The 225383-nt window shown below is 58.5% G+C and carries 222 protein-coding genes, 1 tRNA gene and 1 pseudogene (2 of these 224 cut by a window edge); 118 read left to right on the forward strand and 106 right to left on the reverse strand.

What is annotated here, in order from left to right; all coding sequences use genetic code 11:
- The 12 genes from addA to ACP7B1_RS00865 form a co-directional block, all read right to left on the reverse strand.
- Positions 1-2348, reverse strand: the 5' portion of a protein-coding gene (addA, locus tag ACP7B1_RS00810) for a double-strand break repair helicase AddA (RefSeq protein ID WP_346306564.1). It extends 1156 nt beyond the left edge of the window; the window shows 2348 of its 3504 coding nt (coding positions 1-2348); the start codon lies at positions 2346-2348; its stop codon lies off the left edge, out of view.
- On the reverse strand, positions 2345-5488 hold the full coding sequence (gene addB, locus ACP7B1_RS00815) for a double-strand break repair protein AddB (protein WP_346306563.1): 3144 nt from the start codon (positions 5486-5488) through the stop codon (positions 2345-2347). The genes addA and addB overlap by 4 nt, the downstream gene beginning before the upstream one ends.
- Complete coding sequence (locus ACP7B1_RS00820) at positions 5481-6212, reverse strand: nucleotidyltransferase family protein (RefSeq protein WP_346306562.1); 732 nt, start codon at positions 6210-6212, stop codon at positions 5481-5483. The genes addB and ACP7B1_RS00820 overlap by 8 nt, the downstream gene beginning before the upstream one ends.
- On the reverse strand, positions 6213-7724 hold the full coding sequence (tsaE, locus tag ACP7B1_RS00825; RefSeq protein WP_426136256.1) for a tRNA (adenosine(37)-N6)-threonylcarbamoyltransferase complex ATPase subunit type 1 TsaE: 1512 nt from the start codon (positions 7722-7724) through the stop codon (positions 6213-6215).
- Between the two features lie 7 nt (positions 7725-7731).
- Entirely contained in the window at positions 7732-10263 is a 2532-nt protein-coding gene (locus ACP7B1_RS00830) for an ATP-binding protein (RefSeq protein ID WP_426136258.1), read from the reverse strand.
- Positions 10264-10470: 207 nt separating this feature from the next.
- Positions 10471-11871, reverse strand: a complete 1401-nt coding sequence (ahcY, locus tag ACP7B1_RS00835) for an adenosylhomocysteinase (protein ID WP_346306560.1) — start codon at positions 11869-11871, stop codon at positions 10471-10473.
- A 142-nt stretch (positions 11872-12013) separates the two neighbouring features.
- The gene (locus ACP7B1_RS00840) at positions 12014-12841 is read right to left on the reverse strand and encodes an aspartate/glutamate racemase family protein (protein ID WP_346306559.1); all 828 of its coding nucleotides are present in this window, start codon (positions 12839-12841) and stop codon (positions 12014-12016) included.
- Positions 12813-13127 carry an HPr family phosphocarrier protein gene (locus ACP7B1_RS00845; protein ID WP_346306558.1) on the reverse strand — a complete coding sequence of 105 codons (315 nt, stop codon included), beginning with the start codon at positions 13125-13127 and terminating at the stop codon, positions 12813-12815. Before ACP7B1_RS00845 ends, ACP7B1_RS00840 begins: the two co-directional genes overlap by 29 nt.
- 13 nt (positions 13128-13140) lie before the next feature.
- Complete coding sequence (locus ACP7B1_RS00850; protein WP_091879322.1) at positions 13141-13542, reverse strand: PTS sugar transporter subunit IIA; 402 nt, start codon at positions 13540-13542, stop codon at positions 13141-13143.
- A 184-nt stretch (positions 13543-13726) separates the two neighbouring features.
- Positions 13727-14185: an HPr kinase/phosphorylase gene (locus ACP7B1_RS00855; RefSeq protein WP_346306557.1), complete on the reverse strand. Its 459-nt coding sequence runs from the start codon at positions 14183-14185 to the stop codon at positions 13727-13729.
- Positions 14185-15972, reverse strand: coding sequence for a sensor histidine kinase (locus tag ACP7B1_RS00860; RefSeq protein WP_346306556.1), 1788 nt, complete (start codon positions 15970-15972; stop codon positions 14185-14187). The genes ACP7B1_RS00855 and ACP7B1_RS00860 overlap by 1 nt, the downstream gene beginning before the upstream one ends.
- Positions 15973-16119: 147 nt before the next feature.
- Positions 16120-16839 carry a response regulator transcription factor gene (locus ACP7B1_RS00865; RefSeq protein WP_288191879.1) on the reverse strand — a complete coding sequence of 240 codons (720 nt, stop codon included), beginning with the start codon at positions 16837-16839 and terminating at the stop codon, positions 16120-16122.
- Between the two features lie 232 nt (positions 16840-17071).
- On the opposite strand from ACP7B1_RS00865, the gene ACP7B1_RS00870 reads away from it, so the two are divergent.
- The 5 genes from ACP7B1_RS00870 (at position 17072) to ACP7B1_RS00890 (ending at position 21107) form a co-directional block, all read left to right on the forward strand.
- Entirely contained in the window at positions 17072-17464 is a 393-nt protein-coding gene (locus ACP7B1_RS00870) for a GFA family protein (RefSeq protein ID WP_223613969.1), read from the forward strand.
- A 223-nt stretch (positions 17465-17687) separates the two neighbouring features.
- On the forward strand, positions 17688-19301 hold the full coding sequence (locus ACP7B1_RS00875; protein ID WP_288191881.1) for a phosphoenolpyruvate carboxykinase: 1614 nt from the start codon (positions 17688-17690) through the stop codon (positions 19299-19301).
- A 111-nt stretch (positions 19302-19412) separates the two neighbouring features.
- Complete coding sequence (gene arfB / locus ACP7B1_RS00880; protein ID WP_426136262.1) at positions 19413-19850, forward strand: alternative ribosome rescue aminoacyl-tRNA hydrolase ArfB; 438 nt, start codon at positions 19413-19415, stop codon at positions 19848-19850.
- A gap of 109 nt (positions 19851-19959) precedes the next feature.
- On the forward strand, positions 19960-20418 hold the full coding sequence (gene lysM, locus ACP7B1_RS00885) for a peptidoglycan-binding protein LysM (protein WP_346305553.1): 459 nt from the start codon (positions 19960-19962) through the stop codon (positions 20416-20418).
- 74 nt (positions 20419-20492) lie between these two features.
- A complete protein-coding gene (locus tag ACP7B1_RS00890; RefSeq protein WP_223613965.1) occupies positions 20493-21107 on the forward strand; it encodes an alpha-ketoglutarate-dependent dioxygenase AlkB family protein in 615 nt (204 codons plus the stop codon).
- Here the strand turns inward: ACP7B1_RS00890 and coaA are convergent.
- Genes coaA through hisB form a run of 7 tightly spaced genes read right to left on the reverse strand, consistent with a single transcriptional unit; the run spans position 21094 to position 25739 of the window.
- The gene (gene coaA / locus ACP7B1_RS00895; RefSeq protein WP_105734125.1) at positions 21094-22050 is read right to left on the reverse strand and encodes a type I pantothenate kinase; all 957 of its coding nucleotides are present in this window, start codon (positions 22048-22050) and stop codon (positions 21094-21096) included. The genes ACP7B1_RS00890 and coaA overlap by 14 nt on opposite strands.
- 53 nt (positions 22051-22103) lie before the next feature.
- Positions 22104-22427 (reverse strand): phosphoribosyl-ATP diphosphatase, encoded by a 324-nt coding sequence (locus tag ACP7B1_RS00900; protein WP_346305554.1) that lies wholly within the window; start codon positions 22425-22427, stop codon positions 22104-22106.
- Complete coding sequence (gene hisF, locus ACP7B1_RS00905) at positions 22427-23230, reverse strand: imidazole glycerol phosphate synthase subunit HisF (protein ID WP_346305555.1); 804 nt, start codon at positions 23228-23230, stop codon at positions 22427-22429. Before hisF ends, ACP7B1_RS00900 begins: the two co-directional genes overlap by 1 nt.
- Positions 23227-23970 (reverse strand): 1-(5-phosphoribosyl)-5-[(5-phosphoribosylamino)methylideneamino]imidazole-4-carboxamide isomerase, encoded by a 744-nt coding sequence (gene hisA, locus ACP7B1_RS00910; RefSeq protein WP_346305556.1) that lies wholly within the window; start codon positions 23968-23970, stop codon positions 23227-23229. Before hisA ends, hisF begins: the two co-directional genes overlap by 4 nt.
- Positions 23967-24617: an imidazole glycerol phosphate synthase subunit HisH gene (gene hisH / locus ACP7B1_RS00915; RefSeq protein ID WP_346305557.1), complete on the reverse strand. Its 651-nt coding sequence runs from the start codon at positions 24615-24617 to the stop codon at positions 23967-23969. The genes hisA and hisH overlap by 4 nt, the downstream gene beginning before the upstream one ends.
- Before the next feature lie 2 nt (positions 24618-24619).
- Positions 24620-25114, reverse strand: coding sequence for a DUF2628 domain-containing protein (locus ACP7B1_RS00920; RefSeq protein WP_346305558.1), 495 nt, complete (start codon positions 25112-25114; stop codon positions 24620-24622).
- A 16-nt stretch (positions 25115-25130) separates the two neighbouring features.
- Positions 25131-25739, reverse strand: a complete 609-nt coding sequence (hisB, locus tag ACP7B1_RS00925) for an imidazoleglycerol-phosphate dehydratase HisB (RefSeq protein ID WP_346305559.1) — start codon at positions 25737-25739, stop codon at positions 25131-25133.
- Positions 25740-25943: 204 nt separating this feature from the next.
- Here hisB and hslV point away from each other — a divergent pair, with 204 nt between their 5' ends.
- From hslV to ACP7B1_RS00945, 4 genes are all read left to right on the forward strand, one after another.
- Entirely contained in the window at positions 25944-26498 is a 555-nt protein-coding gene (gene hslV / locus ACP7B1_RS00930) for an ATP-dependent protease subunit HslV (RefSeq protein ID WP_105734132.1), read from the forward strand.
- On the forward strand, positions 26488-27003 hold the full coding sequence (locus tag ACP7B1_RS00935; protein WP_346305560.1) for a GNAT family N-acetyltransferase: 516 nt from the start codon (positions 26488-26490) through the stop codon (positions 27001-27003). The genes hslV and ACP7B1_RS00935 overlap by 11 nt, the downstream gene beginning before the upstream one ends.
- On the forward strand, positions 27003-28310 hold the full coding sequence (hslU, locus tag ACP7B1_RS00940) for an ATP-dependent protease ATPase subunit HslU (RefSeq protein ID WP_346305561.1): 1308 nt from the start codon (positions 27003-27005) through the stop codon (positions 28308-28310). Before ACP7B1_RS00935 ends, hslU begins: the two co-directional genes overlap by 1 nt.
- A 175-nt stretch (positions 28311-28485) precedes the next feature.
- Positions 28486-29454 carry a DUF1402 family protein gene (locus ACP7B1_RS00945; RefSeq protein ID WP_346305562.1) on the forward strand — a complete coding sequence of 323 codons (969 nt, stop codon included), beginning with the start codon at positions 28486-28488 and terminating at the stop codon, positions 29452-29454.
- Between the two features lie 3 nt (positions 29455-29457).
- Here the strand turns inward: ACP7B1_RS00945 and ACP7B1_RS00950 are convergent, their stop codons facing one another.
- Genes ACP7B1_RS00950 through ACP7B1_RS00965 form a run of 4 tightly spaced genes read right to left on the reverse strand, consistent with a single transcriptional unit; the run spans position 29458 to position 32206 of the window.
- Positions 29458-29829, reverse strand: coding sequence for a helix-turn-helix transcriptional regulator (locus tag ACP7B1_RS00950; protein ID WP_346305563.1), 372 nt, complete (start codon positions 29827-29829; stop codon positions 29458-29460).
- Positions 29826-30383, reverse strand: coding sequence for a Smr/MutS family protein (locus ACP7B1_RS00955; RefSeq protein WP_346305564.1), 558 nt, complete (start codon positions 30381-30383; stop codon positions 29826-29828). Before ACP7B1_RS00955 ends, ACP7B1_RS00950 begins: the two co-directional genes overlap by 4 nt.
- A complete protein-coding gene (locus ACP7B1_RS00960; RefSeq protein WP_346305565.1) occupies positions 30380-31480 on the reverse strand; it encodes a murein transglycosylase A in 1101 nt (366 codons plus the stop codon). Before ACP7B1_RS00960 ends, ACP7B1_RS00955 begins: the two co-directional genes overlap by 4 nt.
- 24 nt (positions 31481-31504) lie before the next feature.
- Complete coding sequence (locus ACP7B1_RS00965) at positions 31505-32206, reverse strand: Tim44/TimA family putative adaptor protein (protein WP_288191894.1); 702 nt, start codon at positions 32204-32206, stop codon at positions 31505-31507.
- Positions 32207-32395: 189 nt separating this feature from the next.
- Here ACP7B1_RS00965 and ACP7B1_RS00970 point away from each other — a divergent pair, with 189 nt between their 5' ends.
- Both ACP7B1_RS00970 and secB read left to right on the forward strand, forming a co-directional pair.
- The gene (locus ACP7B1_RS00970) at positions 32396-32875 is read left to right on the forward strand and encodes an FxsA family protein (RefSeq protein WP_346305566.1); all 480 of its coding nucleotides are present in this window, start codon (positions 32396-32398) and stop codon (positions 32873-32875) included.
- Between the two features lie 116 nt (positions 32876-32991).
- On the forward strand, positions 32992-33498 hold the full coding sequence (gene secB / locus ACP7B1_RS00975) for a protein-export chaperone SecB (protein WP_223613951.1): 507 nt from the start codon (positions 32992-32994) through the stop codon (positions 33496-33498).
- 63 nt (positions 33499-33561) lie between these two features.
- Here the strand turns inward: secB and dnaQ are convergent, their stop codons facing one another.
- The 5 genes from dnaQ to ACP7B1_RS01000 all read right to left on the reverse strand — a co-directional run bounded on the left by dnaQ (position 33562) and on the right by ACP7B1_RS01000 (position 37212).
- Positions 33562-34269 (reverse strand): DNA polymerase III subunit epsilon, encoded by a 708-nt coding sequence (dnaQ, locus tag ACP7B1_RS00980; protein WP_346305567.1) that lies wholly within the window; start codon positions 34267-34269, stop codon positions 33562-33564.
- 80 nt (positions 34270-34349) lie between these two features.
- Positions 34350-34934, reverse strand: a complete 585-nt coding sequence (gene coaE, locus ACP7B1_RS00985; RefSeq protein ID WP_346305568.1) for a dephospho-CoA kinase — start codon at positions 34932-34934, stop codon at positions 34350-34352.
- Entirely contained in the window at positions 34931-35776 is an 846-nt protein-coding gene (locus ACP7B1_RS00990; RefSeq protein WP_346305569.1) for a shikimate dehydrogenase, read from the reverse strand. The genes coaE and ACP7B1_RS00990 overlap by 4 nt, the downstream gene beginning before the upstream one ends.
- Positions 35769-36362 (reverse strand): Maf-like protein, encoded by a 594-nt coding sequence (locus ACP7B1_RS00995; protein WP_346305570.1) that lies wholly within the window; start codon positions 36360-36362, stop codon positions 35769-35771. Before ACP7B1_RS00995 ends, ACP7B1_RS00990 begins: the two co-directional genes overlap by 8 nt.
- A gap of 28 nt (positions 36363-36390) precedes the next feature.
- Positions 36391-37212 (reverse strand): pyruvate, water dikinase regulatory protein, encoded by an 822-nt coding sequence (locus ACP7B1_RS01000; RefSeq protein WP_223613946.1) that lies wholly within the window; start codon positions 37210-37212, stop codon positions 36391-36393.
- A gap of 413 nt (positions 37213-37625) precedes the next feature.
- Here ACP7B1_RS01000 and hemE point away from each other — a divergent pair, with 413 nt between their 5' ends.
- The 3 genes from hemE to rho all read left to right on the forward strand — a co-directional run bounded on the left by hemE (position 37626) and on the right by rho (position 40684).
- On the forward strand, positions 37626-38657 hold the full coding sequence (hemE, locus tag ACP7B1_RS01005) for a uroporphyrinogen decarboxylase (RefSeq protein ID WP_346305571.1): 1032 nt from the start codon (positions 37626-37628) through the stop codon (positions 38655-38657).
- Positions 38658-38681: 24 nt separating this feature from the next.
- On the forward strand, positions 38682-39221 hold the full coding sequence (gene hemJ, locus ACP7B1_RS01010) for a protoporphyrinogen oxidase HemJ (RefSeq protein ID WP_346305572.1): 540 nt from the start codon (positions 38682-38684) through the stop codon (positions 39219-39221).
- A 197-nt stretch (positions 39222-39418) separates the two neighbouring features.
- Positions 39419-40684: a transcription termination factor Rho gene (gene rho, locus ACP7B1_RS01015; protein ID WP_091879370.1), complete on the forward strand. Its 1266-nt coding sequence runs from the start codon at positions 39419-39421 to the stop codon at positions 40682-40684.
- Between the two features lie 5 nt (positions 40685-40689).
- On the opposite strand, the gene ACP7B1_RS01020 is transcribed toward rho, so the two are convergent.
- Positions 40690-42699: a thioredoxin domain-containing protein gene (locus ACP7B1_RS01020; RefSeq protein WP_426136274.1), complete on the reverse strand. Its 2010-nt coding sequence runs from the start codon at positions 42697-42699 to the stop codon at positions 40690-40692.
- Positions 42700-42773: 74 nt separating this feature from the next.
- Between ACP7B1_RS01020 and mnmE the strand changes: the two genes are divergently transcribed.
- The 5 genes from mnmE (at position 42774) to ACP7B1_RS01045 (ending at position 48529) form a co-directional block, all read left to right on the forward strand.
- Positions 42774-44108 carry a tRNA uridine-5-carboxymethylaminomethyl(34) synthesis GTPase MnmE gene (mnmE, locus tag ACP7B1_RS01025; RefSeq protein ID WP_346305574.1) on the forward strand — a complete coding sequence of 445 codons (1335 nt, stop codon included), beginning with the start codon at positions 42774-42776 and terminating at the stop codon, positions 44106-44108.
- 142 nt (positions 44109-44250) lie between these two features.
- Positions 44251-46119, forward strand: coding sequence for a tRNA uridine-5-carboxymethylaminomethyl(34) synthesis enzyme MnmG (gene mnmG / locus ACP7B1_RS01030; protein ID WP_346305575.1), 1869 nt, complete (start codon positions 44251-44253; stop codon positions 46117-46119).
- Positions 46116-46760: a 16S rRNA (guanine(527)-N(7))-methyltransferase RsmG gene (gene rsmG, locus ACP7B1_RS01035; RefSeq protein WP_426136276.1), complete on the forward strand. Its 645-nt coding sequence runs from the start codon at positions 46116-46118 to the stop codon at positions 46758-46760. The genes mnmG and rsmG overlap by 4 nt, the downstream gene beginning before the upstream one ends.
- Before the next feature lie 51 nt (positions 46761-46811).
- Entirely contained in the window at positions 46812-47606 is a 795-nt protein-coding gene (locus ACP7B1_RS01040; protein ID WP_346305577.1) for a ParA family protein, read from the forward strand.
- 38 nt (positions 47607-47644) lie between these two features.
- The gene (locus ACP7B1_RS01045; protein ID WP_346306704.1) at positions 47645-48529 is read left to right on the forward strand and encodes a ParB/RepB/Spo0J family partition protein; all 885 of its coding nucleotides are present in this window, start codon (positions 47645-47647) and stop codon (positions 48527-48529) included.
- 78 nt (positions 48530-48607) lie between these two features.
- Here ACP7B1_RS01045 and holA read toward each other — a convergent pair whose 3' ends face one another.
- Together holA and ACP7B1_RS01055 are read right to left on the reverse strand one after the other, a co-directional pair.
- Positions 48608-49657 (reverse strand): DNA polymerase III subunit delta, encoded by a 1050-nt coding sequence (gene holA / locus ACP7B1_RS01050; RefSeq protein ID WP_346306702.1) that lies wholly within the window; start codon positions 49655-49657, stop codon positions 48608-48610.
- Between the two features lie 199 nt (positions 49658-49856).
- Positions 49857-49931, reverse strand: a tRNA-Gly gene (locus ACP7B1_RS01055).
- Between the two features lie 235 nt (positions 49932-50166).
- On the opposite strand from ACP7B1_RS01055, the pseudogene ACP7B1_RS01060 reads away from it, so the two are divergent.
- The 6 genes and pseudogenes from ACP7B1_RS01060 to ACP7B1_RS01085 all read left to right on the forward strand — a co-directional run.
- Positions 50167-50661: pseudogene (locus ACP7B1_RS01060) on the forward strand (prolyl-tRNA synthetase associated domain-containing protein); the annotation flags it as partial.
- A gap of 82 nt (positions 50662-50743) precedes the next feature.
- Entirely contained in the window at positions 50744-51724 is a 981-nt protein-coding gene (gene trxA / locus ACP7B1_RS01065; protein WP_346306701.1) for a thioredoxin, read from the forward strand.
- 61 nt (positions 51725-51785) lie between these two features.
- The gene (locus ACP7B1_RS01070) at positions 51786-52448 is read left to right on the forward strand and encodes an LON peptidase substrate-binding domain-containing protein (RefSeq protein WP_223613936.1); all 663 of its coding nucleotides are present in this window, start codon (positions 51786-51788) and stop codon (positions 52446-52448) included.
- Positions 52449-52466: 18 nt separating this feature from the next.
- The gene (locus tag ACP7B1_RS01075; RefSeq protein WP_264481810.1) at positions 52467-52661 is read left to right on the forward strand and encodes a Trm112 family protein; all 195 of its coding nucleotides are present in this window, start codon (positions 52467-52469) and stop codon (positions 52659-52661) included.
- 76 nt (positions 52662-52737) lie between these two features.
- Entirely contained in the window at positions 52738-53310 is a 573-nt protein-coding gene (locus ACP7B1_RS01080; protein WP_346306700.1) for a TetR/AcrR family transcriptional regulator, read from the forward strand.
- Between the two features lie 68 nt (positions 53311-53378).
- Positions 53379-53801: a metallopeptidase family protein gene (locus ACP7B1_RS01085; protein WP_223614138.1), complete on the forward strand. Its 423-nt coding sequence runs from the start codon at positions 53379-53381 to the stop codon at positions 53799-53801.
- A 148-nt stretch (positions 53802-53949) separates the two neighbouring features.
- Here the strand turns inward: ACP7B1_RS01085 and ACP7B1_RS01090 are convergent, their stop codons facing one another.
- Both ACP7B1_RS01090 and ACP7B1_RS01095 read right to left on the reverse strand, forming a co-directional pair.
- A complete protein-coding gene (locus tag ACP7B1_RS01090; protein ID WP_105734156.1) occupies positions 53950-54156 on the reverse strand; it encodes a DUF1737 domain-containing protein in 207 nt (68 codons plus the stop codon).
- Positions 54153-55037, reverse strand: coding sequence for a CoA ester lyase (locus ACP7B1_RS01095; protein WP_346306699.1), 885 nt, complete (start codon positions 55035-55037; stop codon positions 54153-54155). The genes ACP7B1_RS01090 and ACP7B1_RS01095 overlap by 4 nt, the downstream gene beginning before the upstream one ends.
- A gap of 151 nt (positions 55038-55188) precedes the next feature.
- Here ACP7B1_RS01095 and leuD point away from each other — a divergent pair, with 151 nt between their 5' ends.
- Positions 55189-55794, forward strand: a complete 606-nt coding sequence (leuD, locus tag ACP7B1_RS01100; RefSeq protein WP_105734158.1) for a 3-isopropylmalate dehydratase small subunit — start codon at positions 55189-55191, stop codon at positions 55792-55794.
- Between the two features lie 77 nt (positions 55795-55871).
- Here leuD and ACP7B1_RS01105 read toward each other — a convergent pair whose 3' ends face one another.
- Entirely contained in the window at positions 55872-56906 is a 1035-nt protein-coding gene (locus tag ACP7B1_RS01105; protein ID WP_223613932.1) for an aspartate-semialdehyde dehydrogenase, read from the reverse strand.
- Positions 56907-57468: 562 nt separating this feature from the next.
- Between ACP7B1_RS01105 and ACP7B1_RS01110 the strand changes: the two genes are divergently transcribed.
- A complete protein-coding gene (locus tag ACP7B1_RS01110) occupies positions 57469-59352 on the forward strand; it encodes an MFS transporter (protein ID WP_346306698.1) in 1884 nt (627 codons plus the stop codon).
- Between the two features lie 68 nt (positions 59353-59420).
- On the opposite strand, the gene leuB is transcribed toward ACP7B1_RS01110, so the two are convergent.
- Positions 59421-60533, reverse strand: a complete 1113-nt coding sequence (gene leuB / locus ACP7B1_RS01115; protein WP_223613930.1) for a 3-isopropylmalate dehydrogenase — start codon at positions 60531-60533, stop codon at positions 59421-59423.
- A gap of 214 nt (positions 60534-60747) precedes the next feature.
- Here leuB and ACP7B1_RS01120 point away from each other — a divergent pair, with 214 nt between their 5' ends.
- From ACP7B1_RS01120 to ACP7B1_RS01130, 3 genes are all read left to right on the forward strand, one after another.
- Positions 60748-61140, forward strand: coding sequence for a hypothetical protein (locus tag ACP7B1_RS01120; protein ID WP_346306697.1), 393 nt, complete (start codon positions 60748-60750; stop codon positions 61138-61140).
- 117 nt (positions 61141-61257) lie between these two features.
- Positions 61258-61932 (forward strand): response regulator transcription factor, encoded by a 675-nt coding sequence (locus ACP7B1_RS01125; RefSeq protein ID WP_346306696.1) that lies wholly within the window; start codon positions 61258-61260, stop codon positions 61930-61932.
- Positions 61929-63365, forward strand: coding sequence for a sensor histidine kinase (locus ACP7B1_RS01130; protein ID WP_346306695.1), 1437 nt, complete (start codon positions 61929-61931; stop codon positions 63363-63365). The genes ACP7B1_RS01125 and ACP7B1_RS01130 overlap by 4 nt, the downstream gene beginning before the upstream one ends.
- Before the next feature lie 16 nt (positions 63366-63381).
- Here ACP7B1_RS01130 and ACP7B1_RS01135 read toward each other — a convergent pair whose 3' ends face one another.
- The gene (locus ACP7B1_RS01135; RefSeq protein WP_346306694.1) at positions 63382-63852 is read right to left on the reverse strand and encodes a MarR family transcriptional regulator; all 471 of its coding nucleotides are present in this window, start codon (positions 63850-63852) and stop codon (positions 63382-63384) included.
- 160 nt (positions 63853-64012) lie between these two features.
- Between ACP7B1_RS01135 and ACP7B1_RS01140 the strand changes: the two genes are divergently transcribed.
- A complete protein-coding gene (locus ACP7B1_RS01140; protein WP_346306693.1) occupies positions 64013-64435 on the forward strand; it encodes an organic hydroperoxide resistance protein in 423 nt (140 codons plus the stop codon).
- A 24-nt stretch (positions 64436-64459) separates the two neighbouring features.
- Positions 64460-65440, forward strand: coding sequence for an alpha/beta fold hydrolase (locus ACP7B1_RS01145; RefSeq protein ID WP_426136285.1), 981 nt, complete (start codon positions 64460-64462; stop codon positions 65438-65440).
- A 55-nt stretch (positions 65441-65495) separates the two neighbouring features.
- On the opposite strand, the gene ACP7B1_RS01150 is transcribed toward ACP7B1_RS01145, so the two are convergent.
- From ACP7B1_RS01150 to tam, 5 genes are all read right to left on the reverse strand, one after another.
- On the reverse strand, positions 65496-67547 hold the full coding sequence (locus ACP7B1_RS01150) for a M3 family metallopeptidase (protein WP_346306692.1): 2052 nt from the start codon (positions 67545-67547) through the stop codon (positions 65496-65498).
- A 163-nt stretch (positions 67548-67710) separates the two neighbouring features.
- Positions 67711-68934, reverse strand: a complete 1224-nt coding sequence (locus tag ACP7B1_RS01155; RefSeq protein WP_288191916.1) for an argininosuccinate synthase — start codon at positions 68932-68934, stop codon at positions 67711-67713.
- A gap of 117 nt (positions 68935-69051) precedes the next feature.
- Positions 69052-70752, reverse strand: a complete 1701-nt coding sequence (locus ACP7B1_RS01160; protein ID WP_346306691.1) for an ArnT family glycosyltransferase — start codon at positions 70750-70752, stop codon at positions 69052-69054.
- A 111-nt stretch (positions 70753-70863) separates the two neighbouring features.
- Positions 70864-71655 carry a phosphatase PAP2 family protein gene (locus tag ACP7B1_RS01165; protein ID WP_346306690.1) on the reverse strand — a complete coding sequence of 264 codons (792 nt, stop codon included), beginning with the start codon at positions 71653-71655 and terminating at the stop codon, positions 70864-70866.
- Positions 71656-71861: 206 nt separating this feature from the next.
- Complete coding sequence (gene tam, locus ACP7B1_RS01170) at positions 71862-72695, reverse strand: trans-aconitate 2-methyltransferase (RefSeq protein WP_346306689.1); 834 nt, start codon at positions 72693-72695, stop codon at positions 71862-71864.
- Positions 72696-72792: 97 nt separating this feature from the next.
- Here tam and ACP7B1_RS01175 point away from each other — a divergent pair, with 97 nt between their 5' ends.
- Complete coding sequence (locus tag ACP7B1_RS01175) at positions 72793-73743, forward strand: LysR family transcriptional regulator (RefSeq protein ID WP_426136289.1); 951 nt, start codon at positions 72793-72795, stop codon at positions 73741-73743.
- Between the two features lie 71 nt (positions 73744-73814).
- On the forward strand, positions 73815-74456 hold the full coding sequence (locus ACP7B1_RS01180; RefSeq protein ID WP_346306687.1) for a LysE family translocator: 642 nt from the start codon (positions 73815-73817) through the stop codon (positions 74454-74456).
- A 6-nt stretch (positions 74457-74462) separates the two neighbouring features.
- Here ACP7B1_RS01180 and ACP7B1_RS01185 read toward each other — a convergent pair whose 3' ends face one another.
- The 5 genes from ACP7B1_RS01185 to ACP7B1_RS01205 all read right to left on the reverse strand — a co-directional run bounded on the left by ACP7B1_RS01185 (position 74463) and on the right by ACP7B1_RS01205 (position 77814).
- Positions 74463-74900, reverse strand: a complete 438-nt coding sequence (locus ACP7B1_RS01185; RefSeq protein WP_223613918.1) for a hypothetical protein — start codon at positions 74898-74900, stop codon at positions 74463-74465.
- A complete protein-coding gene (gene rlmN, locus ACP7B1_RS01190) occupies positions 74897-76078 on the reverse strand; it encodes a 23S rRNA (adenine(2503)-C(2))-methyltransferase RlmN (RefSeq protein ID WP_223614135.1) in 1182 nt (393 codons plus the stop codon). Before rlmN ends, ACP7B1_RS01185 begins: the two co-directional genes overlap by 4 nt.
- A gap of 180 nt (positions 76079-76258) precedes the next feature.
- Entirely contained in the window at positions 76259-76762 is a 504-nt protein-coding gene (locus ACP7B1_RS01195) for an invasion associated locus B family protein (RefSeq protein WP_223613917.1), read from the reverse strand.
- A 296-nt stretch (positions 76763-77058) separates the two neighbouring features.
- Positions 77059-77439, reverse strand: a complete 381-nt coding sequence (locus ACP7B1_RS01200) for a YkvA family protein (protein ID WP_346306686.1) — start codon at positions 77437-77439, stop codon at positions 77059-77061.
- Between the two features lie 78 nt (positions 77440-77517).
- Positions 77518-77814, reverse strand: a complete 297-nt coding sequence (locus ACP7B1_RS01205) for a 4a-hydroxytetrahydrobiopterin dehydratase (RefSeq protein ID WP_346306685.1) — start codon at positions 77812-77814, stop codon at positions 77518-77520.
- A 56-nt stretch (positions 77815-77870) separates the two neighbouring features.
- Between ACP7B1_RS01205 and ACP7B1_RS01210 the strand changes: the two genes are divergently transcribed.
- Positions 77871-78341, forward strand: a complete 471-nt coding sequence (locus tag ACP7B1_RS01210) for a low molecular weight protein-tyrosine-phosphatase (RefSeq protein ID WP_346306684.1) — start codon at positions 77871-77873, stop codon at positions 78339-78341.
- Here the strand turns inward: ACP7B1_RS01210 and thpR are convergent.
- The gene (gene thpR / locus ACP7B1_RS01215) at positions 78293-78886 is read right to left on the reverse strand and encodes an RNA 2',3'-cyclic phosphodiesterase (protein WP_105734179.1); all 594 of its coding nucleotides are present in this window, start codon (positions 78884-78886) and stop codon (positions 78293-78295) included. The two genes, ACP7B1_RS01210 and thpR, sit on opposite strands and share 49 nt — an antisense overlap.
- A 220-nt stretch (positions 78887-79106) precedes the next feature.
- Positions 79107-79787, reverse strand: a complete 681-nt coding sequence (locus tag ACP7B1_RS01220; protein ID WP_288191924.1) for an arylesterase — start codon at positions 79785-79787, stop codon at positions 79107-79109.
- 70 nt (positions 79788-79857) lie between these two features.
- Between ACP7B1_RS01220 and ACP7B1_RS01225 the strand changes: the two genes are divergently transcribed.
- The 4 genes from ACP7B1_RS01225 to ACP7B1_RS01240 all read left to right on the forward strand — a co-directional run bounded on the left by ACP7B1_RS01225 (position 79858) and on the right by ACP7B1_RS01240 (position 84739).
- Positions 79858-80562 carry an ABC transporter ATP-binding protein gene (locus ACP7B1_RS01225; protein WP_223613912.1) on the forward strand — a complete coding sequence of 235 codons (705 nt, stop codon included), beginning with the start codon at positions 79858-79860 and terminating at the stop codon, positions 80560-80562.
- Positions 80559-83123 (forward strand): ABC transporter permease, encoded by a 2565-nt coding sequence (locus ACP7B1_RS01230; protein WP_426136294.1) that lies wholly within the window; start codon positions 80559-80561, stop codon positions 83121-83123. Before ACP7B1_RS01225 ends, ACP7B1_RS01230 begins: the two co-directional genes overlap by 4 nt.
- A gap of 191 nt (positions 83124-83314) precedes the next feature.
- Complete coding sequence (locus ACP7B1_RS01235) at positions 83315-84091, forward strand: Bax inhibitor-1/YccA family protein (protein ID WP_346307060.1); 777 nt, start codon at positions 83315-83317, stop codon at positions 84089-84091.
- Positions 84092-84190: 99 nt separating this feature from the next.
- The gene (locus ACP7B1_RS01240) at positions 84191-84739 is read left to right on the forward strand and encodes an N-acetyltransferase family protein (RefSeq protein ID WP_346307061.1); all 549 of its coding nucleotides are present in this window, start codon (positions 84191-84193) and stop codon (positions 84737-84739) included.
- A gap of 6 nt (positions 84740-84745) precedes the next feature.
- On the opposite strand, the gene ACP7B1_RS01245 is transcribed toward ACP7B1_RS01240, so the two are convergent.
- From ACP7B1_RS01245 to acnA, 3 genes are all read right to left on the reverse strand, one after another.
- Positions 84746-85117 (reverse strand): DUF2794 domain-containing protein, encoded by a 372-nt coding sequence (locus tag ACP7B1_RS01245; RefSeq protein WP_346307062.1) that lies wholly within the window; start codon positions 85115-85117, stop codon positions 84746-84748.
- Positions 85118-85513: 396 nt separating this feature from the next.
- On the reverse strand, positions 85514-86284 hold the full coding sequence (locus ACP7B1_RS01250) for a DUF1223 domain-containing protein (protein WP_346307063.1): 771 nt from the start codon (positions 86282-86284) through the stop codon (positions 85514-85516).
- A gap of 207 nt (positions 86285-86491) precedes the next feature.
- Complete coding sequence (gene acnA, locus ACP7B1_RS01255; protein WP_346307064.1) at positions 86492-89179, reverse strand: aconitate hydratase AcnA; 2688 nt, start codon at positions 89177-89179, stop codon at positions 86492-86494.
- Positions 89180-89479: 300 nt separating this feature from the next.
- Between acnA and ccmA the strand changes: the two genes are divergently transcribed.
- The 5 genes from ccmA (at position 89480) to ACP7B1_RS01280 (ending at position 92378) form a co-directional block, all read left to right on the forward strand.
- Complete coding sequence (gene ccmA / locus ACP7B1_RS01260; protein ID WP_346307065.1) at positions 89480-90091, forward strand: heme ABC exporter ATP-binding protein CcmA; 612 nt, start codon at positions 89480-89482, stop codon at positions 90089-90091.
- Positions 90091-90756 (forward strand): heme exporter protein CcmB, encoded by a 666-nt coding sequence (gene ccmB / locus ACP7B1_RS01265; protein ID WP_346307066.1) that lies wholly within the window; start codon positions 90091-90093, stop codon positions 90754-90756. The genes ccmA and ccmB overlap by 1 nt, the downstream gene beginning before the upstream one ends.
- A gap of 91 nt (positions 90757-90847) precedes the next feature.
- On the forward strand, positions 90848-91618 hold the full coding sequence (locus ACP7B1_RS01270) for a heme ABC transporter permease (RefSeq protein WP_346307067.1): 771 nt from the start codon (positions 90848-90850) through the stop codon (positions 91616-91618).
- Positions 91615-91785 carry a heme exporter protein CcmD gene (ccmD, locus tag ACP7B1_RS01275; protein WP_130271284.1) on the forward strand — a complete coding sequence of 57 codons (171 nt, stop codon included), beginning with the start codon at positions 91615-91617 and terminating at the stop codon, positions 91783-91785. The genes ACP7B1_RS01270 and ccmD overlap by 4 nt, the downstream gene beginning before the upstream one ends.
- Positions 91782-92378, forward strand: a complete 597-nt coding sequence (locus ACP7B1_RS01280; RefSeq protein ID WP_346307068.1) for a DsbE family thiol:disulfide interchange protein — start codon at positions 91782-91784, stop codon at positions 92376-92378. The genes ccmD and ACP7B1_RS01280 overlap by 4 nt, the downstream gene beginning before the upstream one ends.
- A gap of 5 nt (positions 92379-92383) precedes the next feature.
- Here ACP7B1_RS01280 and ACP7B1_RS01285 read toward each other — a convergent pair whose 3' ends face one another.
- From ACP7B1_RS01285 to ACP7B1_RS01310, 6 genes are all read right to left on the reverse strand, one after another.
- Positions 92384-93052 (reverse strand): septation protein A, encoded by a 669-nt coding sequence (locus ACP7B1_RS01285; protein WP_346307069.1) that lies wholly within the window; start codon positions 93050-93052, stop codon positions 92384-92386.
- Positions 93052-94503, reverse strand: a complete 1452-nt coding sequence (gene ftsY, locus ACP7B1_RS01290) for a signal recognition particle-docking protein FtsY (protein ID WP_426136300.1) — start codon at positions 94501-94503, stop codon at positions 93052-93054. Before ftsY ends, ACP7B1_RS01285 begins: the two co-directional genes overlap by 1 nt.
- Positions 94504-94526: 23 nt before the next feature.
- Complete coding sequence (mtaB, locus tag ACP7B1_RS01295) at positions 94527-95810, reverse strand: tRNA (N(6)-L-threonylcarbamoyladenosine(37)-C(2))-methylthiotransferase MtaB (protein WP_346307071.1); 1284 nt, start codon at positions 95808-95810, stop codon at positions 94527-94529.
- Positions 95810-96703: a diaminopimelate epimerase gene (dapF, locus tag ACP7B1_RS01300; RefSeq protein WP_346307076.1), complete on the reverse strand. Its 894-nt coding sequence runs from the start codon at positions 96701-96703 to the stop codon at positions 95810-95812. The genes mtaB and dapF overlap by 1 nt, the downstream gene beginning before the upstream one ends.
- Before the next feature lie 122 nt (positions 96704-96825).
- Complete coding sequence (locus ACP7B1_RS01305) at positions 96826-97842, reverse strand: NADP-dependent oxidoreductase (protein WP_346307072.1); 1017 nt, start codon at positions 97840-97842, stop codon at positions 96826-96828.
- Between the two features lie 70 nt (positions 97843-97912).
- Complete coding sequence (locus ACP7B1_RS01310) at positions 97913-98719, reverse strand: siderophore-interacting protein (RefSeq protein WP_346307073.1); 807 nt, start codon at positions 98717-98719, stop codon at positions 97913-97915.
- A 336-nt stretch (positions 98720-99055) separates the two neighbouring features.
- Between ACP7B1_RS01310 and ACP7B1_RS01315 the strand changes: the two genes are divergently transcribed.
- From ACP7B1_RS01315 to lpdA, 12 genes are all read left to right on the forward strand, one after another.
- Positions 99056-99607: a protease inhibitor Inh/omp19 family protein gene (locus ACP7B1_RS01315; protein ID WP_346307077.1), complete on the forward strand. Its 552-nt coding sequence runs from the start codon at positions 99056-99058 to the stop codon at positions 99605-99607.
- Positions 99608-99670: 63 nt separating this feature from the next.
- Complete coding sequence (zapE, locus tag ACP7B1_RS01320; RefSeq protein WP_346307074.1) at positions 99671-100852, forward strand: cell division protein ZapE; 1182 nt, start codon at positions 99671-99673, stop codon at positions 100850-100852.
- A 292-nt stretch (positions 100853-101144) separates the two neighbouring features.
- On the forward strand, positions 101145-102107 hold the full coding sequence (gene mdh / locus ACP7B1_RS01325) for a malate dehydrogenase (protein WP_130271272.1): 963 nt from the start codon (positions 101145-101147) through the stop codon (positions 102105-102107).
- Positions 102108-102172: 65 nt separating this feature from the next.
- Complete coding sequence (sucC, locus tag ACP7B1_RS01330; protein WP_223613895.1) at positions 102173-103366, forward strand: ADP-forming succinate--CoA ligase subunit beta; 1194 nt, start codon at positions 102173-102175, stop codon at positions 103364-103366.
- Between the two features lie 11 nt (positions 103367-103377).
- Complete coding sequence (locus ACP7B1_RS01335; RefSeq protein ID WP_346307075.1) at positions 103378-103863, forward strand: DUF1579 family protein; 486 nt, start codon at positions 103378-103380, stop codon at positions 103861-103863.
- A 12-nt stretch (positions 103864-103875) separates the two neighbouring features.
- Positions 103876-104790 (forward strand): succinate--CoA ligase subunit alpha, encoded by a 915-nt coding sequence (gene sucD, locus ACP7B1_RS01340; protein WP_105734202.1) that lies wholly within the window; start codon positions 103876-103878, stop codon positions 104788-104790.
- A 182-nt stretch (positions 104791-104972) separates the two neighbouring features.
- Positions 104973-107975, forward strand: a complete 3003-nt coding sequence (locus tag ACP7B1_RS01345) for a 2-oxoglutarate dehydrogenase E1 component (RefSeq protein WP_403180008.1) — start codon at positions 104973-104975, stop codon at positions 107973-107975.
- 47 nt (positions 107976-108022) lie between these two features.
- Positions 108023-109303 carry a 2-oxoglutarate dehydrogenase complex dihydrolipoyllysine-residue succinyltransferase gene (gene odhB, locus ACP7B1_RS01350; protein WP_346306098.1) on the forward strand — a complete coding sequence of 427 codons (1281 nt, stop codon included), beginning with the start codon at positions 108023-108025 and terminating at the stop codon, positions 109301-109303.
- 119 nt (positions 109304-109422) lie between these two features.
- Entirely contained in the window at positions 109423-109872 is a 450-nt protein-coding gene (locus tag ACP7B1_RS01355) for a VOC family protein (protein WP_346306097.1), read from the forward strand.
- A gap of 2 nt (positions 109873-109874) precedes the next feature.
- The gene (locus ACP7B1_RS01360) at positions 109875-110525 is read left to right on the forward strand and encodes a LysE family translocator (protein ID WP_346306096.1); all 651 of its coding nucleotides are present in this window, start codon (positions 109875-109877) and stop codon (positions 110523-110525) included.
- An 8-nt stretch (positions 110526-110533) separates the two neighbouring features.
- Positions 110534-111064, forward strand: a complete 531-nt coding sequence (locus ACP7B1_RS01365; protein ID WP_346306095.1) for a hypothetical protein — start codon at positions 110534-110536, stop codon at positions 111062-111064.
- Between the two features lie 33 nt (positions 111065-111097).
- The gene (gene lpdA, locus ACP7B1_RS01370) at positions 111098-112504 is read left to right on the forward strand and encodes a dihydrolipoyl dehydrogenase (RefSeq protein ID WP_346306094.1); all 1407 of its coding nucleotides are present in this window, start codon (positions 111098-111100) and stop codon (positions 112502-112504) included.
- Positions 112505-112572: 68 nt separating this feature from the next.
- Here lpdA and ACP7B1_RS01375 read toward each other — a convergent pair whose 3' ends face one another.
- From ACP7B1_RS01375 to ACP7B1_RS01385, 3 genes are all read right to left on the reverse strand, one after another.
- Positions 112573-112818, reverse strand: coding sequence for a hypothetical protein (locus tag ACP7B1_RS01375; RefSeq protein ID WP_346306093.1), 246 nt, complete (start codon positions 112816-112818; stop codon positions 112573-112575).
- Positions 112819-112957: 139 nt separating this feature from the next.
- The gene (locus ACP7B1_RS01380; RefSeq protein WP_346306092.1) at positions 112958-114025 is read right to left on the reverse strand and encodes a TraB/GumN family protein; all 1068 of its coding nucleotides are present in this window, start codon (positions 114023-114025) and stop codon (positions 112958-112960) included.
- A gap of 152 nt (positions 114026-114177) precedes the next feature.
- Positions 114178-115134, reverse strand: coding sequence for a tyrosine recombinase XerC (locus ACP7B1_RS01385; protein WP_346306091.1), 957 nt, complete (start codon positions 115132-115134; stop codon positions 114178-114180).
- Between the two features lie 154 nt (positions 115135-115288).
- Here ACP7B1_RS01385 and rimM point away from each other — a divergent pair, with 154 nt between their 5' ends.
- From rimM to leuC, 7 genes are all read left to right on the forward strand, one after another.
- Positions 115289-115867: a ribosome maturation factor RimM gene (gene rimM / locus ACP7B1_RS01390; RefSeq protein WP_346306090.1), complete on the forward strand. Its 579-nt coding sequence runs from the start codon at positions 115289-115291 to the stop codon at positions 115865-115867.
- Positions 115864-116580 carry a tRNA (guanosine(37)-N1)-methyltransferase TrmD gene (gene trmD, locus ACP7B1_RS01395; protein WP_346306089.1) on the forward strand — a complete coding sequence of 239 codons (717 nt, stop codon included), beginning with the start codon at positions 115864-115866 and terminating at the stop codon, positions 116578-116580. The genes rimM and trmD overlap by 4 nt, the downstream gene beginning before the upstream one ends.
- A gap of 13 nt (positions 116581-116593) precedes the next feature.
- The gene (locus ACP7B1_RS01400) at positions 116594-117121 is read left to right on the forward strand and encodes a GNAT family N-acetyltransferase (protein ID WP_346306088.1); all 528 of its coding nucleotides are present in this window, start codon (positions 116594-116596) and stop codon (positions 117119-117121) included.
- A gap of 193 nt (positions 117122-117314) precedes the next feature.
- Positions 117315-117767, forward strand: a complete 453-nt coding sequence (gene rplS / locus ACP7B1_RS01405; protein WP_105734617.1) for a 50S ribosomal protein L19 — start codon at positions 117315-117317, stop codon at positions 117765-117767.
- Positions 117768-117974: 207 nt separating this feature from the next.
- Entirely contained in the window at positions 117975-118769 is a 795-nt protein-coding gene (locus ACP7B1_RS01410) for a basic amino acid ABC transporter substrate-binding protein (protein WP_346306087.1), read from the forward strand.
- An 8-nt stretch (positions 118770-118777) separates the two neighbouring features.
- Positions 118778-119596, forward strand: a complete 819-nt coding sequence (locus ACP7B1_RS01415) for an amino acid ABC transporter permease (protein WP_288192792.1) — start codon at positions 118778-118780, stop codon at positions 119594-119596.
- Positions 119597-119779: 183 nt separating this feature from the next.
- Entirely contained in the window at positions 119780-121189 is a 1410-nt protein-coding gene (gene leuC, locus ACP7B1_RS01420; RefSeq protein WP_223613878.1) for a 3-isopropylmalate dehydratase large subunit, read from the forward strand.
- A 96-nt stretch (positions 121190-121285) separates the two neighbouring features.
- Here leuC and ACP7B1_RS01425 read toward each other — a convergent pair whose 3' ends face one another.
- The 6 genes from ACP7B1_RS01425 to ACP7B1_RS01450 all read right to left on the reverse strand — a co-directional run bounded on the left by ACP7B1_RS01425 (position 121286) and on the right by ACP7B1_RS01450 (position 124476).
- The gene (locus ACP7B1_RS01425; RefSeq protein ID WP_223613877.1) at positions 121286-121711 is read right to left on the reverse strand and encodes an OsmC family protein; all 426 of its coding nucleotides are present in this window, start codon (positions 121709-121711) and stop codon (positions 121286-121288) included.
- A gap of 27 nt (positions 121712-121738) precedes the next feature.
- Positions 121739-122173 carry a preQ(1) synthase gene (gene queF, locus ACP7B1_RS01430; protein ID WP_426136499.1) on the reverse strand — a complete coding sequence of 145 codons (435 nt, stop codon included), beginning with the start codon at positions 122171-122173 and terminating at the stop codon, positions 121739-121741.
- Between the two features lie 23 nt (positions 122174-122196).
- Entirely contained in the window at positions 122197-122583 is a 387-nt protein-coding gene (locus ACP7B1_RS01435; RefSeq protein ID WP_105734221.1) for a 6-pyruvoyl trahydropterin synthase family protein, read from the reverse strand.
- Positions 122584-122637: 54 nt separating this feature from the next.
- Positions 122638-123297: a 7-carboxy-7-deazaguanine synthase gene (gene queE, locus ACP7B1_RS01440; protein WP_346306085.1), complete on the reverse strand. Its 660-nt coding sequence runs from the start codon at positions 123295-123297 to the stop codon at positions 122638-122640.
- Positions 123294-124004, reverse strand: coding sequence for a 7-cyano-7-deazaguanine synthase QueC (gene queC / locus ACP7B1_RS01445; RefSeq protein WP_346306084.1), 711 nt, complete (start codon positions 124002-124004; stop codon positions 123294-123296). Before queC ends, queE begins: the two co-directional genes overlap by 4 nt.
- A gap of 67 nt (positions 124005-124071) precedes the next feature.
- Positions 124072-124476 carry a hypothetical protein gene (locus ACP7B1_RS01450; RefSeq protein WP_346306083.1) on the reverse strand — a complete coding sequence of 135 codons (405 nt, stop codon included), beginning with the start codon at positions 124474-124476 and terminating at the stop codon, positions 124072-124074.
- Between the two features lie 192 nt (positions 124477-124668).
- Here ACP7B1_RS01450 and ACP7B1_RS01455 point away from each other — a divergent pair, with 192 nt between their 5' ends.
- From ACP7B1_RS01455 to ACP7B1_RS01475, 5 genes are all read left to right on the forward strand, one after another.
- The gene (locus tag ACP7B1_RS01455; protein WP_346306082.1) at positions 124669-125142 is read left to right on the forward strand and encodes a GNAT family N-acetyltransferase; all 474 of its coding nucleotides are present in this window, start codon (positions 124669-124671) and stop codon (positions 125140-125142) included.
- 381 nt (positions 125143-125523) lie between these two features.
- Positions 125524-125922, forward strand: a complete 399-nt coding sequence (gene sdhC / locus ACP7B1_RS01460) for a succinate dehydrogenase, cytochrome b556 subunit (RefSeq protein WP_346306081.1) — start codon at positions 125524-125526, stop codon at positions 125920-125922.
- A gap of 13 nt (positions 125923-125935) precedes the next feature.
- Entirely contained in the window at positions 125936-126319 is a 384-nt protein-coding gene (gene sdhD, locus ACP7B1_RS01465; protein WP_223613870.1) for a succinate dehydrogenase, hydrophobic membrane anchor protein, read from the forward strand.
- 2 nt (positions 126320-126321) lie between these two features.
- Positions 126322-128169 (forward strand): succinate dehydrogenase flavoprotein subunit, encoded by a 1848-nt coding sequence (sdhA, locus tag ACP7B1_RS01470; RefSeq protein WP_346306080.1) that lies wholly within the window; start codon positions 126322-126324, stop codon positions 128167-128169.
- A 14-nt stretch (positions 128170-128183) separates the two neighbouring features.
- Positions 128184-128963, forward strand: coding sequence for a succinate dehydrogenase iron-sulfur subunit (locus ACP7B1_RS01475; protein ID WP_346306079.1), 780 nt, complete (start codon positions 128184-128186; stop codon positions 128961-128963).
- A 78-nt stretch (positions 128964-129041) separates the two neighbouring features.
- Here ACP7B1_RS01475 and ACP7B1_RS01480 read toward each other — a convergent pair whose 3' ends face one another.
- Positions 129042-129479 (reverse strand): OsmC family protein, encoded by a 438-nt coding sequence (locus ACP7B1_RS01480; protein WP_346306078.1) that lies wholly within the window; start codon positions 129477-129479, stop codon positions 129042-129044.
- A gap of 292 nt (positions 129480-129771) precedes the next feature.
- On the opposite strand from ACP7B1_RS01480, the gene ACP7B1_RS01485 reads away from it, so the two are divergent.
- The gene (locus tag ACP7B1_RS01485) at positions 129772-130809 is read left to right on the forward strand and encodes an aldo/keto reductase (RefSeq protein WP_346306077.1); all 1038 of its coding nucleotides are present in this window, start codon (positions 129772-129774) and stop codon (positions 130807-130809) included.
- 15 nt (positions 130810-130824) lie between these two features.
- On the opposite strand, the gene ACP7B1_RS01490 is transcribed toward ACP7B1_RS01485, so the two are convergent.
- A complete protein-coding gene (locus ACP7B1_RS01490) occupies positions 130825-132078 on the reverse strand; it encodes a ubiquinone biosynthesis hydroxylase (RefSeq protein WP_346306076.1) in 1254 nt (417 codons plus the stop codon).
- 121 nt (positions 132079-132199) lie between these two features.
- Here ACP7B1_RS01490 and tesB point away from each other — a divergent pair, with 121 nt between their 5' ends.
- The 6 genes from tesB (at position 132200) to ACP7B1_RS01520 (ending at position 139725) form a co-directional block, all read left to right on the forward strand.
- A complete protein-coding gene (gene tesB, locus ACP7B1_RS01495; protein ID WP_288192798.1) occupies positions 132200-133069 on the forward strand; it encodes an acyl-CoA thioesterase II in 870 nt (289 codons plus the stop codon).
- Between the two features lie 253 nt (positions 133070-133322).
- Positions 133323-133661, forward strand: coding sequence for a P-II family nitrogen regulator (locus ACP7B1_RS01500; protein ID WP_346306075.1), 339 nt, complete (start codon positions 133323-133325; stop codon positions 133659-133661).
- 26 nt (positions 133662-133687) lie between these two features.
- On the forward strand, positions 133688-135064 hold the full coding sequence (locus tag ACP7B1_RS01505; protein ID WP_346306074.1) for an ammonium transporter: 1377 nt from the start codon (positions 133688-133690) through the stop codon (positions 135062-135064).
- A 218-nt stretch (positions 135065-135282) separates the two neighbouring features.
- Entirely contained in the window at positions 135283-137910 is a 2628-nt protein-coding gene (locus tag ACP7B1_RS01510) for a DNA translocase FtsK (protein ID WP_346306073.1), read from the forward strand.
- A gap of 210 nt (positions 137911-138120) precedes the next feature.
- Entirely contained in the window at positions 138121-138789 is a 669-nt protein-coding gene (locus tag ACP7B1_RS01515; RefSeq protein ID WP_346306072.1) for an outer membrane lipoprotein carrier protein LolA, read from the forward strand.
- A gap of 129 nt (positions 138790-138918) precedes the next feature.
- A complete protein-coding gene (locus ACP7B1_RS01520) occupies positions 138919-139725 on the forward strand; it encodes an exodeoxyribonuclease III (protein ID WP_403180097.1) in 807 nt (268 codons plus the stop codon).
- A 15-nt stretch (positions 139726-139740) separates the two neighbouring features.
- Here ACP7B1_RS01520 and ACP7B1_RS01525 read toward each other — a convergent pair whose 3' ends face one another.
- Positions 139741-140199, reverse strand: a complete 459-nt coding sequence (locus tag ACP7B1_RS01525) for a cyclic nucleotide-binding domain-containing protein (RefSeq protein WP_346305197.1) — start codon at positions 140197-140199, stop codon at positions 139741-139743.
- Positions 140200-140237: 38 nt separating this feature from the next.
- On the reverse strand, positions 140238-140921 hold the full coding sequence (locus ACP7B1_RS01530) for a response regulator transcription factor (protein WP_091879514.1): 684 nt from the start codon (positions 140919-140921) through the stop codon (positions 140238-140240).
- A gap of 129 nt (positions 140922-141050) precedes the next feature.
- Between ACP7B1_RS01530 and ACP7B1_RS01535 the strand changes: the two genes are divergently transcribed.
- Positions 141051-141584, forward strand: coding sequence for a L,D-transpeptidase family protein (locus ACP7B1_RS01535; protein WP_346305195.1), 534 nt, complete (start codon positions 141051-141053; stop codon positions 141582-141584).
- A gap of 7 nt (positions 141585-141591) precedes the next feature.
- Here ACP7B1_RS01535 and ACP7B1_RS01540 read toward each other — a convergent pair whose 3' ends face one another.
- The 5 genes from ACP7B1_RS01540 to tsaD are packed head-to-tail and all read right to left on the reverse strand — an operon-like array spanning position 141592 to position 145093.
- Positions 141592-142263, reverse strand: a complete 672-nt coding sequence (locus tag ACP7B1_RS01540; RefSeq protein WP_346305194.1) for a class I SAM-dependent methyltransferase — start codon at positions 142261-142263, stop codon at positions 141592-141594.
- Positions 142264-142272: 9 nt separating this feature from the next.
- Positions 142273-142701 (reverse strand): EVE domain-containing protein, encoded by a 429-nt coding sequence (locus tag ACP7B1_RS01545; protein ID WP_346305193.1) that lies wholly within the window; start codon positions 142699-142701, stop codon positions 142273-142275.
- Between the two features lie 8 nt (positions 142702-142709).
- Positions 142710-143000 carry a YciI-like protein gene (locus ACP7B1_RS01550; RefSeq protein WP_346305192.1) on the reverse strand — a complete coding sequence of 97 codons (291 nt, stop codon included), beginning with the start codon at positions 142998-143000 and terminating at the stop codon, positions 142710-142712.
- Positions 143001-143030: 30 nt separating this feature from the next.
- Positions 143031-144017 carry an NAD(P)H-dependent glycerol-3-phosphate dehydrogenase gene (locus ACP7B1_RS01555; protein WP_346305191.1) on the reverse strand — a complete coding sequence of 329 codons (987 nt, stop codon included), beginning with the start codon at positions 144015-144017 and terminating at the stop codon, positions 143031-143033.
- Entirely contained in the window at positions 144014-145093 is a 1080-nt protein-coding gene (gene tsaD, locus ACP7B1_RS01560; RefSeq protein ID WP_346305190.1) for a tRNA (adenosine(37)-N6)-threonylcarbamoyltransferase complex transferase subunit TsaD, read from the reverse strand. Before tsaD ends, ACP7B1_RS01555 begins: the two co-directional genes overlap by 4 nt.
- 96 nt (positions 145094-145189) lie before the next feature.
- On the opposite strand from tsaD, the gene hemC reads away from it, so the two are divergent.
- The 6 genes from hemC (at position 145190) to ACP7B1_RS01590 (ending at position 151352) form a co-directional block, all read left to right on the forward strand.
- The gene (gene hemC, locus ACP7B1_RS01565; RefSeq protein WP_346305189.1) at positions 145190-146119 is read left to right on the forward strand and encodes a hydroxymethylbilane synthase; all 930 of its coding nucleotides are present in this window, start codon (positions 145190-145192) and stop codon (positions 146117-146119) included.
- Positions 146119-146844: a uroporphyrinogen-III synthase gene (locus tag ACP7B1_RS01570; RefSeq protein WP_346305188.1), complete on the forward strand. Its 726-nt coding sequence runs from the start codon at positions 146119-146121 to the stop codon at positions 146842-146844. Before hemC ends, ACP7B1_RS01570 begins: the two co-directional genes overlap by 1 nt.
- A gap of 91 nt (positions 146845-146935) precedes the next feature.
- Positions 146936-148270 (forward strand): COG4223 family protein, encoded by a 1335-nt coding sequence (locus tag ACP7B1_RS01575; protein ID WP_346305187.1) that lies wholly within the window; start codon positions 146936-146938, stop codon positions 148268-148270.
- A 6-nt stretch (positions 148271-148276) separates the two neighbouring features.
- Positions 148277-149968 carry a heme biosynthesis protein HemY gene (locus ACP7B1_RS01580; RefSeq protein WP_346305186.1) on the forward strand — a complete coding sequence of 564 codons (1692 nt, stop codon included), beginning with the start codon at positions 148277-148279 and terminating at the stop codon, positions 149966-149968.
- 162 nt (positions 149969-150130) lie between these two features.
- Complete coding sequence (locus ACP7B1_RS01585; protein WP_105734250.1) at positions 150131-150607, forward strand: TerB family tellurite resistance protein; 477 nt, start codon at positions 150131-150133, stop codon at positions 150605-150607.
- A 10-nt stretch (positions 150608-150617) separates the two neighbouring features.
- Positions 150618-151352, forward strand: a complete 735-nt coding sequence (locus tag ACP7B1_RS01590; protein WP_346305185.1) for a glutamine amidotransferase — start codon at positions 150618-150620, stop codon at positions 151350-151352.
- Positions 151353-151356: 4 nt separating this feature from the next.
- Here ACP7B1_RS01590 and ACP7B1_RS01595 read toward each other — a convergent pair whose 3' ends face one another.
- Positions 151357-152598 carry an MFS transporter gene (locus ACP7B1_RS01595; RefSeq protein WP_346305184.1) on the reverse strand — a complete coding sequence of 414 codons (1242 nt, stop codon included), beginning with the start codon at positions 152596-152598 and terminating at the stop codon, positions 151357-151359.
- A 314-nt stretch (positions 152599-152912) separates the two neighbouring features.
- On the opposite strand from ACP7B1_RS01595, the gene ACP7B1_RS01600 reads away from it, so the two are divergent.
- Positions 152913-153203: a YggT family protein gene (locus tag ACP7B1_RS01600; protein WP_223613847.1), complete on the forward strand. Its 291-nt coding sequence runs from the start codon at positions 152913-152915 to the stop codon at positions 153201-153203.
- A 15-nt stretch (positions 153204-153218) separates the two neighbouring features.
- Complete coding sequence (locus tag ACP7B1_RS01605; RefSeq protein ID WP_426136501.1) at positions 153219-153542, forward strand: DUF167 family protein; 324 nt, start codon at positions 153219-153221, stop codon at positions 153540-153542.
- 1 nt (position 153543) lies between these two features.
- On the opposite strand, the gene ppa is transcribed toward ACP7B1_RS01605, so the two are convergent.
- The 6 genes from ppa to ACP7B1_RS01635 all read right to left on the reverse strand — a co-directional run bounded on the left by ppa (position 153544) and on the right by ACP7B1_RS01635 (position 161974).
- On the reverse strand, positions 153544-154080 hold the full coding sequence (gene ppa / locus ACP7B1_RS01610; RefSeq protein ID WP_105734254.1) for an inorganic diphosphatase: 537 nt from the start codon (positions 154078-154080) through the stop codon (positions 153544-153546).
- A gap of 221 nt (positions 154081-154301) precedes the next feature.
- Positions 154302-154808: a GNAT family N-acetyltransferase gene (locus ACP7B1_RS01615; protein ID WP_223613846.1), complete on the reverse strand. Its 507-nt coding sequence runs from the start codon at positions 154806-154808 to the stop codon at positions 154302-154304.
- Positions 154809-154942: 134 nt separating this feature from the next.
- The gene (gene typA, locus ACP7B1_RS01620) at positions 154943-156772 is read right to left on the reverse strand and encodes a translational GTPase TypA (RefSeq protein WP_105734256.1); all 1830 of its coding nucleotides are present in this window, start codon (positions 156770-156772) and stop codon (positions 154943-154945) included.
- 198 nt (positions 156773-156970) lie between these two features.
- Entirely contained in the window at positions 156971-158356 is a 1386-nt protein-coding gene (mgtE, locus tag ACP7B1_RS01625; RefSeq protein ID WP_346305183.1) for a magnesium transporter, read from the reverse strand.
- 283 nt (positions 158357-158639) lie between these two features.
- Entirely contained in the window at positions 158640-161081 is a 2442-nt protein-coding gene (locus tag ACP7B1_RS01630; protein ID WP_346305182.1) for an FAD-dependent oxidoreductase, read from the reverse strand.
- A complete protein-coding gene (locus tag ACP7B1_RS01635; RefSeq protein WP_346305181.1) occupies positions 161078-161974 on the reverse strand; it encodes a phosphotransferase in 897 nt (298 codons plus the stop codon). The genes ACP7B1_RS01630 and ACP7B1_RS01635 overlap by 4 nt, the downstream gene beginning before the upstream one ends.
- Positions 161975-162149: 175 nt before the next feature.
- Here ACP7B1_RS01635 and ACP7B1_RS01640 point away from each other — a divergent pair, with 175 nt between their 5' ends.
- Complete coding sequence (locus tag ACP7B1_RS01640; protein ID WP_346305180.1) at positions 162150-162956, forward strand: DeoR/GlpR family DNA-binding transcription regulator; 807 nt, start codon at positions 162150-162152, stop codon at positions 162954-162956.
- Between the two features lie 28 nt (positions 162957-162984).
- Positions 162985-163554, forward strand: coding sequence for a methylated-DNA--[protein]-cysteine S-methyltransferase (locus tag ACP7B1_RS01645; protein WP_346305179.1), 570 nt, complete (start codon positions 162985-162987; stop codon positions 163552-163554).
- Here the strand turns inward: ACP7B1_RS01645 and ACP7B1_RS01650 are convergent.
- Positions 163551-164936: a PLP-dependent aminotransferase family protein gene (locus ACP7B1_RS01650; protein WP_346305178.1), complete on the reverse strand. Its 1386-nt coding sequence runs from the start codon at positions 164934-164936 to the stop codon at positions 163551-163553. The genes ACP7B1_RS01645 and ACP7B1_RS01650 overlap by 4 nt on opposite strands.
- Before the next feature lie 197 nt (positions 164937-165133).
- On the opposite strand from ACP7B1_RS01650, the gene ACP7B1_RS01655 reads away from it, so the two are divergent.
- The gene (locus tag ACP7B1_RS01655) at positions 165134-165526 is read left to right on the forward strand and encodes a DUF983 domain-containing protein (protein WP_223613838.1); all 393 of its coding nucleotides are present in this window, start codon (positions 165134-165136) and stop codon (positions 165524-165526) included.
- Between the two features lie 39 nt (positions 165527-165565).
- On the opposite strand, the gene ACP7B1_RS01660 is transcribed toward ACP7B1_RS01655, so the two are convergent.
- On the reverse strand, positions 165566-166306 hold the full coding sequence (locus ACP7B1_RS01660; protein WP_346305177.1) for an SDR family oxidoreductase: 741 nt from the start codon (positions 166304-166306) through the stop codon (positions 165566-165568).
- Between the two features lie 99 nt (positions 166307-166405).
- On the opposite strand from ACP7B1_RS01660, the gene ACP7B1_RS01665 reads away from it, so the two are divergent.
- Complete coding sequence (locus tag ACP7B1_RS01665) at positions 166406-167017, forward strand: TetR/AcrR family transcriptional regulator (RefSeq protein ID WP_346305176.1); 612 nt, start codon at positions 166406-166408, stop codon at positions 167015-167017.
- A gap of 29 nt (positions 167018-167046) precedes the next feature.
- Here the strand turns inward: ACP7B1_RS01665 and ACP7B1_RS01670 are convergent, their stop codons facing one another.
- The 5 genes from ACP7B1_RS01670 to ACP7B1_RS01690 all read right to left on the reverse strand — a co-directional run bounded on the left by ACP7B1_RS01670 (position 167047) and on the right by ACP7B1_RS01690 (position 171404).
- Positions 167047-168222, reverse strand: coding sequence for an acyltransferase (locus tag ACP7B1_RS01670; RefSeq protein WP_346305175.1), 1176 nt, complete (start codon positions 168220-168222; stop codon positions 167047-167049).
- Positions 168223-168431: 209 nt separating this feature from the next.
- On the reverse strand, positions 168432-168872 hold the full coding sequence (rpsP, locus tag ACP7B1_RS01675) for a 30S ribosomal protein S16 (RefSeq protein ID WP_105734266.1): 441 nt from the start codon (positions 168870-168872) through the stop codon (positions 168432-168434).
- An 18-nt stretch (positions 168873-168890) separates the two neighbouring features.
- Positions 168891-169199 (reverse strand): chorismate mutase, encoded by a 309-nt coding sequence (locus tag ACP7B1_RS01680; protein ID WP_223613835.1) that lies wholly within the window; start codon positions 169197-169199, stop codon positions 168891-168893.
- A 2-nt stretch (positions 169200-169201) separates the two neighbouring features.
- Positions 169202-170773, reverse strand: coding sequence for a signal recognition particle protein (gene ffh, locus ACP7B1_RS01685; RefSeq protein WP_346305174.1), 1572 nt, complete (start codon positions 170771-170773; stop codon positions 169202-169204).
- A 244-nt stretch (positions 170774-171017) separates the two neighbouring features.
- Positions 171018-171404: a BrnA antitoxin family protein gene (locus tag ACP7B1_RS01690; protein ID WP_346305173.1), complete on the reverse strand. Its 387-nt coding sequence runs from the start codon at positions 171402-171404 to the stop codon at positions 171018-171020.
- A 394-nt stretch (positions 171405-171798) separates the two neighbouring features.
- On the opposite strand from ACP7B1_RS01690, the gene ACP7B1_RS01695 reads away from it, so the two are divergent.
- Positions 171799-172620 carry a lytic murein transglycosylase gene (locus tag ACP7B1_RS01695; RefSeq protein ID WP_346305172.1) on the forward strand — a complete coding sequence of 274 codons (822 nt, stop codon included), beginning with the start codon at positions 171799-171801 and terminating at the stop codon, positions 172618-172620.
- Between the two features lie 58 nt (positions 172621-172678).
- Here the strand turns inward: ACP7B1_RS01695 and ACP7B1_RS01700 are convergent, their stop codons facing one another.
- From ACP7B1_RS01700 to ACP7B1_RS01715, 4 genes are all read right to left on the reverse strand, one after another.
- Positions 172679-173089, reverse strand: coding sequence for a nuclear transport factor 2 family protein (locus tag ACP7B1_RS01700; RefSeq protein ID WP_346305171.1), 411 nt, complete (start codon positions 173087-173089; stop codon positions 172679-172681).
- Between the two features lie 3 nt (positions 173090-173092).
- The gene (locus tag ACP7B1_RS01705) at positions 173093-173761 is read right to left on the reverse strand and encodes a carbonic anhydrase (protein ID WP_346305170.1); all 669 of its coding nucleotides are present in this window, start codon (positions 173759-173761) and stop codon (positions 173093-173095) included.
- Positions 173762-173907: 146 nt separating this feature from the next.
- On the reverse strand, positions 173908-174792 hold the full coding sequence (pdxY, locus tag ACP7B1_RS01710; protein WP_223613828.1) for a pyridoxal kinase PdxY: 885 nt from the start codon (positions 174790-174792) through the stop codon (positions 173908-173910).
- A gap of 47 nt (positions 174793-174839) precedes the next feature.
- Positions 174840-175280 carry a hypothetical protein gene (locus ACP7B1_RS01715; RefSeq protein WP_346305169.1) on the reverse strand — a complete coding sequence of 147 codons (441 nt, stop codon included), beginning with the start codon at positions 175278-175280 and terminating at the stop codon, positions 174840-174842.
- Here ACP7B1_RS01715 and ACP7B1_RS01720 point away from each other — a divergent pair.
- The 5 genes from ACP7B1_RS01720 (at position 175240) to ACP7B1_RS01740 (ending at position 183683) form a co-directional block, all read left to right on the forward strand.
- Positions 175240-175860 carry a LemA family protein gene (locus ACP7B1_RS01720; protein ID WP_403180184.1) on the forward strand — a complete coding sequence of 207 codons (621 nt, stop codon included), beginning with the start codon at positions 175240-175242 and terminating at the stop codon, positions 175858-175860. The two genes, ACP7B1_RS01715 and ACP7B1_RS01720, sit on opposite strands and share 41 nt — an antisense overlap.
- A 60-nt stretch (positions 175861-175920) precedes the next feature.
- Positions 175921-176736, forward strand: a complete 816-nt coding sequence (locus ACP7B1_RS01725) for a YgcG family protein (RefSeq protein WP_346305199.1) — start codon at positions 175921-175923, stop codon at positions 176734-176736.
- Between the two features lie 8 nt (positions 176737-176744).
- Positions 176745-177377, forward strand: coding sequence for a TPM domain-containing protein (locus ACP7B1_RS01730; protein ID WP_346305168.1), 633 nt, complete (start codon positions 176745-176747; stop codon positions 177375-177377).
- A gap of 107 nt (positions 177378-177484) precedes the next feature.
- Positions 177485-182278, forward strand: coding sequence for an NAD-glutamate dehydrogenase (locus ACP7B1_RS01735; RefSeq protein ID WP_346305167.1), 4794 nt, complete (start codon positions 177485-177487; stop codon positions 182276-182278).
- Positions 182279-182315: 37 nt separating this feature from the next.
- Complete coding sequence (locus ACP7B1_RS01740) at positions 182316-183683, forward strand: MFS transporter (protein ID WP_346305166.1); 1368 nt, start codon at positions 182316-182318, stop codon at positions 183681-183683.
- On the opposite strand, the gene purH is transcribed toward ACP7B1_RS01740, so the two are convergent.
- The 4 genes from purH to htpX form a co-directional block, all read right to left on the reverse strand.
- Entirely contained in the window at positions 183673-185289 is a 1617-nt protein-coding gene (gene purH / locus ACP7B1_RS01745; protein ID WP_346305165.1) for a bifunctional phosphoribosylaminoimidazolecarboxamide formyltransferase/IMP cyclohydrolase, read from the reverse strand. The genes ACP7B1_RS01740 and purH overlap by 11 nt on opposite strands.
- Positions 185290-185415: 126 nt before the next feature.
- Positions 185416-187125, reverse strand: a complete 1710-nt coding sequence (locus tag ACP7B1_RS01750; RefSeq protein WP_346305164.1) for a heparinase II/III family protein — start codon at positions 187123-187125, stop codon at positions 185416-185418.
- A 185-nt stretch (positions 187126-187310) separates the two neighbouring features.
- Positions 187311-188690 carry an RsmB/NOP family class I SAM-dependent RNA methyltransferase gene (locus ACP7B1_RS01755; RefSeq protein WP_346305163.1) on the reverse strand — a complete coding sequence of 460 codons (1380 nt, stop codon included), beginning with the start codon at positions 188688-188690 and terminating at the stop codon, positions 187311-187313.
- On the reverse strand, positions 188687-189658 hold the full coding sequence (htpX, locus tag ACP7B1_RS01760; protein WP_403180206.1) for a zinc metalloprotease HtpX: 972 nt from the start codon (positions 189656-189658) through the stop codon (positions 188687-188689). Before htpX ends, ACP7B1_RS01755 begins: the two co-directional genes overlap by 4 nt.
- Before the next feature lie 115 nt (positions 189659-189773).
- On the opposite strand from htpX, the gene ACP7B1_RS01765 reads away from it, so the two are divergent.
- A complete protein-coding gene (locus tag ACP7B1_RS01765; protein WP_223613819.1) occupies positions 189774-190007 on the forward strand; it encodes a DUF1674 domain-containing protein in 234 nt (77 codons plus the stop codon).
- Positions 190008-190017: 10 nt separating this feature from the next.
- On the opposite strand, the gene ACP7B1_RS01770 is transcribed toward ACP7B1_RS01765, so the two are convergent.
- A complete protein-coding gene (locus tag ACP7B1_RS01770; protein WP_288192829.1) occupies positions 190018-191418 on the reverse strand; it encodes an MATE family efflux transporter in 1401 nt (466 codons plus the stop codon).
- A 192-nt stretch (positions 191419-191610) separates the two neighbouring features.
- On the opposite strand from ACP7B1_RS01770, the gene ACP7B1_RS01775 reads away from it, so the two are divergent.
- From ACP7B1_RS01775 to ACP7B1_RS01785, 3 genes are all read left to right on the forward strand, one after another.
- Complete coding sequence (locus ACP7B1_RS01775) at positions 191611-191925, forward strand: type II toxin-antitoxin system RelE/ParE family toxin (protein WP_346307051.1); 315 nt, start codon at positions 191611-191613, stop codon at positions 191923-191925.
- A complete protein-coding gene (locus ACP7B1_RS01780) occupies positions 191906-192193 on the forward strand; it encodes an addiction module antidote protein (RefSeq protein WP_346307050.1) in 288 nt (95 codons plus the stop codon). The genes ACP7B1_RS01775 and ACP7B1_RS01780 overlap by 20 nt, the downstream gene beginning before the upstream one ends.
- A 355-nt stretch (positions 192194-192548) precedes the next feature.
- A complete protein-coding gene (locus ACP7B1_RS01785) occupies positions 192549-193814 on the forward strand; it encodes a cyclopropane-fatty-acyl-phospholipid synthase family protein (protein ID WP_346307049.1) in 1266 nt (421 codons plus the stop codon).
- 41 nt (positions 193815-193855) lie between these two features.
- On the opposite strand, the gene acs is transcribed toward ACP7B1_RS01785, so the two are convergent.
- The gene (gene acs, locus ACP7B1_RS01790; protein WP_426136336.1) at positions 193856-195808 is read right to left on the reverse strand and encodes an acetate--CoA ligase; all 1953 of its coding nucleotides are present in this window, start codon (positions 195806-195808) and stop codon (positions 193856-193858) included.
- 296 nt (positions 195809-196104) lie between these two features.
- On the opposite strand from acs, the gene ACP7B1_RS01795 reads away from it, so the two are divergent.
- The gene (locus tag ACP7B1_RS01795; RefSeq protein WP_346306634.1) at positions 196105-196647 is read left to right on the forward strand and encodes a YcbK family protein; all 543 of its coding nucleotides are present in this window, start codon (positions 196105-196107) and stop codon (positions 196645-196647) included.
- Between the two features lie 10 nt (positions 196648-196657).
- Here the strand turns inward: ACP7B1_RS01795 and ACP7B1_RS01800 are convergent, their stop codons facing one another.
- Complete coding sequence (locus ACP7B1_RS01800; protein WP_346306635.1) at positions 196658-197323, reverse strand: YggS family pyridoxal phosphate-dependent enzyme; 666 nt, start codon at positions 197321-197323, stop codon at positions 196658-196660.
- Positions 197324-197442: 119 nt separating this feature from the next.
- Here ACP7B1_RS01800 and leuS point away from each other — a divergent pair, with 119 nt between their 5' ends.
- From leuS to ACP7B1_RS01855, 11 genes are all read left to right on the forward strand, one after another.
- Positions 197443-200073 (forward strand): leucine--tRNA ligase, encoded by a 2631-nt coding sequence (gene leuS / locus ACP7B1_RS01805; protein ID WP_346306636.1) that lies wholly within the window; start codon positions 197443-197445, stop codon positions 200071-200073.
- A complete protein-coding gene (locus ACP7B1_RS01810; RefSeq protein ID WP_346306637.1) occupies positions 200060-200641 on the forward strand; it encodes an LPS assembly lipoprotein LptE in 582 nt (193 codons plus the stop codon). The genes leuS and ACP7B1_RS01810 overlap by 14 nt, the downstream gene beginning before the upstream one ends.
- A gap of 21 nt (positions 200642-200662) precedes the next feature.
- Positions 200663-201823, forward strand: coding sequence for an AAA family ATPase (locus ACP7B1_RS01815; RefSeq protein ID WP_346306638.1), 1161 nt, complete (start codon positions 200663-200665; stop codon positions 201821-201823).
- Positions 201824-201969: 146 nt separating this feature from the next.
- Positions 201970-202977, forward strand: coding sequence for a taurine ABC transporter substrate-binding protein (gene tauA, locus ACP7B1_RS01820; RefSeq protein ID WP_346306639.1), 1008 nt, complete (start codon positions 201970-201972; stop codon positions 202975-202977).
- 112 nt (positions 202978-203089) lie between these two features.
- Positions 203090-203863, forward strand: a complete 774-nt coding sequence (locus ACP7B1_RS01825; RefSeq protein WP_346306640.1) for a taurine ABC transporter ATP-binding protein — start codon at positions 203090-203092, stop codon at positions 203861-203863.
- The gene (locus tag ACP7B1_RS01830; RefSeq protein WP_346306641.1) at positions 203860-204711 is read left to right on the forward strand and encodes an ABC transporter permease subunit; all 852 of its coding nucleotides are present in this window, start codon (positions 203860-203862) and stop codon (positions 204709-204711) included. The genes ACP7B1_RS01825 and ACP7B1_RS01830 overlap by 4 nt, the downstream gene beginning before the upstream one ends.
- 219 nt (positions 204712-204930) lie before the next feature.
- On the forward strand, positions 204931-205887 hold the full coding sequence (locus tag ACP7B1_RS01835) for an aliphatic sulfonate ABC transporter substrate-binding protein (RefSeq protein ID WP_346306642.1): 957 nt from the start codon (positions 204931-204933) through the stop codon (positions 205885-205887).
- Positions 205888-205945: 58 nt separating this feature from the next.
- Positions 205946-207115 (forward strand): FMNH2-dependent alkanesulfonate monooxygenase, encoded by a 1170-nt coding sequence (gene ssuD / locus ACP7B1_RS01840; RefSeq protein WP_346306643.1) that lies wholly within the window; start codon positions 205946-205948, stop codon positions 207113-207115.
- The gene (locus tag ACP7B1_RS01845) at positions 207112-207891 is read left to right on the forward strand and encodes an ABC transporter permease subunit (protein ID WP_346306644.1); all 780 of its coding nucleotides are present in this window, start codon (positions 207112-207114) and stop codon (positions 207889-207891) included. Before ssuD ends, ACP7B1_RS01845 begins: the two co-directional genes overlap by 4 nt.
- Positions 207892-207900: 9 nt before the next feature.
- Entirely contained in the window at positions 207901-208701 is an 801-nt protein-coding gene (locus ACP7B1_RS01850) for an ATP-binding cassette domain-containing protein (RefSeq protein ID WP_346306645.1), read from the forward strand.
- A gap of 50 nt (positions 208702-208751) precedes the next feature.
- Complete coding sequence (locus ACP7B1_RS01855; protein WP_346306646.1) at positions 208752-209762, forward strand: isopenicillin N synthase family oxygenase; 1011 nt, start codon at positions 208752-208754, stop codon at positions 209760-209762.
- Positions 209763-209869: 107 nt separating this feature from the next.
- Here the strand turns inward: ACP7B1_RS01855 and fsa are convergent, their stop codons facing one another.
- Positions 209870-210523 carry a fructose-6-phosphate aldolase gene (gene fsa, locus ACP7B1_RS01860; RefSeq protein ID WP_346306647.1) on the reverse strand — a complete coding sequence of 218 codons (654 nt, stop codon included), beginning with the start codon at positions 210521-210523 and terminating at the stop codon, positions 209870-209872.
- Between the two features lie 91 nt (positions 210524-210614).
- Here fsa and ACP7B1_RS01865 point away from each other — a divergent pair, with 91 nt between their 5' ends.
- From ACP7B1_RS01865 to ACP7B1_RS01895, 7 genes are all read left to right on the forward strand, one after another.
- Positions 210615-212798: a primosomal protein N' gene (locus ACP7B1_RS01865; RefSeq protein ID WP_426136343.1), complete on the forward strand. Its 2184-nt coding sequence runs from the start codon at positions 210615-210617 to the stop codon at positions 212796-212798.
- A gap of 42 nt (positions 212799-212840) precedes the next feature.
- Positions 212841-213230: a DUF4345 family protein gene (locus ACP7B1_RS01870; RefSeq protein WP_223614129.1), complete on the forward strand. Its 390-nt coding sequence runs from the start codon at positions 212841-212843 to the stop codon at positions 213228-213230.
- A 233-nt stretch (positions 213231-213463) separates the two neighbouring features.
- Positions 213464-214024: a F0F1 ATP synthase subunit delta gene (locus ACP7B1_RS01875; protein WP_223613798.1), complete on the forward strand. Its 561-nt coding sequence runs from the start codon at positions 213464-213466 to the stop codon at positions 214022-214024.
- On the forward strand, positions 214024-215553 hold the full coding sequence (gene atpA / locus ACP7B1_RS01880) for a F0F1 ATP synthase subunit alpha (RefSeq protein ID WP_182548638.1): 1530 nt from the start codon (positions 214024-214026) through the stop codon (positions 215551-215553). The genes ACP7B1_RS01875 and atpA overlap by 1 nt, the downstream gene beginning before the upstream one ends.
- Before the next feature lie 19 nt (positions 215554-215572).
- Complete coding sequence (locus ACP7B1_RS01885; protein ID WP_346308057.1) at positions 215573-216451, forward strand: F0F1 ATP synthase subunit gamma; 879 nt, start codon at positions 215573-215575, stop codon at positions 216449-216451.
- A gap of 18 nt (positions 216452-216469) precedes the next feature.
- Entirely contained in the window at positions 216470-218047 is a 1578-nt protein-coding gene (atpD, locus tag ACP7B1_RS01890; RefSeq protein WP_346308056.1) for a F0F1 ATP synthase subunit beta, read from the forward strand.
- 91 nt (positions 218048-218138) lie between these two features.
- Positions 218139-218546, forward strand: coding sequence for a F0F1 ATP synthase subunit epsilon (locus tag ACP7B1_RS01895; RefSeq protein WP_346308055.1), 408 nt, complete (start codon positions 218139-218141; stop codon positions 218544-218546).
- A gap of 80 nt (positions 218547-218626) precedes the next feature.
- Here ACP7B1_RS01895 and ACP7B1_RS01900 read toward each other — a convergent pair whose 3' ends face one another.
- From ACP7B1_RS01900 to ACP7B1_RS01915, 4 genes are all read right to left on the reverse strand, one after another.
- A complete protein-coding gene (locus tag ACP7B1_RS01900) occupies positions 218627-219145 on the reverse strand; it encodes an RNA pyrophosphohydrolase (RefSeq protein WP_346308054.1) in 519 nt (172 codons plus the stop codon).
- A gap of 38 nt (positions 219146-219183) precedes the next feature.
- Complete coding sequence (locus tag ACP7B1_RS01905) at positions 219184-220326, reverse strand: divergent polysaccharide deacetylase family protein (protein WP_346308053.1); 1143 nt, start codon at positions 220324-220326, stop codon at positions 219184-219186.
- A gap of 99 nt (positions 220327-220425) precedes the next feature.
- A complete protein-coding gene (locus ACP7B1_RS01910) occupies positions 220426-221751 on the reverse strand; it encodes a S41 family peptidase (protein WP_223613792.1) in 1326 nt (441 codons plus the stop codon).
- A complete protein-coding gene (locus ACP7B1_RS01915; protein WP_426136348.1) occupies positions 221741-223078 on the reverse strand; it encodes a murein hydrolase activator EnvC family protein in 1338 nt (445 codons plus the stop codon). The genes ACP7B1_RS01910 and ACP7B1_RS01915 overlap by 11 nt, the downstream gene beginning before the upstream one ends.
- A 374-nt stretch (positions 223079-223452) precedes the next feature.
- On the opposite strand from ACP7B1_RS01915, the gene ACP7B1_RS01920 reads away from it, so the two are divergent.
- A complete protein-coding gene (locus ACP7B1_RS01920; protein WP_346306296.1) occupies positions 223453-224172 on the forward strand; it encodes a glycosyltransferase family 2 protein in 720 nt (239 codons plus the stop codon).
- Here the strand turns inward: ACP7B1_RS01920 and ACP7B1_RS01925 are convergent.
- Positions 224114-225383 carry the 3' portion of an ArnT family glycosyltransferase gene (locus ACP7B1_RS01925; RefSeq protein ID WP_346306297.1) on the reverse strand. 176 nt of this gene lie beyond the right edge of the window, so the window shows 1270 of its 1446 coding nt (coding positions 177-1446); its start codon lies beyond the right edge, outside the window — the gene reads right to left on this strand; the stop codon is at positions 224114-224116. The two genes, ACP7B1_RS01920 and ACP7B1_RS01925, sit on opposite strands and share 59 nt — an antisense overlap.

Consider the following 225383-nt stretch of genomic DNA (forward strand, 5'->3'; position numbering starts at 1 on the left):
TCGCGGCTCTGGTCGAGTTCGCGTTTGATCTCGGGCGTGGCGGCCTCGAGCGTTTCCAGAAAGGCCTGCAGTCCGGGAAGACCGGTCTTCTCCGTGGCGATGGCATAGTTCTGGAATTCGTCAATCACGTCGCCAGCCTCGTGCCCCAGCCGCGCCAGAAGCTCGCGCCGCGCACCGCCACTGCCAAGAATATCCGCGTAGAATTCGAACACCGGCACCGTATCGGCGCGGTTGCGCCACTCCTGCAGGCGCTTGGCGACGGCCGCCAGCGCAGGATCGCTCTTGGCCCGGATCGTCAGGCGCTGATGCAGGGTTTCGTTTTCCGCCCGCCCGTGTGCCAGATGGAAAAGCTGGTCATCGTCCCATTTGAAGATCGGGCTCTTGAGCAATGCCGCCAGCGACAGATCATCGGAGGGCAAGAGCATGAAACGGCCAAGTGCCATCAAATCCTTGACGGCGATGTGGTCCGTCAGTTTGAGCCTGTCGGCACCGGCCACCGGCACATGGCGCTTCTTCAACTCGCGCGACAGGGCGGGCATGAACTGATCGCGCTTGCGCACCAGAACCATGATATCGCGCGCCTGCAGACGCCGGTTCTTGCCTTCGATGACCTCACCGTTCTTCAACCAGAGATCGATGGTCCTGGCAATCTGTTCGGCAAGACGAACCGGCGGCGCGGGAAGGCTGTCGACCGGCGTTCGCCAATCCTCCTCCTGTTCCGTGGTTTCGGGGGTCAGCATATCCCAGATCTGCACTTCACCGGGATCGCCGGACCGGATCGCCGTGTGGACAGTCGCGCCGTGATCGGCACCAAAGCCGCGATTGGCTTCAGGCCGCTTGAACACGGCATCCACCGCGGACAGCACGTCGGGCACGGAGCGGAAGGAGAAGTTCAGATTGACCCTGGAGAAACTCAGCTCGGCATTTTCGGCGTTTTTCTCGGTTGCCTTGCCATGGCGGGCGAAATCTTCCGGTATGGCGCCCTGAAACGAATAGATGGACTGCTTTTCATCACCCACGGCGAACAGGGTACGCCGGACAGTGCGTGCGGTACTGCCGGAAAAAAACTCCTCGCTGAGCAGGCGGATGACCCGCCACTGGTTGGGGCTGGTATCCTGCGCCTCATCGACCAGAATGTGATCAATGCCCTTGTCGAGCTTGTACTGCACCCATGGCCCGGCATCCTGCCGCGCCAGCAGCGCCACCGTGCGCACGATCAGATCATCGAAGTCGAGCAGGCCCCGCGCCCTTTTCATCTGCTGGTAACGGCCGATCAGATCGTCGACCAGCACCAGCGCCGACAGGGTCAGCCGGATCTGCCGCAGCTGTTTCAGGCGGTCCAGGCCGCTGAAAATCCTGTCCGCTGCCCGGTCATAGCGTTCGATGAAATCAGGAATGCGGTCGGTCACGCCCTTCGACGCGACATACCCGCCGCTCTTGGGATCGCCTGTCGCTTTCAGAAACGCTGCCCGCAGCACCTCTTCACGCTGATCGATTTGATCATTCACCTTGGCAAACCGCAGCAGGAGCGCAAATTCCTGGGCCCGCGAAGCGCCCTTCGGCACCGCCATGATATCGTCCAGCACGCCCTGCGGGAATTCCGGAACCGGCCAGAGGGTGGACAGGATATCGTCTTCCGTCTCCGCGCCGGTAAAGCCAAACTGGGCAAAGAAGAGGGGACGCCGCAGCGCATCATGACCCACGTCACGAATGAACTGCGTCAGGTCATGGCGCTTGTTGACGGCTTCATCGAGCAGTTCCTGCAACCCGAATTCGCCGGCCGCGTCGAGGACATCGTTGAAGGCGGCCGCAAGCTCGACATTGCCGCCAAGCCGCGCTGTCTGGAGCAGCTGGCGGCGTGCTTCCCCCACCAGCGCCACCTGCATCATGTCATCCATCAGTTCAAAATGACCGGCGATGTTCGCTTCCAATGGAAACTGATGCAGAATCGCCTCGCAGAAGGCGTGGATCGTCTGGATCTTCAGACCACCCGGCGTTTCCAATGCCCGGGCAAAAAGGCGGCGTGCCTGCGCCAGCCGCGCGGGTCCGGGACGCTTGCCATCGATTTTCTCGATCGTCTGCGCCAGGGCCTCCTCATCCATGGTTGCCCAATCGGAAAGCCGGGCAAAGACGCGGTTCTGCATGACGGCTGCTGCGGCCTTGGTATAGGTCAGGCACAGTATTTTCGACGGATCGGTGCCATCGAGCAGAAGGCGGATGACGCGCTCAGTCAGAACGTGTGTCTTGCCTGACCCCGCATTGGCGGACACCCAGACCGAATCCACCGGATTGGCGGCACTGTTCTGGTCGGCAATGGTTTCCCTAGGGATGTTGAGCGGCTTTTTCATTCCCCGCCCTCCCCGCCATCGTCAGCGCCGCCCGCCGACCATTCCAGCACCCGCGCGAGGTGATCGTAATCGCCAGTCAGATCGCTTTCCTTGAATGGCAGGGCGCGCGACAGATAACCCTTTTGCGGGTCATGATAGGCAACAAGCAGTTCATTCAAACGAAGCCATGCAAGCACACCCAGCTCAGGCGCAGTCTTTTCGCTCTTGCTGGCCGCTGTTCCCACCTTGAGGATCGATTCGGGATCCACCCTACCGTTTGGCCGCAAGCGCACATAGAGCAGATCCGAGGCCTGACGTGCACCAACTTCGTGAAAGGCACCGCGGGCGAGAAGCGCCGCTTCCAGTGCCAGCTGCGGCGAGAGCAGCACGTGGGCCTGTTTACGCGAGGGGGTGGAACCCGTCTTGTAGTCGATGATTTCAACGGTTCCGTCCCGCATCAGATCGACACGGTCGGCGCGGCCGGAAAGCGTGACACCTGACGCTTCGACCGGGATTTTCTTCGAGGCGATTTCCGGATGGCGTTCGGCCAGCAACGGCGCCCGTTCGCGCTCCCATTGCAGGAACTCGGGTACGAGGTTCAGGAAACGCGGCCACCACACCGCGTCGATTTCCTCTGGCAAGGCGATGTCATCGAAATAGCGCCGGCCAATCTCCGAAAGCCGGGCTGCCGCATCGGCACGAACCGGATCGATGCCCTGTTCGGTGAACTGCGCCAGAATGTCGTGAAACAGCGAGCCGCGCTCCGCCGCATCGGGATCGCGGATCAGCGGCTCGATAGGACGCAGGCGCAGGATGCGCCGGGCGAAGATCGCGTAGGGATCGCGCCGCAGGGTTTCGATTTCCGTGACGGAAAAATGCTTTGGCCGCGCCTCGAGCGGCGGCTTTGGCTCCGGCCGTTTGACAAAGTCCTCATCGGGCGCATCGTCGATATCCCGGGCCCAATGCAGATATTGCGCACCTCGTGCGCGCAATTCATCACCGGCCTTCTTGCCAAGCACCGTTTCCAGCCGCTGCAACCAGCGGGACGCAACGGTTGGCGCATTGGCCGAGCGTTGCGCCCTGCTGAGAATGACCCGCTCCATGCCGAGCGCCATCTGGAAATCATGCGCCGCAAGGCCGGTGCGCCGTTCCGGCGGTTCCAGGTTGATGACGGCTTTCATCGGCCGGGACATGAAGGGGTCGTTGCGGGTCTTGCCGGGCCAGGATCCCTCATTCAACCCGCCGATGATGACGGTATCGACGGTCTGCAGGCGCGCTTCCAGCGCACCCCAGATGAACAGGCGCGGATGAGCGCCGGCCTTGGGTTTCACCACTTCACCCGCCATCAGGGCTTCAATCATTGCCGGCCATTCAACCGGCGTGAAATCGAGACCGGAATCGGCGGACACGAGATTGCGCAGAAAGGCGGCGAACTGTTCTCCGGCAGCGCCGGTATAAAGCCCCGATATATCACCCCTGTCATCGCGGACCAGATTTTCGAGGCTGGCAATTGTCGCCCGGACGATATCCGATATTTCCACGGATTCGCCGACCTGCGTGAAGGCACTGAGCTCAAGCATACATTGCCCGAGCGCCGCGCAGACTATCCGCGCGGCCTCAATCCGCTGCGCGGAAATCTGGCGCAGCCAGGCAGGCTCGAATGGAGCCGTACTGCCTTCGGCAAGACGCCGCTCGAAGAATTCAGCCAGTCCTGCCAGGGTCGCGCGTCCGGTGCCGCCGCGCAGGGCAATGAGTTCAATGGTTTCTGCCGCCTGCCGGACGGCGTTGCGGTCCATGCCGAGCCGCGTCAGCGGATGCTTGAGCAGAGCCAGCAGCACGACAGGGTCACCCGGATTGAACACCGTTTCCAGTGCGAGGCGCAGGAGCGTTGCCGGCTGGGTTTCGCGCAGGGCATGACCGCCGGAATCATCGGCGGCAATGTTGAAACGCGCAAGTTCACTGGCCACACGCCGGGCGAGATCCCGATCCGCCGTAATGAGCGCCGCCGTCTTATCGGGTGTCTCAATGGCATCGCGCAAGGCGATCGCCACTGCCAGTGCTTCCTCGCGTTCGTTGGCCGCCTCGATCAGGGCGACGGGCGCGACCGCCGCGGAAAACGCGTTGCTTTCCCGGTTGATCGCACTCCACGCCTCGCTTGTTTCGGCAGGGCGCATGGCTTCCGCCAACAAGTGCTCACGTGCCCGCTTCTGCGGGCTGACAGCGCCAAGACGGACAACATCCTGGCGCAGGACGCCAAGCTCGGCCAGAAGCTTTCTCAGGCCGAATTGCGGATGTCCAAAGATGGACGGATTATCCTGTGTGTTGGCCAGCACCTGCCAGCTCGGTTCATCCATATCGCGATCAAGCCCTGGCAGGACCACCGCACCTTGCGGCAGGGCGGCGATTGCGCTGAGAAGATGTGCTGTGGCCGGGATCGAGCCGGTGGAACCGGCGGCGATAACAGGGCCATCGGGAGGGTTGCGCAAAAGCCGCTCTGCTTCCAGTTCAATCAGCTGATTGCGGTGGGCGGCGGGATTGGAGCGGTGCCGCTCATTGAGAATATCCGGCCAGAGACTAGTGACGATATTGAGGAAATCCAACGTCACCTGCCACCACTCCGGCAGTTCCTCCGAAACAATGTTCGACAGCGTGCTCCAGCCGCTTGCCTCGGTCTCCACCTGATCCATGAGCCCGGCGAGATCACGCGCCAGCCAGATGGCATCCGCCGTGGTTGCCGGAATGGCAATGTCCTCATTGCCGAACAGGGCACGGACATGCTCCGGCAGGCGCTCCCGCCACGGCCGCACCAGCCGTGCAAGCAGAAGCAGCCGTTCTGTGGAACTGACCGGCGGCAGCAGATCGAAAAACGCGTCCGACCCCATATCGAACATCGCTGCATCTTCATCCACGTCACCCAGTGGGCGGATAACGGGGAGGATCGCGGATTTCACCGGACTCTTTTCGACAAGCAGCGAGCGCAGGGTCCGCGCCGCGCGGCGGGTCGGCACATAAATCGTCGCCCGGGCAAGCGCCAGCGGATCAGCAGGGTTGACCGGAAAACCGGGAATGAGATTGCCGGACAGAACCGCGTCGACCAGAGCGGGAAGAAACGGGTCGCCGGGAGCTATCGAGAAAATGCGTGGACCGTGGCGCTCAACCATGGGTCTCCTGCCCGAGGCCGGCAATCACGGCTTCCGCCTCTCCGATCGCCTCGGGCGTGCCGACGGTCAGCCAATGGCCCTGCATCGGCATCCCGAAGAGACGCCCGGCACTGATGGCTTCATCGAAATAGCGATTGAGCGACGCACGCGCCACCGGCTTTCCTTCAAAGAGACGCGGATGCGTGATCGCGGCCCCGGCATAAATATAGGGTGATGCGTCACCTTCGCGGAAGCGCTGCAGCCTTCCCTCGGCATCCACGGTAAAGTCGCCGCGGCCTTCATAGCCGGTCGCCTGATCCATGCGTGCCACCATCACAAGAATGTCCATCTTCGAAGCATCCCATGCTTCGGCGAGACGGACAAGATTGGGACGAGGCCCGTCGATCCAGAATGTATCGGCGTTGAGAATGTAAAAGGCATCCTGACCGATCAGGGGCAGGGCTTTGACGACGCCGCCAGCCGAATCGAGCAGTTCAGCCCGCTCGTCCGATATGGCGATCGCCGGCGAGCGCCGCGATCCGAGATGCTGTTCCATCTGGTCGGCGAGATAGTGAACATTGACCACCGCGCGAGCAATACCTGCCGCATTGAGAGCATCAAGCCCCCAATCAATCAATGATTTGCCGGCTACCTTTACCAATGGTTTTGGTATCGTATCGGTAATGGGACGCAAGCGTTTTCCGAGGCCCGCAGCCAGAAGCATCGCCGTATCGGGTATCGTCATTCACTGCAACTCCAGGGAAAGAAGGTCCATCTTTTCGCACCATTGACGGACAGGCGTCAGCGACGGATGGCCGAGAGCGCCGGCCAGATAAGCCTGAATGCGCGGAAGGTGCTTGAGATAATAGGGTTTGCCGTCCCGTTCATCCAGCCGCACAAAAATTCCCAGAATCTTGGCATTGCGCTGTGCCGCCATGATGGAAAAGGCCTCCAGGAAGGTACTTTCATTGAAAGAGCTGTCGCGGGACTGCCGTTCCTCGATATAAGCGGCCAGCAGGTATTGCTGAAGTTCAGGCTCGACCGTTACGCGCGCATCGAGCACCAGAGACGCCACGTCATAGGCGGATGGGCCAATCATCGCATCTTGAAAATCGAGAAGCCCGACGCGGTCGATGCCGCTGGCCTCGCTGCGCCAGAGAATGTTGGGAGAATGGAAATCGCGCTGAACCAGGCTCTTTTCCGAAGACTGAAGCCGACTAAACACCTGATCCCAAGCGGCAACGTAAGTTGCCTTCTGTTCCGGTGCCAGCCGGAAACCTGCCATCCGCGGAACATACCAATCCGACAGAAGTTCCACTTCGATCATCATGGCGTCGCGGTCGAAATCATGGATATGATGGGTATAGCCTTTGGCAATCTCGACGTCGCGCGCCCAGGAACGCTCATGCATGCGCGCCAGCAGCCGCACGGACGCCTCGTACCGTTCGACGATGGGGGCGCCATCCGCATCGAGTATGCCTTCATGTCCAAGATTCTCGAGCAACAGGAAGCCGTTGTCGAGATCGTCGGACATGATCTGCGGAACATAGAAGCCATTGGACCGCAGGAGATGGTTGACGGCTACGAATGCCGTCACCGACTGGGAAAGATGGGCGATCTGCATATAGGTCTTGCCGTCGCGCAGGATCGGTCCGCCGGGATTATAGGGCGAGTTCATCAGGATCAGCGGACGTTCACAGCCGGTATCGATCGTCTCGTAGCCGCGTGCGGAGGCATCGCCAAGCAGATAGCGGCGGTCTGCATCGGCATATCCCGCGCGGCCAAGGAATGTGCGTATGGCGAGAGAGCGCTGCAGCCTTGCAAGGGCGGCGTCTTCCCCGTCAATCTCGACCGTGCGGCCATTGCCATCATGGAGCAGATTGATGCGGATCGCCGGCTTGGCCAGCACGTCATCGGCCCGCTCCGGCCACTCCACCAGAACTGCGCCGTCCTCCAGTGCTTCGTCCAGCCCAAGCTCGTCGATTTCTTCGCTGGAAGACAGCCGGTACAAATCCACGTGACTGATCGGCAAACGCAGTTCCGGATAGGATTGCACGATCGTGAAGGTGGGGCTTGGAACCTCATAGGCACTGTCGTTGGCTATGGTGCGGATCAGCCCGCGGACCAGCGTCGATTTGCCGGCGCCCAAATCGCCGGACAGCGTGACAAGATCGCCCTTGACCAGCGCCAGCCCGATGTCCTGACCAAGCCGTTCCGTGTCTTCTGCCGTTGCGAGCTGGAGTGTCAGGGACGTCATGGGCGCCTTATTCAGCAGCGATGCTGAAGGTGCGTGCTTCCAGCGGGAACCGGCAGGTCACCAGCGTGCCCCTGCCCGCGGCGCTGCTGATATCGACCTTGCCGCCATGCAGTTCCACAAAGCCTTTGACGATGGAAAGGCCAAGACCCGCACCGCGCTTGCGGCCACCGTTCGGATAGGGCTGGAACCGCTTGAAAATACTGTCGAGCACATAGTCCGGCATGCCGGGTCCGTTGTCCTGAACGCTGAAAACCATCTCATTGTGTTCCGGCCCGCAGGTCAGTGTGATCGTACTGCCTTCGGGTGCATAATTGGCAGCATTGCTGAGAAGATTGGCGAGCACCTGCTTGACACGGCTGGCATCGGCACGGAAAGAACCCGCGCCGGATGCAATGCGGGTGTCGAGCAGAATGTTATGCTCCTTGAGGCGTTCAGCTACTTTTTCGGAGGCAGTGGCGACGGCATCGGCAACGGAGACATCACTGATATCCAGCTCCATGATACCGGCATCGACCGTGGCAAGATCGAGAATATCATTGACGATGGTCAGCAGGACCGAGGACGATGTGCCGATATGGTCGAGATAATCGCGCTGACGCTCGTTGAGCGGGCCGGTCATCGGCGTCTGCAGCAGCTCGGTAAAGCCCATGATGTTGGTCAGCGGCGAACGCAGCTCGTAGGAGACATGCTGGACGAAATCGTTCTTCAGTTCATCCGTGCGCTCCAGCGCCTCATTCTTTTCCTTCAGCGCCCGTTCGACCCGCACGGAATCCGTTACATCGACGAAGGTCAGCATGGTCTGGCCGCTTGGCAGGGGTGCAGAGGCAAAATAAAGGATTTTTCCGGTCGTCAGCTCGACATGACCTGACAGGGACTCCCGTTTGTCGTCAAAGCCTGTGACGGTCGTCACAAAGCTTTCCCATTGGGTTGCATCGGAAACCGGCTCGCACAGGCGGCGGATGGCCGAGATATGCATGCCTTCGGCGACCTGTTCGGCTTTCAGTGACCAGAGCGATGCAAAGGCGGGATTGGACAGGCGAATCTTGCCATCGGAACCGAACACCGCCACACCTTCCGCCAGATGGTCTAGCGTCTGCCCCTGTACCTTGATCAGCGTGTTGTAGCGGCTTTCCAGCTGCAGCTTTTCCGTCAGGTTCTCGAAAACCCAGGTGACCCCGCCCTTGGGCTGCGGATTGACGATGACGCGCAAGGTGCGGCCGTCCGTCAGATGCCACAAGTGCTCCTGTGATTCGACCGAATGATAGGCCGAAAGCATGGAATCCTTCCAGCGGCGCCAATCCGGCTGTTCCGGCAGCGTGCCGTCGCTGCGGAAGCGGTCGAGCAGCATGGCATTGTCGGGCCGGCTTTCCAGCAGCGAGGTTTCCAGCCCCCACAGCTTGGCAAATGCCTGATTGAAGAATTGCAGCTTCCTGTTCGCATCGAACATGGCGACTGCCGAATTCAACTGGTCCAGCGTGTCCGAGTGATTGAGGACGGTGCGCTTGAATTCCTCGCGCACCAGCTCAATGTCGCTGACATCATTGGCCAGACCGGCGGAACCGGCGCTGCTTGCGACATCCGTGACCCGGAACACGTGACGATCGCCGCCGACCACTGTCGACAGCTCATCATGGAAAGACCGGCTTGCCGCTTTCTCGCGCTCGATGCGCTCGCGTGCCTGTACCCCGAACAATTCGCGTGTCTCCGCCACGGCAACATGCACGTCACTGACATCAACCGCCTTGGCATAGGCCATGTTGACCCAATTGAGCTTGCCGCTCCTGTCGCGGCTCCAGGCCGGCATTTCCAGCTGTTCCAACAGCCCCCGCAATGTGGTCAGGGCTTCGTTGAGCTGATAGTTTTCCGTCTTTAGCAGCGCCTGGGTGGCGCGCGCCTCGCCGAGGCTGATGAAACGAACAATGGCATAGCCGCCGGACGTGCGGCCCTGGACCTCCAGTGGCGTTCCCTTCGACGTCTCGACAACGATATCGAAGGCACGCGCCTTGCCGCGCAAAGCCTCGACGGAGCGATCCAGCAACGTTGCGGAATCAATGCGCAACCAGCGGCCAAAAGCCAGAAACAGCGAGCGGTCTTCGGGAACCCCGATTTCCTGCGGCAGGCTGCCGACGAGATTGGGCGTTGCAGAGTTGCCTTCCCACACAACCACCCGTTGATCCTTCAGATTGAGCAGCGCTTCGCCGCGCTGAACCGCGACATTGAGATCGGCGACCTTGTCGCGCAACTGGCGATTCTCGCTGGCAATGCGGCTGCGCTCGCGGATCAGCCAGCCCGCCGACAACAGGGCCGCGCCCATCGCGCCGAGGAACATGGCAAACTGAATGACTTCAAACGTGCCGAATGCAACCCCGAATGGGGTGTTGATCTTGCCAAGCGGATCATCGGCATGAGCAGCGGAAGACATGGTGCCAAGGATAGAAGCAGTCGAGCCAGCTCCCGCCAGCACAGTCCGCAGTTTCTTCAGCACCCGCTTTCCGCGTGTTGCCTCTTTCCCGCGAACATCCCCATCACCAATCTTCATATCAACCGTCGTCGCCCCATCCTGACAGATATCTCATGTTCCAACCCATCTGATTGATCCAACCATTTGGCCCATCTGGAAGAAAGCTATCCCGAATCACTACAATAAACCCTTGACGAATCGACGGGAAGAACTCCGCGCAAAAAAGAAAGCCGAAGAATTTGTCAATCCTTCGGCTTCCATATATTGTGTGTACTGGTTAACAGATTAATATCTGTAGTGGTCCGACTTGAAAGGACCGTTCGGTGTCACACCGATATAGGCAGCCTGTTCGTCCGAAAGGGTCGTCAATTTCGCACCAAGCTTATCGAGATGCAGGCGCGCGACCTTTTCGTCGAGATGCTTCGGCAGGACGTAGACCTCATTCTTGTACTGTGCGCCACGGCTGTAAAGCTCGATCTGAGCCAGAACCTGGTTGGTGAACGATGCGGACATGACGAAGCTCGGATGTCCCGTTGCGTTGCCCAGATTGAGCAGACGGCCTTCGGAGAGAAGCAGCATGCGCTTGCCGTCCGGGAACGAGATCATGTCGACCTGCGGCTTGATGTTGTTCCACTTGAGGTTGCGCAGTGCCGAGACCTGGATCTCGTTGTCGAAGTGACCGATGTTACCGACGATCACCATGTCCTTCATCTTGCGCATGTCATCGAGCTTGATGACATCCTTGTTGCCGGTCGTGGTGATGATGATGTCGGCGGTCGGTGCGGCATCTTCAAGCGTGACCACTTCGAAACCATCCATCGCAGCCTGCAGCGCGCAGATCGGATCCACTTCCGTGACCTTGACGCGTGCACCGGCACCGAGGAGCGACTGGGCCGACCCCTTGCCCACGTCACCGTAACCGCAAACCACGGCAACCTTGCCGGCCATCATGACGTCGGTAGCACGGCGGATGCCATCCACCAGCGATTCCTTGCAGCCATACTTGTTGTCGAACTTCGACTTGGTGACGCTGTCGTTGACGTTGATTGCCGGGAAAGGCAGGAGGCCCTTCTTCTGCAACTGGTACAGACGGTTCACACCGGTTGTCGTTTCTTCCGTGACACCCTTGATCGCATCGCGCTGCTTGGTGAAGAAACCAGGCGTTTCCTTCATGCGCTTCTTGATCTGGGCAAAGAGGATTTCTTCTTCTTCGCTGCCCGGATTGGACAGAACGTCTTCACCGGCTTCAGCGCGCGCGCCGATCAGGATGTACATGGTGGCATCGCCGCCATCATCGAGGATCATGTTGGAAGGCTGGCCATCCGGCCACTGGAAAATCTTGTCGGTATAGGTCCAGTATTCTTCCAGCGTTTCGCCTTTGACGGCAAAAACCGGCGTTCCGGTGGCTGCGATTGCCGCCGCCGCATGATCTTGGGTCGAGAAGATATTGCACGATGCCCAGCGCACGGTTGCGCCCAGGGCCTGCAGCGTTTCGATCAGGACCGCGGTCTGGATCGTCATATGAAGCGAACCGGTGATGCGCGCGCCCTTGAGCGGCTTGGACGTGCCAAACTCTTCGCGGCTGGCCATCAGGCCCGGCATTTCGGTTTCGGCGATTTCAATTTCCTTGCGGCCCCATGCGGCCAGCTCAAGGTCCTTGACTATAAAATCCTGTTTATCGGCCATCTGTTGTCAGCTCCGTCTTTGTTTTTCGGTCCAGCCGCCATTCCGAGGCGACCGGAGGTTGCTGTTGACTATCAGATTAGGGCGGAGCGCACAATGGGATATAAAGAAATCCTTATGCGTGCATATCCGAAGGGCAGTTGTTTTATTGCAGTGGCAGCGAAACAGGACTGACAGGCAGGGCGATCCCCAGTTTTGCCAGCATCGCCCTGAATGCATCCAGCGTATATTCGGCGCTTTCGGTAGCAATGGCGATGGTGGTGCCGCTACCCTGCGTCCCCGCGCCTATGGTCTGCACGATCGCCTCGGCCGGATCCAGGAACCGGCAGGACGGACGGCTGGCCTCAAAATAAGAACGGAGCCACGGCAGGTGCGTGCTCGACAGGGTGAGCACGTCGATATCCGGATGGTTGCGAAAAACCGCGCCGAGGAAATCATCGACCTTTTGCCGGGTCGCGGCGGGATTGAACAGAAAGTCGCCATTCTCCACAAGGTCGACCATGGGCGAGGCATCGATCAGAGCGACGCCATCGGGATCACCGGTATGCCTGCCGACGAACTGCCGCAACTGCGGGCTTCCGGTCATCGACTGCACGCCCATGATGCCGACCTTGCCGGTTTGCGTCGTCGCAAGGGCTTCCGCCAGCGGCGGCACAACCCCAAAGAGGGGCACGTTCACCATGGATTTCAGGTCATCCATCACGGTTATCGACGGCACGTTCGACGCGACGACGATGGCCGAGGGCTCATGCGCCATCAAGAACCGCATCGTCCGGTCCATGACGGACAGCAACTCGCTGCGCGGTTTTCTCCCATAGGGAAAGCTGGCGCGATCGGCGAAATAGAGGATATCCTGCCTGGGAAGCCGCTGCCGGAGCAGATCGACAATGGCATAGCTGCCGATCCCCGCATCAAAGACAGAAATCGGGCTGACGAGCGTCACATCAGGCTTCTTCGCCGAACTTATCGGCAATGAGTGCCCCGAGGGCCATCATCACATCGCTGGCCTGCCGGCCTGAAGCGCTGACCTTGATGCAGCAGCCCGGCGAGGCGGCGAGCATCATCAACCCCATGATGGAAGTTCCACCCACGATCATGCCGTCTTTCTCGACGCGCACATGGGCGTCGTAACCATCGACAAGCTGGACGAACTTGGCGGAAGCGCGCGCATGCAGCCCGCGTCGGTTGATGATCTCGAAAGATGCAACCAGCGCATTGTCCGGATCAAACGTGCCGGTCGTTTCTCCTGTCAGGCGCATGCGTGTTCAACCTCTATTTGGCTGTCAGCACCTGACTGGCCACATTGATGTATTTGCGTCCGGCATCCTGCCCCTCGCGCAGCGACGCCGCCATATCATTGGTGACGCGTACACTCGACAGCTTGATCAGCATGGGCAGATTGACGCCAGCGATAACCTCGATCCGTCCTGATTCCATCACCGAAATGGCCAGATTGGAAGGAGTACCGCCAAACATATCTGTCAAAATGATGACGCCATTGCCGCTATCGGCCCGCGCCACCGCATCGACAATGTCGCGCCTGCGTTGCTCCATATCGTCATCGGCACCGATTGAGACGGTTTCCAAATATTCCTGCTGACCGACCACATGCTCAACAGCATGATGAAATTCCTCGGCCAGTCTTCCGTGCGTCACAAGCACGAGTCCGATCATTCTGAAACTGCTCCTGTTGCGCCAGCCCATTGGGTTTAGGCTTTTTTCTGCGCATTGAATGCCCCACTTGGCAGGTGTCGCATTTTGGCAGGACGAATCGCGAAGGCAAGCGGAAAAATGACTTGTGCGTGACTGTCAGTCATTTTATCGCAGGTCGTCAGTGCAACTTATTGAGTTACAACAATTATTTTTTCCATACCTGCTGAAACAGCCTGGCTTCGATGGCCCGGCAGGCCGCATCTATCTCCGATTTTGGCAGAATTAGATGCCCGATTGCGACGCCTTGCAGATGCGTTGCCGCATCTTCGCCAAACCGAACCGATTGGTTCGGTTCGACCAGATCAACCAGGAGATGGAGAATGGCACTTTCCTCGAAATCCGCCCGATGCAATCCAGAGCCGCGCACTTCCAATCCACCCCGCAAAATGCCGGGAGCCGTGCAGAGCAGACGCCCCGACTTAACCCGCACGGCGCATTGATCATCGCTGACCAGGGCGGCAAACATACCTCTGTAAGAAGCGCGGTCCATCAGCGCCCGCACGATGGAGGATTTTCCCGAACCGGAGGCGCCACGGATGAGGACGCCATGCTCGCCCACAAGCACGGCACTCCCGTGGATCAATTCGCCTTCATCGTCCCGCATCAGATCTCGGCCGGGAGAATCGCGGTGAAGCGGGCACCGAGATAGTTGTCGGGATCATTGGGATCGATAATGTTCTCCGCGTTCAAGGTGCCACCATGCGCCTCAATGATCTGGCGACTGATGGAGAGTCCAAGGCCGGAGTTCTGGCCGAAAGCTTCGCCTGACGGGCGATCCGTGTAGAAACGCTCGAAAATTCGGTCGATCTGTTCGACGCGAATGCCCGGACCATTGTCTTCAACCAGAATGCGCACCCGGTCGCCCATATGCTGCAGCGAGACCGTGATAATGCCATGCTCTTCCGGCACGAACGAACGTGCATTCTCGATGAGATTGGAAACGACCTGGCCGAGACGCAGATCATGGCCAACCACGAAGAAGCCCTTCTTGTTGGACGGCAGCTTGCCGACGACAAATTCGATCTGTGTATCCTTCTTGTTGCGCCGTACTTCGCGCGCAGCGGTCACGAGATTGCCCAGCAGGAACTTGAGATCGACATGTTCGGAATCTTCGCGTGCCAGCTCCGCATCGAGACGTGACGCATCGGAAATATCCGTGATCAAGCGATCCAGCCGACGCACATCGTGCTGGATCACATCCATCAGGCGCTTGCGCGAATCATCATTCCTGGCCAGCGGCAGCGTCTCCACGGCGCTTCGCAATGATGTCAGCGGGTTTTTCAATTCGTGGCTGACATCGGCGGCAAAGCTCTCGATCGATTCGATGCGGGCATAGAGCGCATTGGTCATGTCGCGGATGGAGGTGGAGAGATGGCCGATTTCGTCCTGGCGCTCGGAAAAATCCGGAATTTCCTCACGATTTTTCACGCCGTGACGCACGCGGTCCGCCGCCGCCGCAAGACGGCGCAGCGGATTGGCAATGGTCGATGCCAGAAACAATGAGAGAATGGCCATAACCAGCGCGGCAACGGTAAACACCCGGATAATGGCATAACGTTCGCCCTGCACGATCTTGTCGATATCGCCGCCTTCCGTGGAAAGCAGAAGCACCCCAAGAACAGCGCGGAAACGCTGGATCGGGACCGCAACCGAAACAATCTGCTCGCCCTTTTCCGTCATGCGCACGAAGGTGGCGGGCTGTCCGGTCAAGGCTTTCACAATTTCAGGAAAGGAAGCGCCATTGCCGCCGGGTTGTTCCTGATAGATCGGCAAATCGCTCCGGCGCAGCAGCCGGGTCATCCGGTTGGTCAACCGCTCGAGAAAACTGGGCTCATCGCCATCGATCGGCGGCAATTCGTATCGTAACACCTGCCCGCGGGAGTAGAGATGGCGTGAATCCAGCAAAAGATTCGAATCGCGGTCATAAATGCGTGCACGGGTGCGGGTTGGCTGGATCAGCTGGCGCAGGACAGGGGCCACGCGCTCGGGATTGATGGGAAAATCGAGATTATCCAGCACATCGGGCGACGGCGTTATGCTCTGTCCAGCCTGCAATTCCAGCAATTTTTCAGGGTCGACGGTGATGGAATTCGTATCGACCGTCGCTTCCGACGCGATGGCCGCCGCGATGATCTCGCCCTGCGTCATCAGGCTTTCAACGCGGGCATCGATCAGCCCGTCACGGAACTGATTGAGATACATGATGCCGGACAAAAGCACGGCAAGACCCGCAAGGTTGAGAAAGAGAATGCGGCGGGTCAGGCTGGAAAACAGATAATTGCCGAAGAGCCGATTGAGCGGCTGCAGCAACCGCCTCAAGGCGAGCGAACGCTTCCGGCGCATGACGGCGCTCTTGCGCGTAACATTGCTGCCTTGGAGTCCGGCTACCATTTCTGCCTCAGAGTATCGTAAATTGGGCTGTCTCATCGCACTCAAAATGCGCTGAGACAATCTTATTGTACTGCGGATCACGCATGGTTGACATTCCTACGCGTGATCGCCCGCCCATTTACACGCAAACAACAGGAACAATCAGAATCAAGTTTCGCGGAAGCGATACCCGACACCATAGAGTGTTTCGATCATATCGAAGTCGTCGTCGACAACCTTGAACTTCTTGCGCAGGCGCTTGATGTGGCTGTCGATGGTCCGGTCATCCACATAGACCTGTTCGTCATAGGCTGCATCCATCAGCGCATCACGGCTTTTAACGACGCCCGGACGCTGCGCCAGGGAATGCAGGATAAGGAACTCGGTGACCGTCAGGGTCACCGGCTCGCCCATCCAGGTGCAGGTATGCCGTTCCTGGTCCATGACAAGCTGACCGCGCTCCAGCGACTTGGCCTGAGGGCTGCCAGGCTTTGCCACACCTTCGCGCGCAGCGACACGGCGCAGCACCGCCTTGACGCGCTCGACCAGAAGCCGCTGCGAGAACGGCTTTGTAATGAAATCATCGGCGCCCATCTTGAGGCCGAACAGCTCGTCAATCTCGTCATCCTTGGATGTCAGGAAGATCACCGGCAAATCGGATTTCTGGCGCAGGCGACGCAGGAGTTCCATACCGTCCATCCGCGGCATCTTGATATCGAAAATGGCCAGATTGGGCGGACGTGCCATCAACCCATCGAGTGCAGACGCGCCATCGGTGTAGGTCTCGACGCGGTAACCTTCCGATTCAAGCGCAATCGATACGGACGTCAGAATGTTGCGATCGTCATCAACGAGCGCAATGGTCTGCATTGCGGGTACTTCCCTCATGCCCTGCTTTTCCTTGTTTAAAAGGTTAAATCCGACCGTGCTTGTGCCGGACAAATTGGGTACAAAATGTGGCACAGATCAAAACTCGTGTCACCCTTTGTGATTTCCGCATGACGGCCGCAGGCAATTGTGCGCTTTGGATGCATTTGGTTTCTGGCCCTTGGCGATCAATTGCCATGACAGTGCTGTTCGTCGTAAACATTCCACCCGCTCGACTTCAAAGGAGGTGCGCATGGACCGATTCACCGGTGGTTGCCTGTGCGGCAACGTTCGGTTTGTAGCGTCGGGGCTCCCATACCGGGTTGGCCTTTGTCACTGTCTCGACTGCCGCAAACATCATGGAGCCCTTTTTCATGCGTCAGCGATTTTCCCCCGGGATGCGGTGACGATCGACGGTGAAACGCGCGACTACGCCGGGCGGTTTTTCTGTCCTCGCTGCGGCTCGTCCATATTTGCGTGCACCGCAGACGAAATCGAAGTGAACCTCGGCTCACTGGATGCCCCCGACCAACTGAAGCCTACCTATGAACTCTGGACCGTCCGTCGCGAGTCCTGGTTGCCGCCATTTCCGCTTGCGAAACGATACGACCGCGATCGTGACACAGCGAGCCGTTTCGAGGAATAGGTCGCACGACCGGTGCGCGGACGAAACCAGCGGCAGCGCTGCCCTGTGGATTTTGTCGCTTTAAAACGATTTAAAAGAAATTTAAATTCTTTAAATCGATTAAACATTTGATACTGCTCATTTTTTCTGCTTTTGACCAGATGTAACCGCATTCATGCTGGAAGATGCATGAGGCGGCACATCTGAATTTGACCCCTGAACCTTCTTAAACAACGGCGGACACATGACTAGAGAGACCGGTATCCATAACGCGGCGATCGCGCTCGGCACCTCAGGCTTGAAGGAGCTTTCGGCGGTCTATTATAATTTCGGGGCCGCTGAGCTCTATGAGGAGACATTGCGGCGCGGCGAAGCGCAGCTGACAGCACAGGGAGCGCTGGTCGCAAGAACAGGCCAGCACACCGGCCGCTCGCCGAAGGACAAGTTTGTCGTGCGTGATGCATCGACAGAAAATCACGTCTGGTGGGACAACAACGCCCCGATGACCCCGGAAGCTTTCGCCCTGCTCTATGCGGATTTTGCCGAGCATGCCAAAGGCAAGGAAGTGTTCGTCCAGGACCTCATCGGCGGTGCGGACACTGATTACAGCCTGAACACCCGCGTTATCACTGAATTCGCCTGGCATTCGCTGTTCATCCGCAATCTTCTGATCCGGCCGGATCGCGATGCGCTGGCAAGTTTCGTGCCCAAGATGACGATTATCGACCTGCCGTCGTTCCGCGCCGACCCCAAGCGGCATGGAACACGCACGGAGACAGTCATTGCCGTCGACCTGACGCGGATGATCGTTCTCATCGGCGGTTCGGCCTATGCCGGCGAAATGAAGAAATCGGTTTTCACCGCGTTGAACTATCTCCTGCCTGCAAAGGGCGTCATGCCCATGCACTGCTCTGCCAATGAAGGTCCGGCTGGTGATACAGCGGTCTTTTTCGGTCTTTCCGGCACCGGCAAAACAACACTTTCGGCTGATCCGTCGCGGACATTGATCGGCGATGACGAACACGGCTGGGGCGAGCACGGCGTTTTCAACTTCGAGGGAGGCTGCTACGCCAAGACAATCCGCCTTTCGGCCGAAGCCGAACCGGAAATCTACGCAACGACGCAGCGTTTCGGTACGGTGCTCGAAAATGTCGTGCTTGATGAAAACCGGGTTCCGGATTTCAACGATGGCTCCCTGACTGAAAACACCCGCTGCGCCTATCCTCTGGATTTCATTCCGAATGCATCCAAGACCGGCAAGGCAAGCCATCCGAAGAACATCATTATGCTGACGGCGGATGCTTTCGGCGTCATGCCGCCCATTGCCAAGCTGACCCCGGCACAGGCCATGTACCACTTCCTGTCCGGCTACACGGCAAAGGTCGCCGGCACGGAACGCGGCGTGACGGAACCGGAAGCCACCTTCTCGACCTGCTTCGGTGCGCCGTTCATGCCGCGCCACCCCTCCGAATATGGCAATCTGCTGCGTCAGCTCATCGCCGAACATGGGGTAGACTGCTGGCTGGTGAACACCGGATGGACCGGCGGCGCCTATGGCACAGGCAAGCGCATGCCCATCAAGGCAACCCGCGCACTTCTGACCGCAGCGCTCGACGGTTCGCTCAAAGGCGCCGAGTTCCGCACCGATCCGAACTTCGGTTTTGCCGTGCCTGTGGCTGTTCCAGGCGTGGACGAGGCCATTCTCGATCCGCGCTCGACCTGGGCAGACAAGCAGGCCTATGACTTGCAGGCTAAGAAACTGGTTGACATGTTCGTCGTCAATTTCGGCAAATTTGAAAGCCACGTCGATAGCGATATCCGCGCTGCGGCGCCGCACACGCCGGTTGCTGCCGAATAATCCAACGCCGATTGCGCGATCGAGGCCTCGCTGTTTACCAGCGGGGCCTTTTGCCTTTCCATGCCTGGAAAGAACCTTTCCGCCCGGAAAAGATTAGGGTACCAATCCCCTATGGACGAGAACCGCAACCAAATCAAAATCACCAACCGGATCTTCATTCATGAGGATGATCTGGAGGAGAGTTTTATTCGTTCGGCGGGTCCCGGCGGCCAGAACGTCAACAAGGTCTCAACCGCCGTGCAGCTGCGTTTTTTTGCGGCACGGGCTGGATTGCCCGAGGATGTACTGGCGCGGCTCTTGAAACTGGCCGGGCAGAGAGCCACCAAGGACGGCGATGTGCTTATCGAGGCCAGCCGCTTTCGCACGCAGGAGCGCAACCGGGAAGATGCGCGCGAGCGCATGGTCGCATTGATCGCCAAAGCGGCAGAACCGCCACCGCCGCCACGCAAGAAAACCAGGCCGACAAAAGGATCCGTCGAGCGCCGTCTCAAAGTAAAAGCAGGACGATCCGATGTGAAAAAGATGCGCGGTCGGGTCAAAGGAGATTAGGGTCAGGAACAGAACGTGAGCGACTGTCGTTATTCTTTGCTTTTCAAGATCGATGGGGAATGTAACAACGCTATTCGTCGGTTTGAACAATCAACAAGGAGAGCCAGACATGGGACTATTCGATTTTGTTAAATCAGTCGGCAAGAAAGTCGGCATCGGCAATGACGAGCCACAGGCGGGCGATTTGAAGAAAGAGCTCGATTCGCACAATCTTGGAACGGACAAAGTTGACGTCGTCATCGAAGGTGACAAGGCTATCCTCAAGGGCAGCGTTACCAACCAGGAAATTCTTGAGAAGGCCATCATTGCCGTTGGCAATTCGCTGGGCATTTCCAAAGTCGACACGGGTGCGTTGACCGTTGACAACACAACCACCGGTTCTGTGGCCAAGGATCCCGTCTTCTACACGGTCAAGAGCGGCGACAATTTGTGGAAGATCGCGGAAGCGGTCTATGGCAAAGGCAAGGGCGTGAAGAACACTGCGATCTTCGAAGCCAACAAACCCATGCTGACCAGCCCGGACAAGATTTATCCCGGCCAGGTTCTGCGTATCCCGTCCATCGACTGATCGCGCCGGTTTCATGCAAAGACCCGGCTTGTCCATAAGTCCGGGTCTTTGCCTCCCTCCCGTCAGGTAATGTCATGCTCCAGCTTGCGCCCGGCATTCGCTACTTCCCGGACTATCTCGACCTGACCGAACAGGCGGCCCTTGTGGACGAAATCAGGTCCATCGTTGCCGAGGCCCCGCTTTATATTCCCGCCATGCCGAAAACCGGCAAGGAAATGAGCGTGCGGATGACCAATTGCGGCGCGCTCGGTTGGGTAACGGACAAGGAACGGGGTTACCGCTATCAGGCCGTTCACCCTGTCACGCAAAAGCCTTGGCCCGCCATTCCATCACGCCTGTTGACCCTCTGGGAGAGGGTCGGAAACTACCCGCTGGCTCCGGAAGCCTGTCTCGTGAATTTTTACGCCGAAACGGCGAAGATGGGATTGCATCAGGACCGAGATGAGCAGAATTTCTCCGCCCCCGTTGTCTCCATATCCCTTGGAGACAGCTGCCTCTTCCGCTTCGGCGGCGTGCAACGCAGCGAGAAGACCCAATCCATCCGCTTGAAAAGCGGCGATGTCATCGTGCTGGGAGATGAAGGCCGGCTGGCCTTCCACGGTGTTGACCGGATCTATCCCGGCACGTCGACGCTGCTGAAAGCCCCGGGCCGGATCAACCTGACATTGCGGCGGGTCACAGCTTCCTGAGCGCCACTTCCTCGATGAGGTGATTGCCACCCTTGCGCAAGATCAGGTCAGCGCGCGGCCGGGTTGGCAGGATGTTTTCCTTCAGGTTCTTCAGATTGATGCTGGTCCAAAGGTTTTCGGCAATGGCGAGAGCCGAATCATCCGAGATCGTGGAATAGCGATGGAAGAAGGAGCTGGGATCCTTGAACGCGGTTTCGCGCAACCGCATGAAACGGTTGATGTACCATTTGTGGATCTGGTTTTCGTCCGCGTCGATATAGATCGAGAAGTCGAAGAAATCCGAAACGAACGGCACCATCTTGCCGTCTTCCGGCAGGTCGCGGACCTGCAGCACATTGATACCTTCGAAAATCAGGATGTCGGGAGCATCAACGGTTTGGTATTTACCCTGCAGCACATCATAGGTCAGATGTGAGTAGAGCGGCGCATTGACATTGCGCTGACCGGCCTTGATCTGCGACAGAAAGCGCAAAAGCATGCCGACATCATAGCTCTCGGGAAAACCCTTGCGCTCCATCAGGCCCTTTGAGCGCAAAACCTCGTTCGGGTAGAGAAACCCGTCCGTTGTCACCAGATCGACCTTGGGGCTCGAGGGCCAGCGGGCAAGCAGTTCCTTCAGAATGCGGGCCGTCGTCGATTTTCCCACGGCAACGGATCCGGCAATGCCGATGATGAACGGCGTCTTGAAAGCGTCGCCGGTGTTGAGGAACTGCCGCCGCTGATAGAACAGCAGCTGGCTTGCCTCCACGTGGGCCGACAAAAGCCGCGACAGCGAGAGGTAAATCCGGTTCACCTCGTCAAGATCGATGGGGTCGCCGAGCGACCGCAGGCGCTTGACCTCGTCATAGGTCAGCGTCATCGGTGTGTCGGCACGAAACTCCGCCCAGCGCTCCGCGCTGAAAAACCGGTAGGGTGAAAATTCGCTGGGTGCCAACTGATCCATGACGTCCCCATCCCTTTGCCGTTCAAACGCCTGTGATTTAAACATGGATGCGCTCAACCATGTCCACGGGCGGCTTTTTCTTCAAGTCCGGTCTGTGCCGTACGCCGTTCGAGCTCCGCCAGGACGTCATCAAGCCTGACGCCGGAAAGTCCAAGAACAACAAGAAGATGATAGAGCAAATCGGCGCTTTCCGAAACAACACCTTGCGTGTCGCCGGATACGGCGGCGATAACGGTTTCAACCGCCTCTTCGCCCAGCTTCTGGCTCGCCTTCCCGATGCCCTTGGCATAGAGGCTGGCGGTATAGGACTTGGTATCCGATGACGCCGCGCGTTGCGCAACGACCCGTTCCAGATCCGCAAGAGTGAAGCTTGTCATCACGCAACTCCGGTGAATGGGCGAATGGGGTCAAGCCGCATCGGGATGCCGGCCGCGGCCATATGGGCTTTCGCCTCGCCAATCGTGTAGGTACCAAAATGGAAGATGGATGCGGCGAGCACGGCGGTGGCATGGCCTTCGAGAATGCCTTCGACCATGTGGTCGAGATTGCCGACACCTCCCGACGCGATTACGGGCACGCGCACCGCATCGGCGACAGCCCGGGTCACCGGAATGTCGTAGCCGATCTTGGAACCATCGCGATCCATCGATGTCAGAAGGATTTCGCCGGCACCGAGATCGACCACCTTGCGGGCAAACTCAATCGCGTCGATGCCTGTTGCCTGCCGGCCGCCATGGGTGAAAATCTCCCAGCGATCGGTCTCACCCGGCTTCGATACTTTTTTGGCATCAATTGCCACGACAATGCACTGGTTGCCGAACTTGTCCGCAGCCTCGGCGATGAATTCAGGGTTCTTCACCGCTGCGGTATTGATCGAGACCTTGTCCGCGCCGGCAAGCAGCAGCTTGCGGATGTCGGCAACCGTGCGCACACCGCCACCGACGGTCAGCGGCATGAAGCACTGTTCGGCCGTGCGCGCGACAACGTCAAAGATGGTTTCGCGGTTGTCGGACGAGGCCGTGATGTCGAGGAAGCAAAGCTCATCGGCACCGGCGGCGTCATAGGCCCTGGCCGCTTCGACGGGATCGCCGGCATCGATGAGATCGACAAAGTTCACGCCTTTGACGACACGTCCGTCCTTCACGTCGAGACAGGGAATAACACGGGCTTTGAGGGTCATGCGGCGCGCTCCCTGGCTTCCCGCAACACCGCCAGGGCCTTATGCGGATCGATGCGCCCATCATAAAGCGCCCGGCCGGAAATGGCCCCTTCCAGCTTGCGGGCATCCGGCATGGTCATGCGAACGATATCGGCGATGGAAGCAAGACCGCCTGACGCAATCACCGGTATCGACACCGCTTCGGCTAGTTGCAGCGTTGATTCCCAGTTTATTCCAGCCAGGACACCATCGCGGTCAATATCGGTGTAGATGATTGCCGCGACCCCTGCCCCTTCGAATTTCCGTGCCAACTCGACAACACCCAGGGCGGAGGCTTCGGCCCAGCCCTCAACAGCCACCTTGCCGCCCTTGGCATCGATACCAACGGCCACCTTTCCGGGAAACCTCTTGCACGCTTCGATCACGAGCGCCGGGTCGCGCACCGCGACCGTCCCGAGAATGACACGGGAAAGCCCCTTGGCCAGCCAGTTTTCGATGTGGTCCAGGGTGCGGATGCCGCCGCCGAGCTGAACGGGATTTTTCGTTGCCTTGAGAATGGCTTCAACGGCCGCACCATTGACGGACTGGCCGGCGAAAGCGCCATTCAGATCAACCACGTGCAGCCAGTCAAATCCTTGATCTTCAAAGGATTTTGCCTGTGCGGCCGGATCTTCGTTGTAAACGGTCGCCTGCTCCATATCACCGAGCTTCAGCCGCACGCACTGGCCATCTTTCAGATCAATCGCGGGAAACAAAATCATGGCTGCCACCTCAGAAAATTGGCGATGAGAGCAAGCCCAAGAGCCTGGCTCTTTTCCGGATGAAACTGCGTGCCAGCCATATTGTCATTGGCAACGGCGGCCGTTACAGGCCCGCCGTAATCGGTCACTGCCAGTACATCATTCTCGATTTCAGCGTCGAGAAAATAGGAATGCACGAAATAGGCATGCAGCCCATCCGAGCCGGTCTTGATTCCGTCAAACAGCGGGTGCGGCCTGGTGAGCCGAAGGGTGTTCCAGCCGATCTGCGGAATTTTCAGCGTAGGATCGGACGGGACCATTTCGCGGACATCGCCCTTGATCCAGTCGAAACCGGTAGAGACGGTCTTTTCCAGGCCGCGCGACGACATGAGCTGCATGCCGACGCAAATGCCGAGAAACGGTCGTGCCTTCTCCACCGCAACCTCATGGATCGCTTCAGGCATGCCCGGCACCGCATGCAGCCCGCGGCGGCAATCCGCATAGGCGCCAACCCCCGGTAAGACAATGCGATCGGCGGTACGGACCCGTTCGGCGTCGGCGGTCAAATCGATGGTGGCGGCGATGCCGCTTTCCCGCGCCGCCCGCTCAAACGCTTTCGTGGCAGAGCGGAGATTGCCCGACCCGTAATCTATGATGGCAACACGCATGATCAACGATCTCCCCGGTAGCCGACAAGCCCAAGCATGCCACCGACAACCGGCTTTCCCGGCGCGAGGGCGGGTGAAGACACAGCTAGATCGATTGCCGGCAGAACCGGCTCAGGGTCTGCCGCGAACGCCTCTCCATGGAAATAGGCCGCCTCGGCATCGGCAGCAGAGCGCGCATCGATGATCGCTGCCTGATCAAAACCGCGCTGTTCAAGGGCCCTTATCCGCCAATTGTTGGCTTCGAATGCCACCAGCAGGGCAAGCAGCGCTGCGACGATTTCCGCCAGGCTGCCGTGCCCCGTATAGGAACCGACAATGGAGATGGCTGCAACAGCCGCAAACACCAGCGCAGCTTCGAACCACAGGCGATTGAACAACAGCCAGGGGACCGGTAGAAAGAAAGCAACTATCGAAAAACCATCCCGGATGAAGACGGTCTTGTCATCTTGCCGCTGGTTGTCCTGCAACGGCGGTACCAAAGCAATGTAACTGGTCATATCCCAGCCCTTCTTCTCAGCCGTTCAACGAACCCTTGGTTGAAGGGATGACGCCCTTCTGGCGCGGGTCCGCCTCAATAGCCGTGCGCAGGGTGCGCGCGACCGCCTTGAAACAGGTTTCGGCGATATGGTGGTTGTTGGCACCATAGAGATTGGACACATGCAATGTGATACCCGCGTTCTGCGCCAGCGCCTGGAAAAATTCGCGCACCAGCTCCGTATCGAATGTGCCGATCTTCGGAGCGGAAAACTGCACCTGCCAGACCAGGAAAGGGCGGCCGGAGACGTCCAATGTCGCGCGCGTCAGTGTTTCGTCCATGGCAAGGTCGAGCGAAGCATAGCGATTGATACCGCGCCGGTCGCCAAGCGCCCTGGCAATCGCCTGGCCGATGGCAATGCCGGTATCTTCAACCGTGTGGTGATCATCGATATGCAGATCGCCCTTGGCCTTGATGTCCATGTCGATCAGCGAATGGCGGGACAGCTGTTCCAGCATATGGTCGAAAAAACCCACTCCGGTGGAAATGTCAAACGAGCCCGTTCCATCCAGATCGACCGAAACGGCAATACTGGTTTCCTTGGTGGTCCGCTCTACTTTCGCAGTCCGCATGCTGGCACTGGTCATCCCTGTTTCCCGTCGTCTGGGTTTCGCAAAAACGGCATTAATGCTGGCCTTCTAGATCAGGATTGACGAATCTCCAAATGCTTTGATGGCGCAGGTTCAACTCCAGATTTGCAATTCCAGAGCGGCATCATACATAAGTTGCACAGAAGGGGTTCGATCTGCTGCCATTTGGGGCATAGTCGGACCTGCTTGAAGGAGAATCGAATGCAAGAACACAACCCCTCCACCATGTATGGCACCACGATCGTCACGGTCCGCAAGGGCGGCAAAGTGGTCATCGCAGGCGACGGCCAGGTCAGCCTTGGCAATACGGTCATGAAAGGCAATGCGCGCAAAGTGCGCCGTATCGGCAAAGGCAATGTTATTGCCGGATTTGCCGGCGCCACTGCCGATGCCTTCACCCTGCTCGAACGGCTTGAAAGCAAGCTGGAACAGTATCCCGACCAGCTGATGCGCGCCTGCGTCGAGCTTGCCAAGGACTGGCGCACCGATCGTTATCTGCGCCGCCTCGAAGCGATGATGCTGGTGGCCGACAAATCCATCACGCTTGCGCTGACCGGCAATGGCGACGTGCTTGAGCCGGAACACGGTATCATGGCCATCGGCTCGGGCGGCAACTATGCCCTGGCAGCCGCGCGTGCGCTTGTCGACACCGACAAGACCGCGGAAGAGATTGCCCGTAAGGCCATGGAGATAGCTGCGGATATCTGCATCTTCACCAATACGAGTGTAACGCTCGAGACGATCGATGCCGAGTGAGCCATCCTACCGCTTCAGGCCGTTGGAGCCGGCCGATCTGGATCTGATTTCAGGTTGGCTGGCTGAGCCGCACGTGGCGCAATGGTGGGGCGATGATCCCAAGGAAGAGTTCAACGCCATTGCGGCGCATATGGACAGCATATCCGTCGAGCCGTTCATCATCATGCTGGATGAACGGCCCATCGGCTACCTGCAAACCTATGATCCGCATTTGGAAGATGATCATCCCTATCAGGATCAGCCAACAGGCACGCTGGGCCTTGACCAGTTCATCGGAGAACCGGATCTGCTCAATGCAGGACATGGGTCGCGCCTGATCGACGAGTTTGTTTCCCTGCTCTTCGAAGAAGGTGTGCCGCGCGTGATCCTCGATCCGGACCCGGCCAATGCGCGCGCGATCAAAGCCTATACGAAGGCGGGTTTTATCCCTTTCGATACCCGCACATCCATTTACGGCCCTGCCCTGATGATGGCACGGGACAATCCAGATGAAATGAGACCATGATGACAACCTTTTCTCCCCGCGAAATCGTCTCTGAACTCGACCGGTTCATTATCGGCCAGAAGGACGCAAAACGTGCCGTCGCCATTGCCCTGCGCAACCGCTGGCGCCGCCAGCAGCTTGAAGGGCAGATGCGCGAAGAAGTCATGCCCAAGAACATTCTGATGATCGGACCCACCGGCGTCGGCAAGACGGAAATCTCCCGTCGCCTCGCCCGTCTGGCCGGGGCGCCGTTCATTAAGGTGGAAGCCACCAAATTCACCGAGGTCGGTTATGTCGGCCGCGACGTTGAACAGATCATCCGCGATCTGGTTGAGGTTGCCATTGGCCTCGTTCGCGAAAAGAAGCGCGAAGATGTCAAGGCGAAAGCCCACCTCAATGCGGAAGAACGTGTTCTCGATGCCCTCGTCGGCAAGACGGCCAGCCCGGCAACCCGGGATTCGTTCCGCAAGAAACTGCGCGATGGTCTGATCGATGACAAGGAAATCGAAGTCGAAGTGGCTGACACCGCTTCGGGCATGCCCAATTTCGAACTGCCGGGCATGCCAGGCGCCAATATCGGCGTGCTCAATTTGAGCGACATGCTGGGCAAGGCCATGGGCGGACGCACCAAGACCATCAAGACAACGGTCAAGGAATCCTACGGCGTTCTGATCAATGACGAGTCCGACAAGCTGCTTGATCAGGATCAGATCACGCAGGAAGCACTGCGTTCGGCGGAAAATGACGGCATCGTCTTCCTCGACGAGATCGACAAGATCGCCGCCCGTGATGGCGGCATGGGTGCCGGCGTGTCGCGCGAAGGCGTGCAGCGCGATCTGCTGCCGCTCGTCGAAGGCACAACCGTTGCAACAAAATACGGTCCGATCAAAACCGACCATATCTTGTTCATCGCATCCGGCGCCTTCCACGTGTCCAAGCCATCCGACCTTCTGCCGGAATTGCAGGGCCGCCTGCCGATCCGCGTGGAACTGAGCGCCCTGACACGCGATGACATGCGCCGGATCCTCACCGAGCCGGAAGCCAGTCTGCTCAAGCAGTACATCGCCCTTCTGGCAACGGAAGAGGTGAAGCTTGATATCACCGACGATGCGATCGACGCACTGGCCGATATCGCCGTTGATCTCAATTCAACGGTCGAGAACATCGGCGCACGCCGCCTGCAGACGGTCATGGAGCGCGTGCTCGACGACATCTCGTTCAACGCCCCTGATAAGGCTGGCGCCGAATATACCATCGACGCCAAGTATGTACGTGAAACGGTCGGCGATCTCGCCAAGAACAGCGACCTGTCGCGGTTCATCCTCTGACCGTGTGACAGATAAGCATCGCTCCGGGCTTATTTACCGATGCCCCCTCGACTTCCGAGGGGGCATTTTTTATTTTCGCGCACCTCCGGCTGGAACCTGTTAAGGGAGGTTGTGCTTAAGCATCTCCCCGGGCGGGCCACCGTTCATCTGACTTGATCGAAATTCTGGGCTGACAATGAAACGACATCTGATCCTTTTCGCGACCACCTGCCTTCTTTCACTGTCCGCCGCCCTTCACCCAGCCTCGGCGGTAACCGTCGTGCCTGAAGGCAATCGCAATGCGACCCAGCCCAATATTCCCGTCGCCTCGATCAAGCGGACGGGCGAGCTGAATACAACGCATGAAGCGAAGTATCAGAAAATCTACAACCTGCTGAAATCGGACCCGAAGCTGCGTTCGAAGATATCGAGCGTTGCCAGGACCTATGGCATCGATCCGGTTCATATCGTTGGCGCCCTTGTCGGCGAACACACCTATAATGTCGATGCTTACGACCGTCTCCAGACCTACTACGTCAAGGCTATTTCCTATGTAAAGCAAGGGCTTAGCTTTGATTATCAGGGTGAAAGCATTGGCGACTTCATCAAGCGCCCGCAATTTTCCTCCTGCGCGCAGTACAAGGACAGCCTGCGTCTGTGGACCTGCCGCGAAGGTGTGTGGGAAGCGGACTTCCGTGGCAAGACGGTGGGCGGCAAACGCTTTCCCGACAACCGGTTCGCTGCGGTGTTCTTCCAGCCCTTCTATGCCGGCCAGACCTTTGGCCTTGGCCAGCTTAGCCCATTGACGGCACTGCAGATGACGGACATGGTCAATCGCTATTCGGGTTTGCCGAAGCTGGATGCGGACCGTGCCACGGATGTCTACAAGACAATCATGGACCCGGACTTCACCCTTCCCTACATGGCGGCGACCATCAGGGAATCCATCGATGTCTACCGGCGGGTGGCGGATTTCGATATTTCAAAAAATCCGGGAATCACCGCGACGCTCTACAATACGGGCGGCGCTGATGCGCGCGCGCGGGCTCTGGCCAAGACCAATGCAGGCCGTGCCGCGGCGGGACAGCCGCCGCAACTTCCCGAAGAAAACTACTATGGCTGGCTCGTCAACAACAAGCTCGATCAGTTGAAAGCCCTGTTTTAAGGGTCAACGCCGCCGCTTGCCGGCGGATCGCTTTATCTCGCCAATCAGGGATTGAACGACCTCTGCCTTGAGATCGCGAATATGCGCCGCAACCAGGTTGGCCAATTCCGTCGATGCTGGCGGCAGGCCGGCGGTGTCAATCGTGATGCGCGGATGCGAGATCATGGCCAGCCGCTGCAATTCCTCGGCCTCATCCCAGATGATGTTGAAATACTGGATGATGCGCTGCAGCTTGTCCCATGTCGGCTGTCCGCGCCTTCCGTGCTCCAGCGCCGAGAGATAGGCAGCCGAAACCCCGATGGCCTTCGCCATTTCTTTCTGGGAGATGCCGCGCTCATCCCTAAGCTGGCGCAGCTTTTCACCGAACGGCGTCATGGCACCTCCGGCAACCGGCGCATGCGGACATAGATGGCGCCCGTCCCGCCATGATTGCGGGCCGCATCTTCATAGCCATTGACCAGCACGCGGAACGGCGGCGTGGTGAACCAGAGCGGAACCGCCTGACGCAGGACCCCATCGCTTCCCATGGACGATCCCTTGCCGGTGATGACAAGCACGTGGCGCAGCTCGCGCTGGTGTGCGCGGCGGAGGAAGCCGAGAAGCAGGCCATAGGCCTCGCTTTGCGTCAATCCGTGCAAATCGATCCGGCCTTCGATGACCACCCGTCCGCGCGATATCCTCTTGTGGGTCGGACGGTCGATCGGATGCAGCCGATGCGCAGGTATCGCCGGTTTTGCCGGAGCCGGCGCTGGCATTGCCTTAGATTTGATCTTTTCGGGTGCCGATGGCGTAACTGCTGGCTGATCCTGCACCGCATTGAGCAGAAATTCCATCTTGTCCTTCCCCTTCAGGGGTCGGGTGGATTTTGCGACTTTCTCCCAGAGAATCCGGTCTTCAATGTTGGTGAACTCGTCCCTGGACCGCTTCATGCCCGATCCGCCAACAATGACCGGGGTACAAGCGCATAAAAAATGGCGTCATGGCGAATGCCGCCCGCAATGTCGCCTGCCGCGTCGCCGGACCCGGCAAAAAGGTCACCGCGCGCCGGTCCTACGATGGCGGACCCGGTATCCTGCGCAATCATCAGCCGCGCAAACCCCTCTCCCCCGAAAGCCTGCAAGGCAGGTGCCGAGATATAGAAGGGCGTACCGAAGGTATGCAGCAGCCGGTCGACAGCAAGGGAACGTCCGCCCGTCAGCGGCACCTTGGCAGCCGCAATCGGCCCCAGCGCGGCATCGTCGACCGCCGCTTCGCGAAAGAAAATATAGGATTGGTTGTTCCACAGCAGGCTTTGAACCTGGTCAGGATTGTCGGCGAGCCATGCGCGAATAGCCTGCATCGACATTTTATCCAGCGGGATTTCACCGCGATCCAAGAGGATTTTTCCGACGCCGGTAAATCGGTGACCGGTCTTCGCCGCATAGGTGATGCGGCGCAGGCGACCGTCGGTCATCTTCAACCTGGCAGCGCCCTGAACATGAATGAAGAAGGCATCGACCGGACTTTCCACAAAGGCTATTTCCAGATTTTGCCCGTCGAGTGCACCGCTCTCAATGGCAGCGCGGTCAAAATACTCGGCAAGCCCTATCGGGGTTTGCCGGGCGAAAGCGAAATAGGGATCAAAACCCGCAGGCCGATTGCTGTCATCTACATCCACCAGATCATTCGGGCGGCTGAGAAAGGGAACTGTGTAGCGTTCCGTTCGAACCGGAGAAGCAACCACCTCGGGTTCATAGAAACCCGTGACAAAACCATGTCCCGTCTCGGGATTTTCCAGGCGTGCCGGCCGGAACCATTTTTCAAAAAACCGCCGTGCCTCTTCGTCACTTTCGACCAATGTTTCACGTGAATCAGCGAAAACAGGCGCGAGGGCCTCAAAAGTGATACCCAGAGATCCGCTTTTATAGGGCTTTTCCAGAACCCTGCGGGCAGAACGCACAAAAGCTTGAAACGCTTCAAGCTGGTTGTCGTTCTCCCAACCGGGGCAATCGGTGAATGCCACCGGTTTGAAGAGAGGGGAAAGCATGGTCTGGCGCTCGCGACAGGAGAATCAATCTTCGGCTTCGGTCGCGACGAGTTTCCAGTTCGGATCCTTCGAGCGGGTATCCCGCGCATAGGTCCAGACATCCTTGACTTCAGCCACCGCTTCCTTGTCGCCGTCGATCACGTTGCCGTCCTTGTCCAGGGTTGCCGAAATCAGCTCGCTGACGACGCGCACTGTCACGTGCGCTTCCGTGCCCTTCATTTCAGCGCCGGTAATGTCGGCCTTGTTGATGCCGACGAACGAGGATTGCACCTTTTCGCCGCGCGATTCACGATCGGCGATGGCCGAAACGAAACCATCAAATACTTCGCGGGACAGGAGCGATTTGAGCGTCTTGCGATCACCATCGGCAAAGGACATGACGATCATCTCATAGGCCATCTTTGAGCCTTCAAGAAACTTCGCCGGATCGAATGCCGGATCGGCGTTCTGGATGGTGCGAAGGCCTTCGTTCAGCGGCGTACCGGGTTTCGCCAGAGCATCCACCTTTTCAAACTGGTTTTCCTTCGGCTCGCCGCGCCGTGGCAGCGACACGACATTATCGCCGGGCTTGGCCTTGTCTTCGACCTCGGCTGTGCGCGATGATGCATACGGATTGAATGGCGGACGCTCGTTGCCGGTGCGGCGACCGAGGACCTTGCGCAGCTGCAAAAAGATCACCACTGCTGCCACGAAGAAGAAAATCGTTCCGAAGTCCAGATATTCCATGTCGCCTGCCATTCATCCCTAAATTCAGTCAGCCGTTTCATTGTACGGCCATTGCGCTTTTGTCGAATTACCAAAACATATAGATTGCTGAAGGCAATCATACAAATGCTCATGTTCATACCTATATAGGCATGAAATTGACGCCGGGTATGGATTATAACCGGATATGTCCTTCGAAAGGTAAATTAGTTGCGATCCTCTCTTGTGCCCCTGTTCCTGCTTGCACTGCCATTTCTTGAAATTGCCGGCTTCATTGTGGTTGGCAGCAAGATCGGTGTTCTGGCAACGCTCGGCCTGATCATCCTGTCGATGTTCCTCGGTGTTTTTCTGTTGCGCCTGCAGGGATTTGGCATCCTGCAGAAAATCCGTTCGGAAACCGCCGCCGGCCGGACGCCGAGCCGCGAACTTGTGCACGGCGTCATGCTGTTCTTTGCCGCGTTCCTGTTGATCGTTCCTGGCTTCATCACGGACATTATCGGCCTGCTTTTGTTCATACCCGCCGTCCGCGATATTGGCTGGCGTTTTGTCCGGAGCCGCGTGGTCGTGGTCAATCCTGCAGCAACGGGCCATTCCCGGCCCGTTCGCTCCGCTGATCGTGTCATTGAACTTGACCCGGAAGATTATTCCAGGAAATCCGACCCCAACTCGCCATGGAGCCCGAAAGAATAGCGTGCGTGCATGAGGATGGTTCGTCCCGGCTTGCCTCGCTGGGGCTCTCATGCTAGCCAGCCATCATTCATTCGATAACCGCCGAAGCGGACGCAACGAGAGAAGGTTTCCAGACAATGGCTCAAAAGCCTGATGAAAATGCCGAAAACGGCAATGAAGCGACCAATGGCAATGGGAGCGTCCAGCAGCAGACACTGAACATTCTTGCTCAGTACGTGAAGGATTTGTCCTTCGAAAGCCCAGGCGCGCCTCTGTCGCTGCGCCCGCGGGACAAGGCTCCCGGCATCAGCATCAATGTGAATGTCAACGCCAATCCGATTGCCGAGAACGATTTCGATGTCGTTCTGACCCTCACGGCCCGTGCCGGTGAAGGCAAGGAAGTCCTGTTCAACGCGGAACTCGTCTATGGCGGCGTTTTCCGTCTGGAAGGCTTCCCGCAGGAACATCTCCTGCCGCTGCTTTTCATCGAATGCCCGCGCCTGCTCTTCCCGTTCGCACGTCAGATCATTGCGGAAGCAACCCGCAATGGCGGTTTCCCGCCGCTGATGATCGACCCGATCGACTTTGCGCAGATGTTTCAGCAGCGCATGGCTGAAGAACAAGCCAAGTCGATGGTCAGCTAAGCCAACGGTTCTACAAGATAACAAAAACCCGGGTTCGACCCGGGTTTTTTGTTGCCGCGATTTTTAGCGTGCTGCTATCCGTTCGTTCCAGATCGCTTTCTCGCCAATCTTCTCGACCAGCTTGTCGTGCGCCTGCCTTTCCGAATCGGTGAGGCGGGATGGCAGCGGTACCGCGCGGCGCGCAATGACAACAACCGTTTCCGTATCGGCGGATTGCTTGTTGTCGGACTGTTCGGCAACGGTCAGGCCGAGGGCCGCCTGTTTTCCGCCGATCAGTTCGATATATACTTCTGCCAGCAACTGCGAATCGAGCAACGCGCCGTGCATCGTGCGGTGACTGTTGTCGATGCCGTAACGACGGCACAGGGCATCCAGGGAATTTGGGCCCATTGGATGTTTGCGGCGCGCGAGTGCCAGCGTATCGATAACCCGGTCATTGCTGATGGGGGGGTGCCCCAGGCGGTTCAGCTCGGCATTGATGAAGCCCATATCGAATGTGGCGTTGTGGGCGATCAGCTTCGCCCCGTCGATGAATTCGAGAAAACCATCGACGATGCCGGCAAAGACCGGCTTATCCTTCAGGCGGTCATTGCTGATGCCGTGAACGGCCAGCGCATCCGGGTGGACCTGTTTGCCATCCGGATTGATGAAAACATGAAATGTGTTGCCAGTCGGGAAACGATTGACCAGTTCCACACCGCCAATTTCGATGATGCGATCATCCAGCCGGTCGAGCCCTGTTGTTTCCGTATCGAATATGATCTCGCGCATGGAATCTTCCTTTGACCCAAATTTCATGAATTGACCGGCCAGCGCAAGGCCGGAGCAGCGGTTTCCCCGCTTTCCGCCGGTCAGGAATCCGTGAGAATCCGAATTATCTCGTTGATCTCGGCCCGCGTCGCATCGAATGTCTGATCCGTGTTGACGACAAAATCGGCACGGGCGCGTTTCTCGGCGTCGGGAGTCTGGCGCTCAAGAATTGCTTCGAGTTTTTCGGGGGTCATGTCGGCCCTGGCCAATACCCGCCTTTTCTGCACCTCTGCCGGTGCGCTGACAACAAGGATCTTATCCACCCGCTTATCGCCACCGGTCTCGAACAGCAGCGGAATATCGATCACGGCAAGCTTCGCACCTTGGGATTGAGCGCTATCGCGGAAAGCGTTCTCTTCGGAACGAACCATGGGGTGGATAATCGATTCAAGCTTCCGAAGTGCCTTGGGATTGCCAATGACCGCCGCCGAGAGCCTGGCGCGATCCACCACGCCGTTTTCCGTCGTTCCGGGAAAAGCTGCTTCAATCAAAGGAGCTGCCGCGCCGGAATATAGTCGGTGAACCGTTTCATCGGCGGAATAGACCGGAACGCCCGCATCCATGAACATTTGCGCGGCTGTCGATTTACCCATGCCGATCGATCCGGTGAGACCCAGCACGATCATTTTGCTTTCCCTGCCGCCATATCGGCCAGAATGAGGTTTCGCAGCTCTGCCGTTACATCCGGCCGTTTGCCGAACCAGTGCTCAAAGCCCGGTACGGCCTGGTGCAGCAACATGCCCAGTCCATCGGCGGTTTCGAGACCGCGCAAGCGCGCTGCGCGCAAAAGCGGCGTTTCCAACGGCACATAGACAATGTCGGTCACCAGCGCATCCGAATCAGCCTCGGTCAGGTCTATCACCATCTCGTCTTTACCCGACATGCCGAGCGATGTGGTGTTTACAACCAGTGACGCGCCCTTCAGCAATTCCGGCACGGCGTCCCACCCATGGGCACCCCCGGAAATTCCAAACCGGTCTGCCAGTTCCTGGGCCCGCTCCATGGTTCGATTGACGATCCTGATGTCGGTGAAACCGCGCTGCTTCAACGCAAAGATCACCGCCCGGCTTGCCCCGCCCGCACCCAGCACCAGAGCGCTCCTGCGCACACTCCAGCCGGGGCTCAGCGAGTCGAGATTTGCGAGGAACCCGTAAGCATCCGTATTGCCGCCATGCAGAATGCCATTTTCGAACCAGAGCGTGTTCACCGCTCCGATTTCTTCGGCCGCAGAATCGCGCTTCCCGCACAGGGAAAAAGCCACCTCCTTATGCGGGATGGTGACGTTGCCGCCGACAAACCCATTGTCATTCAACGTGTGGATAAAGGCCGCAAATGCGTCCGGTGCAACCTCGACCGCCCGATAGGAGCCGTCCAATCCGAATTGCCTGAGCCAGTAACCGTGGATGAGCGGCGAGCGTGAATGACGGATTGGATAACCCGTTACGAAAGCGCTGGGATGATCAGCCATCGATCGCACCCTCCCGGCGCAGTTCATTCAGCAACGGCAACAGTGGGAGGCCGACAATGGTAAAATAATCCCCATCCACCTTCTCGAACAGCTGCACGCCTTCGCCTTCATACTGGTAGGCGCCAACACTTTGCAGCGCGACGGTGCCAACCCGTGCCAGGTGCCGTCCAATGAAAGCCGGATCGAGATCGCGCAATGTCATGCGCGCCACCGAAACGTGCCGCCACAGTGTCTGCCCGCTTTTGACCAGAACAATCGCGCTGTTCAGGTGATGAGTCCTACCGGAAAGCCTGAGCAGTTGCCTGCGCGCGGCCTCCATATCGGCAGGCTTGTGCAAAACCTCGTCGCCCAAGGACAGGGTTTGATCCGAACCGATCACCAATGCGTCCGGGTTACGCTCACTGACATCGAGCGCCTTTGCTTCAGCCAGAACAAGCGCGACGTCCTCCGGCGTTGCTCCGCTCTTATAGAGAGGCGCTTCCACCGCCCGCTCATCGATATTGGCCGACTGTGCGGTAAAAGCGATGCCGGCGTTTTTCAGGAGCGTCGCGCGGAACGGACTTTTGGAAGCAAGAATAATCTGCATTTGTCTTCTTCTCTGATTAATAATGCGGCTATCGCCCTTGGGAACGCAGGGCGAGAACCGCCGCCGCCGTTTCTTCAATAGAGCGGCGTGAGACGTCTATCATAGGCCAATTATAGCGATGGCAAATCTGCCGCGCATAGGAAAGCTCTTCAATAATATTGGCCCGGTCAAGATAGTGATCCGTGTCAAAGCCCGGGGTTGCCCCGAGAATGCGATGCTGGCGCACCTGTGAGATCCGCTCTGCCGAGGCAATCAGGCCAACAATCAGCGGCCGTTCCGCATTGATAATCACATCGGCAATGGGCACACCGGGAACGATGGGCACATTGGCGGTCTTGATGCCGCGATTGGCGAGATAAATGCTTGTCGGGGTTTTCGACGTCCGTGAAATGCCGATCAGAATGACATCGGCTTCTTCGATGTCGAGCGGCAGCTGGCCGTCATCATGCTCCATGGTAAAATTCAGCGCATCGATGCGGCGGAAATATTCCGCATTGAGCACATGCTGCGCCCCAACCCGCCTTCCCGCCGGAGCACCGAGATAGGACTGGAATATGCTGAGGACCGGTTCAAGAACGGACACGCAGGGAACGCCAATCGTCGCGCAGCTTTCATCGATCATTGCCGCCAGCCGTTTATCCACGATGGTGTAAAGGACAATGCCAGGTTCTGCATCGATACCTTCAAGCACCTTTTTGATCTGCTTTTCCGTGCGAATGAGCGGATAGACGTGTTCAATGGCGCGCGCATGCACATATTGCGCCGCCGCTGCGCGACCCGCCGCCAGGAGAGTCTCTCCGGTCGCATCAGAAATCATGTGAAGATGGAAGTAGTTGACTGGCTTTGTCACAGAAAACTCGACTCCCTGTTGATGACTGGGGAGAATTCTCCCGGTTTTGAACAAGCAATGGCAGCCATGTGAATCATTGGCAAGTCATCCACAGCGAACCCACTTGTGGATGACTCTTCCGGGCATAGCTGCGATCTGGGGATTGTTGCGACTCTTCGTCCGTTGTTCCCCGCATTCCCACATGGATATCCACAGATTGATATTATTCAACACACTGATAATGAAAGGTATTTTACTTTATTACCGTTTTTTCTGAAATTTGCTTTATGGTTTTCCCTGTTTCGCATTGCTCCAGTTGCCTGTGGGAAAAAGTTGGCAATCTGGTAATTCCCGATACAAACAGACTCTAAGAATCAGAAAATCAGAAAATATCCAATTTTCTTTTTTGTAAGACAAAGCTGGAGAGAGACGGAATGGTCCGCAAAGTGATGAAAGTCCTTAGAGGCGAGACAGTTTTTCCGCCTCCCATCTGGATGATGCGCCAGGCTGGACGCTATCTTCCTGAATACCGGGAAGTCAGGAAGAACGCCGGAAGTTTTCTGGATCTCTGCTATTCGCCCGATCTCGCCGTCGAAGTGACGCTGCAGCCGATCCGCCGTTTCGGATTTGATGCGGCAATCCTGTTTTCGGACATTCTTGTCGTGCCGCATGCGCTTGGCCGTGATCTGCGCTTTGAAGAGGGCAGAGGCCCTTTGATGACGCCGATTGATGCGGATGGCATTTTCTGGCTTGAACCCAATGGGGCTGTGGAACGCCTGGAGCCCGTCTACGAGACTGTTCGGCTGCTTCGGCATCAACTGCCACAGGAAACCACCCTGCTTGGCTTCTGTGGCGCTCCATGGACTGTGGCGACCTATATGATAGCCGGTCATGGAACACCGGACCAGGCGCCGGCCCGCCTCTTCGCCTACCGCTATCCGGATGCCTTCCAGAAACTGCTGGACGAACTCGCCGATGTCTCAGCGGAGTATCTGATCCGCCAGATCGATGCCGGTGCTGATGCGGTACAGATTTTTGATTCCTGGTCTGGTGTTCTGGACGAAGCCTGCTTCGAGCAGTTCTGTATCGCTCCCGTGGCCAGGATCGTTAAAAAGGTGCGTGCATCCCACCCGGATGTCCCGATCATCGGTTTTCCCAAGGGTGCTGGTGCGCTTTATGTGAACTATCGCGAGCGCACCGGGGTGACAGCCTTGGGCCTCGACTGGACGGTGCCGCTGTCGCTGGCGTCTTCACTTCAAGGAGGCGGGGCAATTCAGGGCAATCTTGATCCCTTGCGTGTTGTAGCCGGCGGCCGGGCGCTGGATGAAGGCGTGGATGCTATTCTTGACGGTCTGGGTCATGGCCCGCTGATCTTCAATCTTGGCCATGGCATCACCCCCGATGCCCCCGTCTCCCATGTGGAACAGATGGTTGCACGCGTCCGGCAGGCAAGAGCCAGGAACTGATGCACTGAAAACCGGGGATTTATTATGAGCAGCAACGAGATGCCGGTCCAAAATTCAAACAAGACAGCATCGATGGCGAGGGCGATCGGTGTCGTTTTTGCGTTGGTTGTTGTGACGCTGGTCTATCTCTATCCTGACAACGCCTATCTCTGGGTGAAGGCATTGCATGTGATTGCCGTCATCTCCTGGATGGCCGGAATGCTCTATCTGCCGCGGCTGTTCATCTATCACTGCGCCGCCGAGAAAGGGTCCGTCCAATCGGAAACATTCAAGGTGATGGAGCGCCGATTGCTCAAGGCCATCATCAATCCGGCTATGATGGTGACATGGGCCGCCGGGCTTTGGCTCGCGTGGCGAACGGTTGCCTATATGGACGGCTGGTTTCACGTGAAATTCCTGGCCGTCCTGATCCTTTCCGGCATTCACGGTTACTTTTCCAAGGCTGTCCGCATGTTCGCCGAGGATAGAAACGCAAAGCCTGCCCGTTTCTGGCGGATGATGAATGAAGTGCCGACGGTTCTGATGATCATTATCGTGATCATGGTCATCATAAAGCCATTTTGACTCATCATTTTATTTTCTGCCTGATATCAATACCACTCATGAAACCCCTTGCCCTTGCAGTCATGATTGGCTAGATAGGGGCTCTTATCTGGAAATACCGCCATAGCGATCTTCAGCCATTCATACATGGCACTGCATTCCGGCATCGTCATTTCCCTTCCCCATTTCAAACCTATAAGATTAAGAGTTCCGCACACATGCAGGAAATGAAACTACAAGAACTCAAGAACAAGACGCCGGTTGATCTTCTGGCGTTTGCTGAAACACTGGAAGTCGAAAACGCCAGTGTCATGCGCAAACAGGAACTGATGTTTGCGATCTTGAAGAAACTGGCCTCCCAGGATGTCGAAATTATCGGCGAAGGCGTGGTCGAGATATTGCAGGATGGCTTCGGCTTCATGCGTTCTGCCAATGCAAACTATCTCCCAGGCCCCGACGACATCTATATCTCCCCATCGCAGATCCGGCGGTTTTCGCTGAAAACCGGTGATACCGTCGAAGGTCCGATCCGTGGGCCCAAGGAAGGTGAGCGCTATTTCGCCCTTCTCAAGGTCAACACTATCAACTTCGAAGACCCGGAAAAAATCCGCCACAAGATCCACTTCGACAATCTGACACCGCTCTATCCGAATGAGCGTTTCAAGATGGAGCTGGAAAATCCAACCACCAAGGATTTGTCGGCCCGCGTTATCGATCTGGTGGCACCTCTCGGTAAAGGCCAGCGCGGTCTCATCGTCGCTCCGCCCCGTACCGGTAAAACCGTTCTCCTCCAGAACATTGCCCATTCCATCACTGCCAATCATCCCGAATGCTATCTGATCGTTCTTCTGATCGATGAACGTCCGGAAGAAGTCACGGATATGCAGCGTTCCGTGAAGGGCGAAGTGGTCTCCTCCACATTCGACGAACCGGCGTCCCGCCACGTTCAGGTGGCTGAAATGGTCATCGAGAAGGCGAAACGCCTGGTTGAACATGGCCGCGATGTGGTTATCCTGCTCGATTCCATCACGCGCCTTGGCCGCGCCTACAACACCGTGGTGCCATCATCCGGCAAGGTTCTGACCGGTGGCGTGGATGCGAATGCGCTTCAGCGCCCCAAGCGTTTCTTCGGTGCGGCACGCAACATCGAGGAAGGCGGATCACTGACTATCATTGCGACGGCGCTTATCGATACGGGCAGCCGCATGGACGAAGTGATCTTTGAAGAATTCAAGGGTACCGGCAATTCGGAAATCGTGCTCGACCGCAAGGTTGCCGACAAGCGCATCTTCCCGTCCATGGATATTCTGAAATCCGGCACGCGCAAGGAAGACCTGCTCGTCCCACGTCAGGATCTGCAGAAGATCTTTGTCCTGCGCCGTATTCTGGCCCCGATGGGCACGACGGATGCGATCGAGTTCCTCATCGACAAGCTGAAGCAGACCAAGACCAATGGCGAATTCTTCGATTCGATGAATACGTAACAGTCCTAGGATTGCGGTTTGAGCAGCGCTGCCAGCGCCTCGGCCGTTTCCACAGGCGCCAGACACACGAACCCGCGGCAGAGATAGGCCGCGGGTTTTTTTATGGTGATTGCTCCGCCGCCGGGCACCAGCTCGATTGTGGTGTTTTCTCTAAACTCCATCCAGATATCGGTACGGCGCGGGTCTGGATAATCGTTTGCAAGCTGCAGGAGCGGATGGCCTTTGTCCGCAGTGACCAGGACGAGCTTCATCGGTTCCAGCAGCAGGCTGGCGCTGTTGAGAACACCAGCCTGGCCATAGCGCTGTTCAAGCACACGACCGAGCGCGTTTTCAGCAAGTTCCTCGACCCGCCGCTGCAATGCGTAGTCCGGCGTTGCTGTCGCCAGACGCGAAATGGCTTCGATGATCTGCCCGGTGGCACTCGGTATGGCCTCATCCTGATCACCGCGCACGCGGATGATGACATCGGCGCTGTCGATCGCGCTGAGGGCATGATTGCCATCTTCCGTGAGATGCCAGCGATCGAGAGACTGGAGCCAAAGAGCCGCGTCATCGAGAAACGCTTTGTCCTGCGTCACTTCATAGAGGGAAATGGCGGCATTGATCATCGATGCATAATCCGATGACAGACCGGGAAAGAGGCGCGACTGTTCCAGAACGGAATGCGGCAGACGCCCATCAACCATCGATTCGGATATGGAACGATAAGCGCCCAATGCCAGATCCAGCCAATCCTTGCGCTGGAATAACCGCGCCGCTTCCGCGAGCGCACGGATCATCAGCCCGTTCCAGTCAGTGAGCGATTTGTCGTCGCGATGGGGGTGGACCCGGCCTTCGCGGCGCTTGAAAAGTATCTGCCTGGCCTTTGCCAAATGTGCCTCGGTGTCCGCATCCGATGAGCCAGGCGAGGTCAGGCGATTGAGAATGGTTTTGCCTTCCCAGTTTCCCTCTGGGCGGACATCGTAAACCGTGCGAAAGATATCGAAATCCGGCGTCGTGGGAATTTCATCCGCAGACCAAACGTAGAAGCGGCCCTCTTCACCCTCGCTGTCGGCATCCAAGCTCGAGGCAAAGCGTTGGTCGTTCGCCAGCATTTCGCGCTCGAGCCAATCGACAGTTTCTTCGATTCGCAGGCGGAACAATTCATCTTTGGTTTCGGCATAGGCATACGTCGCGTGACGGATGAACTGGGCATTGTCGTAAAGCATCTTTTCAAAGTGCGGAACGAGCCAGCGATCATCGACGGAGTACCGGGACAGTCCGCCACCGAGATGATCGTAGATGCCGCCTTGCAGCATCATTTGCAGGCTCCTGAGAAAGGCATCCCTGTGCTCAGGATTGCCGGTGCGCAGCCAGGAAAGCCAGAGGGTATCCATGAAAGGCGCATTGGGAAATTTGGGAGCGCCAGTCAAGCCGCCTTTCTGCATGTCGATCATGCCAGATATATTGGCAGAAAACTGATCAAAGATATGTTTGTCCAGCGCTGCCGGACCCGCCTGGGCGTCAAGACGGGCGCTGACGTGGCTGGTCAAGGCATCGACGTTCTGGGTGACGCGCGCGCGGTCTTCGCGCCATACCCTGTCGATCGACTGCAACACGTCGACAAAACCAGGCCGGCCATAGCGTGAGTTCTTGGGAAAATAGGTTCCTCCCCAAAACGGCTTTGCCTCCGGTGTGAGAAACATCGTCAGCGGCCAGCCCCCCTGCTCTCCCATCGCGCCAAGAGCTGCCATGTATATCTGATCGATATCCGGCCGTTCTTCCCTGTCCACCTTGATATTGACGTAGTGGGCATTCATCAGGTCAGCAACGTCGCCATCTTCAAAGCATTCGTGCGCCATGACATGACACCAGTGACAGGCAGCGTAACCAACGGACAGCAGAATGGGCTTGCCCGTTTCCTGTGCCTCCGCAAGCGCAAGCTTTCCCCATGGCCGCCAATGCACCGGGTTGCCGGCATGCTGACGAAGATACGGGCTGGACTCGTTCCCGAGCAGATTGGCTTGCTGATACATTGGATTACTCCGCTCTTCCCGAATGCCGGCTTGAGGGTTATCAAGACATCCAGTGTAGCCGTGGATAAATGCAAATGAAACAGAACCAGAATTTCAGCGAGACTATTTTTGCCCTGTCCAGTGGGCGGCTCCCATCTGGTGTCGCCGTGATCCGCATGTCCGGATCGAAGACTCGATTCGTTATCGAAACAATTTGCGGTAACCTTCCTCAACCACGGCAGGCCGAGCTGCGTACATTCCGCGATGCATTCGGTAGTCCCGTTGATCGGGGGCTCGTGTTGTTTTTCTCCAATCCCCATAGCTTTACCGGCGAAGATTGCGGCGAGTTTCACCTGCACGGCGGCCGTGCTGTTGTCGATGCAATGATTTCGCTTCTCTATACCTTTGACAATTGCCGCTTGGCCGAACCCGGTGAGTTCACGCGGCGCGCCTTTGCCAATGGAAAATTCGATCTGACGGTGGCTGAAGGACTCGCGGATCTGATCGCCGCCGAGACCGATGGTCAGCGTCGCCTGGCGCTGCAGATCGCATCGGGTTCGCAAGTTCAGCTCTACTCATCCTGGCGAACCGAGATGATCCGCGCGCGCGCCTTGATTGAAGCAGAACTCGATTTTGCCGACGAATCCGACGTTCCCGGTTCCGTATCGGATCAAGTCTGGGTATCGATGCGCGATCTCGCGGAGAAGATTGAACAACATGTAGCGGATGGAAAACGCGGCGCAATCGTGCGCGATGGCTTCCGTGTGGTGATTGTTGGTGCGCCGAACGCCGGCAAATCGAGCCTGCTGAATGCCTTGGCGGGAACCGATGTGGCGATTGTCTCCGATGAACCGGGAACGACACGCGACCTGATTGAAATCAAACTCGATCTGGGAGGCTTGCCCGTCCTTATCACCGATACGGCGGGCCTCAGGGAAACCGAGGGTAAGGTGGAACAGATCGGCATCGAACGGGCGCTTGACCGCGCGCACACGGCGGATCTGGTACTGTTGCTGACGGACATGGCGAGCCCGCTTCCAGCACCATTTGTCGAGCTGGATGCTATCGATACGCTGCGAATTGGAACGAAGCTGGACGTTGCCGAGAGAACGACATCCGAAAGCAATGATCTGAACGTTTCAATCCGGTCGGGCGAGGGCTTGAATGAGCTGCTAGCGGCGTTGCGATCCAAGGCCGAATCTGCAGTTGGGAATCTTTCGGATCCGCTTCCCACTCGCCGCCGTCATATGGAGTTGCTCACCCAAACGAGCCGTGAAATCAATCACGCTGTGGCTGACGTAGCAGCGCCGCTGGAAGTTCGGGCTGAGTATCTACGTCGGGCTTCCCATGCATTGGGCCGGATTACTGGAGACGTGGATGTCGAGGATATTCTCGATGTGGTATTTTCACAGTTCTGTATAGGCAAATGATTCACGTGAAACATTGAAACTATAACGGCGATCTGCGGGTACGAATTGTTTCACGTGAAACATTGTTCTTTGACTCACACTTGACTCAGGGCTTTGATTTGCTCATCAAGACACTGAATTCGAATCTCGGAAAGTTTGGCTCGTGGAAGACAATTTTGACGTCATTGTCATTGGTGGTGGGCACGCCGGCTGTGAAGCCGCAGCGGCCTCGGCCCGCTATGGCGCGCGCACGGCGCTCGTGACGCACAAAGCGGACACGATTGGTGTCATGTCCTGCAATCCCGCCATCGGTGGTCTTGGCAAGGGGCATCTGGTCCGGGAGATCGATGCGCTCGATGGTCTGATGGGCCGCGTTGCCGATGCCGCCGGTATTCAGTTCCGACTTCTCAACCGGCGCAAAGGCCCTGCTGTTCGCGGCCCGCGCACGCAGGCGGACCGGAAGCTCTATAGGCTAGCGATGCAAGTGGCGATTGCGGAACAGCAGAATCTGACTGTTGTTGAAGGTGGCGCCAACGATCTGGTCATTCACAACGGAAAGGTTGCAGGCGTCCAATTGATGGATGGCCGCGTTATCTCTTGCGGTGCTGTTGTCCTGACGACGGGAACATTTCTTCGCGGCTTGATCCATATCGGTGAAAAGAAGATACCAGCAGGGCGGATGGGCGAGGCCCCTGCCCTCGGCCTGTCGGATACCCTGACGAAGCATGCATTCGCTTTGGGTCGGTTGAAGACAGGCACGCCGCCGCGGCTGGATGGTCGCACGATCGATCGGTCGGGGCTTGACGTTCAATCTGCGGACGAGGGCCCGCTGCCGTTTTCGCTGATGACGGATGTCATCACCAACCCGCAGATCGACTGCGGGATTACGCGCACGACGCCGGAATCGCACGCCATTATCCGCGCGAATCTGCATCGCTCGGCGATGTATTCCGGGTCTATTGAAGGCATTGGCCCGCGCTACTGTCCGTCTGTGGAAGATAAAATCGTCAAATTTGGCGACCGGGATGGCCATCAGATATTCTTGGAGCCCGAGGGTTTGGACGATCATACGGTCTATCCCAATGGGATATCAACATCCCTGCCTGAGGACGTGCAGTTGGAAATTCTCAAGACCATACCGGGTCTCGAGCGCGCCACCATGCTGCAACCGGGTTACGCCATTGAGTATGACTATATTGATCCGCGTGAGTTGGATCGAAGCCTGCAGGCGCGGCGCATAGGCGGCCTGTTTCTCGCCGGGCAGATTAATGGAACAACGGGATATGAGGAGGCGGCGGCGCAGGGTTTGCTGGCGGGACTGAATGCGGCGCGGCTATCTGGCGGCGGCGTGCCGGTGATCATTCATCGGACCGAAGCCTATATCGGGGTGATGATCGATGATTTGACATCGCGCGGCGTGAGCGAACCCTATCGCATGTTTACGTCGCGTGCGGAATTTCGGCTTTCCCTGCGGGCAGACAATGCCGACGAACGTCTGACACCGATGGCGGACCGATTGGGGATATTGGGTTCGGATCGCCGGGATCGCTTTGCTGCGCGTACCAAACAGTTGGACACGGCGCGTGATCTGGCAAAGCGCTTGACTATTACACCAAATGCGGCAGCGGCCATGAATTTACATCTCAATCAGGACGGTGTTCGCCGTTCCGCCTATGAACTGCTTGCCTTTCCTGAGATAGACCTGGCGCGTTTGCGGCTGATCTGGCCGGAACTGGCTGACATTAACGGTCGTGTGGCGGAAGCCCTGGAGATCGAAGCGCAGTACGCGGTTTATCTCGAACGCCAGAAGGCGGACGTTGCCGCGATGGAACGCGAAGAAGCACTGCTCATACCGCAGGGTATTGATTTTTCGATGGTTTCAGGCCTGTCCAATGAGCTGAAGCAGAAGCTGAAGCAGCGCCAACCGCGATCAATAGCGGAGGCCCAGCGCATCGATGGCATGACGCCGGCTGCGCTTGCCCTCATTATCACCCAAATCCGTCGCAACACTGTCGCAAGAGACGTGGCGTGAGCGATTGGCGGGAGAAGAAGCTGCGTGGGGTTATCCCCAATGTTTCACGTGAAACAGTCAAGGACCTTATTGACTTCGAAGATCTGTTTCGAAAGTGGTCAAAGGCGATCAATCTCGCCTCCCCTGCCACGCTGGACGAGTTGTGGGAACGGCATATTATCGACAGCGTACAGCTCCGCCCGCTTATGCCTGCGGCCAAGCGCTGGCTTGATCTTGGTTCGGGGGGCGGTTTTCCGGGTGTTGTTCTCGCTATTCTCCTGAAGGAAACGGCGGGTGCGGCGATTGACCTTGTCGAGAGCAATGGCAAGAAAGCTGCCTTTTTACGGACTGCTCTGGGCCAGTTTCACACTCCTGGAACGGTGCATCCGGTTCGGATTGATGCGGTTTGGTCGAAAGTCGCCACACCTGACGTTATTACGGCTCGTGCGCTTGCGCCATTGAAAGACCTTTTTGCGCTGACAGAGCCCTGGTTGACGAATGGCGCAACGGCACTTTTTCAAAAAGGCCGGGATTATCGCCGCGAGATCGAGGAAAGCCGTGACGGCTGGTCATTTGATCTGGTACAACATGCCAGTGTGGTCGATGTTGAGTCGGTGGTGTTGCAAATCAGCAATGTGCGGCGCAACCAGGCGGCGAAATAGGCCATTTTTCGATTTTATCGCCGATAATAGTGGTTTGCTCGGGAAACAGTGATGAACAGTCAGACTCGTATCATTACCATAGCCAATCAGAAGGGCGGTGTGGGGAAGACCACAACTGCCATCAACCTGGCTACGGCGCTTGCAGCCATCGGCGAGAACGTCCTGATTGTCGATCTCGATCCCCAGGGCAATGCCAGTACCGGGCTGGGCATTGATCGCAAGAACCGTGAGTTGTCGTCCTACGATGTCCTGATGCAGACTGCGTCGGTCGGCGAGGCAGCCATTGCCACGGCCGTTCCCAACCTGTCGCTCATTCCGTCTACGCTCGACCTTCTAGGAGTTGAGATGGAGATTGCCGGTTCTGCCGACCGTGCCACGCGTTTGCGCAAGGCATTTCGTGGTGATAATGCGGCCTCGCCCTTTACCTATATTCTGATCGATTGCCCACCATCGCTCAATCTCCTGACCATGAACGCCATGGCGGCGGCCGATTCCGTGCTTGTGCCGTTACAATGTGAGTTCTTCGCATTGGAGGGGTTGAGCCAATTGCTCGAAACCGTCAACCAGGTACGGACGGCGCTTAATCCGGCCCTGAATATTCAGGGTATTGTGCTGACCATGTTTGACGGTCGAAACAATCTGGCGACACAGGTTGTTGACGATGTCCGTTCGTTTATGGGCGACAAAGTCTACCGCACAGTCATTCCGCGCAATGTGCGTGTCTCGGAAGCACCCTCCTACGGTACGCCCGCCATTCTGTACGACCTGAAGTGTGCGGGCAGCCAGGCTTATCTGCAGCTGGCGTCGGAAGTTATTCAAAGGGAGCGGCATTTGCGTGCTGCTTGATCGATTCGAATACGAAACATTTATGAGAGCCTATGACAATGAATGAAGATCCGTCAAAAAAGCGCCTCGGTCGAGGTCTTGCTGCGCTCATTGGAGAGATGGACCGTCTGCCGGAAGAAAATGTTCCTCCGCGCATCGCCACTTTGGATCGTCAGGTTCCCATTGAATTTGTCACGCGCAATCCGCGCAATCCGCGGCGTTTGTTCACGGAAGCCGATCTGGAGGATTTGACCCAGTCGATCCGCGAACATGGCATTGTTCAGCCTGTCGTGGTTCGACCCGTCAAGGATTCCGCGGATCGCTATGAGCTGATCGCCGGCGAGCGGCGTTGGCGCGCGGCGCAACGTGCCGGTCTGACCACTGTTCCCGTCATCATTCGCGAAGTCGATGACCGGGTCGCGCTTGAACTGGCGATCATCGAGAACGTTCAGCGCGCCGACCTCAATCCGATTGAAGAAGGCATGGGCTATCAGCAGCTGATTGATGATCATGACTATACACAGGCGGATCTGGCGCAGGTTATCGGCAAGAGCCGAAGCCACGTAGCCAATACATTGCGGTTGCTGAAACTGCCGGAAACGGTTCGCGACCACATCACGAATGGTGCTCTGTCGGCTGGACATGCACGTACGCTGATCACCGCGGAACATCCGGATGTCCTGGCCGAGCGGATCATTCGCGACGGCCTGTCTGTTCGTCAAGCGGAAGCACTGGCTCAAGGTGGCGGCAAACCGGCGGCTCCGAAAGTCAAAGCGGACAATGATGAAAACAAGGACGCGGATACGCGGGCACTGGAAAAACTGCTGTCGGACGTAACTGGCATGCGTGTAACGGTCAATCATCAGGCCAAGGGCGGAGACGTGCGTATTCATTACGCAACGCTGGAACAACTGGATGAGATCTGCCGCCGTCTGCAAAGCTGAGTTGGAAGCAGTAAATCCTTTGAATTCAATCTGTTAGAGAATTTTATGTCTCGTAACGGCGGTCGTTGCGAGCATTACCTAACGGCCATTCAGCCCTGCCCGCGCGGCTTCTGCAGCCAGAGCGATCAGTGACTGACGAATGATTGGAATGGATAGTGTCGCGTTGCGGCGGCTTTCCAGCACGGTTTTCTGCAACCGTTCGATGGCGCGGGCGCAGCTTTGTGTTGTCCAGCGCTGCAATGCCATTTCCACCAGCCGCCGCCGCGAGAAAAACACCGGCGGACGCGCGGATGCCACAGCCGAACCGGCATTCTTGCCCTCCGTTTCCATGCCGTAACGCAGGCTTTGCAACGTCTGGAACTGGCGTATGGCGGAACTCAGGATCAGAAAGCTTGAAGACCCAGAACCGATAACACGATCGAATGCATGGGTAAAATCCGCCAGGTTGCCCGTCATCATGGCATCGACAATTGTCTCGTAGGAAGTGGCGCTGACATCGCCGATGATATCGCGGACATCCTCAATGGTTACCCGTTCGCGGCCGTGCGCATAAAGACAGATTTTCTCAAGTTCGGCACGCGTGGCCAGCCGGTCTCCCCCAAGGCTCTCTTTCAGCAGGTTGCGGGCATCCAGCGTGATCTGCAGCTTGTTGCGGGCAAGCATGTCATCAATGGTTGCGTCTACGCCCTTCGCATCATCGCTGTAGCAAGGCAAAGCCATGGCGCTTGCGCTCTGCTCGACAATGCCGCGCAGACCCGCACCCTTCTTAAGGTCGCCCGCCTCGATCAGGATGAATGTGTCAACGGGAGGTGTTTTGGTCAGATGCGTTAGGGCATCGGCCAATCCCTTCTGTCCACCTGCGTTACGGACCCAGATCAGGCGCTCGCCGCCAAACATGGAAATGGTGTTGGCCTCGTCGGACAGCCGTCCGGGTTCCGCCTGAACATCATCGGCATCGAGGCGTATGACGGCAAAGGGATCGTCCTGGGTCAGTCCGGTCAGCTTGATAAAGACGCCGGCCCGTTCGCTCACCAGGCCCTTGTCGGGGCCGTAGAGCAGTACGATGGGATAAGCCCTGTCGAGCCTCTTCAGGAAGGAATCAACCTCGTGTGCTTTCTTCTGTGCCATGTCGAAGGGTTTAGCGCATTGAACGCGGATTGCAATTGCGGGCCCTTTACCGGGTGAGACAAACAGCCATCAACGAGAGGGCATCGTTGCCAGCCGCAGCCAATATCGGGCAATCAAAGGTTTTTGACGACAATGGCGCAAGCCAGGCGGAAAAGCAAAAAGGCCCGGTAAAAACCGGGCCTTTTGAACTTCGAACAACTGGAGCGGGAGAAGGGATTCGAACCCTCGACCCCAACCTTGGCAAGGTTGTGCTCTACCCCTGAGCTACTCCCGCATGTGCCAGTTTGTCTTGCGAAGCGGGGCCTATATGACCCAAGGACAGACCAATTGCAACAGCGAATTTTTGACTTTGTGACGATATTCGAAAAAAAATTCAACGGGTGGATCGTCCCGGCAATGAAATGTCCGATTAAACCAAGGTGTGGCTGGGTTTTCGCTTGAGAGCGTGCGGTGAAGCGATTAGGACAACAAAAGCATATTTTCCAATTGCCGGTGCCGCGAGAGCCAGAATGCCCAAGACATACGCAGAACTGATGCAGAAATTCGATGATCTCGGAATCAAAGTGTCAACGATTCGGCATGCTCCGGTGTTCACGGTTGCCGAAGCGCAGGATTTGCGTGGGCAGGTTCCAGGTGCCCACACCAAAAACCTGTTCCTGAAGGACAAGAAAGACAAGTTCTTTCTCGTCACTGTGGACGAAGAGGCGCAGGTCGATCTTAAAACAATCCATACCAAGATTGGTGCATCGAGCCGCGTTTCATTCGGCAAACCGGAAAAGCTGATGGAGTATCTTGGGCTTGTTCCGGGTTCGGTCAGTGTGCTTGGCATTATCAATGACGAGGAGCATCAGGTGAAGGTCGTGCTTGATGAGGGGCTCATGCACAATGAGATCATCAATGCGCACCCGCTGAGCAACGATGCCACCACATCCATTCGGCGAGACGATCTCTTGCGGTTTCTCGCATCTACCGATCACGAACCCCTGATCTTGAAAATTGATGAATCCAACCCAACCTGGGTGCAGGCTGTAAACAGGTCCAAGCGGATCTGGAAAACATGTAACCAGCGGATACGGGAGAATTTTGATGAGCAATACTGATAACCCGTTCGGCGGCGGCTACAGCAGTGCAGCTGCGACAACGACGGTATCTTACGGCGGCGCGGCTCCCGCGGCCGCCTCAACCGCGGCTGGTGCCTTGATCAAGGATACCACCACGGCGGGATTTGCCACGGATGTGATCGCCGAATCGAAGAGCCAACCGGTTCTGGTCGATTTCTGGGCCCCCTGGTGCGGGCCCTGCAAGCAATTGACACCGATCATTGAAAAGGTGGTCAATGCCGCCGGCGGGCGGGTAAAGCTGGTTAAAATGAATATTGACGAGCACCCTGCCATCGCAGGGCAACTCGGTATTCAATCAATTCCGGCGGTGATTGCCTTTGCTGATGGCAAGCCGGTCGATGGTTTCATGGGCGCATTGCCGGAATCAAAGGTCAAGGAATTCATTGATCGCATTGCGTCACCGGATGGCGGCAGGGATGCAGCCATTCAATCGGCGCTGGATGCGGCTACCCAGGCTGCAGCAGCGGGAGATATGGAGCAGGCGGCCCAGATCTATTCGGCCGTTCTGGCGGAAGTGCCCGATCATGTGGCGGCGCTTGCCGGACTTGCCAATTGCCTGATCGATCTGGGTGATCTTGACCAGGCCAAGGCCGTTCTGGAGCAGGTTCCCGCGAACAAGAAAGACGATGCCAGTGTGCGTGCGGCGGAAGCAAAAGTTGCCCTGGCTGATCAAGCGGCGAAGCTGGGTGACCCTGTTGCGCTGGAAGCAAAACTTGCGGCGAATCCCGGGGATCATCAGGCGCGGTTCGACCTTGCCATGTTCCTGAATGCCACCGGACAGCGGGATGAGGCGGCCGATCATCTTCTCGCCATCATGAAGGCCGATCGTACCTGGAATGATGACGGAGCCCGCAAACAGCTGCTGCAGTTTTTCGACGCATGGGGTCCAGCTGATCAGGCTTCCCTGACCGCGCGCCGGAAACTGTCTTCCCTGCTGTTTTCCTGAGTAAAATAGGGCACAATAGCGATTGATCCCTGATGCTGCGGATCAATCACTGGAGCTGGTGATGCAAGCAGGCAATGTTCGTTATCGGACGCTGGACAATATTCCGGAAAGCGTGCCGATTTTTCCCCTTTCGGGAGCCCTGTTGCTTCCGGGTGGTCAGTTGCCGTTGAATATATTCGAACTGCGTTACCTGGCCATGGTGGACGCGGCTTTGAGTGGAAAGCGCGTCATCGGCATGATTCAGCCACGCTTCGACGAGGGCGATACGGACGCGGATGAACTGTGTGAAGTGGGATGCCTTGGCCGCATCACGTCGTTCGCCGAGACCGGTGACGGGCGCCTTCTCATCACATTGCAAGGCATTTGCCGCTTTCGGATTGTCAAGGAACTCTCCACCCGGACACCATTCCGTCAGTGCAAGATTGCGCCACTTCTGGCGGATCTGGACGAGGCAGACGACTCGGAAGTCGACCGGCCGGCGCTGCTGCGCGTCTTCCGGGATTATCTCGATGCCAACAACCTCGAAGCGGATTGGGACGGTATTTCCCGCGCGGGCAACGAAACGCTGGTCAATGCCCTCGCCATGATGTCGCCTTTCGGTGCCGCTGAAAAGCAGGCGCTGCTGGAGGCCGCCGATCTGAAAACGCGGGCCGAGACTTTGATCGCGATCACCGAAATCATGCTGGCGAAAGACCAGGATGGTTACGAGTCGAACCTGCAGTAATCCCCGAGGAAGCGAGCCATGATCGAACAAAAACGCGACCCCGCCATTGATCGCAAGCTGCTTGAACTTCTGGTTTGCCCGCTGACCAAGGGGCCGCTTGTCTACGATCAGGAGAGATCCGAGCTGATCTCGAAGTCGGCTCATCTCGCCTATCCGATCCGGGACGGGATACCGATCATGCTGCCATCGGAAGCGCGAACCATCGAAGATTAGTTTATTTTTACTGCAATCATTGCCGAACCTGCCAAAATACGAGTCAGTTGAACAACTGATAATCGAAGGCGGTGCGATGGCCAGGCGGAACGACAAACGCGATATCCTTGTTGCCACAGCTGCCGGCTTGTTCTGGCGACGGGGCTTCGCCGTGACAAGCCTTGCCCACATCGCTGCGGAATCGGGAATACCGCTTGGAAACATCTATTATTATTTCAAGACAAAGGCCGACTTGGCGCGCGGTGTTGCCGATATTTTCGTTGCTGAAACCGAGGATATGCTGACGGCCATTGTCGAAGCGGATCAGGATCCGCGCAAACGTCTGCTGCTGCTGATTGAAAAGCTGTCGCATTCCCTCAAAAGTCGTGTCGAGAATGGCTGCCCGATCGCCTTGGGAATACGGGATTTTCGCCATGAATCGCCGGAAGCCGCGGAACGGGCGGCCGAAGTTTTCAGCCTCCTGATTGGATTCATTGGAAGAGAGCTGGGGCGAACCGGCGTGCGCCCGTCTGCGGCACTTGGAACCGCCCGCAATGCCTTGGCCGAATGGCAGGGCGGTATCATGCTCGCGCATGGTCTCAAAGACGCGACAGTGCTTGCTGAAAGCTTCCGGCGCATGGAGCGGCTTCTGGTGCCAATGCGCGGTTAGTCTGCAGGCCACTCGCATCCTTGCTGCAAAGGCACTATATGAGGCCGGAAAGTGCTCCAGGAGTTTTAATGGCCAGAAGTAATCAAACCGCCGATTGGGGCAATCGCTTGTCGCCAGCCCTGAGCGAGATCGAATCACTCGCGATAGAGGCCTATGCGCATCTGCCCGACGATTTCCGCAGTTTGTGCGGCGATATCACCATTCAGGTGTCGGAATTCCCCGATGATCAGATTGTCGAGGACATGGGGCTGGAATCGCCGTTCGATTTGCTTGGATTGTTTGAAGGACGGGGTATCGGAGAACGGTTCTCGCTTCAAACCGGGGAAAGACCCAATATCATCACGATCTATCGCCGCGCCGTGCTGGATTACTGGGCGGAGTACGAGGAGGCCTTGGGGGATATCGTTACCCATGTCCTCATCCATGAAATCGGCCACCACTTTGGCCTCTCGGACGAGGATATGGAGCGCATTGAGGCAAGCGTGGAATAATCGACCGATGATACCCTGCCATCAGCCGGTTTGACCGGCCTATTCCTTTTGAGGACAGGCCGGCCTCGCGCGAAGATGCCATGGCGCGTACATCAGAGCAACGATATCACGCGCTCAAACGGCATCCTGTGTGGAATGCCGCTATTAGTCAGTAGTCGCCGAGCTTGATACCTGGCTCATAATCGACGCCATCGACATCCTTTACAACAGCCTGACCACACTGCATCACCCCGGTAACGGTGTTGAACGCATAGGTGGGGGAACCATAGATATGCCAGCCCTTGTTGATGGCTGCCGTCACCTTGTGGCAGAAGCTGGCATCATCCGGTCCGGTCAAAAAGCGATAAAGTTTCATGCTTTGTCTCCTGTCATTTGCGCTTTGGCCATCATCTTCTCCGCGTTGGCAAGATGCAGGCGTTCTATCATTCTTCCGTTCAGGGCAATTGCGCCCTTGTCAGCATTTTCCGGAAGGGAAAATGCCTCGACGATCGATCGTGCGGCGGCAAGGGCCGCCTCGTCAGGTGAAAAGGCGTGATTTGCAGCACCGATCTGTGCGGGATGAATGAGCGTTTTGCCGTCAAAACCCATCTTTGCACCCTGGTCGCATTCAAGCGTGAAACCCGCCGCATCGGCAAAGTCATTATAGACGCCATCGATCACATCAAGCTTTCCGGCTTTGGCACAAAGCACGATCTGCATCAGCCACGGGACGAGATAGGCGCGATTGCCCTCCGTGCTCACACCGGTTTCCTTGGCGATATCGTTTGTCCCGACGACAAAGCAATCCAGACGCCCGGTGGATCGCAGACCCAGCTCGGCGATCTCGTCCGCATTGAGGATACCACGCGGTGTCTCGATCATCGCCCACAGCCGAATGTTTTCGGACGCGTCGGTCTCCTCGAGTATTTCAGTCACGCCAGTCACGTCTTGCGGTGTTTCCACCTTGGGGAGAAGGATGGCGTCAGGCTTGCAGGCGCGCGCGGCGAGAAGATCCTCGGCGCCCCATTCGCTTGCAAGGGCATTGATGCGGATGATCCGTTCGGCCTTGCTTGCCGGATTGGCGCGAAAATAATCGCGCAATGCTTCGCGGGCATCGTCCTTGGCCTGCGGAGCGACGGCATCCTCCAGATCAAAAATGACCGCATCCGCATCAAGGCTCGCAATCTTGGCAAGAGCCTTGGCGTTCGAGGCGGGAACATAGAGAACCGAGCGGCGAGGGCGAAATGTTTTGCGCATGGCACTTTTTTGCATTGATCGACGGGCCAAGACAAGCGCAATCATGCGGCGTGGCCTGCCCCAATCTGCCACAGGGGGAAAGTCTTTGATTCGCCGTCAAGCTGGTGTAAAGCGAAGATACTCATGTTACCGAACACTACAGGCAGAGATCATGGACAAGTTTACCAAGCTCACCGGCGTTGCCGCACCGTTGCCGATCATCAATATCGACACGGATATGATCATTCCGAAGGACTACCTGAAGACGATCAAGCGCACCGGTCTTGGTACAGGGCTCTTTGCCGAAATGCGTTACAATGAAGACGGTTCGGAAAATCCGGATTTCGTCCTCAACAAGCCGGCCTATCGCAAGGCCCAGATTCTGGTGGCCGGCGACAATTTCGGCTGTGGCTCCAGCCGCGAGCATGCGCCGTGGGCATTGCTCGACTTCGGCATCCGCTGCGTCATCTCGACCAGCTTCGCCGATATTTTCTACAACAACTGTTTCAAGAACGGCATCCTGCCGATCCGCGTCAGCCATGAGGATCTGGACAAGCTGATGGACGATGCGCAGCGCGGCGCCAATGCAACGCTGACGATCGATCTGGAAGAGAAGACGATCAAGGGGCCGGATGGCGGCCAGATCAGTTTCGATCTTGATGAGTTCCGCCGCTACTGCATGCTGAACGGTCTTGATGACATTGGCCTGACCATGGAAAAGGCGGCCAAGATCGACAGCTTCGAGGCTGCCAACGCCCAAAGGCATCCTTGGGCCTGAGTTCAGGCGCGGCAATTGCTGCAACAAAAAAGGGCGCAGTAACTGCGCCCTTTTCTATTTTGACGGCATGCCGGGTTTCAGGCTGCGAGCTGCTTGGGCTGAATCAGCCCGCGCGCGACGAGAAGCTCGGCGATCTGGATGGTGTTGAGGGCCGCACCCTTGCGCAGATTGTCCGAAACAATCCAAAGCGATAGGCCATTCTCAACAGTGATGTCCTCGCGGATACGCGAAATATAGGTGGCGTCTTCGCCCGCTGCTTCATAGGGGGTTATGTAGCCGCCATCCTCATGCCGGTCGATAACCAGGCAGCCCGGTGCATCCGATAGGATCTCGCGGGCTTCTTCAGCGCTCATCGGGCTTTCGAATTCGATGTTCACGGCTTCTGAATGGCCAATGAAGACCGGCACGCGGACACACGTCGCCGTGAGCTTGATCTTGGGATCGAGCATCTTCTTGGTCTCGGCGACCATCTTCCACTCTTCCTTAGTGTAGCCGTCTTCCATGAAGACGTCGATGTGCGGGATCACGTTGAAGGCAATGCGCTTGGTGAACTTCTTGGCTTCCACCGGATCGGCAACGAACACCGCCCGTGACTGCTGGAACAGCTCATCCATGCCATCCTTCCCAGCGCCGGAAACCGACTGGTAGGTGGCGATCACAAGACGCTTGATCCTGGCCTTGTCATGCAGCGGCTTCAACGCCACCACAAGCTGTGCCGTGGAGCAGTTCGGGTTGGCAATGATGTTCTTCTTGGAGAAACCGACAATCGCATCCGGATTTACTTCCGGCACGATCAGCGGAACGTTGGAATCGTAGCGCCAGGCGGAGGAATTGTCGATGACGACACAGCCCTGCGCCCCGATCTTCGGCGACCACTCCTTGGATATATTGCCGCCAGCCGACATCAGGCAGATATCGGTATCGGAAAAATCATAGGTATCGAGGGCTTTGACCTTCAGCGTGCGGTCGCCAAAGGAGACTTCGGTGCCCTGGGACCGGCGTGAGGCGAGCGCCACGACTTCACTGACCGGAAAGCCGCGCTCTTCCAGTATTGTCAACATTTCGCGGCCCACATTGCCTGTGGCGCCTACAACCGCAACCTTGAAACTCATCTGTGTTATCTCCTGTCCCTCACCGCTCTTTGCGAAAAACCCGCTGGCCATTGCGGGTCTTTTCCCCCGGGCCGGACCCGGGAGGGGGCGAGCAGGCCAAGGGAAATCAGACCGTTTTGGTGGTCGTTTTGGCCGGCATTTTGGTGGAAAGAACAGACGCGCCTGCGCATCCGGCACGAATGCCGGAACCGCTCGTCAAAAAGTGTGCAGTTGATTCGCTGCTCACGGGGCGTCTCCTTAACCTGACATGCTTGTATCCGCTTTCCAAAAAGAGTCAATTGTCCATTCAAAAGAGAAGAATATGTCGCGTTACGCACAATTTTGAACTTTTGCCGTAAAATGCGGTCTTTGCTTTCGCGAATATTTGTTCAACACTTGAGCAGTGCATGGGGTGCATGACCTTTGGGGGGAGAGTTCCGGAGGACATTCACCGGCGTAAGGTCAGTCGAAGTCCCGCAGGACTTTGCCGTTGGTTCATACGCAGTGACAAATCCGAGGGACGTGAGCGGCTGCTGAGCCGATCGGGTCCCGGCGTAAATGCTGTTTTCTGGGAGGAATACAAATGGCGACCACTTCTGTGGCTGGTACTGCCAGCCGGGGTATGACGAGAGAGGAGAAGAAAGTTATCTTCGCTTCCTCACTCGGAACTGTTTTCGAATGGTATGATTTCTACTTGTACGGCTCATTGGCTGCCTTCATTGGCGCAGCGTTTTTCAGTGAATACCCTGAAGCGACGCGCAACATATTTGCGCTTCTGGCGTTTGCCGCGGGCTTTCTCGTTCGCCCCTTCGGCGCCCTGGTCTTCGGACGGATCGGCGATCTCGTCGGCCGCAAATATACCTTCCTGGTGACTATTCTGATCATGGGCCTGTCGACGTTTCTGGTCGGTATTCTTCCAGGATCAGGCAGCTGGGGCATCGCTGCACCGATCATCCTGATTGCGCTGCGCATGTTGCAGGGCTTGGCTCTCGGCGGCGAATATGGCGGTGCCGCAACCTATGTGGCTGAACACGCGCCGAACAATCGTCGCGGTTATTACACATCATGGATCCAGACGACCGCAACGCTCGGTCTGTTCCTGTCGCTGGTGGTTATCCTCATCGTCCAGAATTGGCTTGGCAAGGACGCATTCGCTGCCTGGGGCTGGCGCGTACCTTTCATTCTCTCATTTGTTCTTCTGGGTATATCGGTGTGGATTCGGCTCTCGTTGAGTGAATCACCGGCTTTCAAGAAGATGAAAGAAGAAGGCAAGGGCTCCAAGGCACCGCTGTCGGAGGCTTTCGGCCAGTGGAAAAATGCCCGGATTGCGCTGCTCGCCTTGTTCGGCCTCACCGCCGGTCAGGCTGTTGTCTGGTATTCCGGCCAGTTCTATGCCCTGTTCTTCCTGCAGAACGTGCTGAAAGTGGATGGGCAGTCCGTCAATATCATGATTGCAATCGCGCTCTTGCTTGGCACGGGCTTTTTTGTGTTCTTTGGCTGGCTCTCCGACAAGATCGGCCGCAAGCCGATCATCATGGCAGGCCTTGCCCTGGCAATCCTGACCTACTTCCCGCTGTTCAAAGCACTCACGCATGCTGCAAATCCGGCGCTGGCCCAGGCGGAGGCAACGGTCCGCGCCACAGTAACCGCCGCACCGGGCGACTGTACCTTCCAGTTCAACCCGGTTGGTACAGCCAAGTTCAACAATTCATGTGACATTGCGACAGCGTTCCTGTCCCGCAGTTCGGTGCCCTATGAAGTGGTTGCTGGCCCCGCCGGTCAGCCAGCCACTGTCAAAATCGGCGATACGGTCATTCCATCCTATGATGCCGTGGCCGCTGGTCCCGATGCTGCTGCCAAAAGCGCCGTGCTTACCCATGACCTGAACCTGGCGTTGCAGAAGGCCGGTTTCCCGCTTGTGCGGGCGCCTGCCAAGGTTGCCGATGTCAAACTTGACGGCTTCATCAAGGCCAATCCGGAATTGAACATTGATGCTGCCGCGGTTCGTGCCGGCGAAAAGGCGGTCACCCCGGTCGCTGATCTCGTCAAAGCAAAGCTGATCACCACGGAGCAGGCAGCCGGTGCTACGGAGATGGCGGTTTATACCATTCCCAATGGCGGTCTCTTCACCATGGTTGCTGACCCCAAGGCTGTTAACTGGCCGATGACCATCGCCATCCTGTTCGTTCTGGTGCTCTATGTGACGATGGTCTATGGCCCGATTGCCGCGATTCTGGTCGAGATGTTCCCGACCCGCATCCGGTATACCGGCATGTCATTGCCTTATCACATTGGCAATGGCTGGTTCGGCGGCCTGCTTCCGGCAACGGTCTTTGCGATGAGCGCCGCCAAGGGCGATATCTATTATGGCCTTTGGTACCCGATCGTCATTGCAGCCATGACGTTGGTGATCGGCCTGATCTTCGTTCGTGAAACCAAAAACGAGGATCTGCACGACATCAAGTAGTCGACGGCTCAATAAAAAGCCCGGCGCGAGGAATCGCGCCGGGCTTTTCTTTCTCCGGATGAGTGTGATCAGGCAGCGAGCGCCTTGAATTTGGCAAGGATCGCATCACCCATCTGGGTGGTCCCAACTTTGGTGCTGCCTTCCGACATGATGTCGGCGGTGCGGATGCCGTCGCCAAGCACACCGGCAATCGCCGCTTCCAGCCGGTCCGCTTCTTCCACCATGTTGAATGAGTAGCGCAGGCACATGGCAAAGGAGGCGATCATGGCAATCGGATTGGCGGCGCCGGTTCCGGCGATATCGGGAGCCGACCCATGCACGGGTTCGTAGAGCGCCTTGCGGCTGCCGGTCTTGCCATCTGGCGCGCCGAGTGAGGCTGAGGGCAGCATGCCGAGAGAACCGGTCAGCATGGCGGCAATATCGGAAAGCATGTCACCGAAGAGATTGTCCGTGACAATCACGTCGAACTGCTTGGGCCAGCGCACGAGCTGCATGCCGCCGGCATCGGCCAGCATGTGCTCGAGCTGAACATCGGAATAACGGGCTTTATGGGTCGCTGTAACGACCTCGTTCCACAACACGCCCGATTTCATGACGTTGCGCTTTTCCATCGATGTAACCTTGTTCCGGCGCGTGCGGGCCAATTCAAAGGCGACGCCCGAAATACGCTCGATCTCGTAGGTATCGTAGACCTGGGTATCGATGCCACGCTTCTGGCCGTTGCCGAGGTCAATGATTTCCTTCGGTTCACCGAAATAGACACCGCCGGTCAATTCCCGCACGATCAGGATATCGAGACCTTCAACCACATCTTTTTTGAGGGACGAGGAATCGGCCAGCGCCGGATAGCAGATGGCAGGGCGCAGATTTGCAAACAGTTCCATGTCCTTGCGCAGGCGCAGAAGGCCGGCCTCCGGGCGAACATCATAGGGAACGCTGTCCCACTTCGGTCCGCCGACGGCACCGAAGAGAACCGCGTCCGCGGCCATGGCCTTGGCCATGTCGGCATCCGAGATCGCTTTGCCATGGGCATCGTAAGCAGAACCGCCGACAAGGCCTTCCTCAAGTTCAAAGCCACTTTTCAGTTCAGCATTCATATAGGCGATGATCTTGCGAACTTCGGCCATTGCCTCAGGTCCGATGCCGTCGCCAGGAAGAAGAAGGAGCTTTTTCGATGCCATTTCGGGGAAACCTCTAGGAGTGTTTGAAAGGGATGGCGGTTCCTTAGCGCAAGTTCAGCAAAGAAGGAAAGCTTTCTGCGAAATTTTCCGATAGCTGATACGCCCTGCAATGAATTGTGAAGCAGCGGTCAGCCCCCGCAACCCTCCGGTAATGTCGGTGCAATCTTCGCAGCCTAGTTGCCGCTCATGAATATTTTTGATGGGAATCTTCCACATGTCGACACGCAATGCTCGTAATTGCAAGCGGGCAATCGGAGCCGGTTTCGTACTGGCTGCAGCGGTTCTGACCGGGTGTGCGTCCGATATCATGAAGAATTATATCGGACAGCCGCTGGAATCCGTGGTTATCGACTACGGGCCACCGACCGAAGTCCTCGATCTGGGGCCAGGCGAGCGCGCGTACCAGTGGCGCAAGATATCGACCAATGCCGTATCCGGCACATCCACTGGTGAAGTTCGCGATACAAGGCATGGCAGGCGATATATCGAAACGGAAACGCCAAGCTATGTCGAGCAGAAGGAGTGCTTCTATACGTTCTATGCGCGGTCGTCGGGCGGCCGCTGGTACATCACCAACTTCCGTAAGCCAAAACTGGAGTGTGAGTAAGCATCCTCGCCGGCGGCCGTGCCGAGTGAGCGACACTGCTTTTACTTGCGAGGCATGGTAGAGATTTGACCGCCACAATCGGCATTGCTGCCGACTTTCTACGAACGGAGAATTCAAATGCGCATCTTGCTGCTTGAGGACGAGCCGGAAATGGCTTCGGTCCTGAAGGCCGCGCTGGAGCGTCGCGATGTGGTCGTCGATCATGTATCGACATTGGCCGACGCCGAGGCCATGGCAAAATTTGGCCCTTATGATGCTGTCGTGCTGGACCGGCGATTGCCTGATGGCGAAGGCCTCAGTCTGATCCCAAGACTGCGGGCGCTGCATGTCGATGCCCCGGTCATCGTGCTGACCGCCATGAGCAGCTTGAACGATCGTGTTGCCGGGCTCGATGCTGGGGCCGACGATTACATGGTGAAGCCCTTCGCAACGGAAGAGCTGATGGCCCGGTTGCGGGCGTTGCATCGGCGTCCGTTCACGCTACGCGCGGAACAAACGGTTGTCGGGCGCCTTACCTATGATTTTCGCCACCGGGAGGCGCTGATAGAAGATCAGCCGCTGGAGCTGCCGCGGCGCGAACGATTGGTGCTTGAGACGCTGATCCGCCGCCCCGGCCGGACAGTCCTGCGCGCGACACTTGAGGAATCCGTCTATGCCATGGACGATGAAATTGGGTCTAACGCGCTTGATGCACATGTATCGCGGCTGAGACGCAAGCTGGAGGATGTGTCGGCAGGTGTCGAGATACGGGCTATACGCAATCTCGGCTATCTGTTACGGGCAATTGTATGAAGAAAATCCGCCCGCGCTCATTGCAATGGGTTCTGGTACGCAGGCTCATTTTGCTGCAGGCGGCGACATTGCTCATCTTTATCGGCCTGTTCACATTGGTGTTGTGGGTGGCCAATCCGCGGCTGCTCATCGACAATGAGGCGGCGGTTGCTATTCTGAAGAGCGCAATCGACAGGGATGCCGATGGCAAACTGATCGTCCATGAGACGGAAGAGCTGAAGACCTTTCTGCAGGAATTTCCCAAACTTTGGTACATAGCACGCGACGCGAATGGTCAGGCTGTCCAACGCGGTGACGTTCCCGTCGGTTATGGCAATGATACCAGTGATCTCCTGAAAGCCGTGGATCATGCGACGCTCGGTTTTCGAGAGGGTGATCTTCGGCCCGAAGCGGTGGTTTCGAAGATTGATACCAAGGCGGGACCGATACAGGTCATTACCTCAACCCGTGCATCGCGGGATGAGAACGAGGGGCTGGAAGTCAATATCGACATGCAGGTCGATATGGCGCGCAATCCGGATGGAACCACAGCCTGGATCAGGGTTATTCCTGTTCTCATCATCGTCATCATCGCACTGCTTCTGCCCATCATCATTGTCATGGGCGTAACGACGCTGGTGACAACGCCGGCGGTGGTGCGCCGCTCGCTGGCCGGTCTGGTTGCCATCGCCAGCCAGGCCGGACGTATCGACATCAACAACCGCGCCATGCAACTGCCGATCGAACAGGTTCCGTCGGAAATCACGCCGCTGGTCCAAGCCTTCAACCACGCGCTCGCACGCCTTGGCCAGGGTTATGATCAGCACAATCGCTTCCTGACGGACGCAGCGCATGAGTTGCGGACTCCTATTGCGATTCTGCGTACACGCGCCGAGCTGCTGACAGAGGATCCGCAGAGCGCCCGTTTGCTGCAGGACATTGAGCGTCTCTCTCATCTGGCGCAGCAATTGCTCGACCGGCAATTGCTCGACCAGCCGGTGGGGCCGGGTGAAGTTGTCGATCTGGTCGAATTGACGGGGCAGATCGTGGCTGACTTCGCGCCATTGGCGATTGCCGCCGGTTACGATCTTTCATTCGAACCGGCACCCAAAAGCGTCCGCGCACAGGTCAATGCCCTGCAAATCGAACAAGCCGTGGCCAACCTTATCCGCAATGCCATCGAACATAGCGACGGGACGGGAACAATCACCGTACTCGTGGACCAAGCGGGTGGCATTGAGGTTCGCGATGAAGGACCGGGTATTCCCGAGGAAGAGCATGAACACGTGTTCGAACCGTTTTATCGCTTGCGGCCGCGTTCCAGCGGCGCCGGTCTTGGTCTTAACCTGACGCGGCAGATTGCGCGGCTGCACGGCGGTCGCGTTGACATACTGACCGGGCCATGGCGCGGAGCCCGAATCCGCCTGCAATTGCCCCTCTACAAGTCGGCCTGAGACAATAGCCGGATGGCTACTTCACCTCTTCAATGCTTTCAATCAGATTGTCCCGCATGACGATCAGTTCCGATCGCAGCGACTTTGCTTCGTCCATGGTACAGCCGAAAGCCTTGCCCATGGCGACCGGTACTGCCTCAGCGCGTGCGCGCATTGCGCGCCCGTCTGCGGTCAAGCCAATCAAGACCTGCCTTTCGTCCACCGTGTCACGGCGGCGTGTGATCAGACCAGCCGTTTCCAGGCGCTTAAGCAACGGCGTGAGCGTGCCCGAGTCCAGGCTGAGCTTCTCGCCGATTGCCTTGACGGTCTGGTTTTCCTCTTCCCAGAGGACAACCATGACAAGATATTGCGGATAAGTCAGGCCCAGCGCGGCGAGACGGGGCTGATAGGCCCGCGTCACCGCATTGGCCGTGGAATAGATGGCAAAACACAGGAAGTTCTCCAAGCTAAGGAGGGATTCCTGATCGTTTGCGGTTGTCTTCTCCATCGTCATCACTCCATTTTTATTCCTGCATACGATACACAAAGCAATTAAATTGCGCATCATTTAATTTTTCGTAATCATATGCGATTTCATATTGCGTACAATTTAATTGTGTGCAATTTAATATGCATCGAACAACCCAACTCAACCAAAGGAGCCTATGATGAGCATTCTTTACACAACCAAAGCGACAGCAACAGGCGGACGTGACGGCACTGCATCGAGTGAAGATGGCCGCCTGAAGGTGACGCTATCGACGCCGAAGGAACTGGGCGGCAACGGCGCCGAAGGCACCAATCCGGAGCAGCTCTTTGCTGCGGGCTATTCCGCCTGCTTTATCGGCGCAATGAAGTTTGTTGCCGCGCAGAAGAAGATCAAGCTAGCCGATGACACATCGGTCACGGCAACCGTGGGTATCGGCCCGCGCGACGATGGCAAGGGTTTTGGCCTTGATGTGGCTCTGGCCGTATCGCTGCCGGGAATCGAGGCCGCCACCGCCCGTGAGATCGTTGATGGTGCCCACATCGTTTGTCCCTATTCCGAAGCCACCCGCAGCAATCTGAAGGTCCGTATCTCGATCAATTAAGACGCTGCAGGTGTTGGCAGAGGAATGAAGACCATGGGCAAGACCGGACTGACATCGCGCCGTTCCTTCCTGACAGCGACGGCGGCACTCGTCGCGGCTGTCAGCCTCAAGGTCGGCGACGCAGACGCAGCAGACAAGATCAGCAAAACCAAATCCAAGGAAGCCGCGAAAGGGCACAAGACCATGAGCACGTTTATCACCGAGGATGGAACCGAGATTTATTTCAAGGACTGGGGCAAGGGACAGCCTGTCGTATTCAGTCATGGCTGGCCGCTCAATGCCGATGCATGGGAAGACCAGATGGTCTTCCTCGCCTCCAATGGCTACCGCGCCATTGCCCATGACCGTCGCGGTCATGGTCGGTCCAGTCAGCCCTGGAATGGCAACGACATGGACACCTATGCGGACGATCTGGCTGAACTCTTCGAGAAGCTTGATCTGAAGGACGCCATCATGGTCGGTCATTCCACGGGCGGTGGTGAAGTCGCCCGCTATATCGGCCGCCACGGCACCAAGCGTGTTGCCAAGGCCGTACTGGTTGGGGCCGTTCCGCCGTTGATGCTGAAGACCGCCGCCAATCCCGGGGGCCTGCCGATGGAAGTGTTCGATGGCATTCGCGCCGGTGTGACTGCGGACCGCTCGCAGTTCTTCAAGGATCTGACAGCGCCGTTTTACGGAGCCAATCGTCCCGGCGCCAAGGTCTCGCAGGGTGTACGCGATGCCTTCTGGGCTCAGGGTATGCAGGGTGGTTTGAAGAACGAACTCGATTGCATCAAGGCATTTTCGGAGACTGATTTCACCGAAGATCTGAAGAAGTTCGACGTTCCGACCCTGTTCGTCCACGGCGACGATGATCAGATTGTGCCGATCGATGACTCGGCCAAAATCGCCACGACACTGGTCAAGGGTTCGAAGCTTACGATTTATCCGGGCGCTCCGCACGGTCTGGCAACGACCCACAAGGATCAGCTCAACAAGGACCTGTTGGCTTTCGTCAAGGCATGATCCGCTGATGTGAAAAACCCGCCGTGCTTTTCAGCGCGGCGGGTTTTTACTTGGATCAGGCAAGACCGCGCTTCTCGATCATCGCATCGGGTGTTGGCATCTTGCCGCGGAAAGCCTTGTAGAGCTCTTCCGGGTCGCGGCTGCCGCCAGCCGAATAGATATATTGCTTGAGCTTCTTGGCGAGGTCGGTATTGAACACGTCGCCGGTTTCCTCGAATGCCTTGAACGCATCGGCATCCAGCACTTCCGACCACATGTAGGAATAATATCCGGCGGAATAGCCGTCGCCGGAGAAGACGTGCGTAAAGTGCGGCGTGCGATGACGCATGATGATCGCGTCGGGCATGGACAAACTTTTCAGCGTGTCAGCCTCGAACTGGATCGGGTCGGTGGGTGGTGTGCCGTCCGCATGGAAAGCCATGTCGACCAGCGCTGACGAGGTGAATTCTACCGTGTTGAACCCGGCATTGAAGGTGTTTGCAGCCAGTACCTTGTCGAGGAGCGCCTTGGGCATCGCCTCGCCAGTGCGGTAGTGGATCGCATATTTTTCCAGAACAGCGGGCACAGTCAGCCAATGTTCGTAGAGCTGCGAAGGCAGTTCAACAAAGTCGCGCGAAACCGATGTGCCCGACACGGCCGGCCATGTCACGTCGGACAATAGGCCGTGCAAAGCATGGCCGAACTCGTGGAAGAGAGTGCGTGCCCCGTCCAATGAAAGGAGTGCGGGCTCACCCTTCGGCGGTTTGGCGAAATTCATCACGTTGTAGATGATCGGCGTCTGGCCGCCGTCGAGCTTGTGCTGCGATTGCAATGCGCTCATCCAGGCACCGGAACGTTTGGATTGACGGTTGAAATAATCGCCCAGAAAAACACCGCGGCGGCTACCATCCGGATTCTGGACCTCCCACACCCGCACATCGGGATGCCAGGTCGCAATGCCGGTCTTCTCTTCAAAGCGGATGCCAAAGAGCCGCGTTGCCACGTCGAAACAAGCCTCGATGATCTTTTCCAGCTGCAGGTATGGTTTCAGTTCCGCCTCGTCGAACGCAAAGCGCTCATTGCGCAGCTTCTCCGCGTAGAACCGCCAATCCCATGGAGCAACCTTGTGGTTGCGCCCCTCGGCGGCGATCAGGCGTTCCAGATCAATCTCTTCTTCGGCAGCGCGGTTGCGCGCCTTGTCCCACACCGGTTCGAGCAGGTCCATGACGGCCTTCGGTGTCTTGGCCATGGTGTCGTCCAGCTTGTAGGCGGCAAAACTGTGATAACCGAGCAGCTTGGCCTTTTCTGCACGCAGCGCCACCATCTCGGCAACGATTGCGCGGTTGTCGCTTGCTCCGCCGTTCTCGCCGCGCGCGGCCCAGGCGCGAAACGCCTTTTCCCGCAGGCTGCGGTCTTCAGAGAAGGACAGGAAAGGTTCAATGATCGAACGCGAAAGGGTGACAGCCCAGGCGTCCGGCCGATCGCGTTCCTCGGCAGCACCGCGCATGGCAGCACGCACGAAGTCCGGCAGGCCTTTCATCTGCGCTTCATCGGTGATGAAAAGCGCCCAGTCGGCTTCATCCTTCAGGACATTCTGACCAAACTGTGCGCCAAATCCCGCAAGTTTCTCATTGATGTCTGCAAGACGTGCTTTGCCTTGCTCATCCAGCCGCGCGCCGCTGCGTACGAAGCCTTTCCATGTCTTCTCAAGAACCCGATCCGTTTCTGCGTCAAGGCCGAGGAAATCGCGTTGTTCATAGAGCGAGTCGATGCGGGCAAACAGCTGCGGGTTCATCATGATGGACGAATAGTGGCGGGACATCTTGGGCGCGATGACGCGCTCCAACGCCTGAATGGTGTCGTTGGTATTGGCCCCGGCCCGCATCCAGAAAATGGAAGAGGCGCGGTTGAGACCTTCGCCGGATAGCTGCAAGGCCTTCAGCGTATTGTCGATGGTCGGTGCCTCGTGATGGTTGATGATCGCGTCAACATCGGCAAGATCGGCCGCAAGTGCCGCCTCGAAGGCCGGGGCAAAATCGTCGTCGGTGAAGGCAGTGAAGTCGGGAAGTCCGAGCGGTCCGGTCCAGTCCGTCAGTGCGGGATTGATGGCTGGTTTCTGTGAGGACATGGGAAGGCTCCGTCATGGCTGATGAACTCTGGCTTTAACATCTAAGCGCGCAACCGAGTGATCACAAGTCGGCAGACCCAGAAAGCGCGGCACGAATGTATATCCAATGGTCAGCCAACAAAAAACGGGGCTTGCGCCCCGTTCTCAGTCGATATCTGCAGGATCAGCTGTTGCGCTTGCGGGCAGCCAGCGTGCGCAGGCGCAGGGCGTTGAGGCGGATAAAGCCCGCCGCGTCCTTCTGATCATAGGCGCCGCGATCATCCTCGAAAGTCACGAGCGCATCGGAATAAAGTGACTTCTTCGACTTGCGGCCGGATATCATGACATTGCCCTTGTACAGCTTCAGGCGCACGACGCCCTCCACATCTTCCTGGCTCTTGTCAATCATGGCCTGCAGCATTTCGCGTTCCGGCGAATACCAGAAGCCATTATAGATCAGCTCCGCATAGCGTGGCATGAACTCATCCTTGAGGTGCGCCGCACCGCGATCCAATGTGATCGACTCCATGGCGCGATGGGCAGCGAGAAGGATCGTGCCGCCGGGGGTTTCGTAAACGCCGCGCGATTTCATGCCAACGAAACGGTTCTCGACCAGATCAAGGCGACCGATACCGTTGTCGCGGCCGAGATCGTTGAGCGTTTTCAGCAATGTTGCCGGCGAAAGCGGTTTGCCATCGATAGCGACGGCGTCGCCCTTCTCGAAGGCAATTTCGATTTCCGTGACCTTGTCGGGCGCTTCCATCGGCGAAATCGTGCGCTGATGCACGTATTCCGGCGCTTCCTGCCACGGATCTTCCAGAACCTTGCCTTCGGATGAGGAGTGCAGCAGGTTTGCGTCGACGGAGAAGGGGGCTTCGCCGAGCTTGTCCTTGGCGATCGGAATCTGGTGTTCGCGGGCAAATTCCAGAAGATCGGTGCGTGACTTGAATGTCCAGTCGCGCCACGGGGCGATAACCTTGATGTCGGGGTTCAACGCATAGGCGGAAAGCTCGAAACGAACCTGGTCATTGCCCTTGCCGGTCGCCCCATGGGCGATGGCGTCGGCTCCGGTGCGGGCGGCAATCTCAACGAGATGCTTCGAAATCAGCGGCCGTGCAATGGACGTGCCGAGCAAATAGACGCCTTCATAGACGGCATTGGCACGGAACATCGGGAACACGAAGTCGCGGACGAATTCTTCACGCACATCTTCGATATAGATTTCCTTGATGCCGAGCATTTCGGCTTTCTTGCGCGCTGGTTCCAGCTCTTCGCCCTGGCCGAGATCGGCAGTGAAGGTAACGACTTCCGCACCCAGTTCCGTTTGCAACCATTTGAGGATAATCGATGTATCGAGACCGCCGGAATAGGCCAGCACGACTTTCTTGACGTCTTTCCACTTGTTCATTCTGTTTCCCTGACCGCTGTGCAGTCTCGCTGTCGTTGGTGAAGATGGAGGTTCTTTTATCAGGTGAGGGGATGTTGGCAAGATCGGCTTTGGCTGCAGCGGACCTGCACGGGGAAATCAGCTGCGGATAGCCAAGTAACCGTGCTCGCCATATCGCTCACGGGCCTCCTGCAACGTGCCGGTTTTCAGCGCGGAAATGAAATCCTGCATGTGAATGCGCCGCCAGCCGGCTGTAACCTCCTCCACGGCAAAACCTCGTTGTGCCAATGCATCCGCAATGTGCTTGTCGGTCGAAAGAACGACTTTCACGCCGGGATCAATCTCTGCAGGCGCAAACACGGTCGTTTGCCTGAATTGTGCATCAAAATTGGCGTGAAGCCGGATTTTCGCAGCGTCCAGCACGGGGCCGACGAAGAGGACTTGGTTCTCCGGGAGATGCAATGTGTTGATCCTGGCCGCGAGCGGCTTGCCGATATCAGGCACGAGAAGGGCCTTTGCAACTGGGGTAACGGCTAATGTGCTGGCCATGGCAAGCACGGCGGCGGAGGCTGCCAGACCATGCATTTTCAGGCGGGCGTTAACGACCCACAGCGTCGTCATGACGCCTGTGATCCCGGCTGCCAATCCTGCCACATATAGCGGCGGTAGCAATTGTATCCCCACCAAGAACACGCCGGCGATAGGGATGGCTGCAAACAGGATGATGATGCGCAAGACCTGCCGAACCAATTTTTCGAAGCGGGGATCTGTCACTTCCTGGAACCCGCAGGCGAGAAGCACGCAAAGCAGCGGTATAACGGGAATGACGTAACGGTGAGAGGGAAGGCTATTGAGGGAAAAAATAATCGAGACGGCAATGATCCAGCCGAGGAAAAAGGGGGCTATGCCGTTGAGTGAATCCCTCTCCAGTCTCAGTCCCGCTTTCCGTGCGCCATAGGAAAGCAACCCCAGCCAGACAAATGTCGGACCGATGAGGCCGGCGAAGCTGTGGATCAATCCCATGGCGATGATATCCGGATTGACATTGATCTTGTCTGAAATCTGGTCGGCAACGAAATCGGCCGAAAGCATGCTTGGTGTGTGCAGAGACTGATAGATGAACCAGATGCCGACGATGCCGAGGCACGCGGCGATTGTCAGGGGCTGCCACAGGCGATGGCTGCGTTGCCGCAGCGCCGGCACGGCCATGCAATAGATGAGGATGTAGCCGAGCATTGCCACGGGAAGGAGGCCCTTGGCCAGAATAGCCAATCCCGTACCCGCATAGGCAAGAATGCCATAGACGTGGTGATGGTCATCACGGAAGAGAAGGCCGACAAAGCCGAGCATGCCGATGAGCATGAACATGGTCAAAGGCATGTCAGGAATGGCGTTGACACAGGCGCGCAGGAAGACGGCATTCGTTGCCAGAAGCGAAGCTGCAAGCAATGCCGTCCGGTCATTGCGCGTGATAGTGCGGGCCAGGCAGAACGTGATCAGCAGCGTGGCCGCCCCGGCGATCAGCCACAGGAAGCGCGATCCGAGCACGGAGATCCCGAAGACTTTCATGCCAGCTGCGCTCATCCAGTATGTGAGCGGCGGCTTTTTCAGCCGGACATCACCCTCGGCCGTATGCGGTGTCAGGTAATCGCCGGTGTGCAGCATGATGACAGCACCATTGGAGTAATGGCGTTCGTCGGGAAAGTGCGTGATGAGGTTGCTGGCAAGCGGGAGAAGGCTGACGATCAGGGCCAAGGCCAACATGAGCACAAAGCGCCGGCTTGCAGCCGAATCCACCGCATCGTCCGAAATGCTCAGGCTTGGATTCTTCTGAAGCATCGTCTGATTGTCGCGCTTGTTGTTGTCCCCTCAGTTTTAATAACCCGAACGAACAGTAGCGCCAATAAAAATTTATGTCTTCAACAGGGACGTACTATGCAGTTTCAGCGGTTACTTGATTCTCTGTTTGGGTGTGCCACGCAAATGCGCCGTCCATGACTCGCAAATCGTGGTCAGCACGCAGAAGACAATCACGGTTGAAAGAGACCCGAGGACAACGTCGGAGAGATAGTGCCGGCCAAAAGCAACGCGAAGGAAATCGGTGGTTATGATGATAGCAGCGATGGGCCACACGAGCTTTTTCCTTGTCTGATGGGGCCACAAGGGCAAAAGGCAGACAAGCCATGCTATCCCGGCAGCTTCCCCGGAAATAAAGGAGCAATTGTGCTGGCAGACGTGCGACCATTCAGCCGCCGCCACGAAGGGCTGCTCCCCGCCGAAAAGCCATGTGTTGGCGGGCCGTGGACGTCCGATGAACTCCTTCATGAATGCGTTGACCAACAGACCGGGGCCAATGGCCAGCGTAAGAAGCGATACGATTGATATGCGAATGCGCTCGTGATTCCAGCGGAGACCGGAGGCAACATCGCGCAGCGCGATGGTGACGACCACCGAAGCGGCCACGATGGGCAGGGCATAGAAGACACGCCGCAGCGTCTTGAAAAGCGGAACCGATGCAGCAGGAAAATCCCCGCAAATTTTTGCGGTCGCAGTGGCGATGCAGTCAGAACTCAGGAAGAAAAACGACGAAACGGCCTTGTCGATCTCAGGTGCGCGGTTAAACAGGATGGCCAGGGCCGCCCACACGAGGATAAGGCTGATCGCAAGAGCCGGCTGGCTCCAGACGCCGAAGCCATAGAGCGCTTTACCGCATGAAGCAGATGTTGTTCGGTAATAGACCATGCGGCTCTCAAAGGCTGAAAAACTTGCCTGTTCTGGCTTGCGATGATTGCAGTGTCATTACAGAGCATATTTTTCCAGTGACTGCAGAAAAGTATTTAATTAAGGCCGCGCAATGTCAGTATTTTGATGTCCTAAATGCAAATAGCGGCCGTTGGGCCGCCATGAGTATGGAAAATCCGTGCCTCAGATAGGGCGTGAATGCCGCCTTAGCGGGTAGCTACTATGAAAAGCCGCGGGAAAGGCAGCAAAACCGTGCCGTCAGACAGCGCCGGATAAGCTTCCGCAACCGCGTCCGTATAACGTTTGAGATAGGACGCCCGTTCGGTTTCATTGAGCGGGTCCAGATATGGCCGCAGGCCCGTTCCTTTGAACCATTCGACCACGGCTGCAGCTCCTCCGGCAAGCGGGTGGTGGTAAGTGGTTTGCCAGATATCAACCCTGGACGCGATCGGCCGCAGGATTCGGTAATACCACTCTGCGCTCTGCCGCGGTGACCTTTGCCCCGCCGATTCTGCCAATTTGGCAGCCCATGGGCCGTCAGCGGCTATTTCCCGCATCAGACGGTGTGTGGGTTCATCAAGATTATTCGGAATCTGGATCGCGAGGCTGCCGTCTACGGCCAGTTTGCTGACAAGGGCCGGCAACAGGGCGGCGTGGTCCGGAAGCCATTGCAGCACCGCATTGGCAAGAATGACATCATAGGGTCCCTCTGCATCCCATCGTGCGATATCGGCAACGTCGAAGCGGATTTCAGGAAGCCGTTTGCGGGCTGCTTTGACCATATCCTCGGAGCTGTCCATTCCGGTTGCGACTGCCCTGGGAAAACGGGCAATGAGGACTTCTGTGGAATTGCCGGGGCCGCAACCAATATCAATCACGGATCTGGCGTATACGCCGGGTACCGCTGCCAGGAGATCGCGGACTGGACGTGTCCGCTCATCTTCAAATTTCACATATTGTTCGGCTGACCAGCTCACAACGGGTTTCCTTTTTGTTGCCCGCCGGATAGGCGGGGACGATAGGGGCAAGTCATGGCGCATCGCTTGGCCCCAAAGCGGTGCATTGGCAGAATAGGCTTTCTGCCTTATGATTTCCAATGCATGCTTTTTACAATTTCAATACTTTTAAGGTATGGTAATGATTGATCTGCGGCGTCTTCGCGCTTTTGTTGTCTTGGCAGAGGAAGGCCATGTGACGCGGGCTGCCGAGCGGTTGGGCATCCAGCAGCCGCCCTTGACGCGGCTCCTGCAGGGGCTGGAGGCGGAACTGGGTGTACTCCTGATGCACCGCATGCCGCGCGGCGTTCGTCCCACCGAGGCCGGAAAAGTGCTGCTCGATGAAGCCAAGATCATTCTGGAGCGTGCCAATGGCGTTGCCGATATGGTTCACCGGGCGGCACGCGGCGAACAGGGCCGTCTGGCCATCGGCTTCACAAGCTCTGCTGCCCTGCATCCTTTCGTGCCGAAAGCGTTGCGGGCTTTTCATGAGAGCCTGCCGAAACTTTCCGTCGTGCTGGAAGAAGCCGGTACCGCAGAACTGGTGGATGCGCTCATGCATGAACGGCTCGACGCAGCCTTCATTCGCTCTCCGGTCGGACGGACGCCGGGCCTGCGGATCGATGCCGTGCTGGAGGAACCGATGCTCGTCGCGCTGCCGGTGGGGCATAAGCTGGCGCGGGATACTGCCTCGCGGTTGCTGCTGACAGAATTGGCCACAGAACCCTTCATTCTCTATCGCCGCACCGCGGGGCCAGGCCTTTATGACACCATTCTGACCGCATGCCGGGAGGCTGGGTTCAGTCCGGTTGTGGCGCAGGAGGCACCGCGCTTGACCGCAACGCTGAGCCTGGTAGCCGCAGGCTTCGGTATTTCCCTCGTGCCCGCATCGATGCGGCGCCTTGGCGGCGACGATATCGCCTACCGGGCGGTTGCAGGCAGTTCCAAACTGATAGCTCCGTTACTCCTCGCTATGCGGCAGACGCATCCGGCGCCGGCGCTCGCGCAATTTCGCGGTCTCGTGCAGCGCATGACAGCGGAAATGCGCGCAGCGAATCTGGCTGATGCCGCGGCGGATCGGGGAAATCGCTAGACCGCTGAGAATCGGGTGGCCAAAAGGACGGTTCCGCGTTAGCTTCCCCCAGTTTTTCGACGGAGCCTCCCATGACCTTCATTCCCGAATGGCCGATTATCCTGCAGTTCGCGATTGCTACCTTTGTTCTTTCGATCACCCCGGGTCCCGATATGACGCTTTTCGTGGGGCGGGCTCTTTCCGAGGGAAAGGCGGCCGGGTTTGCCTGTCTGTCAGGCGCCAATTGCGGGATTGTAGTGCATACAACAATGGTCGCACTCGGCCTTTCCGCGTTGATTATCGCATCGCCATCCGCATTCCTTGCGCTCAAAGTCGTGGGTGCGGGTTATCTCGTGTGGCTCGCCTTTCAGGCTATCCGCAAGGGATCAGCCTTTTCTCCGGAAAAGAAGAGCGGCCAGTCGCACACATTGTTCCAGAACTGGCTGACCGGGATAGGCATCAACTTGCTCAATCCTAAGATCATCCTGTTCTTCATGACTTTTCTGCCGCAGTTCGTGTCGGCAAGCGATCCGCATGCGCCGGGCAAGCTTTTCTTCCTCGGCCTGCTGTTCATCCCGCTGTCTTTGCCGGTGGTAACGCCGATGATTCTTGCGGCTGACCGGTTTGCGGGTCTTCTCAAGAAGAACCCGACGGTTACGCGGGTGACCGATTGGCTGTTTGCCGGGGTATTTTCGGCCTTTGCGACAAAAATCCTGATGGCTCAGGCGAAGTAGGCGCCTCTATGCGGTGGGGCCACCGGAGCGCGGGGGCATCACCAGCCCGGCGCTTCGCCCGGAAACAAGCCAGTAGACAAAGCCCCCGACAACGCCGGTGGCGAGGATGGCCGCGAATGTGTCGATGTCTTCGGTCTGTGGCCGCCACTTCCAGACGATGATGACAACGGCGGTCGCTGCGCCGCCAAGGGCGTAGAACAACAGGTCCCGCCACGCGGTCAGTTCAGCAAACAAGATGAGGATGCAGGCGGGAATGAAGACGCTGTAGCCAATCATCGTGGCAAAGATCGGAACCGTGGAATACAGGAATGGGCCTTCGCTTCCGATGGCTTCCGTGCTGCCGAGCCAGAGAAGGTTGAGAAACAACGATGCGGCGAAGGTCGCGCAAACGAAACCGAAAACGATCAGGGCAAAGCGGAAGATATAGAAGGCGATCTGGCTCAATCTTCACCGTGCCCGGCGATCATGGCAGCCTCAAATGCCAAACGCTCTGTCTTCTTCATTCGTTCCGATTCCGACTTCAGCTGACCGCATGCCGCCAGAATATCGCGGCCTCGTGGGGTGCGGATGGGTGAAGCATAACCGGCATTGTTGACGTAATCAGCGAATTTCTCGATCTGCTCCCATTCCGAGCACTGGTAATTGACGCCAGGCCAGGGGTTGAAGGGAATGAGATTGATCTTGGCGGGAATGCCTTTCAGCATGCGCACCAGTTCCTTGGCATCAGCCAGCGAGTCGTTCACACCCCTAAGCATCACATATTCGAAAGTAATGCGCTTGGAGTTGGACAGGCTTGGATAGGCCCGGCAGGCATCCAACAGTTCCTTGAGCGGATACTTCTTGTTGATCGGCACCAGCATATCGCGCAGGTCATCGTTCACCGCATGCAGGGAAATGGCAAGCATGACGCCGATTTCCTCACCGGTGCGGTAAATCTCCGGCACGACGCCCGATGTCGACAGCGTGATGCGCCGCTTCGACAGAGACAGGCCGTCACCGTCGGAGGCAATCAGCAGTGCCTTCTTGACGTTCTCGAAATTGTAGAGCGGTTCGCCCATGCCCATCATGACGATATTGGAGACCTTGCGGCCTTCGGCGGGAACAATGGCACCGTCCGGTGTGTTCCGGTCCGGAAAATCGCCGAGCCGGTCACGGGCAATCAGCAACTGCGAGAGAATTTCTTCCGCCGTCAGGTTGCGTACCAGTTTCTGTGTGCCCGTATGGCAGAAGGAGCATGTGAGCGTGCAGCCGACCTGGCTGGAAATGCACAGCGTGCCGCGGCCTTCCTCGGGAATGTAAACGGTTTCGATCTCGACCGGCCGGCCCGCTCCGCGCGGCGGAAAGCGAAAAAGCCATTTGCGCGTGCCGTCAGTGGAGATTTGTTCCTCGACGATTTCCGGCCGGGCAATGGTGAAATGCCGATCGAGGAGCTCGCGCATATCGCGGGAAATGTTGAGCATATCGGCAAAATCCGACACACCGCGGACATAGAGCCAGTGCCAGAGCTGGGCGACGCGCATCTTGACCTGACGCTCGGCCACGCCGATTTCGGCCAAAGCCTCGCCCATCTCGGCACGGGACAGGCCGATCAGTGTCGGCTTGCCATTCATGGCGGCAAGCATGGCATCACGGGATTTCTCCCGGGCGAAGGATTGTGTCTCAGGCAAAACGGACATTGGGTTTTCTAACGTTCTCTAGTGAAGCGCGGCTCATATCATGTTCTGGCCGTTCCGTCACCTCCACAAGCAAAAAGGCCGGACACATGCTGTCCGGCCTCTGCAAAAGGAGAAGATTGAGGCGGTTTACTTGCAGGTGGCGATGGCTTTGAGCGCCGCCGATACGCCCTTGAGCGAATAGGTGTAGCTGGTCTTTGTCCCGCGCTTGGAAACCGCGGCGATGGACATGGTATGGCCGGTACGCAGCGCCGCCACAAGCTGGGGTTCTTCCGCTGCGTTTTCCATCCAGCCATGGCTGCCATTGGTGAACATGGAGAAGCTGCGTGAATCGATGGTTACCGTCACCTTAGAATTGACCTGAAGGTCGTATCCGGCCTTGAATTGCGGTTCGAAGCTGACGTTCTGGCCGGGCTTCTGGCTGACCATGAAGAAATTGTCGCCGTGATCAATCTTTGCAGGCTGCTTGTCGACCGGTACGGACAGGACATAGCAAACCTTGCCCTTGCCCTGCTGGTAGCTATAGGCGCCCCATGCGTTGAACTGGCTGATCTGACTTGGGGTCTGGGCAAGAGCCGTCCCTGTCAGCCCAAGCATGAGCACAGAGGTCGCTGCGATTGATTTTCCAAACATGTTACCTACCAGTTTTTATCGTTCATTTCATAACTGACGAACCGGCAAGAGCCGCCAGGCCCCACTGTCCAGTTCGCTTTCTCTTAATTTGACTTAATCTGGGTTACCAAACGGTGAAGACGGGGTCAAAAAAGCGATTTTGTCAGCGAGAAGATCACGTTGTCCGTGCAAAATCCCACGGTTGCACTCCAGCGGAATAAAAGCGGCGACACTTTGACAATTCATCCCATCACGCGGATGTGATGCAAAAACGGCTGGTAACGGTTCCGGATTCTCCAGACTTACCGCCCGATATCCTAGTTGTCCTTGTCCAGATCCTCGATTGCTTTCTTTGCCGCCTCACGATGCGCTGGTGTCACATGGTTGCGAATGGCATTCAGTGCAGCCATCAGCACCGCTGCGTCGTCGGTAAAGCCAAGGCCAACAATAAAATCGGGAATAATGTCGAACGGCATGACAAAGTAGGCAAGCGCAGCAAGAAGCGTACCGCGAACCCATGTCGGAGTTGCGGGATCCAAGGCACAGTAATACCCGGCAATCACCTCGTCGAGAAAGGGGATGGACTTGGCGGCCTTGCGTGCAGTTTTCCAGAACCGGGCGCGCACGGTTTCCTCGCGGGCACGCTGTTCATACGTGCTGCCCGGCTGCAGAATTTCACCAATCTTGACGTTATCCATTCCTCTTCCTTCAGGTCTGTTCAGGAGACAACATGGGAAGACACGCCTGTTGCTGCAAGAGTTTCGCCGATATTATCGTCAAAGGGCGGCGAAACGGTCCATCGCCCGGGCCATTGTAATATCAAGTTCGGTGATGCCATCGGCGTCGTGGGTGGCAAGAGTGACGTCAACGCGATTGTAGACGTTGAACCATTCGGGATGATGGTCCATCTTTTCGGCGATAAGAGCCACACGGGCCATAAAGCCGAATGCCGCGTTGAAATCCTTGAATTTGAATGATTTGCTGATTGCCTCGCGGTCACCGGTCCTGGACCAGCCGGTCAGTTCCTGCAATGCCTTGTCGAGTTCGCTGAGATTTAACCGGTTGCGCGCCATGCTGTGTTTCCTCATATACGGTCATTGCTTTGCTTCCAACTATAGTGCAACGGCCCATGAAAACCCATCCACTTCGCTCTGTCCTTTTTGTTTGTCTGGGCAATATCTGCCGGTCGCCGCTGGCGGAAGGTGTGTTTCGGTCCGTACTTGTAGAAGAAGGAAAAGACCGGGGCATCCATATCGATTCCGCCGGAACCAATGGCTATCACACGGGCGAGGCGCCCGATGAGCGTTCCATCCTGGCGGCCAGGCAACACGGGATCGATATCTCAGACCAGCGTTGCCGGCAGCTAAAGGCTGAGGATTTCGTGAGTTTTGATCTGATCCTTGGCATGGACCGCGCCAACGTCGCAGCCATCCAAGCCCGGCGACCCGCCAATGCGACCGCCGAGACCGGGCTCTTCAGTGAAATCGCACTTGGCGAAGCCAGTCAGATACCCGATCCCTACTACGGCACCCAGGCTGATTTCGAACGGGTTTATCGGATGGTTCTCAAGGCCTCCAGAGGCCTCTCGAAGCGTTTCTGATAGGTGCGTGCCGATTCCAGCGGCCATGCTTCCTCGACGATATAGGGGCCGCCGCCGACGGAATCGCGTGATGACATCAGGACAAAGCGCCCGATGGTGAAGGGCATGGTGGAAAAGTTGCCGCGCGAGGCGAGATAGTGCGCCACTTCTTCGTTGCGGGCATTGCGCAAGCGCGCCAGCGTGACATGCGGCGTGAATTTCCGCGGATCGGCCGGCAGCATCAACCGCTGGCAAATGCGCTCGATTTCCGCATGCAACGCCTGAATATCGGGGGAGGGCGAAACGGCGGCAAATACGCTGTGGGGTTTCTTGGACCCGAATGCGTTGACGCCCGAAAGCTGCAGGGTGAATTCCGGCCGCCTTATCCGATCAAGCGCGTTGGCGACCTCGTCGGCCACGTGGCCTTCGACATCACCGATGAAGCGCAGCGTGATGTGATAGTTTTCAACATCGATCCATCGGGCGCCTGGTAAACCACCGCGCAGGAGCGACAGTGAGAGAGCGGCGTCCCTCGGGATCTCGAGGGCAGTAAAGAGACGCGGCATAAGGCATCCTCCCCGAATCGAGTTGTAACCTCAGGGAATCATTGAATGAGTCCAAGAGCAAGGCACAATTTCACATTCTTTTGCGCCGCGACAAATAAGACACGCAAGATGTGGTGTGAAGATGACAACAATGTGGATAGCTTGCCCTTGAGGTTAAGGGCATCGGGATGATCAAATAGGCCCTGGGCCTGTCTTGCCCAAGGGCTCTACAGAGAAAGCCTCACTGCTCGGTGTCGGATGTATCCGAGGTAACCGTTGGCTGTTTGATGGTCTTCTGCATGATGGGAAGGAACCCCTTCACCATGACCGCAACGCCTTGGGTGGTCGGGTGCATTCCATCCGCCTGCAGCAGCGAGGCCTGTGTCGCAATACCCTCCATGAAGAACGGATAAAGCGGAACATCGTATTTCTTGGCGAGATCAGGGAAGATCGCGTTGAATTTCTCTTCGTAGTCGCCGCCCATGTTCGGCGGAGCAAGCATCCCGGCGAGTATCACCTGAATTTTGCGCTTCTGCAGCTTCTCGATCATCTCGGCCAGGTTTTTTTCGCTGATCTCCGGCGAGATGCCGCGCAAGGCGTCATTGGCACCCAGCTCTAGGATGACGAGATCGGTGCCATCCGGGACGGACCAATCAAGGCGTGCAAGGCCACCGGTCGTGGTATCTCCGGCGACACCGGCATTGGCGATCGAAATCTCGACGCCCTTGTCTTTCAAGGACTTTTCCAGCTGCGCGGTGAAGGAATCCTGCACGGGAAGTTCGAAGCCGGACATCAGGCTGTCGCCGAATCCGACAACGGAGAGAGCGTGGCCGGACACGGGATTTTGATTGGCCAAGGTCAGAGAGGGCAGGGCAACAAGGCCGAGCGACACAACGATCTTTATCAATGGTTTGAATATCATGTTCGGGTACCCATATCTGACCGGATGCGACTTAAGTCAGTGTCGACCATAGCGTAAAGGATCTGCATTCGTGACTAAATCTGTCATCACACTCGATCACATTGAGTTGACTCTTGGGACGGGTGCTTCCTCGGTGCATGTGCTCAAGGGCATATCCCTTGCCATCGTCGGCGGGCAATCGGTGGGCATCGTCGGGCCTTCGGGCTCAGGAAAGTCGACCTTGCTGATGGTGCTGGCCGGACTTGAGCGGATCGATTCCGGCTCCGTCGAGATTGCCGGGCAAAAGCTGGAGACGATGAGCGAGGATGCAACGGCAGCCTTTCGCGGCAAGAACATCGGGATCGTTTTTCAGTCCTTCCACCTCATTCCCAACATGACTGCGCTGGAAAATGTTGCTGTTCCGCTGGAGTTGGCGGGGCATCCCGACGCTTTTGAGATCGCTCGGCGTGAGCTGGCCGCAGTCGGCCTGGCGGACCGGGTCACCCACTATCCCGGCGAACTGTCCGGCGGTGAACAGCAGCGCGTGGCCATCGCCCGTGCCCTTGCGCCTTCACCGAAAATCCTGATCGCCGATGAGCCAACCGGTAATCTTGATACGACGACCGGCCGGCAGATCGCCGATCTACTCTTCCAGAAGCAGAAGGATCTCGGTCTCACCCTGGTGCTGGTGACCCATGATCCGGCGCTTTCGGCCCGCTGCGATCGCGAGATCAAAGTCCGTTCAGGACTGATCGAGGCGGATGAAGACGCCCCGCAACTGAAGAAAACCGCATGAGTGTCAACGGTTCCGCTGCATCGCCGTCGCTCGAGCTGGCCCTGCGTTTCGCATTGCGCGAAATGCGCAATGGTCTATCGGGATTCTATATTTTTCTTGCCTGCATTGCGCTGGGCGTAGCTGCGATTGGCGGCGTCAATTCGGTGGCCAATTCGGTCACGTCGGGCATTTCCACGCAGGGGCAGGGCATACTTGGCGGAGATATCCGCTTTCAGCTCAATCAGCGCGAGGTCAATGCGGAAGAACGTGCCTTTGTCGAAAGTAAAGGCCGTGTCGCGGTCGCTGCCAACATGCGTTCCATGGCCCGTCTGGCCGATGGTTCCGATCAGTCTCTGGTGGAGGTGAAAGCCGTCGACAATGCCTACCCGCTTTACGGATCGCTGGATACCGCGCCGAAGCTGGATAAAGGTGCTCTCTTTGCCGAAAAGGATGGTGCATTCGGCGCTGCCGTTGCCCAGATTTTTCTCGACCGGCTCAATCTGAAGCTCGGTGACCGGGTCTTGCTTGGCTCAGCCACATTCGAATTGCGGGCGGTAATCGACAACGAGCCGGATGTATTGTCGGACGGTTTTGGGTTTGCACCGCGTTTTCTTGTCTCGCTTGAGGGGTTGCGCGCCGCGGGCCTGGTTCAACCGGGCAGTCTGGTCGAACACAGCTACAAGATTGCCCTGCCGGCAGGTGCCAGCGAGGCAGACATTGCAAGCATTCGCAATGAAGCGCAGGAAAAATTCCCACAGGCCGGCTGGACCATCCGCAGCCGCTCCAATGCCGCTCCGTCGCTGAGTGCCAATGTCGAGCGGTTCTCGCAGTTTCTGACATTGGTCGGGTTGACGGCACTGATCGTTGGCGGTGTCGGCGTGGCCAATGCGGTCCGGGCTTATCTCGACGCAAAACGCGGTGTCATTGCCACGTTCAAGTCGCTGGGTGCGCCGGGCTGGTTTGTTATCGCCGTTTATCTCATTCAGATCGTGCTGATTGCCCTGCTCGGTATCGCTGCCGGCTTGATCCTGGCTGCAATTATTCCCTATGTCGCAGGCTATGCCCTGCAGAGCGTGCTGCCCATTGCGGCCAAGGGCGGCTTTTATCCGGGTGCACTGGCCTGGGCCGCGCTGTTCGGCCTGTTGACCACATTGGCGTTTGCCATCCTGCCCCTGGGCCGGGCACGCGATATTCCGGCGACGGCCTTGTTCCGCGAACAGGGTTTCGATCAGCGTGGCTGGCCAAAACCTGTCTATATCGCGGTGGCGGCTGTTCTTGTCGCCACGCTTTGCGTCCTGGCGGTGGTGTTCGCCTATGATCGGCGTATTGCCGTCACATTCATCGGTGCGGTCGCTTTTTCGTTCCTTGTGCTACGCGCTGTCTCCAGTCTCGTGCAGTGGCTGGCGCGCCGTGCGCCGCGGGTTCGCTCCACGGCGCTTCGCCTTGCCATCGGCAATATTCATCGGCCCGGCGCGTTGACGCCGTCGGTCGTCCTGTCGCTCGGATTGGGGCTGACACTGCTGGTGACGCTGGCGCTGATCGATGGCAGCTTGCGCCAGCAGCTCGCCGGCAACCTGCCGGAACGGGCACCGAACTTTTTCTTTGTCGATATCCAGAGCACGCAGGTCGACCAGTTCACCAGCCTTCTGCAGAAGGCTGCGCCGCAGGGCAAGATTGTCAGCGCGCCAATGCTGCGCGGCCGCATCGTTGCGTTCAACGGCACGGATGTCGGCAAGCTGACCATACCGCCGGAAGGGGCATGGGTGTTGCGTGGGGATCGCGGTATTACCTACGCCAAGAAAATACCGGAAAACTCGGTGCTGACGGCGGGTACCTGGTGGCCGGAGGGTTACACCGGCGAGCCGCTTGTGTCCTTCTCGGCCGAGGAGGCGCGTAACCTTGGCCTCAAGCTTGGCGATACGGTCACTGTCAATGCGCTCGGCCGCAATATCACGGCGCGCATTGCCAATTTCCGGCAAGTGGAGTGGGAATCGCTTGCGATCAATTTCGTCATGGTGTTCTCGCCCAATGCTTTTGCCGGTGCCCCGCATGCCTGGCTTGCCACGCTCACCGATCCCTCTGCGACAACACAGGAAGAGGCCACGGTCATGCGTGATGTGACCCGGGCTTTTCCTGCCGTCACGTCCGTGCGGGTGAAGGATGCCATTAGCATTGCCAATGAACTGGTCGGACAGCTGGCGGTTGCGATCCGCGCCGCGGCGTCGGTGGCTCTGATCGCCTCCATCCTTGTGCTCGGCGGCGCGCTTGCGGCCGGCAACCGCGCCCGCGTGCATGACGCGGTGGTCCTGAAAACTCTTGGCGCCACGCGGCGCACTCTGATCAAGGCGTTCAGCTACGAATATGTCATCCTGGGGCTGGCGACAGCGACTTTCGCGCTCCTGGCGGGCGGATTGGCGGCCTGGTATGTGGTTGTGCGGGTGATGAAACTGCCCGCATCATTCCAGCCGGAAGTGGCGGTTTCCACGCTGGTCCTGGCGCTGGTTCTCACCGTCGGATTTGGCCTTGCGGGAACCTGGAGAATCCTTGGTCAAAAGGCGGCTCCGATCCTGCGAAACCTCTGAAATCGTTAAAAAAGCGTAATATGCGAGCGTTTTGCCCGCATTTGCCCGCCAAACACGCGATCTTGAGTAAAACAGGTCTTGTTATCGCCCTGCTGAATCCCCATAATTCATCGCAAGGCATGCTGGGGTCCCGCCAGCGGCGCCTGGGAATAACCCCCGACACCCGACGGGACGAAGCAATGAGGAAAACCATGGCTGACTATCGCAACATCCAGGCCCGTACATCGGCCGGAGTGCGTGTGGACGCGGGGATCGATCAAGGTCTACGCAGCTACATGCTGAAGGTCTACAATCTGATGGGGATCGGTCTCGCAGTGACCGGTCTTGCCGCGCTTGCAATTGTTTATCTCGCAACCACCAATGATGCATCGCTCGCGGTCGCTCAATTGCCGAATGGCAAGATGCTGACCAGCCTTGGCGTGGCGCTTTACGGCTCGCCCCTGCGTTGGGTTGTTATGCTCGCACCGCTCGCCGCAGTGTTCTTTTTGAGCTTCCGCATTGAGAAAATGAGCGTTTCGGCGGCCCAGACAACCTTCTGGGTTTATGCAGCGCTCGTCGGTGTTTCTCTGTCGTCGATCTTCCTTGTCTATACGTCGGGAAGCATCGTGCAGACATTCTTCATCACCGCCGCATCCTTTGGTGCGCTGTCACTCTACGGCTACGCGACGAAGCGCGATCTCTCCGGAATGGGTTCGTTCCTGTTCATGGGTCTGATCGGCATTCTCCTTGCCGGTTTGGTCAACATCTTCCTGCAGTCCAGTGCTTTGCAGTTTGCAATCTCTGCGATCGGCGTTCTGGTCTTTGCAGGTCTGACGGCCTATGACACCCAGAGCATCAAGGAAATGTACTATGAAGGCGACAGCTCGGACACCTATGGCCGCAAGGCGATCATGGGTGCGTTGCGCCTCTATCTCGACTTCATCAACATGTTCATGTTCCTGTTGCAGTTCCTCGGCAACCGCAACTGATCCTGGACGTTATGAACGAGTGAAAAAGGGCAGCGGAAACGCTGCCCTTTTTCTTGGCGGCATTGCATTCATCCGGTATTTTTGCGATCGATTGCGGTCATGACCAGCATTCATATCCGCCCGGCACAGCCCGCTGACCTGCCCGCTATCACTGCAATCTATCGCGATGCGGTTCTGCATGGTACGGCCACCTACGAGATCGAGCCGCCCGCGCTGGCGGAGATGACCAAGCGGTTCCATATGATCACCAGTGATGGTTTCCCCTACAGCGTGGCAGAGATGGACGGCATCGTGAGCGGCTACGCCTATGCCAGTTATTTCCGTACCCGCCCGGCCTATTGGTGGAGTGTCGAGGATTCGATCTACATTGCGCCGCAAGCCAAGGGCAAAGGCATGGGCAAAGCCCTGCTTCGACGCTTGATCATCGATTGCGCAGCGCTTGGATTTCGCCAGTTCATCGCTGTTATTGGCGATGGTCACGCTGCGTCAGCGTCGGTGCGCCTGCATGCCAGTTGCGGTTTCAGGCATTGCGGCACCATTGAAGGATCGGGTTTCAAGCATGGCCGCTGGCTGGATACGGTTCTCATGCAGCTTGACATGAATGGCGGGACCACGACCCTCCCGGGGCCGGCACCTTTAAGAGGCTGAGCAGCTTTAGCTCCGCACAACCTGCAGCGATTTGTCGAAGATCCTGAGTACCCTGTCGAGTTCCGTGCCGCGCTTGAGAATAAGACCGCTCGCGGCAATTACGCTATAGGCGCCTTGCTTGCGGGCCAGCCGCGGATTTTTCTCGATCCGGAACATCGGCACTTCACTGGTTCGGCGAAACACAGAAAACACAGCCCGGTCGTTCAGGTGGTCAATAGCATAATCGCGCCATTCGCCTGCTGAAACCATGAAGCCGTATATTCTGAGGATTTGATCAAGTTCCCGCCGATTGAATGTAACGGGGAGATCACGTGCGCCGGAGAGTGAAATGAGTTTCGCCTGCTGTTGCGATTCGTCGCCACCTGCATTGCTGTCCATCAATCAATCCGCCCTTAGATTTGCCGTATGACAACTGGATGACAGAAGGGTGACCTGTTCGGCCCGCATTTACAAGCCTGTAAGTGTCAGGGCACGCGCAATTGAACGCAAAAATGTCGCTGCTGCTGTGCCTTTCACAAAGGAATACGCCCTGTTTCCATTGGTGATGTCTGGCCACAGTTTCGCCATGTTGCACTCGCATTGCCGCCGGATTTCAGACCCACCTTCAGCCCGTTGTCTGAGACGGTTCGGTCTTGAGCGGCCCGATACCCCAAAGCCCCCCGCCCAAACGGGCTGTTCTGGCCGAACCATTCAGTCTCTCAATGGCAACAAGCCCCAAGACTTCAGGCTGGTTTTACCAGCCTTTTTTCTTGTCTGCAGAAATGCTCTTTAAAATCAGGGCTTTGTCATGATCGAGGCGCCAATGATGGGCCCCGGTTTGCCTTCACCAAGCATTTCCTGCAACAGGACGGCGCAGCCGGAAGCCTTCTTGCTGGCAATCTCGGTCAGCGGAATTTCGATCTTCTGCGATTTGCCATCCCACATGCCAACCGTTTCCATTGCGCGAACGCTGTTGGCGTAGCTGACATTGCGCCCGCCGTTCTCGCCATCGGGTATGGAAACAATGGTTTCCTTGTTGAAATAGGCAAGAAGAACGCGCACAGGATTTTTTGCGGCGGCCCCCTCACCAATATTGATGACCAGGCGATCCGGAGAGGTTTTTTCGATCGATACGGGAATTGTCAGGCCAGAATCACCATTGCGCATCTCATCGATTCGGCGCCGGATTTTAGCGCCGTCCTGACCATTTACATGCTCGCGGCCATTGAGGATTGCCTGCGGTGTGTAAACACCTGTCAGTCCAAGTGCCTTGCGATAGGCATTCTGCCGGGCGGTATTTTCCGGCAGGGCGAGATTGTCCACCCACCCGCGATAATCCCAATAGTCAACATGGAAGGCGAGTGCGACGACTTTCCCTTCCGCGACCAGCTGCTTGAGGACGGCGTCGGCAGGTGGGCATGAGCCGCAGCCCTGCGAGGTATAAAGCTCAACCACGCCATCCGGTTTCGTGCCGATGCTCCCGGCATAAACCGGCCACGTGAACCCCGCCGCTGCAAGGAGCGGGCAGGCGATCAGAATGGCTTTGAGCAGGGTGCGCAGGGTCAAGGGTACGAGCTTTCTTCCCGAATTTTTCTTTGATCTTGTATGAGAGCGATTGCCAGACAATTGATAGGGATGCGTTTTATCAAGAGGAAGTCACTTTGAGGTGAATTCGATCACGTTTACAGGCAAAACCATATAATTATTGGCGAAATCGCGAAAAAAAGACCGCCGGGCAACCGGCGGTCTCCGATTTCAGAGCTTTTCGCTGCTTTAAGCGGCGAGATCGCGCAGCACGTACTGCAGGATGCCGCCGTTCTTGAGGTACTCCAGCTCATCGATTGTATCGATACGGCAGATCAGCGGTACCTGCTTGACCGTGCCATCGGCGAACGTCACCGTGGCATGGGTCTTCTGGCGCGGCTGGATCGTGGCAAGACCTTCGATGGAAACTGTCTCATCGCCCTTCAGGCCAAGCGACTGCCAGCTCGTACCCTCTTCCAGCACGAAGGGGACGATGCCCATTCCGACGAGATTCGAACGATGGATGCGCTCGAAGGACTGGGAAATCACAGCGCGAACGCCGAGAAGGTTCGTGCCCTTGGCCGCCCAGTCACGTGATGAACCATTGCCGTATTCGATACCGGCAAAGATGACCAGCGGGACATTCTCGCTGCGGTACTGCATGGCGGCATCATAGATCGGCATTTCCTCTTTCGAGGGGTAATGGATCGTGTAACCGCCTTCGCGGCCATTTTCGCCAAGCATGTGGTTGCGGATGCGGATGTTGGCGAAGGTGCCACGCATCATCACTTCATGATTGCCGCGACGCGTGCCGTACTGGTTGAAGTCCAGGGGTGCCACACCATGATCGGTCAGGTACTTGCCGGCAGGCGAGGCTGCCTTGATCGAGCCGGCCGGAGAAATATGGTCGGTGGTGATCTTGTCGCCGAAGAGACCGAGGATACGCGCACCCTTGATATCGTTCACGGTGCCGGGTGTCTTGCCCATGCCGACAAAGTAAGGCGGGTTCTGCACATAGGTCGAGTTGTCGTCCCATGCGTAGGTCTGGCCAGCCGGTACCTTGACGTCCTGCCAGTTCTGGTCGCCCTTGAACACATCCGCATATTTGGACGCGAACAGCTTGCGGGTGACGTTCTTGGTGATGAACTCCTGAATCTCGTGCGAAGACGGCCAGATATCCTTGAGGAACACCGGGTTGCCGTCCTGATCTTCACCAAGCGGCTCGGTTGTCAGGTCCTTGGTGACCGAACCGGCCAGGGCATAGGCAACAACCAGCGGCGGAGAAGCCAGGTAGTTCGCCTGGACGTCCGGTGAAACGCGGCCTTCGAAGTTGCGGTTGCCGGAAAGCACGGCTGCAGCGATCAGACCCTTGTCATTGATGGTCTTGGAGATCGGTGCAGGCAGCGGGCCGGAATTGCCGATGCAGGTGGTACAGCCGAAACCGACCAGATTGAAACCGAGCTTGTCGAGTTCAACCTGCAGACCGGCATTCTCGAGATAGGCGGCAACAACCTGCGAGCCCGGCGCCAGCGATGTCTTCACCCAGGGCTTGGACTTCAAACCCTTGGCAGCTGCATTGCGGGCGAGAAGGCCGGCTGCAATCAGCACGCTCGGGTTCGAGGTGTTGGTGCAGGAGGTGATCGCCGCAATGGCAACATCGCCATGCCCGAGATCATAGTCTTCGCCTTCAACCGGATAACGGGCATCAAGCTGCGTGGTCTTCTTGTATTCCTTCTGCAGCGATTCGTGGAAACCGGAGGCGATGCCCTCGAGGGCGATACGGCCTTCCGGACGCTTCGGGCCTGCCATGGACGGAACGACGGTGCCGAGATCGAGTTCCAGCGTGTCGGTGAAAACAGGATCGGCCGAGCCGGGTTCGCGCCACATGCCCTGCGCCTTCGAATAGGCTTCGACCAGTGCCAGACGCTCTTCGTCGCGGCCGGACATATGCATGTAGTTGATGGTTTCGCGATCAATCGGGAAGAAGCCGCAGGTGGCGCCATATTCCGGACCCATATTGCCGATGGTTGCTCGATCAGCCAGCGTCATGCTCTCGAGGCCAGGGCCGAAGAACTCGACGAACTTGCCGACGACGCCCTTCTTGCGCAGCATCTGAACCACCGTAAGCACGAGATCGGTCGCCGTTACGCCTTCCTTGACCTTGCCGGTCAGGCGGAAGCCGATGACCTCAGGCAAAAGCATGGAAACCGGCTGGCCCAACATGGACGCTTCCGCTTCGATGCCGCCAACGCCCCAGCCCAAAACGCCAAGGCCGTTGACCATGGTCGTGTGCGAATCAGTGCCAACGCAGGTATCGGGATAGGCGACGGTGACGCCGTCTTCTTCCTTGGTCCAGACTGCCTGGGCCAGATATTCAAGGTTGACCTGATGGCAGATGCCCGTGCCCGGAGGAACGACGCGGAAATTCTTGAACGCCTGCTGGCCCCACTTCAGGAAGCGGTAACGTTCGCCATTGCGCTCATATTCGAGATCGACATTGCGCTTGAAAGCCTGCGGATTGCCGAACTCGTCAACGATCACCGAGTGATCGATAACCAGATCAACCGGGACGAGCGGATTGATCTTTTCCGGGTCGCCGCCAAGGTTGACCATGGCATCGCGCATTGCTGCAAGGTCCACGACGGCAGGAACGCCAGTAAAGTCCTGCATGAGAACACGGGCTGGGCGATAGGCAATTTCAGCGCCGGCACTGCCGCGATCGACAAGCCATTTGGCGACGTTTTCGATGTCCTTCTTGAAAACCGAGCGATTGTCTTCAAAGCGAAGCAGGTTTTCGAGGAGGACTTTCATGGAGAAGGGGAGCTTGGAAATGCCTTCCAGGCCATTTTTCTCAGCTTCGGTCAAGCTGTAATAGACATATTCCTTATCCCCTACGGATAGGGTTTTACGGCATTTGAAACTGTCGATTTGAGACATGTTGCGTCGTCCTTATGCTACTGGCCTCACCCGGGACGAACGCCTTTGCCGCGTTTCAAGGACGCGCTAAGGTGCGGGTGCAGTCATTTCCGCTGTCCGTCCCGCTACAGGTCCGAAAAGGCACCCGTATTGAAGATCGGCCAAAAATGGTTTCCATGCCGACCGCTGGCATGGTTGACTGCTATATAGAGATTTTCATCGATCTGTGCCAGACCGACATTCGTCAAAATTTGAGACTGCGTCGAAATGCACATGGGTCATTCCGGGCGGCACGTCGGGGTTAACAAGAGCGGGAACTTCATGCGGTTAGTCGCCGAAAATCTGGCAGGGGAGCGGGGCGGGGAGATTTTGTTTTCCAGGCTGAACTTTGCCGTCGCGGGTGGAGAGGCGCTGATGATTACGGGGCCGAACGGGGCCGGGAAATCAACGCTCCTGCGAATCATCGCCGGACTTCTGGACAAAGCCGAAGGCCGTATTCGGCTTGACGATGCGCCAGCCGGTTTCGACGGGCTTGTTTCGGCCAGCCATTATCTCGGTCACCTCAATGCCATGAAACCCGTCCTGAGCGTCGAAGAGAATCTGCGCTTCTGGCAGTCGTTCAACGGCATCGGGAACCATACGATTGGTGAAGCGCTGGACCGCGTGCAGCTCGGGGATATCGGCCATCTGCCATTCGGCTATCTCTCCACTGGGCAAAAACGGCGTGCCAGTATCGCGCGGCTCCTGATCAGTCATCGCCCGGTCTGGCTTCTGGATGAACCGACGGCGGGCCTTGACAAAGGATCGGAGGATCAGTTTGCCGGCGTCATGCGTGCACATCTTTCCAGTGGGGGCATTGTCGTCGCCGCAACCCATCTGCCGTTGGGATTGGACGGGGCTCAGGAACTTGTGATGGGAAGGGGCGGTTTCTGATGCTTTCGCTGTTTCTCCGCGACACCCGATTGGGTCTGCGTGCCGGTGGAGGCGTGCTGATCGGGATACTGTTCTTCCTCGCCGTTATCGCGGTCGTGCCGTTCGGTGTCGGGCCGGATTTGAAGCTCCTTGCGCGAATCGGACCCGCGATGCTGTGGATCGGCGCCCTTCTGGCGACGCTGCTCGGTCTCGACCGGCTGTTTCAGGCTGACCGCGACGACGGGTCTCTCGATCTGCTGATCATGGCTTCGGACCGGCACATATTGGCATTGACCGTACTGGTGAAATGTCTGGCGCATTGGAGCACATGTGTGCTGCCGCTGGTCATAGCTTCCCCTTTGCTTGGCCTGTTTATGAACATGGAGCCCGCAGCCATCGGCGCCACAACGCTGACCCTGCTCGTCGGCACGCCGGCCATCACGCTGATCGGCGCTGTCGGCGCTGCGGTTGCCGTCGCACTGCCGCGCGGCGGCCTGCTCGTGTCGGTGATCATCCTGCCTTTGACCATTCCCGTGCTGATCTTCGGTGTGTCGGCAGCCTACGGGGCAGTGCAAGACCCCGCGCCTTTTGTCGCGCCCTTTCTTATTCTCGTTGCAATTACACTGTTCTTTGCGGTCATTGGACCGCTGGCAGCCGCCGCAGCGTTGAAATCGTCGGCTGATTGACATGCGCTGCGCGACGCACGATCCTTTCGGGCTTGGGAGGATCATGTGATGGTGAATTGCGAAACTGAGCCCGGGAAGCTAAGAAATCGCCATGACTGAAGCTGTTTCAAAAGCCGGACGCTGGATCGATCTGGCCAACCCAACCCGGTTCATCAACTTTGCCGGGATCGTGCTGCCATGGCTTGTCGGGATCACATTGCTGGTTCTGGCTGCCGGATTGTGGATGTCATTTCAGGCGCCCGACGATTACCAGCAGGGCTCGACCGTCAAGATCATGTTCATCCACGTGCCTTTCGCATGGCTGTCGATGATGTGCTACACGGTCATGAGCATTTCAGCCATCGGAACGTTGGTCTGGCGTCACCCGCTGGCTGATGTCTCCGCCAAGGCAGCCGCACCCATTGGCGCTGCTTTCACGGCTCTCGCGCTCATTACCGGCTCGTTGTGGGGCAAACCCATGTGGGGCACCTGGTGGGTGTGGGACGCACGGCTGACTTCGGTTTTCGTGCTGTTCCTGATGTATCTCGGCATCATTGCACTGACCCGGGCAATGGACGATCCGGCAAAATCCTCCAAGGCGACGGCTATCCTGACGCTGGTCGGCTTTATCAACATTCCGATCATCAAGTTCTCCGTCGACTGGTGGAACACATTGCATCAGCCCGCATCGGTTATCCGCATGGGAGGACCGACCATTCATCCTTCATTGCTCTGGCCGCTTCTGGTGATGGCCGTTGGCTTCACGCTCCTGTTCTTCACCCTGCACATCATGGCCATGCGCAATGAGATCTGGCGCAGGCGGGTTGTCGCCATGCGCCGTATCGCGGCACGCAGTGCGGAACGGAGGGGAGTGCAATCATGACCCATACGGCTTTTGTCCTCGCATCCTACGGCGTGTCCATAGCGGTCCTCGTGGCGCTCGTCGGGTGGATACTGATCGATCAGCGCACGCAGCGCCTCGCGCTGCAGGAGCTGGAAACCCGCGGCGTACGCCGCCGCTCCGAGGCGCGAACGGATAACGCATCGTGAGCGGACCGGATATCAAAGGACAGGCCCCACACCGGCGCTTCTCGCTGTTTGCGTTTCTGCCCCTGCTGCTCTTTGTGGTTCTGGCCGGTATCTTTGCCTTTCAACTGGCGCTCGGGCGGGACGAAAGCGTCATCCCCTCGGCATTGATCGGTAAACCGGCCCCGAACCTGACCCTTCCGCCTCTGGCGGGATTGACCCGAGGCGGCCAGCCGGTTCCGGGTATGGAACCCTCCGCCTTCAAGGGCCAGCTGACACTGGTCAACGTCTTCGGCTCGTGGTGTGTACCGTGCCGTGCGGAGCATCCGCTGCTGATGCAACTCGCCAAGGATAAGCGGTTTCGTATCGCCGGTCTCAACTACAAGGACAAGGACGAAAACGCGCTGAAATTCCTGGGTGAACTTGGCAATCCGTTCGACATGATCGGTGTTGATGCGAGCGGCCGGGCAGGGATCGAATGGGGCGTCTATGGCGTGCCGGAAACTTTCCTTGTCGGTCGCGACGGCACCATTCTCTACAAGCACGTCGGACCTTTCAGCGAGGCATCGATCCGCGATGATCTGATGCCTGCTGTCGAAAAGGCGCTGAAGCCTTAGAGTGACTATTTTTCCTTGCCTTGCGTACCTTTGCCGGCCAAGGGTTCAAGCGAGTGTTTCATCACCAGCGGCATTTGCGCAAAGGTGAAAAGCAAGGTGATGGGCATGGTGCCCCAGACCTTGAAAGCAACCCAGAAATCCGTCGAGAAGCTGCGCCAGACCACCTCGTTCAACACGGCCAGGAACAGGAAGAATATGCCCCAGCGCAGGGTGAGTTTGCGCCAGCCCTCGGCATTGAGCTTGAAAGCGCTGTCGAAAACATAGCCGAGAAGCGATTTGCCGAAGTAGAGGCCGCCCAGCAGGATCACGCCGAACAGGGCATTGATGATGGTCGGCTTTATCTTGATGAAATTTTCGTCGTGCAGCCAAAGTGTCAGCGAACCAAACACCAGAACCACGATGCCTGAAACCAGCGGCATGATCGGCAGGCTGCGGATCAATATCCACGACACGGCCAGTGCCAGTACGGTTGCGACCATGAACAGCGCGGTGGCGATGAAAATCGGCCCGCCGATGTTGGCCAACACCGGAAAGCGCTCGATCAGCCATTCGCCGCGGGAATTGGCGAAGAAGAAGACCATCAACGGTCCAAGTTCCAGCACCAGCTTCAGAAGCGGCGTAACTTCCTTGCGCTTGGGATCGGATGGATCCCGTTCAAATACGGATTGTTCCATCATGCAACTCCCGCGATGGCTTTGGCAAAATCTTTGGCGGCAAAGGGCTCGAGATCATCGATCTGCTCGCCCACGCCGATGAAATAGACCGGCAATTTGTGCCTGGCTGAAATGGCAACGAGGATGCCGCCGCGTGCCGTGCCGTCGAGCTTGGTCATGACGAGACCGTTGACGCCGGCGACATTCTTGAAAATCTCGACCTGATTGAGGGCATTCTGGCCGGTGGTCGCATCGAGTGTCTGCAGCACGGTATGCGGTGCATCGGGATCGTTCTTGCCGAGGACGCGGACAATCTTGGCAAGCTCGTCCATCAGTTCGGTCCGGTTCTGCAAGCGTCCGGCCGTATCGATGATCAGGACGTCGCTTCCGGCTTCCTTTGCCTGTTTCCAGGCATCATAGGCAAGCCCGGCCGCATCGGCACCGAGCTTCGACGAAACCACCGGTGCGCCGGTGCGCTTGCCCCAGATATGCAATTGCTCGATCGCCGCAGCGCGGAACGTATCGCCGGCCGCCAGCATGACGCTGAGACCACCTGCAGTGAGTTTTGCTGCGAGTTTGCCGATGGTCGTGGTCTTGCCGGTGCCGTTGACGCCGACAACCAGAATGACATGCGGCTTGTGCGAAAGGTCGAGCTCCAGCGGCTTGGCAACCGGCCCGAGCACCTTTTCGATCTCAGTCGCCATGATGGTGCGGACTTCCTCCGAACTGATATCCTTGCCGTAACGTGTGGCGCTCAGGGAACCGGTAATGCGGATGGCGGTTTCCATGCCGAGATCGGCTTGAATCAGCACATCTTCGAGATCCTGCAGCGTGTCTTCGTCGAGCTTGCTGCGGGTAAAGATGCCGCCGATGGAATCGCCCAGCTGCTGGGATGAGCGGGCCAGGCCCTTGCGCAGCCGCTCGAACCAGGTAAGGCGTTTCTCCGGCTCGGCGGTAACCTGCTCTTCGGCCTTCTTTTCCTCGACGGTCCTGGTGACTGTTACCTTTGACGAGGCCGGCTTGGGCGCCACAACCGGCTCCGCCGGTGCAGGCATGTCGATGATGGGTTCCGGCACATGCACGGGCGGGGTAAGCGCTTCCGACAGTGTCTGCTCAAATGGTTCTTCCGCTGCATTGAACGGAATGGGCAGCTCTTCCTCGAATAGTGGGACAACCGGTTCGGGCTCGGCCAACGCTGTTTCCGATACAACTGGCGCCAAGACCGGTTCGGGCTCCGGCTCGATCGCAACCGGCGCTGGTTCTTCAGCGGGCACCGGCTCAACCAGCTCGGCCTCGACAGGTTCCGCCTCGGCGGGAACGGGCAGGGCTTCCTGTGCCGTCGTGTCCTCATAAACCTGTTCGGTAGTTGGTTGAACGGGCGCCTCGAGCGCGGGAACAGGTGCTTCGGCCGGAACCTCGTCGACTTCCTTCTTGCCGAATGAAAATATCTTTTTGATAAAACCCAGAGCCATGAATGCTGCTTTGCTCGTTGTGATTACGCTGCGTGCCGGTCGCTGTCCGCGGCCAGCAGCCTGTCGCCGTCATGCCCGCTGATCGACCGTTCAATGATTTCGCCGGGTGCCCCGCCGTTCAGACCGACGAGGGTAAACCCTTCGGTGCGGCCAAGGCCCTCGCGTTCGATGAGTATGCGCTGGTTCGTGCCGACAAGACCGTCGAGATGGGAGCGGTAAGCCGCGTTACCCGCCGCCCGCAGCCGGGCAGCGCGGGCTTTGACGATCTGCCGGTTCACCTGCGGCATGCGCGCTGCCGGCGTGCCTTCGCGCGGGCTGAACGGGAAGACATGCAGATGGGTCAGCCCGCATTCCTCGACTATCCCGATGGAGTTTTCAAACATCTCATCGGTCTCGGTGGGAAAACCGGCAATGATATCGGCGCCGAACACGATATCGGGGCGGATCTTGCGGACGTTTTCGCAGAACTCGATGGAGTTCTCGCGCAGATGGCGGCGTTTCATCCGCTTCAGGATCATGTTGTCGCCCGATTGCAGCGACAGATGCAGGTGCGGCATCAGACGGCTTTCCGTCGCCAGTGCCTCCATCAGATCACCATCCGCTTCGATGGAATCAATGGAGGAGAGGCGCAGACGTTTCAGATCAGGCACTTGGCCGAGGACAGTTTTGACGAGCTTGCCGAGGCGCAGGGAACCCGGCAAATCGGGTCCATAGCTGGTCATGTCGACGCCGGTGAGGACCACTTCGTTATAGCCATTGCCGACGAGCCGTTTGACCTGTTCGATCACGCCGCCCATCGGTACGGAGCGGGAATTGCCGCGGCCATAGGGGATGATGCAGAACGTGCAGCGATGATCGCAGCCGTTCTGTACCTGTACAAAGGCCCGTGCCCGGCCCTCGATGGCATCGACCATGTGGGATGCAGTTTCACGCACCTCCATGATGTCGTTGACGCGCACCTTCTCGAACTGGTTGACACCGAAATCGGGCAGCATGCGGTACGAATTGGATTTCAACTTTTCCTCGTTGCCGAGAACGAGATCAACCTCGTCCATGGCGGCAAATTCGTCAGCTCCGGTCTGGGCGGCGCAGCCGGTGACAATGATGCGCGCCTGCGGATTGTCGCGGCGTGCCTTGCGGATTGCCTGCCGCGCCTGCCGTACGGCTTCGCTGGTCACGGCACAGGTGTTGAAGATGATCGCACCATTTTCCAGCGCGCCAAGCCCGGCGGCATCGGCCTCGCGCTTCATCACCTCGGATTCGTAGGTGTTGAGGCGGCAGCCAAATGTGACGACATCCACAGCCATCAGGCGGCTCCCTGCGATGGCGCTGTTTCGTCCCGTTGCCATTGACCGGTCTGTGGATCAAACGAGCCAGAAAATTCCCATTCGGCGGGTCCGGTCATCATGACATGATCATTGTCCAGCCATTCAATCACCAGGGGACCACCGGGCACTGTGACTGTCACGGCTCGCTCGGTGCGGCCCGTGCGGGCACCGGACACGGCAGCAGCACAGGCGGCCGAACCGCAGGCCCGCGTCAGCCCGGCGCCGCGCTCCCAGGTGCGCAGGGTCATGGCATTGCGGCTGGTCACATGGGCAATCGAGATATTGGCGCGTTCGGGGAAAATCGGGTGATTTTCGAGCAGCGGGCCAAAACGTTCGAGATCATAGGTCCAGACATCCTGATCGACCCAGAAGATCGCGTGCGGGTTGCCCATGCTCGCGACGGAGGGGGAGTGCAGGACAGGCGCATCAATCGGTCCGATCTGCAACTCGATCTGGCGTGTGTCGTGGAAGGCTTCAGCCAGCGGGATTTCCTGCCAGCCGAAACGCGGCTTGCCCATATCGACGGTAATCATGCCGCCGGCATGTTCATGGGCGGTCAATATTCCGGCGATGGTTTCGAAGGTGAATTCCCGTTTGCCGGTTTCGGCGGCAAGAGCCTGCACGACACAGCGCATGCCGTTGCCGCAGGCCTGTGCCTGAGTGCCGTCGGAATTGATAATCTCGATATAGGCTTCCGTACCCTGGGTGCGCGGCGCATGGATTGCCATGATCTGATCGAACTTGGTGGCTGGATCGCCATTGAGCGCAATGGCCGCCCCCGGGGCAACATGATCCGCACGGCCACGCATGTCGGCAACGATTATCTCGTTGCCAAGCCCGTTCATCTTTGCAAATTGCGCGCGCACTGCCATGCTTCTGTCAGCCTGTATAGCCATTCCGATGTCGATAGAGGGCTTATATGGCGGAAAAGGTGAAGAATTGCCAGTGCCAGCCGTATCAAAGCTGTGTCACCGGCATTCAATCCTGTCCGGTGTCAGGCGACCCGGATCACCAGCTTGCCGAAATTATGCCCTTTCAACAGCCCCATGAAAGCTTCCGGAGCGTTGGCGAGCCCATCGACAATGTCCTCGCGGTACTTGATTTCGCCGCTGCGCAACCAGCCGCTCATGGTTTCAAGGAAGACCGGACGCTGATCGACGAATTCACGCTGGATGAAGCCGCGCACGGTCAGGCTCTTCTTCAGGATATCGCGCATGAGCGCCGGCAGGCGATCCTTGCCGGAAAGATCGAGGCCGTCATATTGCGCGATCAGGCCGCAGACCGGCACGCGCGCGAAGGTGTTGAGCAGCGGGAAAACCGCGTCCCAGACCGCACCGCCGACATTTTCAAAATAAACGTCGATACCAGACGGGCAGGCCTGTTGCAGCTGTTCGGCAAAATCGGGCGCGCGGTGGTCAATCGCGACATCGAACCCCAGCTCGTCGCGGACGAATGCACATTTGTCTGGGCCGCCGGCAATGCCGACAGCCCGTGCACCCTTGATTCGGGCGATTTGGCCGACCGTCGATCCCACCGGCCCACTGGCGGCGGCAACAACGACGGTTTCGCCCGGCTTGGGCTGGCCGATGGTCAGGAGTCCCGCATAGGCGGTAAAACCCGGCATGCCGAGAATGCCGACAGCCGTTGACAGCGGCGCGGCATTCGGATCGAGCTTGCGCAGACCGGCACCATCGGAGAGGGCATAGCTCTGCCAGCCGGAATGGGAGAGGACGATATCACCGGGCTTGTAGCCGGGATGTTTGCTCTCGATCACCTCCGCAACGGTTCCGCCTTCCATGACCGCGTCAACGGCAACCGGGGCAGCATAGGACTCAGCATCGTCCATGCGGCCGCGCATATAAGGATCGAGCGACAGAAACAGAATTTTGAGCAGGATCTCTCCGTCGCCAGGTACGGAAACCGGTACGGCTTCGATGCGGAAATTGTCCGGCTTTACCGGTCCTTGCGGCCTGGATGCGAGGACGATGCGCGTGTTTTGCGGCTGAGACATGTTGTTGATCCTTATGGGGAGGGCGTAAACCCTACCCCAGCGCCGTCAGCCCGGCAACGCAAAGATGATGTCAATGGGGCTCGTGCGCGTCCGCCACGCCGCGCAACCAGTAACCGGCCGCTTTCACCCATTCGCCGTTGAAGCCGCGCTGCTCGACCAGATGAGTGCGGATGGATTTGGAAATGCTGCTTTCGCAGGCGATGAAAGCGTAGCAATCACCCTCGGGCAAGGTCAGGCTTTCAATCGTTCGCAGCAACAGGTCATTGTTGCCGGCTTCCGCACCGTTGCGGTGAACCCAGACAATCCCGGCGTTGGCGCTGGTCTTGATTTCCTGTTCTTCGGCTTTGTCCTCAACCTCGATCACCGCGACGACGCGGGCCGTGGCCGGTAGTTCTTCGAGGCGGCGCCCGATAGCGGGGAGGGCTGTTTCATCGCCAGCCAGAAAATACCAGTCATAGGCATCGGGAATGATCATCGAGCCGCGTGGTCCGCCAATGACAATCTGCTGACCGGGCTTAGCCTGTGCTGCCCACGTGGATGCAGGGCCATCGCCATGCAGCACGAAATCGACATCAAGGGTTCTGGATACTGCATGATAGTTGCGCGGTGTGTAGTCCCGCATTTCCGGACGCGGCGTGTCTTCCGGAAAACTGATCCCATCGGGGCCGAGAACGGGAACAATCGGCCCGCTTCCGGCAGGCGGAAAGAAAATCTTGATGTGATCGCCATAACCGGCGCTGACAAAACCTTCCAGCTGGTCGCCGGCAAGCGTGACGCGCACCATGCGCGGTGTCAGATGTTTGACGTCCTGCACATCGAGGAGGCGCAGGCGGGTTTCGTGGCGAATTCGCTGAGGTGTTTTATTTATGAGTGTCATGCTCAAGAAATATCCTTGCCGTTGACGGGTTTCAATGGGGTGCCTCACACATTTCCGTCATTACCGCATATCGCCATCATAAGACTTTATTCACCTTAAAATGGTTGACTTGCGCAAGGTTATGGCTTCCAGCCAAACGGGAACGGCTCTGGATAGTGTGGCGATATTGCCAGTTCAGGCAGTTTTCGATGCTTCTGCCGCGGCGGCAGGCCGGAAACAGGCTTGTTTTGCCGCCTGGCGGGTTGAAATTTCGCCGCGATATCCTTTGTATCGTGGGTAACAATGCCAAGTCGAATCGCATTTTTTCTGTTGGATGCGTAGATGGAGAGTAAGACTATGGGGACTTTGAACGTCAATTTGCTGGCCGTTGCCGCTGTCGGCATGGTTCTGGCAGGCTGCCAGAGTACGCGCTTTGACAATGATGGTATGGACCGCGTTACGCCCCGGCCTGCGCCCTTGCAGTCTGCGCCGTCCGGATCCGTGACCCAGAGCCAATTGCCGCCACCCGGCGGAGCCAATCAGTTTCCGACCGCACCAACCACTGGTAGCGGTGCTGCGCCTGCTTCCCAGGGCACGCAGGTCGCGTCGCTTCCGCCGGCAAACGCTCCTGACATCACCGCTGGCAGTGTTGCCGGTGTCTGGAACGCCTCACTGGCCGGACAGTCCTGCAAGATCGCAACGCCGCAGACCAAATTCGGTCAGGGCTATCGCGCCGGTCCATTGCGTTGCCCGGGTGAACTGGCAAATCTTTCGTCCTGGGCCGTGAGCGGCAAGCAGCTCACCCTTTACGATGCAGCAGGCGGCACGGTTGCCCGGCTTTACTCCTCAGGGTCTTCGCGCTTTGATGGCCAGACCTCCGGCGGGCAGAATCTGAGCCTGTCACGTTAAGCCTGAATTGGGAGTGTGCAGCGCGAATTCAGCTGCTGCACACGTCCGGAGACTGCAGTCCGCATGTCGCACGATAATCTGAAAGTGTTTCCCTCCGTGCGCGAGCGCTACGATTCGCTGGTGCAGGCGGGGGATATTGCTGTCGATCCGGCACAGGAGCATCTGGCGGATCGTTTCGACCGGCTGATACGCGAGCTTGCCACAAAGCGGCTTGCCACCAAGTCCAGCGCGCTGGGCTGGCTGTTCAGCCGCCGCTCGCCGCGACATGAGGTGATCAAAGGTCTCTATATATTTGGCGAGGTCGGGCGCGGCAAGACCATGCTGATGGACATGTTTCATCAGCTTGTCCCGGCCAAGCGCAAGCGCCGGGCACATTTTCTTGATTTCATGGCTGATGTGCACGAGCGCATCAATGCGCATCGCAAAGCGCACAAGAACGGTGAGACGAAGCAGGACGATCCGATCCCGCCCGTTGCCGATGCCCTGGCGGAACAGGCGTGGGTTCTGTGTTTCGATGAGTTCACCGTCACAGATATCGCCGATGCGATGATCCTGTCACGCTTGTTCAGGGCGCTGTTCGAGCGCGGTGTCGTTCTCATTGCCACATCCAACGTGGAGCCGGACAATCTCTATCGGGATGGTCTCAACCGCCAGCTGTTCCTGCCGTTCATCGACCTGCTCAAGACCCATGTCGATGTGGTCAATCTGGATGCCCGCACGGATTACCGGCTGGAAAAGCTCAACCGCATGCCGGTTTACCTCTCGCCTTTATCCGACGATACAAAGCAGAAAATGGATGAAGCCTGGCATACGGCAACCGAAGGCGCCGCCGTTTCAGAAGACCATTTCAAAGTCAAAGGTCACAATGTGGTGGTGCCGCGGGCGGCACGGCATGCCGCGCGTTTCGGCTTTGCCGATCTCTGCTCGAAGCCTTTGGGCGCGCTGGACTATGCGGCCATCATTTCGCGCTACCAGACCATCTTCATCGATGATGTGCCGATTCTCGACTATGCCAGACGCAACGAGGCCAAGCGTTTCATTATCCTGATCGATATTTTGTACGATCACCATGTGCATGTGGTGATTTCCGCGGCGGCATCACCGGACAAGCTTTATGAAGCCAAGCGGGGTACCGAAGCTTTCGAATTTGACCGCACCGCATCCCGGCTTTTTGAAATGCAGAGCGAGGAGTACCTGGCTGAAGCCGCGCAGGCGCACGAAATGCCGATATCCTCGGAAGCCTGAATGGCTATCAAATGACTGTGATACGGGTCGCCCTTATTTCATCATTTTGATATGTTGCCTATGTTAGACAATGCCAGAAAAACCTTCCCCAAGCTAAATTCAATTGACGTTTACGTAAATCCCATCAAATCTAAACGATTGAATTTATTGAGGGGAAAATTTTTGGTTGAGTTATTTTTGAAAGAGGAATATTCGAACGTCCCAACGCAAAGGCGCATGATCGCGGGCTCTGCCCGATGTCGTCGATGTCCTTTGGCGTCCGTCCAGACTTCAGATCAGGGAAGTAACCAGCATGGCACGTAACAAAATCGCCCTCATCGGTTCAGGCATGATCGGTGGCACATTGGCACATTTGATCGGGCTCAAGGAGCTCGGTGACATCGTGCTCTTCGACATCGCAGAAGGCATTCCTCAGGGCAAAGGGCTCGATATTGCCCAGTCGTCACCGGTTGACGATTTTGACGCCAAGCTCGTCGGCGCCAATGATTATTCGGCGATTGAGGGCTCGGATGTGGTCATCGTGACCGCCGGCGTACCGCGTAAGCCCGGCATGAGCCGTGACGATCTGCTCGGCATCAACCTCAAGGTCATGGAACAGGTTGGCGCGGGCATCAAGAAGTATGCGCCCAACGCCTTCGTTATCTGCATCACCAACCCGCTCGACGCGATGGTCTGGGCGTTGCAGAAATTCTCCGGCCTGCCGAAGAACATGGTCGTCGGCATGGCCGGCGTTCTCGACAGCGCCCGCTTCCGCTATTTCCTCGCTGACGAGTTCAAGGTTTCGGTGGAAGATGTCACCGCCTTCGTTCTCGGCGGCCATGGCGATTCGATGGTGCCGCTTGCCCGTTACTCCACCGTTGCCGGCATTCCGCTGCCGGACCTCGTCAAGATGGGCTGGACCAGCCAGGAAAAGCTCGACCAGATCATTCAGCGTACCCGTGATGGTGGCGCGGAGATCGTTGGCCTGCTGAAGACCGGTTCGGCCTTCTATGCCCCGGCGTCTTCGGCGATCCAGATGGCTGAAGCCTTCCTCAAGGACAAGAAGCGTGTCCTGCCTGTCGCAGCGCACCTCTCCGGCCAGTACGGTGTCAAGGACATGTATGTCGGCGTGCCTGTCATCATCGGTGCCGGCGGCGTCGAGCGCATCATCGAAATCGATCTCAACAAGACCGAAGAAAAGGCGTTCGAAAACTCGGTGGCCTCTGTCGCCGGTCTTTGCGAAGCCTGCATCGCCATCGCGCCGAACCTCAAGTAATTCGGCCTGAACGTTCTGAAACGATCCCGTGCACGCACCGGATTTTTCGTAGAGGAAGTTAACTGATGAATATTCACGAATATCAGGCCAAGCGCCTGCTCCACTCCTTCGGTGCGCCGATTGCCAATGGCGTTGCCGTCTATTCCGTCGAGCAGGCGGAAGAGTGGGCGAAGACGCTGCCCGGTCCGCTTTATGTGGTGAAAAGCCAGATTCATGCGGGCGGCCGCGGCAAGGGCAAGTTCAAGGAACTCGGCCCCGATGCGAAGGGCGGCGTCCGCCTTTCCAGGTCGGTCGAAGAAGTCGTTGCCAATGCCAAGGAAATGCTCGGCAACACGCTCGTGACCAAGCAGACCGGCCCGGCCGGCAAGCAGGTCAACCGTCTCTATATCGAGGACGGCGCGGACATCGATCGCGAGCTCTATCTGTCGATCCTCGTTGACCGGACGGTTGGCCGTCCGGCTTTCGTGGTATCCACGGAAGGCGGCATGGACATCGAAGCTGTCGCGCACGACACACCGGAAAAGATCATCACCGTGGCGATCGATCCCGAAAAGGGCGTGACGGCAGATGATGTGAAGAAGATCAACGATGCTTACGGCCTGACCGGCGAAGCCCGGACGGACGGTGAATCGCTGTTCCCGATCCTGTACAAGGCTTTCACCGAGAAGGACATGAGCCTGCTCGAGGTCAACCCGCTGATTGTCATGACCAATGGTCGTCTGCGTGTTCTCGACGCCAAGGTTTCCTTCGACGGAAACGCGCTGTTCCGTCATCCTGATGTGGTTGAGCTGCGTGACACCACGGAAGAGGATGCCAAGGAAATCGAGGCCTCCAAGTATGACCTGGCCTATGTTGCTCTCGACGGCAACATTGGCTGCATGGTCAATGGTGCCGGTCTTGCCATGGCAACGATGGATATCATCAAGCTCTATGGTGCAGAGCCTGCGAACTTCCTCGACGTTGGCGGTGGCGCCAGCAAGGAGAAGGTAACGGCTGCGTTCAAGATCATCACGGCCGATCCGGCAGTTGAAGGCATCCTGATCAACATTTTCGGCGGCATCATGAAATGCGATGTGATCGCCGAGGGTGTGATTGCCGCGGTCAAGGAAGTGGGCCTGAAGGTTCCGCTGGTTGTCCGTCTCGAAGGCACCAATGCCGAGCTCGGCAAGAAGATCATCAATGAAAGCGGCCTCAACGTCGTTTCCGCCGATGATCTCGATGACGCCGCTCAGAAGATCGTCAAGGCAGTCAAGGGCTAAAGAGAGCGCCGATGACCACCCCATCGCCCCTTCGACCGGAGCATCAACGCCTTCAGGCCCTTCGGGGTTCGTTTGAAGGCGAAGAGCAGGTTTCGGCAACGCCCTGGACACGTGCCGGGGCGGCCAAGGGATATCTTTCCGCCGAGACCGATCTCGGCGGATTGTTTCTGAACCAGACCTATCGTCAGGTTCGCGATGGCCAGACGACATTTGAAGCCCGGAACATTTTCGGCTTCGATGTCAATGACGGCACCTACAAGCTGTATCAGTTCGATACCGTCGGCTTTGTCCCGCCCGCTCCGGCGACGGGGACGTGGTCCGGCAACGAACTGGTTCTGGAAAAGTCGTCACCGCGCGGCAGGGCCCGCAGCCGCTATCAATTCGAAGATCAAGACCGGTTCCGGTTGCGTGTGGAATTTGCACAGGCCGGAAGCGACATCTGGCAGGACGTTGTCAGCGGTGTTTACCGCCGCACCGTGCCTGTCGATCACCAATAGAAAAGGTCTCGTATGTCCATTCTCGTCAACAAAGACACCAAGGTTCTCGTGCAGGGCCTGACCGGCAAGACCGGAACATTCCACACCGAACAGGCTCTGGCCTATTACGGTACCCAGATGGTTGGTGGTATCCACCCGAAAAAGGGCGGCGAGACCTGGGAAGGCAAGTTGCCGACCGGTGCCGGTGCCCAGCTGCCGATCTTTGCCTCGGTTGCCGAAGGCAAGGATCGCACCGGTGCCAACGCCTCGGTTATCTATGTGCCGCCGGCAGGTGCTGCCGAAGCCATCATCGAAGCGATCGATGCGGAAATCCCGCTGATCATCTGCATCACCGAAGGCATTCCGGTCATCGACATGGTGCGCGTCAAGGCCCGCCTCGAGCGTTCCGCCTCACGCCTGATCGGCCCGAATTGCCCTGGTGTCCTTACCCCGGAAGAATGCAAGATCGGCATCATGCCGGGCAATATCTTCCAGAAGGGTTCGGTGGGTGTTGTATCCCGCTCCGGCACACTTACCTATGAGGCAGTGTTCCAGACAACGAATGAAGGCCTTGGCCAGACAACCGCAGTCGGTATCGGCGGCGATCCTGTAAAGGGCACCGAGTTCATCGATATCCTGGAAATGTTCCTGGCTGACGAAGCCACCAAGTCGATCATCATGATCGGCGAGATTGGCGGCTCGGCCGAGGAAGATGCAGCCCAGTTCATCGCGGATGAAGCCAAGCGCGGCCGCAAGAAGCCGATGGCCGGTTTCATCGCCGGACGTACGGCTCCTCCCGGACGCACCATGGGCCATGCCGGCGCGGTTATCTCCGGCGGCAAGGGCGGCGCGGAAGACAAGATCGCTGCCATGGAAGCAGCTGGCATCCGTGTGTCGCCATCACCGGCGCAGCTCGGCAAGACATTGGTTGAAGTCCTCAAGGGCTAAAACCCAAGCGGGTGGATTTCCACCTGCAGCAAAGACCAAGATGGATCGGGGCGGCTATTCGCCCTGATCAATTCAGGGGGATTTCCCGGCAAGGGCCGGAAACCTCAACCCAGAGTGTTCCGGGGTACGATGTCCTGGACGCTCTCATCAAGGGAGACGGAGCGGGTGCTCCGGTCACACACATGGCACGTCAAGAACAGGCCAACGACATTTTTGCGCTCACGTCATTTCTCTATGGTGGCAATGCTCACTATATCGAGGAACTGCATGCGCAGTATGAGCAGGATCCGAATTCGGTCGGTCCCGAATGGCAGGAATTTTTCGCCAATCTCAACGACAGCAAGGCCGATGTCATCAAGAACGCGCAGGGCGCGTCCTGGGAGAAGCCGAACTGGCCGATTGCCGGCAACGGCGAACTGGTTTCGGCGCTCGACGGCAACTGGGGTGAGGTCGAAAAGCACATCACCGACAAGCTGAAGGCAAAGTCGGCCAACGGCGCGGCTGCGCCCGTTGCCAAGGCTGCTTCCGATGCGGATATCATCCACGCTGCCCGCGACTCGGTCCGCGCCATCATGATGATCCGCGCCTACCGCATGCGCGGCCACCTGCATGCCAAGCTTGATCCGTTGGGTCTGGCCGAGGTCAAGGAAGATTACAACGAGCTGTCGCCCGAGAGCTACGGTTTCTCGCCCGCCGACTATGACCGCAAGATCTTCATCGACAATGTGCTGGGTCTCGAATATGCGACGATCCCGCAGATGCTCGACATCCTGCAGCGCACCTATTGCTCGACCATCGGCGTCGAGTTCATGCACATTTCCGATCCCGTGGAAAAGTCATGGATCCAGGAACGCATCGAAGGCCCGGACAAGGGCGTCGCATTCACGCCTGAAGGCAAGAAGGCCATCCTTTCCAAGCTGGTCGAAGCTGAAGGTTTCGAACAGTTCATCGACGTCAAGTACAAGGGCACGAAGCGTTTCGGCCTTGATGGCGGCGAATCGCTGATTCCGGCCCTCGAACAGATCGTCAAGCGTGGCGGATCGATGGGCCTCAAGGAAATCGTCCTCGGCATGGCGCATCGTGGCCGCCTGAACGTGCTCAGCCAGTTCATGGCCAAGCCGCATCGCGCCATTTTCCATGAATTCAAGGGTGGCTCCTATACGCCTGACGATGTCGAAGGTTCGGGCGACGTGAAGTACCATCTGGGTGCGTCGTCGGACCGCGAATTCGATGGCAACAAGGTGCATTTGTCGCTGACCGCAAATCCCTCGCACCTCGAAATCGTCAATCCGGTTGTCATGGGCAAGGCGCGTGCCAAGCAGGATCTCCTTGCCGGCCGCGAACGTGATGACATGGTGCCTTTGTCCGAGCGCGCCAAGATCATGCCGCTGCTGCTGCATGGCGATGCTGCCTTTGCCGGCCAGGGCGTGGTTGCGGAATGTCTTGGCCTTTCCGGCCTGCGCGGGCACCGCGTTGCCGGCACGGTGCATTTCATCATCAACAACCAGATTGGCTTCACCACCAATCCGCGCCTGTCGCGTTCCTCGCCCTATCCGTCCGATGTCGCGAAGATGATCGAGGCGCCGATTTTCCACGTGAATGGCGACGACCCGGAAGCGGTGGTCTACGTGGCAAAGATTGCCACGGAGTACCGCATGACGTTCCACAAGCCCGTGGTCATCGACATGTTCTGCTACCGCCGCTTCGGCCACAATGAAGGTGACGAGCCTGCGTTCACGCAGCCGCTGATGTACAAGACGATCCGCGGCCAGAAGACCACCGTACAGCTCTATTCGCAGAAGCTGATCGATGAAGGTCTGGTCAATCCGGCGGAAGTCGATGCCATGCGTTCCGCCTGGCGCGAAAAGCTCGAACAGGAATTCGAAGCCGGACAACACTACAAGCCCAACAAGGCCGACTGGCTGGATGGCGCCTGGAGCGGTCTGCGTACGGCCGACAATGCCGACGAGCAACGTCGCGGCAAGACCGGACTCCCGTTGAAGACAGTCAAGGAAATCGGCAAGAAATTGTCCGAGGTTCCCGGCGGCTTCAATGTGCACCGGACGATCCAGCGTTTCCAGGACAACCGTGCCAAGATGATCGAGTCGGGCGAAGGGTTCGACTGGGCGATGGCCGAGGCCCTTGCCTTTGGTTCGCTGGTTATCGAAGGCCATCCGATCCGTCTTTCCGGCCAGGATGTGGAACGCGGTACGTTCAGCCAGCGTCATTCGGTTCTCTACGATCAGGAAACCGAGCAGCGCTATATCCCGCTCAACAACCTGCAGAAGGGCCAGGCCATCTACGAAGTCATCAATTCGATGCTTTCGGAAGAGGCCGTGCTTGGTTTCGAATACGGCTATTCGCTATCCGATCCGCGCGCGCTGACCCTGTGGGAAGCCCAGTTCGGCGATTTCGCCAACGGCGCCCAGGTGGTGTTCGATCAGTTCATCTCCTCGGGTGAGCGCAAGTGGCTGCGCATGTCCGGCCTCGTCTGCCTGCTGCCGCATGGCTATGAAGGCCAGGGACCGGAACACTCCTCTGCGCGTCTTGAGCGCTATCTGCAGCTCTGTGCGGAAGACAATATGCAGGTGGCGAACTGCACCACGCCTGCCAATTACTTCCATATCCTGCGCCGCCAGATGAAGCGTGACTTCCGCAAGCCGCTGATCCTGATGACGCCGAAGTCGCTGCTGCGCCACAAGCGTGCCGTGTCTTCCATCAGCGATTTCACTGGCGATTCCTCGTTCCACCGTCTGCTGTGGGACGATGCGCAGCTGCTGAAGGATCAGCCGATCAAGCTGCAGAAGGACTCCAAGATCCGCCGTGTCGTGCTCTGCTCCGGCAAGGTCTACTACGACCTCTACGAAGAGCGCGAAAAGCGCGGCATCGATGATGTCTACCTGCTGCGCGTGGAACAGCTGTATCCGTTCCCGGCCAAGGCGCTGATCACGGAACTGTCCCGCTTCCGCAATGCTGAGATGGTCTGGTGTCAGGAAGAACCCAAGAACATGGGTGCCTGGGCCTTCATCGACCCCTATCTGGAATGGGTTCTGGCGCATATCGATGCCAAGCATCAGCGTGTCCGCTATACCGGACGTCCTGCCGCTGCATCGCCTGCAACGGGCCTCATGTCCAAACACCTTGCACAGCTCGAAGCATTCCTTGAAGATGCCCTCGGCGCCTAAACCACAACAAACAGAAGTCATCTGAAGATCAACGGAAGAGCAAGATCATGGCAACCGAAATCCGCGTCCCAACGCTGGGCGAATCCGTTTCCGAAGCGACCATTGGCAAATGGTTCAAGAAAGTCGGCGATGCGATTGCCGTCGACGAGCCTTTGGTGGAACTCGAGACCGATAAGGTAACAATCGAAGTTCCGGCCTCCGCTGCCGGTTCCCTTGAGGAAATCACCGCCAAGGAAGGCGATACGGTCGAGGTTGGTGCCTTGCTCGGCATGATTGGCGGCGCCGGTGCCGCTTCTGCGAAAAAGGAAGAGGCCAAGCCCGAAGCCATCGCCCAGGCATCGGGTGCCGCCGGTGCGTCGTCAACGGCAGAAGCCGAGGACAAGGCTGCTCAGGTTGCCGGCAACACGCCGATCACGGAACGCAAAGAGAGCGAGATGCCCGCTTCGCCTGCAGCATCAAAGCTGCTGGCGGAAAAGGGCGTTTCGGTCTCGCAGGTCGAGGGTTCGGGCAAGCGCGGCCAGGTTCTCAAGGGCGATGTCCTTGATGCTGTCGCCAAGGGCATTGCCGCACAGCCTGCCGCTGCTCCGGCCCCGCAGGCAGCGCGTCCCGCCTCTTCGGCTGATGACGCATCGCGCGAAGAACGCGTGAAAATGACCCGCCTGCGCCAGACTATCGCGCGCCGCCTCAAGGATGCCCAGAGCACGGCTGCAATGCTGACCACTTACAATGAAGTGGACATGTCGGCGGTGATGGACCTGCGCAACCGCTACAAGGAAATCTTCGAGAAGAAGCACGGCGTGAAGCTCGGCTTCATGGGTTTCTTCACCAAGGCGGTCACCCACGCACTGAAGGAAATCCCGGCGGTCAATGCCGAGATCGATGGCACTGACATCATCTACAAGAACTTTGCCCATGTCGGCGTGGCCGTCGGTACGGACAAGGGCCTCGTCGTGCCGGTCGTGCGCAATGCCGACCAGATGTCGATTGCGGAAATCGAGAAGGACATCGGCCGTCTCGGCAGAGCTGCCCGCGATGGCGCGCTGTCCATGGCCGATATGCAGGGCGGTACGTTCACCATTTCCAATGGCGGTGTCTACGGTTCGCTGATGTCTTCGCCGATCCTCAATGCGCCGCAGTCCGGTATTCTTGGCATGCACAAGATCCAGGATCGTCCGGTTGTCGTCGGCGGCCAGATCGTTATCCGTCCGATGATGTATCTTGCCCTCAGCTATGATCATCGCATCGTTGACGGCAAGGAAGCCGTCACCTTCCTCGTGCGCGTCAAGGAAAGCCTGGAAGATCCGGAACGTCTGGTTCTCGACCTGTAAGATTGCGAAGAACGGCCTTGCCGGCAAGGCGGGGCCGTTTTTGCAGTGTGGTGAATTGCACCGGATTGACTTAGTCTTGCGGCCCAATCACAAAATAACGTGATGAAAGGCGATTCAAAATGGCTTTTGCACCGAATTTCCCACCTGTCGAACCTCATATCTGCGTGAAAGGCGGCCTCGAAGCGATCGCCTTCTACGAAAAGGCCTTTGGTGCCGAAAATACCTTCAAGCAGCTGACCGAGGATGGCAAACGCGTGCTGCATGCCAATCTGTCGCTGTTTGGCGGCTCGATCATGCTGCACGACGAATTCCCCGAGTATAAAAACCCGGACGGTGAGAACGATGTCATGTCGCCCATCACCCGCGGCGGGGCGAGCATTGCGCTGAACATCAATCTCGCAAGGCCTGCCGATGTTGATGCGGCGGTGAACCGTGCGGTGGCGGCTGGTGCGGCACTGATCATGCCTGTCGAGGATACGTTCTGGAATGCCCGCTATGGCCGTATTCGTGATCCCTTCGGTCATGTCTGGGCCTTCAACGCCGCGCTTGAAGCGCCTGCCGGAGAATAGGCATGTCACACTACATGTATGAGTTCCTCGGCCTGATGGCCGTCTTCTCGATCATGATCGTCTCGCCGGGCGCTGATTTTGCCATTGTTGTGCGGCAGAGCATCGTGCATGGCCGCCGCAGCGCCATCATGACCAGCTTCGGCATCGGTGCCTCTTTGCTCTTCCATATCAGCTATACCATTCTTGGCCTTGGCCTTCTGGTGTCCAAATCACTGTTTCTCTTCGGCATGCTGAAATGGGCCGGCGCTGCCTATCTCTTCTATCTGGGCATCAAGGCCCTGCGCGCTCCCGGCATGGAAGCATCTGGGGAAGCACCTGGAGATACCGTCGATGACACCGTGGAAAAGAATATTTCCGACTGGCGTTGCTTTCTCATGGGATTTGTCACCAATGCGCTCAATCCCAAGCCGGTTCTGTTCTTCCTGTCGCTTTTTTCAGCTCTGGTCAGCCATGAGACCCCGGCGCTGGTGCAGGCAACCTATGGCCTGTTCATGGCAACCGCGCTGATTGCCTGGTTTGTTGCCGTATCGACGTTCTTCACCATGCAATCCGTACGGGATCGCTTTGTTGCGTGGGGACGCTGGTTCAACCGCGTGACCGGTCTGGTTTTCATCGGCCTTGGTATCAAGCTTGCTACCCAGCAGGCGAGTTAGGAATACCGATGACCGCATTGCTTCGCCCCCGTCCCGCAAAAAGTGTCGCCCTGCTTGCAGCCCTCGGCATGATCCTGTCGTCGCCAGCTTTCGCGGCGTGCCTGCAGGACCATGCGGTCTATACGGATCGGGACGATGATTACACGCTGACCTTCAAAAGCGTTCCCGACGATGGCGCGGCGGTCACATCCGATGAATTCACGATCAAGATGAATGACAGCGATCTGAAGATGGATGGTGTTGTCATGTGGGACAAGGATGGCGGCAGGCCCAATGCAACCATCAGATACAAATGCCCGGCGGGCGATGCGACAGGTGCAGAGCTGCAACAATGCACGGTCTGGAAAGGCGTGGTTTATGCCTTGAAGGAAGGTGCCGATGCCGAGCTCCTGCCAAAGGCCAAGGAGCCTTCGGCCCAGGCATTGCTCTTGCCGGATTTTTCCGGCGCCATGAGCAGCTTCAATTTCAAACTTGAAAAACCCTTGGAGGCTTTCCCGTGGGAAGTCTTCCGTTTCAAAGAATGCGTGCCCGAACAATAGTTTCGCGTTGCGTCAGAACAGAAGGATTGAATCATGTCATATGACGTCGTCATCATCGGAACAGGCCCTGGCGGCTATGTCTGTGCGATCAAGGCTGCACAGCTCGGCCTGAAGACTGCGGTGATCGAAAAGCGCGATACATTTGGCGGCACCTGCCTCAATATCGGTTGCATTCCCTCCAAGGCACTGTTGCATGCTTCGGAAGTCTTCCATGAGGCTGGCCACACCCATGCAAAACTGGGCGTCGAGGTTGGCACGCCAAAGCTCAACCTGAAGGCGATGCTTGCCCATAAGGACGCAACGGTTGAGTCCAATGTCAGCGGCGTGGCCTTCCTGTTCAAGAAGAACAAGATCGATACCTTCAAGGGAACCGGCAAGGTTGTGGCAGCCGGTAAGGTGTCCGTCACTGGCGACGATGGCAAGGTGCAGGAAATCGAGGCGAAGAACATTGTCATCGCCACCGGTTCCGATGTTGCCGGCATTCCGGGTGTCGATGTCAAGTTCGATGAAAAAATCATTGTATCTTCGACCGGCGCACTGGATTTCGACAAGGTTCCGGAAAATCTGGTTGTTGTTGGCGGCGGTGTCATCGGGCTTGAGTTGGGCTCGGTCTGGGCGCGCCTCGGCGCCAAGGTTACCGTTGTTGAATATCTCGACAAGATTCTTGGACCGATGGATGGTGAAGTATCGCGCCAGTTCCAGCGCATGCTGGAGAAGCAGGGAATCGCATTCAAGCTTGGCGCCAAGGTAACGGGCGTCGAAAAGTCCGGCAAGGGAGCCAAGGTGACGTTCGAGCCGGTCAAGGGCGGTGAAGCCCAGACCATTGCGGCCGATGCCGTTCTCGTATCCACCGGCCGCCGCCCCTACACGGATGGTCTCGGGCTCAAGGAAGCCGGTGTTGCCGTTGATGATCGCGGACGGGTGGCAATCAATGACCATTGGCAGACCAACGTCGCGGGCATCTACGCGATCGGCGACGTTGTCCAGGGCCCGATGCTGGCACACAAGGCCGAAGACGAAGGCATTGCCGTTGCCGAGATTCTGGCTGGACAGGCCGGACATGTGAATTTCGATGCCATTCCGAGTGTCGTCTATACGCAGCCGGAAGTGGCTTCGGTCGGAAAAACCGAAGAAGAATTGAAGGCAGCCGGCATCGAGTACAAGGCCGGAAAATTTCCGTTCACAGCCAATGGCCGTGCCCGCGCCATGCTGCAGACCGATGGCTTTGTCAAAATCCTCGCTGATAAGGCGAGCGATCGTGTGCTTGGCGTTCACATTGTCGGCTTTGGTGCCGGCGAGATGATCCACGAAGCAACGGTCCTGATGGAATTTGGCGGTTCGTCAGAGGATCTGGCACGGACAACCCATGCCCATCCGACAATGTCGGAAGCCGTCCGCGAAGCCGCCCTGGCAACCTTCGCCAAGCCAATTCATATGTAATCACCAGGTATGAAAATGAGAAAAGGCCCGTAGTTTCGGGCCTTTTTGGTTTCCAAAGTAGTTTGGATCTAGTTGTTGCTTGGGGCCGAATTGGCGGGAGCGGGTGTTGCCGGTGCGGGCGCCTGCGTTGTCGGCGCTGCCGGTTCCGGGCCATCCATGGTCGAACTGTTGTTCAGATAATAATAACCGCCGATAATCAGCGCTGCGATCAGAATACCTGCGATCAGAAAGCCGCTGCCACCCGATGGAGCTGCGTCGGGCTCACGATCGGACTGCGTATCCACCGGACGCTGCAAATTGGGATCATAGGTCATCCTGTCCTCCGTCACACTCTTTGCATTCAGAATAATAAACGGCTCAGAACAGACGAGGTTCCGAAATCGCCCATCATCTGGTTGACCAGCCTTATATAAGGGCTTGGAATCACTCTGCCAGATGTGACAAAATTTAAGGTTATTGCGCCTCGACCGTAAAGCCCTTGCTGCGCAGCAGGGCCACCAGCCCCTTTTCTCCGGGGAGATGCAACGCTCCCACCGCTATAAAGGCATTGCCCTTGTCGATGATTGGGACCGCATGTTCCGCCATGACCCGGTTGCGAGCATTGACCATCTTTTCCTCGAACGCGGCATAGTTTTCGCCGCTCGCCGTGCCATCGGGAGAGATGGACCGTATCACCGGGAAAATCATGGCTATGTCGCCCCGGGTGTAAAGCAGGGTCATGGTTTCAAACATGTCGGGTAGTTTCGGCGCAAGTGTCAGTGTCTCGACAAGTCCCTCGACATGGAATTTCAGCGGCAGGGATGCCATGGCGCTGAGCTGATCCTTGATGGTTTCAAGCCCCGTGACAGCCTTGCCCTGTGCCTTGGCGTCCTGGGCGAGCTTGACGTCGAGGAAGGCTGTGCCGCTTTTGCTGCGCGTCAGCTCGCAGGGAGGCATGGCCAGCATGCTTGTCACGATCCATGGCTGCATCTTGTTGAGAGCCGTCAACGACAGGCCGCGTGCAGCGAGGCCCGCTTTTACACCCTCGAGCTTGTCAGCTGGAATGAGCTTCTCCAGCGTGTTCTCGTCGGTGAACATCATCAATCCCGGATCCTGCGCCATGACTTTCAAGGGCGCTTTCGGATCAAGCACCTCGTCGGTTTCAATGACGACTGTTGCCGCCCCCTGATAGGCTGTTTGAGCCGCGTCTGAAAGCTTGAGCACGCGCGGATCCGTCAAATGCATGGTGCCAAAGAGCCAGGAAGGCTTGGTTCCCGGCTTTCCGATCTTCCAAAGGATGCCTTTGCCGTTCACCGTTGCGGCTGCTTCCTTGCGCAAGGCGGCCAGCTTTGCAGGGTCCGACTTGGCCATTTCAGCGACGAGATCGCGTCCGCCACAGGAGGCATCCTCCGCACGGGCACGGGTTGCGCCAAACGCCACGACAAGAAAAGAGGCGAGCAGAATCCAGCTCAGAAAAGCCAGGAGCCTCAGTGCGCTCTCAGCAATGCGATCAAGAGAAGTGGTGGGGCCAGAATGGGTCATCATCAATGCATATATGGGGTTTGACAAAAAGGCGTTAAAGCTAGTGGAACGAATTTGACATTCGCATCTCATTTGACATCACGCGCACCAAGCGAATGTCAGAATCGGACCACTAGTCTGCAGATTATTTGTAACAATCAATATGGGGCCGTTCAGGCGCGGGGATGTGCCTTGTCGTAGATTTCCATCAGTCTGTCGGTATCAACGCCGGTATAGACCTGCGTCGTTGACAGGCTTGCATGGCCGAGCAGTTCCTGGATCGTGCGCAAATCGCCGCCGCGACCGAGCAAATGGGTCGCGAAGGAATGGCGCAGGGCATGCGGCGTCGCGGTCTCCGGCAGGCCGAGCGCGCCGCGCATTTTCTGCATGTCGCGCTGGATGATGGCCGGATGCAGTTCCCCGCCCCGCGCCCCGCGAAACAGCGGCTTGCCCGCTTCCAGTTCGTAGGGACAGAGCGTGCGGTATTCCTCCACCGCCCGGTGGACTATGGGCAGCAGCGGCACCATGCGTGTCTTGCCGCCCTTGCCGGTGATGGGGATGGAACGCGCCGAGGCATCACGCAAGGCGGCGCCGTCCAGGTTGAGTGCTTCGGAAATGCGCAGGCCGCAACCGTAGAGCAGGGTCAGCACCGCCGCATTGCGCGCGGCAATCCAGGGTTCCTCATTGAGCTGTTCGCCTTTTTCCACCACGCGGCGCGCATCGATGGCCGTCAGTGGCTTGGGCAGGGATTTCGGCTGCTTCGGCGCGCGCATGGCAATGGAAGCTGCTGCATTGGCCATGCCCTGTTTTTCCAGATGGCGCAGAAACGAACGAATGCCCGCAAGACCGCGCCCGAGCGTGCGCGCACCGGCACCGTCATTCCGCCGCCGCGCCAGATAGGATCGCAGATCGGCAATCCGCAGGGTTGCCACGTCCTTCAGGGATGGCGGTTCAGCGAGATGGCCGGTGAGAAACTGGAAGAACTGACGGGTGTCGCGCTCATAGGCTTCCAGCGTGTTGGTCGCCAGACGCCGGGTGTTTTTCAGTGATCTGAGCCATTCTTCCCGCGCCGCGATGAGGTCTGGCCGGGCCGAAACAAGAAACTCGGCATTCTGGGGCTGTGCCACCATTGCCATACTCCCTACCGTGTATCGGGGTAGACCATGCCACGACAGTCCTTACGGAGTCGTTTCGCTTTCCCTTGGGGGCTGATCCTTCGCACTTGGCGTTTGGCCAAAGACAGAGTAATTCGTCGGGAAGAGAAGATAGGAATGGAACAGCCCGATGGCAAAATTGAATGATCCAGTGCAACTCGCCGTTATCGGTGCAGCACACGGAACGCGCGGCGAAGTGCGGGTCAAGACGTTTACCGGTGATCCGCTGGCGCTGGCCGATTATGGCTTGCTTTATGATGTGACGGGCAGAAGCTTCGAGATTCTGGCCATCCGCCCGGCCAATACGGTTGTCGTTGTGCGGTTCCGCGGGGTCAATGACCGTAACATGGCCGAAGCGCTGAACGGCACGACGCTGTTTATCGACCGTTCGCAACTGCCGGAAGAGCTTGAGGAAGACGAATTCTATTATGCCGACCTCATCGGGCTCGATGCCATCGACACAGCAGGCAATCCCTATGGCAAGGTTTCGGCCATGTTCAATTTCGGTGGCGGTGATCTCATCGAGCTGACAATACCGGGGCGCCGGCCGATGCTGATTCCGTTCACCCAGGCCGCCGTGCCGCATATCGACATCAAGGCTGGACAGGTCGTTATCGACCCCGCAGCCGCCGGGCTTATTCCTGACGAGAACGAAGAAGAAGACCGGCGCAGGCAGCTGGGTGGTGATGGCGGGAAAGAGCGGCCATGAGCGGCAAGGCTGCCGGTTTCCGGGCGACGGTGCTGACGCTCTATCCGGAAATGTTCCCCGGGCCGCTCGGCGTCTCTCTTGCCGGAAAGGCATTGGCGGATACTGCATGGTCGCTTGAAACCGTACAGATACGCGATTTCGCCACGGATCGGCACCGTATGGTGGACGACACACCAGCCGGCGGCGGGGCTGGCATGGTGATGAAGGCAGATGTCCTGGCGCGTGCCGTCGATGCGGCGGCGGATGAGCGGCCACGGCTCTTCATGAGCCCCCGCGGTAAGCCGCTGAGCCAGGAACGCGTGCGCGAGCTTGCTGCGGGCCCCGGTGCAATCATTCTGTGCGGCCGGTTCGAAGGCGTCGATGAACGTTTGATCGAAGCGCGCGGCTTTGAAGAAGTTTCTATCGGCGATTACATCCTTTCCGGCGGCGAGACGGCAGCTATCGTTGTTCTCGACGCGATCGTTCGCCTTTTGCCCGGTGTGATGGGCAATGCCCAGTCGGGTGAAACGGAGAGTTTTGAGACCGGGTTGCTGGAGCATCCGCAATACACCAAGCCGCAGGAGTGGGAAGGGCGCCGCATTCCCGACGTGCTTCTCTCCGGAAACCACGGGGCCATTGAGAAATGGCGCAGGGCTGAAGCGGAAAAACTGACGCAGGAGCGGCGTCCGGACCTGTGGGATCGTTATCCGCAGGCCAGGAAGCCGCGTAAATAACAGGATCAGGACAATGCAGTTTCGCAGCGGTGATGCAGGGGATGTGCCTGCTGTCCAGGCCATTGAACGGGCCTCCGCGGTGCGATTCCGCACGGTCGGCATGGAAGACATCGCCAATGACGATCCTACATCCGCGTCCCTTCTGCTTGAACGGATAAGTCAGAATCGCCTTCTTGTTGCGGTTGACAAACGGCCGGTCGCCTTCGTGATTTTTGATGTGGTTGATGATCATCTCTACATCGAACAGATCGATGTGGATCCGGTCCATGCCGGCAAACGTATCGGATCGGCACTGATCGGGCTGGTGGAGGATCGTGCCCGAAAAGAGGCCAGGATGGGACTGCTGTTGTCCACATTCCGGGATGTTCCGTGGAATGCGCCCTATTACCGGCGGCTTGGATTCACCGATATTCCCGACGGTGCTCTCAGTGCTGCGCTGGTGCATATCCGCAGGGATCACATCGAAAGGGGCCTTGACGAGACACAACGGGTTTTCATGCGGAAACCGCTTCGGCTCGACTCGGGCGGCGATCAGCGCTAAAAAGAATCGCTGCCAGAGGTGACAAACGGACTTTTATGGTGTATCTGGCCGCGAACTCGGGAAAATCCCAAGTCCGATAATCAATGGATGGTGAATTCGCTCCTGCCTCCTCAGAGGCATAGACATGCGGCCAGGATGCTGCATTGCAAGTGTTGAGCGCTCTGGCTGTTTGAAAAAGAAAAGGATGAAGACGATGACCGTCGATATTATTCGTCAGCTCGATCTCGAACAGAGAGCAAAAATCGAAGCCAAGCGCGTGCTTCCGGATTTCAAGCCAGGCGACACAGTCCGCGTTAATGTTCGCGTGACGGAAGGTACACGTACCCGCGTTCAGGCTTATGAAGGCGTCTGCATTGCCCGCAACGGCGCTGGCATCAACGAGAACTTCACAGTTCGCAAGATTTCCTACGGCGAAGGCGTTGAACGCGTATTCCCGATCATTTCCCCGCTGGTTGAAGGCGTAGAGATCGTCCGTCGCGGCAAGGTTCGCCGTGCGAAGCTCTATTACCTGCGCGGCCTGACCGGTAAGGCTGCCCGCATTGTCGAAAAGAAGGACAACCGCAAGGGCAAAGCCGCTGTTCCGGTCACCGGTACAGCCGAAAAGGTAACGGAAGAAACCGTTGCCAAGGCACCCGCTGCTGAATAAGCGCGATTGTTTTGAGTTTGAAAAGGCGGTCTTCGGACCGCCTTTTTTGTTTCTGGCAAGGTCTGTTTCCGTTTCCTTGCCCGGTTGAAAAAATCGTGCTTGCGCGATAGCGAATAAAGCAGTTGCATGCCGTTCGGGGATTGACGGGGCCTTCATAAAATGAAATTTGTGCTTCGCTTGATCAAAACGCAATATTAGAGGTCTGACATGAACTTGCGATCCATTTTTCTGGCGGGGCTAGCACTCGCCATGGTTCCATTTTCCGCGCTGGCGGCTCCCCTTCCCGACCTTGGCGGCAAGAAAGTTGCTGTTGTGACAGAAAATGCCTATCCGCCGCTGCAGTTTGTCGATCCCAAAACCGGCAAGCCGATCGGCTGGGAATATGATGCCATGAATGAAATTGCCAAACGGTTGAATTTCAAAGTGGAATATCTGAATACCAGCTGGGATGCGATGATTCAGGCCGTGGCCGACAATCAGTACCAGATCGGCATGACCGGCATCACCATCAATGACGAGCGCAAGCAGAAGGTGGATTTTTCCGAACCCTACATGCGTTCCGAGCAATTCATGCTGGTTCGCGCTGATGAAAAGCGCTTTTCCGATGCAAAGACCTTTGGCGAAATTAAAGACGGCCTCGTCGGCGCCCAGCCGGGTACAACCAATTTCTATGTGGCCGTCTACAATCTGCTTGACGGTAACGAGCAAAATCCGCGTATCAAGCTGTTCGAAACGTTTGGCGCGACGATCCAGGCTCTGAAGACCGGCGACGTTGACGTGGTCTTGACTGACAGTACGGCGGGCAAGGGCTATGTGGATGCGTCCGGCGGTGCCCTGAAGCTCGTTGGCGGCCCGTTGGGTGCTGAGGATTTCGGCTTCATCTTCGCCAAAGGCTCCGATCTCGTTGGCCCGGTAAATGCGGCCATCGAAGCCTTGAAGGCCGACGGCACGTTCGACGCCCTCAACAAAAAGTGGTTCCTCGACTACAAGCTTGGCCAGTAGGCGGCCGGTTGTCAGTTCCCTCACAGAACAGAAGTCCTTTCGTCAGGAAGGACTTCCCCTGGTGGCTGGCCGTTGCCGCGGCCATCGCTGTTGTGCTCGGCATAGCCATCCTGGTCAGCGATATCTACGGGCAGGTGTTTTCCACCGTCTCGCAAGGCATCTGGATCACCGTCTGGGTCTCGCTCCTGGCATTTCTGCTCGCATCGGGGCTTGGCCTTCTGCTCGCGCTGATGAGCCTCTCGGAACATATCGTCCTGCGGCAGACCGCCCGATTCTACGTCGAAATCGTTCGCGGAATTCCTCTGCTGGTTCTCCTGTTCTACATCGCCTTTGTCGGGGCGCCGGCAGTTGTCGCCCTGTGGAATTTCCTCACCCATCCGCTGCAGAGCGCCGGCCTGTTCGAACCCTTGCAGGTGCGGGATTTTTCACTTCTGTGGCGGGCGATCATTGCCCTGACACTTGCCTATGCGGCGTTTCTGGCGGAAATTTTTCGCGCGGGTATCCAGGCTGTCGATGCGGGGCAGATCGAGGCGGCCAAGTCACTCGGGCTGAAACGGTTCCAGCGCTTCCGGCTTATCGTGATGCCCCAGGCCTTGCGCACCATTCTGCCGCCCTATGGCAACGACTTCATCTCGATGGTGAAGGACTCGTCGCTTGTATCGGTGCTTGGCGTCGTCGACGTGACGCAGATGGGCAAGGTCTATGCCTCGGGTTCGTTCCGCTTTTTCGAAACCTATTCCGTCGTTGCCTATGTCTACCTGATCCTGACGATCAGTCTGTCCCTGGGCCTGCGTTGGCTTGAAGCGCGGCTGAATGATCGGACCTGAGCTGCACGTGGCTCATAACGATGCCGGGAGAATCGCATCAAAATCATGGATAATCGGGCGCCGGTCGCGGCGCTTTGTCGCCGAAATATTACTTTTATCGCTTGTTTCTTGACGTAAGTGGACACCGAGTGCATATGTCCACGACATAATCTTACAGCACCTACCATTGCCGAGGATATCGCGATGACTGCGCCACGTACACTCTATGACAAGATCTGGGATGATCATCTGGTTGATCAGCAGGACGATGGCACCTGCCTTCTCTATATTGATCGTCACCTTGTGCATGAAGTGACCAGCCCGCAGGCTTTCGAAGGCTTGCGCCTTACCAACCGCAAGGTCCGCCATCCGGAAAAGACACTGGCTGTCGTCGACCACAATGTGCCGACCTCGCCGGATCGCGTCAACGGCATCAAGAACGAGGAAAGCCGTATCCAGGTCGAAGCATTGGCGAAGAACGCTGCGGATTTCGGCGTCGAATATTATTCCGAGAAGGATATCCGCCAGGGCATCGTCCACATCATCGGACCGGAGCAGGGCTTCACGCTTCCGGGCATGACGATTGTCTGCGGCGACAGCCATACATCGACGCATGGTGCCTTCGGTGCGCTTGCCCATGGCATCGGCACGTCGGAAGTCGAGCATGTTCTGGCCACCCAGACGCTGATCCAGTCAAAGGCCAAGAACATGCTGGTGCGTGTTGATGGCGTTCTGCCGGCTGGCGTCACTGCCAAGGACATCATCCTTGCCATTATCGGCGAGATCGGCACCGCTGGTGGCACCGGCTATGTCATTGAGTATGCCGGCGAGGCCATCCGCGCGCTGTCGATGGAAGGCCGCATGACGATCTGCAACATGTCGATCGAAGGCGGTGCCCGCGCAGGCCTGATTGCTCCCGACGAAACAACCTTTGCCTATGTGAAGGACAAGCCGCGCGCCCCGAAGGGTGAAGCATTCGATCAGGCGGTCGAGTACTGGAAGACACTGAAGTCTGACGAGGGTGCCCATTTCGACAAGGTGGTCGTGCTCAATGCCGCCGACCTGCCGCCCATCGTTTCCTGGGGCTCGTCGCCGGAAGATGTGATCTCGATTACCGGTGCCGTGCCTAATCCTGACGAAATCACCGACGAGAACAAGCGTACGTCGAAGTGGCGTGCACTCGACTACATGGGTCTGAAGCCGGGCACACCGATGACCGAGATCAAGCTTGATCGGGTCTTTATCGGCTCATGCACCAACGGTCGTATCGAGGATCTGCGCGCTGTCGCCAAGGTTGTCGAAGGCCGCAAGGTTGCGGAAACGGTCGATGCCATGATCGTTCCAGGTTCGGGTCTGGTCAAGGAGCAGGCGGAAGCGGAAGGCCTCGACAAGATTTTCAGGGCTGCCGGTTTTGACTGGCGCGAGCCGGGCTGCTCGATGTGTCTTGCCATGAATGACGACCGGCTGAAGCCGGGTGAGCGCTGTGCGTCCACGTCGAACCGGAATTTCGAGGGTCGTCAGGGTTTCAAGGGCCGTACGCATCTCGTTTCGCCGGCAATGGCCGCCGCCGCCGCAATCGCAGGTCATTTCGTCGATATTCGCGAGTGGAAATAGGCTTCGCGCCATCTCCTGTGTAACTCCATAAAAAACGGGGCCACTGGCCCCGTTTTTTTTAACCTTTTTTACCGCGCATTCTCGCCGGAAGGCGGATTAACTCAGTGTTGTCGTGAAGGCTGGATCGCCGCGCAGCGTGTTGCTTACGGTGCAAATCTCGTTTTCCGCGGCCTCGACGATGGCGTGCTTTGTCGCGTCATCAATATCGCCGGTGATGGTGAAGGCTATGTGGAAACGGTCAACGCGCGAAAGACCGTCCTTGGCCTTGTCGCCCGTAACATGCGCTTGAACCGCTTCGAGCTTGTCGGCAACGCCCAGCCGCGACGCCGCCATTTTGGCGCTGAGCACCAGGCAGGCGGAAAGCGATGCGTAGAGCAGATCAAGCGGCGCAAAACCCTGCTCCGAAACCGCGTGAGCGACATTCAGTACGCCGCCTGTATGGGATGTGACAACGGGTTGACCGCCTCGCTCCAGAACGGCCGTGGCGCCGACATCCCGTGTTCTTACCCTGAGTTCAGCCATTGGATCGTCTCCCCCTTTATATCCTGGTCAGCCGCGGCCGCGATAGGCGGGTACGCCCTGGTCCGGCAGCCACAGACCCTCTGGTACCGGCCCTGTCTGCCAGAAGACATCGATGGGGATACCGCCGCGCGGATACCAGTAACCGCCGATGCGCAGCCAGAGCGGCTTGACCGCCTCCACGATACGTTTGCCGATATTCACGGTGCAATCCTCGTGGAAGGCACCGTGATTGCGGAAGCTGGTCAGAAAAAGCTTCAGCGACTTGGATTCGACCAGCGCCTGGTCCGGCGCGTAATCGATAACCAGATGGCCGAAATCCGGCTGGCCGGTCACGGGGCACAGCGAGGTGAATTCCGGGCAGGTGAAGCGTGCCAGAAACAGTGTCCCGGCCTGCGGGTTGGGGACAGCGTCGAGCAGGGCTTCATCGGGATGATGTGGGATGGGAACATCCTTGCCCAGCATCGTTGCCTGTTCTGCGTAATGATTCATGCCGCTTCCTCCAGTGTTTCAAATTCGCCCTGATATTCACAGCCTTCACCGCAGCTGTCGCGGTAAATGCCGATCTCGGCCAGCGCCGGAAGGTCCGGAGCAATACGCCGCCACAGCCATATGGCGATGGTTTCAAGCGTCGGCAACTCCAGTCCGGCAATTTCGTTGAGATAACGATGATCCAATGCGTCTTTTGCGCTGTCGACCGTGGTCTTGACCGCACCAAGATCGGCGATCAGCCCGGTTTTGGGGTCCGGCCGGCCCTGCAGGCTGACGCGAACGCGAAAACTGTGTCCGTGCAGGCGCTGGTTGACATGCCCGTCCGGAAAAGAGTGCGGCAGATGGTGAGCCGCTTCAAAATTGAAGTCGATAAAGATTCTCATGGTTTTTCCCGTCAGCTCTGGCGCAATACAGGCGCCCGCCAAAAAAGCCTGCCCTCAGGGCAAGCCGATCAGTTTATGTGTCTGCGTGCTCAGCCGCCAAAGCGGATGGGCGAGGCAATAGGCCGCTGCAGATGCCACATGCCGGGCGGTTTGCGCCGGATCACCGATGACGTCAAGAGGCTGCAAATAGAAATGCTGAAAGGAAAGGCGCTCGAAACGGGCCGGATCGGTCCGGGCTTCCGCCTGGGGATAGACAAGTTTGAGCTCGTGACCGCTGGTCTGGACAAGGGTGGTGTCGGCCTTGGGCGACACGCAAATCCAGTCAATGCCATCAGGTGCTGCAATCGTGCCGTTGGTCTCGACGCCGACTTCGAAGCTTCTCGCGTGAAAGGCGTCGATCAACGGCTTGTCCAGCTGCAGCAGCGGTTCGCCGCCGGTGCAGATGACATAGGGCTTGCCCTTGGAGCGAGCGCTTTTTGGCCAGGCGCCGGCAACGGCATCGGCAAGCGCCTCGGCAGTTTTGAACTTGCCGCCGCCGGGGCCATCCACGCCAACGAAATCCGTATCGCAGAACCGGCATTGGGCGTCCGCCCGGTCGCGCTCAAGCCCCGACCAGAGATTGCATCCGGCAAAACGCATGAACACCGCGGCGCGGCCGGTATGGTTGCCCTCGCCCTGCAGCGTCAGATAAATTTCCTTGACGGCGTAAGTCATGCGGCTTCAGCCTTGAATTTGGACCAGCCGCCGGAACGCAGGGCGCAGGCCGGGCAGGTGCCGCAGCCATAGCCCCAGGCGTGACGGGCCGAACGGTCGCCGAGATAACAGGTGTGGGTGTTTTCAATGATCATATCGAGCAGCTGTTCGCCGCCAATATCGCGAGCCAGTGCGAAGGTTTCAGCCTTGTCCAGCCACATCAGCGGGGTTTCAATGGTGATGCGGCGATCCAGTCCCAGCGAAAGGGCGACCTGTTGTGCCTTGAGCGTGTCGTCGCGGCAGTCGGGATAGCCGGAATAGTCCGTCTCGCACATGCCGCCGACGATGACGCGCAATCCGCGCCGGTAGGCGAGGGCAGCGGCAAGCGTGAAAAACAAAAGGTTGCGGCCGGGCACGAATGTGTTGGGCAGGCCGTTCTCTGCCATCTTGATGGCAATGTCTTCGGTCATCCCGGTAGCGCCGAGCTGGCCGATGACGCCGGCATCGAGCCGGTGATCGTCGCCAAGGCGTTCCGCCCAATCGGGAAACCGGTGGATCACTTCGGCGCGGAAATCATTGCGCACGTCCAGTTCCACCCTGTGGCGCTGGCCATAGTCGAAGCCGACCGTCTCCACCCGGTCAAACCGGGAGAGCGCCCAGGCAAGACAGGTTGCAGAATCCTGCCCGCCGGAAAAAAGGACGAGTGCGCCATCAGCATTACGAGCCATGAATGAACCTCTTCAATGAAGCGGCCCCCTTACAGGGCGCGGACCAGCGAGGCAAATCAAATGTGGGCTATTGGCAGCCTGGAAGCCCGAGAATGGGCGTTTCGCCACGGTTGATACCATACATGTAGCCGCGACCGCGCACGACAATCGGGCCATCACAGCGTGTATTGGGCGGCGGAATAACTCCCACAACATAGGGATCGCCGGGCGGAGAAATGATCGCCGGTCCCTTGGCCCGCTTGTAGACGGCAACCTTCTTGCGGAGTTCGCGGTCGAGTCTGTCCGATTTGGCAGCTGTCGCGCCGACAAAGATCATCTTCGGTCCATTGGGGTCCTGCACGATGATGTTGCCATATTCGTCGCCATAGGCATCACGCAGGTTGATGTCGTAGGCAGCCGCGCTGTGCGTGGCGGCGACAACGGTCAGGCCCGACAACAAAAGCGCGGCCGTGTGTTTGCGGAAGGCGAACATGGACAAGCTCCTTGGTTGAATGGGCTGCAACAGTCCAAGCATTAACCTTTTATTAACGCTTGTCATCCGTCAAAACGCCTTTGAATCGATTTTTGCTGCGGTCCGCCGGTTGACGTGCGGTGCGCAATCAACCAATCCTCAACACAGCGAGGCAGCCGGAAGTGCTGCCGGAGTGAAAGGGATGATGCGACCATGACGACAAAGAGCACGGATGAACACGCCGTCGACATTTCTCTGCTGCATCTCAATGATGCGCACGAGTTCGCACCTCTTCTGGCCAGCTATGCCCAGGCGCTGAAGCGCGGAGCACCCCGCCGCCCGGACGATTACTACGCGGAAAACCTGCTGCGGGACCGTGCGGCGGAGATCGCCGGAGCGCGACTCGACGGCCATCTGGTGGGCTTTGTGATTTTCTATGATCTGCCCGAGCCTGTCTCCGGTATGCGTGCCGGGCAGGTGGATCATATCTATGTGCATCACGACCACCGCGGCAAGGGTATCGCCAAGGCGCTGATCGATGTTCTCGCCGACAAGGCGGAAGAACGCGGCTGGACAAAACTGTCGCTCAACGCGCCGCGTCTGCCGGAAGATGGCCGCAAACTGTACGAACAGATTGCGGCGCCTGCCGACTGGACCAGTTTCATCATCCGTTTTGGCAATCAGTAGAACGGACCTGCCCCAGCGCCCTGAAGATGCGCGGGACATCCTGGGAGCGACTCGGAATGTCCCGTTCGCGTTGCACAATTGAGGGTCGAGATGCACTGAAACCGGTTAAACCGGATAGACTCACTCAAATAAAATTGATTGCCGATTTGACGTGAAATAGGGGCCTTTCGGGCTCTCTGTGGTGCTTTAAACGATTGAATTTTCTAAAGAAACCTTATGGACTTGCGTTTGTTGCCAATTCGCCGCATGAGGGGGGTGAATGGGCCTTTGACGCAGTGCAAAAACGGGACTAAAACCCTTCTAAATTTGCCTCTATCCAGCCTTTCGGCCCTGCCCGTCAATCAAGGTTCAAATGGCGCGGCGCTTATCATTGGGGACGCTATGAGCAAGACAAACCTGCATGCAAACCGGCCGCTGTCGCCGCATTTGCAAATCTACAAACCAATTCCCACCATGGTCATGTCCATCGTTCACCGCATCACCGGCGGCGCGCTGTATTTCGGCACGCTGCTGGTCGCCTGGTGGCTGATCGCGACTGCGACCAACGAGAGCCAGTTCAACATTGTCAGCTGGGTATTCGGTTCATGGATCGGTCTTCTCGTCCTGCTCGGCTACACCTGGGCGCTTGTTCACCACATGATCGGCGGTATTCGCCATCTCATCTGGGATACGGGCCGCGGGCTCGACAAGAACACCACCACGAAGATGGCCATCGCCTCACTCGTTGTCTCCATCGCGTTGACGATCCTGATCTGGATCGCGGCGTTCACGGTTTTGTAAAGGAGGCGGGACAATGAGTGAAATGCGCACACCGCTCAAGAAAGTCCGCGGACTGGGTTCCGCACACGAAGGGACCGAGCATTTCTGGCGCCAGCGGCTGACAGCCGTTGCCAACGTGCCGCTTATGCTGTTTTTCATCGGCCTGATCATTTACCTGCATCGCGCAAGCTATGCGGAAACCCGGGCTGCTCTTTCCCACCCACTGACCGGGCTGGTGCTGTTGATGGTGATCATTTCGGGTCTCTATCACATGCGCCTCGGCATGCAGGTCATCATCGAAGACTACGTAACCAGCGAAGGCAAGAAGATCGCCTGTCTGATGCTCAATACGTTTTTCACCCTTGTGGTGGGCGTTGCCTGCGTCTTTGCGATCATCAAGCTGAGCTTCGGAGGCTAATCTTGGCAACTACAGACAAGAACGGGACCGCCGGCAAAGACGGCAAGGCCTATACATTCGTTGACCACAAATTCGATGTGGTTGTGGTGGGTGCCGGCGGCGCCGGTCTGCGCGCGACGCTGGGTATGGCTGAGCAGGGCTTGAAGACAGCCTGCATCACCAAGGTTTTCCCGACCCGCTCGCACACCGTTGCGGCACAGGGTGGTATCGCTGCTTCCCTGAGCAATATGGGCCCAGACTCGTGGCAGTGGCACATGTACGACACCGTCAAGGGGTCGGACTGGCTCGGCGATACCGACGCCATGGAATATCTCGCGCGTGAAGCACCGGCTGCGGTCTATGAGTTGGAGCATTACGGCGTGCCGTTCTCGCGAACCGAAGCGGGCAAGATTTACCAGCGCCCCTTCGGCGGCCACATGATGAACTATGGCGATGGTCCACCCGTGCAGCGCACCTGCGCGGCTGCTGACCGCACAGGCCATGCGATCCTGCATACGCTGTATGGCCAGAGCCTGCGCCACAATGCGCAGTTCTTCATCGAATATTTTGCGCTCGATCTCATTCAGGATGCGGACGGCACAATTACCGGTGTCGTCGCCTGGAACCTCGATGACGGCACGATCCATCGTTTTGCCGCCAAGATGGTGGTGCTGGCAACGGGCGGCTACGGCCGGTCCTACTTCTCGGCAACATCCGCCCATACCTGCACCGGTGATGGCGGCGGCATGGTGGCGCGCGCTGGTCTGCCCCTGCAGGATATGGAATTCGTTCAGTTCCATCCGACCGGCATTTACGGTGCCGGCTGCCTGATCACCGAAGGCGCACGCGGCGAAGGCGGCTATCTCGTCAACTCCGAGGGCGAGCGCTTCATGGAGCGCTATGCACCATCGGCCAAGGATCTGGCGTCACGCGACGTGGTTTCGCGCTGCATGACCCTGGAAATCCGCGAAGGCCGCGGTGTTGGCAAGAACAAGGATCACATCTTCCTGCATCTCGACCATCTCGATCCGGCTGTGCTGCACGAGCGTCTGCCCGGTATTTCCGAATCGGCCAAGATTTTTGCCGGTGTGGATCTGACCAAGGAACCGATCCCGGTCCTGCCGACGGTTCACTACAACATGGGCGGCATTCCAACCAACTATTGGGGTGAAGCGCTCAATCCGACCAAGGATAATCCGGACCGCATTCAGCCGGGCCTGATGGCTGTCGGCGAAGCGGGCTGTGCTTCGGTGCATGGCGCCAACCGGCTTGGCTCGAACTCGCTGATCGATCTGGTGGTCTTCGGCCGGGCCGCAGCCATCCGTGCCGGTCAAGTGATCGACCGCAATGCCAAGATCCCGACGATCAACGAGGCATCGGTTGAGAAGATCATGGAGCGCTTCGACCGCCTGCGCCATGCAAATGGCAGCACGCCGACAGCGGTCCTGCGTGAAAAGATGCAGAAGACAATGCAGGAAGACGCTGCGGTGTTCCGCACGTCGGAATCGCTGAAGTCAGGTGTCGAGCGTATGGAGAAAATCTGGAGTGAACTGCCTGACATAAAGGTCACGGATCGCTCGATGATCTGGAATTCCGACCTGGTGGAAACGCTGGAGCTGGAAAACCTGATGGCCAATGCGCTGACGACGGTGGTTGCCGCCGAAGCGCGCAAGGAAAGCCGTGGTGCCCACGCCCATGAGGATTTCCCCAACCGTGACGACATCAACTGGCGCAAGCACAGCCTTGCCTGGCTCTCGCCCGAGGGTGAGGTCAAGCTCGACTATCGTCCCGTTCACCTTGCCCCGCTGGTCAAGGAAGAGGACGGCGGCATCAGCCTCGCCAAGATCGCGCCGAAAGCGCGTGTGTACTAAGGGATCAGAGCATCATGGTTGAACTTGCACTTCCCAAGAACTCGAAGATGCGTCCCGGCAAGATCTGGGACCGCCCGCAGGGTGCCAACAATCTTCGGGAATACCGCATCTATCGCTGGTCGCCCGATGATGGCGAGAATCCGCGGATCGATACCTATTATGTCGATCTCGACGATTGCGGCCCGATGGTTCTCGATGGCCTGTTGTGGATCAAGAACAAGATCGATCCGACGCTGACACTGCGCCGCTCCTGCCGCGAAGGCATTTGCGGCTCCTGCGCGATGAACATCGACGGAACCAACACGCTCGCCTGCACCAAGGGCATGGACGAGATCAAGGGCGCGGTCAAAATCTATCCCTTGCCGCATCTTCCCGTGGTCAAGGACCTGGTGCCGGATCTGTCAAACTTCTATGCCCAGCACCGTTCGATTGAGCCTTGGCTCAAGACGGTTTCGCCGGAGCCGGCAAAGGAATGGCTGCAGAGCCACGATGATCGCGCCAAGCTTGACGGCCTCTACGAGTGCATCCTGTGCGCCTGCTGCTCGACATCCTGCCCGAGTTACTGGTGGAATGGCGATCGCTATCTCGGACCGGCGGTTCTGCTGCAGGCGTATCGCTGGCTGATCGACAGCCGCGACGAAGCAACGGGTGAACGTCTCGACAATCTGGAAGACCCCTTCCGGCTCTATCGTTGCCACACGATCATGAACTGCGCGCAGACCTGCCCGAAGGGATTGAACCCCGCCAAGGCAATCGCCGAGATCAAGAAGATGATGGTCGAACGCCGGGTCTAGGCAATTGATCACGCAAGATGATTGCATAAAAACGGGCGCTTCGAGCGCCCGTTTTGTTTGATACGTTTGACGCGCTGCTCAGGCCAGCTTTGCGTCGAGTGTGACCTGAATGGCGCCGAGTGCCTTTGACAGCGGGCAGGACGCCTTTGCCTGTTCGGCCAGTTTTGAAAAGGTCGCGGCGTCGATACCGGGCACATCGCCAATGAGCGTGATGGCGCTTTTGGTGATTTCGAAACCGCCACCAGCGGCCGGGTTGATGCTGACGGTTGCCTTGGCATCGAGTTTCGCGGCCGGTGTGCCGTTTTCAGCCAGGAAATGCGAAAGCTGCATGGCGAAGCAACCGGCGTGGGCGGCGGCGAGAAGTTCCTCCGGATTGGTGCCTGCCGTCCCGCTTGCGTCCTCGAAACGGGCCTTGAAATTATAGGGAAGCCCCTTCAGTGCGCCGCTTTGCGTATCAAGGGTACCAGCACCGTCTTTCAAGGCGCCCTTCCAGATTGCAGTTGCCTGTCTGTCCATTGAACACTCTCCCTCGGTTGATTGATTAGGTTAAGACTGCTTGCATCCTGTCCGTAACGCCGCAGGGTTGCAGCAGTTCCGCATCATAGGCCCGGCGGCGGAATTTGCCAGAATTGATCGTTTTGTCGTGCTGTCTGCGAAACGATATGGAAAAGCGGGATTTGATTGCTATGGTGGCGAGGTCCACTGGCGCCGCTCAAACCTCCCTTGCTGCGGCCAGTGTGTCCGAAAGCTGCAGCAGAAGCTCGGCTTCGAAATCGAACATTCGTGAATTCAAAACAGGAAAATCCCCGTGAAACTGAAAAAGCTTGGCCGGACGGATATTGACGTCACGGAAATTTGCCTTGGTACCATGACCTGGGGCGTGCAGAACACTGAAGCGGATGCCCATGCGCAGATCGATCATGCGCTGGAAGCCGGAATCAACTTCATGGATACGGCCGAGATTTATGCGGTTCCGCCAACCGCCGAAACCTATGGCAAGACCGAAACCTATATCGGCAATTGGTTTGAGAAGACCGGCAAGCGCGACCGCTTCGTGCTGGCGACGAAGATTGCCGGCGGCGGACGCAACAGCTGGATCCGCGGCGGCAGCCTGATGAGCAAGACCACCATCGCGGAAGCGGTCGAAGGCAGTTTGAGACGTTTGCGGACGGACTATATCGACCTTTACCAGGTGCATTGGCCGGTTCGCGGGCATTATCACTTCGGCAACGGCTGGGAATATGCGCCACATCAGCAGAACCGGGCCGAGGTGGTTCAACAGATCGAGGAAGCGCTCGATGGCCTTGGTGACATGGTGAAGGCGGGCAAGATCCGCCATATCGGCCTTTCCAATGAAACCGCTTGGGGGATTGCGCAATGGCTGAAGCTAGCCGAGCGCAAGGACCTGCCACGCGTTGTCTCGGTTCAGAATGAATACAGCCTCTTGCAGCGGGCATTCGACCTGGATCTGGCGGAAGTCAGCCACCATGAAGACGTCGGGCTCCTTGCCTATTCATCCCTGGCCTCAGGTGTCGTGACCGGCAAGTATCTGGACGGAAAGGTACCGGCGGGAACCCGCGGTGCGCTGCAGGATCTTTGGCGGAACAACGTGCATGCCGATCCGGCCGTCAGGGCCTACATTGCGCTTGCGCACAAGCATGGTCTTGATGTTGCGCAACTCGCGATTGCCTTTGCATTGAGCCGGCCGTTCGTCACGTCGGTCATCATTGGTGCCACATCGCTTGAACAGCTGAAAACCGATATCGGCGCTGCGGATGTGACGCTGACACCGGACATCCTTGGTGAAATCCAGGCTATCCATCGCACCTATCCCCGGCCGCTCTGAGCGGGGAAAGCTGCTTCAGATCGGTTGACCCTGAAGCAGCTTCGGCGCTGTGGTCGACAATCCCGCGGCTTGACGGATGAAAAATCCTTTGAGCCGCGGCATGCGCTCGACAAGGCCCAGCCCGAAGTCGCGCAGGGCCCGCACCGGCACATTGTCGTTGGAGAACAAACGGTTGAGGACGTCGGTGGTCACGCCCATCTGCACCGTGTCGAACCGGCGCCAGGTCTGGTAGCGCTCGAGCACAGCGATGGAGCCGATGTCGAGACCGAGGCGGTCGGCATCGACAATGGTCTCGGCAATCGCCGCTGCGTCCTTGAAGCCAAGATTGAGGCCCTGACCGGCAATGGGGTGAATGCCGTGGGCCGCATCGCCGATGAGCGCAAAGCGCGGTTTGACGAAATCGCGTGCCAGCGTCAGGCCAAGCGGAAAGGCCTTGCGCGGTCCTTCGACCTGCAATTCTCCCAGTTTCAGGCCAAAACGCTGTTCGAGCTCGGCTTCGAACACGAAATCATCTTCCCTGATCAACCGCTCCGCGTCGGCAGTGCGCTCGGTCCAGACAAGCGAGGAGCGGTTGCCGCTCAGCGGCAGAATGGCAAACGGGCCTGCGGGGAGAAAATGCTCTTCCGCGCGACCGTTATGCGGCCGTGCATGGGCGACCGTGCAGACGATACCCGACTGGCCGTATTCCCAGTTCACGGTTTTGATGCCCGCCATATCGCGCAGCCGCGATTTGACGCCGTCGGCCGCCAGCAGCAGGCGCGTGCGCAGCGTCTTGTCATCGCCGTAACGCACCGTGAGGTGCACGTCGCCATTGTCAAAACCATGGACGGGTGTCCCCTCAATAAAGGCGACGCCGATCTGTTCGGCTTTCGAACGCAAGGCGGCGTTGAGGTCGCGGTTTTCCACCATATGGGCGAAGGGTTCACCAGGCTCGACTTCGCCATTGAAGGTCAGGAAGACCGGGCGGACCGGATCGGAGGTGCGCGAATCCGTGACGATCATCTCGTTGATCGGTTGCGCCTTCGGCAGGATTTCCTCCCAGCAGCCGAGCCGGTCGAGCATGCGGCTCGCAGCGGCGGCGATGGCCGAGGCGCGGGTGTCTTTGCGCCAGACACCGGCCGGTGCCGCGTCGATCACTGTGACAGCCAAGTGCGGCGCCGAAGATTTCAGTGCAACGGCGGTCGCCATGCCGACATAGCCGGCGCCCGCAATCACGATATCGGTGCTGCCGGAGACTTCTGATGTGTGTGTACGGGTTCTTTCAGCCATGATTGCCTCCGGTTTCCCTTTGCTCTTGCGCCGACGTGGCGCTTGACTTGTTCACCTGTTCCTGTTGCAAGCGGATTCAGGCACTATTATGCCGACCGTACGAACAGGAGTCGCGCCCGTCATGTCTGATGCCATGAAAGAGCTTTTGTCCATACTCGACCTTGAGACACTTGAACACAACCTGTTTCGAGGTCGCAGTCCGCAGGTCGGCTGGCAGCGGGTGTTTGGCGGGCAGGTCATCGGTCAGGCTTTGGTGGCGGCGCAGCGCACGGTCGATCCTGAGCGTCACGTCCACTCCCTGCACAGCTATTTCATGCGTGCGGGCGATCCGAAAGTGCCGATCATCTACGAGGTGGATCGCATCCGCGACGGCGCGAGTTTCACCACCCGGCGCGTGGTGGCGATCCAGCACGGGCATGCTATTTTTTCGCTGGAGGCCTCATTCCAGATCGAAGAAAAAGGACTTGAGCACCAAAAGCCGATACCCCTCGATGTTCTCGCGCCAGAAAAGCTGATGAGCGACAAGGACCTCAAGGAGCAGTATCTGCAGAATGCGCCAGCCAATGTGCGCAAATATTGGGAGCAGGACCGTCCCATCGAGATGAAGCCGCTGTCCCTGACCCATTACTTCACGCGGGAAAAGCTGCCGCCGGAGCAGAACGTCTGGATCAGGACAACGGGGCCGGTTCCAGATGACCGCGCCCTGCAGGCGGCGGTTCTGGCCTATCTCTCGGACATGACATTGCTGGATACCTCACTCTATGCCCATGGCCGTTCGATTTTCGATAAAGATTTGCAGGTCGCAAGCCTGGACCACGCCATGTGGTTCCACCGCCCCTTCAATTTCGACGATTGGCTGCTTTATACGGCAGACAGCCCAAGCGCTGCCGGTGCCCGTGGCTTCAATCGAGGCGCCTTGTACAGCCGCGATGGCACTCTGATTGCCTCGACGGCTCAGGAAGGCCTAATTCGTGTGCATCCGGCCGAGTGAAAATCGACCACGCAGATTGAAATGCCTAATTTTTAGGCATGTTGCCGGATAATGTATTGTGCACTGCCGAACTGATAAAAATATCCATATATAATCAATGTCTTAGTATTATTTTTCGAGTCTGGCACGGAACTTGAATACTCCTCACCAGTCGCCAAGGGCCATCAAGGCTTAGGGGATGGGTTCAACGCGGGTTGCTGCCGTTCAGGTAATTCCACCTGAGGGCTACCGCGCTAGCGCAGGGGTATAGTCAATGAAAATTGTGATGGCCATCATCAAGCCGTTCAAGCTGGACGAAGTGCGCGAAGCACTTACCGCTGTCGGCATCCAGGGCCTGACCGTCACCGAGGTGAAGGGTTATGGCCGCCAGAAAGGACACACCGAGATTTATCGTGGCGCGGAATATGCCGTCAGCTTCCTTCCCAAACTGAAAGTGGAAGTGGCTGTCGCGTCAGAGCTCGTCGACACCGCCATTGAAGCCATCACCACAGCCGCCAAAACCGGCCAGATCGGTGACGGGAAGATTTTCGTTCTCAGCATTGATCAGGCCGTCCGTATCCGTACGGGCGAAACTGACACCGATGCGCTTTGAGTCATTTGGGGTTTAAGGAGAAAATAATGAAAATTCCAACCAGTCTGACATCCGCGGTGCGCAGTACCCTTCTGGGTTCGCTGGCGCTGACCGCATTCGGTTCGCTGGCCGCACTCGCTCAGGAAGCGGCGCCTGCGGTAGCGGATGCCGCCGCAGCCGCTGCGCCGACTGTCAACAAAGGGGATACCGCCTGGATGATGATCTCCAGCGTCCTCGTCCTGTTCATGATCGTTCCGGGTCTTGCCCTGTTCTATGGCGGTCTCGTCCGTGCCAAGAACGTGCTTTCCGTCCTGATGCAGTGCACCGGCATTGCTGCCGTCGTCATGATCATCTGGGTTTTCTACGGTTACTCCTTCGCCTTCGGCGGCGGCACCAGCCCTTACTGGGGCGGTCTTGGCAAGGTTTTCCTTTCCGGCGTGACGCCGGCTTCGGTTGCCGCAACCTTTACCAAAGGCGTTGGTATTCCCGAGTATGTGTTCATCTGCTTCCAGATGACCTTTGCCGCCATTACGCCGGCACTGATCATCGGTGCTTTTGCCGAACGCATCAAATTCTCGGCAACGATCCTGTTCGTCATTCTCTGGGTTACGTTCGTCTACTTCCCGATCGCCCATATGGTCTGGGATTCCAATGGCCTGATCTATGGCTGGGGTGCGCTTGATTTTGCCGGCGGCACGGTCGTTCACATCAATGCCGGTATTGCTGGTCTCGTTGGTGCTCTCGTCATCGGCAAGCGTGCCGGTCTTGGCCGTGACATGATGGCGCCGCACTCCATGCCGCTCACCATGATCGGTGCTGCGATCCTGTGGGTCGGCTGGTTCGGCTTCAACGCCGGTTCGGCTCTCGAGGCCAACGGCATTGCGACGCTGGCGATGATCAACACCTTCACGGCAACGGCCGGTGCGATCATTGCATGGGTTGTGATCGAAGCGCTCGCCCGCAAGACGGCTTCGATGCTGGGTGCCGCATCCGGCGTTGTTGCCGGTCTGGTTGCAGTAACGCCTGCTGCCGGAACCATCGGTCCGGTTGGCGCTATCTTCCTTGGCGCCATTGCCAGCATCATCTGCTACTACATGGTGGCCGTGGTGAAGCCGAAGCTCGGTTATGACGACAGCCTCGATGTCTTCGGTGTGCATGGTATCGGCGGTATCATCGGCGCCATCGGCACCGGCTTCTTCACCAGCACGGCGCTTGGCGGCGTCGGTTATGCGGAAGGCGTCACCATGGGCGCGCAGGTGTTCGTGCAGATCAAGGCCGTGCTCGTCACGCTGGTCTGGAGCGGCATCGGTTCGCTGATCCTCTACAAGATCGTCGATGTCGTCGTTGGCCTGCGTCCGACCGCTGAAGCCGAATCCATCGGTCTCGACCTCACCTCGCATGGTGAAGCGGCCTACCACAATTAATGGACGGCTTTTGACAGGAACTGAAAAGGGCCCGGTTTTCCGGGCCTTTTTTGTTGCGGCAGGCAAGCTTGTCGAACCCGGGATGGCAACTCCGCCAATGTAATTTCGCTCGGGCTCGCCATGGTTAATGCCCCCTTAACCATCCGCACCGTAACGTGGGAATCGAATCTGCGGTTACTCACGACCGCCGTGCATGCGTTTACTTAGGGCGAGATTTCATGCGTCAAGGATATTCAGCCTCCTATGCGATCGAAGAAAACCGGCACGGGTTGACGACCCTTTTCCGCAGACAGATCCAGATTGTCTGGGGATTGGCGCTGTTTTGTTTCGTTGCCTTTGCCATTGGCAGCCTTGCGACCTGGAACGTGATCGATCCGAGCTTCAGCCACGCCACTTCCAATCCGGTTCGTAATGCCCTTGGCTATGCTGGCGCGGTTTTTGCCGACCTTGGCATGCAGTTTTTCGGCCTTTCGACGGTTGTCGCGCTCATGCCGGCGCTGTTCTGGGGTGGTCTGATGCTGACCGGCCGCGGCGTCGACCGTTTGCCGCGGCGGGCGATTGCCTGGTTCGGCGCATCGCTGATGGCGGCGGCCATTGCCGGCTGCTTCACCATTCCCGCAAGCTGGCCGATGCCGATCGGCCTTGGTGGTGTTTTTGGCGACATGGTTCTCAAAATCCCGGCGATCTTCACCGGAACATTCCCGCGCGGCGGTCTGGCCATGATCCTGGTCGCCGTTCTCGCTTTGCCGACGCTGTGGGTGTTCGGCTTTGCCAGCGGGCTGACCTATCGCGACAGCGAGCCGGTCGTAGCCAAGAAATCCGGCCGTCATGTGGCGCAGGAAGAGGACTTTGACGACGAGGACGAGGATGACGAGGAAAGCGAAGGCGGCCGCTGGCTGGCGCTCGGCGCATTGACCCACTGGTTCCTCAGCATCAAGGCCCTCTTCCGCCGTCTGTTCGGGCGTAGCGCCGGGCTTTACAGCAGTGCGCGCAGTGCGGCGGCACGGCACAATGACGATGATCTCTTCGCCGATGCCCCAATGGCACGGCAGAACGGGGCACGCCGCGAGCCAGGTTTTTATGACGAAGCGCCGCGCATTGAGGCGCCGTCAATCGACATCGGCAATGACGGTTTCGGGCACGAACCTGATGACTACGATCCGATCGCCTTCAGCGAAGACGATGAGGTGGATGATTGGGCGCCGCAGGCAGCGCCCGCGCGCCCGACAGCAATACCCGGCGGCAAGGCGCGGATCGCCACGCCAGCCCCGGCACCGCGGACCGGCGCGCGCGTGCAGCGCGAAGCCCAGACATCCCTGATCAAATCCGACGAATTTGAAATGCCGCCGCTGCATTTCCTCAGCGAACCGAAGAACGTGGTCCGCAACCCAAGCCTTTCGAAGGAAGCGCTTGAGCAGAATGCGCGGCTGCTGGAAGGCGTGCTTGAAGATTTTGGCGTCAGGGGTGAAATTATCCATGTACGCCCGGGTCCTGTCGTAACGCTATACGAGCTGGAACCGGCTCCGGGCATCAAGTCGTCGCGTGTCATCACGCTGGCCGATGACATTGCCCGCTCGATGAGTGCCATTGCAGCGCGTGTTGCTGTTGTGCCGGGCCGCAATGCCATCGGTATCGAACTGCCAAACCAGACCCGCGAAATGGTTTTTCTGCGGGAATTGCTGGCCAGCCGGGATTTTGAGCAGACCAAGACCAAGCTGGCGCTGGCGCTGGGCAAGACTATCAATGGCGAGGCCGTCATCGCCGATCTGGCGAAGATGCCGCATCTGCTCGTTGCCGGTACCACCGGTTCGGGTAAATCCGTTGCCATCAACACCATGATCCTGTCGCTGCTTTACCGCATGACCCCGGAACAGTGCCGGCTGATCATGATCGATCCGAAGATGCTGGAACTGTCGATCTATGACGGCATTCCGCATCTGCTCACACCCGTCGTGACCGATCCGAAGAAGGCCGTCGTAGCGCTGAAATGGACCGTCAAGGAGATGGAAGACCGCTACCGCAAGATGTCCAAGGTCGGCGTGCGCAATATCGACGGTTTCAACCAGCGGGTGGAACAGGCGCAGAAGAAGGGCGAGCGGATTGCCCGGACCGTGCAGACCGGCTTCGACCGGGCAACGGGCGAGGCGGTCTACGAGACGGAAGAGCTGGATCTGCAGCCCATGCCCTATATCGTTGTGATCATCGACGAAATGGCCGATCTGATGATGGTGGCCGGCAAGGACATCGAAGGCGCTGTCCAGCGTCTGGCGCAGATGGCGCGTGCTGCCGGTATCCACGTGATCATGGCGACACAGCGCCCGTCTGTCGACGTCATTACCGGCACGATCAAAGCGAACTTTCCAACCCGCATTTCCTTCCAGGTCACATCCAAGATCGATTCGCGCACCATTCTGGGTGAGCAGGGCGGCGAACAGCTGCTCGGCATGGGTGACATGCTCTACATGGCCGGTGGCGGTCGCATCCAGCGCGTGCACGGGCCGTTTGTCGGTGACGACGAAGTGGAAAAGATCGTCAATCATCTGAAACTGCAGGGCGTCCCCGAATATCTCGATGCGATCACGGAAGAGGACGACGAAGACGATATGGGCGGTGGTCCGGCCGGGACATCCAATCTGGAAGATTCGGATGATCCTTACGATCAGGCTGTTGCCGTGGTGCTGCGCGACAAGAAGGCGTCCACCAGTTACATCCAGCGCCGCCTCGGCATCGGTTATAACAGGGCAGCCTCGATCATCGAGCGCATGGAGCAGGAGGGCATCGTCGGCCCTGCCAACCATGCGGGCAAACGCGACATTCTCGTGCCGACACAGGACGATGATTTTTAAGCGCCGTTACGTAGCATTTTCGCCTGCGCGTCCTGTAACGGGCGCAATGAATGACTACATAACGGCATGAACCAGCGTTACGTAACCGGTGTGTACGCCGATGTGTCACGAATTTGAGGAACAAGTTGCGGTTTCCCGCCGTTTCTCGGCCATAGTCAGGTCAAACTGACCGGGTATACAGCAAGAGAATAAGACAGGAGACATAACACCATGACAACGACCAAAGCTTCGTTTCGCACGATTGGCACCTTTGCCCGGACATGTGCTGCGGCTTCCGTGGTTGGCATGGGGCTGCTTCTTGGTGCGACTGGCATTTCCGGACTGGCAAACGCTCAGGCGGCACCTGCCGCCATCAATGGCGCACAGCAGATCGCCAACCAGTTTTCCAGCGTGAAGACGATGACCGGTGACTTTGTTCAGTTCGGTCCGCGCGGTGAGCAAACCGAAGGCACGTTCTATATCGAGCGTCCAGGCAAGATTCGCTTCACCTACAACAAGCCATCGCCGATCCGTGTCATTTCCGACGGTGAATCCGTCGTGATCAACAACCGCAAGCTCGACACGTGGGATCTCTATCCCTTGTCGAAGACACCGTTGAAGCTGCTCCTCGCTGATCAGATCGACCTGACCGGCGATCGGGTGAAGTCCGTGAAGGAAGAGCCCGACATGACCACGATCGTCCTCGGCGACAAATCTGTCTTCGGCAACTCGACCATCAAGATGATGTTCGATCCGAAGACCTATGAACTGCGCCAGTGGACGATCACCGATGCGCAGGGCCTTGATACGACGGTCATGATAACCAATGTCCGCAAGGACGTGAAGTTCGCCAAGGACATGTTCACAATCGACTACACGCGCATCGCCATGAAGCGCTGACCGCATTCATCGTTTCCAGGGCCGCATCGTTGCACCAATCGCGTGTGGACGAGCGGCCTTTCGATTTTCAATCGCAGCAGAGATGGTCTAGTCTCGCATCAATCCATTCTGTCGCGAGATTCCTCTCCCATGCCTTTCTCCGTTGCCACCTGGAACATCAATTCCGTGCGCCTGCGTCTTGATCTGGTCCTGCAATTCCTGCGCGATCACCAGCCGGATGTCCTGTGCCTGCAGGAGACGAAATGTCCCGACGATCTCTTCCCGCGTGAGGCCTTCCATATGGCCGGCTATGAACATATCGAGATCAGCGGCCAGAAGGGATATCACGGCGTTGCCACGCTCTCGCGGCGGCCGTTGTCGGAGCCGGCGCGGGTGGGTTTCTGCAACATTGCCGATTGCCGTCATCTGAGCACGATTGTCACGGCCGGATCGAAGCGGCTACGCATCCATAATTTCTACGTGCCTGCGGGCGGGGACGAGCCGGATCCGGTCATCAATCCGAAATTCGCGCACAAGCTCGGCTTTCTCGAAGAAATGAAGGCGATGAATGCCGTTTATGGCGATGGCCATGCCTCGCTGCTCGTGGGTGATCTGAACATTGCGCCGCTCGAAACCGACGTTTGGTCGCACAAGCAACTGCTGAAAGTTGTGAGCCATACGCCGATCGAGACGGAGACCTTCGAGGCCCTGCGCAAGAACGGCGGTTGGAGCGATCTGATGCGCCATTACATTCCGCCGCACGAAAAGATCTATACGTGGTGGAGCTACCGCGCCGCTGATTGGGCCGCGGCTGATCGCGGTCGCCGTCTCGATCATATCTGGGGGTCACCGGATCTGGAAAATGATCTTGCCAGCATCACCGTGTTGCGCGAAGCGCGCGGCTGGGACCGTCCGTCCGATCACGTGCCGGTCATTGCCCGGTTCAATCTGGATTAAAGATGGCTTGGGCCGTTACTGGCTGCCGAACAGATGCTCATATCTGCTGATTGCCGCGATCATCTCGCTCAGGTCTTCGGAAATCTGTGTATGGAGCGCGGCGGCAATTTCCGGGTACTCCTCAAGAATACGCCGAAACAGCGAGCGATTGAGACGGATGACTTCGGTTTCCGTGTCCGCCATGGCGCTGGTGAGGCGCTTGGTCTGGGCAATGATCGCCATTTCGCCGAGAACCGCGCCGGGGCCCACACTCTTGAGCACGACACGCCCGGACTGGCCTTCGCGGAACAGCGAAATGGTTCCTCGATCGATCACATAGGCGCAATCGGCGGACTGGCCCTCACGGTAAAGCTCACGGCCTTCCCTCAGGACGAGGCGCTCTGTCCCAAAGGCAAGCAGACGCAACTGGTCGCGGGTGAATGTCCCGAACAGCCCCACTGTTTCCAGAATGCGAATATCATCTTCAATTGCCATGTAAGAACAGACATATACCTAGATTGACCTGATCGGCATCAAGGAATGAGTTTGTATCCCCCGCTTTCGGTAACAAGTATGCTTGAATTCGACGGATCGTGCTCGATTTTTTGTCGCAACCGGTAGACGTGGGTCTCCAGCGTGTGGGTCGTCACACCGGAATTGTAGCCCCAGACCTCTTCCAGCAGCACATCACGGGTGATGACCTTGCCGCCGGCACGGTAAAGATACTTGATAATCGCGACTTCTTTTTCCGTCAGCCTGATCTTGCCGCCCTTGGCGTCAATCAGCATTTTCTGGCCGGGTTTGAAAGTGTACGGGCCGACAACGAAGGTCGCGTCCTCACTCTGTTCGTGCTGGCGCAATTGCGCGCGGATGCGTGCCAGCAGCACGGCAAAGCGGAATGGCTTGGTGACATAGTCGTTGGCGCCTGATTCGAGGCCGAGAATCGTATCCGAATCAGTGTCGTGGCCCGTGAGCATGATCACGGGTGCCTTGAACCCGCCTTTGCGCAGAAGCTTGACCGCTTCCCGCCCGTCCATATCGGGAAGGCCCACATCCATGATCAGGAGATCGACGACGCCATTGCGCGCGGACTGGATACCCTTGGTCGCATTGTCTTCCTCGATGATCTGGAACTCTTCATAGAGGCTCAGCTGCTCGACCAGGATGGCGCGAAGATCAGTATCATCATCGACGATAAGAATGGTGCGTGCTGTCATATGGTTTCCCGCCCGTGCAAAGAAGTGGTTGGAATTTAAGTCGAATTGTTCCGGAAAGAAAGAGGACTGGCTTGATATTGCTTATGCGGCGCATCAGTCTGACATAAAAATGCTTTTTATGAGGCAAGTATGAGTCGCACTGCGTTGAAAATGATCGATGTTCGCCGCAAACCCGGCCACCGCAGCCGCGGGCAATTGATCGCTGGCCAGATGGTTTTGCACTGCGCCCTGGGAAAGGGCGGGATCACCGCCTTCAAACGCGAGGGCGACGGGGGAACGCCATTGGCGCGCATGCGGCTGCTCTATGGCTTCAAACGCCCGGACAAACGGGTGATCGCGCCGACTGGCCTCAATTTGCACGCGTTGCGCCGCACCGACGGCTGGTGCGAGGTGGGCGAAGATCGCAATTACAATCGCAAGGTGCGCATTCCCTACAACGCCAGCCATGAAACCATGTGGCGCAAGGATGATCTCTATGACGTCTGCATCGTCATGGACTGGAACATCAGGCCAAGGCGGCGTTCCGGCGGCAGTGCCATCTTCTTTCATCTGGCGCGGCCCGGCTATACCCATACGGAAGGCTGCATCGCCCTGAACCGGCGGGATATGGACCGGTTGCTGCCATTTCTGTCACCGGAAACGGTTATCCGGGTCTTGCGCTAAAGCCCTGCTAGCGGCGGAATCGCCAGACAGTGGTGCGTTTCACTTCCGAATCTTCGAGAATGCGCGTGACCGGCACCGCATAGACCGCCAGTTCTTCCAGCAGGTTTTTCGGGAAATATGAGCGGCCGGGATCGCCGACAATCACGGTTGCCCCGCGCGCGGCGAGCGCCGTGAACCATGGGACGAGCCGGTCCGCCAGCGGCTTTTCATAGAAGACGTCGCCGGCCAGGACGACGTCCCAATCATGGTCCGTATCGATCAGGTCGTGAATGAGGGTTTCGACCGCGACGCCGTTGGCAGCGGCGTTGAGATGGATCGCCGGGCGGGTAAAGGGGTCGATGTCGCAGGAGGTGACACGTGCCGCACCGGCCATTGCAGCGGCGATGCCGACAAGACCGGAACCGGAAGCGAAATCGAGAACGGTCCTGTCCTTCACCATATCAGGATGATCGAGAACGTAACGTGCAACGCCCTGGCCGCCAGCCCAGGCAAACGCCCAGAACGGTGGCGGCAGGCCAATGGTCGCCAGTTCCTCCTCCGTCTTGTGCCAGAGATCATGGGCTTCATCGGCCAGATACAGGTTTATCTCCGGCACATGCGGCGGCGCCTGCAGCGTGGTGTTCGCCCGAACAAAGCGCCGGTAGCGTTCGCTGTTGGGATCAAGCGCCTGCTCATCCATGACGGGCGATCATTGGGGCGCGGGAACAAGCCCGGCCATACGGCAGACTTCCTCCCATTCGTCCGGAGTGACCGGCTGCACGGAAAGGCGCATCGAGGTGACGAGCGCCATTTTTTCCAGCTTGGGGTTGGCCTTGACGTCCTTGAGCGTCACCGGTTTGGGCACGTCCATGACCGCACGGATGTCAACGCACTCCCAGCGGGGGTCGTCCGTGGTCGAATCGTGATGCACCAGCGCGCAGACCTCGACGATGCCGACGACTTCGAGACCTTCATTGGAATGGTAGAAGAAACCCTTATCTCCCAATTGCATGGCGCGCATATTGTTGCGCGCGAGATAGTTGCGCACGCCGGTCCATTCGGTGCCCTTGGCGCCCGCTTCCTTCTGTTTCTCCCAGGACCATGCATCGGGTTCGGATTTGAAAAGCCAGAATGCCATGTTTGAACCTATTTGCTGTCTGGATTCTTGATTGCCCAATTCCATGGGCGGATATCGACCGATGCAAACAGACCAGCCTTGGCATAGGGGTCGTTTGCGGCGATTTCCCTGGCACCGGCGACATCAGAAGCTTCGATCACAACCAGACTGCCGTTGGGCTTGGAATCGTCCCCGAGGAAAGGCCCTGCGAATTTCAGGCGGTCGCCAAGACCGTTGAGATAGTCAAGATGTGCGGCGCGGGTATCGAGACGCACCTGCAGATGGCCGGGCTTGTCGTTGCAAAGTAGGGCATAGAGCATTCGGTTTCTCCGGTACGGACAATCAGATTTCTAATCTTCGTTTTTCAACGGTCTTGCAAGCAGTGCTTCGACCGCCTCGTCAATGGTAATACTGCGGTCCAGAATGCGCGCAACCGCTTCGATGATGGGAGCTTCGATAGAGTGCCGGGCGACCAGCTCCGCGGCAATAGCCGCCGTCGCCACGCCTTCCGCCAGCGGCCTGCCGGTCAGGTCATCGCCCCGGCCGAGGGCAAGGCCGTAGGAATAGTTGCGCGACTGGGAGGTCGAGCAGGAGAGCAGCAGATCGCCCAGGCCTGAAAGGCCCATGATTGTCTCGGGCCGGGCACCCAGCGCATGACCCACCCGCCGCAATTCGACAAATCCACGCGTGACAAGCGCCGCCTGTGCGCTGGCGCCAAAACCCCGTCCAATGGCCGCACCAGCAGCAATGGCAAGCACGTTTTTCAGGGAGCCACCGATCTCGACGCCGACGAGATCGTCCGTCGAGTAACAGCGAAACGTTGGGCCTGAAAGGGCCAGTGCAATACGGTCTGCCACGGCTTGGCTTTCCGCGGCAACGGTCACGGCGGTTGGCAGGCCTCTTGCCACGTCGCTGGCAAAGCTGGGTCCGGACAAAGCGGCGATCAGCTGATCCGGGATGATTTCCCTGACCAGACTGGACATCAGCAGACCGCGTTTGCGATCAATGCCCTTGGCGCAGATGATCAGCGGTACTGCCATCGGGATCAGGGGCTTCAACTCCTCGAGAGCGCCCGCCATGGCCTGCGCCGGAATGACGCAAAGAATGAAATCGCTGCCCGCAAGAACGCTCGCTGCGTCCGTACTGGCGGTCAAAGGTGCTGGCAGGTCAATGCCCGGCAGGTAGGTTTCATTGCGGTGAAGTGTGTTGATGGAATGCACACTGGCAGGATCACGGGCGTAAAGGCGCGCATCATGTCCATTGTGCGCCGCCATGGCGCCAAGGGCCGTGCCCCAGGCGCCGCCACCAAGAACTGCAATCTGATGTCTGGGATTCATGCCTTGGCTCCCCGGCGCCCGGCGCCGATCAGGGGGGCGGATTGCATGTCCAGCGGCCAGCGCGAACGCGGCGCGATATCGAGCGAATCGCCGGCCATATGCCCGGCCCGTTCCACCCCGGCCCAGGCGATCATCGCCGCATTATCGGTGCACAGCGCCATGGGCGGCGCAATGAAGCGGAAGCCGTTGCCGGAGCACAGGTCCTGCAGGCAGGTCCGCAGGACCTTGTTGGCGGCAACACCACCGGCGACGACCAGGGCGGGTTCCTTCACATCAGGAAATCTGGCGCGGAAACGGGCAAGCGAGCGCGATACGCGGTCATTCAGCGTATCGGCAACGGCAGCCTGAAACGCGGCGCAGATATCGTTCACATCCGTCTGCGACAGCGGCTCCAGCGTGGTTGCCAGCTGGCGCACGGCTGTCTTCAGGCCGGAGAAGGAGAAGTCGAGCCGCTCCTCGCCCTTGAGCGGCCTTGGCAGGGAAAAGCGGCTGGAATCACCGGATTGCGCCGCCTTTTCCACTTCGGGACCGCCGGGATAGGGCAAACCAAGCAGTTTTGCTGTTTTGTCAAAGGCTTCGCCGAGAGCATCATCGATGGTCGTGCCAAGCCGTTCATAATCGCCGAGGCCCTTGACCAGCACCATCTGGGTATGGCCGCCGGAAACAAGGAGAAGCAGATAGGGAAAATCGATCTGGTCGGTCAGACGGGGGGTCAGGGCATGGCCTTCGAGATGATTGATGGCGTAGAACGGCTTTTGCGCGGCCATGGCAATGGCCTTGCCGGTCATGAGGCCGACGATCAGCCCGCCGATCAGGCCGGGACCAGCGGTTGCTGCCACCGCATCCACCTCGTCAAGGGTCATGTGGGCCTCATGCAGCGCCTGTCCGATCAACCGGTCGAGCACTTCCACATGGGCACGCGCGGCAATCTCCGGCACGACGCCGCCATAGGGCGCATGGTCGTCAATCTGGCTCAGAACCACGTTGGAGAGAATCCGTCCGTGACCGTTGTGGTCGCGCTCAACGACCGCAGCAGCCGTTTCGTCACAGCTTGTTTCTATGCCCAAAACCCGCATCGATGACCCTGACATCCTTCGCCGCATTGCCCGTTGCACAAAAGCCCGTTAGTTAGGGCCGGATAATTCAAACTCGCGTAACACGGACTGCGACTAATGCAAACAAAAACGCTCAAGATCGGTACACGTGGGAGTGCGCTTGCACTCGCACAAGCCCGTGAGACGTGTGATCGGCTGGTTAAAGCCCATGGCCTGCGCGAAGACGATATCGAGATCGTGGTGATTTCAACCAGCGGCGACCGGATTCAGGATCGCCCGCTGTCGGAGGTTGGCGGCAAGGGGCTGTTTACCCTTGAGATCGAAGAGCAATTGGCGGATGGCCGCATTGATCTGGCCGTGCACTCCTCCAAGGATATGCCGACTTTCCTGCCCGAAGGCCTGCATCTCTCGGTTTTTCTGGAGCGCGAAGATCCGCGCGATGCCTTCATCGGTCGCACTGTGAAAACGCTGGCGGAATTGCCTTTGGGCGCGGTTGTCGGCTCCGCCTCGCTGCGGCGCCAGGCCTTGATTCTCAAATCGCGGCCTGATCTGAAGGTTGTGAACTTTCGCGGCAATGTGGAAACGCGCCTGCGCAAGCTGGCCGATGGTGATGTGGATGCCACTTTCCTGGCCTATGCGGGTTTGCGCCGCCTCGGTCTTGGCGATGTGGCGACCGCCCTGATGGATGTGGCAAGCTTTCCACCAGCACCCGGACAGGGGGCGATCACGCTGGAAACCCGAATCGGCGATGCGCGAATTGATGCGCTGGTCGCGCCGCTCAATCATTTTGCAACCTCGACGGCGCTGGCCTGTGAACGCGCGTTCCTTGGCACGCTCGATGGTTCCTGCCGCACACCCATCGCCGGTCTTGCGACGATTTCCGGCAACATCCTGAGCTTCCACGGCATGGTCCTGCTGCCGGATGGTTCGGAAGCCCATGAAGTGACCGGCGAGGGCGATGTGGCGGATGCAGCCGCCATCGGGCGGGATGCGGCCGCCCGCGTCAGGGCAAAGGCTGGAGCGCATTTCTTTACGGATTGGCTCTGATGGAAAAAACCGTTCTGGTTACACGGCCCCTGCCAGCTGCGACCAGAACCGCCGACCGGCTGCGCGTGCAGGGCTATGTACCCCTGTTGTTGCCGCTCACGGAGATTGTTCCCCTGAACCCGACCGTGCCTGAAGGCACCTTCAATGCGTTTGTCGCCACAAGCGCCAATGCGCTGGTCCACGCCAGCGAAGCGTTGCTTGCGCCTTATCTCCAGTTGCCCTGTTTCACCGTAGGTGAGGCAACCGCGGATGCGGCACGTGCCCGCGGCTTTGAGACGGTGACAACGGGCGATGGCGATGGAGAATCGCTGGCGGAAACGATTATTGAAGAGCTGTGTTCAAGTGACTCCCTGCTTTATCTGACCGGCCACGTCAGGTCGCCGGGCTTTGAGCGCGCTGTGGCGAAAGCAGGGTTCCGTTGCTCTTCCATATCGGTCTACGACACAATTTCAGTCAGTTATACAACTGAGTTTCTGACCAAAACGCTCGGGTCAAGAAATATTGATTGCTGCCTTCTGTATTCGCGCATGAGCTCAGGCGTCCTGTCAACTCTGGCCGAGGCCGCAGGATTGACGCATCTCTTTGATAAGACGCTCTTTTTATGCCTGTCTCAGCGTATCGCCGACGATCTCAAGGGCTTCAATAAACCATCGGTCAGGATCGCCCGCAGGCCGGATGAAGACGCACTGTTTGACCTCCTGGAAGGGATGCAGGACGATAGGTGAACGGCATTCGTCGCTGCATGACGTTTCCGAAGCGGAACTTCCCTGCTAGCTTGGGGTTTCAGTCAACCCAATTGTTCTGAAGAGAGTGTCCATGGCCAAATCATCCGTTCCCCGTCATTCCAAGTCAGCCCGGAAGCCTGTGACGATAGAACTGGAGCCATCGGATATTGTGAAAAGTGCCCCGGCCGGTACGAACGTGCCGCAGCCGGAGCCGGTCGGCTTCAGCCCGACGATGGATGCCAAGCCACAGCCGCCGAAAGACGAGCCGGCAAAAGCGGCCTTTGCGGCCAGCGCCGAAACAGCGAAGGCAGATGAGACATTGCAACAGGGCACGTCGTTTGGCCGGTCGCCATCTGGCGAAGCGTCAACACCTGCGGCTCCTGCATCCGTTGCTGCTGCGCCCAAGACGGGCGATCCGCTTGGACGTTTGACGGCCGGTCTCATCGGCGGTGTGGTGGCATTGCTTGGTGCGGCCGCGCTGCAATGGGCTGGCGTATTGCCATCGCCCAAAGCCGACCTTTCGGCCGTGGAGCAACAGATTGCCGAATTGCGCGCGGCCGCTCCGGCGAAGGCCAGTCTCGACGAGGGCGCACAGGTTGCATTGAACGGCGCGGTGGAAAATGCCAAGCAGGCCCTGGGTCAAGTGTCCGGCATTGCCGCTGATGTGAAAGCCCTGAAGCAAACTCTGGCGGATGCCCAGACCAAGGCTGCCGGCACAGGAGGTTCTGTTGACACCAGTGCCATCGATGCGCGTATCGCATCGCTCGAAACGCAACTGACCGCCAGTCAGCAGAAGGCAGAGCAAGCCGCCGGCGCACTTGCGGGGGAGGCACAGACGTCAGCAGCCTTGCAGACGCGGCTCGATGCGCTGGAAACAAAGGTGCAGGACAATGCCGGCCAGAACACCATGGCACTGGCCATCGCCGCCACCGGCCTGAAGTCGGCGATTGACCGGGGCGGGCCTTTTGCGGCGGAGCTCGACACATATCTTGCTGTCGCGCCGGCCTCGGCTGACGCCGAGGGGTTGCGTACTGCCGCTACGGCCGGTGTTCCGACTGTCGGCATGCTGGCGAGCCAGTTCGGCGACGTGGCGACAAAAATCATTGCGACGACGCGAACGGTTGATCCCAATGCGGGTATTGTCGACCGGCTATGGGCAAGCGCCAGCGCGCTGGTGGAATCGCGCCCTGTGGGCCTTGTCGAGGGTGAAGGCATTGCTGCCATCACCGCGCGCATAGAGGCGCATCTCAATGGCGGTGATCTGCCTGCGGCCATTGCCGAATGGGACAAGCTGCCCGAATCGGCCAAAGCCGTCTCGACCGATTTCGCCAATGCCATGCGCACCCGTCAGAAGGCAGGCGAGATCGTTTCCAAGGCGCTCTCCAATGCATTGACCGGCATGAAGACGCCGGCTGCGGCGCAGTAAGGGAAGATGACCATGATCAAAGTTCTGTCCTTCCTTGTCGTCGTTCTGGTGCTGGGGTTTGGTTTTGCATGGCTCGCCGACCGGCCGGGTGATCTCGTCGTCACCTTTGCCGGGATGCAACACAAGGTCAGCCTCATGGTGGCCGCGTCCGCCATCGTTGCGCTTGTGGCCGCTGTCATGCTGGTCTGGTGGATCATCAAGAGCGTTATTGGCTCGCCTTATGCCCTGCGCCGCCATTTCCGGGCCCGCAAGCGTGATCGCGGCTATCAATCCCTGTCCACCGGTCTGATTGCCGCGGGTGCGGGGGACGGGCAAACGGCCCGGCGCATGATCAAACAGGCGGAAAAACTCCTCAACGTCGATCAGGAGCCGCTGATCAAACTTCTGGACGCGCAAGCCGCCATGCTGGAAGGCCGTTCGGACGATGCCAGGGCGAAATTCCAGGCGATGCTGGATGACCCGGAGACCAAACTGCTCGGCCTGCGCGGGCTTTATCTCGAAGCGCAACGCCTTGGTGCGCGGGATGCGTCGCTGCAATATGCCGAACAGGCAGCGCTTCTGGCACCCAACGTCGAATGGGCCTCTACAGCGGCCCTTGGCCAAAAAACCGCCCATGGCGATTGGGATGGCGCGCTGGAATTGCTGGAGACCCAGAAAGCCACCAAGCAGATCGACAAGGACACGGCAAAGCGGGAACGTGCGGTTCTCCTGACAGCCAAGGCGCTCGACACGTTCGAAAGTGATCCGGTCGGGTCGAAACCCATTGCCATCGAAGCGAACAAGCTTGCGCCCGATCTGATCCCGGCCGCCATTATCGCAGCAAAAGTGCTATTCCAGCAGGCCGATCTGCGCAAGGGCTCGAAAATTCTGGAGCATGTGTGGAAGAAGCAGCCACACCCGGAAGTGGCGGAAACCTACGTGCATGCGCGCCTGGGAGATTCCGTGTTCGATCGTCTGAAGCGCGCCCGCCATCTGGCTTCGCTCTATCCGCATCATGCGGAATCGAACCTGGCCATAGCCCATGCGGCGCTGGCCGCAGGCGAGTTGAAGGAAGCGCGCGAGGCTGCCGAGACCGTGTTGCGCACGGCGCCGCGTGAAAGTGCCTATCTGCTGCTGGCCGATATCGAGGAGGCGCAGACGGGCGATCAGGGCCGCGTGCGCCAGTGGCTGTCACGGGCCGTCAAAGCGCCCCGCGATCCCGCCTGGACCGCTGACGGCTATGTTTCGGAGCGCTGGGCTCCCGCTTCGCCGGTCACCGGCAAGCTGAATGCGTTCGAGTGGAAGGTGCCCGTCGAGCAATTGGGAACGGTAATCGATGCGCGCGATGACTTTGACAGTGCTTTGGCAGCCAAACCCGTCCAGTCAGCGCCGGTGCGCGAGCCCGCCGAGCCTTTGATCCCGGCGAAGTCCGTGGTGGTATCTGCCGAAAAACCGGCGGCACGTGTTGTTGAAGCGGATGCCGATATTGTGGATGCGGAAATTGTACCGGCGGAGCCTGTGGTGAAGCCCGTGGCGGCAAAACCGGAGGAGCCGCATGCGCACGAACGCATTGCGTCCGTCCTGCCGTCTCTGGCGGAAACGGCGCCTGCGGCGGTGCAGCACGAGGAAGAAAAACTGGTCATTCCAGTGCCGGATGATCCGGGTGTGCTGGCTGACGACGAGGAAGACCGGCCCAACAAGAAGTTCCGTCTGTTCTAGAGCTTTTTCCGGTCGGTGTGGCCGGAAATGCTCCTGTGTGTCGATCCTAACACATTAATTTCAATAGCGGTCTTTGCGGCAAGATGCACAATGGCAGGGCCGTGTCAGCCAAGCTATCAGTTGATTCGGCTCATTGATAACAACGCTGAGAGATTCGTATTGATGCTGGACCGCCTTGTCACCTTCTTCAAAGCTTTGCCTTCAGGCGAAAGCGGGAAAGGCCATTTTTCCAGGAATGATCCGCGCCTTGCGGCGGCCGCGCTGATGTTTCATGTCATGGATGCGGATGGCGAGCGGCGCAAGGTGGAGCGCAAGCGCCTGTCACAGCTGATTTCCGAAGCCTACGGGCTCAAAGGCGAAGCCTTGAAGCGTCTGCTCGAGGACAGTGAGCAGGCGGATCAGGAAGCCGTCGATCTCTATAGCTTTACCAGCGTGCTCAAGCGCAATCTTGACGAAGCGGCGCGAATTCACTTCATTGAACTGATGTGGGACGTGGTTTTCGCCGACGGATCCGCGCATGAGCTGGAAGAAAATGTTGTCTGGCGGGTTGCGGAACTGATCGGAGTCTCGTCCCGTGACCGGGTCACGATGAAGCAGAAGGCGGCCCTTCGCGCCAAGCAGGCGGTGCAAGAGGAATAGGATCAGAAGCATGTTCCAGACAGACTGGATGGAGAACAGGCAAGTGAAGCGCCCGAAAATCCTCACGGTACTGCATCAGGAACGTTCAAGCCCCGGCCGCGTCGGCCAGTTGCTGCTGCAATCCGGCTTTGATCTCGATATCCGCCGTCCGCCGCTTGGCGATGATCTGCCTGAGACGCTGGAGGATCATGCGGGCGCCGTCATCTTTGGCGGCCCCATGAGCGCCAACGACCCCGATGAATTCGTTGACCGGGAAACCGACTGGCTGTCCGTGCCGCTTGCGGAAAACAAGCCCTTTCTTGGCATTTGCCTTGGCGCGCAGATGCTCGCCAAGCATCTTGGCGGCACGGTCGGTCCGCATCCGGAAGGACTGGTGGAAATCGGCTGGTATGAACTCGAAGCCACCGAGGCCGGCAAGGCTCTGATGGACTGGCCGCCCATGGTGTATCATTTTCACCGCGAGGGTTTTGACCTGCCGCGCAGCGCCACGCTTCTGGCAACGGCCAAGGCTTACCACAACCAGGCTTTCCGCTACGGCGAAAATGCCTGGGGGGTGCAGTTTCACGCGGAACTGACCCGCGCCATGATGCAGCGCTGGGTGGTGCGTGGCTCGGAACGCTTCACCATGAACAATGCCCAGCACGGCCGCCAGCATCTGGAAGGCCGACTGGTCTATGACGCGGTGCTGAAAGCCTGGCTCCAGCGTTTTCTTGGCACGATCTTCGGCGCGCCTGTTCCGGCTTAGCTGTCTATGTCCGACCCTGCAGGTTGCGTGCCTTGCGCAATTGCGGGAACCGGTAAGCCCACAGGCCCGCGACGGCAATCGTGCCGACACCGCCGAAGACGACGGCAGGGATCGTGCCGATCAGTGATGCCATGATACCGGCGCGGAACTCACCCAACTCATTCGACGCGCCGACAAAGACCATATTGACCGCATTGACGCGGCCGCGGACGTGGTCTGGTGTCCAGAGCTGCAAGAGGGTTTCCCGGATATAGACGCTGATCATGTCAGCCGCGCCCATCAGGGCCAGCAGGGCGATGGAGAGCCATGCGAGGTTGGATACGCCGAACATGACGGTGAGCAAGCCGAACAGCGCGACAAACAGGAACATGATCATGCCGGCATGGTCGCGGATGGGATGACCGGCCAGCCAGAGCGCAGTCAGAATGGCGCCGATACCCGGCGCTGCCCGCAGCATTCCAAGCCCCCAGGGGCCAAGCTGCAGGATATCCCGGGCATAGACCGGCAGAAGCGCCACGGCGCCGCCGAGCAGGACGGCAAACAGATCGAGTGAAATCGCGCCGAGAACGACTTTCTCTTTCCAGATGTAGTGAAAGCCTGCCAGCAGCGTCTGAAGCGATTTTTTCTCGGTAAGCGTATGCTGAGCGGGTTTTGGGATGGAGAAAATGCAGATCGTGGCGGCAGCCAGCAGGACCGTCGCGATTCCGTAGGCGATGGCGGGCGACAGGCCGTAAAGCAGGCCGCCCGCCACAGGGCCCACAATCGTGGCGATCTGCCAGGCGGAGGAGTTCCACGATACGGCGTTCGAAAATACTTCGGTTGGCACCAGATTGACGACCAGCGAGGCGGAAGCCGGTCCAAGAAAAGCGCGCCCCACGCCGAAGCCGGCGAGAATGGCAAAGACGGTGAGCGGGGTGAACGTGTGGGTGAGGGTCAGCAGCAACAGCAGCGCCGCGCAGATCACTTCCGCACCGAGTGCAAGCCCCATGATGAAGCGGCGGCCAAACCGGTCTGCGGCGGCACCGGTGACGAGAACCAGCAGCAGTGAGGGGGCGAACTGGACGAGCCCGACGAGGCCGAGATCAAAGGGATCGCGCGTCAGATCGTAGATCTGCCAGCCGACGGACACGCTGATGATCTGGATGGCAAAGGAGCCGAAGAAGCGGGCCAGCCAGTATCGCGTGAAGGATGAATGGCGAAAGGCGGCATAGCGATCATGCGCCGCGTTCATTTCTGGGAGGGACATTGCGATGAAAGGCTCCGGAATCTGGAAACCTCTTCTAGAACAAATCCGGACGAAGGGGGATCAATAAATATGAATTATTATATCGTTTCAGCAGGGTGAAAAAATGCGCCGGATCAACTGACCTGAAATCGCGCTTGGGGGGATTGAGAATTCAGTCCTTGCCGGGAAGACCCTTCCGGGTGATTGCCTGGTAACAGCGCTGCCGGCATCAGCCACGGTTGGGACCACAAGACCAAACCCAACTCCAAGAGAGCAGCTGCCTCTTGCTCGAAAGCACGCCAATCGCTACATGTCGTGATTATCAGGAGAAACCCATGCTCGCCCTTCTCGAAACCATCAACCTGGCGCTAACGCTCTATTCCTACGTCATCATCGCCAGCGCAATTTTCTCATGGCTCCATGCGTTCAACGTGATCAATTCAAGCAATCACTTTGTCGCTTCGATTGGTGAGTTTCTGTATCGCGTGACGGAACCGGCGCTGCGCCCCATACGCAGGTTCATTCCTGATCTGGGCGGCATCGATATCTCGCCCATCATCCTCCTGCTGATCATTTTCTTCCTTCAGCGGTTTCTTGCAACGACGATTGCGCCAGCGCTGCTTTAAGTCAGCGCCTTGGCTTTGCGCGCGGACTTCTTTCGCAAAGAGCGCGATGGCGTCACGCTCTTTGTCCGGTTGACGCCAAAGTCAGCCAAGGACGCGGTGGAAAGTATTGAAGCAACGGATGACGGCAGAGCGCATCTGAAAGCGCGCGTGCGGGCAGTACCGGAAGATGGAAAGGCCAATGCGGCGCTGGAAAAGCTGCTGGCACAATGGCTTGGCATTGCAGCGCGGGATGTTTCCATTGGCGCAGGCACCACATCGCGGCTGAAGCAGGTAAAGATTTCGGGCGATCCCGAGGCGCTGGCAATGAAGCTGGCGGAACTTGGATCGCCCGAGGAATAAATCAGGCCTTCTTGGCGTTGTGACGCTCGATGGCTTCGGTGATCAGCTTGCGGGCCGCATCTTCATCGCCCCAGTCACCGATCTTCACCCACTTGCCGGGTTCCAGATCCTTGTAGTGTTCGAAGAAATGCTGGATCTGCTTCAGGGTGATGTCGGGCAGGTCCGTGTAGTTATGGACCTTCTCGTAACGCAGTGTCAGGTGCGGCGACGGCACGGCGATGATCTTTTCATCCTGTCCCTTGTTGTCTTCCATGACCAGAACACCAATGGGGCGCACGTTGATCACGCTCGTGGGCATCAGGGCGCGGGTGTTGCAGATCAGAACGTCAATCGGATCGCCATCATCCGACAGGGTGTGCGGCACGAAACCGTAATTGCCGGGATAGGTCATCGGGGTGTGCAGGAACCGGTCGACAAACAGGGCGCCGGAATCCTTGTCGAGTTCGTATTTGATCGGCTGGCCGCCGACTGGAACCTCGATGATTACGTTGACATCTTCAGGAGGATTATTGCCGACCGAAATGGCATCAATGCGCATATTTTCAGAGTCCTTGTTGGTTTGGGAGTGCTGTAAAGATTTTTACGGCCTGGCGCAAGAATTGCATCGCATATCTACGTCCCGAAAACGCGGGAGCAGGCCAAATTGACCGAAATAAGCGCCGGCAAGGCCACGCAATGGCAGGCAACACAACAAATAGTGCGCTTCAAAATGACGGGACAACCCGCCGCCTCGCGGGTGGGGGAAAGCATTTCCGGTGATCAATTCCAGACGAAGGCGATTTTCTTCAGTGTCTTGCCTTCGAAACATTCGACGCCTTCAGCCACATCCTTGCCGCCTGCGCTGGCATAGAAGCTGACCGCAAGATCATTGTCCTCGAGCGCCCAGACAACCATGCCCTTCAGCCCCTGATCGATGAGGCTGCGGCGCGAGGCGCCCAGGAGCCGTGTCCCCAGACCCAGTCCCTGATACTCGGGACGGATGTAGAGTTCGTAGACTTCGCCTTTCTGCGGCAGCTGCCGCGCCCGGTTGGGCCCCAGCGTGGCATAGCCGGCGACAACGCCGCCAATGTCGGCGACGAGAATTTGCGTGGAGCGGCGAATGGCTCTTGCCCACCAGTCCGCGCCGCGGCGATGTAGCATGGTATTGAGCGAACGATGCGGAATGATACCCGTATAGGCACCTTGCCAGGCAGCCAGATGCACGGCGGAAATTGCGCCCGCATCGGCCAGTTCTGCACGTCTGATCTCGGTCACATGGGTGTTCATGGTTTCTTAACCATAGACCCGGGCACCGGGACTTCGCAACTGGCTTTCAAAACGATTTTTCGTGTCGTGCACCAAAAAGAAAAAGCGGCGAAAATCGCCGCTTTCTCCAATTGTTAAGCCGTCGCATCTTCGCCTTATGCGGCGCCGGCTGTCTTGTTGCTCTTTTCAAAACGCTTGCGTTCGTTTGGATCGAGGTAGAGCTTGCGCAGGCGGATGGACTTCGGCGTGACTTCCACCAATTCGTCATCCTGAATCCACGACAGGGCGCGTTCCAGCGTCATGCGGATCGGCGGTGTCAGCTTGACGGCTTCATCCTTGCCGGCAGCGCGGATGTTGGTGAGCTTCTTGCCCTTGAGCACGTTCACTTCCAGATCGTTGTCGCGCGAGTGGATGCCGATGATCATGCCGGCATAGACCTTGACGCCGGCTTCGATAACCATCGGGCCGCGATCTTCAAGGTTCCACATGGCGAAGGCAACGGATTCACCCTGGTCGTTGGAGATCAGAACGCCGTTGTTGCGGCCGGAGATTTCACCCTTGAAGGGCTCATAGGCGCGGAACAGGCGGTTCATGATCGCCGTACCGCGTGTATCGGTCAGAAGTTCCGACTGATAGCCGATGAGGCCGCGGGTCGGTGCGTAGAAAACCATGCGGACGCGATTGCCGCCGGATGGACGCAACTCGACCATTTCGGCCTTGCGCTCGGACATCTTCTGCACGACCGTGCCGGAATATTCCTCGTCGACGTCGATCAGCACTTCCTCGATGGGCTCGAGCATGTTGCCGTTTTCGTCTTTCTGCATGACGACGCGCGGACGCGATACGCCAAGCTCGAAACCTTCGCGGCGCATGTTCTCGATGAGAACGGCGAGCTGCAATTCGCCGCGGCCCGATACGAAGAACGAATCCTTGTCGCCGGATTCCTCGACCTTCAGCGCAACATTGCCTTCAGCTTCCTTGAGGAGGCGGTCGCGGATGACGCGGCTGGTGACCTTGTCGCCTTCGGTGCCGGCCAGCGGAGAATCGTTGACGATGAATGACATCGTCACTGTCGGCGGATCGATCGGCTGGGCATGCAGCGGCTCGGTGACTTCCGTCGCGCAGAATGTATCGGCAACCGTGCCCTTCTGCAGGCCGGCAATGGCCACGATGTCGCCCGCATGGGCTTCGTCGATCGGCTGGCGCTCAAGACCGCGGAATGCGAGGATCTTGGAGATGCGGCCGGTTTCAAGCTGGGTGCCGTCGCCGTGCAGAACCTTGACCTGCTGGTTCGACTTGACCGTGCCGGAATGGATGCGGCCGGTGATGATGCGGCCAAGGAAAGGATCGGCTTCGAGAATCGTGCCGATCATCTTGAACGGGCCTTCGCCGACGGTTGGCGCTGGCACATGTTCGAGAACCATGTCGAAGAGGGCGGACAGTCCCTGGTCCTGCGGACCTTCCGGGTTGCGTGCCATCCAGCCATTGCGGCCTGAACCGTAGAGGATCGGGAAGTCAAGCTGTTCGTCGGTGGCATCCAGAGCGGCAAAGAGATCGAAGACCTCGTTGACCACTTCCTCGTAACGCGCGTCCGGGCGGTCAATCTTGTTGATCGCAACGATCGGGCGCAGGCCAACCTTGAGAGCCTTGCCGACCACGAACTTGGTCTGGGGCATCGGGCCTTCGGCAGCGTCAACGAGAACGATCGCGCCGTCCACCATGCTGAGGATACGTTCGACTTCGCCGCCGAAGTCGGCGTGGCCGGGCGTATCGACGATGTTGATGCGTGCGTCCTTCCAGACAACCGAAGTGGCCTTGGCGAGAATGGTGATCCCGCGTTCCTTTTCGATGTCGTTCGAATCCATCATGCGTTCGGCAACGCGCTGGTTGTCACGGAAATTGCCGGACTGTTTCAGAAGTTCGTCGACAAGCGTGGTTTTGCCATGGTCAACGTGTGCGATGATCGCGATGTTGCGCAGTTTCATGAGTTTCTCTTTTGGAGGATTGAGGACGCACACATGCTGGCGCCGCTTTGCATTTGCGCGCTCCTTACATGTTTTTTCGCAAATGCGAAAGGGGGGATGCGCGTTTGGATGGCCGCTGTCTGCATTACAGCTATGCGGATGTAACGGTTCTCGGGCGGTCCCGCGCGCGGCAAATCCGGGAATTTGCCGCGCGCTTGGTCAAAGAAGCGTGCCGGAAAGAAAGACCAGCGCAATCGAGAAATAGATCACCAGCCCGGTCACATCGACGAGTGTGGCCACGAAGGGTGCGGAGGCACTGGCAGGGTCGAACCCGATCTTCTGCAGGATGAAGGGCAGCATGGAGCCGACGAGCGAACCGAAGGTCACGATGCCGATCAGGGCGGCGCCGACTGTCGCTGCAATCAGCATCCAGTGCGGGCCGTAATTGTAAAGGCCGGCCATCTGCCATGTGGTGATGCGGATAACGCCGATCAGGCCGAGGAAAGACCCAAGCGCCAGGCCGGTTGGCAGTTCCCGCAGCGCAACGCGCCACCAATCCTTCAGGCGCAGTTCCTGCAATGCCAAGGCACGGATCAGCAGGGATGTGGCCTGGGAGCCGGAATTGCCGCCTGAACTCATGATCAAAGGAATGAACAGGGTGAGAACCACGGCCTTTTCCAGTTCGCCCTCGAAATACTGCATGGCGCTGGCGGTCAGCATTTCGCTGAGAAACAGCACGCCGAGCCAGCCGGCGCGCTTGCGCAGCATCTGGACGAACCCGATCTGCATGTAGGGCTTGTTAAGCGCCTCCATACCACCGAATTTCAGGGTATCCTCGGTCATTTCCTGGGTCATGGCGTCGATCACATCATCGACGGTCACGATGCCGATGATGTGATTGTCGTCATTCACCACGGGAACGGCGAGCAGATCGTGCTTGCGGAACAGCCGGGCCACGTCTTCCTGATCAGTGAGCGGACCAACCGTGACCGGTGCCACGTCGCGGCCAACGCTCATGATGGAGTCGTTCGGTTCGCTGGTGATCAGGCGGCGCAGGGCGACGGCGCGCCGCAAACCCTTGGTCTTCGGATCGGTCACATAGATCGCATAGATCGTTTCGCGCGAGCGTTCCACCTCACGAATGTGCTGAAGCGTTGCAGCGACGCTCCAGTTGGCGGGAACGCTGACGAATTCCGTCGTCATCAGGCTGCCGGCCGTATGGGGCGGGTAATGCAGGAGTTTGCGCAGCGCTGCCTTGGTTTCCTGGCCGAGGCTGGCGGCAAGACGAATGCGGGTTTCGTCGTCGAACTGCTGGAAAATATCCGTCACGCGGTCTGCCGACATGGCATCGAGCAATTCCCGCGCAATGACGGGGGGAAGTGCGGTGATAATCTCGGCGGACGAATGGAGTTCCGGCTGATCCAGAATCAGAACCGCGTGATCCCGCGGCATTTCTGCCAGAATGCCGACTGCATCCTCGACATCGAGCTCATTGAGCAATTCGACAGCATCAGCAGCCTGCATGGACGCAAGCTGTTCAGCCACATTGGATGCCGTTGCCAAATCAGCATTGGCTGCATCCTGGTTCAAGCGAAGGTCGTTCATTTTAGCTCGCCTTTCCGTCGATCCGCCGTCATGGCTGATCGGGGCGAGCTGATCTCTTGAAATCAGGCCACGATCGCCGATGACGGCGCAAACAATCGACTGTAACTGTCGTCGCTGGGCATAAGAGATAGACTCCGGTTTGGTGATACGCGGTTGAAAATATATCAGCTGCGTGCTGCCATTTGGTCCCCTCTGCGGGGAAAGTCAACCCCCCGGAAATTATGCCGCAGGGCGCTGATTTGCTGCTGTTTCAGCCGGCTTGCCTGGCGGGGTGCCAGACGCTTCACGCCTTCACTTTTGCGTTGTGCGGATCATAGAGCGGTTCGAGATGGATCGCGGCGGGAAAGCGCTCATTGGCGACGACAAGTTCATAGGTTCCCCCGGTCAGAAAGCCATCCGTGACACCCTCGGCATGGCGCACATAGCCGAAGCCGATGGGTTTGCCGAGCGTATAGCCAAAGCCGCCGCTGGTCAGATACCCGACCGCCTCGCCATTGCGCAGGATTGTTTCGCGCCCGAGGAGAACCACGTCCTCGCTCGTAACGGTAAAGCCGACGAAGCGCTTTTTGAGTGGTGCTGCCTGAATGGCCTCGCTGGCCTTCCGGCCGAGAAATTCCGTATCCTTGCGCAATTTGACGGCCCAGCCCAGTCCAGCCTCGAAAGGCGAGTCATTGGGCGTGATGTCGGCACCCCACGCACGGTAACCCTTTTCCAGCCGCAGGGATTCCAATGCCCGGTATCCGACCGGCTTGATACCGAAATCGGCACCGGCCTGCATCAGGGCATCGAAGACGGCGCCGGTCGCGGCAATCGGGATGTGCAGTTCCCAGCCGAGTTCGCCGACATAGGTGACACGCAGGGCGCGGACCATTGCTCCGGCAATGGTGATTTCCCTGACGTGACCGAAGGGGAAGGCGCTGTTGCCGACATCGGTATCCGTGACACGGGCGAGAACATCCCGCGCCTTTGGCCCCATCAGGGAAAGCGTGCCGAAATGCTCGGTGATATCGGTGAGACGCGCGTCCAGCCCTTCGCCGATATGTTCCCTGATCCAGGCAAAGTCATGGGTGCGGAAACCGGTGCCAGTGACGATATAGAACTTGTCTTCGGCAAGCCGCGCGACCGTGAGATCGCACTCAATGCCGCCGCGCGTGTTGAGAAGCTGTGTATAGGTCAGGCGCCCGACAGGCTTGGCGACATCATTGGCGCAGATGTAGTCCAGTGCCTTTAACGCGTCCTTGCCCGTCAGTTCATACTTGGCAAATGACGACTGGTCGAAAATGCCGACGTTTTCACGCACCAGCGCATGTTCCTTGCCGACCTGGTCAAACCAGTTCTGCCGGCCCATGGAATAGACATCAACGGGCTCTGTTCCCGCCGGCGCGAACCAGTTGGGCCGCTCCCATCCAAGCTTTGAACCGAAGACCGCGCCATGCTCCTGCAGTCGCTTGTAGAGCGGCGAGACGATGGCTGGCCGCCCGGACGTATATTCCTCGTGCGGGAAGCCGATCGTGTAATGCTTGCCATAGGCCTCCAGCGTGCGGTCTCGGACCCATTCACGGTCGCGATGCAGATTGGAAAAGCGCCTGATGTCGACGGTCCACAGATCGAGCGGCGCTTCGCCATCGATGACCCACTGCGCGAGGACCCAGCCGGCACCGCCGCCCGAGGCGATACCGAAGGCGTTGAAGCCTGCGCCGACAAAAATGTTGGAGCATTCCGGAGCCCGGCCAAGGATGAAATTACCGTCCGGCGTGAAACTCTCGGGGCCATTGATCATCTGTTTGACGCCGACGGTTTCGAGCGCGGGAATACGTTCGATGGCCTGCAGCATATGCTGCTCGAAATGATCGAAATCGTCGTCGAACAGGCGGAACTGCCAGTCGTCCGGCACATCGCCAGTCACCCAGCCCTGCGGATTGGGCTCATAACCGCCCATGACCAGCCCACCAACCTCCTCCTTGAAATAGGTACGACGGTCAGGATCGCGGATTGTCGGCGCATTGGAGGACAGGCCGTCGATCTTTTCCGTGATGATATACTGGTGCTTGACGGGTTGCAGCGGCACGTTGATCCCCGCCATCGCCCCCACCTGCCTCGCCCATTGGCCAGCGCAGTTGACGACCTTTTCGCAGGCGATGTCCCCCTGATCCGTCTTGACCTTGATGATGCGCTCGCCGTCCATCTCGAAGCCGGTTACGCGGATGTTTTCGATGAGTTTCGCGCCGTTCATGCGGGCGCCGCGCGCCAGCGACTGGGTGATGTCGGACGGGCTTGCCTGCCCGTCTGTCGGCAACCAGCTTGCGCCCACCAGATCGTCGACCCGCATCAGCGGCCACATGGCCTTGACCTCCCCAGGCGAAAGCAGGTGCATCTCCATGCCGAAGCTGCCGGCGGTCGTCGCGAGCCGGCGGAACTCGGTCCACCGGTCTGGATTGGTGGCAAGGCGCAGGCAGCCGGTCATTTTCCAGCCCGTTGCCAAACCGGTTTCTTCGTCGAGGCGCTTATAGAGATCAACGGAGTATTTCAGGACGCGTGTGATCGATGCGGAGGAGCGCAACTGACCGACCAGGCCCGCCGCGTGCCAGGTGGAGCCTGATGTGAGTTGCCCCTGTTCGAGCAGAACGACATCGGCCTTGTGATCTTTGGCGAGATGATAGGCGGTGGAGCAGCCGATGATGCCGCCGCCGATGACGACGATCTGGGCGTGACTGGGCAGGGTCATGATTTGTTTCCATAGGTGGTTCGAAACCGGTCGAGCGCCTGATCCAGCCGCTCCAGATTTTCGTGGGTATAGGCGACGTAGTCGACGCCGGGTGCGTTGAGATACAATTCCGATACCATCGCCCACATTGCCTCGCGCAGCAGCGAAGCACATTGCATGGCGGCATGAGCACGTTTCAGCGCGTAATTCGGCGCAGCCCCGAAATAGGCAGTGAGAAGCACGTCCGATTCGTCATCGCTCAGGCCCGCATTGGAGGCGATGCCGGCGAGATCGAACATGGCCGTGGAAAATCCGGCGTATTCGAAGTCGATCAGCCAGAGGCGATTGCCGTCATCGAGGATATTGGCAGGCAAAAGGTCATTGTGGCTGAAGATGATCGGCAAGGGTATCTGTGCCGCCTCCATCTCCGCGGCCAAGGCGAGGTAGTCGTCCAGGTGGCCGGCCATGCGGCTCCTGCCGTCCTTCAGGGTGCGGGCATAATCGCGGATCACGTGGAACACCCAGAACATGAAACCGGGGCCGGTGACGTGCTCCGGCATTGCCGTGTGAAATCGCCGGATCAGCTCTGCAACACCCACAATGTTGGCGCGCACGTCCTGGGAATCGTAGGTTTTCGCCCCGAGAAACGCCGATACCATGATGCCGTCATCCGCATGAAACAGTTCCGGCGCGAAACCGGCCCGATGGGCGGCCTTTGCCGTCATCGCTTCGCGGTCACGGAAGACATGGTGAAAGGGATAATCCTTGCCGAAGCGCACCACATATTTGCGGGTGTCATCTTCGACGACATAGCTCTCATTGCTGATTCCGCCTTTGAGCATCGATATCCGGATGTTGCCATGCCAAAGCGGCAAGGCAGCAATTCGAGCTTCACTGGTCTGGGTCTGCGGCATGGGGCAATCCAGAAAACAAGGGCCCGGATTGGGCGCTCACTGCAGCAAATCTCATCCGCATGTCTGGCGTTGTCAATCCAGATTTGTGAGATTTTGTGGTTTTTATGACTGCTTTGCAAAGTTTATGTGGTATTAATATCGGAAAGTGCGTGAACTTGCGGGATTGAAGAGGTGTTTGATGAGTTCCAAACGGCGTGGCGAGATTGCCAGAGTGCTGCAGGACGAGGGCACAATCTCGATTGCAGATCTCGCGCAAAGACTGGGTGTCTCGCTTGAAACGATCCGGCGCGACGTCAAGCCCCTGACGGATGAAGGGGTGATCGTGCGCACCCACGGCGCCGTGGGATTGCCGCAGCATCTGGGGGAGGCACCGTTCGAGCGGCGCATGCGGGAGAACGCCAGCGCCAAACGGGCAATTGCCCGGTATGTGGCGGGCACGATCCGCAGCGGAGACTCGATCATGCTCGATACAGGGACGACCACCAGCTTTCTGGCGCGCGAACTCCTGCACCACCGTAACCTGACGGTCGTGACCAATTCATCCGATATTGCCCGGACGCTGGCGACCGTCAACGGCAACAAGGTGTTCATGGCGGGAGGCGAATTGCGCAGCGACAATGGCGCGGCATTCGGGGCTTTTGCCATCGACTTTGTCAGCCGGTTCAACGTTGCCCATGCGATCATCTCAATCGGCGCTATCGACGCGACGCACGGGTTGATGGACTATAATCTGGAGGAGGCCGAGTTCGCGCGCATGGTCCTGTCACGCGGCGGACGTTCGGTTGTGGTAACCGACGCTTCCAAGTTCGGCCGGCATGGTCTCGTTCAGGTCTGCGATTTCACCGGTTTCGACGAGTTGGTGACGGATTCATCCCCTCCCGCCGATATTCTGCAGGCGCTTGGCCGGGCCGGAGCCAAGGTCAACATCGTCGGTGAAGGCGCTCGGCAAGAAACGGGTGGCGGTCAAGTCGCGGGCGGATAAAATCACCCGGGTGAGTCGGGAGAGGATCGTGACAAAGACCCTGCATTACAGGCATATACAGACACCCATCGGTCCCATGATCGCCATGGCGAATGATGAGGGGCTGTCTCTGCTGGAATTCGCCGACCGGCCGGCGCTGCCCGCGGAGCTCAACGAGCTGGAGCAGCGCTATCGCTACACGATCATACCGGGCGAGCATCGCTATCTCGATCAGATCGACGGGGAAATGACCGCCTATTTCAACGGCGTGCTCACGCGGTTCGAGACGCCGCTGTTTTTGCCTGCCACACCGTTTCAGCGCACGATATGGTCGATGCTTCTCGCCATTCCCTACGGCGAAACGCGGACCTATGGCGGCATGGCGCAGGCGCTTGGCAGGCCGAATTCGAGCCGGGCTGTGGGCGGAGCGAACGGGCAGAACCGCATCGCTGTTGTCGTTCCCTGTCACCGGATCATTGGCGCAGACGGATCGCTGACCGGCTATGGCGGCGGCCAGCCGCGCAAGCGCTTCCTTCTCGATCTCGAACATCGGATTGCGGCGCAGATATCCGGACAACCGGTGTTTCACCCGATCACGGCGCAGGGAAGCTTTCTTTAAACAAGGATTCCGGTTGCGAAACGCGGTTCGTGCAGCAGTCGGTCGAGCAGGACCAGTGCCTGTTCCAGTCTGGGCCTGTTCGGCGCCGCACCCAATGACAACCGCACCGCTTCGAGGTGCGTGGGTGCTATGCTGAAGGCCGAAGCGGGGACGATGCCGATGCCGGACCGGCGGGCCAATGCGGAGAATTCCGCAGCACTCCACTGAACCGGCACATCGAGCCACAGGTGATGCCCCGCGGGATGGGCGGCAAAATGCCAGTCCTTCAGCACTTTCCGTGCAATTGCCTGCCGGGCGCTGCTTTCCTCACGAATGGCCGCGGCGATCCCGTAAAGACTGCCATCATTGATCCAGGCGGTGGCGATGGCCATCAGCAGCGGCGATGCGGTGGGGTTGCTGGCGCGCAGGCTGGATGCGAGTTTCAGCACATCCAGCGCGGAAGGACAGACTACATAGGCGACACGCAACGCCGGCGTGACACATTTCGACAGCGTGGCGATGTGCCAGGTGATGTCGGGCGCTATCGAGGCGATGGCCGGCAGCGACGCATCGAGAAGTTCCGCATAGGGGTCATCCTCGATGATCATCACGTCATTGCGCTGGGCAATGCTGACGATGATCTGGCGGCGCGAAAGCGGCATTGTCACTGTCGTCGGATTGTCGATGGACGGGCAGAGGTAGATCGCCTTCGGTTTCAGGGTTCTGCAGCAACTCTCGAACACATCGGGAATGATACCGTTCCTGTCCATGGCGAGCGGGTGCAGAGGAATGTCGAGCGCCGAGCACACGGATTTCAGGCCGGGATAGGTCAGGGTTCCGGTGCAGATGGAGCCGCGCCCTGCCAGAAGGCCGCAAATGGCAAAGAGCGCACTTTGGGCACCGCCTGCGACCAGCAGCCGGTCGGCCGACGGGGCTGCGCCAAAACGCGGTGCCAGCCATTTTGTCCCGGCGGCCCGCGCCGCTTCCGTCCCGGCGCTTTCCTGGTAGCTGAGGAAATGGCTTGAAGCGCCGTTGAGCACATGGCTGACACCGTGGATCAAGTGGGTGTGGATATCCGCTTCCGGGGGCTGCGGCGGAATGATCATGGTGAGGTCGAGATCCGTCAGAAGCGACGCCATGCCCTGGACCGGCGATGTCAGGGCACCCTTTATGATCGTGCCTGAACCGACTTTCGCTTCAATGAGGTCGAGGCGGCGCGCTTCGGTCATCGCGCGCGTGACTGTGGTCAGATCGATGCCAAGCTCTTTTGCAATCGCGCGCTGCGGCGGCAGCGCATCGCCGGGTTTGAGAATGCCGGAACCAATGTCTGCGACCAGCGCATCGACAATCCCCTGATGCTTGTAGCGGGAACTGGCGGCGATACGGGGTTTCCAGGTGGCCATGATGGACTCTTTGTATGGGCTTAAGCCATACAATTACCCATGATCTGCCATTAGGACAAGGACAAACGGTCCGTGTGACAAAGCGTCATGCTTGTTTATCCACATACAATCCGTATATTTCTTTCAGATAGTATGCTGATTGTATGTGTTTTTACAAAAAATAGCATACAATGGGCTTCACTCGAAAGGCATCAGCCATGTCACAGACAGGCCACTACCACCCTACCGACAATCCGATGAAGACCGGCATTCTCGGTCGTTGTCCGCAATGTCAACAGGGACGGCTGTTCCACGGATTTCTGAAGCTTGCGCCCTCCTGCGAGGTTTGCGGGCTCGACTATGCCTTTGCCGATCCGGCAGACGGTCCGGCGTTTTTTGCCATGACCATCGTGGCTGTTCCAGCCATGCTGTTCGCGCTGTGGCTGCAGACGACCTACGAAGTCTCAATCTGGGTACATCTGTTCACCACACTGCCCCTGACCCTGTTCGGCAGTCTTATCCTGCTGCGGCCGCTGAAGGGCTGGCTGGTATGTTCGCAATTCTTCCACAAGGCGGAAGAAGGCCGCCTGGTGCGCAAGGGCGAACAGTAAGAACAGCCCAGGCAAATAGGCCGGGGCCGTTCCCGTCGATCAGGTGTTGGCGCCGCCGTCGATCGTCAGCGACGTGCCGTTGATGAAACGGCCTTCCTCACCGGCGAGAAATGCCACGAGACCGGCAATGTCCCTGGCTTCGCCGAAACGCGGAATGGCCATACGGGCGCGCTGGCCTTCGGCATGATCGCCATCCGCAGGATTCATATCGGTATCCGTCGAGCCGGGATGAACGATGTTGGCGGTAATCTCCCGCGGTCCGAGATCGCGCGCCAGAGCCTTGGTCAGCCCGATCAGAGCAGCCTTGCTGGTCGAATAGGCGATCAGGCCCGGGAATGGCACGATTTCCGCCAGGTTGCTGCCGATGCTGATGATGCGCCCGCCAGCGGGCATGAATGCAGCGGCTGCCTTTGCCGCCACAAAACTCGCCCGGACGTGAATCGCCATCACCCGGTCGAATTCTTCCAGTTCCAGTTTATCGACAGTGTCCATCGTATAGACCCCGGCGCTGTTCACAAGAATGTCCAGCCGCCCAAGTCTGGCGTGGGCTTCATTGACCGCACGCTCAACAGCCTTCGCATCGAGATTGTCCGCCTTGATGGCGATTGCCCGGCGTCCAAGCGTCTCGATGGCCTTGACCGTCGCATCCGCCTTGTCCGGGGCGCTGGTGTAGGTGATGGCGATATCGGCACCGTCTTCGGCCAGTTTGAGGGCAATGGCTGCACCGATACCACGGCTTCCGCCGGTGATGAAGGCGACTTTAGGAGAGAGGCGAGACATCGATTTTCCTTTATGTAATGATTGATACATAAATAACTGCCACTCTTGCGCCGAAGCGTCAAGCGATTTATGTATTGATTGTTACAAAAGGAGATTGCCATGTTGCCGAAGGGCCGGCCCCGTGCCTTTGACCGTGATGCTGCGCTGGAACGCGCGATGCGCGTTTTCTGGCAGAAAGGCTATGACAGCGCTTCCATGAGCGATCTGACCGAGGCCATGCAGATCAACGCGCCAAGCCTTTATGCGGCCTTCGGCAGCAAGGCCGGCCTGTTCAGAGCGGCGGTGGAGCTCTACACCGGTCAGGTCGGGCAGCGCATCAAGAACGCTTTGCCGACAGCGGCGACGGCAAAGGAAGGTATTGCCGATTTTCTCAAGCAGACCGCAATTTCGCACACGCATCCCGGCCAGCCGCATGGATGCATGGTCGTGTTGGGGGCGCTGCATGGTGAGGCGGGTACGGACACACCGTGTTCCCTTTTGCGCGAGCGCCGCCTCGAGAATGTAACGCTTTTGCGCGAGCGGTTGGAACGCGGGGTGCGCGAAGGCGAGCTTTCCGCAAAGGCCGATCTGCAGCAGATCGCAGAGTTCTACGCCACCGTACAGCATGGGATGTCGATCACCGCCCGCGACGGGGCAACGCTGGATCAGCTGGTGAAAACCGCACATGCGGCCATGGCAGCCTGGGAGGGGCTGACGGCAACCCCGGGATAGAATGATCGAAGACCGGCCTTCGTCAGGATTTAGACGGTCGCGGATGCGGGATTGTGATGCCCTTCGTGTTCTCCTCGTCCCAATTCTACGCCGGGGCGTTCGACAAACAAATGAACGGCCAGGGCCCAAAGCACCAGACTGACAAGAACGCCGAGGATGGCAATCCAAAAATTGACGTCGGACGCCATCGCAAAATCGCGGAAGGGCTGGGCGGCAAACAGCGCATACAGAACCAGCCCCTGCATCATGTAAACCGCATAGCTGATTTCGCCGAGCCTGATGCAAGGCTTTGCAATGAGGAATCCGAATAAATCTGCGCCGCTGATCAGAAAATAAAATGCGAGGCCGAGAAGCAACGCTACCTCCGGCCGGTAAGCGCTGCCGTAAAGCAATATAATGGCAATCAGGCATCCGGCGCACAGGACGGATAAAACAAACTTTGGCAGCTTGAGCAGATAGCCGGAGGCCTCGAGCGAAGCGCTGACCATCCCACAGGCAAAGAAAACGTAAAGGACCAGGGTCGAACTGCCGCTCATGAGAGCGAGAGCCAGTGCCGTCAACAATGTCACGATCGCAAAAGGCAGATGGGTGCGCGCCTGTCTGGCGAAGATGGCTAGAGCAGGCAAAGCAAAATAGAACTGCCATTCATATTGCAGCGTCCACGTAACGCCTGCCAAAATTGTTGCTGAACTCGGTTCATCGTTCATCCCGGTGAACGGAAAGATTCCGATGGCCATGTTTTGGATGATCTGAAGAAGGTATTGCGACAGCGGTATCTTCAGGACACCGCCGGACTTCCAAAAGATAATTGCGACAGCGAGAGAAACTGCCAGGCAATAAACGGGCGCAAGCCTGAAAAATCTGCCCTTCATCAGTTCAGCAAAGTCCAGACGTCCCTTTGAGCGGACAATTTTCGCCCAGAATAAATAGCCGGTTATCATGAAAAAACATGCAACACTGACCTGCCCGATAAGCGTGTAGAACCGTGAGGGTGGAGCCTGCCATACACCCGACCGGATGAACTGATAGTAAATTACGGAATGGTGGATCGCCACTCCCAGCGCGAGAAACCCGCGGACACCGTCAATGGCATTCACACGAACCGCCGTCGATTTGAAGCCGGCCCGATCAAAGCCCGGAAGATATGTCAAAAGCATCAGTAGGGCGAGGCACACGAATGTCGGCCAAATCGAATATACGGTCATGAATGTACCCGCGTAATACTTGATCCAAGCACCCTGTGGTGGCTGGTTGTGATGCGTGAGAGATGATTGCCGTCAAACGGCAAAGAGGTGGGTAAATGATGTATCGGGCGTTCGCTGTTTTTTAAAGTCGTGTTCTTTCTTTGCAAGCGCAAAAACAAAAACGGGCGGCTGTGAGCCACCCGTTTTGCAGTCTTGCGATGCGGTAAAGCTTACTCGCTGGCAGCAGCTTCTTCAGCAGGTGCTTCGGCAGCGGCCTTGGCGGCTTCTTCAGCGGCCTTTGCAGCTTCAGCTTCAGCGGCAATCTTTGCCTTCGCGTCTTCTTCGGCCTGCTTGGCCATGGCAACGCGTTCCTGAGCCTTCTTGCCCGGAAGACCCTTTTCAGGGTTGCTGCGCGTGTCGCGCTTGGCAATGCCAGCCTGATCGAGGAAGCGCAGAACGCGGTCGGTTGGCTGCGCGCCGTGGCCGATCCAATGCTGGATGCGGTCAGCGTCGAGCTTGACGCGATCGCCGTCCTTGGGAAGCATCGGGTTCCATGCGCCAACCGTTTCGATGAAACGGCCATCGCGTGGGGCACGAACGTCAGCAATGACGATGTGGTAGTAAGGGCGCTTCTTGGAGCCGGCACGTGCCAGGCGGATTTTCAGTGACATGGGGTATTCTCCTGTTGGTTAGTTCGCGGCGTTTTCTTTGGCCGCAGTTGTTTCGTGATGTCTGATCACTTCCTTGACGATGAAGTTGAGAAACTTCTCGGCAAAATCCGGGTCGAGGTCGGCCGACTGGGCGAGGGCGCGCAGACGTTCGACCTGTTGTTTTTCGCGCGCGGGATCAGCGGCTGCGAGGCCGTTTTTGGCCTTCAGCACACCCACGGCTTTGGTGCAGCGGAAACGTTCCGCCAGCATGTGGATCAGCGCCGCATCGATATTGTCGATGGAGGCACGCAGTTCGAGCAATTCTTTTGGCAGAGAGGAAGACGTCATGATTATCCCTTCTTCTTCGGCAGGCCGGGAAGCCCGCCACCAAGGCCGGGCAAGCGCGGGAGGCCGCCGCCCAAACCACCACCGAGGCCACCCGGAAGACCGGGAAGACCACCACCCTTACCGAAGCCTGCGGCTTCCGCCTGCTTCTGCAAGGCCTCAAGCTGTTTCGGGTCCATCTTCGAGAGGTCAGGCATGCCGCCCATACCACCCATGCCGCCGAGACCCATCTTGGCACCAAGGCCGCCCATCATCTGTTTCATGATGCCGCCTTTGCCCTTGCCGCCCATCGCCTTCATCATATCCGCCATCTGGCGGTGCATTTTGAGAAGCTTGTTGATATCGGCGGCATTGGTGCCGGAGCCCTTGGCGATGCGCTGCTTGCGCGAATGTTTGAGCAAATCCGGATTGGTGCGCTCGGCCGCAGTCATGGAGGAAATGATCGCGAGCTGGCGCTTGAAGATGGAATCATCGAGGCCGGCTGCGGCCATCTGATCCTTCATCTTGCCCATGCCGGGCATCATGCCCATGATGCCGCCCATGCCGCCAAGCTTCTGCATCTGGCCGATCTGGTCTGCCAGATCGTTAAGATCGAACTTGCCGGACTGCATCTTCTTGGCCATCGCCGCGGCTTTTTCCGCGTCGATGTTTTCAGCTGCCTTCTCGACCAGCGAAACGATGTCGCCCATGCCGAGAATGCGGTCGGCGATACGGCGGGGGTAGAACTCCTCCAGCGCATCCATCTTTTCGCCGGTGGCAATCAGCTTGATCGGCTTGCCGGTGACGGCGCGCATCGAAAGCGCGGCACCGCCGCGGCCGTCGCCGTCCATGCGTGTCAGGACGAGACCGGTGATGCCGACGCGCTCGTCAAAGGAGCGGGCGAGGTTGACGGCGTCCTGACCGGTCAGCGCATCGGCGACGAGCAGGATTTCGTGCGGATTGGCCTTTTTCCTGATGTCGGCCATTTCGACCATCAGAGGCTCGTCAATATGCGTGCGGCCCGCAGTATCGAGAATGACGACGTCATGGCCGCCAAGCTTGGCAGCCTGCACGGCGCGTGCGGCGATCTCGACCGGTGTCTGGCCGGCGATGATCGGCAGCGTGTCGACGCCGGTCTGCACGCCGAGCTGGCGCAACTGTTCCTGGGCGGCTGGACGGCGCGTGTCGAGCGACGCCATCAGCACTTTCTTCTTCGACCGTTCGGTCAGGCGCTTGCCGATCTTGCCCGTCGTGGTGGTTTTACCGGAGCCTTGCAGACCAACCATCATGATGACGACGGGCGCCGGGGCATTCAGGTCAATGGTGACGCCTTCCGCGCCGAGCATGTCAACGAGTTCGTCATGGACGATCTTGACGACCATCTGGCCAGGCTTGATGCTTTTCAGAACTTCGGCACCAACCGCCTTGGCGCGAACCTTGTCCGTGAATGAGCGGACAACATCGAGGGCAACGTCAGCTTCGATGAGGGCCCGGCGCACTTCGCGCAAAGCCGCCGCGACGTCGGCATCCGACAACGCGCCACGGCCGGTCAGGCCATTCAAAATCGAACCTAGTCGTTCCTGTAAGCTCTCAAACATCCGTTTTCCTTTATCCTTCCGGGAACCGTTTCCCCGAGAGGTAAGCATCCTCCGCGCCAAAGCCCATAGTTAAAATGCGGCTCAAAGCAAAATTGCACCCGAGGGCGCATCGCGCTGTCGGGTGTTGACCTCCGGGATCGTCGAACCCTTGCGGGGTCCCGGTCGGCTGCTCGGAGTTTGGAACTCGTCGCGGATTGATGGGCGCCTTAAACAGGAAATGCGGCTCAAAGTCAAGACAAGGGCATCAAGCGCGCTTTTTCAATCCTGCCGCTTCGCGCAAGGCCTCGTCGATGCGGCTCTGCCAGCCGGGACCGCCGGAACGGAAATAATCGAGCACGTCGGGGCTGAGACGGATGGAAACTGGCGTCTTGGTGATATCCGCGACCGGCCTGCCCGGCCTGCGCTTGCTCAATTCGGTAATGAGCACCGTGTCCGGATCCTCCAGCGCAGCCTTGGTCAGTGCTGCATCTTCTTCGGGAGTAAGCGACTCAGCACAGGCTTTTGCCGCTGCGATGGCTTCTTCACGGGTCTTCGGCTTATAAACCCGCTGTGAAACGGTCATGGTTACCAATCCGGTTTTCGGATCGAAAGCAATGTGCGTACCTGAGGTATCCAGTTTCTTATTGGGCATAATCATTTGCCTCCTTCCGAGACGCTCTGAGTAATGAAATAACGCGAATGGATGTTCCTCTAAATAATTAATGTATATACGAAAATACAGGTAGCTGGGCTGGAAAATTGCGGCCATTTTACAATGAAAGTGGAACGGTGCTGCTTATCAATACGTCTAACGCGGTCGCCGAATCAGGTTGTATGCAGCAATTCTAGGTTGTGACGAGCCCAGTGCTTATGGGCTCGCTCACGGTCTTCAAAATGCCTTCGAATAGCGTCAAAAGCCCAAAACCGGGTCAAAATAAACGGAATTGACGCGGTTTCGCCAAATGTCGCCGGATTCTGCCAGATGACAGCGGATCAGAAAAATGGCAGATAGGTTCAAAGAAGATTCAACTTTTAAGGAGATTTCCATGGCATTTGTTGCCAAAGCCAGGTTTTTTGCAGGAGTCGCCGCAGCGGTTTTTCTGACCGCAGGTGCGGCGCAGGCCGCCGCCCAGTGCGGCAACAACTCCGCCGGATTTCCGGCATGGGTTCAGCAGTTCAAGCAGGAAGCCCAATCGCAAGGGATCGGCAGCAAAGGCCTCAACGCGCTCAACAACGTGACCTATTCCACGAAGACGATCGCGCTGGATCGCAATCAGAAGAGCTTCAAGTACTCGCTCGAAAAGTTCCTGCAGGTTCGCGGCGGCCAGACCATCGTCTCGCGCGGCAAGAAGCAGAAGGCGCAGAATGCGGCGCTCTTTGCCAGCATCGAAAAGCGTTATGGCGTGCCAGCCGGCCCGATCATCGCCATCTGGGGCATGGAAACGGGCTTTGGCGCCTATATGGGTGACCAGCACACCCTGTCTGCCGTATCGACGCTTGCCTATGACTGCCGCCGCAGCGACTACTTCCGCCAGCAGCTTTATGCGGCTTTGAAGCTGATCGATCATGGTGATCTGGCACCCGATGCGCGCGGTGCTTTGCACGGCGAAATCGGCCAGACCCAGTTCATGCCCGCCAACGTGCTGAAGTACGGTGTCGATGGTGATAGCAGCGGTCACATCGACATGGTGCGCTCCAAGGCCGACGCCCTGGCATCCACTGCAAATTTCCTGGTTGGTCATGGCTGGCAGCGGGGCGCCGGCTATCAGCAGGGCGAGCCCAATTTCGCAGCGATTCAGGGTTGGAATGCCGCTACGGTTTACCAGCAGGCGATCGCGATCATGGGTGCGCAGATCGACGGCAAATAAGGCCTTTCTTCCGCTCCATCACGTTCAAGAGGCCGGTGTGTTCGCACCGGCCTTTTGTTTAGAAGCCTTCACAGGTCTCGCCGATGGCGCCTTGGGCACTGGCGCTGATCTTGCCATCGCGGAAGCTGAACATCTCACGCGTATAGGTGGTGTTTTCGGGGAATTCGTAGCAGACGAGCATGGTCATCCTGCCGTTCTCCATCCCCTCAAGCCGATGCTTCACCTTGGTGTCTTTTGCCGCACTCTCCCATTCGGTGAGTGAAGCGAGGAATTCGCTTTTGTTCAGTTCGACTTCCTGGTCTTCCAGCACAATTGTTGCATCATCCGTCAGAAGATCGGCGAATTCGGCCCGGTCAACCGTTGCAAGCGCCTTGTACCAGCGCTCGACAAGAATCTCTGGTGCATCCTCGGCAAGCGAAGGCACCACGAAGCTGAAAAGCAGCGCGACGGCGATCACCAGTTTCCGCATGGGCTACTGTCCCGGCTGCAGGTCGACCAGTTCAGGGTCCGGGCGCAGGAAATCCCCGGTTTCAGGGTTCATCACCCAAAGCTCGCCGGTCGAGATATCGAACCAGGCACCATGCAGGGTGAGGCGTCCCTTCTTTTCCAGGATATCGACACAGGGAAAGCTGCGCAGGTTCCTTAGGGAGTAACGGATGGAAATGCGCTCCAGCGCCGTCTGGCGCTCGAACGGGGTCATCAGTTCATTCGCAGCGATGGATTCCGCGGCCGGTGCCACAAGGCTCATCCATTTGCCGATGAAATCACCGGGTGAGAGCGGCTTGCTTTCCGTATCGAGCGCCGCCTTGATGCCGCCGCAACGGCCATGCCCCAGAACGACGATATTTTTCACCTTGAGGCTTTGCACGGCAAATTCGAGCGCGGCCGATGTCGCGTGGTACTCGCCGTCAGGCTCATAGGGCGGCACCAGATTGGCGACATTGCGGATGACGAAAATCTCGCCGGGGCTGGTGTCGAAAATGATTTCGGGGGCGGCGCGGGAGTCGCAGCAGGCGATTACCAGCGTTTCAGGGGTTTGGCCTTGTTCGGCCAACTGGCGGTAGCGCAGGGTTTCATTGGCATAACGCTGCGCCATGAAGGTGCGATAACCGGTGAGCAGTCTCTCAGGAAGCATGGTCATGATGGTGCATTAATCCCGATTGAAAGGAAGATCAATTGGTCTTGTGTCGGTAGACGCAATGCTGAAATGCGAGACCCCAGAATAGGGCCATTTCACGGCATGTCACCGGAATTGCGGAACCACGCCCCGTGTCGAAACGGCGCAGGTCAGGCCCGGATGCCTTTGCTCGGGTGCGTAAGGCGGCGCATCTGGATCATTGCCATCGGGCTGGACAGGCTGGAAGCATCCGCTTCCAACATCAATTCATCGGCGCCGCGCTTGGCCGAACGCGCCATGATCTCAAAGACCGACGCGGTCGTCCGCTGCAAAATCTGCTCGTGGTCGAGGCCAGCCAGCATGCGCGCCAGGAAGAGTGCCGACGTCAGGTCGCCGAGCCCGTTCGTCGGACCGGTGACAAGGCGGTGCTCTGCCAGCATGGCGAAGGAATGGGTGACCAGAAGATTTCCCGTGCCACCAGCCAGCATCGGATGGGCCGAGGTTACCAGCATCGTGCCGGGGCCGGCATGCAGCGCCGCCTGCATGATCGACTTGTTGTCGGGAAGGTCGGCTCCGGCGAGCCAGGCCAATTCGAAACGGTTGGGCGTGGAGATATCGGCGAGAGGCATCAGTTCATCGCGAATGCCGATGGCCGTGGCTTCAGGAACATAAAGGCCTTTCGTGTCGCCGATCACGGGATCGCAGAGGTAAAGCACATCCTTGTTCTGGCTTTTGACCTTCTTGACGAGGCGGGCGACGGATGCTGCCTGCGCGGCATTGCCGAGATACCCTGTCATGATGGCGCGCACTTCGCCCAGCCATGGCGCGCGCTCCAGATCGGCGATCAGATCGTCGAACTGCTGGGGTTCCGGCACAATGCGCTTGGCTGGCCCGTGCCCGGGATGCCATGGCAAGACGACCGTGGGTACGGCCCAGACCGGATGTCCGAGAGTCTCAAGCGCAAACACCGCCGCACGGTTGCCAACGGAACCGCGCACCACGTGGCTTGAAATGACGATGACAGCATTGGACGAGGGAGCAACAGAACCGGTCATGGGAATACTCGTAAAGGAGTTCGGAAAAGCGGGATGAGTGTGCAGACTCAGCTTTTGCCGGTAACAGAACTGATCAACCAGATAAACATGGCGAGCAATACAAGCAATCCCAGAAACCGGCCGATGCGTGTCCCCCAGATTTCTATCGGATCGCTGGCATCGGCATCTTGCGCGGTGAAATGCCCCTTGGTTCTGGCAACGGTGCGGTCGATCACGGTTCCGCTGCCGGCATTGGACTCGTGGTTGACGCGTTCCAGAATCCGCGCCGATTCTGTTACAGTCTGACGTTCTTTGTCATTGGCAGCCATGGCGATTCCGCTTGATCCCTGTTGCAAGGCAGCATAGCGCTTTGCCAGTTCCTTTTGCAGCAAAAAATGGCTACGCTCAACCTGCTTCGTTCCAAAACGGCCAGCCGGTCGGGAAAATGAGTGTTGAGGAGAGGGTTTTATGCAGAAAATGGCGTCGTCGTCCGGCTTTTTGCCACGCAATGTTTTTTCGGTTCTTGCGCTTGCCATCCTCGTGCCGCTGCTTTCCGCATGCGGCTTCAATACAATTCCGACCAATGAAGAGCAGGCCAAGGCCGCATGGAGCGAGGTGCTCAACCAGTATCAGCGCCGCGCAGACCTGATCCCGAATCTGGTCGAAACCGTCAAAGGTTATGCGGCTCAGGAAAAGGATGTGCTGACATCCGTGGTCGAGGCACGCGCCAAGGCGACGTCGGTGCAGGTGACGCCCGATACGCTGAAGGACCCCAATGCATTCAAGGCCTTCCAGGACAATCAGGCCAATCTCACCGGCGCCCTGTCGCGGCTTCTGGCGGTTGTCGAAAACTATCCCGACCTCAAATCCAACCAGAACTTCCTGGCATTGCAATCGCAGCTGGAAGGTACGGAAAACCGCATAGCCGTTGCCCGCCGTGATTATATCGAGGCGGTGCGCGTTTATAACACCTCGCTGAGAACCATGCCGACGATCATCTGGACGTGGATCTGGTACACCGGCAGCCAGCCCTATCAAACCTTCACCATCGACGATTCCGCCAAGCAGACGCCTCAAGTCAAATTCTAGGCTTTCAGAATGCGCACCATGCGCCAAAGCGCGGTCAATACGATGCGACGTCCCATCTTGATGCGGATTTCGCATGGTCTGCTGTTGATTCCGGTTCTGCTTGGGCTGCTGCTGGGCGGCGCCTTTGCGGCTGCGCTGCCGGCCCTGACGGGGCGCGTGGTCGACGGCGCAAATGTCATCGATGCGGCAACGCAGGATGCCATCACCCAGAAGCTGGCGGCATTCGAGGCGAAGTCATCCGACCAGGTCGTCGTCGTGACGATTCCAAGCCTTGATGGAGAGGCGATCGAGCCCTATTCCAACCGGCTTTACCGCGCCTGGGCGCTTGGCCAGAAGCAGGAAAACAACGGCGTCCTTCTGGTCGTCGCTCCCAGTGACCGCAAGGTGCGTATTGAGGTCGGCTATGGGCTGGAAGGAACGCTGACAGATCTGTTGTCTAGGCTGATCATCGAGAATGCCATTATTCCGGGCTTCCGTTCGGGCGACTATTCCGGCGGCATAGCACGGGGGGTCGACGATATACTGACCGTGCTCTCCGGCGATTCAGCCGAACTCCAGGCACGGGCAAAGCGGAATATCCAGAAGGAATCCTCCAACATCGACTGGTTCGGGGTGATTTTCATCTCGATCTGGGTGCTGATCTTCTTCGGTGGTTTCGGCATGGCGATCATGGCATCGGTTTTCGGCCAGAAGATCGGGCCCGGCCGTTACAAATGGCTTGGCATGACCATCGATACACGATCCTCCTCGGGCGGCGGTTCCGGCGGAGGATGGTCATCGGGTGGTGGCGGTTGGTCTTCCGGTGGCGGCGGGGGCGGCGGCTTTTCCGGCGGTGGCGGTTCGTCCGGCGGCGGCGGCGCTTCGGGAAGTTGGTAGGAGAGAGCATGTCAATGATGAGCGACGAGGATCACGCCCGCATTGCCGAGGCGATCCGTGATGCGGAAAGCCGGACCAGCGGCGAAATCTACGCGGTGCTCGCTCGCCGCAGCGACAGCTATTTCTTCGTCGCCGGTTTTGTGGTCACCGTTGCCATCCTCATTGCAGCCGTCGTGGTCGCACTTGCGGCACACTGGTACTGGTTCACGATTTCACTGCCGCTGTTTGGACTGGCCATTCTCGCGGCGTTTCTCACCGCTATCCTGCTGATCCGGCTGGTCCCCGGCCTTGGCATGCTGTTCGTGCCCAAGCGCATTCTCTATCGGCGCGCGCACCTCAATGCGGTTCAGCAATTCCTGGCGCGCAATGTTCACCTGACGGAAAAGCGCACCGGCATTCTGCTCTTCGTGTCGCTCGCCGAGCATTATGCGGAGGTCGTGGCAGACGCGGGCATCAATGCGCGCGTGCCGCAGGAGGAATGGAACGGCATTGTCGCAATCCTGACAAACCATGCGGCGCTGGATGATCATGCCTCCGGCTTCCTCAAGGCCATTCGGCATGCGGGGCAATTGCTTGAAACACACTTTCCGGCAGGTCCCGACAACGTCAACGAGCTCGATGACCATCTGGTGGAACTGTAGCCGGTCCAAATGTCATGCGAATTTTACCTCCGACGTGCAGTTTGCAGTCGAAAATGCAATTTCAGTGGCTATGATGAGCCAAAATGCCTGTTCAGGGAGAGAATCTGATGGCTTCAACAACAAAATCGGGCGCGAAAGCCGCGCTGAAATCAAAAACAGCAAAAGCCACGAAAGAAAAGAAGCAAGCACCCGGTTTGTTTGAAGAACTGCTGTTTGCGCGGGCGCCGGCAGAAGACCTTGCTGACTACGATGCAGGGGCGCTGAGAACGTCTGCCAGGCTTGCCGAGGATGCACTGAGCCGGTTCAAATCGGGAAAGCCCCTGATCGACCTTTCCGATGGCAGTACCGTCTCCCGCGATGGCAGGCCGGTTACGGTCGTCACCCTGATCAACGATAACATGCCCTTCCTGCTCGACTCGGTTCTGGGCGAGTTCAGCGAACGGGTGAGTTCTGTCTATCTGGTGCTGCATCCAGTGATGGACGTGGACCGGAAAAGCGGCGCGGTTATCGGTGCTGCAGGACCCGACAAACCGGGCAAGGATGAAGCCCGCGTCTCCGTGATGCAGATTCACGTGCCGGCACTGGATGCACCCGTGCGTGAAATTATAGTTGAAGCGCTCAATCTCGTGCTCAAGCAGGTGCGCGAAGCGGTGAATGACCGCGCCGCCATGGTTGCGCGTCTCGGCGATGCGATCGAGGCCTACAAGACCGGCAAGACGCCGATGAAGAAAGCCGCCGCCGAAGAGGCGGTCGAATTCCTCGAATGGCTGCGCGACAACAATTTCACCTTCCTCGGTGTGCGCGAATATGATTATCAGGGCGACGGCAGCCAGGGCGAACTGGAGCGTTCGGGCAAACCCGGACTTGGTATTCTACGTGATCCCGATGTGCGCGTGCTCAAGCGCGGCAACCAAGGCGTGACGACCACGCCGCAGATCATCGCGTTCCTCACTGGTCCCGAGCCGCTGATCGTCACCAAGGCGAACACCAAGTCGCTGGTGCATCGCCGGGGCTACATGGACTATATCGGCGTCAAGACCTATGACGCCGATGGCAAGGTGAGTGGCGAATTGCGCTTCGTCGGCCTTTTCACCTCCGGGGCCTATACGCGTTCCGTGCTGAAGATCCCCTATCTGCGGTCGAAAACGGAAAGTGTCATCAGCCGCCTCGGATTCAACCGCGAAGATCACTCGGGCAAGCAGCTCATCAAGGTACTTGAGAGCTATCCGCGCGACGATCTTTTCCAGATCGACGTCAAGACACTGACCCGCAATGCCGAGATCATTCTGGCCCTGGGCGAGCGCCCGCGTGTGCGTGTCCTGCCGCGCATCGATCCTTTTGGCCGGTTTGCCTCCATCATCGTCTATGTGCCGCGCGAACGTTACGATTCCATTGTGCGCGAAAAGGTTGGTTCTTATCTCGCGGCAACCTATGAGGGACATGTTTCCGCCTATTATCCGGCATTTCCGGAAGGCAATCTGGCGCGTGTCCACTTCATCATCGGCCATGCGGAGAATGACTTCCCCAAGGTCAAGCGCGAGGCTTTGGAAGAAACCGTTCGGTCGATTGTCCGCACCTGGGAAGACGCAGTCGCCGAAGTTGGCGATCGTAGCGGCCTGGCGGAGTTCTCGTCGCTCGCCGCGGTATTCCCCGATTCCTACCGCGAAAACTTTTCGCCGGATGAAGCGCTGATCGATGCCAGCCGGATCGCCGGACTGTCGCGGACCAATCCGCTGTTTGTTGATTTCTACCGTCATCGGACCGATGGCGCCAATGCGGCGTCGCTGAAAATCTATCACTACGGCTCGGCCGTCGCCCTGTCCCAGCGGGTGCCGCTGCTCGAGAACATGGGCTTCCGCGTGATCAGCGAGCAGACATTTGCCTTGCCTGCTGCCGATGGCAGCCCGCTTTTCGTGCATGACATGGAATTGGTCAGCACATCCGGGTCCTCCATCGATCTGAGGGACAATGGCGACCTGTTCGAAGATGTGTTCCGCAACATATGGGGCGGCGCTTCCGACAATGACGGCTACAATGCGCTCGCATTGACCGGGCAGTTGACAGCACGCCAGATCATCATCCTGCGCGCCTATGGCCGTTATCTGCAACAGGCCGGTATTCCCTATTCGCAGGACTATATTGCCATTGCGCTCAACCGCTACCCGGCGATTGCCAAGCAATTGTTCGATCTGTTCGAGCAGCGGCTCAATCCGAAAAAGGGTGCGGCGGCGCAATCGCACCGCAAACAGGCAACGATTCGCGCTGCCATCGAAGAGGCACTGCAGGGTGTGCCGAGCCTTGACGATGACCGCATCCTGCGCCGTTTCCTCAATCTGATCGAATCGACATTGCGCACCAATGCCTTTGCGCCGGAAGAGGATGGCAGCGAACGTGTGACGCTGGCCTTCAAGCTCGACCCGCGCGCTCTCGATGATCTGCCGGAGCCGCGGCCTTATCGCGAAATCTTTGTCTATGGCCCCGAAGTCGAGGGTGTCCACCTGCGCTTTGGTCCGGTCGCGCGCGGCGGGCTGCGCTGGTCGGACCGGGCACAGGACTACCGCACGGAAGTGCTGGGCCTGGTCAAGGCACAGCAGGTCAAGAATGCCGTCATCGTGCCGGTTGGTGCCAAGGGCGGGTTCTATCCGAAGCGCCTGCCGACAGGCGGCGACCGCAACGTGATCTTCGAAGCGGGGCGTTCGGCCTACATCACCTTCATCGCGACGCTGTTGTCGGTGACCGACAACCTGCACGGTGAAACCGTTGTGCCGCCGGAGAATATCCTGCGGCTGGACGGGGACGATCCCTATTTCGTCGTGGCTGCCGACAAAGGCACGGCGACGTTCTCCGACACCGCCAATGCCATCAGCCAGGCGCATGATTTCTGGCTGGACGATGCCTTTGCGTCGGGTGGTTCGGCCGGCTACGACCACAAGAAGATGGGCATCACCGCTCGCGGTGCCTGGGAAGCCGTGAAACGGCATTTCCGCGAAATCGGCACGGATATCCAGAAAGTGCCGTTTGTGGCGGTTGGCGTCGGCGACATGTCCGGCGACGTCTTCGGCAATGGCATGCTGCTGTCACCGCAGACGAAACTCGTTGCCGCGTTCGACCACCGCGATATCTTCATTGATCCGGAGCCTGACGTCAAAGCCAGCCTGAAAGAGCGGCAGCGCCTGTTCAACCTGCCACGTTCGAGCTGGCAGGACTATGACAAATCGAAGATTTCGGCTGGCGGCGGCGTGTTCTCCCGTTCGCAGAAGTCGATTACCCTGTCGAAGGAAGCCGCCAAGGTGATTGGCCTTGCCAAGACCACGGCAACGCCGTTCGAAATCATGACGGCCATCCTGAAAGCACCGGTCGATCTCCTGTGGTTCGGCGGCATCGGCACCTATATCCGCTCAAGCTTCGAGACGGATGCCGAAGTCGGCGACCGCGCCAATGACGCCATCCGCATCACCGGGCTTGATGTGCGGGCCAAGGTGATCGGCGAGGGTGCCAATCTCGGCGTGACGCAAAAGGCCCGCATCGAGTTCGGTCTCGCCGGTGGGCGCTGCAATTCCGACGCCATCGATAACTCGGCCGGCGTGAACACCTCCGACGTCGAGGTCAACATCAAGATTGCCCTGGCGCAGGCCATGCGTTCGGGAAAACTGCAGCGCGACAAGCGCGATACGCTGCTTGAATCGATGACGGACGAAGTAGGGCATCTCGTCCTGCGCAACAATTATCTGCAGACGCTGGCACTGTCGCTGGCGCAGCGGCGCGGATTGACCGATCTTGCCTATCAGTCGCGGTTCATGAGCGAGCTGGAAGCCCGGAAGCTTTTGAACCGCAAGGTGGAAACCCTGCCCGATGACAAGGCGTTGGCCGAAAGGCAGGCTGATGGCATCGCGCTCAGCCGCGCGGAACTCGGCGTTCTGCTCGCCTACGCCAAGATCGTGCTGTCCGACCAACTGCTGGCCAGCAACCTGCCGGATGATCCCTATCTGGAGCGGGGATTGCTCGATTACTTCCCGAAGCAGATGAAGGAAGGCTACGGCGAGGAAATCCGCACGCATCGTCTGCGCCGGGAAATCATTGCAACCCAGCTCGCCAATGATGCCATCAACCGCGGCGGCCCGACCTTTGTCAGCCGTCTTGCCGATCTGACGGGGCAGTCGGCGCCGGATATCGTCCGGGCCTATGTGATCGTGCGTGACGGTTTTGAGGTCGATGGGCTGTTCGCTGATATCGATGCGCTCGACAATACTTTGCCGGGTGACGTGCAGAACGGCTTTTACGCCAAAGTGGCGCAGATGCTCAACTGGACAACGGCGTGGGTTCTGCGCAACCGGACCGGCGGCATCGGCCTGGAGGCGGCAATCAAGGAAATCAAGGCGGCTCGCAGCACCCTGCAACCCAAACTGGAGAAGCTGCTGCCGCTGTCCATGAGCAACCAGCTGCGCGACGATACGGCCTATTACGCCGGACAAGGTGCACCCGCGGCCTTGGCGGCTCAGCTCGCCCGGCTGGAAATCGCGCCGATCATTCCAGATATCGCTGCCGTCGCCCAACAGGCCGGTACCGACATTGCCAGTGCGGCCAAGGCGTATTTCGATATTTCCGAAGCGTTCCGCATCGGCCGTATCGTTGAAGCGGCGCGGGGTGTTTCCGTCGCGGACTACTATGACGGCATCGCGCTGGCACGTGCATCCGACCTGATCTCGCAGGCACGGCGCGGTATTGCCGTGGCGGCACTCAGCGAGCATGGCAAGAAGTCCGATCCGGCCAAGGAGTGGCTGGCCGGACGCGGTACGCAGGTCGATGAAGTGCGTCAGCGAATGGCGAATATCGTCGAGGGCGGAGATCTCACGGTCTCGCGTCTCGCCGTTGCCGCCGGATTGCTTTCCGACCTGTCCTAGAACAGGCTGGGGGACCGGATCAGGGGAAGGAAACGACATGGCTGCGTCTAAACGGGGCATCTGGGGATGGATGCTCTTCGACTGGGCGGCGCAGCCATTCTTCACCGTTGTCACAACCTTCATCTTCGGTCCCTATTTCGTCGCGCGGATGGCGAGTGATCCCGCCATCGGCCAGGCGGCCTGGGGTTATGGCATTGCCATATCCGGCCTCGTCATCGCCGTACTGTCGCCCGTCCTCGGGTCGATTGCCGATCAGACCGGCGCGCGCAAGCCGTGGATCGGCTTTTTTGCCGTCATCCAGATCATTGCCCTGTCGATGCTGTGGTTCGCCGCGCCGGGTTCAAGTCTCATTGCTCCGCTGCTCTTCTTTTCCCTGGCGTCGATTGCCGCGGAATTCTCCATCGTTTTCAACGACTCGATGATGCCGCGGCTGGTGCCGGAAAAGGATATCGGGCGCATTTCCAACATGGCGTGGGGACTCGGTTATCTCGGCGGCATGATTGCCCTGATCTTTGTCGTCGCCTTCATGGCAGGCTCGCCGGAAACCGGAAAAACCATGCTGGGGTGGCAGCCGATCCTGGGGCTTGATCCCGCTGCAGGTGAGGGCGACCGCGCAACCGGGCCTCTGTCCGCGCTTTGGTATCTGGTTTTCGTTCTGCCGATGTTCCTGTTCACGCCCGACAGCGCAAGGGGGCTGCCCATCGGCAAGGCGGTGCGCGGAGGGCTTGCGGAGTTGAAATCCACCATTGGCGAGGTGCGTCGGCGCCCGGGTATCTTCCGCTTTCTGATCGCACGCATGATTTACCAGGATGGCGTCAACGCCCTGATCGCCCTTGGCGGGGCATTTGCCGCGATCATGTTCGGTTGGGCAACCGTGGAGATCGGCATCTACGGCATCATCCTGAATGTCGTTGCGATTTTCGGCTGCCTTGCCGCGAGCTGGCTCGATACGCGGATCGGCTCGAAGGCGGTTGTGGTGATCTCGCTGCTGCTATTGACCGTCGCGGCCATCGGCATCGTCTCGACTGGGCCCGGCTACACACTGTTTGGATTGTTGCCGCTGACCGGCGCCGATACGGTCGGGCTGTTCAAGACACCCGCCGAGAAGGCCTTCATCGTATTCGGGCTTCTCATCGGGCTTGCCTTCGGCCCGGTGCAGGCATCGTCGCGGTCCTACATGGCCCGCAGCGTGTCGATCGACGAAGCGGGCCGCTATTTCGGCATCTATGCCCTGTCGGGGCGGGCCACCAGTTTTCTCGCGCCATTCATGGTTGCCACTGTGACAGCGCTGAGCGGATCGCCACGCCTCGGCATGGCGATGATCATCGTCTTCCTGCTGGCCGGACTGGCTGTCCTGTTGCGAACACCCTATCCCGCTGCAATTCCGGCGAGACTTAGTGCCTGAAATGGCGCATGCCGGTGAACACCATGGCAATGCCGTGTTCATCGGCCGCAGCGATAACATCCTCGTCCCGCATGGAACCGCCTGGCTGGATGACGGCCGTGGCTCCGGCGGCGACCGCTGACAGCAAGCCGTCGGCGAAGGGGAAGAACGCATCGGAGGCGACGACCGAGCCTTTGGTCAGAGGTGTCGCTAATCCGGCGGCTTCAGCAGCATCTTCCGCCTTGCGGGCGGCAATGCGTGCGGAATCAACGCGGCTCATCTGACCGGCGCCGATGCCGACCGCCGCGCCATCCTTCACATAGACGATGGCATTGGATTTGACATGCTTGGCGATGCGGAAGGCGAGCTTCAGGTCGGTCATTTCCTGTTCGGTCGGGGCACGCTTGGTCACGACCTTCAGATCGAGATCGTCGACCACGCCGCTGTCGCGTGACTGAACGAGAATGCCGCCGGCAACTGTCTTTGCGGTGATGCCGGATGCACGCGGATCAGGCAGGCCGCCAGTGACAAGCAGGCGAAGGTTTTTCTTGGCGGCAACGATTGCCTGCGCTTCCGGTGTCGCATCCGGTGCGATGATCACTTCGGTGAAGGTCTTGACGATTTCTTCCGCCGCATCCGCATCGAGCGTCTTATTGAGCGCGACAATACCGCCGAAGGCCGAAACGGGATCGCAGGCCAGCGCCTTGAGATAGGCTTCTTTCAGTGTCGCGCCCTCAGCCACGCCGCAGGGGTTGGCATGCTTGATGATGGCGACGGCCGAGGTGCGGGCAGGATCGAACTCGGCAACCAGTTCAAAGGCCGCGTCGGTATCGTTGATGTTGTTGTAGGAAAGCTGCTTGCCCTGCAGCTGGGTTGCCGTGGCAACACCCGGACGCTTTTCGCCGGTGAGGTAAAAGCCTGCGGACTGATGCGGGTTTTCACCGTAGCGCATGACCGAATGCAGGTGGCCGCCGATGGCCCGGCGCGATGGTGTCTCGGTCATCAGCGCTTCGGCAAACCAGCCGGAGATGGCCGCATCATAGGTTGCCGTACGGGCATAGGCCTTGGCGGCGAGGCTCTGGCGGAAGGAATAGGGCAGCGATCCCTCGTGCTTGTCGAGCATGGCAATCACCATCTCGTAGTCGCCCGTATCGGTGACCACGCCGACATAGGCATGGTTCTTTGCCGCAGCGCGGATCATGGCCGGTCCGCCAATGTCGATGTTCTCGACGATATTGGCGTAGTCGGCGCCGGAATGGCGAACCTCTTCAAAGGGGTAGAGATTGATGACGGCCAGATCGATGGCGCCGATGCCGTGCGCCTGCATGGCATCGGCATGTTCCGGATCGTCGCGCACCGCCAAAAGGCCGCCATGCACCTTGGGGTGCAGGGTCTTGACGCGGCCATCCATGATCTCGGGAAAATTGGTGATCTCGGAAACGTCAATGACGGGAATGCCTTCCGCCGCGATGGTCTTGGATGTACCGCCCGTCGACAGGATTTCGATACCGTGCCGGTGCAGCGCATGGGCGAGGGCGGTCAGGCCCGCCTTGTCGGAAACCGAAATGAGCGCACGCTTGACGGGATGAAGGTTCGGGGCGGGAATGGATTTTGCAGTGACGGCCATGGGAGAATTCGTCCTCAGCGGGAAAGTTTGGGGGATTTGGACAGCCGGTTAGCACAGGCAGCCAAGGAATCCTACTTCCGATCGCATATTCAGACGAATTGGGGCGGTTTTCCCCACCACAAGGGGTCAGCCATAGGCGCCGAGGGATGTCCGGGTGAATTGCCATTCCACTTCCGGTAGTTGCGCCGCACTCAGCGAAAGCGTGATCTGGCGCGTTTTAACCGGCCCGCGGAATCCGGCGAAGAACAGCGAGTCTTCGATGAAGGGCTGAACGGTGGCGGAAAACATCCAGATATCGTCATTGTCCACCTGCAGGATGATCAGGCCGTTATCATCGACACTGACGTTGACCGCCGGATGGAGATGAAAGCGGATGACCACATTTTCGCGGCCGGTTCCGCGCAGCGGATTGCGGCCGGCGGCAAAGAAACTGTCGATACCCTCGATGACACTGCCATTGTGCGACAGGACGATCTGGCGTTCGTGATAGATGCCGAATGGCCGGACATAGCCATTGTGGTTGGCGACGAAGCCAGCGGCCCCCGGCCGTTCGATCCGCTCGACATTGACCTTTGTTGGCCCGGCGATGATCGGGGTGCCGATCATGGTGGAAAGGCCGGATGTCGCGCTGAAGCGGCATGACGAGGTGTCATTGATCGTCGCTGTGGAATGCGCAGCGGTGGAGCGTGCCAGTGGACGGAATTCTTCCGGACCGTAGCGGTCGACACCGGCATTGACGATGTAGCGATTGCGCCCGGATGACATTTCGAAAGACAGGCACCCGGCATGGGCATCGCGCGACGCGGTGACCGGCGGCGCAAGGCCCGTATCGGCAATGATGGTGGTCGAATCCATCGAGAGCCGCTCATAACCCGAATGCAGCGCATGGGTCAGAGGCAGGCCGCCAATATCGTCATGGCGCAGAACAGCGATGACGCGTTCGGGCATCGTCGCGCCGACGCCGTTGAACAGAGCCAGGTTGCCGTCGTGATGGCGGAAGAAACGCAACGCGGGCAGCATGCGCTCGATGGCTTCCATCAGCGCCTTCGGCGGTGCCTCGGTGCCGCTGGCATAGGTCTGGCGCAAGGGAAGAAGATCGGCCAGAAGCTCAAGCACCGTCAGCGGATTGCGGGAGATATGCCCGCCGTCCGGCAGGATCTGGTGAATGAGCTCAAACTCGAGATTGCGACGGGCCGAGCGCGCCGTATTGGACGAAACGGGCAGCGCCAGCGCGGCAAAGGCAAGCGCAATGCGGGCGCGCAGTTTCTCTTCGCCATCGTCCATCACGGCAGCCATGGTCCTGAGATAGCGCACCTGGGTGGCGAGCGAACGCATGAATTGCCGGTAGGCCCGCAGGTCTGCACCCGCCAGGATGAGGCTGGAATGCTGAAGCCAGGCGATAATGCGCTGGGCTGTGACCTCGGGAGCCCAGGCAGGGCCGCCGATCGAGCGGCCGTGGGTCGCTATCCAGTCGCTGAGCAGGGCGCGGGCATTGGCTGTGGCCAGCTCGGTGCCGGAGGCACGCATATGGCGCAGCCAACCGAAATTGTGCAGCGCCGCCTGCCAGGCGGCATTGGGTGGCTCGACGATGAAGGGCGAGCGCCCGCCGGTCTCAACCACCCGGCCGGCAAGCGCAAAGCGGCCATGGTAAAACTCTTCCGCCAGCTGCGGGTCGGCGGGGCGTAAATCCTGCGGTGCAATCAGCACGCGTTCGGGGGTAAACCCGGTGAAACGCCAGCGAAACAGCGGCCCCATGCGCAAGCGCCTGCGAAAACGGCGCCACAATTGCGCAGTTGCAAGTCCCCAAAGTTGCGGTGTTTCGCTAAAAGCGACCATCTCGCGGCATTTCCTCGCTTCGCCGCATTCCGGCGCACTTCAGTCTGCTGTTACGCATGTTCGCGAAACATGTCCCGCACGGCGGAATCCTGTCCCAGCTCCCTGAAATCATTGCTTTGGTTTCAACCCATCGACGACAAATCGGGACTATGCAACCAAAACAGTTAAAATTTTAGTATTTGATTTTAATCTTTCCGGCGAAAACGTGCAGCGAAGAAACCATCCATGCCTGAGAGGGCCGGATCATCGTTGGCAAGGTCAGCCGGTGTGGAACGCACATAGCCCTCCGGGGTGATCAGTTCGGCAAGTCCGCCTACCTCGTCCTTGCTTACCGGCAGCAATTCGATGGACGGATTCTTGGCCAGAAGATCGTTGGCAACCTTTTCGCCTTCCAGCGGATCGAGCGAGCAATTGGAAAAGACCACGACGCCGCCGGGACGAACCAGGGTGACCGCGTGATCGAGCAGCTTGGCCTGAAGCGTTGCAAGCTTCTGGATGTCGGCTGGCGACTTCGTCCACGGAACGTCGGGATGGCGCCGCACGGTGCCGGTGGAGGAGCAGGGCGCATCAAGCAGAACCGCGTCGAACGGTTCAGCTGGAGTATAGGCGGCGAGATTGGCTTCCACGGTTTCTGCCGTCAGCTGCAGGCGCTCAAGGTTTGATCGCAGGCGTTTCAAGCGATTGGCCGACAGGTCAAGCGCCGTGACGTGCGCGCCGGCCAGCGCCAATTGCGCGGTCTTACCTCCGGGAGCGGCACAAAGGTCGGCAACACGCTTTCCCTTGATGTCGCCGAAGAGTTTTGCAGGAAGGCTTGCTGCCGTATCCTGCACCCACCAGTCGCCTTCGGCAAAGCCTGCAAGGCTGGTCAGCGCACCATCGACCTGGGCGATGCGCACAGACCCGGTCGGGAGGGCAATGCCACCAAGGCGGTCCGCCCATTCCTGCGGATCGCCCTTGACGGTGAGGTCAATGGGCGGTTCTTTGCTCTGTATATCCAGGATAGCCTTGGCTTTTTCCTTGCCATAGGCGGCGATCAGGCCGTCTTCGAACCACGCCGGCACGTTGCTCGCATTCGAAACGAGAGTGTCTCTCTCACGCGACAGGCGGCGCAGCACGGCATTGACCATCGAAGCGAAACGGCGGTTGCGCGGATCGTTGTTGGCGGCGGTCACCGCCAGATCGACAGCGGCGCGATCGGGGATATCGAGATGGAGAATCTGTGCAGCGGCCACGTGCAGCAAGTGACGCAGAGCAACGGCGTTTTCGGGCAATGGCCGGTCGATCAGCTGGCCGATGGCTGCTTCAATGGCGCCGCGATTGCGCAGGGCAGCACCGAGAATAGCGCGAACCAGCGACCGGTCGCGGTCGTCAAGCGCCATGTATTGCGGATGACCGTTGCTGTTGTCGGTCAGTCCATCCAGCGAGGTCTGCTTTTCAATGACGGCACCCAGCAGCCGGGTCGCGCATTGGCGCGCCGCCAGCCCCGGCCGGTCTTCGGCCTCGTGGTAATTTGAGGCGCTGTTCTTCCTGCCAGACGGCCGCTTTCTCTCCTGTCCCGCGCTCATGCCCATGGGCCTTTACGCGAGGAACCGTCACGGCCCCAGGGGGACGGTGTCTCATCCTGAGGCTCCTCCTGTGCGGAAGCAGCCGGCGTCGCCATTGGCTGCGGTGCGGCAGGACGCTGGCGAAACTCTTCCACCATGGCCTGCAAGGCCGCGATACGGTTTTCGGTGCTCGGATGTGTGGAGAACAAATTGTCAGCTCCTTGGCCGCTCAATGGATTGATGATGAAGAGCGACGCGGAGGCCGGGTTGCGCTCGGCTTCCTCGTTGACGATCTCCTTGGCGCCGCGGGCAATCTTGTTGAGTGCGGAGGCGAGCCACAGCGGGTTGCCGCAAATCTCCGCGCCGCGCCGGTCCGCCGAGTATTCGCGCGTCCGGCTGATGGCCATCTGCACGATCATGGCGGCGAACGGCGCAACGATCATGGCAACGAGAACGCCGATGAAACCGAGGGGATTGTTGTTGTTGCGATTGCCACCGCCAAAGAACATGGCAAAATTGCCAAGCATGGAGATTGCTCCGGCGAGGGTGGCTGTGACGGTCATGGTCAGGGTGTCGCGGTGCTCGACATGCGCCAGCTCGTGCGCCATGACAGCCGCAACCTCGTTCGGTGACAGGCGATGCAGCAGTCCGGTGGAAGCGGCGACCGCGGCGTTCTGCGGATTGCGCCCCGTGGCGAAAGCATTCGGCTGGTCATTTTCAATGAGATAGACGCGTGGCATGGGCAAGCCAGCGCGCGCGGCGAGATCGCGCACGATGCCGTAATATTCCGGGGCGTTGTTCTGGTCGACTTCGACGGCGTTGTACATCCGCAGGACCATCTTGTCGGAGTTCCAGTAGCTGAAGAGATTCATGCCTGTCGCAACGACGAGGGCAATCAGCATGCCGCCGGTGCCGCCAATGAGAAAACCGACGCCCATGAACAAGGCGGTCATGAAGGCGAGCAGCATTCCAGTGCGCATTACATTCATGGTGTCATTCCCCGCATTGTGAACATTTCACGTATCAAGATCATTCCTTTTGTTCGACATCTTCCGGTATATGATGGTGTTTCACACAGCAAGCTTCAATGATGGACAGACCAGAATGACCAGCGACCAGACATCGGAGACGCCGCAGGCCGAGACCGGCGAGCAGCCGTCAGGCAAGCCTTTCGATCAACTGCCGCCTGCCGCACAGCGCGCATTGCTGGAAGCTGAGGCGCGCCGCAAGGCCGAGGAACAACAGGCTGGCCAGCCGCGGGAGATCGGTGGGCGCGGCGGCAAGGATCCCGCCCGCTTCGGCGATTGGGAAATCAAGGGCCGCACCATCGATTTCTGATCCCGTCGGCCTAGTGCCGGATGATTTCGATGCCCAGTTTTTCCCGCCGCAACCAACGGCTCATCAGCAGAATGGCGGCGGCAGCCAGGCCGGACAGCAGGCCGAGCCAGATGCCTGCGCCTTCCAGTTTCAGCCAGAAACCGAAGGCGACCGAGAGCGGCAGGCCGATGCCCCAATAGGCAATGGCCGCATAGATCATCGGTATCGTCGTGTCATGCAGGCCGCGCAGCATGCCGCTGGCAACGGCCTGCCCGCCGTCAAAAATCTGAAAAAGCGCGGCAAAGGCCAGAAACGACACTGCGAGGGATACAACCGGCGCATTGGCCGGATCGCTGACGTCAATGAATGCGCGGATGAGCTGGTGGGGCGCCAGGAGCATGAGCAGCGCTGTCAGAACCATGAAGCCTGTGCCGGCTGCAAATGCCACCCAACCCGCCCGCTTGATACCATCCCGGTCCTGTGCACCGTAGGCCCTGCCAATGCGCACCGTGGCGGCCTGGCCAAAGCCCATAGGCACCATGAAGCTGATCGACGCGATCTGGATGGCAATGGCATGGGCGGCCAGGGAATCGGGCCCGATAATGCCCATCAGAAAGGCGGCCGCGTTGAAAATGGTCACTTCGAAGCTGAGGATCGCTGCAATGGGCAGGCCGAGGCGCAGGAGTTCGCGATAGCGGGCCCAGTCGGCGCGCCAGAACCGGCCAAACAGGCGGTAGCGGCGAAACTGCCGGTCACGCAAAACGACGATGACAAGACCGATGAACATCAGCGCAGAGGACAGCGTCGTGGCAATGCCCGAGCCGACGATGCCGAGTTTGGGGAAACCGAAATGGCCGAAGATCAGGCACCAGTTTGCCAGGGCATTGAACATCACGGCGAGGACAGCGATCACCAGCGCCCAGCCTGGACGCTCGAGTGCTGCCAGGAATGAACGGACGACGATGTAGCAATAGAACGGCAGGGCCGCCCATTGCAGGGCCCTGACATAGGCGCCTGCTTCGGCTGCAAGTGCCGGATCCTGCCCCATGGCCGTCAGGATCGACTGGGTGTTCCAAAGGACAAGCCAGATGGGAATGGAGATCGTCACGGCAATCCACAGGCCCTGCCGCACGGTGCGGCGGATTTCCCGTACGGTGTGTTTGTTGCGGCCCAGCTCGCGTGCCATCATCGGCGATGTCGCCAGCATGAGACCAAGGCCAAAGATCATCGGAACATAATAGAGATTGGTACCAAGCGCCCCGGCGGCCAGCGTGTGCGCACTGACCCAGCCCATCATCATGACGTCGGTTGCCGTCATGGCGGTCTGAGCCAGGTTGGTGAGAATCATAGGCCAGCTCAAGGACAGCATTGCAATGATTTCGTCACGCCATGCACGCTTCGGTGCTGCGTTTGGGGTCGAGAGGGCGGACATCGTGGGTCTTTCCGAGGGAATTGCCTCGTATAGAGGCAGAGTGCACCATTTTCAGGCAGAAATCTTGGTATCATCAATTTTGGAAAGAGCAAAGTGCATCACGGATACAATCTGGCGTTGGTTTCATTTGGAATGTCATCCGATTAATACTTGGAGGAATTGACATATTGTAATTTAAAAAATACATTTTTAATGCAGATCAAACAGACGGATACCTATCGGAGATGGGAGCGGAAGCTTAAAGACGACAGGGCAAGAGCTGCGATTGCTGCCCGGCTATTCCGTTTGGCCAATGGTCTGGTCGGTGATGTTTTGTCAGTGGGACAGGGCGTCAGCGAACTGCGTATTCACTACGGACCCGGCTATCGCGTTTATTTCAAACGGCACAATTCCGAGATTGTCATTCTCTTGTGCGGTGGGAACAAGAGCACGCAACAGCAGGACATACGCAATGCAAAACTGATGGCTGCAGAATGGAAAGACGACAATGGTGACAAAGCTTTATGATTATGATCCAGCAGAGGCTTTGAAATCGGACGATGCAATCGAAGTGTTCCTGGCCGATGCGTTTGAAACGGGCGACGCAGGTCATATTGCAAAAGCGCTGGGTGTCGTGGCGCGCGCCAAAGGGATGACGAGCATTGCCCGTGCAACCGGCTTGGCGCGTGAACAACTGTACAGGTCTTTGAGCGAGGACGGGAATCCGACGCTTGAAACGACCATTGCCGTCATGAAGGCGATCGGTTTCCAGATTACAGGAAAACGTGCCGCCTGAACGGAAAGGGCCACTCCGAAGAGTGGCCCCGCAATTCCGTCTGGCACAAAGCTGTCGTTTGGCCTTCTTACCCCTGGACTAGCCAGGGTTGCTTATTCAACGGAGAGACGATCCCCGATGGAAAGCATCAGACGCCTTGTGGCAGTTTGCGAAATCACGAGACATCGGATCACCTCCTTTTCATTCGTTGAACACAAATTGAGAATGGGGTCTGGCGCGTCAGGTTTCAAGGGAAAATTTTCAATCGCCGTTTTCAGCTGCCCGTGAAAGTGCGTTGCCAGCCGGAAACGAAGCGCATAGGTTCTGCCGGACCTCTGGCAGCAGTGTGCCGGAGCCTATGATTTGGAGTTGTTGCATGGCGGCACAAGAAAGCGCGGCGCGGATCATCCGCACAGTCCTACATATGCTGGAGCCGCAATTTGCCGTGGAGCTATGGAATGGCGAGCGTATCGGCGACATGGACGGCCCGGTGCTTGCGATCAACGATCCGATGGCCGTGCGCCGTCTGGCGCTGAAACCCAACATCGGATCGATCGTCGAGCTGTGGATTTCGGGCCAGATCGACGTGAAGAACGGCACGCTGTTCGACCTGGTCGAGCGTGGGCCCAAAGGCAAGTTCAAGCAGAAGCTCAAGACCCTGCCCAAATGGCAATTGCTGAAGGACGTGCCGGCCTTGCTGCTCGGCGGCCGCGGTACGGATGCTTCGGGCGTCGATGGACAGAAGCCTTTCGTCAGCGGCTCCGACAAGGCGGCCATTACCCACCACTATGATGTGTCGAATGAATTCTACCAGCTCTTTCTCGACGAGCGCATGGTCTATACCTGTGCCTACTTCACCGATTGGGCCAACAGTTTGGACCAGGCGCAGGAAGCCAAGCTGGACCTGATCTGCCGCAAGTTGCGCTTGAAGCCCGGCGAAAAACTGCTGGATATCGGCTGCGGCTGGGGTGCGATGCTGATCCATGCGGCCAAGCATTATGGCATCACTGGAACCGGCGTGTCGCTTTCGGAAGCACAGACTGCGCTTGCCCGCGAGCGGATCAAGGCAGAGGGTCTGGAAGACAAGATCACGATTCACGTGAAATCCTACGAACACCTCGACGAGGAGTTCGACAAGATTTCATCGATCGGCATGTTCGAACATGTCGGCATCGCCAATTACGATACGTATTTTTCCAGCGTGCATCGTCTGCTGCGACCGGGCGGCCTTTACCTTCATCACGCCATCACCCGTCGCATGAAGCGCAACAAGAAGACGTTCGGCCGCAAGAGTGCCGAGCATCTGGCGCTGGTAAAATATATCTTCCCGGGCGGTGAACTCGACCATCTCGGCATGACCATTGAAAATCTCGAAGGCTATGGTTTCGAGGTTCACGATGTGGAAAACCTGCGCGAGCACTATGGCCGGACCTGCCGTCTCTGGGCCGATCGCCTGCATGCCCGCTTTGACGAGGCGATTGCGGAAGTCGGTGCGCCAAAAGCCCGGCTCTGGCTGCTCTACCTGACCGGCTGCGCGCTGGCGTTCGAGCGCGGGACCGTACAGATCAACCAGACGCTGGCGTCCAAGCGCAAGCGCGGGATTTCCGCAGTGCCACAGACAAGAGCCGATCTCTACGGCTAGAGAGACCGGCTCTTGTTAGGGTTTTTGTAGCGGCTTGCCGCTCAGCCCTTCTTGTTCTGCCGGTTGGCGATCAGATCGTCGACAACAGCCGGATCGGCCAGTGTCGACGTATCGCCCAATGAGCCGAAATCGTCCTCGGCGATCTTGCGCAGGATGCGGCGCATGATCTTGCCCGAGCGCGTCTTGGGCAGGCCCGGTGCAAACTGGATCTTGTCCGGGGAGGCAATCGGCCCGATTTCCTTGCGCACATGGGCAACAAGTTCCTTGCGCAACTCGTCAGTGCCTTCAAGGCCAGCCATCAGCGTGACATAGCAATAGATGCCCTGTCCCTTCAGGTCATGGGGATAACCGACCACTGCCGCTTCCGAAACCGTGTCATGGGAGACCAGAGCGGATTCCACTTCGGCGGTGCCCATGCGGTGACCCGAGACGTTGAGGACGTCGTCGACACGGCCGGTGATCCAGTAATAGCCATCCTTGTCGCGGCGGCAGCCATCCCCGGTGAAATACTTGCCCTTGTAGGTGGAGAAGTAAGCCTCGATGAAGCGCTTGTGATCGCCATAGAGCGTGCGCATCTGTCCCGGCCACGAGTCGCTGATGCAGAGATTGCCGTCGGCTGCACCTTCCAGCACATCGCCTTCATTGTCGACCAGCTGTGGCTGCACGCCGAAGAACGGGCGCGTGGCGGACCCCGGTTTCAAGTCGGTGGCACCCGGCAGCGGCGTGATGAGAATACCGCCAGTTTCCGTCTGCCACCAGGTATCGACGATGGGCGAGCGCTTGTCGCCGACCACCTGATAGTACCATTCCCAGGCTTCCGGGTTGATCGGTTCGCCGACCGAACCAAGGATGCGCAGCGATTTGCGCGAGGTCTTCTTGACCGGCTCATCACCCGCGCTCATCAGCGCGCGGATGGCGGTGGGTGCAGTGTAGAAGATGTTGACCTTGTGCTTGTCGATGACTTCCCAGAAGCGCGAATTGGTGGGGTAGTTGGGAACACCTTCGAACATCAGGGTTGTGGCGCCATTGGCAAGCGGGCCGTAGACGATATAGGAGTGGCCGGTGACCCAGCCCACGTCGGCCGTGCACCAGTAGATATCACCATCGTGATAGTCGAAGACATATTGGTGCGTCATCGAGGCATAGACGAGATAGCCGCCTGTCGTGTGCAGCACACCCTTCGGCTTGCCGGTGGAGCCCGATGTGTAAAGGATGAACAGCGGATCCTCGGCCTTCATCTTTTCCGGCTTGCACTCGGGCTTCACGCTGAGAATTTCCTCGTGATACCAGAGGTCGCGGTTGGGCGCCCAACTGGTCTTGCCGCCCGTGCGGCGGACAACCAGCACGTTCTTCACCATCACATAATTCTTGGCAGCGATGTCGATGGCCTTGTCCGTATTGTCCTTCAGCGGAATCTGCTTGCCGCCGCGCATGCCTTCGTCGGCCGTGATAACGAAGGTGGATTCGCAATCGATGATGCGGCCGGCAAGCGCATCGGGCGAGAAACCGCCGAAAACGACGGAGTGGACAGCGCCGATACGCGCGCAGGCCAGCATGGCGTAGGTGGCTTCGACGATCATCGGCATATAGATCGTCACGCGGTCGCCCTTCTTGACGCCGTGCTTCTTCAGCACATTGGCAAGACGGCAGACCTGCTCATACAACTCGTTGTAGGTGACTTTCTTGTCGAGATAGGGATTGTCGCCCTCCCAGATGATGGCGACCTGGTCGCCGCGCTTCTTCAGGTGCCGGTCGATGCAATTGTAAGAGACATTGGTCTGGCCATCTTCGAACCATTTGATCGCCACCTTGCCCTCGAAGGAGGTGTTCTTGACCTTGGTATAGGGCTTGAACCAGTCGATGCGCTTGCCGTGCTTGGCCCAGAACTTCTCCGGATCCTTGATGCTCTGCTTGTACCAGGCGAGATATGTTTCGTTGTCGATAAACGCGTTCTTCTTCGCGCTTGGCAGCACGGGGTAGACCTTCTCGGACATCAATTTCCTCCAAACCTGAGCTGACGGGCCTCCACCCGGATGCCTCCCGGGGAGAGAGGCGCATGGCGTTCATTATCACCATGCAAATCGATGCGTAAATACAACAAATGCCCCGGAGGGAACGGCGTTCCGTCGCACACAAACCGCGACGTGTCGTAATATTACGTTACATTTTGTTATGGGGCGTGATCCATTTTGGACACATTTTGCCTTAGACCGTCTCTGCCTTGACTTGGGAGGATAATGCCGGCGCGCCGTGTGGACTGAGAAGCGTGCGCCCAATCAAGGACTGATGGATGACGATGTTACCCTTGCGCGGCGTTGTGTTTCGCGCAAAATCCGCCTCTCTGGCGATTGCCCTGTTCGGGCTCACTTTTGCCAATCCCGCCACTGCCGGCACGCTGCCGGAACCGGCCAATCCCTGGAAACGGCTCGGTGCACACCTCTTTGACGAAGAGCATGCGCATCTGCTCGGCGATTCCCTGTTCGACAAGATCAATCCGCTCGTGCTTGCGGCCATGCCGCGCGGCAAATCCTATATTCAGTACAAGGCTCCGGCCAATTGCGTACCGGAACGGCTCAAGCATGTCTTGAACCGCGTTTCGGCAGCCTATGGCCCGATCACCGTCAATTCGACCGTGCGGTCACGCAATGCCAACCGCAAGGCAGGCGGGCGGGAAAAATCTTACCATCTGAGCTGCCAGGCTGTTGATTTCCGTGTGCATGGAAGCGCTTCCGGCCTGTTGCAGCATCTGTCGGGCAGCAAGGAAGTCGGCGGCTTCAAACGCTATCCCGCCGGTTACTATCACATCGATACGGGACCGCGCCGCAGCTGGTGACGACAGCGTCTCAGGTTCGGCTGCCGAAAATGGCCGAGCCGACGCGCACGGATGTCGCGCCAAAGCCGACGGCGGCCTCGTAGTCACCCGACATGCCCATGGAGAGCTTTTCCACGCCGGCTTCGTGCGCGATCTTTTCCAGAAGGGCAAAGTGCGGGCCAGGGTTCTCATCCGCCGGAGGGATGCACATCAGGCCTTCGATGGCCAGCCCGTGCATTGTGCGGCAACGCTCGACAAAGGCGACCGCTTCCTTCGGCTCGATCCCGGCTTTCTGCGGTTCGGAGCCGGTATTGACCTGAACGTAGAGCTTGGGAAACCGGTTCTGCTTCTTCATTTCGCCGGCAAGGGCTGCGGCGATCTTTTCCCGGTCAACCGTTTCGATGACATCAAACAGCGCAACGGCGTCTTCACTCTTGTTTGATTGCAGCGGCCCGATGAGATGAAGGTCTATACCCGAATAGTCCTCGCGCAAACCGGGCCACTTCGACTGCGCTTCCTGAACACGGTTTTCCCCGAAAACACGCTGTCCGGCATCCAGAACAGGGCGAATCTCTGCTGCGTCAAAGGTTTTCGATACGGCAACGAGTGTCACCGAGCCTTCCCTACGGTTGGCTTCCGCTTCGGCTTTCGCAATGGCTTTACGAACGGCAAGAAGGTTTTCAACGGCGGTCGACATGGTCAAGCGTGTCCTTTTTGATGCAGTTTCGGCCAAACCCTCATTGTCAATGGTTGACGCTCTGGTCAATCCATGGTGAAGGTCCGCCCATCACTATCCTTTGCAAGAGAATCCCGTTCATGGCAACCGAACGATACAATCCCCGCGTAGCCGAGAAGCATTGGCAAAAGGTTTGGGACGAAGCCAAGCTCTTTGAAACCGACAATGACGATCCGCGCGACCCCTACTACGTGCTTGAGATGTTCCCCTATCCGTCGGGACGCATCCACATGGGGCATGTGCGTAACTATGCCATGGGTGACGTCGTTGCCCGCTACAAGCGCGCCAAGGGATTCAATGTTCTCCACCCGATGGGATGGGACGCCTTCGGCATGCCGGCAGAAAACGCGGCGATGCAGAACAAGGTTCATCCCAAGGAATGGACCTATCAGAACATCGCGACCATGCGCAGCCAGCTGAAGTCCATGGGTCTTTCGCTGGACTGGTCGCGCGAATTCGCCACCTGCGACGTCGAATATTACCACCGTCAGCAGATGCTGTTCCTCGACTTTGTCGAAAAGGGGCTGGTGACGCGCAAGTCTTCCAAGGTCAACTGGGATCCCGAGGACATGACGGTGCTTGCCAACGAGCAGGTCATCGATGGCCGCGGATGGCGCTCCGGCGCGCTGGTGGAGCAGCGCGAACTGACGCAGTGGTTCTTCAAGATCACCGATTTCAATGAAGAGTTGCTGAGCGCTCTGGATGGTCTCGATCAGTGGCCGGACAAGGTGCGGCTTATGCAGCGCAACTGGATCGGCAAGTCCGAAGGCATGCTGATCCGCTGGGCGCTGGACACCCAATCGCAGATCGGTGGCGAGACCGAGGTCGAGGTCTATACGACGCGGCCCGATACGCTGTTCGGTGCATCGTTCCTGGCCATTGCGGCGGATCATCCGCTGGCAAAAAAAGCGGCAGAGAATAATCCCGCCCTGGCTGAATTCAACGATGAATGCCGCCGTGCGGGTACATCTCTGGCTGCGCTGGAAACGGCGGAAAAGCGGGGTTTCGATACGGGCCTGCGCGTCAAGCATCCTCTTGACGAGAACTGGACGCTGCCGGTCTTTGTCGCGAATTTCGTGTTGATGGATTACGGCACGGGCGCGATTTTCGGCTGCCCGTCCGGCGATCAGCGCGATCTGGACTTTGCCAACAAGTATGGCCTGCCCGTCGTGGCTGTTGTCATGCCGGAGGGCGGCGATGCGGCCACATTCCAGATCACCGAAACCGCTTATGTTGATGACGGCGTGATGATCAATTCGCGCTTCCTCGATGGGCTGTCGCCCGCAGTGGCCTTTGACGCGGTTGCCAAACTTCTGGAAGAACAAACAATCGGCGGCCGTCCGCAGGGCGAGCGCAAGGTGAATTTCCGCCTGCGCGACTGGGGCATCTCGCGTCAGCGCTACTGGGGCTGCCCGATCCCGATGATCCATTGCGACGATTGCGGCGTTGTTCCGGTTCCCAAGACTGATCTGCCGGTGAAGCTGCCGGATGACGTGGAATTCGATCGTCCGGGTAATCCGCTCGACCGGCATCCGACGTGGCGGCATGTCAATTGCCCGCAATGCGGCAAGGCTGCCCGGCGCGAAACCGACACGATGGATACATTTGTCGATTCGTCCTGGTATTTTGCCCGCTTCACCGCGCCGTGGGAGAACGAGCCGACGGACCCGAAAGTGGCCAATCACTGGCTGCCGGTCGATCAGTATATCGGCGGCATCGAGCATGCGATCCTGCATCTGCTCTATTCGCGTTTCTTTACCCGCGCGATGAAAGTTGCCGGGCATCTCGATATCAGCGAGCCGTTCAAGGGACTGTTCACGCAAGGCATGGTCGTGCACGAGACCTACCGGCTTGGCACGGGCGCCAATGGCAGTTGGGTCACACCGGCCGAGGTGCGGCTGGAGGAAAGCAACGGCAAGCGCCGGGCGGTTCTGATTGCCACCGGCGACGAGGTCGAAATCGGCTCCATCGAGAAAATGTCGAAGTCGAAGAAGAACGTTGTCGATCCGGACGACATCATCGCTTCCTATGGCGCCGATACCGCACGCTGGTTCATGCTGTCGGATTCGCCGCCCGAGCGCGACGTGATCTGGACTGAAGCGGGAGCCGAGGGCGCGCATCGTTTTGTCCAGCGTGTCTGGCGTCTGATTTCCGAAGCAGCGCCCGTCCTGCAGGGAGCGGCGGCCGCACCTGCCTTCGACGGCGATGCGGCAGCGATTTCCAAGGCTGCCCACCGGACAGTCAAGGCTGTCGGCGAAGACATCGAAAAACTGGCTTTCAACAAGGCCGTTGCGCGTCTCTATGAACTCGTCAACGTGCTGGCTGGTCCCTTGCAGAAAATCGCCGCAGGGGAAGCCGATGCGACAACCATTGCTGCCTGCCGCGAAGCAACGGACATGCTGATTGCCATGATCGCGCCGATGATGCCGCATCTGGCCGAGGAATGCTGGAAAGCCCTCAACGGCAGCGGTTTCGTTGCTGACAAGGCCTGGCCGCACCACAACGAAGCGCTGATCGTCGAGAACACCGTCACGATGCCGGTACAGATAAACGGCAAGAAGCGGGGTGATTTGACAATTGCCCGCGATGCGGATCAATTGACGGTCGAAAAGGCCGCTCTCGAACTTGATTTTGTCAAGGTGGTGTTGAACGGTAATCCGCCGAAGAAAGTCATTATCGTACCGCAGAGGATCATCAATGTCGTTGCCTGATCGTTTCCAGCCGGTGTCCGGCTCCAAGCGCTTGCTGTCCGTATGCGTTCTCGGCTTGGCTCTGATCGCCGGTGGTTGCCAGGTTCGCCCGCTCTATTCCAATCCGGGTCCCGTGGCCGGGGCAGGCGCTGGCGTGAGCGGCAGCGTGCAGTCGAAACTTGCCACCATCGTCATTGCGGAAGTGGGCAGCCGTGAAGCACAGCAGGTGCGCAACAATCTGATCTTCATGTTCAATCATGGAGCCGGGCAGCCTGCGAATGCCGCCTATACGCTGCAACTCGGCGTCAGCTACCAGGATCTGTCGCTTGCACTCATCCAGAATGCAACAAACGACAAATCCGGACAGCCGACCGCCGGTTCGATGCGCATGACAGGCAGTTACACGCTGACGCGCATTGCGGACGGCAAGGTGGTTGGCAAGGGCACCCGTCTTGTGACGGCGGACTACGATGCACCAAGACAGCGCTACGCCGTTCTGCGGGCGCAGCGCGATGCGATCAACCGGGCGGCACGGGAAGTCGCGGAGGCGTTGAACCTCAGTGTTGCGCAGGACATGTCCAAGCTTTAAGGGCATAACGGGGCGGCCCCCATGCGTCTGATTTCCCTCTCGGCGACCGGTTACCGGTCGCTGCAGTCGATCCGGTTGGATATCCGCCAGCTTGCCGTGTTCGTTGGCGAGAACGGTGTCGGCAAATCCAACCTTTACCGCGCCATGCAGATGATCAAGGCGGCGGCCGAGGGCACGCTTTCCTATGAAATAGCCCGTGAGGGCGGTATGCAATCGGCATTGTGGACCGGCAAGCGCAAACCCGGTCCGGTGCGCATGGTCTTCAGCGCCTCTTTTGACGATGACGAGGAAGCGATTCGGACCGGGCATGCGGTGCGAACGGGATTTGCCCCGACTTACAGCATCGAGATCGGGTTGCGGCCTCCGGTTGCGGCAGGCTTTGCCTTTGAACCGCAGATCAAGGAAGAAAGTCTGACAATCGATTCCGGCCGCCGGCCGGTCGAGATGATGGGCCGCAAGGGTCCGGCGGTGTTTGCCCGCGACGATGGCGGCCGGAGAATAGAGCATCCGGTGCGCCTGCTTGATTCGGAAACCGCATTGGCGGCGCTCGGCAATGCGGGACGATATCCCGAAATCGGTGATTTGCGCGCCACCATTCTGGGATGGCGGTTCTACCACGGCTTCCGGACGGACCGCGATTCGCCGGTCAGGCAGCCTGCTCTGGCAATCACTGCGCCGATGCTGGATGAGGACGGCCGGAATCTGGCTGCCGTTTTCGCCACATTGGTGCACATCCGCGGGGATACCGCTGACCTCGACCATTGCATTGCATCGGCTCTCGGTGGTGCGGTGCTTGATGTGCCTGTGCCCGGTGAAACCGCGACGTTCGGTTTGCAGATGCCGGAATTCCCGCAGCGGATTTTCCGGCCCGAAGAGCTTTCGGACGGGCAGATCCGGTTCCTCGCCTTGGCTGGCGCGTTGTTGTCCTATCGCCTGCCCGGGCTTATCGCGCTGAACGAGCCTGAGACCAGCCTGCACCCGTCCATGCTTCCCGCCCTGGCGGAAATGATCGCCAATGCCGCGGAACGGACGCAGGTTTGGGTCGTCACCCATTCGCGTATCCTTGCCGATGAAATTGAAGCGCGAACCGGGGCGCGGGCCCTGACGGTGGTGCGCGACCATGGTGCTACGACCATCAAGGGCGTGCGCGTGTCGGGTAGCTATGCCGACGATGACCATTGAGCATCGTTCGCCCCGATTCTCCGCGAATGCGCCGTCGGGGAAATTATTTTCTCGGTGGGATGGAAACTTGGCAGATCGTAACTCTACAATTTAAGTAGAGATGACCAGAGTTGGAACAGGATTGTTTCAACAGGTCAGGATCACCGATGTTCACCCGCCGTCATTTCCTTGCTGCGACCACTGTTCTTTTCAGTCTCGGAGCGTTTGCGTCCGCTCAGGCGGAGGATCTGAAGATCACCATCGGCTATCAGACCGTGGTCGAACCTTCCAAGGTCCCGCAGGCGGATGGTGCCTATGAAAAAGCTGCATCCGCCAAAATCGACTGGCGGAAGTTTGATTCCGGCGCGGATGTCATCGCCGCTGTTGCTTCCGGCTCAGTTGACATCGGTTATGTCGGATCCAGTCCGCTGGCGGCTGCCGCCAGCCGCGAGTTGCCGATCCAGACCATTCTCGTTGTCGGTCTTATCGGGGAATCGGAAGCGCTGGTCGCCCGTAACGGCTCCAATGTCAGCAAGATTGCCGATCTGGCCGGCAAGAAAGTGGCTGTACCCTTCGTTTCAACGACGCACTACAGTCTGCTTGCCGCATTGAAGCATGAAGGCGTTGATTCAAAGTCCGTCAACATCCTTAACCTGCGTCCGCCGGAAATCGCCGCGGCCTGGGAGCGCGGTGATATCGATGCGGCCTATGTATGGGATCCGGCGCTCGGCCAGATCAGGACCAGCGGCAAAATCATCGTGGATTCATCCAAAGTTGCCGAATGGGGCGCGCCGACATTCGATGCCTGGATCGTCCGTACCGAATTTGCCGAAAAACACCCGGATGCCGTGCGTGATTTCGTCAAAGTGACCGGGGCGGCCTATGCCGACTATCTGGCGAAGCCGGAAGCATGGTCTGCGACATCGCCGCAGGCCGAAAAGATCAGCCGTCTGACGGGAGCAAAGGTTGATGACGTGCCGCTTCTGTTGAAGGGCTATGTTTTCCCGAACCTGACGGAGCAGGCATCCTCCAGGTTCCTTGGCGGCGATACGGTCAAGGCCATTGCCGCCACATCGCAATTTCTGAAGGAGCAGGGGAAGATTGACGCTGTCCTTCCCGATTACTCGAAATATGCAACGGCAAAATTCGTGGAGGCGGCACTCGCATCGAACTGAGTTCAAAACCTTGTAACGCGGGGGTGTTCATGTGTTCTTTCCGGTCTTCGGGGTTTCCTCTCCCCCGGAGACCGGGAAGGCCGTGAACGCCGCCGTTCAACCGGTAGACCCTATGGCACATCTCTTTCTCGATCATGTCTCCGTGCATTATGACGGTCAGGTGCAGCCTGCTGTCACGCAGGCAAGCATTTCCGTCCAATCAGGCGATTTCGTCGTCCTGGTTGGACGGTCCGGATGCGGAAAGACCACCTTGCTCAATGTTGCGGCCGGACTGGTGCCGCCGATCAGAGGAACCGTGACCGTGGATGGGAAGACCATCACGTCGCCCGGTGCCGATCGCGCCGTTGTCTTCCAGAATGACGCGCTGTTTCCCTGGTTGAGCGTGCGGGACAATGTCAGCTTCGCCCTGAAACTGCGTGGCGTACCCGCGCAGGAGCGGGATGCTGCTGCAACGCGCCTGCTTGAACGGGTCAAGCTCGATGGCATCGGCGGCAAGGCGATCTGGGAGTTGTCGGGTGGTATGCGCCAGAGAGTGGGCCTCGCCCGGGCATTGGCCGCAGAGCCGGATTTTCTGCTGATGGACGAGCCGCTGGGTGCGCTTGATGCCTTGACGCGAGAACGCATGCAGACCCTGCTTCTAGATATCTGGGCCGCCAACTCGGTCGGCGTTCTGATGGTGACCCACGGTATTGACGAGGCGCTGCTGCTGGCGACGCGGATCGTGGTGCTTGCCCCCGGTCCCGGCCGGGTTGTCAGGGAGATCGAGGCTGGTTTTGGCCGCCGCTATGCCGGCGGCGAACCTGTCCGGTCGATCAAGGCAGACCCGGCATTCAATCAAGCGCGTGCCGAGCTCGAAGATTCCATTTTCGAAGGAGAGGCGGTATGACGCTCTCCGTTGAAATCGGCCGGGATGTTGCTGTAGAAAGCGCCACGGAGCAACCTGACGGCAAAGGGGCAAAGCCTTCGGCGAAAAGGACGGCCCGCATTGCCAGCGCGGCAACCATTGCCGGCCTGCTGCTTGTCTGGATTGTCGCGGCACATTTCAAGCTGGTTTCTCCGGTTTTTCTGCCTGCGCCCTCGGCGGTGCTGTGGAAGTTCTATTCCGTCGCAACCAATGGCTTTGTCGACGCCACGCTGTGGCAGCACCTGCTTGCAAGCCTGCTGCGGGTGTTCGCGGCCCTGCTGCTTGCACTGATAGTCGCTGTTCCCGCCGGCATCGCCATCGGTGTCAGCGCCATCGGGCGCGGTATTTTCGATCCCATTATCGAATTCATCCGGCCCATTCCGCCACTGGCCTATCTGCCGCTGGTCATCATCTGGTTCGGTATAGGCGAGCCGTCAAAAATCCTGGTGATTGCCATTGCCATGCTGGCGCCGATTGCCATTTCCACCGCCGCTGGTGTCAAAGGCGCTTCGCTTGACCGGGTCAATGCGGCGCGCGCCCTCGGTGCTACCCGGTCGCAGGTCGTCCGCCATGTGATCTTGCCAAGCGCACTGCCCTCCATCCTGACCGGATTGCGCATTGCGCTTGGGGCGGGATGGTCAACGCTGGTTGCAGCGGAACTGGTGGCTGCGACGCGCGGTCTTGGCTTCATGATCCAGTCTGCCGCACAATTCCTGGTCACTAACGTGGTCATCATGGGCATTTTCGTTATTGCCATTGTCGCGTTCATTCTGGAAATCGGGATCAGGCGGCTGGAACGTATGGTGGTGCCCTGGGCCGGTCGGGAATAGATAACTCCCGTCGGCGGAAAGGTGTTGCGGGAAACCGCTTGGCCTTTGCTTTGGCTTGCACGACGCCGAGAAAACCAATCCGCATGCAGCTCATTATACGAAATATATTTTCTCTATAGAAATAGTCGAGTTTAATAGCATTGAGGTCATTCCTGATCACGGGAGGGTCCTTGGTATAATCCTGAAGACGCTCTCCCAAACCAAAGAATTGCGAGAGCCATGCCCAACCTGACGCGCAGACTATTCGGTGCCCTTGTCCTTGCAGCAACGGCCATCGCGGCAACAGCATCCCATGCCGCCGAACCGCTGCAGGAGTACAAGATCGGCTTCCAGAAGACGAGCCTGCCGGTCATTGCCCAGCAACAGAAGGTGATTGAAAAAGTTCTGGAGCCCAAAGGTATCAAGGTCAAATGGGTCGAGTTTGCCGCTGGCCCGCCACTGGTCGAGGCGCTGAATGTTGGCAGCATCAATGTCGGATGGGTCGGCGATGCCCCGCCGATCTTCGGGCAGTCCGCGGGCTCGGCCATTGTCTATGTCGCTGCCCTGCCATCCAATGGCAAAGGCGAAGCGATCTTCGTCAAGCCGGCTTCCCCGATCCAGTCCCTGGCCGATCTGAAAGGCAAGAAGGTCGGCGTCGGCAAGGGAACCAGCGCGCATAATCTGCTGGTGGCTGCGCTTGAGAAAGCACACGTCAGCTATGACGAGATTACCCCGGTTTATTTGAGCCCTGCGGATGCCGCAGCGGCCTTTGCCAGCGACAAGATCGATGCCTGGGCGGTCTGGGATCCGTTCTTTGCCATTGCCGAGACCCGCTATCAGCCGCGTATTCTCGCACGCTCCAGCGACGTGCTCGACGTCAATACCTATTTTCTGGCCAATCGCGATTTTGCAGCGGCACATCCCGATGTCGTGACCACGACCGTTGCCGCCCTGAAGGAAGCTGCTGCATGGGCCGAGGCGAACAAGGACAAAGTGGCAGCGGCGCTGCATGAGGTCACCGGCGTTCCGCTCGAAGCCCAAACCATCGCCGCCAACCGGTCGGTGTTCGGCATCTTCCCGATCACGCCTGAGATCATCGCGCATCAGCAGGAAACGGCCGACCGCTTCTTCAAGCTGAAGCTGATCCCCAAAGCCATCAAGATTTCCGACGCCGTCTGGACAGCCCCCGGCAACTGAACGGAACAACAGGGGATGCGGAAATCGCCCCTACCATGAAGAGAACTGGAACCACGCCATGACGCAGCCAGCAAATACCACACCAGCCCCGCTTGATTTCTTCTGGTTCATTCCCACCCATGGGGACGGAACCTATCTCGGTTCGGAAACGCAGCAGCGGCCGCCCGAGTTTGCCTATTTCAAGGAGATTGCCCAGGCCGTGGACCGGCTGGGTTTCCCCGGCGTGCTGTTGCCGACCGGCCAAAGTTGTGAGGATTCCTGGATTACCGCGACGGGTCTTGCCGCCCATACGGAGCGGCTGAAGTTCCTGGTGGCCCTGCGCCCCGGCATTGTCTCGCCGGTATTTGCCGCCCGGCAGACCGCTGCGCTCGACCGGCTGAGCAATGGCCGGCTGTTGCTCAACGTGGTTGTCGGCGGCAATCCGACAGAGCTGGCCGGTGATGGCGTTTTCCTGCCGCATGACCAGCGTTACGAACAGGCAGCCGAGTTCCTGAAAATCTGGCAGGGACTGGTGACCGGCGAGACCGTTGATTTTGAAGGCAGGCATTACCGGGTTCAGGGCGGGCGGCTCGATCTGCTGCCGGTGCAGACGCCGCCTCCGCTTTACTTCGGCGGTTCGTCCGATGCCGGCCAGGATCTCGCTGCCGAACAGGTGGACATGTACCTCACCTGGGGAGAGCCGGTGGCGCAGGTCGCCGAGAAGATCGAGCGGGCGCGCAGGAAGGCAGCGCTCAAGGGCCGCACGCTGCGGTTCGGCATAAGGCTGCATTTCATCGTGCGTGAAACCGAAGACGAGGCCTGGGCCGCGGCCGACAGGCTGATCAGCCGTGTGACCGACGCGCAGATCGAGATTGCACAGCAGCGCTTCCTCAAGGAAATGGATTCCGTCGGCCAGCGCCGCATGGCTGAGCTGCATGGCGGACGCCGGGACAGGCTGCTTGTCGGCCCCAATCTGTGGGCGGGCGTGGGACTGGTTCGCGGCGGGGCGGGCACCGCCCTTGTCGGCAGTCCCGAAAGCATTGCCGCACGCATCCGCGAATATCAGGACGTGGGTATCGATACGGTGATCGGCTCCGGTTATCCGCATCTTGAAGAAGCCTACCGCGTTGCCGAGTTGCTGTTCCCGAAACTGGGATTGGGCGAGCGCAGAAACACACCCCGGCAGGAGATCGCCAACGAATTTGCCGTTGGTTTCCACGGTGCCAAACGGCTGCAGGCGGCCTCATGAGCAGAGCGCTTCAGTCCATTGGCCGCAGCGCCGTAGGATGGCTGCTTCCCGCCCTGCTGCTGGCCGGGTGGGAAATTGCATCGCGTGCCGGTGTCATCTCGGCCAATGTCCTGCCGGCGCCTTCGGCCGTGGGCGCTGCCTTCTGGAAGCTGCTTCTGTCAGGTGAACTGCTCGAAAATATCCGCATATCCACGCTGCGCGCCTTGAGCGGCTTCGTTGTGGGCGGCGCCATCGGTTTTGGCCTTGGTCTTGCCAACGGGCTTTCCGCGCTCAGCCGCGGGCTCACCGATACCACCATCCAGATGATCCGCAATATTCCGCATCTGGCCCTCATCCCGCTGGTGATCCTGTGGTTCGGTATCGATGAGGAAGCAAAACTGTTTCTGGTGGCGCTCGGGGTTTTCTTTCCGATCTATATCAACACGCTCCTTGGCATTCAGGGCGTCGATCCGCAACTGGTTGAAATGGGCCGCATTTACGGCATGTCCCGTTCGCAGCTGTTCATGCGGGTTATCCTGCCGGGCGCCCTGCCGTCGATTTTCGTCGGGCTGCGCTATGCGCTGGGGATCATGTGGCTGACGCTGATCGTGGCCGAGACGATCTCCGCATCCTCCGGCCTCGGCTATATGGCCATGCAGGCGCGGGAATTTCTGCTGATCGATGTGGTTGTTCTGTCGATCCTGATCTATGCGCTCCTCGGAAAACTCGCCGATGTCCTGGCGCGTTCCCTCGAGCGGCTTTCCCTGCAATGGCACCCGGCCTTTCAAAACGTGTAAGGAATGACGATGACCGCAGCAACCATCACCGCCCGCCAATCCTTTGCTGAAACCACGGCCCGCGCCACCGTAACGGCACGCAAGATCGCCTTCTCGTTCCGTAACGTTACCAAACGCTTTGGCGACAAGACCGTGCTGCAGGGGATCGATCTTGACGTGCATGACGGCCAGTTCGTTGCCATTATCGGCAAAAGCGGCTGCGGTAAGAGCACATTGCTGCGGTTGCTGGCCGGGCTCGACAAGCCGACATCCGGCGAGCTGGTTCATGCCGATGAAACGAAGGATCAGAAGCGCACGCGCATCATGTTCCAGGAGCCGCGGCTGCTGCCGTGGGCGCGGGTTGGTGCCAATGTGGATGTCGGACTGACCGGAATCGCCAGAGGGTCCAAGGTTCGGCAGAAAAGCCTCGATATTCTTGCGGAAGTGGGACTTGCCGATCGCAGCGAAGAGTGGCCTTCGGTGCTGTCGGGCGGTCAACGGCAGCGCGTGGCCTTGGCACGTGCGTTGGTCGGGCACCCCCGCATTCTGGCTCTGGATGAGCCGCTTGGTGCGCTGGATGCCCTGACCCGCATTGAAATGCAGCAATTGCTGGAACGCATCTGGCTCGCCAAGAAATTCACGGCGGTGCTGGTGACGCACGATGTGGCAGAAGCCGTTGCGCTGGCGGATCGTGTTGTCGTTATCGATAGCGGCCGGATCGCCCTTGATCTGGCCATTCCGGTGGAGCGGCCGCGGCGGCATGCCTCGCCGGAACTCGCCTTTTTCGAGCGCCAGATTCTGGACCAGCTTTACACGCAAAGAACATCTTGAAGTTGAATGCATCGGGATAGACAATCGGATTGCATGCGGAGACCTGAACGATGAGCGCCCTACCCAAAACCGATACTCTACCAACACTCGATTTCGGCCGTTATCGCGATCCTGCGGACCGAGAAGCCTTCTTCGAGGATTTGCGCCATGCGGCACGAACCTATGGCTTTTTCTATCTGAGCGGTCACGGCGTTTCCGAACAGCTGCAAAGGGATATCGTTGCTGTTTCCAAGCGCTTCTTTGCCTTGCCGGAGGCGGACAAGATTGCCGTGGAAATGGTCAATTCCCCGCACTTTCGTGGTTACACGCGTGCCGGCTGGGAGCGTACCAAAGGACAGGCGGACTGGCGCGAACAGTTTGACGTGGGCGCGGAGCGGGCCGTTATCCGGCAGGATGCGACAACACCTGCGTGGTCGCGGCTGCAGGGCCCCAATCAATGGCCGGATGGCCTGCCCGACCTGAAATCTATCGTGCTGGAATGGCAGAGCGAACTGACGCGGGTTGCCATCGAGCTGCTGCAGGCCTTTGCAACGGCACTTGGGCAGGACAAGGATGTTTTCGCGCCCATCTACGAAAAGGCACCCAATCAGCACCTGAAGATCATCCGCTATCCCGGCCGCGATGCCACAGGCAGCGATCAAGGTGTTGGCGCGCACAAGGATAGCGGGTTTCTGACCCTGCTGCTGCAGGATGTGCAGGGCGGCCTACAGGTGGAAAAGGATGGCGGCTGGATCGATGCCACACCGGTTCCGGGGACGTTCGTCATCAATATCGGTGAAATTCTCGAACTGGCATCGAATGGCTATCTCAAGGCGACCGTGCACCGCGTCGTCTCACCGCCGTCGGGCAAGGACCGGCTGTCGGTGGCGTTCTTCTTCGGCGCCGATCTCAACGCCAATGTGCCATTGCTGACACTGCCGGACGATCTCGCGCACGAGGCAGGCGGTGCCGATACGGACCCGGACAATCCGCTGTTCCGGGAAGTCGGGCGCAATTATCTCAAGGGGCGCCTGCGCTCGCATCCCGATGTCGCGCAGCGCCATCACGCCGATCTGCTGTAGTCCCGCAGTGCGGGCGGGAAGGGCCGGATTTCCCAGCCTTCACCAAATCAAAACGCCCGCCGGTTCATCACCGGCGGGCGTTCCGTTTTGAAAGCTATCTGCCTTGATCAGGCGATCTTCTGACCGGTCTTGGCCCAGTCGGCGAGGAAGGTCTCGAGACCTTTGTCGGTCAGCGGATGCTTGACCAGCGCCTTCAGTGTTGCCGGTGGGATAGTGGCAACGTCGGCACCGATCAGTGCGGCTTCCTTGACATGGTTGATCGTGCGGATCGAAGCCGCCAGGATTTCCGTCTTGTAGTCGTAGTTGTCATAGATCGTGCGGATTTCGGCGATCAGGTCCATGCCGTTGATGCCGATATCATCGATGCGGCCGATGAACGGCGAGATGAATGTTGCACCGGCCTTGGCGGCAAGCAGCGCCTGGGTGGCGGAGAAGCACAGCGTGACATTGACCATATGGCCGTCGGAGGTGAGTGCCTTGCAAGCCTTCAAACCATCGAGTGTCAGCGGAACCTTGATGCAGATATTGTTGGCGATCTTGGAAAGAACCGCCGCTTCCTTCATCATCTGCTCATATTCGACAGCAGCAACCTCTGCGGAAACCGGGCCATCGACAATGCTGCAGATTTCCTTGGTGACGTCGAGGATACTGCGACCGGATTTGAGGATCAGCGACGGATTGGTGGTCACGCCGTCGAGCAATCCGAGATCATTCAGTTCGCGGATATCCTTCACATCGGCAGTATCGACAAAAAATTTCATTGGAGCAGTCCTCCTTAAATGGGGCTAAAGGGATGGTGTCCCGGAAAAGTGGCTTTTCTTTAAACGAAAGCCGCGCCAAGGTCACGAGGTTATGAAGCAAGATTCGCCTTCCGCGCAAAAAATTGTTCCGGTGCTCGTGCCTTTGCCGGCAGCGAAACCTTACAGCTATTCCGTGCCTGATGGAATGGCCGTGAAAGCCGGCTCAATTGTTCGTGTGCCCCTTGGTCCGCGCGAGGTTGCAGGCATTGTAACCGAGGGCGCGACCGATTCGGTTGATGCGAAAAAGCTGCGGCCGATCTCGGAGCTTTTCGATTGTCCTCCGGTCGATGACGGCATGATGCGTTTCATGCGCTGGGCCGCCGATTATACGATCTCGCCGCCGGGCATGGTGGCCCGGATGATCCTGCGCGTGCCTGCGGCCTTCGATCCCGAGCCGCCGGTGCCGGGGTTGCGTTTTTCCGGCCAACAACCTGAACGGATGACCGGTGCACGCTCGCGCGTGCTTGAACTTGCCGGGGATGGTCTTGCCTGGACGCGCACTGGCCTTGCCCACGCGGCCGGGGTTTCCGCAACGGTGATTGACGGGCTTTCGGCGCAGGGGGTGTTCGAGGACGTCATGATTCCGGCGCGTCCCGTCGTTGCGCCGCCCGATCCGGATTATGCGCCTGCCGAACTCTCCGGTGATCAGGCCGATGCCGCAAGGCAGCTGGTGGATGCGGTTACGGCGCACGGGTTCTCCGTGTCCCTGCTGGATGGCGTGACCGGTTCCGGCAAGACGGAAGTTTATTTCGAAGCGGTGGCAAAAGCGATCGAGCAGGGAAAGCAGGTGCTGATTCTCTTGCCCGAAATCGCCCTGACACAGCAGTTTCTCGAGCGCTTCCACGATCGATTCGGTTCAAAGCCGGCGGAATGGCATTCCGATCTCGCCCCGAAGACGCGCGAGCGCGTCTGGCGGCAGGTGATGGAAGGGCAGGTGCGGGTTGTCGCGGGCGCACGCTCGGCGCTGTTCCTGCCCTTCCAGGATCTGGGTCTTATCATTGTCGATGAAGAACATGACCCTGCCTATAAGCAGGAGGACCGCGTTTTCTACAATGCCCGCGACATGGCGGTGGTTCGCGGCCATATCGGCAGCTTTCCCGTCATCCTGGCTTCCGCCACACCATCCGTCGAGAGCCAGGTCAATGCACTGCAGGGGCGCTATACCCGCATCCGTCTGACCGGGCGTTACGCGGAAGCGGCAATGCCGGACCTGAGAGCCATCGACATGCGCCGCTCGCCGCCGCGTCCCGGTGGTTTCCTGTCCCCTGCGCTGGTCGAGGCGATGAACCAGACCTTGCAGCGCAAGGAACAGTCACTGCTGTTTCTCAACCGCCGTGGCTATGCGCCCCTGACGCTGTGCCGGGTGTGCGGGCATCGTTTTCAATGTGCCTGCTGCTCAAGCTGGCTGGTCGAGCACCGGTTCCGCGGTCAGCTCGTCTGCCATCAATGCGGCCACCATGAGCCGCGGCCGGAAGCCTGTCCCTCCTGCGGCACATTGGATCACCTCGTTGCCTGCGGGCCGGGTGTCGAACGGATTGCGGAGGAGGCGGAAAAAACCTTTCCCGATGCGCGGATCATTGTCCTGTCCTCGGATCTGATGGGTGTGAAGCGGTTGCGCCTCGAACTGGATGCCATTGCACGCGGCGAGGCGGATATTGTTATCGGTACGCAGCTCGTCGCCAAGGGGCACAATTTCCCCAATATGACGCTGGTGGGCGTTGTCGATGCGGATCTGGGCCTTGCCAATGGCGACCCCCGAGCGGCAGAGCGGACATTCCAGTTGCTGAGCCAGGTGACGGGCCGTGCCGGTCGTACCGGCAAGAAAAGTCTGGGACTGCTGCAAACCTATCAGCCGGATCATCCGGTCATGCGCGCCATTGTTTCCGGCGATGCGGAGGCCTTCTATGCGCGCGAAATCGAGGAGCGGGAACGGTCCGGCCTGCCGCCCTATGGCAGGCTTGGCGCGCTTATCATTTCAGCGGGAACGCGGGCGGAAGCGGAAAACCATGCGCGCGCGCTACGCCGTGCGGCACCGCACTCGCCCGAGATCAATGTTCTGGGGCCCGCCGAAGCGCCGCTTGCCCTTATCCGCGGGCGGCATCGTTTCCGGCTGCTGATTCACGGAACGCGCAAGGCTGATATCCAGAACTTCATTCGCGCCATTCTGAGTGCCGGACCAAAAGAGCGTGGATCAGTGCGCGTGCAGATTGATATCGACCCGCAAAGCTTTCTATAAGCAAACAGCGGAAATGGTTAACGCAGCGGGGACGCGGAAATGATGGAATTGTATTGGCCAGCCAGTCAGGGCGAATGGATCGCCTGGAGTTCTGCCGCCGTTACGGTTGTCTTCGGCCTGATCCTGTTTTTTGCGCCGCGCATTGCATTCAGGATTCTGCGCCTGCAACCTGTTCCGGCGCATCCCGAAGCGCTGTCCGAGGCGCGTGCGACAATGGCCGGCTTCTATCTGGGGCTTGGACTTTGCGCCCTTGTCTTTGCACAGCCTTTCCTCTGGATCGCGCTCGGCGTCTCCTGGGGCTTCACGGTTTTCGGCCGGCTGATCTCGATGATGTCGGACCGCGGCAATACGCTTTACAACTGGATTTCCGTTCTGATCGAACTGGCGCTGGCAGCCGGCCCATTGCTGTTCGCCTTCGGCTTTATCGCCTAGATATAGTTGAGTAGGTCATTCATAAAATTGCTGCTGCGGCAATTCTGACGCCAGTTTTCGCGGATTCGCGTGTTGCGACTCCTGCTTCTCTATGCTAGACGGCATTCAAATCTCGTCGGGGGCAGTTTCAGGGTTGTTTCCAAGGCGATAAAAAATCAATAATGCCAAAGATTTGACCGAAAATTCCTTTTGGTTTCCCGATTTTTGGCTTCAACGCAGAGAGCTTGTCGTTCGTGGCAGAAACTTCGTCGCTCATATCCGGTGTTGCCCAGCGTTATGCGGGTTCGCTGTTCGACCTCGCGCTGGAAGCAAAATCAGTCGCTGATGTGGAAAAGAATCTGGGCCAGTTTGAGGCGCTCGTCAATGGCAGCGCCGATTTGAGGCGTCTCATTCAGAGCCCTGTTTTCTCCGCGGAAGATCAGGTCAAGGCCATCTCGGCGATCCTCGCCAAAGCCAAGATCGGCGGCCTCGTTGCCAACTTCCTGCGCGTCGTGGCGACGAACCGCCGCCTGTTCGCGGTGCCTTCCATGATCCAGGCTTTCCGCAACATCGCTGCGGAGAATCGCGGCGAGGTTTCGGCCGATGTTACTTCTGCGCATGCCCTGACGGCAGCGCAGCAAACTGAATTGAAGGCCACGCTGAAAAGCGTCGCCGGCAAGGACGTGACAATCAATGTCACTGTTGATCCGTCGATCCTTGGTGGTCTCATCGTCAAGTTGGGGTCCCGCCAGATCGACACTTCACTTCGCACAAAACTTTCTTCGCTTAAGCTTGCACTGAAAGAGGTCGGCTGATGGACATCCGCGCCGCGGAAATTTCCGCAATCCTGAAAGAGCAAATCAAGAATTTCGGCAAGGAGGCAGAAGTCTCCGAAGTCGGTCAGGTTCTGTCCGTCGGTGACGGTATTGCTCGTGTATACGGTCTGGACAATGTTCAGGCTGGTGAAATGGTCGAGTTCCCGGACGGTACCCGTGGCATGGCCCTGAACCTTGAAAGCGACAACGTTGGTGTTGTTATTTTCGGTTCGGACCGTGACATCAAGGAAGGTGACATCGTCAAGCGCACAGGCGCTATCGTTGACGTTCCCGTCGGCAAGGAATTGCTTGGCCGCGTCGTTGACGCTCTTGGCAATCCGATTGACGGCAAAGGCCCGATCAAGGCGAAGCAGCGTTCGCGCGTTGACGTCAAGGCGCCCGGCATCATCCCGCGCAAGTCGGTGCATGAGCCGATGTCGACCGGCCTCAAGGCCATCGATGCCCTGATCCCAGTCGGCCGCGGCCAGCGCGAGCTGGTCATTGGCGATCGTCAGACCGGCAAGACAGCGATCATTCTCGATACGTTCCTCAACCAGAAGCCGGCGCACGATGCCGGTAACGAGAGCGAACGTCTGTATTGCGTTTATGTGGCTATCGGCCAGAAGCGTTCCACCGTTGCCCAGTTCGTCAAGATCCTTGAAGAACGCGGCGCGCTCGAATACTCGATCGTTGTGGCTGCAACCGCTTCCGATCCAGCGCCCATGCAGTATCTCGCACCGTTTGCCGGCTGCGCGATGGGCGAATACTTCCGCGACAACGGCATGCATGCGCTGATCGGCTATGACGATCTGTCGAAGCAGGCCGTGGCTTACCGCCAGATGTCGCTGCTGCTGCGCCGCCCGCCAGGCCGCGAAGCCTATCCTGGCGACGTTTTCTACCTGCATTCCCGCCTTCTCGAGCGTTCGGCCAAGCTGAACGATGAAAACGGTGCCGGTTCGCTGACTGCTTTGCCGGTTATCGAAACGCAGGCGAACGACGTTTCCGCCTATATTCCGACCAACGTGATCTCGATCACCGACGGTCAGATCTTCCTCGAAACCAACCTGTTCTATCAGGGTATCCGTCCTGCCGTTAACGTCGGTCTGTCGGTGTCCCGCGTCGGTTCTGCCGCGCAGATCAAGGCGATGAAGCAGGTTGCCGGTTCGATCAAGGGTGAGCTGTCGCAGTATCGTGAAATGGCTGCCTTCGCGCAGTTCGGTTCCGATCTCGATGCGTCGACCCAGCGTCTCCTCAACCGCGGCGCACGCCTTACTGAACTTCTGAAGCAGCCGCAGTTCTCGCCGCTGAAGACCGAAGAGCAGGTTGCCGTGATTTTCGCTGGTGTGAACGGCTATCTCGACAAGCTGGCTGTCAATCAGGTCAGCAAGTTCGAGCAGGGCCTGCTCACATGGCTGCGCACCGAGAACAAGGATGTTCTCGATGCAATCGCCAAGGAAAAGCAGCTGAGCGACGACATCAAGGGCAAGCTTAAGGCTGCAGTTGACGCCTTCGCCAAGTCTTTCGCGTAACCACTGACGGGATGAACGGATGCCTTCGTTAAAGGATCTGAGAAACCGGATCGCCTCGGTCAAGGCGACGCAGAAAATCACCAAGGCGATGCAGATGGTCGCCGCGGCGAAGCTGCGTCGTGCGCAGGAAGCTGCGGAAGCCGCGCGTCCCTACTCACAGCGCATGGCTGCAGTGCTGGCCAATATCGCCGCCAATGTGGACGGCGATGATGCGCCCGTGCTGATGAGCGGAACCGGCAAGGACGATGTGCATCTGCTCATCGTCTGCACGTCGGAGCGCGGTCTCTGCGGCGGTTTCAATTCGCAGATCGCCCGTCTGGCCCGCGAACATGCACGCCGCCTTCTGGCGGATGGCAAGACGGTCAAGATCATCACTGTCGGCAAGAAGGGTGCGGATATCCTGCGCCGCGATCTTGGCAAGCATATCATCGATCACGTTGATCTGCGCGATGTGAAGCAGCTCGGCTTTGTCAATGCCGATGCGATCGGTCACAAGATCATTGCGCTTTACAATGAAGGCGTGTTTGACATTGCCACGCTGTTCTATTCGGAGTTCAAGTCGGTGATTTCGCAGATACCGACTGCCCAGCAGCTGATCCCCGCAAGCGCTGTCGGCGATGCCGAACCGGAAACGGCAGGCGATGCGGTTTATGAATATGAGCCGGATCCGGCATCCATTCTTGGTGATCTGATCCCACGCAATATTTCCGTCCAGGTTTTCCGCGCTCTCCTTGAAAACGCGGCATCGGAACAGGGTGCGCGCATGTCCGCCATGGACAACGCAACCCGCAATGCCGGTGACATGATCAACAAGCTGACAATGTCGTACAACCGCCAGCGTCAGGCTCAGATCACCAAAGAACTGATCGAAATCATTTCGGGCGCGGAAGCGCTCTAATCGCGAAGGTAAGGATCGATGGCAAAAGCAGCGACCCCGAAAACACCCGCAGCCGCCAAAGCAGCTGCACCCAAGGCAGCGGCCGCAAAGACCGCTGCTCCGAAGGCTGAGGCAAAGGCTGCTCCTGCAGCAAAGACGGCCAAGGCATCGGCAACGCCAAAGACGACCGTGAAGGCAACCGGCACTGCCGGCCGCATCAGCCAGGTCATCGGCGCCGTTGTGGACGTTCATTTCGAAGGCGAACTGCCAAAGATCCTGAACGCGCTTGAAACCGACAACCTCGGCAATCGCCTTGTTCTGGAAGTTGCCCAGCATCTCGGTGAAAACACTGTTCGCACGATCGCCATGGACTCGACCGAAGGTCTGGTTCGCGGTCAGCCCGTGTACGACACCGGTTCGGCCATCATGGTCCCGGTCGGCGAAGCAACGCTCGGCCGTATCATGAACGTTATCGGCGAGCCGGTTGACGAAGCAGGCCCGATCAAGACGAAGCTGACCCGCGCTATCCACCAGCCAGCTCCGGAATATGTCGAGCAGTCGACGGAAGCCCAGATTCTGGTGACCGGCATCAAGGTTATCGATCTGCTGGCGCCTTATGCGCGTGGCGGCAAGATCGGCCTTTTCGGCGGTGCCGGTGTTGGCAAGACGGTTCTGATCATGGAACTGATCAACAACGTGGCCAAGGCGCACGGCGGCTATTCGGTATTTGCCGGCGTGGGTGAACGTACCCGTGAAGGCAACGACCTTTACCACGAGATGATCGAGTCGGGCGTGAACAAGGCTGGCGGCGGTGAAGGCTCGAAGGCCGCACTGGTTTACGGTCAGATGAACGAGCCGCCAGGGGCACGTGCCCGCGTTGCGCTCTCCGGTCTGACGGTTGCGGAACATTTCCGCGATGAAGGCCAGGACGTTCTGTTCTTCGTGGACAATATTTTCCGCTTCACGCAGGCTGGTTCGGAATTGTCGGCTCTGCTCGGCCGTATCCCGTCCGCCGTGGGCTATCAGCCAACGCTGGCAACCGACATGGGCCAGATGCAGGAACGCATCACCACGACGCACAAGGGTTCGATCACATCCGTGCAGGCCATTTACGTGCCCGCCGACGATTTGACCGATCCGGCTCCAGCGACATCCTTCGCGCATCTGGATGCGACGACGAACCTCAACCGTGCGATCTCTGAAAAGGGTATTTATCCGGCTGTGGATCCGCTCGACTCGACATCACGCATGCTCGATCCGCTGATCGTCGGTGAAGAACACTACCAGATTGCGCGTCAGGTTCAGTCGATCCTGCAGCGTTACAAGTCCCTGCAGGACATCATCGCCATTCTCGGCATGGACGAACTGTCGGAAGAAGACAAGATCACGGTCGCCCGCGCCCGCAAGATCGAACGCTTCCTGTCGCAGCCGTTCTTCGTTGCTGAAATCTTCACCGGCTCGCCGGGCAAGCTGGTTGATCTGGCTGACACCATCAAGGGCTTCAAGGGCCTTTGCAACGGTGACTATGATCACCTGCCGGAAGCAGCATTCTACATGGTCGGCTCGATTGACGAGGCGATCGAAAAGGCACAGCGTCTGGCAGCGGAAGCTGCCTGATCTGGAACATAATGGCGGGCTCCGGCCCGCCCTTTCTTGTCAAGGCCATCCCTTCTATCAGGTCAATGACCGCAGGAATTGAGTGAATATCATGGCAGAAGCCTTCCATTTCGAACTCGTATCGCCAGAACGTCTGCTGCTCTCGGAACAGGTCACCGAAGTTGTGGTTCCGGGCACGGAAGGTTACATGACCGTGATGGCCCATCACGCGCCACTGATGGCGACCGTCAAGCCGGGCGTTGTCACCGTGAAGACGCCGGATGGCAAGCCGGACAGCTATGTCGTGTTCGGCGGCTTCGTCGATGTGACGCCGGATGGCTGCACGCTCCTCGCGGAATCGGCGGTACACGTCACCGATATAAAGGCTGATGAACTTCAGAACCGTATCAAGGACGCCCGCGAAGACTTCGAAGACGCGACGACGCGGGAACAGAAGGCCAAGGCGGAAGATCTTCTCGGCCAGCTGACGACGCTGCAGGAAGCCATCAAGGCAGCCTGACCGGCTTATCCGGATTGATAGTTCAGAAAGCGGGCCTTTGGTCCGCTTTTTTGTTGTTTCAATTGCGCTTGAGCCGCAGATCAGCCCGCCAGATGCTTGAACGCAGCGACAACCTGCTCATAGACGGTGCGCTTGAACGGCACGATGAGGTCCGGCAGCTCGGTCATGGGTTTCCATGCCCACGCATCGAATTCAGCGGTGTGGCCGCCGGGAGGCGGGTTGATCGCGATCTCGCTTTCATCACCGGTAAATTCGTAGGCGAACCATTTCTGTGTCTGGCCGCGATATTTTCCCTTCAGGGCGATTCCGACAAGCGCGGGCGGCAGATCATAGTTGATCCAGTTCGGCGCCTCGGCAAGCAGCGAAACGGTTTTCATGCCCGTTTCCTCGTAGAGTTCGCGGCGGGCCGCAATTTCCGCGTCCTCGCCTTTGTCGATGCCACCCTGGGGCATCTGCCATAGCTGGGTCGACCCGTCCATTTCATCATTGGGTATGACAATGCGGTGCCCCGCCCAGACGAGTTTATCGGCATTGAGCACCATAATGCCGACGCAGGGCCGGTAGGGGAGCGTCTCGGGGTCGACATGTTTCTTGCTCATGCGAATACTCCGCTGGATGATGGGATAGTGATGGGTGCCTAGCCCTTTTCAGGATCACGGACAAGGGCCGAAACCGGTACGATCTCGATGCCACGGGTCTTGGCTTCGTTGGTCCAGGCGGCCACGGCATCCACGGTTACGCTGAAGGCCGAACCGGTGCCGATCGCCGTGCCTTTGGCCCGGGCGATACGCTCCAGCTCATCGAGTTTCTTGAGGATGCTGCCCCGGTCCTGCGTGCCATCAATCAGCACATCGGCGGCAGCAAAGGGGGTTCCCTGCTGACTGGCGATGGTGTCGGCCTGGCTGCGCGCGGAGCTGCCGTCATCGAGATAGAGCAGCCCGCGTTTCGCGATATCCTGCATGATAGGCGTCATGGCCTTGGCATCGGCGGTAAACCGGGCCCCCATGTAGTTTATGATGCCGGTGTAATTGGTGATGCGGCCCATGGCCTTGTGCAGATTGTCCAGTGTCTCGGCGGCGGGCGCATCGACCGTCAAGGTGTTGCGGCCGGGATTGACCCGCGGGTAATCAAAAGGCTCAAGCGGCACCTGCATCAGCAATTCATGGCCATTCTGGCGGGCCGTCTGCATCCACCGGATGAGGCTATTGCCTTCCGGGGCAAAAGCCAGCGTCACCTCCGCCGGGAGCATTGCGATTGCCTGCTGTGTACCGGTCTGGGACATGCCGAGCCCGCCAATGACGAGGGCGATCCGCGCGCCGCGGGCGCCCGACCATGACCGCGCATAGACATCGAGCGGCCGTCGTCCGTCCGGCCCGATGACCGGCAGGGAGCCGAGCGCGGTTGTCTCCAGCAGATCACGGTCGGGGATATGGGCGGTCAGCGGATTCTGGCTCGCTCTGGCGGGATCGCCCACGACGATGATTTTCGGGCCGCCGGGACTGGTGGTGACATTCCCTTGCGTGACGACGCCTGCCGGGGCCTTGTCGGATGCTGGTATCGTCTTGGCCGGCGCTGGCGGAGTTACCGCTGCCTGTTCGGGCTTTTCCACTTCCGGAGGCGGATTGCGAAATCCGTGATTGCTGGTGAACGAGATCAGCAGTGCGGCACCTCCCACCCCCAGCACGACAATGGCTGGCAAGAACCAGCGAGCGCCAGCCTTCGATTTGTCCTTGGGCCGTTTGCTGTTTTGTCCCAGCGGCCTGTTGATGTCGGAATTCACGCGCTTTGGCCGATGAGGAGGATGAAACGGAAGGAATGATCGGTGGGAAATGAAGTGGGGACCAGGTGTGTAAGAGCCAGCCTGATCCCCTTTGTCATATCAGTTCGGTACGCCCTTGGACGGGTCTGCCGGGAATGCCGCATTGGCCTGTTCGCCGCGCAGCAGCTTCAGGGCTTCGATCAGCTGCAGGTCGTCCTTCGGATCCGGCGGGACATAGGCAATCGAGCCCGATCCTTCCGCATCCTCCTGAACGCCCTTGATATGGCCCTTCAGGCTGGATTCGCTCATCGGTTCGGCCCGGCCCTTCAGATCGTCCGGCAGCGGCTGTTCGACCGCGATATCCGGCACGATGCCCTTGCCCTGGATCGATTTGCCGGCCGGCGTGTAATACAGCGCCGTCGTCAGCCGCAGTGCGCCGTTCTCGCCCAGCGGGATGATCGTCTGCACCGAGCCCTTGCCGAAGGACCGCGTGCCCAGCACCGTCGCCCGGCGATGATCCTGCAGCGCACCGGCAACAATCTCCGACGCACTGGCGGAACCGCCATTGATCATGACGATCATCGGCTTGCCGTTGATCAGATCGCCCGGACGGGCATCGAAGCGGGTGATGTCCTGCGGATCGCGGCCACGGGTCGAGACGATCTCGCCCTTGTCGAGGAAAGCATCGGAGACGGCAACCGCCTGGTCCAGCAGGCCGCCCGGATTGAGGCGAAGATCGAGCACGAAGCCCTTGAGCTTGTCGGCGGGAACCTTGCTCTGGATGTCCTTGATCGCCTTCTGCAAATCTTCAAAGGTCTGTTCGGTGAAGGAAATCACCCTGACATAACCGACATCGTTCTCGACGCGGTACTTGACGGCCTTCACCTTGACCACGTCGCGCACGATGGTCAGCTTGATCGGCTTGTCGGCGCCCTGGCGGATCAGCGTCAGCTCGATGGGGGTGTTGACATCGCCGCGCATCTTGTCGACCGCGTCGTTCAGCGACAGGCCGCGGACATCGGTTCCGTCGATCTGCGAGATATAATCGCCGGCAAGAACACCCGCCTTGGAGGCAGGCGTGTCTTCGATGGGGGCAATGACTTTCACAAGCTCATTTTCCATCGTGACTTCAATGCCAAGGCCGCCAAACTCGCCCTTGGTCTGCACACGCATATCCTGGGCCTGGTCGGCGTTCATATAGGACGAATGGGGGTCGAGCGACGTCAGCATGCCGTTGATGGCGCTTTCGATCAGCTTCTTGTCATCCGGCGGCGTGACATACTGGTTGCGCACCCGCTCAAAAATATCGCCGAAAATCGACAACTGCTTGTATGTGTCAGTGCCCGCAGCTTCTGCAACGGTTGTGGGCAGTGCACCCTGCACAACCACCATTGCCGTTGCACCCAACAGGGCTCCGGCCATGAGAAGCGTTAACCTACGTATCATTTGTGGTCCTTCCAGCGAGCCTATCCGCCCACCAGGGAGCGGGATTAACAGGTTTTGTATCTTTTCGGAACTCAATGTAAAGCATTGGCGCTCCATTTCCCAACGGAACGGTGCCGGTACTCGCAACAAGTTGCTCGTTCATCACACCAACCGGCTCTCCCGCCAAAACAAACTGATTCTGCGAAACATTGATTCTCTTCATTCCTGCCAACACGACATGATAGCCATTGCCGGCATCCAGGATCAAGAGTTGGCCATAGGAACGAAAGGCGCCGGCATACAGCACCACGGCGTCTGTGGGTGCGGTAATTGTTGCGCCTGCCGGGGTTTCCAGCGTGTCGCCCTGCACGACACCGCCCAATCCATCCTCGTCGCCGAAATGCCGAACCAGTTTTCCGGCACCCGGCATGGGAAGGTGTCCCTTCAGCGAGGCAAAATTCACCTTGGCTGACAGGCGTTCCTGGTTGGAGGCGAAATTGTCGGCCCGCTCCTTGCTGGCTGCGAGCTTCTGTTCTTCCTGCTGGTTCGCCGCGCTGGCTGCCTTGCGCGCCTCTTCCATGTCCTTTTCCATCGAGGCGATCAATTCGCGCAGGGATGTCGCCCGCCGGGCCAGTTCTTCCGCCCGCTGCTGTTCGGCCTTGCGCGTTTCCTCGGATGTTGTCTGCAGTTTCTGCTTTTCGGCCAAAAGCAGATCGAGACGCTTCTTTTCCTCCGCCTGGCCTGACAGGGAAGCGGTCAGACGGGTCTGCTCATCGGAAATCGATGTCCTGATCCGCGAGAGCTCCTTGAGATCGGCAATCAGCACTTCCGTCTGTTCGCGCATTTCCGGAACGACAGCGCCCAGCAAGACGGCGCTGCGGACCGACGCAAGGGCATCGTCAGGGCGAACGAGGATGGCGGGGGGCGGATTGAGCCCCATGCGCTGCAAGGCGGCAAGGACCTCAGCGAGCGCCGCGCGCCGGCCCTTGAGAGAGAGCTTTATTCCGTCTTCCCGTTCATGCAGATCGGTCAGCTTGTCGCCGATAGCGGCTATATCTTCAGTCAGTTTTTTCTCGGTCTTGGCCGACTGGATCAACGCGGCCGTCAGGGTGGTCTGATCCTTCTTCAGATCGGCAATTTCCTTGTCGAGGGAAGCCACGCGATCAGCAGACAAACTGATCTGGCCGGTGAGTTCGTCCAGTTGTTTGACGGTTTCAGCGCGCTTTGCGTCGACCTGTTCCTGCGCGTGCACCGGTGAAACGCAGGCAAACAGCAGGACAAGGAGGCAAGCACCCATGCGGGAACTCTTCCTTGAACCAATGATTGCATCTGTAACCCGAAAATGCATATGCGGACCGAAATGAATTAAGATTAGAGCCCGACAATAGGAAGACTTCGATTAATGAACTATTAACCATAGAGCATCCACGCGGGATATTAGCGTGATGCTAGCATTTTAGTGCTGATCGGGATGGCGGAATTACGACGTCAGCTTCACTCTTGCGTGAAACCGCGGCGGGATCAGCCGGTATAAGGGGACGCGGTTTCCGTTCGTCGCGAACATTTGTTTTGCTTTCTCCTTTTGAGTGCTATGGGAACGGGCAAAGAACGTATCGAACATCCTGACGCATTGCGCCGATGCAATGATCTTTCGAAGCCGACCGGCATGACCGGATTTTGATCGTAGTGCGGAAGGTTCACCTTGGTTTCTGGATTTTTCAAATGACCGATCTGTCAGTCGTAATTCCTGCCTATAATGAATCCGGAAACATCGGCGCCCTTGTCACCGAGATCAATCAGGCTCTTTCAGGTGTGGTCAGCTATGAGATATTGATCATCGATGACGGCTCGAATGACGGCTCGGCGGAAGAAGCGTTGAATGCGGGTCGCCACGTTCGCGTGCTGCGCCATAAAAACCGCACGGGCAAATCCAGGGCTCTTGTCAGCGGTTTTCAGGCCGCAAGGGGGCAATGGATCGCGACGCTGGACGGTGACGGGCAGAACAATCCGCTGGATCTGGCGCGCCTCTGGCCGCGTATTGCGCAATCCCAGCCTGCGCTGTTTGCCGGGGTCAGAAAACGCCGCAATGACGGGGTCGTGAAGTTGCTGACATCGAAATCCGCCAATTTCATCCGCAAGCGCCTTCTCAGGGACAACTGCAGGGATGCAGGGTGCGGATTCAAAGTCCTGCCGGCGTCCGTGGCAAGAGGGCTGCCCTACTTCGACAACATGCACCGTTTTCTTCCCGCCCTCTCGATCCGGGCCGGGCTGACTGTCGTCGAAGTCGACGTGGAAGACCGTCCCCGGCTGGCGGGTGTCTCCAAATACGGGTTTTTCGATCGCGCTGCGGTTGCGTTTCTCGACACTGTGGGTGTCTTCTGGCTTATCCGCCGATACTCTGATCCGGCAGGGGTAAGCGAGATGAATAACGCTGAAAGCTGAACGTCCTGATCTGGCCGTTGAAGTTTCTCAATGGGCTGTCAACGCGGGTCATGGGTCCGGCCGCGGCCGCATCGGCGGGCAGGAGTTCGAGCGTTTCTTTATCCGGTGCATCGCCGCCCTCCCAGACAAGGACGATATCGTCGGCCTTGCCGCTTGCCGGCGGCCAATGCAGCTGCACGGCGATGTTGGCGGCGTCGTCCTGCCGCTTGGCTGCTATCCGCGCCGGGGTTGAATTTTGCACGTGAATGGCATTGGCAACCGCATCGAATGGTATCGACAGGCGATCGTCACCGAACAGCAGCACAATGGCGAAGGCAATAGGCGCCAATGCGTAGAAACCACCGGATATGATCAGCAGGTTTCGCGCGCCATGCTTTTGCGGAAAGGACAGCGCCAGCAAAATGGCTGTGGGTGCCAGAATGGGTGCCATATAGCGCTCCGCGACGGAATGGTAGTCGGCAAAAAAGACGATCAAAGCAAAGGCCGTCAAACCGAGCACGACGGTACGGAACAGGACTTTCCTGACATCAGTGTCTCCGTCCGGAGCGGGTTTTGGATCGTCCTGCCAGCGGCCAATCAAAAAGATCACAAGAGCCGGGCCTGACCAGAGGAAGGTCGAGATGAAGAGGCTGAGAAGTCCGTCCACCCCAAACCCAGGAAGATCAAAAGGCTGGAGCATCGGGATAAGGTGGTTGAGCTTGACCATTCGACCGGCCGTCGCAGCCAGGGGTGCATTCAAGGAGGCCAAGGCCACAGGGCCCATGGCAAGCAGGAAAATGCCAAGGGATATCAATGCGGGTCTGCAGAAAATCTGACGGCGAATGGTCCTGTTGAGCGCGCAGGCGATCAGAAAGCTGAACAGGAACATGAAGAAGTTGTATTTTGCCAGCCCGCCAATGGCGGCCCATAGACCAAGCCAGACATAGGCGCTGTATCCTCGTCCCGACCGGATCAGAGCCAGAGCATGGATCGTGCCGATGGACGCAACGATCACCAGAAGTGTATGCGCTGTTGTCTGGATCGACATCCAGACAATCTGCGGCAGGAGGGCGGATGCCGCCAGGGCCAATACTCCGGCACGGTCGCCGCCCAATCGGCGTGCGGTATCGAATGAAAGCCAGTGATAGAGGCCAAGCAGGCAAAGACGGACCAGAACCGTCGCAACAACCCAGTTCCAACCGGTGAGCTCAAGCGCCACCCGCACAAGCCAA

It is taken from the genome of Phyllobacterium sp. SL163 (assembly GCF_049896885.1).
Lineage (GTDB): Bacteria > Pseudomonadota > Alphaproteobacteria > Rhizobiales > Rhizobiaceae > Phyllobacterium > Phyllobacterium calauticae.

What these genes read in the sequence shown, in the direction of transcription:
- ACP7B1_RS01380 (WP_346306092.1), bottom strand. Translation starts at nt 114,025, where the DNA reads ATGACCCATTCTGGCCCCACCACTTCTCTTGATCGCATTGCTGAGAGC.
- ACP7B1_RS01070 (WP_223613936.1), top strand. Translation starts at nt 51,786, where the DNA reads ATGCAAGCAGGCAATGTTCGTTATCGGACGCTGGACAATATTCCGGAA.
- ACP7B1_RS00855 (WP_346306557.1), bottom strand. Translation starts at nt 14,185, where the DNA reads ATGCGGGACGATGAAGGCGAATTGATCCACGGGAGTGCCGTGCTTGTG.
- ACP7B1_RS01835 (WP_346306642.1), top strand. Translation starts at nt 204,931, where the DNA reads ATGCCCAACCTGACGCGCAGACTATTCGGTGCCCTTGTCCTTGCAGCA.
- ACP7B1_RS01900 (WP_346308054.1), bottom strand. Translation starts at nt 219,145, where the DNA reads ATGAGCAAGAAACATGTCGACCCCGAGACGCTCCCCTACCGGCCCTGC.
- ACP7B1_RS01740 (WP_346305166.1), top strand. Translation starts at nt 182,316, where the DNA reads ATGGCTGCGTCTAAACGGGGCATCTGGGGATGGATGCTCTTCGACTGG.
- ACP7B1_RS01770 (WP_288192829.1), bottom strand. Translation starts at nt 191,418, where the DNA reads ATGTCCGCCCTCTCGACCCCAAACGCAGCACCGAAGCGTGCATGGCGT.
- ACP7B1_RS00845 (WP_346306558.1), bottom strand. Translation starts at nt 13,127, where the DNA reads ATGCGCCTGACAGGAGAAACGACCGGCACGTTTGATCCGGACAATGCG.
- ACP7B1_RS00960 (WP_346305565.1), bottom strand. Translation starts at nt 31,480, where the DNA reads ATGCTTTCCCCTCTCTTCAAACCGGTGGCATTCACCGATTGCCCCGGT.
- ACP7B1_RS01910 (WP_223613792.1), bottom strand. Translation starts at nt 221,751, where the DNA reads ATGATACGTAGGTTAACGCTTCTCATGGCCGGAGCCCTGTTGGGTGCA.
- ACP7B1_RS01455 (WP_346306082.1), top strand. Translation starts at nt 124,669, where the DNA reads ATGACGACAAAGAGCACGGATGAACACGCCGTCGACATTTCTCTGCTG.
- ACP7B1_RS01830 (WP_346306641.1), top strand. Translation starts at nt 203,860, where the DNA reads ATGACGCTCTCCGTTGAAATCGGCCGGGATGTTGCTGTAGAAAGCGCC.
- ACP7B1_RS01545 (WP_346305193.1), bottom strand. Translation starts at nt 142,701, where the DNA reads ATGGCATTCTGGCTTTTCAAATCCGAACCCGATGCATGGTCCTGGGAG.
- dnaQ (WP_346305567.1), bottom strand. Translation starts at nt 34,269, where the DNA reads ATGCGCGAGATCATATTCGATACGGAAACAACAGGGCTCGACCGGCTG.
- coaE (WP_346305568.1), bottom strand. Translation starts at nt 34,934, where the DNA reads ATGATCGTGCTGGGTCTCACCGGATCGATCGGCATGGGTAAATCGACA.
- ACP7B1_RS01555 (WP_346305191.1), bottom strand. Translation starts at nt 144,017, where the DNA reads ATGAATCCCAGACATCAGATTGCAGTTCTTGGTGGCGGCGCCTGGGGC.
- ACP7B1_RS01210 (WP_346306684.1), top strand. Translation starts at nt 77,871, where the DNA reads ATGAAAACCCATCCACTTCGCTCTGTCCTTTTTGTTTGTCTGGGCAAT.
- atpA (WP_182548638.1), top strand. Translation starts at nt 214,024, where the DNA reads ATGGACATCCGCGCCGCGGAAATTTCCGCAATCCTGAAAGAGCAAATC.
- hisH (WP_346305557.1), bottom strand. Translation starts at nt 24,617, where the DNA reads ATGCGTGTTGCCATCATAGATTACGGGTCGGGCAATCTCCGCTCTGCC.
- ACP7B1_RS01200 (WP_346306686.1), bottom strand. Translation starts at nt 77,439, where the DNA reads ATGGATAACGTCAAGATTGGTGAAATTCTGCAGCCGGGCAGCACGTAT.
- sdhD (WP_223613870.1), top strand. Translation starts at nt 125,936, where the DNA reads ATGAGTGAAATGCGCACACCGCTCAAGAAAGTCCGCGGACTGGGTTCC.
- ACP7B1_RS01550 (WP_346305192.1), bottom strand. Translation starts at nt 143,000, where the DNA reads ATGCTCTATGCCCTACTTTGCAACGACAAGCCCGGCCATCTGCAGGTG.
- ACP7B1_RS01515 (WP_346306072.1), top strand. Translation starts at nt 138,121, where the DNA reads ATGACAACGACCAAAGCTTCGTTTCGCACGATTGGCACCTTTGCCCGG.
- ACP7B1_RS01650 (WP_346305178.1), bottom strand. Translation starts at nt 164,936, where the DNA reads ATGGCCACCTGGAAACCCCGTATCGCCGCCAGTTCCCGCTACAAGCAT.
- ACP7B1_RS01680 (WP_223613835.1), bottom strand. Translation starts at nt 169,199, where the DNA reads ATGACGTCTTCCTCTCTGCCAAAAGAATTGCTCGAACTGCGTGCCTCC.
- ACP7B1_RS00830 (WP_426136258.1), bottom strand. Translation starts at nt 10,263, where the DNA reads ATGAAGATTGGTGATGGGGATGTTCGCGGGAAAGAGGCAACACGCGGA.
- ACP7B1_RS01110 (WP_346306698.1), top strand. Translation starts at nt 57,469, where the DNA reads ATGGCGACCACTTCTGTGGCTGGTACTGCCAGCCGGGGTATGACGAGA.
- ACP7B1_RS01385 (WP_346306091.1), bottom strand. Translation starts at nt 115,134, where the DNA reads ATGGTGGCACAGCCCCAGAATGCCGAGTTTCTTGTTTCGGCCCGGCCA.
- tauA (WP_346306639.1), top strand. Translation starts at nt 201,970, where the DNA reads ATGTTCACCCGCCGTCATTTCCTTGCTGCGACCACTGTTCTTTTCAGT.
- leuB (WP_223613930.1), bottom strand. Translation starts at nt 60,533, where the DNA reads ATGGCATCGAAAAAGCTCCTTCTTCTTCCTGGCGACGGCATCGGACCT.
- ACP7B1_RS01220 (WP_288191924.1), bottom strand. Translation starts at nt 79,787, where the DNA reads ATGATATTCAAACCATTGATAAAGATCGTTGTGTCGCTCGGCCTTGTT.
- hemJ (WP_346305572.1), top strand. Translation starts at nt 38,682, where the DNA reads ATGAGCAGCAACGAGATGCCGGTCCAAAATTCAAACAAGACAGCATCG.
- ACP7B1_RS01500 (WP_346306075.1), top strand. Translation starts at nt 133,323, where the DNA reads ATGAAAATTGTGATGGCCATCATCAAGCCGTTCAAGCTGGACGAAGTG.
- ACP7B1_RS01510 (WP_346306073.1), top strand. Translation starts at nt 135,283, where the DNA reads ATGCGTCAAGGATATTCAGCCTCCTATGCGATCGAAGAAAACCGGCAC.
- trxA (WP_346306701.1), top strand. Translation starts at nt 50,744, where the DNA reads ATGAGCAATACTGATAACCCGTTCGGCGGCGGCTACAGCAGTGCAGCT.
- acnA (WP_346307064.1), bottom strand. Translation starts at nt 89,179, where the DNA reads ATGTCTCAAATCGACAGTTTCAAATGCCGTAAAACCCTATCCGTAGGG.
- ACP7B1_RS00945 (WP_346305562.1), top strand. Translation starts at nt 28,486, where the DNA reads ATGAAACGACATCTGATCCTTTTCGCGACCACCTGCCTTCTTTCACTG.
- ACP7B1_RS01130 (WP_346306695.1), top strand. Translation starts at nt 61,929, where the DNA reads ATGAAGAAAATCCGCCCGCGCTCATTGCAATGGGTTCTGGTACGCAGG.
- ACP7B1_RS01335 (WP_346307075.1), top strand. Translation starts at nt 103,378, where the DNA reads ATGACCACCCCATCGCCCCTTCGACCGGAGCATCAACGCCTTCAGGCC.
- ACP7B1_RS01540 (WP_346305194.1), bottom strand. Translation starts at nt 142,263, where the DNA reads ATGGATGAGCAGGCGCTTGATCCCAACAGCGAACGCTACCGGCGCTTT.
- ACP7B1_RS00900 (WP_346305554.1), bottom strand. Translation starts at nt 22,427, where the DNA reads ATGACAAGCTTCACTCTTGCGGATCTGGAACGGGTCGTTGCGCAACGC.
- ACP7B1_RS00865 (WP_288191879.1), bottom strand. Translation starts at nt 16,839, where the DNA reads ATGAGGGAAGTACCCGCAATGCAGACCATTGCGCTCGTTGATGACGAT.
- rpsP (WP_105734266.1), bottom strand. Translation starts at nt 168,872, where the DNA reads ATGTCACTGAAAATCCGCCTGGCACGTGCCGGCTCCAAGAAGCGCCCT.
- ACP7B1_RS01425 (WP_223613877.1), bottom strand. Translation starts at nt 121,711, where the DNA reads ATGGCTGAACTCAGGGTAAGAACACGGGATGTCGGCGCCACGGCCGTT.
- hslV (WP_105734132.1), top strand. Translation starts at nt 25,944, where the DNA reads ATGCAAGAACACAACCCCTCCACCATGTATGGCACCACGATCGTCACG.
- ACP7B1_RS01850 (WP_346306645.1), top strand. Translation starts at nt 207,901, where the DNA reads ATGACCGCAGCAACCATCACCGCCCGCCAATCCTTTGCTGAAACCACG.
- sucD (WP_105734202.1), top strand. Translation starts at nt 103,876, where the DNA reads ATGTCCATTCTCGTCAACAAAGACACCAAGGTTCTCGTGCAGGGCCTG.
- ACP7B1_RS01870 (WP_223614129.1), top strand. Translation starts at nt 212,841, where the DNA reads ATGGAATTGTATTGGCCAGCCAGTCAGGGCGAATGGATCGCCTGGAGT.
- sucC (WP_223613895.1), top strand. Translation starts at nt 102,173, where the DNA reads ATGAATATTCACGAATATCAGGCCAAGCGCCTGCTCCACTCCTTCGGT.
- ACP7B1_RS01245 (WP_346307062.1), bottom strand. Translation starts at nt 85,117, where the DNA reads ATGGACAGCAATGCAGGTGGCGACGAATCGCAACAGCAGGCGAAACTC.
- ffh (WP_346305174.1), bottom strand. Translation starts at nt 170,773, where the DNA reads ATGTTTGAGAGCTTACAGGAACGACTAGGTTCGATTTTGAATGGCCTG.
- leuD (WP_105734158.1), top strand. Translation starts at nt 55,189, where the DNA reads ATGGACAAGTTTACCAAGCTCACCGGCGTTGCCGCACCGTTGCCGATC.
- ACP7B1_RS00890 (WP_223613965.1), top strand. Translation starts at nt 20,493, where the DNA reads ATGCTCCAGCTTGCGCCCGGCATTCGCTACTTCCCGGACTATCTCGAC.
- acs (WP_426136336.1), bottom strand. Translation starts at nt 195,808, where the DNA reads ATGTCCGAGAAGGTCTACCCCGTGCTGCCAAGCGCGAAGAAGAACGCG.
- ACP7B1_RS01195 (WP_223613917.1), bottom strand. Translation starts at nt 76,762, where the DNA reads ATGTTTGGAAAATCAATCGCAGCGACCTCTGTGCTCATGCTTGGGCTG.
- trmD (WP_346306089.1), top strand. Translation starts at nt 115,864, where the DNA reads ATGAGCGGCAAGGCTGCCGGTTTCCGGGCGACGGTGCTGACGCTCTAT.
- ACP7B1_RS01345 (WP_403180008.1), top strand. Translation starts at nt 104,973, where the DNA reads ATGGCACGTCAAGAACAGGCCAACGACATTTTTGCGCTCACGTCATTT.
- ACP7B1_RS01660 (WP_346305177.1), bottom strand. Translation starts at nt 166,306, where the DNA reads ATGTCTCGCCTCTCTCCTAAAGTCGCCTTCATCACCGGCGGAAGCCGT.
- hemC (WP_346305189.1), top strand. Translation starts at nt 145,190, where the DNA reads ATGCAAACAAAAACGCTCAAGATCGGTACACGTGGGAGTGCGCTTGCA.
- ACP7B1_RS01895 (WP_346308055.1), top strand. Translation starts at nt 218,139, where the DNA reads ATGGCAGAAGCCTTCCATTTCGAACTCGTATCGCCAGAACGTCTGCTG.
- ACP7B1_RS01815 (WP_346306638.1), top strand. Translation starts at nt 200,663, where the DNA reads ATGCGTCTGATTTCCCTCTCGGCGACCGGTTACCGGTCGCTGCAGTCG.
- zapE (WP_346307074.1), top strand. Translation starts at nt 99,671, where the DNA reads ATGTCGCACGATAATCTGAAAGTGTTTCCCTCCGTGCGCGAGCGCTAC.
- ACP7B1_RS01775 (WP_346307051.1), top strand. Translation starts at nt 191,611, where the DNA reads ATGCAGATCAAACAGACGGATACCTATCGGAGATGGGAGCGGAAGCTT.
- mnmE (WP_346305574.1), top strand. Translation starts at nt 42,774, where the DNA reads ATGAAACAGAACCAGAATTTCAGCGAGACTATTTTTGCCCTGTCCAGT.
- mgtE (WP_346305183.1), bottom strand. Translation starts at nt 158,356, where the DNA reads ATGAACGACCTTCGCTTGAACCAGGATGCAGCCAATGCTGATTTGGCA.
- ACP7B1_RS01135 (WP_346306694.1), bottom strand. Translation starts at nt 63,852, where the DNA reads ATGGAGAAGACAACCGCAAACGATCAGGAATCCCTCCTTAGCTTGGAG.
- ACP7B1_RS01810 (WP_346306637.1), top strand. Translation starts at nt 200,060, where the DNA reads ATGTCGTTGCCTGATCGTTTCCAGCCGGTGTCCGGCTCCAAGCGCTTG.
- thpR (WP_105734179.1), bottom strand. Translation starts at nt 78,886, where the DNA reads ATGCCGCGTCTCTTTACTGCCCTCGAGATCCCGAGGGACGCCGCTCTC.
- tam (WP_346306689.1), bottom strand. Translation starts at nt 72,695, where the DNA reads ATGCGCCATGACTTGCCCCTATCGTCCCCGCCTATCCGGCGGGCAACA.
- ppa (WP_105734254.1), bottom strand. Translation starts at nt 154,080, where the DNA reads ATGCGCATTGATGCCATTTCGGTCGGCAATAATCCTCCTGAAGATGTC.
- ACP7B1_RS01020 (WP_426136274.1), bottom strand. Translation starts at nt 42,699, where the DNA reads ATGTATCAGCAAGCCAATCTGCTCGGGAACGAGTCCAGCCCGTATCTT.
- hslU (WP_346305561.1), top strand. Translation starts at nt 27,003, where the DNA reads ATGACAACCTTTTCTCCCCGCGAAATCGTCTCTGAACTCGACCGGTTC.
- ACP7B1_RS01240 (WP_346307061.1), top strand. Translation starts at nt 84,191, where the DNA reads ATGACCAGCATTCATATCCGCCCGGCACAGCCCGCTGACCTGCCCGCT.
- ccmD (WP_130271284.1), top strand. Translation starts at nt 91,615, where the DNA reads ATGACCCATACGGCTTTTGTCCTCGCATCCTACGGCGTGTCCATAGCG.
- ACP7B1_RS01720 (WP_403180184.1), top strand. Translation starts at nt 175,240, where the DNA reads ATGCAGAAAATGGCGTCGTCGTCCGGCTTTTTGCCACGCAATGTTTTT.
- ACP7B1_RS01750 (WP_346305164.1), bottom strand. Translation starts at nt 187,125, where the DNA reads ATGGTCGCTTTTAGCGAAACACCGCAACTTTGGGGACTTGCAACTGCG.
- ACP7B1_RS01365 (WP_346306095.1), top strand. Translation starts at nt 110,534, where the DNA reads ATGACCGCATTGCTTCGCCCCCGTCCCGCAAAAAGTGTCGCCCTGCTT.
- ACP7B1_RS00990 (WP_346305569.1), bottom strand. Translation starts at nt 35,776, where the DNA reads ATGGCTGATCATCCCAGCGCTTTCGTAACGGGTTATCCAATCCGTCAT.
- ACP7B1_RS01235 (WP_346307060.1), top strand. Translation starts at nt 83,315, where the DNA reads ATGGCTGACTATCGCAACATCCAGGCCCGTACATCGGCCGGAGTGCGT.
- htpX (WP_403180206.1), bottom strand. Translation starts at nt 189,658, where the DNA reads ATGAATGTAATGCGCACTGGAATGCTGCTCGCCTTCATGACCGCCTTG.
- ACP7B1_RS01165 (WP_346306690.1), bottom strand. Translation starts at nt 71,655, where the DNA reads ATGGTCTATTACCGAACAACATCTGCTTCATGCGGTAAAGCGCTCTAT.
- ACP7B1_RS01270 (WP_346307067.1), top strand. Translation starts at nt 90,848, where the DNA reads ATGACTGAAGCTGTTTCAAAAGCCGGACGCTGGATCGATCTGGCCAAC.
- ACP7B1_RS01865 (WP_426136343.1), top strand. Translation starts at nt 210,615, where the DNA reads ATGAAGCAAGATTCGCCTTCCGCGCAAAAAATTGTTCCGGTGCTCGTG.
- ACP7B1_RS01795 (WP_346306634.1), top strand. Translation starts at nt 196,105, where the DNA reads ATGACGATGTTACCCTTGCGCGGCGTTGTGTTTCGCGCAAAATCCGCC.
- ACP7B1_RS01505 (WP_346306074.1), top strand. Translation starts at nt 133,688, where the DNA reads ATGAAAATTCCAACCAGTCTGACATCCGCGGTGCGCAGTACCCTTCTG.
- ACP7B1_RS01690 (WP_346305173.1), bottom strand. Translation starts at nt 171,404, where the DNA reads ATGCCCAATAAGAAACTGGATACCTCAGGTACGCACATTGCTTTCGAT.
- ACP7B1_RS01755 (WP_346305163.1), bottom strand. Translation starts at nt 188,690, where the DNA reads ATGAGCGCGGGACAGGAGAGAAAGCGGCCGTCTGGCAGGAAGAACAGC.
- ACP7B1_RS01085 (WP_223614138.1), top strand. Translation starts at nt 53,379, where the DNA reads ATGGCCAGAAGTAATCAAACCGCCGATTGGGGCAATCGCTTGTCGCCA.
- ACP7B1_RS00920 (WP_346305558.1), bottom strand. Translation starts at nt 25,114, where the DNA reads ATGACCAGTTACATTGCTTTGGTACCGCCGTTGCAGGACAACCAGCGG.
- ACP7B1_RS01580 (WP_346305186.1), top strand. Translation starts at nt 148,277, where the DNA reads ATGACCATGATCAAAGTTCTGTCCTTCCTTGTCGTCGTTCTGGTGCTG.
- secB (WP_223613951.1), top strand. Translation starts at nt 32,992, where the DNA reads ATGGCTCAAAAGCCTGATGAAAATGCCGAAAACGGCAATGAAGCGACC.
- ACP7B1_RS01595 (WP_346305184.1), bottom strand. Translation starts at nt 152,598, where the DNA reads ATGTCCCTCCCAGAAATGAACGCGGCGCATGATCGCTATGCCGCCTTT.
- ACP7B1_RS01040 (WP_346305577.1), top strand. Translation starts at nt 46,812, where the DNA reads ATGAACAGTCAGACTCGTATCATTACCATAGCCAATCAGAAGGGCGGT.
- ACP7B1_RS01920 (WP_346306296.1), top strand. Translation starts at nt 223,453, where the DNA reads ATGACCGATCTGTCAGTCGTAATTCCTGCCTATAATGAATCCGGAAAC.
- ACP7B1_RS01360 (WP_346306096.1), top strand. Translation starts at nt 109,875, where the DNA reads ATGTCACACTACATGTATGAGTTCCTCGGCCTGATGGCCGTCTTCTCG.
- ACP7B1_RS01600 (WP_223613847.1), top strand. Translation starts at nt 152,913, where the DNA reads ATGCTCGCCCTTCTCGAAACCATCAACCTGGCGCTAACGCTCTATTCC.
- leuS (WP_346306636.1), top strand. Translation starts at nt 197,443, where the DNA reads ATGGCAACCGAACGATACAATCCCCGCGTAGCCGAGAAGCATTGGCAA.
- ACP7B1_RS01145 (WP_426136285.1), top strand. Translation starts at nt 64,460, where the DNA reads ATGAAGACCATGGGCAAGACCGGACTGACATCGCGCCGTTCCTTCCTG.
- ACP7B1_RS01150 (WP_346306692.1), bottom strand. Translation starts at nt 67,547, where the DNA reads ATGTCCTCACAGAAACCAGCCATCAATCCCGCACTGACGGACTGGACC.
- ACP7B1_RS01125 (WP_346306696.1), top strand. Translation starts at nt 61,258, where the DNA reads ATGCGCATCTTGCTGCTTGAGGACGAGCCGGAAATGGCTTCGGTCCTG.
- ACP7B1_RS01730 (WP_346305168.1), top strand. Translation starts at nt 176,745, where the DNA reads ATGTCAATGATGAGCGACGAGGATCACGCCCGCATTGCCGAGGCGATC.
- lysM (WP_346305553.1), top strand. Translation starts at nt 19,960, where the DNA reads ATGGGACTATTCGATTTTGTTAAATCAGTCGGCAAGAAAGTCGGCATC.
- ACP7B1_RS01355 (WP_346306097.1), top strand. Translation starts at nt 109,423, where the DNA reads ATGGCTTTTGCACCGAATTTCCCACCTGTCGAACCTCATATCTGCGTG.
- ACP7B1_RS01525 (WP_346305197.1), bottom strand. Translation starts at nt 140,199, where the DNA reads ATGGCAATTGAAGATGATATTCGCATTCTGGAAACAGTGGGGCTGTTC.
- ACP7B1_RS01155 (WP_288191916.1), bottom strand. Translation starts at nt 68,934, where the DNA reads ATGAACAAGTGGAAAGACGTCAAGAAAGTCGTGCTGGCCTATTCCGGC.
- ACP7B1_RS01305 (WP_346307072.1), bottom strand. Translation starts at nt 97,842, where the DNA reads ATGTCTCAGCCGCAAAACACGCGCATCGTCCTCGCATCCAGGCCGCAA.
- ACP7B1_RS01725 (WP_346305199.1), top strand. Translation starts at nt 175,921, where the DNA reads ATGCGGATTTCGCATGGTCTGCTGTTGATTCCGGTTCTGCTTGGGCTG.
- arfB (WP_426136262.1), top strand. Translation starts at nt 19,413, where the DNA reads ATGGACGAGAACCGCAACCAAATCAAAATCACCAACCGGATCTTCATT.
- ACP7B1_RS01095 (WP_346306699.1), bottom strand. Translation starts at nt 55,037, where the DNA reads ATGCGCAAAACATTTCGCCCTCGCCGCTCGGTTCTCTATGTTCCCGCC.
- dapF (WP_346307076.1), bottom strand. Translation starts at nt 96,703, where the DNA reads ATGGCAGTGCGCGCGCAATTTGCAAAGATGAACGGGCTTGGCAACGAG.
- ACP7B1_RS01590 (WP_346305185.1), top strand. Translation starts at nt 150,618, where the DNA reads ATGTTCCAGACAGACTGGATGGAGAACAGGCAAGTGAAGCGCCCGAAA.
- ACP7B1_RS01700 (WP_346305171.1), bottom strand. Translation starts at nt 173,089, where the DNA reads ATGCGGAAACTGGTGATCGCCGTCGCGCTGCTTTTCAGCTTCGTGGTG.
- ftsY (WP_426136300.1), bottom strand. Translation starts at nt 94,503, where the DNA reads ATGGCTCTGGGTTTTATCAAAAAGATATTTTCATTCGGCAAGAAGGAA.
- queC (WP_346306084.1), bottom strand. Translation starts at nt 124,004, where the DNA reads ATGGCTCGTAATGCTGATGGCGCACTCGTCCTTTTTTCCGGCGGGCAG.
- rplS (WP_105734617.1), top strand. Translation starts at nt 117,315, where the DNA reads ATGACCGTCGATATTATTCGTCAGCTCGATCTCGAACAGAGAGCAAAA.
- ACP7B1_RS01670 (WP_346305175.1), bottom strand. Translation starts at nt 168,222, where the DNA reads ATGACCGTATATTCGATTTGGCCGACATTCGTGTGCCTCGCCCTACTG.
- tsaD (WP_346305190.1), bottom strand. Translation starts at nt 145,093, where the DNA reads ATGCGGGTTTTGGGCATAGAAACAAGCTGTGACGAAACGGCTGCTGCG.
- ccmB (WP_346307066.1), top strand. Translation starts at nt 90,091, where the DNA reads ATGCTTTCGCTGTTTCTCCGCGACACCCGATTGGGTCTGCGTGCCGGT.
- ACP7B1_RS01630 (WP_346305182.1), bottom strand. Translation starts at nt 161,081, where the DNA reads ATGACCCTGCCCAGTCACGCCCAGATCGTCGTCATCGGCGGCGGCATC.
- tsaE (WP_426136256.1), bottom strand. Translation starts at nt 7,724, where the DNA reads ATGACGTCCCTGACACTCCAGCTCGCAACGGCAGAAGACACGGAACGG.
- ACP7B1_RS01585 (WP_105734250.1), top strand. Translation starts at nt 150,131, where the DNA reads ATGCTGGACCGCCTTGTCACCTTCTTCAAAGCTTTGCCTTCAGGCGAA.
- ACP7B1_RS01635 (WP_346305181.1), bottom strand. Translation starts at nt 161,974, where the DNA reads ATGCCGCAGACCCAGACCAGTGAAGCTCGAATTGCTGCCTTGCCGCTT.
- ACP7B1_RS01075 (WP_264481810.1), top strand. Translation starts at nt 52,467, where the DNA reads ATGATCGAACAAAAACGCGACCCCGCCATTGATCGCAAGCTGCTTGAA.
- ACP7B1_RS00950 (WP_346305563.1), bottom strand. Translation starts at nt 29,829, where the DNA reads ATGACGCCGTTCGGTGAAAAGCTGCGCCAGCTTAGGGATGAGCGCGGC.
- queF (WP_426136499.1), bottom strand. Translation starts at nt 122,173, where the DNA reads ATGCTGGGCAAGGATGTTCCCATCCCACATCATCCCGATGAAGCCCTG.
- ACP7B1_RS01570 (WP_346305188.1), top strand. Translation starts at nt 146,119, where the DNA reads ATGGAAAAAACCGTTCTGGTTACACGGCCCCTGCCAGCTGCGACCAGA.
- typA (WP_105734256.1), bottom strand. Translation starts at nt 156,772, where the DNA reads ATGAAACTGCGCAACATCGCGATCATCGCACACGTTGACCATGGCAAA.
- ACP7B1_RS01475 (WP_346306079.1), top strand. Translation starts at nt 128,184, where the DNA reads ATGGTTGAACTTGCACTTCCCAAGAACTCGAAGATGCGTCCCGGCAAG.
- odhB (WP_346306098.1), top strand. Translation starts at nt 108,023, where the DNA reads ATGGCAACCGAAATCCGCGTCCCAACGCTGGGCGAATCCGTTTCCGAA.
- mtaB (WP_346307071.1), bottom strand. Translation starts at nt 95,810, where the DNA reads ATGGCTGTGGATGTCGTCACATTTGGCTGCCGCCTCAACACCTACGAA.
- ACP7B1_RS01090 (WP_105734156.1), bottom strand. Translation starts at nt 54,156, where the DNA reads ATGAAACTTTATCGCTTTTTGACCGGACCGGATGATGCCAGCTTCTGC.
- ACP7B1_RS01490 (WP_346306076.1), bottom strand. Translation starts at nt 132,078, where the DNA reads ATGGCTGAAAGAACCCGTACACACACATCAGAAGTCTCCGGCAGCACC.
- ACP7B1_RS01480 (WP_346306078.1), bottom strand. Translation starts at nt 129,479, where the DNA reads ATGGACAGACAGGCAACTGCAATCTGGAAGGGCGCCTTGAAAGACGGT.
- ACP7B1_RS01450 (WP_346306083.1), bottom strand. Translation starts at nt 124,476, where the DNA reads ATGTTCGCCTTCCGCAAACACACGGCCGCGCTTTTGTTGTCGGGCCTG.
- rimM (WP_346306090.1), top strand. Translation starts at nt 115,289, where the DNA reads ATGGCAAAATTGAATGATCCAGTGCAACTCGCCGTTATCGGTGCAGCA.
- ACP7B1_RS01205 (WP_346306685.1), bottom strand. Translation starts at nt 77,814, where the DNA reads ATGGCGCGCAACCGGTTAAATCTCAGCGAACTCGACAAGGCATTGCAG.
- ACP7B1_RS01915 (WP_426136348.1), bottom strand. Translation starts at nt 223,078, where the DNA reads ATGCATTTTCGGGTTACAGATGCAATCATTGGTTCAAGGAAGAGTTCC.
- ACP7B1_RS00875 (WP_288191881.1), top strand. Translation starts at nt 17,688, where the DNA reads ATGACTAGAGAGACCGGTATCCATAACGCGGCGATCGCGCTCGGCACC.
- holA (WP_346306702.1), bottom strand. Translation starts at nt 49,657, where the DNA reads ATGGCACAGAAGAAAGCACACGAGGTTGATTCCTTCCTGAAGAGGCTC.
- ACP7B1_RS01520 (WP_403180097.1), top strand. Translation starts at nt 138,919, where the DNA reads ATGCCTTTCTCCGTTGCCACCTGGAACATCAATTCCGTGCGCCTGCGT.
- ACP7B1_RS01375 (WP_346306093.1), bottom strand. Translation starts at nt 112,818, where the DNA reads ATGACCTATGATCCCAATTTGCAGCGTCCGGTGGATACGCAGTCCGAT.
- purH (WP_346305165.1), bottom strand. Translation starts at nt 185,289, where the DNA reads ATGGCCGTCACTGCAAAATCCATTCCCGCCCCGAACCTTCATCCCGTC.
- ACP7B1_RS01765 (WP_223613819.1), top strand. Translation starts at nt 189,774, where the DNA reads ATGACCAGCGACCAGACATCGGAGACGCCGCAGGCCGAGACCGGCGAG.
- ACP7B1_RS01435 (WP_105734221.1), bottom strand. Translation starts at nt 122,583, where the DNA reads ATGAGAATCTTTATCGACTTCAATTTTGAAGCGGCTCACCATCTGCCG.
- ACP7B1_RS01230 (WP_426136294.1), top strand. Translation starts at nt 80,559, where the DNA reads ATGAGTGTCAACGGTTCCGCTGCATCGCCGTCGCTCGAGCTGGCCCTG.
- ACP7B1_RS00820 (WP_346306562.1), bottom strand. Translation starts at nt 6,212, where the DNA reads ATGACGATACCCGATACGGCGATGCTTCTGGCTGCGGGCCTCGGAAAA.
- ACP7B1_RS00935 (WP_346305560.1), top strand. Translation starts at nt 26,488, where the DNA reads ATGCCGAGTGAGCCATCCTACCGCTTCAGGCCGTTGGAGCCGGCCGAT.
- ACP7B1_RS01180 (WP_346306687.1), top strand. Translation starts at nt 73,815, where the DNA reads ATGACCTTCATTCCCGAATGGCCGATTATCCTGCAGTTCGCGATTGCT.
- ACP7B1_RS01315 (WP_346307077.1), top strand. Translation starts at nt 99,056, where the DNA reads ATGGGGACTTTGAACGTCAATTTGCTGGCCGTTGCCGCTGTCGGCATG.
- ACP7B1_RS01140 (WP_346306693.1), top strand. Translation starts at nt 64,013, where the DNA reads ATGAGCATTCTTTACACAACCAAAGCGACAGCAACAGGCGGACGTGAC.
- rlmN (WP_223614135.1), bottom strand. Translation starts at nt 76,078, where the DNA reads ATGCTTGCCGCCATGAATGGCAAGCCGACACTGATCGGCCTGTCCCGT.
- lpdA (WP_346306094.1), top strand. Translation starts at nt 111,098, where the DNA reads ATGTCATATGACGTCGTCATCATCGGAACAGGCCCTGGCGGCTATGTC.
- ccmA (WP_346307065.1), top strand. Translation starts at nt 89,480, where the DNA reads ATGCGGTTAGTCGCCGAAAATCTGGCAGGGGAGCGGGGCGGGGAGATT.
- ACP7B1_RS00870 (WP_223613969.1), top strand. Translation starts at nt 17,072, where the DNA reads ATGGACCGATTCACCGGTGGTTGCCTGTGCGGCAACGTTCGGTTTGTA.
- hisB (WP_346305559.1), bottom strand. Translation starts at nt 25,739, where the DNA reads ATGACCAGTGCCAGCATGCGGACTGCGAAAGTAGAGCGGACCACCAAG.
- ACP7B1_RS01855 (WP_346306646.1), top strand. Translation starts at nt 208,752, where the DNA reads ATGAGCGCCCTACCCAAAACCGATACTCTACCAACACTCGATTTCGGC.
- hisA (WP_346305556.1), bottom strand. Translation starts at nt 23,970, where the DNA reads ATGATTTTGTTTCCCGCGATTGATCTGAAAGATGGCCAGTGCGTGCGG.
- ACP7B1_RS01705 (WP_346305170.1), bottom strand. Translation starts at nt 173,761, where the DNA reads ATGACCATGCTTCCTGAGAGACTGCTCACCGGTTATCGCACCTTCATG.
- ACP7B1_RS01120 (WP_346306697.1), top strand. Translation starts at nt 60,748, where the DNA reads ATGTCGACACGCAATGCTCGTAATTGCAAGCGGGCAATCGGAGCCGGT.
- mdh (WP_130271272.1), top strand. Translation starts at nt 101,145, where the DNA reads ATGGCACGTAACAAAATCGCCCTCATCGGTTCAGGCATGATCGGTGGC.
- ACP7B1_RS01800 (WP_346306635.1), bottom strand. Translation starts at nt 197,323, where the DNA reads ATGTCGACCGCCGTTGAAAACCTTCTTGCCGTTCGTAAAGCCATTGCG.
- leuC (WP_223613878.1), top strand. Translation starts at nt 119,780, where the DNA reads ATGACTGCGCCACGTACACTCTATGACAAGATCTGGGATGATCATCTG.
- ACP7B1_RS01575 (WP_346305187.1), top strand. Translation starts at nt 146,936, where the DNA reads ATGGCCAAATCATCCGTTCCCCGTCATTCCAAGTCAGCCCGGAAGCCT.
- ACP7B1_RS01735 (WP_346305167.1), top strand. Translation starts at nt 177,485, where the DNA reads ATGGCTTCAACAACAAAATCGGGCGCGAAAGCCGCGCTGAAATCAAAA.
- ACP7B1_RS00850 (WP_091879322.1), bottom strand. Translation starts at nt 13,542, where the DNA reads ATGATCGGACTCGTGCTTGTGACGCACGGAAGACTGGCCGAGGAATTT.
- ACP7B1_RS00965 (WP_288191894.1), bottom strand. Translation starts at nt 32,206, where the DNA reads ATGGAATATCTGGACTTCGGAACGATTTTCTTCTTCGTGGCAGCAGTG.
- ACP7B1_RS01695 (WP_346305172.1), top strand. Translation starts at nt 171,799, where the DNA reads ATGGCATTTGTTGCCAAAGCCAGGTTTTTTGCAGGAGTCGCCGCAGCG.
- ACP7B1_RS01785 (WP_346307049.1), top strand. Translation starts at nt 192,549, where the DNA reads ATGGCGGCACAAGAAAGCGCGGCGCGGATCATCCGCACAGTCCTACAT.
- ACP7B1_RS00955 (WP_346305564.1), bottom strand. Translation starts at nt 30,383, where the DNA reads ATGAAGCGGTCCAGGGACGAGTTCACCAACATTGAAGACCGGATTCTC.
- ACP7B1_RS01410 (WP_346306087.1), top strand. Translation starts at nt 117,975, where the DNA reads ATGAACTTGCGATCCATTTTTCTGGCGGGGCTAGCACTCGCCATGGTT.
- pdxY (WP_223613828.1), bottom strand. Translation starts at nt 174,792, where the DNA reads ATGACCGGTTCTGTTGCTCCCTCGTCCAATGCTGTCATCGTCATTTCA.
- atpD (WP_346308056.1), top strand. Translation starts at nt 216,470, where the DNA reads ATGGCAAAAGCAGCGACCCCGAAAACACCCGCAGCCGCCAAAGCAGCT.
- ACP7B1_RS01885 (WP_346308057.1), top strand. Translation starts at nt 215,573, where the DNA reads ATGCCTTCGTTAAAGGATCTGAGAAACCGGATCGCCTCGGTCAAGGCG.
- hemE (WP_346305571.1), top strand. Translation starts at nt 37,626, where the DNA reads ATGGTCCGCAAAGTGATGAAAGTCCTTAGAGGCGAGACAGTTTTTCCG.
- ACP7B1_RS01780 (WP_346307050.1), top strand. Translation starts at nt 191,906, where the DNA reads ATGGTGACAAAGCTTTATGATTATGATCCAGCAGAGGCTTTGAAATCG.
- fsa (WP_346306647.1), bottom strand. Translation starts at nt 210,523, where the DNA reads ATGAAATTTTTTGTCGATACTGCCGATGTGAAGGATATCCGCGAACTG.
- queE (WP_346306085.1), bottom strand. Translation starts at nt 123,297, where the DNA reads ATGACTTACGCCGTCAAGGAAATTTATCTGACGCTGCAGGGCGAGGGC.
- hisF (WP_346305555.1), bottom strand. Translation starts at nt 23,230, where the DNA reads ATGACCCTCAAAGCCCGTGTTATTCCCTGTCTCGACGTGAAGGACGGA.
- ACP7B1_RS01400 (WP_346306088.1), top strand. Translation starts at nt 116,594, where the DNA reads ATGCAGTTTCGCAGCGGTGATGCAGGGGATGTGCCTGCTGTCCAGGCC.
- ACP7B1_RS01825 (WP_346306640.1), top strand. Translation starts at nt 203,090, where the DNA reads ATGGCACATCTCTTTCTCGATCATGTCTCCGTGCATTATGACGGTCAG.
- ssuD (WP_346306643.1), top strand. Translation starts at nt 205,946, where the DNA reads ATGACGCAGCCAGCAAATACCACACCAGCCCCGCTTGATTTCTTCTGG.
- ACP7B1_RS01310 (WP_346307073.1), bottom strand. Translation starts at nt 98,719, where the DNA reads ATGACACTCATAAATAAAACACCTCAGCGAATTCGCCACGAAACCCGC.
- ACP7B1_RS01665 (WP_346305176.1), top strand. Translation starts at nt 166,406, where the DNA reads ATGTTGCCGAAGGGCCGGCCCCGTGCCTTTGACCGTGATGCTGCGCTG.
- ACP7B1_RS01080 (WP_346306700.1), top strand. Translation starts at nt 52,738, where the DNA reads ATGGCCAGGCGGAACGACAAACGCGATATCCTTGTTGCCACAGCTGCC.
- ACP7B1_RS01160 (WP_346306691.1), bottom strand. Translation starts at nt 70,752, where the DNA reads ATGCTTCAGAAGAATCCAAGCCTGAGCATTTCGGACGATGCGGTGGAT.
- addB (WP_346306563.1), bottom strand. Translation starts at nt 5,488, where the DNA reads ATGGTTGAGCGCCACGGTCCACGCATTTTCTCGATAGCTCCCGGCGAC.
- rho (WP_091879370.1), top strand. Translation starts at nt 39,419, where the DNA reads ATGCAGGAAATGAAACTACAAGAACTCAAGAACAAGACGCCGGTTGAT.
- ACP7B1_RS01175 (WP_426136289.1), top strand. Translation starts at nt 72,793, where the DNA reads ATGATTGATCTGCGGCGTCTTCGCGCTTTTGTTGTCTTGGCAGAGGAA.
- sdhC (WP_346306081.1), top strand. Translation starts at nt 125,524, where the DNA reads ATGAGCAAGACAAACCTGCATGCAAACCGGCCGCTGTCGCCGCATTTG.
- ACP7B1_RS01655 (WP_223613838.1), top strand. Translation starts at nt 165,134, where the DNA reads ATGTCACAGACAGGCCACTACCACCCTACCGACAATCCGATGAAGACC.
- ACP7B1_RS01530 (WP_091879514.1), bottom strand. Translation starts at nt 140,921, where the DNA reads ATGACAGCACGCACCATTCTTATCGTCGATGATGATACTGATCTTCGC.
- ACP7B1_RS01105 (WP_223613932.1), bottom strand. Translation starts at nt 56,906, where the DNA reads ATGAGTTTCAAGGTTGCGGTTGTAGGCGCCACAGGCAATGTGGGCCGC.
- ACP7B1_RS00860 (WP_346306556.1), bottom strand. Translation starts at nt 15,972, where the DNA reads ATGGTAGCCGGACTCCAAGGCAGCAATGTTACGCGCAAGAGCGCCGTC.
- ACP7B1_RS01615 (WP_223613846.1), bottom strand. Translation starts at nt 154,808, where the DNA reads ATGAACACCCATGTGACCGAGATCAGACGTGCAGAACTGGCCGATGCG.
- ACP7B1_RS01845 (WP_346306644.1), top strand. Translation starts at nt 207,112, where the DNA reads ATGAGCAGAGCGCTTCAGTCCATTGGCCGCAGCGCCGTAGGATGGCTG.
- tesB (WP_288192798.1), top strand. Translation starts at nt 132,200, where the DNA reads ATGTCTGATGCCATGAAAGAGCTTTTGTCCATACTCGACCTTGAGACA.
- ACP7B1_RS01535 (WP_346305195.1), top strand. Translation starts at nt 141,051, where the DNA reads ATGAGTCGCACTGCGTTGAAAATGATCGATGTTCGCCGCAAACCCGGC.
- ahcY (WP_346306560.1), bottom strand. Translation starts at nt 11,871, where the DNA reads ATGGCCGATAAACAGGATTTTATAGTCAAGGACCTTGAGCTGGCCGCA.
- ACP7B1_RS00995 (WP_346305570.1), bottom strand. Translation starts at nt 36,362, where the DNA reads ATGCAGATTATTCTTGCTTCCAAAAGTCCGTTCCGCGCGACGCTCCTG.
- coaA (WP_105734125.1), bottom strand. Translation starts at nt 22,050, where the DNA reads ATGGATCAGTTGGCACCCAGCGAATTTTCACCCTACCGGTTTTTCAGC.
- ACP7B1_RS01045 (WP_346306704.1), top strand. Translation starts at nt 47,645, where the DNA reads ATGAATGAAGATCCGTCAAAAAAGCGCCTCGGTCGAGGTCTTGCTGCG.
- ACP7B1_RS01285 (WP_346307069.1), bottom strand. Translation starts at nt 93,052, where the DNA reads ATGGAACAATCCGTATTTGAACGGGATCCATCCGATCCCAAGCGCAAG.